The 230,686-nt window shown below is 47.4% G+C and carries 187 protein-coding genes, 1 tRNA gene, 4 pseudogenes and 1 riboswitch (2 of these 193 only partly in view); of the genes and pseudogenes, 78 read left to right on the top strand and 114 right to left on the bottom strand.

The features are described 5' to 3' along the window. Positions 1-1,147 carry the 3' portion of a transglycosylase SLT domain-containing protein gene (locus B5P39_RS11990; protein ID WP_088211668.1) on the top strand. 779 nt of this gene lie to the left of the window's left edge, so only the last 1,147 of its 1,926 coding nucleotides appear in the window; its start codon lies beyond the left edge, outside the window; the stop codon is at positions 1,145-1,147. A gap of 214 nt (positions 1,148-1,361) precedes the next feature. Further along, positions 1,362-2,063 carry an EAL domain-containing protein gene (locus tag B5P39_RS11985; protein ID WP_088211667.1) on the top strand — a complete coding sequence of 234 codons (702 nt, stop codon included), beginning with the start codon at positions 1,362-1,364 and terminating at the stop codon, positions 2,061-2,063. Positions 2,064-2,599: 536 nt separating this feature from the next. Here B5P39_RS11985 and B5P39_RS11980 read toward each other — a convergent pair. Continuing rightward, a complete protein-coding gene (locus tag B5P39_RS11980; protein ID WP_088211666.1) occupies positions 2,600-6,469 on the bottom strand; it encodes a DUF4365 domain-containing protein in 3,870 nt (1,289 codons plus the stop codon). 609 nt (positions 6,470-7,078) lie between these two features. Between B5P39_RS11980 and B5P39_RS11975 the strand changes: the two genes are divergently transcribed. From B5P39_RS11975 to B5P39_RS11930, 10 genes are all read left to right on the top strand, one after another. Beyond that, entirely contained in the window at positions 7,079-7,990 is a 912-nt protein-coding gene (locus B5P39_RS11975; protein WP_088211665.1) for an AAA family ATPase, read from the top strand. A 50-nt stretch (positions 7,991-8,040) separates the two neighbouring features. Further along, the gene (locus B5P39_RS11970) at positions 8,041-9,126 is read left to right on the top strand and encodes a DUF58 domain-containing protein (protein WP_088211664.1); all 1,086 of its coding nucleotides are present in this window, start codon (positions 8,041-8,043) and stop codon (positions 9,124-9,126) included. Further along, positions 9,123-11,270, top strand: a complete 2,148-nt coding sequence (locus B5P39_RS11965; RefSeq protein WP_088211663.1) for a transglutaminase TgpA family protein — start codon at positions 9,123-9,125, stop codon at positions 11,268-11,270. The genes B5P39_RS11970 and B5P39_RS11965 overlap by 4 nt, the downstream gene beginning before the upstream one ends. Before the next feature lie 109 nt (positions 11,271-11,379). Beyond that, complete coding sequence (gene recC / locus B5P39_RS11960) at positions 11,380-15,135, top strand: exodeoxyribonuclease V subunit gamma (RefSeq protein WP_088211662.1); 3,756 nt, start codon at positions 11,380-11,382, stop codon at positions 15,133-15,135. Then, positions 15,135-18,944, top strand: coding sequence for an exodeoxyribonuclease V subunit beta (gene recB / locus B5P39_RS11955; protein WP_088211661.1), 3,810 nt, complete (start codon positions 15,135-15,137; stop codon positions 18,942-18,944). Before recC ends, recB begins: the two co-directional genes overlap by 1 nt. After that, positions 18,941-21,061 carry an exodeoxyribonuclease V subunit alpha gene (recD, locus tag B5P39_RS11950; RefSeq protein ID WP_088211660.1) on the top strand — a complete coding sequence of 707 codons (2,121 nt, stop codon included), beginning with the start codon at positions 18,941-18,943 and terminating at the stop codon, positions 21,059-21,061. Before recB ends, recD begins: the two co-directional genes overlap by 4 nt. A 67-nt stretch (positions 21,062-21,128) precedes the next feature. After that, the gene (locus B5P39_RS11945) at positions 21,129-21,509 is read left to right on the top strand and encodes a hypothetical protein (RefSeq protein ID WP_088211708.1); all 381 of its coding nucleotides are present in this window, start codon (positions 21,129-21,131) and stop codon (positions 21,507-21,509) included. Positions 21,510-21,589: 80 nt separating this feature from the next. Then, positions 21,590-22,252, top strand: coding sequence for a class I SAM-dependent methyltransferase (locus B5P39_RS11940; protein WP_088211659.1), 663 nt, complete (start codon positions 21,590-21,592; stop codon positions 22,250-22,252). A gap of 533 nt (positions 22,253-22,785) precedes the next feature. Further along, the gene (locus B5P39_RS25140) at positions 22,786-24,093 is read left to right on the top strand and encodes a methyl-accepting chemotaxis protein (RefSeq protein WP_088211658.1); all 1,308 of its coding nucleotides are present in this window, start codon (positions 22,786-22,788) and stop codon (positions 24,091-24,093) included. Between the two features lie 170 nt (positions 24,094-24,263). After that, the gene (locus tag B5P39_RS11930) at positions 24,264-24,902 is read left to right on the top strand and encodes a 3'-5' exonuclease (protein WP_088211657.1); all 639 of its coding nucleotides are present in this window, start codon (positions 24,264-24,266) and stop codon (positions 24,900-24,902) included. 106 nt (positions 24,903-25,008) lie between these two features. Here B5P39_RS11930 and B5P39_RS11925 read toward each other — a convergent pair whose 3' ends face one another. Together B5P39_RS11925 and B5P39_RS11920 are read right to left on the bottom strand one after the other, a co-directional pair. Further along, positions 25,009-26,049, bottom strand: coding sequence for a LacI family DNA-binding transcriptional regulator (locus B5P39_RS11925; RefSeq protein ID WP_088211656.1), 1,041 nt, complete (start codon positions 26,047-26,049; stop codon positions 25,009-25,011). A gap of 217 nt (positions 26,050-26,266) precedes the next feature. Continuing rightward, positions 26,267-26,983, bottom strand: a complete 717-nt coding sequence (locus tag B5P39_RS11920) for a DUF3334 family protein (RefSeq protein WP_011717202.1) — start codon at positions 26,981-26,983, stop codon at positions 26,267-26,269. 349 nt (positions 26,984-27,332) lie between these two features. Between B5P39_RS11920 and B5P39_RS11915 the strand changes: the two genes are divergently transcribed. The 5 genes from B5P39_RS11915 to crr all read left to right on the top strand — a co-directional run bounded on the left by B5P39_RS11915 (position 27,333) and on the right by crr (position 32,130). After that, on the top strand, positions 27,333-28,970 hold the full coding sequence (locus B5P39_RS11915; RefSeq protein WP_011717203.1) for a methyl-accepting chemotaxis protein: 1,638 nt from the start codon (positions 27,333-27,335) through the stop codon (positions 28,968-28,970). Between the two features lie 165 nt (positions 28,971-29,135). Then, positions 29,136-29,531: an ACT domain-containing protein gene (locus B5P39_RS11910; protein WP_088211655.1), complete on the top strand. Its 396-nt coding sequence runs from the start codon at positions 29,136-29,138 to the stop codon at positions 29,529-29,531. Between the two features lie 23 nt (positions 29,532-29,554). Further along, the gene (locus B5P39_RS11905; RefSeq protein WP_011717205.1) at positions 29,555-29,812 is read left to right on the top strand and encodes an HPr family phosphocarrier protein; all 258 of its coding nucleotides are present in this window, start codon (positions 29,555-29,557) and stop codon (positions 29,810-29,812) included. 32 nt (positions 29,813-29,844) lie between these two features. Then, a complete protein-coding gene (gene ptsP / locus B5P39_RS11900; RefSeq protein ID WP_088211654.1) occupies positions 29,845-31,548 on the top strand; it encodes a phosphoenolpyruvate--protein phosphotransferase in 1,704 nt (567 codons plus the stop codon). Positions 31,549-31,620: 72 nt separating this feature from the next. Next, positions 31,621-32,130, top strand: a complete 510-nt coding sequence (gene crr, locus B5P39_RS11895; RefSeq protein ID WP_011622534.1) for a PTS glucose transporter subunit IIA — start codon at positions 31,621-31,623, stop codon at positions 32,128-32,130. Positions 32,131-32,272: 142 nt separating this feature from the next. Here the strand turns inward: crr and B5P39_RS11890 are convergent, their stop codons facing one another. From B5P39_RS11890 to trhO, 3 genes are all read right to left on the bottom strand, one after another. Next, complete coding sequence (locus B5P39_RS11890) at positions 32,273-32,629, bottom strand: hypothetical protein (RefSeq protein WP_254915771.1); 357 nt, start codon at positions 32,627-32,629, stop codon at positions 32,273-32,275. Between the two features lie 92 nt (positions 32,630-32,721). Further along, positions 32,722-33,186: a hypothetical protein gene (locus B5P39_RS11885; protein WP_088211652.1), complete on the bottom strand. Its 465-nt coding sequence runs from the start codon at positions 33,184-33,186 to the stop codon at positions 32,722-32,724. 482 nt (positions 33,187-33,668) lie between these two features. Further along, positions 33,669-34,661 (bottom strand): oxygen-dependent tRNA uridine(34) hydroxylase TrhO, encoded by a 993-nt coding sequence (gene trhO / locus B5P39_RS11880; protein ID WP_088211707.1) that lies wholly within the window; start codon positions 34,659-34,661, stop codon positions 33,669-33,671. Between the two features lie 274 nt (positions 34,662-34,935). Between trhO and B5P39_RS11875 the strand changes: the two genes are divergently transcribed. Together B5P39_RS11875 and B5P39_RS24940 are read left to right on the top strand one after the other, a co-directional pair. Further along, the gene (locus B5P39_RS11875) at positions 34,936-35,607 is read left to right on the top strand and encodes a glutathione S-transferase (RefSeq protein WP_088211651.1); all 672 of its coding nucleotides are present in this window, start codon (positions 34,936-34,938) and stop codon (positions 35,605-35,607) included. Positions 35,608-35,728: 121 nt separating this feature from the next. After that, complete coding sequence (locus B5P39_RS24940) at positions 35,729-35,953, top strand: hypothetical protein (RefSeq protein WP_088211650.1); 225 nt, start codon at positions 35,729-35,731, stop codon at positions 35,951-35,953. A gap of 90 nt (positions 35,954-36,043) precedes the next feature. On the opposite strand, the gene B5P39_RS11865 is transcribed toward B5P39_RS24940, so the two are convergent. Both B5P39_RS11865 and B5P39_RS11860 read right to left on the bottom strand, forming a co-directional pair. Then, entirely contained in the window at positions 36,044-37,801 is a 1,758-nt protein-coding gene (locus tag B5P39_RS11865) for a SulP family inorganic anion transporter (protein ID WP_088211649.1), read from the bottom strand. A gap of 193 nt (positions 37,802-37,994) precedes the next feature. Then, a complete protein-coding gene (locus B5P39_RS11860) occupies positions 37,995-38,621 on the bottom strand; it encodes a LysE family translocator (protein WP_088211648.1) in 627 nt (208 codons plus the stop codon). A 92-nt stretch (positions 38,622-38,713) separates the two neighbouring features. Between B5P39_RS11860 and B5P39_RS11855 the strand changes: the two genes are divergently transcribed. Next, positions 38,714-40,072, top strand: coding sequence for an aminotransferase-like domain-containing protein (locus B5P39_RS11855; protein ID WP_088211647.1), 1,359 nt, complete (start codon positions 38,714-38,716; stop codon positions 40,070-40,072). 132 nt (positions 40,073-40,204) lie between these two features. Here B5P39_RS11855 and B5P39_RS11850 read toward each other — a convergent pair. Further along, a pseudogene (locus B5P39_RS11850) lies at positions 40,205-42,079 on the bottom strand (choice-of-anchor I family protein). 482 nt (positions 42,080-42,561) lie between these two features. On the opposite strand from B5P39_RS11850, the gene B5P39_RS11845 reads away from it, so the two are divergent. The 3 genes from B5P39_RS11845 to ilvN all read left to right on the top strand — a co-directional run bounded on the left by B5P39_RS11845 (position 42,562) and on the right by ilvN (position 46,466). Beyond that, the gene (locus B5P39_RS11845; RefSeq protein WP_088211646.1) at positions 42,562-43,785 is read left to right on the top strand and encodes a multidrug effflux MFS transporter; all 1,224 of its coding nucleotides are present in this window, start codon (positions 42,562-42,564) and stop codon (positions 43,783-43,785) included. Between the two features lie 468 nt (positions 43,786-44,253). Then, complete coding sequence (locus B5P39_RS11840; protein WP_088211645.1) at positions 44,254-45,972, top strand: acetolactate synthase 3 large subunit; 1,719 nt, start codon at positions 44,254-44,256, stop codon at positions 45,970-45,972. Beyond that, positions 45,972-46,466: an acetolactate synthase small subunit gene (gene ilvN, locus B5P39_RS11835; protein WP_011622520.1), complete on the top strand. Its 495-nt coding sequence runs from the start codon at positions 45,972-45,974 to the stop codon at positions 46,464-46,466. The genes B5P39_RS11840 and ilvN overlap by 1 nt, the downstream gene beginning before the upstream one ends. A 134-nt stretch (positions 46,467-46,600) precedes the next feature. On the opposite strand, the gene B5P39_RS11830 is transcribed toward ilvN, so the two are convergent. The 14 genes from B5P39_RS11830 to trmJ all read right to left on the bottom strand — a co-directional run bounded on the left by B5P39_RS11830 (position 46,601) and on the right by trmJ (position 56,957). Beyond that, on the bottom strand, positions 46,601-47,044 hold the full coding sequence (locus tag B5P39_RS11830; RefSeq protein ID WP_011622519.1) for an Hsp20 family protein: 444 nt from the start codon (positions 47,042-47,044) through the stop codon (positions 46,601-46,603). Between the two features lie 304 nt (positions 47,045-47,348). Beyond that, the gene (gene ndk, locus B5P39_RS11825) at positions 47,349-47,780 is read right to left on the bottom strand and encodes a nucleoside-diphosphate kinase (RefSeq protein WP_011717218.1); all 432 of its coding nucleotides are present in this window, start codon (positions 47,778-47,780) and stop codon (positions 47,349-47,351) included. Between the two features lie 221 nt (positions 47,781-48,001). Then, complete coding sequence (locus tag B5P39_RS11820; protein ID WP_041412653.1) at positions 48,002-48,169, bottom strand: hypothetical protein; 168 nt, start codon at positions 48,167-48,169, stop codon at positions 48,002-48,004. Between the two features lie 195 nt (positions 48,170-48,364). Continuing rightward, positions 48,365-48,562, bottom strand: coding sequence for a Fe-S cluster assembly protein IscX (gene iscX, locus B5P39_RS11815; RefSeq protein ID WP_011622517.1), 198 nt, complete (start codon positions 48,560-48,562; stop codon positions 48,365-48,367). Positions 48,563-48,630: 68 nt separating this feature from the next. Beyond that, the gene (rimK, locus tag B5P39_RS11810; RefSeq protein ID WP_088211644.1) at positions 48,631-49,530 is read right to left on the bottom strand and encodes a 30S ribosomal protein S6--L-glutamate ligase; all 900 of its coding nucleotides are present in this window, start codon (positions 49,528-49,530) and stop codon (positions 48,631-48,633) included. A 155-nt stretch (positions 49,531-49,685) separates the two neighbouring features. After that, positions 49,686-50,021 (bottom strand): ISC system 2Fe-2S type ferredoxin, encoded by a 336-nt coding sequence (fdx, locus tag B5P39_RS11805; protein WP_011622515.1) that lies wholly within the window; start codon positions 50,019-50,021, stop codon positions 49,686-49,688. Between the two features lie 8 nt (positions 50,022-50,029). Beyond that, complete coding sequence (gene hscA, locus B5P39_RS11800; RefSeq protein WP_088211643.1) at positions 50,030-51,892, bottom strand: Fe-S protein assembly chaperone HscA; 1,863 nt, start codon at positions 51,890-51,892, stop codon at positions 50,030-50,032. 67 nt (positions 51,893-51,959) lie between these two features. Further along, entirely contained in the window at positions 51,960-52,484 is a 525-nt protein-coding gene (gene hscB / locus B5P39_RS11795; protein WP_023265642.1) for a co-chaperone HscB, read from the bottom strand. A gap of 15 nt (positions 52,485-52,499) precedes the next feature. Then, on the bottom strand, positions 52,500-52,823 hold the full coding sequence (gene iscA, locus B5P39_RS11790; RefSeq protein WP_011072278.1) for an iron-sulfur cluster assembly protein IscA: 324 nt from the start codon (positions 52,821-52,823) through the stop codon (positions 52,500-52,502). 14 nt (positions 52,824-52,837) lie between these two features. Continuing rightward, positions 52,838-53,221 carry a Fe-S cluster assembly scaffold IscU gene (iscU, locus tag B5P39_RS11785; protein WP_011072277.1) on the bottom strand — a complete coding sequence of 128 codons (384 nt, stop codon included), beginning with the start codon at positions 53,219-53,221 and terminating at the stop codon, positions 52,838-52,840. A 37-nt stretch (positions 53,222-53,258) separates the two neighbouring features. Next, positions 53,259-54,473 (bottom strand): IscS subfamily cysteine desulfurase, encoded by a 1,215-nt coding sequence (locus B5P39_RS11780; protein ID WP_086903271.1) that lies wholly within the window; start codon positions 54,471-54,473, stop codon positions 53,259-53,261. A 78-nt stretch (positions 54,474-54,551) separates the two neighbouring features. Next, on the bottom strand, positions 54,552-55,013 hold the full coding sequence (iscR, locus tag B5P39_RS11775; protein ID WP_006081858.1) for a Fe-S cluster assembly transcriptional regulator IscR: 462 nt from the start codon (positions 55,011-55,013) through the stop codon (positions 54,552-54,554). A gap of 351 nt (positions 55,014-55,364) precedes the next feature. Continuing rightward, entirely contained in the window at positions 55,365-56,186 is an 822-nt protein-coding gene (cysE, locus tag B5P39_RS11770; protein ID WP_088211642.1) for a serine O-acetyltransferase, read from the bottom strand. A 45-nt stretch (positions 56,187-56,231) separates the two neighbouring features. After that, positions 56,232-56,957 carry a tRNA (cytosine(32)/uridine(32)-2'-O)-methyltransferase TrmJ gene (gene trmJ, locus B5P39_RS11765; RefSeq protein WP_088211641.1) on the bottom strand — a complete coding sequence of 242 codons (726 nt, stop codon included), beginning with the start codon at positions 56,955-56,957 and terminating at the stop codon, positions 56,232-56,234. A 154-nt stretch (positions 56,958-57,111) separates the two neighbouring features. On the opposite strand from trmJ, the gene suhB reads away from it, so the two are divergent. Continuing rightward, complete coding sequence (suhB, locus tag B5P39_RS11760) at positions 57,112-57,915, top strand: inositol-1-monophosphatase (protein ID WP_011622509.1); 804 nt, start codon at positions 57,112-57,114, stop codon at positions 57,913-57,915. 139 nt (positions 57,916-58,054) lie between these two features. Here the strand turns inward: suhB and lolE are convergent, their stop codons facing one another. From lolE to B5P39_RS11745, 3 genes are all read right to left on the bottom strand, one after another. Beyond that, complete coding sequence (lolE, locus tag B5P39_RS11755; protein ID WP_023265513.1) at positions 58,055-59,305, bottom strand: lipoprotein-releasing ABC transporter permease subunit LolE; 1,251 nt, start codon at positions 59,303-59,305, stop codon at positions 58,055-58,057. Then, entirely contained in the window at positions 59,302-59,997 is a 696-nt protein-coding gene (gene lolD, locus B5P39_RS11750; protein WP_088211640.1) for a lipoprotein-releasing ABC transporter ATP-binding protein LolD, read from the bottom strand. The genes lolE and lolD overlap by 4 nt, the downstream gene beginning before the upstream one ends. Before the next feature lie 96 nt (positions 59,998-60,093). Further along, a complete protein-coding gene (locus tag B5P39_RS11745; protein WP_088211639.1) occupies positions 60,094-61,326 on the bottom strand; it encodes a lipoprotein-releasing ABC transporter permease subunit in 1,233 nt (410 codons plus the stop codon). Positions 61,327-61,420: 94 nt separating this feature from the next. On the opposite strand from B5P39_RS11745, the gene B5P39_RS11740 reads away from it, so the two are divergent. The 3 genes from B5P39_RS11740 to B5P39_RS11730 all read left to right on the top strand — a co-directional run bounded on the left by B5P39_RS11740 (position 61,421) and on the right by B5P39_RS11730 (position 66,629). Further along, the gene (locus tag B5P39_RS11740) at positions 61,421-62,041 is read left to right on the top strand and encodes a hypothetical protein (protein WP_088211638.1); all 621 of its coding nucleotides are present in this window, start codon (positions 61,421-61,423) and stop codon (positions 62,039-62,041) included. Between the two features lie 86 nt (positions 62,042-62,127). Next, positions 62,128-65,610, top strand: a complete 3,483-nt coding sequence (mfd, locus tag B5P39_RS11735; protein WP_088211637.1) for a transcription-repair coupling factor — start codon at positions 62,128-62,130, stop codon at positions 65,608-65,610. After that, positions 65,610-66,629 (top strand): peptidoglycan binding protein CsiV, encoded by a 1,020-nt coding sequence (locus tag B5P39_RS11730; protein WP_088211636.1) that lies wholly within the window; start codon positions 65,610-65,612, stop codon positions 66,627-66,629. The genes mfd and B5P39_RS11730 overlap by 1 nt, the downstream gene beginning before the upstream one ends. 106 nt (positions 66,630-66,735) lie before the next feature. Here the strand turns inward: B5P39_RS11730 and B5P39_RS11725 are convergent, their stop codons facing one another. The 3 genes from B5P39_RS11725 to nagZ all read right to left on the bottom strand — a co-directional run bounded on the left by B5P39_RS11725 (position 66,736) and on the right by nagZ (position 69,206). After that, complete coding sequence (locus B5P39_RS11725) at positions 66,736-67,008, bottom strand: acylphosphatase (RefSeq protein ID WP_088211635.1); 273 nt, start codon at positions 67,006-67,008, stop codon at positions 66,736-66,738. Positions 67,009-67,556: 548 nt separating this feature from the next. Continuing rightward, positions 67,557-68,096 carry an alpha/beta hydrolase YcfP gene (gene ycfP / locus B5P39_RS11715; protein ID WP_088211706.1) on the bottom strand — a complete coding sequence of 180 codons (540 nt, stop codon included), beginning with the start codon at positions 68,094-68,096 and terminating at the stop codon, positions 67,557-67,559. An 81-nt stretch (positions 68,097-68,177) separates the two neighbouring features. Then, positions 68,178-69,206: a beta-N-acetylhexosaminidase gene (gene nagZ / locus B5P39_RS11710; RefSeq protein ID WP_088211633.1), complete on the bottom strand. Its 1,029-nt coding sequence runs from the start codon at positions 69,204-69,206 to the stop codon at positions 68,178-68,180. Positions 69,207-69,590: 384 nt separating this feature from the next. On the opposite strand from nagZ, the gene B5P39_RS11705 reads away from it, so the two are divergent. Continuing rightward, on the top strand, positions 69,591-70,967 hold the full coding sequence (locus tag B5P39_RS11705; protein WP_011717230.1) for an L-serine ammonia-lyase: 1,377 nt from the start codon (positions 69,591-69,593) through the stop codon (positions 70,965-70,967). 126 nt (positions 70,968-71,093) lie between these two features. Here B5P39_RS11705 and B5P39_RS11700 read toward each other — a convergent pair whose 3' ends face one another. Further along, positions 71,094-71,816 carry a hypothetical protein gene (locus B5P39_RS11700; protein ID WP_088211632.1) on the bottom strand — a complete coding sequence of 241 codons (723 nt, stop codon included), beginning with the start codon at positions 71,814-71,816 and terminating at the stop codon, positions 71,094-71,096. A gap of 520 nt (positions 71,817-72,336) precedes the next feature. On the opposite strand from B5P39_RS11700, the pseudogene B5P39_RS11695 reads away from it, so the two are divergent. Both B5P39_RS11695 and B5P39_RS11690 read left to right on the top strand, forming a co-directional pair. Beyond that, positions 72,337-73,390 (top strand): annotated as a pseudogene (locus B5P39_RS11695) (IS3 family transposase). A gap of 9 nt (positions 73,391-73,399) precedes the next feature. Further along, positions 73,400-73,897 (top strand): annotated as a pseudogene (locus B5P39_RS11690) (IS5 family transposase); the annotation flags it as partial. A gap of 224 nt (positions 73,898-74,121) precedes the next feature. Here the strand turns inward: B5P39_RS11690 and B5P39_RS11685 are convergent. The 8 genes from B5P39_RS11685 to B5P39_RS11650 form a co-directional block, all read right to left on the bottom strand. Continuing rightward, on the bottom strand, positions 74,122-75,483 hold the full coding sequence (locus tag B5P39_RS11685) for an McrC family protein (protein ID WP_088211631.1): 1,362 nt from the start codon (positions 75,481-75,483) through the stop codon (positions 74,122-74,124). Beyond that, positions 75,483-77,687 carry an AAA family ATPase gene (locus tag B5P39_RS24935; RefSeq protein WP_088211630.1) on the bottom strand — a complete coding sequence of 735 codons (2,205 nt, stop codon included), beginning with the start codon at positions 77,685-77,687 and terminating at the stop codon, positions 75,483-75,485. Before B5P39_RS24935 ends, B5P39_RS11685 begins: the two co-directional genes overlap by 1 nt. A 53-nt stretch (positions 77,688-77,740) precedes the next feature. Next, a complete protein-coding gene (locus B5P39_RS11675) occupies positions 77,741-78,427 on the bottom strand; it encodes a hypothetical protein (protein ID WP_088211629.1) in 687 nt (228 codons plus the stop codon). A 21-nt stretch (positions 78,428-78,448) separates the two neighbouring features. Beyond that, the gene (locus B5P39_RS11670) at positions 78,449-79,417 is read right to left on the bottom strand and encodes a helix-turn-helix transcriptional regulator (protein WP_254915773.1); all 969 of its coding nucleotides are present in this window, start codon (positions 79,415-79,417) and stop codon (positions 78,449-78,451) included. An 89-nt stretch (positions 79,418-79,506) separates the two neighbouring features. Beyond that, entirely contained in the window at positions 79,507-80,463 is a 957-nt protein-coding gene (locus B5P39_RS11665) for a hypothetical protein (protein ID WP_088211627.1), read from the bottom strand. Between the two features lie 379 nt (positions 80,464-80,842). Continuing rightward, a tRNA-Ser gene (locus B5P39_RS11660) sits at positions 80,843-80,930 on the bottom strand. 204 nt (positions 80,931-81,134) lie between these two features. Next, complete coding sequence (locus B5P39_RS11655) at positions 81,135-83,129, bottom strand: methyl-accepting chemotaxis protein (protein WP_088211626.1); 1,995 nt, start codon at positions 83,127-83,129, stop codon at positions 81,135-81,137. A 258-nt stretch (positions 83,130-83,387) separates the two neighbouring features. Further along, entirely contained in the window at positions 83,388-84,020 is a 633-nt protein-coding gene (locus B5P39_RS11650; RefSeq protein WP_011622460.1) for a YchE family NAAT transporter, read from the bottom strand. 317 nt (positions 84,021-84,337) lie between these two features. Here B5P39_RS11650 and adhE point away from each other — a divergent pair, with 317 nt between their 5' ends. Then, a complete protein-coding gene (gene adhE / locus B5P39_RS11645; RefSeq protein ID WP_088211625.1) occupies positions 84,338-86,938 on the top strand; it encodes a bifunctional acetaldehyde-CoA/alcohol dehydrogenase in 2,601 nt (866 codons plus the stop codon). A 507-nt stretch (positions 86,939-87,445) separates the two neighbouring features. Here adhE and B5P39_RS11640 read toward each other — a convergent pair. The 13 genes from B5P39_RS11640 to B5P39_RS11580 form a co-directional block, all read right to left on the bottom strand. Beyond that, positions 87,446-87,979, bottom strand: a complete 534-nt coding sequence (locus B5P39_RS11640; protein ID WP_088211624.1) for a cell division protein ZapC — start codon at positions 87,977-87,979, stop codon at positions 87,446-87,448. Positions 87,980-88,178: 199 nt separating this feature from the next. After that, complete coding sequence (gene pyrD / locus B5P39_RS11635; protein ID WP_011622457.1) at positions 88,179-89,198, bottom strand: quinone-dependent dihydroorotate dehydrogenase; 1,020 nt, start codon at positions 89,196-89,198, stop codon at positions 88,179-88,181. A gap of 62 nt (positions 89,199-89,260) precedes the next feature. Then, positions 89,261-94,105: an NAD-glutamate dehydrogenase gene (locus tag B5P39_RS11630; protein WP_088211623.1), complete on the bottom strand. Its 4,845-nt coding sequence runs from the start codon at positions 94,103-94,105 to the stop codon at positions 89,261-89,263. Positions 94,106-94,370: 265 nt separating this feature from the next. Continuing rightward, on the bottom strand, positions 94,371-96,686 hold the full coding sequence (locus tag B5P39_RS11625) for an efflux RND transporter permease subunit (RefSeq protein WP_088211622.1): 2,316 nt from the start codon (positions 96,684-96,686) through the stop codon (positions 94,371-94,373). 31 nt (positions 96,687-96,717) lie between these two features. Then, positions 96,718-97,728 carry a YCF48-related protein gene (locus tag B5P39_RS11620; protein ID WP_088211621.1) on the bottom strand — a complete coding sequence of 337 codons (1,011 nt, stop codon included), beginning with the start codon at positions 97,726-97,728 and terminating at the stop codon, positions 96,718-96,720. 55 nt (positions 97,729-97,783) lie between these two features. Continuing rightward, on the bottom strand, positions 97,784-99,148 hold the full coding sequence (locus B5P39_RS11615) for a DUF1329 domain-containing protein (RefSeq protein ID WP_011622453.1): 1,365 nt from the start codon (positions 99,146-99,148) through the stop codon (positions 97,784-97,786). A 12-nt stretch (positions 99,149-99,160) separates the two neighbouring features. Continuing rightward, positions 99,161-101,203, bottom strand: a complete 2,043-nt coding sequence (locus B5P39_RS11610; protein ID WP_088211620.1) for a DUF1302 domain-containing protein — start codon at positions 101,201-101,203, stop codon at positions 99,161-99,163. 335 nt (positions 101,204-101,538) lie between these two features. Beyond that, positions 101,539-101,757 carry a DUF2835 domain-containing protein gene (locus B5P39_RS11605; RefSeq protein WP_011716791.1) on the bottom strand — a complete coding sequence of 73 codons (219 nt, stop codon included), beginning with the start codon at positions 101,755-101,757 and terminating at the stop codon, positions 101,539-101,541. A gap of 310 nt (positions 101,758-102,067) precedes the next feature. Further along, entirely contained in the window at positions 102,068-104,617 is a 2,550-nt protein-coding gene (gene pepN / locus B5P39_RS11600) for an aminopeptidase N (RefSeq protein WP_088211619.1), read from the bottom strand. An 83-nt stretch (positions 104,618-104,700) separates the two neighbouring features. Next, positions 104,701-106,752 (bottom strand): carboxy terminal-processing peptidase, encoded by a 2,052-nt coding sequence (gene prc, locus B5P39_RS11595; protein ID WP_176399927.1) that lies wholly within the window; start codon positions 106,750-106,752, stop codon positions 104,701-104,703. Positions 106,753-106,780: 28 nt separating this feature from the next. Further along, complete coding sequence (proQ, locus tag B5P39_RS11590) at positions 106,781-107,422, bottom strand: RNA chaperone ProQ (protein WP_086017251.1); 642 nt, start codon at positions 107,420-107,422, stop codon at positions 106,781-106,783. 278 nt (positions 107,423-107,700) lie between these two features. Further along, on the bottom strand, positions 107,701-108,159 hold the full coding sequence (locus tag B5P39_RS11585) for a GAF domain-containing protein (RefSeq protein ID WP_088211617.1): 459 nt from the start codon (positions 108,157-108,159) through the stop codon (positions 107,701-107,703). Between the two features lie 15 nt (positions 108,160-108,174). Then, entirely contained in the window at positions 108,175-108,474 is a 300-nt protein-coding gene (locus tag B5P39_RS11580; protein ID WP_088211616.1) for a YebG family protein, read from the bottom strand. A 206-nt stretch (positions 108,475-108,680) separates the two neighbouring features. On the opposite strand from B5P39_RS11580, the gene B5P39_RS11575 reads away from it, so the two are divergent. The 3 genes from B5P39_RS11575 to B5P39_RS11565 are packed head-to-tail and all read left to right on the top strand — an operon-like array spanning position 108,681 to position 112,558. Further along, entirely contained in the window at positions 108,681-109,316 is a 636-nt protein-coding gene (locus B5P39_RS11575; protein ID WP_088211615.1) for a paraquat-inducible protein A, read from the top strand. 1 nt (position 109,317) lies between these two features. Continuing rightward, on the top strand, positions 109,318-109,935 hold the full coding sequence (locus tag B5P39_RS11570; RefSeq protein ID WP_088211614.1) for a paraquat-inducible protein A: 618 nt from the start codon (positions 109,318-109,320) through the stop codon (positions 109,933-109,935). Beyond that, positions 109,922-112,558, top strand: a complete 2,637-nt coding sequence (locus B5P39_RS11565; protein ID WP_088211613.1) for an MlaD family protein — start codon at positions 109,922-109,924, stop codon at positions 112,556-112,558. Before B5P39_RS11570 ends, B5P39_RS11565 begins: the two co-directional genes overlap by 14 nt. A gap of 163 nt (positions 112,559-112,721) precedes the next feature. Here B5P39_RS11565 and B5P39_RS11560 read toward each other — a convergent pair whose 3' ends face one another. Further along, a complete protein-coding gene (locus tag B5P39_RS11560) occupies positions 112,722-113,948 on the bottom strand; it encodes a nucleoside recognition domain-containing protein (RefSeq protein WP_088211612.1) in 1,227 nt (408 codons plus the stop codon). 145 nt (positions 113,949-114,093) lie between these two features. On the opposite strand from B5P39_RS11560, the gene rsmF reads away from it, so the two are divergent. Continuing rightward, entirely contained in the window at positions 114,094-115,542 is a 1,449-nt protein-coding gene (gene rsmF / locus B5P39_RS11555) for a 16S rRNA (cytosine(1407)-C(5))-methyltransferase RsmF (protein WP_088211705.1), read from the top strand. A gap of 323 nt (positions 115,543-115,865) precedes the next feature. Here the strand turns inward: rsmF and B5P39_RS11550 are convergent, their stop codons facing one another. The 9 genes from B5P39_RS11550 to apbC form a co-directional block, all read right to left on the bottom strand. Further along, positions 115,866-116,654 (bottom strand): TatD family hydrolase, encoded by a 789-nt coding sequence (locus B5P39_RS11550; RefSeq protein WP_088211611.1) that lies wholly within the window; start codon positions 116,652-116,654, stop codon positions 115,866-115,868. 129 nt (positions 116,655-116,783) lie between these two features. Continuing rightward, entirely contained in the window at positions 116,784-117,110 is a 327-nt protein-coding gene (locus tag B5P39_RS11545) for a PilZ domain-containing protein (protein ID WP_011622439.1), read from the bottom strand. A 6-nt stretch (positions 117,111-117,116) separates the two neighbouring features. After that, positions 117,117-118,073, bottom strand: a complete 957-nt coding sequence (holB, locus tag B5P39_RS11540) for a DNA polymerase III subunit delta' (protein WP_088211610.1) — start codon at positions 118,071-118,073, stop codon at positions 117,117-117,119. Continuing rightward, the gene (tmk, locus tag B5P39_RS11535; protein ID WP_023267341.1) at positions 118,067-118,696 is read right to left on the bottom strand and encodes a dTMP kinase; all 630 of its coding nucleotides are present in this window, start codon (positions 118,694-118,696) and stop codon (positions 118,067-118,069) included. The genes holB and tmk overlap by 7 nt, the downstream gene beginning before the upstream one ends. After that, positions 118,693-119,703 (bottom strand): endolytic transglycosylase MltG, encoded by a 1,011-nt coding sequence (gene mltG / locus B5P39_RS11530; protein WP_088211609.1) that lies wholly within the window; start codon positions 119,701-119,703, stop codon positions 118,693-118,695. The genes tmk and mltG overlap by 4 nt, the downstream gene beginning before the upstream one ends. Next, positions 119,700-120,509, bottom strand: coding sequence for an aminodeoxychorismate lyase (gene pabC / locus B5P39_RS11525; RefSeq protein WP_088211608.1), 810 nt, complete (start codon positions 120,507-120,509; stop codon positions 119,700-119,702). The genes mltG and pabC overlap by 4 nt, the downstream gene beginning before the upstream one ends. 5 nt (positions 120,510-120,514) lie before the next feature. Then, on the bottom strand, positions 120,515-121,096 hold the full coding sequence (gene dcd / locus B5P39_RS11520) for a dCTP deaminase (RefSeq protein WP_011622434.1): 582 nt from the start codon (positions 121,094-121,096) through the stop codon (positions 120,515-120,517). A 29-nt stretch (positions 121,097-121,125) separates the two neighbouring features. Beyond that, the gene (udk, locus tag B5P39_RS11515; protein ID WP_011072566.1) at positions 121,126-121,764 is read right to left on the bottom strand and encodes a uridine kinase; all 639 of its coding nucleotides are present in this window, start codon (positions 121,762-121,764) and stop codon (positions 121,126-121,128) included. Between the two features lie 11 nt (positions 121,765-121,775). Next, on the bottom strand, positions 121,776-122,891 hold the full coding sequence (gene apbC / locus B5P39_RS11510) for an iron-sulfur cluster carrier protein ApbC (protein WP_088211607.1): 1,116 nt from the start codon (positions 122,889-122,891) through the stop codon (positions 121,776-121,778). Between the two features lie 160 nt (positions 122,892-123,051). On the opposite strand from apbC, the gene metG reads away from it, so the two are divergent. Both metG and B5P39_RS11500 read left to right on the top strand, forming a co-directional pair. Continuing rightward, positions 123,052-125,082, top strand: coding sequence for a methionine--tRNA ligase (metG, locus tag B5P39_RS11505; protein WP_088211606.1), 2,031 nt, complete (start codon positions 123,052-123,054; stop codon positions 125,080-125,082). A 291-nt stretch (positions 125,083-125,373) separates the two neighbouring features. Further along, positions 125,374-126,330 (top strand): AEC family transporter, encoded by a 957-nt coding sequence (locus B5P39_RS11500; RefSeq protein WP_023267346.1) that lies wholly within the window; start codon positions 125,374-125,376, stop codon positions 126,328-126,330. 110 nt (positions 126,331-126,440) lie between these two features. Here the strand turns inward: B5P39_RS11500 and B5P39_RS11495 are convergent, their stop codons facing one another. Both B5P39_RS11495 and B5P39_RS11490 read right to left on the bottom strand, forming a co-directional pair. After that, positions 126,441-127,193, bottom strand: coding sequence for a Nif3-like dinuclear metal center hexameric protein (locus tag B5P39_RS11495; protein WP_088211605.1), 753 nt, complete (start codon positions 127,191-127,193; stop codon positions 126,441-126,443). Between the two features lie 60 nt (positions 127,194-127,253). Further along, the gene (locus B5P39_RS11490; RefSeq protein ID WP_069455124.1) at positions 127,254-127,724 is read right to left on the bottom strand and encodes a glycine zipper 2TM domain-containing protein; all 471 of its coding nucleotides are present in this window, start codon (positions 127,722-127,724) and stop codon (positions 127,254-127,256) included. Positions 127,725-127,778: 54 nt separating this feature from the next. On the opposite strand from B5P39_RS11490, the gene aat reads away from it, so the two are divergent. From aat to infA, 3 genes are all read left to right on the top strand, one after another. Continuing rightward, complete coding sequence (gene aat, locus B5P39_RS11485; RefSeq protein WP_088211604.1) at positions 127,779-128,489, top strand: leucyl/phenylalanyl-tRNA--protein transferase; 711 nt, start codon at positions 127,779-127,781, stop codon at positions 128,487-128,489. Then, positions 128,479-129,195, top strand: coding sequence for an arginyltransferase (locus B5P39_RS11480; RefSeq protein WP_086903586.1), 717 nt, complete (start codon positions 128,479-128,481; stop codon positions 129,193-129,195). Before aat ends, B5P39_RS11480 begins: the two co-directional genes overlap by 11 nt. 82 nt (positions 129,196-129,277) lie before the next feature. Next, the gene (gene infA / locus B5P39_RS11475; protein WP_006081934.1) at positions 129,278-129,496 is read left to right on the top strand and encodes a translation initiation factor IF-1; all 219 of its coding nucleotides are present in this window, start codon (positions 129,278-129,280) and stop codon (positions 129,494-129,496) included. 104 nt (positions 129,497-129,600) lie between these two features. On the opposite strand, the gene clpA is transcribed toward infA, so the two are convergent. Further along, complete coding sequence (gene clpA, locus B5P39_RS11470; protein ID WP_088211603.1) at positions 129,601-131,868, bottom strand: ATP-dependent Clp protease ATP-binding subunit ClpA; 2,268 nt, start codon at positions 131,866-131,868, stop codon at positions 129,601-129,603. Positions 131,869-131,910: 42 nt separating this feature from the next. Further along, positions 131,911-132,219, bottom strand: a complete 309-nt coding sequence (gene clpS / locus B5P39_RS11465) for an ATP-dependent Clp protease adapter ClpS (protein ID WP_011622425.1) — start codon at positions 132,217-132,219, stop codon at positions 131,911-131,913. A gap of 193 nt (positions 132,220-132,412) precedes the next feature. Between clpS and cspD the strand changes: the two genes are divergently transcribed. Continuing rightward, complete coding sequence (cspD, locus tag B5P39_RS11460) at positions 132,413-132,619, top strand: cold shock domain-containing protein CspD (RefSeq protein WP_011072576.1); 207 nt, start codon at positions 132,413-132,415, stop codon at positions 132,617-132,619. A 148-nt stretch (positions 132,620-132,767) separates the two neighbouring features. On the opposite strand, the gene B5P39_RS11455 is transcribed toward cspD, so the two are convergent. Further along, positions 132,768-134,993: an NADP-dependent isocitrate dehydrogenase gene (locus B5P39_RS11455; protein ID WP_088211602.1), complete on the bottom strand. Its 2,226-nt coding sequence runs from the start codon at positions 134,991-134,993 to the stop codon at positions 132,768-132,770. A 350-nt stretch (positions 134,994-135,343) separates the two neighbouring features. Here B5P39_RS11455 and B5P39_RS11450 point away from each other — a divergent pair, with 350 nt between their 5' ends. The 6 genes from B5P39_RS11450 (at position 135,344) to B5P39_RS11425 (ending at position 141,326) form a co-directional block, all read left to right on the top strand. Continuing rightward, complete coding sequence (locus B5P39_RS11450; protein WP_176399925.1) at positions 135,344-136,141, top strand: rRNA large subunit pseudouridine synthase E; 798 nt, start codon at positions 135,344-135,346, stop codon at positions 136,139-136,141. A 70-nt stretch (positions 136,142-136,211) separates the two neighbouring features. Continuing rightward, positions 136,212-136,703 carry an NUDIX hydrolase gene (locus tag B5P39_RS11445; RefSeq protein ID WP_088211601.1) on the top strand — a complete coding sequence of 164 codons (492 nt, stop codon included), beginning with the start codon at positions 136,212-136,214 and terminating at the stop codon, positions 136,701-136,703. A 221-nt stretch (positions 136,704-136,924) separates the two neighbouring features. Further along, positions 136,925-138,043: a tRNA 2-thiouridine(34) synthase MnmA gene (gene mnmA, locus B5P39_RS11440; RefSeq protein WP_055648406.1), complete on the top strand. Its 1,119-nt coding sequence runs from the start codon at positions 136,925-136,927 to the stop codon at positions 138,041-138,043. Positions 138,044-138,046: 3 nt separating this feature from the next. Next, positions 138,047-138,664, top strand: a complete 618-nt coding sequence (gene hflD, locus B5P39_RS11435; protein WP_011716765.1) for a high frequency lysogenization protein HflD — start codon at positions 138,047-138,049, stop codon at positions 138,662-138,664. A gap of 29 nt (positions 138,665-138,693) precedes the next feature. Further along, on the top strand, positions 138,694-140,064 hold the full coding sequence (gene purB / locus B5P39_RS11430) for an adenylosuccinate lyase (protein WP_088211600.1): 1,371 nt from the start codon (positions 138,694-138,696) through the stop codon (positions 140,062-140,064). Positions 140,065-140,186: 122 nt separating this feature from the next. Next, on the top strand, positions 140,187-141,326 hold the full coding sequence (locus B5P39_RS11425; protein ID WP_088211599.1) for a ribosomal protein uL16 3-hydroxylase: 1,140 nt from the start codon (positions 140,187-140,189) through the stop codon (positions 141,324-141,326). A 97-nt stretch (positions 141,327-141,423) separates the two neighbouring features. On the opposite strand, the gene B5P39_RS11420 is transcribed toward B5P39_RS11425, so the two are convergent. Beyond that, positions 141,424-141,882, bottom strand: a complete 459-nt coding sequence (locus B5P39_RS11420; protein ID WP_088211598.1) for a DUF4826 family protein — start codon at positions 141,880-141,882, stop codon at positions 141,424-141,426. Positions 141,883-142,161: 279 nt separating this feature from the next. Here B5P39_RS11420 and B5P39_RS11415 point away from each other — a divergent pair, with 279 nt between their 5' ends. After that, positions 142,162-143,196 (top strand): Glu/Leu/Phe/Val dehydrogenase dimerization domain-containing protein, encoded by a 1,035-nt coding sequence (locus tag B5P39_RS11415; RefSeq protein WP_088211597.1) that lies wholly within the window; start codon positions 142,162-142,164, stop codon positions 143,194-143,196. 190 nt (positions 143,197-143,386) lie between these two features. Continuing rightward, entirely contained in the window at positions 143,387-143,734 is a 348-nt protein-coding gene (locus B5P39_RS11410; RefSeq protein ID WP_088211596.1) for a hypothetical protein, read from the top strand. Positions 143,735-143,811: 77 nt separating this feature from the next. Here B5P39_RS11410 and B5P39_RS11405 read toward each other — a convergent pair whose 3' ends face one another. From B5P39_RS11405 to ppsA, 5 genes are all read right to left on the bottom strand, one after another. Next, on the bottom strand, positions 143,812-147,597 hold the full coding sequence (locus B5P39_RS11405) for a S8 family serine peptidase (RefSeq protein WP_088211595.1): 3,786 nt from the start codon (positions 147,595-147,597) through the stop codon (positions 143,812-143,814). 289 nt (positions 147,598-147,886) lie between these two features. Continuing rightward, a complete protein-coding gene (locus B5P39_RS11400; RefSeq protein ID WP_088211594.1) occupies positions 147,887-148,318 on the bottom strand; it encodes a MarR family winged helix-turn-helix transcriptional regulator in 432 nt (143 codons plus the stop codon). A 138-nt stretch (positions 148,319-148,456) separates the two neighbouring features. Beyond that, positions 148,457-148,948: a DUF1285 domain-containing protein gene (locus B5P39_RS11395; protein WP_088211593.1), complete on the bottom strand. Its 492-nt coding sequence runs from the start codon at positions 148,946-148,948 to the stop codon at positions 148,457-148,459. Positions 148,949-149,035: 87 nt separating this feature from the next. Further along, positions 149,036-152,077, bottom strand: coding sequence for a D-2-hydroxyglutarate dehydrogenase YdiJ (gene ydiJ, locus B5P39_RS11390; protein ID WP_088211592.1), 3,042 nt, complete (start codon positions 152,075-152,077; stop codon positions 149,036-149,038). 99 nt (positions 152,078-152,176) lie between these two features. Continuing rightward, entirely contained in the window at positions 152,177-154,546 is a 2,370-nt protein-coding gene (ppsA, locus tag B5P39_RS11385) for a phosphoenolpyruvate synthase (protein WP_088211591.1), read from the bottom strand. 124 nt (positions 154,547-154,670) lie between these two features. On the opposite strand from ppsA, the gene ppsR reads away from it, so the two are divergent. The 4 genes from ppsR to B5P39_RS11365 all read left to right on the top strand — a co-directional run bounded on the left by ppsR (position 154,671) and on the right by B5P39_RS11365 (position 158,195). Then, entirely contained in the window at positions 154,671-155,483 is an 813-nt protein-coding gene (gene ppsR, locus B5P39_RS11380) for a posphoenolpyruvate synthetase regulatory kinase/phosphorylase PpsR (RefSeq protein WP_011622371.1), read from the top strand. A 181-nt stretch (positions 155,484-155,664) separates the two neighbouring features. Then, a complete protein-coding gene (locus B5P39_RS11375) occupies positions 155,665-156,729 on the top strand; it encodes a 3-deoxy-7-phosphoheptulonate synthase (RefSeq protein WP_088211590.1) in 1,065 nt (354 codons plus the stop codon). Positions 156,730-156,879: 150 nt separating this feature from the next. After that, positions 156,880-157,311, top strand: a complete 432-nt coding sequence (locus B5P39_RS11370) for an acyl-CoA thioesterase (RefSeq protein ID WP_011622369.1) — start codon at positions 156,880-156,882, stop codon at positions 157,309-157,311. Between the two features lie 221 nt (positions 157,312-157,532). Then, entirely contained in the window at positions 157,533-158,195 is a 663-nt protein-coding gene (locus B5P39_RS11365) for a response regulator transcription factor (protein ID WP_011716753.1), read from the top strand. A gap of 79 nt (positions 158,196-158,274) precedes the next feature. Here B5P39_RS11365 and cysB read toward each other — a convergent pair whose 3' ends face one another. After that, entirely contained in the window at positions 158,275-159,249 is a 975-nt protein-coding gene (gene cysB, locus B5P39_RS11360; protein WP_011622367.1) for an HTH-type transcriptional regulator CysB, read from the bottom strand. 227 nt (positions 159,250-159,476) lie between these two features. Between cysB and zomB the strand changes: the two genes are divergently transcribed. Then, positions 159,477-160,256, top strand: coding sequence for a flagellar motor control protein ZomB (gene zomB, locus B5P39_RS11355; protein ID WP_088211589.1), 780 nt, complete (start codon positions 159,477-159,479; stop codon positions 160,254-160,256). A 221-nt stretch (positions 160,257-160,477) separates the two neighbouring features. On the opposite strand, the gene topA is transcribed toward zomB, so the two are convergent. Further along, a complete protein-coding gene (topA, locus tag B5P39_RS11350) occupies positions 160,478-163,114 on the bottom strand; it encodes a type I DNA topoisomerase (protein ID WP_088211588.1) in 2,637 nt (878 codons plus the stop codon). A 330-nt stretch (positions 163,115-163,444) separates the two neighbouring features. Between topA and astB the strand changes: the two genes are divergently transcribed. Beyond that, the gene (gene astB, locus B5P39_RS11345; RefSeq protein ID WP_088211587.1) at positions 163,445-164,779 is read left to right on the top strand and encodes an N-succinylarginine dihydrolase; all 1,335 of its coding nucleotides are present in this window, start codon (positions 163,445-163,447) and stop codon (positions 164,777-164,779) included. A gap of 82 nt (positions 164,780-164,861) precedes the next feature. Here astB and B5P39_RS11340 read toward each other — a convergent pair whose 3' ends face one another. Next, entirely contained in the window at positions 164,862-167,318 is a 2,457-nt protein-coding gene (locus tag B5P39_RS11340; protein ID WP_088211586.1) for a hypothetical protein, read from the bottom strand. Between the two features lie 220 nt (positions 167,319-167,538). On the opposite strand from B5P39_RS11340, the gene B5P39_RS11335 reads away from it, so the two are divergent. Continuing rightward, complete coding sequence (locus tag B5P39_RS11335; protein ID WP_011716748.1) at positions 167,539-168,852, top strand: dicarboxylate/amino acid:cation symporter; 1,314 nt, start codon at positions 167,539-167,541, stop codon at positions 168,850-168,852. 156 nt (positions 168,853-169,008) lie between these two features. After that, positions 169,009-169,356, top strand: coding sequence for a hypothetical protein (locus tag B5P39_RS11330; RefSeq protein WP_088211585.1), 348 nt, complete (start codon positions 169,009-169,011; stop codon positions 169,354-169,356). A gap of 76 nt (positions 169,357-169,432) precedes the next feature. On the opposite strand, the pseudogene tnpA reads toward B5P39_RS11330, so the two are convergent. The 4 genes and pseudogenes from tnpA to B5P39_RS11310 all read right to left on the bottom strand — a co-directional run bounded on the left by tnpA (position 169,433) and on the right by B5P39_RS11310 (position 173,104). Then, positions 169,433-169,843 (bottom strand): annotated as a pseudogene (gene tnpA / locus B5P39_RS11325) (IS200/IS605 family transposase). Positions 169,844-170,072: 229 nt separating this feature from the next. After that, entirely contained in the window at positions 170,073-171,794 is a 1,722-nt protein-coding gene (ushA, locus tag B5P39_RS11320; RefSeq protein ID WP_088211584.1) for a bifunctional UDP-sugar hydrolase/5'-nucleotidase UshA, read from the bottom strand. Positions 171,795-172,158: 364 nt separating this feature from the next. Continuing rightward, positions 172,159-172,824, bottom strand: coding sequence for an alpha/beta hydrolase (locus tag B5P39_RS11315; RefSeq protein WP_088211583.1), 666 nt, complete (start codon positions 172,822-172,824; stop codon positions 172,159-172,161). 52 nt (positions 172,825-172,876) lie between these two features. Continuing rightward, positions 172,877-173,104, bottom strand: coding sequence for a DUF3389 family protein (locus tag B5P39_RS11310; protein ID WP_088211703.1), 228 nt, complete (start codon positions 173,102-173,104; stop codon positions 172,877-172,879). A gap of 386 nt (positions 173,105-173,490) precedes the next feature. Between B5P39_RS11310 and B5P39_RS11305 the strand changes: the two genes are divergently transcribed. Continuing rightward, positions 173,491-175,419, top strand: a complete 1,929-nt coding sequence (locus B5P39_RS11305) for a M1 family metallopeptidase (protein WP_088211582.1) — start codon at positions 173,491-173,493, stop codon at positions 175,417-175,419. A gap of 261 nt (positions 175,420-175,680) precedes the next feature. Here the strand turns inward: B5P39_RS11305 and B5P39_RS11300 are convergent, their stop codons facing one another. Both B5P39_RS11300 and B5P39_RS11295 read right to left on the bottom strand, forming a co-directional pair. Continuing rightward, complete coding sequence (locus B5P39_RS11300; protein WP_011623029.1) at positions 175,681-176,169, bottom strand: FKBP-type peptidyl-prolyl cis-trans isomerase; 489 nt, start codon at positions 176,167-176,169, stop codon at positions 175,681-175,683. 209 nt (positions 176,170-176,378) lie between these two features. Next, positions 176,379-177,671, bottom strand: a complete 1,293-nt coding sequence (locus tag B5P39_RS11295; protein ID WP_254915770.1) for a lytic murein transglycosylase — start codon at positions 177,669-177,671, stop codon at positions 176,379-176,381. Between the two features lie 406 nt (positions 177,672-178,077). Here B5P39_RS11295 and B5P39_RS11290 point away from each other — a divergent pair, with 406 nt between their 5' ends. Both B5P39_RS11290 and B5P39_RS11285 read left to right on the top strand, forming a co-directional pair. Continuing rightward, positions 178,078-178,437 (top strand): DUF2750 domain-containing protein, encoded by a 360-nt coding sequence (locus B5P39_RS11290; protein ID WP_011072081.1) that lies wholly within the window; start codon positions 178,078-178,080, stop codon positions 178,435-178,437. A gap of 57 nt (positions 178,438-178,494) precedes the next feature. After that, on the top strand, positions 178,495-179,136 hold the full coding sequence (locus B5P39_RS11285; RefSeq protein ID WP_088211581.1) for a hypothetical protein: 642 nt from the start codon (positions 178,495-178,497) through the stop codon (positions 179,134-179,136). 179 nt (positions 179,137-179,315) lie between these two features. Here B5P39_RS11285 and B5P39_RS11280 read toward each other — a convergent pair whose 3' ends face one another. Both B5P39_RS11280 and B5P39_RS11275 read right to left on the bottom strand, forming a co-directional pair. Continuing rightward, a complete protein-coding gene (locus tag B5P39_RS11280) occupies positions 179,316-180,260 on the bottom strand; it encodes a chemotaxis protein CheV (protein ID WP_088211580.1) in 945 nt (314 codons plus the stop codon). 212 nt (positions 180,261-180,472) lie between these two features. Continuing rightward, positions 180,473-181,087 (bottom strand): class I SAM-dependent methyltransferase, encoded by a 615-nt coding sequence (locus B5P39_RS11275; protein WP_088211579.1) that lies wholly within the window; start codon positions 181,085-181,087, stop codon positions 180,473-180,475. Between the two features lie 96 nt (positions 181,088-181,183). On the opposite strand from B5P39_RS11275, the gene B5P39_RS11270 reads away from it, so the two are divergent. The 5 genes from B5P39_RS11270 to B5P39_RS11250 all read left to right on the top strand — a co-directional run bounded on the left by B5P39_RS11270 (position 181,184) and on the right by B5P39_RS11250 (position 184,460). Further along, entirely contained in the window at positions 181,184-181,741 is a 558-nt protein-coding gene (locus B5P39_RS11270) for an LON peptidase substrate-binding domain-containing protein (protein WP_088211578.1), read from the top strand. Between the two features lie 115 nt (positions 181,742-181,856). Next, complete coding sequence (locus B5P39_RS11265; RefSeq protein ID WP_176399923.1) at positions 181,857-182,525, top strand: sigma-70 family RNA polymerase sigma factor; 669 nt, start codon at positions 181,857-181,859, stop codon at positions 182,523-182,525. Further along, positions 182,518-183,213 carry a ChrR family anti-sigma-E factor gene (locus tag B5P39_RS11260; RefSeq protein WP_088211577.1) on the top strand — a complete coding sequence of 232 codons (696 nt, stop codon included), beginning with the start codon at positions 182,518-182,520 and terminating at the stop codon, positions 183,211-183,213. Before B5P39_RS11265 ends, B5P39_RS11260 begins: the two co-directional genes overlap by 8 nt. A 534-nt stretch (positions 183,214-183,747) precedes the next feature. Beyond that, positions 183,748-183,921: a hypothetical protein gene (locus B5P39_RS11255; protein WP_023265706.1), complete on the top strand. Its 174-nt coding sequence runs from the start codon at positions 183,748-183,750 to the stop codon at positions 183,919-183,921. 278 nt (positions 183,922-184,199) lie between these two features. Next, positions 184,200-184,460 carry a hypothetical protein gene (locus B5P39_RS11250; protein ID WP_011717391.1) on the top strand — a complete coding sequence of 87 codons (261 nt, stop codon included), beginning with the start codon at positions 184,200-184,202 and terminating at the stop codon, positions 184,458-184,460. 3 nt (positions 184,461-184,463) lie between these two features. Here B5P39_RS11250 and B5P39_RS11245 read toward each other — a convergent pair whose 3' ends face one another. Beyond that, positions 184,464-185,411: a pyridoxal-phosphate dependent enzyme gene (locus B5P39_RS11245; RefSeq protein WP_088211700.1), complete on the bottom strand. Its 948-nt coding sequence runs from the start codon at positions 185,409-185,411 to the stop codon at positions 184,464-184,466. Positions 185,412-185,695: 284 nt separating this feature from the next. On the opposite strand from B5P39_RS11245, the gene B5P39_RS11240 reads away from it, so the two are divergent. Next, positions 185,696-186,103 (top strand): YccF domain-containing protein, encoded by a 408-nt coding sequence (locus B5P39_RS11240; RefSeq protein ID WP_011626453.1) that lies wholly within the window; start codon positions 185,696-185,698, stop codon positions 186,101-186,103. A 62-nt stretch (positions 186,104-186,165) separates the two neighbouring features. On the opposite strand, the gene B5P39_RS11235 is transcribed toward B5P39_RS11240, so the two are convergent. The 3 genes from B5P39_RS11235 to B5P39_RS11225 all read right to left on the bottom strand — a co-directional run bounded on the left by B5P39_RS11235 (position 186,166) and on the right by B5P39_RS11225 (position 188,919). Further along, positions 186,166-187,035 (bottom strand): alpha/beta fold hydrolase, encoded by an 870-nt coding sequence (locus B5P39_RS11235; RefSeq protein ID WP_088211576.1) that lies wholly within the window; start codon positions 187,033-187,035, stop codon positions 186,166-186,168. Further along, positions 187,035-188,060, bottom strand: a complete 1,026-nt coding sequence (locus B5P39_RS11230) for a M14 family metallopeptidase (RefSeq protein WP_088211575.1) — start codon at positions 188,058-188,060, stop codon at positions 187,035-187,037. The genes B5P39_RS11235 and B5P39_RS11230 overlap by 1 nt, the downstream gene beginning before the upstream one ends. A gap of 106 nt (positions 188,061-188,166) precedes the next feature. Beyond that, positions 188,167-188,919 carry a substrate-binding periplasmic protein gene (locus B5P39_RS11225; RefSeq protein WP_088211574.1) on the bottom strand — a complete coding sequence of 251 codons (753 nt, stop codon included), beginning with the start codon at positions 188,917-188,919 and terminating at the stop codon, positions 188,167-188,169. Positions 188,920-189,199: 280 nt separating this feature from the next. Here B5P39_RS11225 and B5P39_RS11220 point away from each other — a divergent pair, with 280 nt between their 5' ends. Further along, positions 189,200-189,466: a PGPGW domain-containing protein gene (locus tag B5P39_RS11220; RefSeq protein ID WP_088211573.1), complete on the top strand. Its 267-nt coding sequence runs from the start codon at positions 189,200-189,202 to the stop codon at positions 189,464-189,466. 229 nt (positions 189,467-189,695) lie between these two features. Here the strand turns inward: B5P39_RS11220 and B5P39_RS11215 are convergent, their stop codons facing one another. Further along, positions 189,696-191,420 carry an AMP-binding protein gene (locus B5P39_RS11215; protein ID WP_088211572.1) on the bottom strand — a complete coding sequence of 575 codons (1,725 nt, stop codon included), beginning with the start codon at positions 191,418-191,420 and terminating at the stop codon, positions 189,696-189,698. 128 nt (positions 191,421-191,548) lie between these two features. Then, a complete protein-coding gene (locus tag B5P39_RS11210) occupies positions 191,549-191,929 on the bottom strand; it encodes a DUF6508 domain-containing protein (protein WP_088211571.1) in 381 nt (126 codons plus the stop codon). Between the two features lie 287 nt (positions 191,930-192,216). Between B5P39_RS11210 and B5P39_RS11205 the strand changes: the two genes are divergently transcribed. Beyond that, complete coding sequence (locus tag B5P39_RS11205) at positions 192,217-192,678, top strand: EVE domain-containing protein (protein WP_088211570.1); 462 nt, start codon at positions 192,217-192,219, stop codon at positions 192,676-192,678. 75 nt (positions 192,679-192,753) lie between these two features. After that, positions 192,754-193,092, top strand: a complete 339-nt coding sequence (locus B5P39_RS11200; protein ID WP_011717400.1) for a hypothetical protein — start codon at positions 192,754-192,756, stop codon at positions 193,090-193,092. A 63-nt stretch (positions 193,093-193,155) separates the two neighbouring features. Here B5P39_RS11200 and B5P39_RS11195 read toward each other — a convergent pair whose 3' ends face one another. Both B5P39_RS11195 and B5P39_RS11190 read right to left on the bottom strand, forming a co-directional pair. Beyond that, complete coding sequence (locus tag B5P39_RS11195) at positions 193,156-193,950, bottom strand: TIGR00266 family protein (protein ID WP_088211569.1); 795 nt, start codon at positions 193,948-193,950, stop codon at positions 193,156-193,158. A 160-nt stretch (positions 193,951-194,110) separates the two neighbouring features. Further along, on the bottom strand, positions 194,111-195,025 hold the full coding sequence (locus B5P39_RS11190; RefSeq protein WP_088211568.1) for a LysR family transcriptional regulator: 915 nt from the start codon (positions 195,023-195,025) through the stop codon (positions 194,111-194,113). Positions 195,026-195,239: 214 nt separating this feature from the next. On the opposite strand from B5P39_RS11190, the gene B5P39_RS11185 reads away from it, so the two are divergent. Continuing rightward, positions 195,240-196,400, top strand: a complete 1,161-nt coding sequence (locus B5P39_RS11185; protein ID WP_088211567.1) for a homogentisate 1,2-dioxygenase — start codon at positions 195,240-195,242, stop codon at positions 196,398-196,400. 113 nt (positions 196,401-196,513) lie between these two features. Beyond that, entirely contained in the window at positions 196,514-197,554 is a 1,041-nt protein-coding gene (hppD, locus tag B5P39_RS11180; RefSeq protein ID WP_011623053.1) for a 4-hydroxyphenylpyruvate dioxygenase, read from the top strand. Positions 197,555-197,731: 177 nt separating this feature from the next. Here hppD and B5P39_RS11175 read toward each other — a convergent pair whose 3' ends face one another. Both B5P39_RS11175 and B5P39_RS11170 read right to left on the bottom strand, forming a co-directional pair. Next, positions 197,732-199,135 carry a GGDEF domain-containing protein gene (locus B5P39_RS11175; protein ID WP_088211566.1) on the bottom strand — a complete coding sequence of 468 codons (1,404 nt, stop codon included), beginning with the start codon at positions 199,133-199,135 and terminating at the stop codon, positions 197,732-197,734. Between the two features lie 227 nt (positions 199,136-199,362). Further along, entirely contained in the window at positions 199,363-199,920 is a 558-nt protein-coding gene (locus tag B5P39_RS11170; protein ID WP_088211565.1) for a sugar O-acetyltransferase, read from the bottom strand. A gap of 307 nt (positions 199,921-200,227) precedes the next feature. Here B5P39_RS11170 and B5P39_RS11165 point away from each other — a divergent pair, with 307 nt between their 5' ends. Further along, positions 200,228-200,851, top strand: a complete 624-nt coding sequence (locus tag B5P39_RS11165) for a LysE family translocator (RefSeq protein ID WP_088211564.1) — start codon at positions 200,228-200,230, stop codon at positions 200,849-200,851. A gap of 112 nt (positions 200,852-200,963) precedes the next feature. Here the strand turns inward: B5P39_RS11165 and B5P39_RS11160 are convergent, their stop codons facing one another. After that, positions 200,964-202,229: a GNAT family N-acetyltransferase gene (locus B5P39_RS11160; RefSeq protein WP_088211563.1), complete on the bottom strand. Its 1,266-nt coding sequence runs from the start codon at positions 202,227-202,229 to the stop codon at positions 200,964-200,966. A 108-nt stretch (positions 202,230-202,337) separates the two neighbouring features. On the opposite strand from B5P39_RS11160, the gene ggt reads away from it, so the two are divergent. After that, complete coding sequence (gene ggt, locus B5P39_RS11155; RefSeq protein ID WP_088211562.1) at positions 202,338-204,077, top strand: gamma-glutamyltransferase; 1,740 nt, start codon at positions 202,338-202,340, stop codon at positions 204,075-204,077. A gap of 254 nt (positions 204,078-204,331) precedes the next feature. Here the strand turns inward: ggt and B5P39_RS11150 are convergent, their stop codons facing one another. Continuing rightward, positions 204,332-206,425: a TonB-dependent siderophore receptor gene (locus B5P39_RS11150; RefSeq protein WP_088211699.1), complete on the bottom strand. Its 2,094-nt coding sequence runs from the start codon at positions 206,423-206,425 to the stop codon at positions 204,332-204,334. Positions 206,426-206,781: 356 nt separating this feature from the next. On the opposite strand from B5P39_RS11150, the gene B5P39_RS11145 reads away from it, so the two are divergent. Beyond that, positions 206,782-206,997 carry a hypothetical protein gene (locus tag B5P39_RS11145; RefSeq protein ID WP_088211561.1) on the top strand — a complete coding sequence of 72 codons (216 nt, stop codon included), beginning with the start codon at positions 206,782-206,784 and terminating at the stop codon, positions 206,995-206,997. 304 nt (positions 206,998-207,301) lie between these two features. Here B5P39_RS11145 and B5P39_RS11140 read toward each other — a convergent pair whose 3' ends face one another. Both B5P39_RS11140 and B5P39_RS11135 read right to left on the bottom strand, forming a co-directional pair. Beyond that, on the bottom strand, positions 207,302-208,306 hold the full coding sequence (locus B5P39_RS11140) for a hypothetical protein (protein ID WP_254915767.1): 1,005 nt from the start codon (positions 208,304-208,306) through the stop codon (positions 207,302-207,304). 307 nt (positions 208,307-208,613) lie between these two features. Next, a complete protein-coding gene (locus B5P39_RS11135; protein ID WP_088211559.1) occupies positions 208,614-210,215 on the bottom strand; it encodes a dipeptidase in 1,602 nt (533 codons plus the stop codon). A 273-nt stretch (positions 210,216-210,488) separates the two neighbouring features. Between B5P39_RS11135 and B5P39_RS11130 the strand changes: the two genes are divergently transcribed. Next, a complete protein-coding gene (locus B5P39_RS11130; RefSeq protein WP_088211558.1) occupies positions 210,489-212,717 on the top strand; it encodes a M3 family metallopeptidase in 2,229 nt (742 codons plus the stop codon). Between the two features lie 95 nt (positions 212,718-212,812). On the opposite strand, the gene B5P39_RS11125 is transcribed toward B5P39_RS11130, so the two are convergent. From B5P39_RS11125 to B5P39_RS11090, 8 genes are all read right to left on the bottom strand, one after another. Next, on the bottom strand, positions 212,813-213,310 hold the full coding sequence (locus tag B5P39_RS11125; protein WP_164717868.1) for a GNAT family N-acetyltransferase: 498 nt from the start codon (positions 213,308-213,310) through the stop codon (positions 212,813-212,815). A gap of 34 nt (positions 213,311-213,344) precedes the next feature. Continuing rightward, complete coding sequence (locus tag B5P39_RS11120) at positions 213,345-213,893, bottom strand: NAD(P)H nitroreductase (protein ID WP_088211556.1); 549 nt, start codon at positions 213,891-213,893, stop codon at positions 213,345-213,347. 128 nt (positions 213,894-214,021) lie between these two features. Further along, a complete protein-coding gene (locus B5P39_RS11115) occupies positions 214,022-214,615 on the bottom strand; it encodes an HvfX family Cu-binding RiPP maturation protein (protein WP_088211555.1) in 594 nt (197 codons plus the stop codon). 50 nt (positions 214,616-214,665) lie between these two features. Further along, entirely contained in the window at positions 214,666-215,538 is an 873-nt protein-coding gene (locus B5P39_RS11110) for a DUF6279 family lipoprotein (RefSeq protein ID WP_088211554.1), read from the bottom strand. A gap of 110 nt (positions 215,539-215,648) precedes the next feature. After that, on the bottom strand, positions 215,649-216,893 hold the full coding sequence (locus tag B5P39_RS11105; protein WP_088211553.1) for a phosphotransferase: 1,245 nt from the start codon (positions 216,891-216,893) through the stop codon (positions 215,649-215,651). An 89-nt stretch (positions 216,894-216,982) separates the two neighbouring features. Continuing rightward, positions 216,983-217,648, bottom strand: coding sequence for a nicotinamide riboside transporter PnuC (gene pnuC, locus B5P39_RS11100; RefSeq protein WP_088211552.1), 666 nt, complete (start codon positions 217,646-217,648; stop codon positions 216,983-216,985). Positions 217,649-217,716: 68 nt separating this feature from the next. Beyond that, entirely contained in the window at positions 217,717-217,977 is a 261-nt protein-coding gene (locus B5P39_RS11095; RefSeq protein ID WP_011626476.1) for a YkoF family thiamine/hydroxymethylpyrimidine-binding protein, read from the bottom strand. Between the two features lie 96 nt (positions 217,978-218,073). Continuing rightward, on the bottom strand, positions 218,074-220,299 hold the full coding sequence (locus B5P39_RS11090; protein WP_088211551.1) for a TonB-dependent receptor: 2,226 nt from the start codon (positions 220,297-220,299) through the stop codon (positions 218,074-218,076). Between the two features lie 53 nt (positions 220,300-220,352). After that, positions 220,353-220,463, bottom strand: a riboswitch (TPP riboswitch). 214 nt (positions 220,464-220,677) lie between these two features. Here B5P39_RS11090 and B5P39_RS11085 point away from each other — a divergent pair. Next, complete coding sequence (locus B5P39_RS11085; protein ID WP_088211550.1) at positions 220,678-221,358, top strand: Crp/Fnr family transcriptional regulator; 681 nt, start codon at positions 220,678-220,680, stop codon at positions 221,356-221,358. A gap of 55 nt (positions 221,359-221,413) precedes the next feature. On the opposite strand, the gene tsgA is transcribed toward B5P39_RS11085, so the two are convergent. From tsgA to hinT, 6 genes are all read right to left on the bottom strand, one after another. Then, positions 221,414-222,589, bottom strand: a complete 1,176-nt coding sequence (gene tsgA / locus B5P39_RS11080) for an MFS transporter TsgA (RefSeq protein ID WP_088211549.1) — start codon at positions 222,587-222,589, stop codon at positions 221,414-221,416. 50 nt (positions 222,590-222,639) lie between these two features. Beyond that, positions 222,640-223,344: a purine-nucleoside phosphorylase gene (deoD, locus tag B5P39_RS11075; RefSeq protein ID WP_088211548.1), complete on the bottom strand. Its 705-nt coding sequence runs from the start codon at positions 223,342-223,344 to the stop codon at positions 222,640-222,642. Positions 223,345-223,706: 362 nt separating this feature from the next. Further along, the gene (locus B5P39_RS11065) at positions 223,707-224,099 is read right to left on the bottom strand and encodes a YcfL family protein (RefSeq protein ID WP_088211546.1); all 393 of its coding nucleotides are present in this window, start codon (positions 224,097-224,099) and stop codon (positions 223,707-223,709) included. A 130-nt stretch (positions 224,100-224,229) separates the two neighbouring features. Then, complete coding sequence (locus B5P39_RS11060) at positions 224,230-224,694, bottom strand: PaaI family thioesterase (RefSeq protein ID WP_011623073.1); 465 nt, start codon at positions 224,692-224,694, stop codon at positions 224,230-224,232. Beyond that, positions 224,681-225,208: a PaaI family thioesterase gene (locus tag B5P39_RS11055; protein ID WP_088211545.1), complete on the bottom strand. Its 528-nt coding sequence runs from the start codon at positions 225,206-225,208 to the stop codon at positions 224,681-224,683. The genes B5P39_RS11060 and B5P39_RS11055 overlap by 14 nt, the downstream gene beginning before the upstream one ends. Continuing rightward, positions 225,205-225,561 (bottom strand): purine nucleoside phosphoramidase, encoded by a 357-nt coding sequence (gene hinT / locus B5P39_RS11050; RefSeq protein WP_011623075.1) that lies wholly within the window; start codon positions 225,559-225,561, stop codon positions 225,205-225,207. The genes B5P39_RS11055 and hinT overlap by 4 nt, the downstream gene beginning before the upstream one ends. Before the next feature lie 145 nt (positions 225,562-225,706). Here hinT and B5P39_RS11045 point away from each other — a divergent pair, with 145 nt between their 5' ends. Then, positions 225,707-227,473, top strand: a complete 1,767-nt coding sequence (locus B5P39_RS11045) for a M61 family metallopeptidase (RefSeq protein WP_088211544.1) — start codon at positions 225,707-225,709, stop codon at positions 227,471-227,473. Between the two features lie 137 nt (positions 227,474-227,610). On the opposite strand, the gene B5P39_RS11040 is transcribed toward B5P39_RS11045, so the two are convergent. Beyond that, positions 227,611-228,246 (bottom strand): LuxR C-terminal-related transcriptional regulator, encoded by a 636-nt coding sequence (locus B5P39_RS11040; protein ID WP_011717426.1) that lies wholly within the window; start codon positions 228,244-228,246, stop codon positions 227,611-227,613. A 296-nt stretch (positions 228,247-228,542) separates the two neighbouring features. On the opposite strand from B5P39_RS11040, the gene B5P39_RS11035 reads away from it, so the two are divergent. Then, the gene (locus B5P39_RS11035; RefSeq protein ID WP_088211543.1) at positions 228,543-229,289 is read left to right on the top strand and encodes a cytochrome b/b6 domain-containing protein; all 747 of its coding nucleotides are present in this window, start codon (positions 228,543-228,545) and stop codon (positions 229,287-229,289) included. Between the two features lie 61 nt (positions 229,290-229,350). Here the strand turns inward: B5P39_RS11035 and cctA are convergent, their stop codons facing one another. Further along, positions 229,351-229,701, bottom strand: coding sequence for a tetraheme c-type cytochrome CctA (gene cctA, locus B5P39_RS11030; RefSeq protein WP_011717428.1), 351 nt, complete (start codon positions 229,699-229,701; stop codon positions 229,351-229,353). Positions 229,702-230,025: 324 nt separating this feature from the next. Further along, on the bottom strand, positions 230,026-230,686 hold the 3' portion of the coding sequence (gene htpX, locus B5P39_RS11025; RefSeq protein ID WP_011717429.1) for a protease HtpX. Its footprint extends 203 nt past the window's final position; 661 of the gene's 864 nt are visible here — the last part of the coding sequence; its start codon lies off the right edge, out of view; it ends in the stop codon at positions 230,026-230,028.

Raw genomic sequence — 230,686 nt, 5'->3', positions numbered from 1 at the left:
ATATACTCGGTATCAAAAAGCGAAACGCTTTACCCCAGCGCAGGACCAACAGCTGCAAAAGTACTTGGTACGCCGCGTGTTGATTGAGCAGGATGATAATTTTAGAGACTGGGCCGATAACCTGCTGCCCGAGATGAAGAGCGATGATATGTTCGAGCGCCGCTTACGCTGGGCGATCCGCGAGCAGGACAGCACCCATATCGCGCGCTACTTAGATTTATTATCGCCTGAAAGCGTAGCCAAAGAGCGCTGGCAGTATTGGTTGTATCGCACCAACGCGAAACACGCCCCCGAAAGCGCCACTAAGGCATTAGCGGCGGTCAGTAATGAGCGAAACTTTTACGGTTTTGCCGCATCGCAGTTATTGAATAAGCCCGTGTCCTTAAATCAAAGCCCTGAGCCTGTGGTGGATGGGACCAGTCAAAAACTCGAAGACGATTTAGGCTTTGTGCGCGTATTGGAGCTGATGGCGCTCGACCGTTACTTCGATGCCCGCTATGAATGGGTTGCCCTGCTAAAACGCAGCAATAATGAGATGCGCGCCCGCTATGGTCGTTATGCTCACGATCAAGGCTGGTATGACTTTGGCGTGGAGGCCAGTATCCAAGGCAAGCTATGGGATGATATTCCCCTGCGCTTCCCGATGGCGCATCAGTCAGGCTTCGAACACGCCAGTAAAAAGCACAAGGTCAATATTGATGAAATCCGTGCCATTAGCCGCCGTGAAAGTGCGTTTTTCCTCTATGCGACCTCGGGTGTCGGTGCCCGCGGTTTAATGCAGATTATGCCCGCCACCGCCAAGGCGACAGCCAAGAAACACGGGGCTAAGTACAGCGATCCTAAGGATCTCTATAGCGCCGAGCTTAACTTAAACTTAGGCAGCGCCTATTACGCGCAATTGTTGAAGGATTTCAATCAAAACCGCGTGTTAGCAACCGCCGCCTATAACGCTGGCCCCTCGCGGGTTCGCCGCTGGTTAGCGGAGTCGAATGGAAAGCTCGATGCCATGAGTTTTATTGAGTCCATTCCCTTCACCGAAACCCGTGAATATGTGCAAGCCGTATTAAGTTATCGGTTGATTTACGAGGCGCAAAAACAAAAGCCACAGCCTTTGTTTAACGAGGCTGAGCTCAAGTTCCATTACTAAGCCGCATGGCGAAAATGGGATAGTAATCGAACAGTAATCAAGGTGGCATTGGCCACCTTGATAATTTTTGGCCACATCAAGATGCCGTTTTACCCCAAGGTTTAACCGTATGAGTGTTTAATCGGCAAACGCGCTCAAGCGAGGTAAACTTGTTTGCACTCTTGGCCACTAAATGCGAATAATTAGCGATTAGTCATTTAACACGCCAGTCTCGATGCTCAATCTCAGCGGTTTATCCTTAAGTTGCGAATATCAGCCCTTTGTCTGTCCCCATACCCAACGCATTCATGGCTATGAAGCACTCGCCCGTTTTTACCTCGAGCAGGGTCAAACCATCGCCCCGAATCTAGTGTTTGAGCAATTACACGAAGCCAGCGAACAACTGGCGGCGGTCGAGTTTCAGGCAAAAGCCTTTCAGCTCAAACACGCCCCTCAGGCGCAGAGTTTATTTGTAAATGTGGACCCCCACGCGGTGGATGGCGCGCATACCCCAAAGTTACTCGACCTACTATCGCAGCATCCGCAATTGACGGTAGAAATTATTGAAAACACTTGCGTGAGTGATGCCGAGCTTGCTAATCGCCTGTTCCATCAATTTAAAGCGGCCAATATTCAAGTGGCACTCGATGATATCGGCGCCCCCCACTCCATGCTCTCCATCGATTTGATGATGAATGTGGATTACCTCAAGTTTGACCGCTACTGGCTTAAACTAATCGACGCGCCCCATGGTATCGCCCTGCTCGGCGCCCTGATTGAATTTGGCAAACGCACAGGTAAACAATGCATCCTCGAAGGCATAGAAACCGAAGCACAGCTCCAGCTAGCCCGCGAGCTAAATATCGATCTAGTACAGGGATTTCTATTCAAACCTTGGTTTATCCACCCCGAGCAAAGTGAAAGGTTAATTTGTTAGGGAAGGATGCAGTCACATACTGGTATGGAAGAATTCATCATGTTCGTGGCCATTGATAAGTCTGATATTCTTCAAATTTAATGTCACCTAGCACAGATATGGATTGTCATCGTTTCCCCTGTGACACGCCGCCTATTTATTTAACAAGAAGTGTCCCAATAGGCTCGACGGCGGTATCTGCTGTACATGGATGTACGAATGCCGCGTTCACATGGATGTGAAAGAGCGGCCATGTCGCCAACGGTCACAGTTGCAACAATGCCAATCTTAACGACCATTGAACTGTTCATTTGGCGAATAGCTTTTGCCCCAAAATGAGTTAGACAATAGTTAAGTTCATAACGTTGAAGGTGTTATCCAAAGCGTCTCGAAGAAGTGAAAAGCATACTTGTATTCACAAAATTCATATTATTGTACATACCTGTGTTACCCTCCTACAAAAGGCAGAAAATAAGGTTAATTTTGCGAGAAAAATAATGATATGTTCACGTAAAAATAAAGTGATATGCCTGATTTGGTTCCTAGTGAAACTACTATCACGAATTAAATAGCCGATACTGAAGTGAAGCCTCTAGATATGCTTTTTCAAAAGTTTCACTTTCAAAAGTAAACGGTACAAAGCAGTGCTTAATGCTGTGATAAGCGGGCTGTCTTAATTTATCTTGGAGCATAAAAATTTGCACCACCACCTTAACAACAAGCTCATCGATGGAAATATTCCCATCACTATTACTGAGCTGAATATATTGATATAACTGCCACAACTCTACATGTACCTTACTCGTTGAAATTAGTTGTGAGTCTATTTTTACAGGAGTAGTTAATGCCAGATAAACAAAGACAAAATCAATGAATGACTCTAAATCTTTGTAGCAGTGTCTCAATAGAAAACTTCTTAAAAGCGCCAGAATTGGTGTTGGCTGTATAACCATATCAAATTGATTAATAGATAAGCCAAGCATTTTAAGAAAAAGTTCTACAGTTTCTACAGTTTCTCTATCTGCTGCAAACACTTTATCAAAAATCACTTTAAAATCAGTATTTAAATAGTCAGTTTCGTTCAGGGTCTTTGAGTGAAACGCTAGAGTTTCGGCAAGCAAGCTTAAAGTCATATTAGGTATTTGAAAGCCAAGTGACGCAGCCTTTGAAATCAGTGAAAATTTCTCTTCGTTTGATAGATGAGATTTATTGTGCAACATCTCAATGACGTTAAAGATGTTTGCACTGGTAACTTGTTCCTTATTAGTCACATTAACTAGATGGAGTAAGTTTAAGTCATCAACTATGAATAATGCGTCATTGCTATTTATGAACCCACGATAAGATTCTACAAGGTTACTGTTGTCATCCGAAAATAGAATCATTTTCGATTTAAATTTATTTAACGTATCTAAGATATTTTTTGCCAGCCCACTGTATATAGCGCCTGCAACTGGATGACTATTTTGGGCAAAACTTTTGAATGTTGAGTTTAGTAAACAAAACTCAGAAACCGTTTCTAGGAATGGCTTCAACAGTTGCAACTCATGTAATATCAAAATCGATGTATCTTCAATAATTACGGTTCGCCCAGATGTAAACTCTAGGTCAAAAATTTGCATATCTAATTGTGGTGCATGTTTGATCTTGAACTCTAAATGCTGGTTAGCACTATTCAAAGAGAGCATCCAACTAGTAAAAATATCATGAGTATCACCCAGAAACCTCTCAAGCAAAACAAAAGGTGCAGGTAAACTACCGTTTCTAATCTTTAGCTTGTTTTGCTCCCACTTAGCTAACTGCTCATCGGTTATACCAGCCATCTTGTGAAGCGAAGCTATCAATGAATCTGCGCCACCTTCTACATCCACATGCCCATGTTTTAAAATGGGTGAATCTGGGAAATTATTTACATAGTTTTTCAGTCTTTCCTGAAACTCTGCTATTTCATCTTTATCTTCAGTATTTGCAGAGGTAAGAAAGAAGATTAAAAAACGTCCCTCTTCTTCCACATCATTTTGGTTAACTAATTTACCAAACTTTCTAATTGCCGCAGCCGTTTTTACTGCTCTATTTGCATTAGAAGATAATATTGAAATGAGATTAGCTAAAACTGAAATCTTATGCTCGCGCTCTGTAGATGCCTCTAAAATGTCAAATAGAGCACTTTCTACTTCATCAATTAATCCCATTTGTAGGCATATATTGGCGTAATAATGGCGATGTTCAAGAGAGAATGGGTTCTCATCTATTGCCCTTTTTATAACATCATGAGCTAAGCCCAGTCGCCCAATGTTATGGTAACAAACAGTTTGTATAATCGCCCAATATGGATCGTAAACATCTCTGTCTATGTGTTTTTTGGCTATAGAAAGTGCTAACTCATGCTGGGAAGTAGCTATATAAGCTTGAGCTAATCTCAAATAATCTTTTTCGAATAGTTCATGAGACAACAATATGCGATCTGCAAGCTCACAAAGGCGGTGGGCTTGTTCAATTTCTGTAGGATTTAAATATCGAAATAGCTGCTCTGCTATTTCAACTGGCTTATTTAGGCGTTGGAAATCCTCGTAGAGCTGATCACAATATTGATGCCTACAGTCAGGGTTTTGATTAGAGTTTTGAATAAAAGAGTTGATGGCTAATATAGCTTCACCGTTCTCAAACCCTTTAACCAAATCTATGTACTTTCTAGCCAGATCTTCATCCAATTGCTTTTGAGCTAATTCTGAACCTACACAAAACAGTAGTGCTGAATTTTGTGGCTTATCATCTAATATTCGCGATTCTCCATTGCGCAAATATTCAAGTGCATCTCTTGATTTTCCGAGGTGATAATACGATAAAGTTAGTAAGCCATAATCGCTACCATCATACTCGACGCTTTGAGACTCAAGTAAATAAATCGTTTTCTCGTAAAGCCCTTTGTTAAAAGCGAGTGTGGCATAGTATTTTACTATATCAACACTATGTGGTCTTTGCTTTAAAATTTCTTCAAAGTGATAAAATAACTCATCTAGTTTATTAAAATAACCAAAAATCAACGCACTAATCTCTACCAGAATAGTTATATCACTGGGGTATCCTGTTTTTTTTGCAAAACCCCACGCCTTTTCTGCATGAAAGAGTGCCTTTTTTAATAACTGAATATCAAAAGTAGTTTGGCCCTGAATAGGTAACACTTCACTATATATAAAACTTCCAGACGTCGCTTTGAAGTATGCCCTCCTAGCGGCGAACGTATGATAGGAATATCTATCACGGTCCTTGTCTAAAAGGTCTTCGCTATTGCTATTTAACAGTTGGTCAAGCTCTTCATATTTTTTGGTTAAAGTAAGAACTAATAACTGTCCGACTATCCTGTTCGGGTGCTTTGCTTTTAAAATATTTAGTGCTTCGTCAGCTTTACCTATTAACGCCAAACATTTGCATTTAGTCATTGCATTGCCATAATCATCATCATTCAATGAGTCAGCTATCTCTTGAAGTTCATTTTGTTCTGGAATTTCAGGAAGCTTAAATTTTGACTCTAAGAAACCTAATTTATATCGGTCTTTATCTGAATATTGCAATGCATCTTCAAAATACTTTTTCGCTTCTTTAAACTTCGTTTGTAATGACAGAAATGCGCCTTTTTGATAAAGAAATTCAGCTTTCTCATGCGAGGTGATTTCAGAAAACTCTCTTTCCAACTCAGCTAATAAATCGTTGGCGCTATCCAACTGGTTGCTATTTAAGTAGTCGCTGCATAACTTTAGCTTTGTTGGAGTCTCGCCGTCAGGGTTAACAATCCAAGGTTCATCACCTTGTTTTTCAGCCGCTTTTAGAAGAATAGGTTTTTCAGAAATAGCACTTGTAATATACTCTATAGACTTTGCGACATCTTGAGTATGAGGTTGTATTTCTTTTTTTAGCTCTGCAATTTTAAACTTTTCATTTATCCGCTGCTCATAGTAACCAAAAACTTCTAAACTTGGTGTCAACAAGTTCGTTTTAGGTACTTTTATCGATATAGATTCTTGAGTTTCTAATTTATCTTTATTGTCAAAAAACCATTTATCTTCAAGCCATAGATAATATATTGGGCAGTTCCATAGTTCGTCTTCATTATCCTTAAGATCGACCACAGCAACCATGACTAAAGGCTCTTGTCTGAGGTAATATTGAAGTGCCTTTACCTTAAAGCTATAAGATATAAAGTCACCATCAGAACTGTACTGAGGATCCGTTGTTCCCTTTAATTGTAAGTAAAAACTATATGAAACCGCACTTGAGCTCGATTTTAACTGCATAAGGTAGTCAATGCCGAAATCTGAATCTCCATCAAGCTCTTTCTCTATCCAAGTTTTAGGCAATTTGATACCCATCGCTCTTCCCGCAAGCCTTCCTATTTCTTGGCTTCTACCTTCTCTCGGTAAATCACTCATGACAAACTTCCGATTCCATACAGCGTTAAATACTATGTCATTAATTTAACACAACGTCATCAAGGTGAAACTTGATTTTCTAATTAGGTAAACAATTAGCATCACTCGTTTAGATATGTGGTTATGACGTAAATTTGTAACGTAACTCGCACAAACTTATTTTCAGGCTAGGTACTACTCACTTACGGTAAATCATTTATGTCCCAAAGCTGTTCTGTCTTTCTTTAAAACCCACAGGCGACACTGATGCAAGCAAGGTGAGCCATGGCGATTAGCGAGACGACCGTCCGCCCCACGGACGGGGCGGTCGAGCATCCACGGAAGGACTTGCTGCGCGTCGTTGAGCAAATGCCATGGCTCACCTATAAAACCGGATCAGAAATAACTTAGAAATCTAATAAATCCTTCACCGCTTTACCTACTCTATTAACGCTTTTCAGCCTCAAATCATACGGTGTGAAGATAATGGAATGCCTTGGCTCACCTCTCTGTTGACGGTAAGAATCACACTAAGCCGATTGATTTCACAGTAAAAGCGACTGGCTAAGCGCGACATATTCCGCCATAGTGGTAGAGCGAATGACCTTATCCATGCACAAGGAGTCTCCCGTGGCACATTCTGGTTTAAGCCAACTATTACAACAACTTGAACAAGTATTATTAGGCAAGCCACGGCAAATTCGCTTAGCCCTCGCCTGTATTCTCGCCCGTGGGCACCTATTAATTGAAGATTTACCCGGCATGGGTAAAACCAGCCTGTCCCATGCCCTCGCCCAAAGCCTAGGCCTTAGCTATCAACGTATTCAATTTACCAGTGATATGCTGCCCGCCGATATTCTCGGGGTATCGATTTTTGATAAACACCAAGCGCAATTTGTGTTTCATCCGGGGCCGATTTTTAAACAGATGGTGCTGGCCGATGAGATTAACCGCGCCAGCCCTAAGACTCAGAGCGCCCTGCTCGAGGCCATGGCCGAGCAGCAAATTTCTGTCGATGGCATCACCCACAGATTACCTAATCCGTTTTTTGTGATTGCCACGCAAAACCCCACGGAGCAATCGGGCACCTTTCCGCTGCCCGAATCCCAACTCGACCGCTTTATGATGCGGATTTCTATCGGTTATCCTAGCCATGATGCGGAGCTGGCGATGCTGAAAAGCGAGCAAACGCCGCAAACCCTCGATAATTTACCCCAATGTTTAACCCCGCTGGCGTTAACCCAGTTGCAAGAACAATGCGACAAGGTCGCGGCGTCCGATGCGCTGCTCAATTATGTCTTGGCATTAGTGCATGAGTCGCGCAACCAAACCGATGCCGTCGGCTTATCGCCCCGCGCGACCAAAGCCCTATTGCAGGCAGCTAAAGCATGGGCATTTTTAGAGGGAAGACACTATTTAGTCCCCGAAGATGTGCAAGCGGTGTTTTGCAGCGTGGCCGAACATCGACTGCGCACCAGCAGCCAATTGCAGGGGGAAGCGCTCTCGGAGCGGATCCTCGCCAGCGTCAATCCCATCATGTAATGCCTTGCTAATCATATCGATAAGGATGCTCAGACTATGATGAGGACAGGATGAAACGAGTATTGACGGCTTTCTGGCAACGCTGGTTGGCAAGGCGCATGCCGCCCAGTTCCGAGTTTGTCCTAAGCCATCGCAGCATCTTTATTCTGCCCAGTGGCTTTGGTTTAGTCTGGCTTGCTCTGGTACTGCTGCTGTATCTGTTTGGCACTAACTATCAAAACAACCTAGTGATTGGCCTGAGTATTTTGCTACTCAGTCTATTTAATACCTGCATCCTCTACAGCTATAAAAATCTCGCAGGTTTGCGCCTTCGCGCGCTCACGGCGCCGGAGGTATATGCGGGCGAAACTATCACCTTTCCGGTCCTGCTCACCTCAAGTCACAGCAGCCACAATATCAGCCTAAATTATCCGAATAATTTAGCTTACTTACTCAAACAGGTCGGCGCCGATGAGGTGCAAGCCCTAGTCTCGTTTGCCCATGATCGCCGCGGCCTAGTATCGCCTGGCCGACTTAAGATTGAATCCTTTTATCCCTTAGGGCTTTGCCGCGCTTGGTCCCATATTGATCTCGATAATGCGCACATTGTCTACGCCCATCCGATTGAAAGCCCTTTGCAGCTAAAAGCGGCCACCGAATCCGGTGAGGACGAACGGTTAGAACGAGCCGGAAAATACATTGCCGGAATCGATGAATACAAAGGGCTTAAGCCCCACGTGCTCGGAGAATCCCTCAAACAAGTGGCATGGAAACAATGGGCCCAAGGACGCGGCATGTTAACCAAGGAGTTCGAGCAGCCTCAGGGCGATCCTGTATGGTTAACCTTAGTCCCCGATCCCGCGCAGCTTGAACAGCAATTAGGTCAGCTCAGTTGGCAAGTCAACCATTTGAGTCAGCAGGAGCAATATTTTGGTCTGTGGCTACAACGTGTCGGGGCGGAAGATCTGATCCTCACACCCGATACGGGCAATGCCCATCGCATCGCCTGCCAAAGGGCGCTCGCACTCTACGGGCAAGATATCAGCACGCTGGATAAAACCGATAAATTGACAAATAACCAAGGCGTTAGCCATAAGCACCCGCTTCCTCCCCATGGGCAAGGCGTTCATGCTGCAAAAATGGAGCCGCGGCGATGACAACGCAAACTTCGACGCATCAAAAGGTGAATCCATCTAAACTGACGACCTATCATGCCAATGGGCCGCAGACGGGGGACAATATCAGCCGCCAAACGCTACTTTGGCTGCTGCTCACCAATATTGCGGTACTCAGCCCCTTATTCGATAAAACGACGCCTTGGACCCTTGGGATCTGCGCTATTTGCCTGGTGTGGCGAGTCGGTATCTATGTTGGCAAAGTGGCAAAACCACCACGCTACTTAGTCACTAGCCTTGCCATTGGCGCCGCGATTACCCTCGCGTTGGTATCGGGTGAGATTGGGCTATTAAACGCCTTAGTCAACCTGCTGATTTTAGGTTACGCCTTAAAATACATTGAGATGCGTAGCGTTCGAGATGTGCGCGCCGTGGTGATTGTGGGCTACTTTTTAATTGCGCTGACCTTTATCGACCATCAATCCATGCTCAATACCGTGCATTTAATTGGTGTCACTATCATCAATACCTGCGTACTGGTGACCCTGTATCAAAGCAAACACAACTGGCAACACACAGCTTGGATTGGCGCTAAATTATTGCTGCAGAGTGTGCCACTGGCGCTACTGCTATTTTTGGTGTTGCCGCGCTTTGCCCCGCTCTGGCTAGTCCCGAATATGAAGGAAGCCCAAACCGGGCTCTCGGATACCCTTTCCGTGAGCGATATCAGCAAACTCACTCGCTCCTCCGCACTGGCCTTTAGGGTAAGCTTTACCGAAGCGAGACCCATCCAAGCCGAACTCTATTGGCGCGCGCTAGTGCTGGAAGATTACGACGGCCAAACCTGGCGCCAAGATGTCGGCATCAAACAAATTCAAAAGGATGCGCTGTTTTTTCCGCCCTCAAGGCCAGATCCCGCACGGCAACTCCCCACAGCGATGACGGATGACACAGGCAGCAATGTGCCGCAGCGATACGACTATCAAGTGATTGTTGAACCCAGCCACCAGCCTTGGTTATTCGGGCTGGATGTGGCCTATAGCCAAGATGAAAAGGTCATTAACCTACCCGATTATCGACTCTATTCCCTACGTAATGTCGATCAGCGCATGGGCTACAGTGCACGTTCGTTTCCTAAGGCCCAAATGGATCTCAAGCTAAGTGCCAAACAGCGGCAAACAAACCTGAAACTGCCCGAGGGCACTAACCCCAAAACCCTAGCGCTCGCCACCGAGTTTAAGGCCAACTATCCCGAGCCAAAGCAGCGTCTGCTCGCCATGATGGGCTATTTTAATCGCGAACCGTTTTTCTATACCCTCACCCCGCCGCCCATTGGCCCGCAGCAAGTTGATGATTTTCTGTTTGAAAATAAAGCCGGATTTTGCGCCCATTACGCCTCCGCCTTTATCTTTATGGCGCGGGCCACCGGCTTACCCGCGCGTATGGTCACGGGTTATCAAGGGGGTGAATACAACCCGCAGGCCGATTACCTGAGTGTGTATCAATATATGGCCCACGCTTGGGCAGAAGTCTGGCTCGAAAATGAAGGTTGGGTACGATTCGATCCAACGGCCATGGTCGCCCCTAACCGAATTGAACAAGGCTTCGATGCCGAGTTCTCCCCCGAGCAAAGCTACCTGCAAGAAAGCCCTTTTAGCAGTTTGCGCTTTAAATCTATGCCTTGGCTCAACGAGTTAAGGCAGCGCTTTGCCAGTCTCGATTATTACTGGAGTCTCTGGGTGCTCGGTTTCAATCAGGAACGGCAAAACAAAGTGTTAAGCGGCATTTTAGGGGATGTCACTAAAACCAAGGTGGCGGTGTTTATGAGTGTGTGTATTAGCCTTATCGGCCTCTATATCGCCTACAGTGTGGGGCTGTTTCGCTTTAAACGGGAGCAGGACCCCATCAGCGCCAAGTACCAACGTATCTGCCAGCGCCTCAGTAAATTTGGCATCACTCGCCCTGCTCACTTAGGCCCGAATGCGTTTGCCGCGCAGCTTATTGACATGCATCAGCAGCAATCTCCAGAGTTTTGCCGTGAGTTTGACACCCTGACCCAAAGCTATGTCGCGCTGAAATACCAACAGCTTGCGGACGGTGACTATCAAACGGCGCTAAAGCGCTTTAATGCTGCCGCTAAAGCCCTTAACTGGCGACTATTTGGCCCGAGTAAACAGTTAAAATAGGCGGGATAAACCGCAGGCGGACAAGATTGTTGAATCTTATAAATCAGTCACATAGAATTGCCAAGCCACTTTGCTATGCATAACAGCAATCCCAAATCGTGAGTCGAATATGCTGAAGTTAATCCAATCCAATCAAATGGAAGTGCTCTGTGCCCATCTTGCCGCGTATTTGCGCCAGCCACTACCCGGCGCTGCGTTATTGCAAAGTGAGCATATTTTGGTACAAAGCCCCGGGATGTCGACTTGGTTACGCCTTGAAATTGCAAAACAAAATGGTATTGCCGCCGCACTGGAGTTCCCGCTACCTTCCAGCTTTATTTGGCAACTCTGCCACGATTTACTCCCCAATGTCCCCAAGGAAAACGCCTTCACTAAGGCGGCAATGACCTGGAAGCTGATGCAGCTACTGCCACGGCTTCTGGATGAACCTTCCTTTGGGCCACTGCGCCATTATTTGGGCCATAGCTTAGACAAGGTGGAATCGAGCGCGGCTGACCTCAATAGCAACCATCAGCTTGACGCCATAAGCGCCGATGATATTAAGCTTTACCAACTTTGCGGCCGTATCGCCGATATCTTCGACCAATATTTGGTTTACCGCCCCGACTGGATTGCAGCATGGGAAGCCAATGAACCGCTCCAATCGCTCAAATTGAATGAGGAGCAGAGCTGGCAACCCATCCTCTGGCGCGCACTGATTGCCTACAACCGCGATGAGCTGCGTCAAAGCCACTACCACAGGGCCAATCTGCATCAGGATTTAATTGCCGCATTGGGCGATAGCGCCAATTCACTCGCAAAATTGCCGCAGCGTTTATTTGTGTTTGGGATCTCCTCCATGGCGCCCCAAACTATCGATGTGCTCCACCAGCTCGCGAGCCGCATCGATGTGATTATCTTAAGCCTTAGCCCCTGTCAGCATTATTGGGGCGACATTATCGACCCACGCTATCGGGCGCGTATGGCATTGCAATATGCCGGAAAACGCCAATTAGCCGAGCAATGGGAAGATAAACTCGAAGTCGGCAATCCCCTGCTCGCCAACAATGGCAAGATGGGCCGTGAATTACTCGACATGCTGCTCGAATTGCCCCCAGAACACTGTGACTTTGGGGACGATGTGTACTGCGAGCCCTGCGGTGATCCTAACGATCCCCACTCCAACGCTAGCATGCTGGCAGGGGTGCAATACGATATCTTAGAAATGCAGACACTCGATCGCGTACTCGGGCCGGATGCTGAGCTATATCAAGAGGTCGCGAATCGTCGAGTATTAACAGCCGACGATGATTCAATTCAAATCAAGAGTTGCCACAGCCCGCTTAGGGAAGTCGAAACCCTGCACGATCATTTACTCGATCTGCTCGATAGCGACAACCAACTCACGCCCAAAGACATAGTGGTAATGATGCCGGATGTCGCCGCCTACGCGCCCTATATCGATGCGGTGTTTGCTGCCAAACAGGGACTGGAATATATCCCCTACGCCATTGCCGACCGCGGCGCGGCGCAGGAATCGCCACTCATTAATAGCTTTTTGAATTTACTCAATATTAATCAGAGCCGCTTCGGACTGACGGATATTTTAAGCATTCTCGAAGTCCCAGCCATTTTGCGACGTTTTCAGCTCGAGGAAGACGAGCTGCCACTCATTCGGCGTTGGTTAGATGAAGCCGGTGTGCGTTGGGGCCGCGATGAACAGAGCCGCCTTAAGCAGGGCGTGCCCGCCTTCGAGCAAAACTCCTGGGCCTTTGGCATAAAACGCTTAATCTTAGGCTATGCCTTACGGGACGATGCGCCGCTATATCAATCATCCCCGCAGGGAATGCACTACTTAACCGTTGCTGGGGTGGAGGGCCAATCGGCGCAGGCCCTTGGCAAACTGTTGAATTTTATTGAAGTCCTCGATGAAACCACCCAAGTATTAGCCAAGGCGCAAGCGCCCTCATTGCGATTACTCGAACTCACCGAGCTGTTAAATGCCTTTTACGCCCCCGATGAGGACGAGCGTGAGCAGTTGCAGGAAATTCGCGATGCGATTGCCGCCTTAGAACAAGAGCTGCTTGCCGCAAGCCCTGCCGATATGGGGGCACAGGCCAACGACTTAGATTTAAGCATCGAAGTGCTGGCACTCTGGTTTAATCAACGCTTAACCGAGTCACGTGTCGGCCAGCGATACCTCGCGGGCAGCGTGAATTTTTGTACCTTAATGCCGATGCGCTCGATTCCCTTCAAGGTCGTGTGCCTGCTGGGTATGAATGATGGTGTCTATCCTAGGGTGCAACATCCTGTGGGCTTTGATCTGATGGCGCATTTTGGTGCGCGCAAAGGCGATCGTTCCCGCAGATTAGATGATAGATACCTGTTTTTAGAAGCGTTACTCTCGGCTCGAGAGCAGCTGTATATCAGCTATATTGGCCGTAGTGAACGGGATAACTCGGAGCGTATTCCATCGATGCTGGTCTCCGAGCTGATTGAATATTGTCAGTTGTGTTATCTGCCTGAATCCCTTGCGGCAGAAGCAGCTAATGTCAGTAACGAAGATGCTCAGCAGGCACTACTGGATGCTATTGTGAGCCATCAGCCGCTGCAACCTTTTGATCCTAAACTGTATCAAGCAGCACTGGCGCAAACGCCCGCCTCTAACGGGATAAAACAGAGTTATAGTCAGCAGTGGTGTCCGCCCGCCTCTAACGGGATAAAACAGAGTTATAGTCAGCAGTGGTGTCCGCCCGATAGCCACAGTCAGTTGCAGCATGGTCGATTTATTGAGCCAGATACCCAGATAGTGCTCGAAGATGAGGCACTAGGTGACAGTGTTCAGGATATTGAGCCCCTTGGCGAAGCAGAGCATGTCGATATCTCGGCCTTTATTCGCTTCTTTCGCAATCCCGCGCAGTATTTCTTTAATCGTACCCTGAAAGTCGATTTAAACCTGAATATTCAAGCAGATGATAACGATGAGCCCTTTAGCCTTAATGCGTTAGAGCGCTATTTATTACAGGCTCAGCTCCTTGGTGATGCGCTTGAGCAAGGGCAAAACGAACCCAGTACTGAACTGTTACAACGCCTTAAGGCCAGTGGTAATTTGCCAATGCAGCCCTTTGATGATCTGCTGCTGCGCCAATACAGCCATGATATCGCGCCGCTGATCGGTAGAACCCTGTTTATGCGCGGCGATGTTGCTCCCCGCCATGCCGATATTCGGCTCAGCTTTGAGTTACCCCACGCTCAGAGCGTAGGGACTCAGGTAAAAACTAAACGCGTGCTCCTCGAAGGCCGTATCGATGACATCAGCCCTAAGGGATTGGTGACTTGCCGCCCCGGCAGTGCCCATGGGCGGGACATTTTAGCCCTGTATTTACGTCATTTATGTTTGATGGCCGCAGGAGTGACTCAACCTAGCTACCTGCAACCTAGCTATCTGCTGGATATGGGGCATTTTCATGCCCTCGCGCCCATTACGCCAGCGCTTGCCCATGCGCAGCTTGCCAACTTATTACAGCATTTTTATCAGGGCCAAATTCATCCCCTGTGTTTTATGCCAAGAACCTCCCTCGCCTATGCCAGCGCTGAGGCGCATGAAGCAGAAGACTCGCACACAAGCACAGACCCGCACAAAGCACGGCTCGAAGCGGCACAGAGCGAATGGCTGGACGAGCAAGGTGAACTTGGCGAGGGTACAGATCCCCATTATCAGCGGCTGTTTCATTTTCCCGATGACTTTACCGAGGCACATTTTGGCAAACTCGCCGATGACATCTATCGGCCAATGCTTAGCCTGTATCACAAGGATACCCTCGCCCAACTCGAGGAATTTGCCCTGAATGAAGCCCCAACCGCCAGTTCAGAGGGAGCACTCTGATGACCAAGATATCACCCGCTTTGCCGTTAGATCCGCTTACCCTGCCATTTGGTGGCAGTCGCTTAATCGAGGCCAGTGCGGGCACGGGGAAAACCTATACCATTTCCGGTCTGTATCTCAGATTACTGCTTGGGGATGGCTTAAGCGAACCGCTCAATTGTGAACAAATTCTGGTCGTGACCTTTACCAATGCCGCCACTGAGGAGCTGAGGGACAGGATTCGCCGCCGCATTCAGGTGGCCTTTAAGTGTTTCTTAGGATTAGAGATTAACGATCCTTTTGTGCAGGCGCTGTACGATAAGACCCCTGAAGCCGAGCGCGCTATCGCCCTGAGACGCTTCGATTTGGCGCTCAAATCCCTCGACGAAGCGGCAATTTTTACGATTCATGGATTTTGTCAACGAATTTTGGCCGATCTCGCCTTCGAATCATCATTGTTGTTCGAGTCGGATTTCACCTTAGACGACAGCGAGTTTTTACACCATGCGGTGCGGGACTTTTGGCGTGAGGCCTGCTATCCGCTGCCGGAGTATTTAGCCCAGATCATTGCCAGCGAATTTGGCGATCCCGACGGATTAGTCAAGCAGCTAAGGGCCTTGCTCGGTGCCAGTGAGGCCAAACCGCTTAAACCTGTGCAGCCCTTTGCTCGTTTGGCAGAGTCCTTAAGCCAGAGTGTGCAGCGCTTTAAACTCGCCTGGCCGCGTGGCCGCGACGCGCTGTTAGAGTTACTGCATAGCCTGCCGCTTAACGGTCAACGTTTTGGTAAGGCGAGCGACAATTACCCTAAACTCGCGGAAATGTTCGACCAACTGGACAACTTCTTAGCCTTTGGTCACGGCTTGCCGCCGCTTAAAGTGCTCGAGGCTCTGTCGTTATCCGAGCTTAAGCTGAATAAAGGCGGCGTGCTCCCAAGTGCGAGCGAGGCGCCACTGCTTGATCATATGGAGCAGTTAGCCGCGCTGATTAACGCGATAAAACCCGCATTTCTCTATAGCGCCAAACAAGGGATCAGCGAGCGTTTTGCCAAGCAAAAACAGCAGAAAAATGTGCTGACACCCGATGACTTGCTCACCACCTTGGCAGCGGCGATGCTGGCCAATCCCGACACTTTGCCTAAGGCGGTGGCGAGTCGCTTCCCCGTGGCCTTAATCGATGAGTTCCAAGATACGGACCCACTGCAATTTGCTATTTTCTCAGGGATTTATCAAACCCGTTTGGGGATTGACGCTCAAGGTTTGGAGACTGCCGAACCTAAGGACCGCACGAATAGCAAATTAAGCCTGCTGATGATTGGCGACCCAAAACAGGCGATTTATGCTTTCCGCGGCGCCGATATTTACACTTATATCGAGGCGCGCAGACAGACCCAGGCACACTATTTCCTCGATACTAACTATCGCTCGAGCCGCAATCTGGTGGTCGGCGTGAATCATTTATTTGCCCAGCATTCGGATCCTTTTATCAGCCAATCGATTCCCTTCGATCCAGTAAAGACGCCAGCCAGTGCGGCGGCCAAACAACTCGTTGAGCATGCGCCCAATAGTGCCGCACTGCGGTTAAAACTCTTGAGTGAAGGCGAAACTGGGCTCAATAAGGCCAGTGCTCGGCAAACCTTGGCCGAAGACACCGCCGCCGAAATAACCCGTTTGCTGACGCAGGCCGCCAATGGTCAATGCCGTACGCCCAAAGGGCCATTAATTGCTAAAGATATCGCCATCTTAGTGCGCGATAGAAACGAAGCGGCCGTGATGAAAACCGCGCTGAGCAAGCGCCAGATTGGCGCCGTCTTTTTAAGTCGCGACAGCGTATTTGAAACCGTCGAAGCGCGGGAAATGGCGCTCATTCTGCGCGCCTTGGCCAGTCCCAAGGACGAGCGTGCCCTGCGTAGCGCCCTTGCGACCGCCCTGCTTGGTTATCGCGCCGAGCAAATCCATGCCTTTAACCAAGATGAAGAGCAGCGCCAAAAACTGCTAGAGCAGTTTTTTGAGCTGCACCAGATCTGGCAAAAACGCGGCATTATGCCAGCGCTGCTCAGCCTAGCCAATGCGACCCAGATGGTTGCACGGCTGCTGCATTCTCCCGATGCGACAAGCATTGACCAAGCGGAGCAAGATGCAGCCGCTCATCTTGAGGCAAGCAATGGCGAACGTCGACTCACGGATTTTCGCCACTTAGCCGAGCTGTTACAGCAAAAGGCGACCGAAATTGATGGGATCAGTGCCCTGCTCAACTGGTATGAGCAACAACTGATTGATAACACAGGGACAGATGAGCAGCAGCTGCGCCTTGAAAGCGAACAAAACTTAGTGCAAATCGTCACCATCCATAAGAGTAAGGGGCTGGAATACCCAGTGTGCTTTGTGCCCTTTGTCAGCCTTGCGCGGGACAATCGCCGCCGCCCGACACCCATGCTCTACCACAGAACCAATGCCGATGGCGCGCAGGAGCTGGTGTGGGATTTAGAAGGCTCGGATGAAGGTTGGGAACAGGCAAAGCAGGAAACCTTAGCCGAAGATCTGCGTCTGCTCTATGTGGCGCTCACCCGCCCCGTGTACCTGTGTTATTTGTACATCGCCAACCATAGCCGCATGTTAAAGGCGGGGCTTAAAAGCCAGCTGCATGAAACCGCCATCGGTTATCTGCTTGGGATCACTGACACTGATTGTGATTTTTCACGCCTACAAAATGCCGCCAAGGCGCTGGTCGCAGGTCTCGAGTCGAGTCCGCCTGCGATCAGCATTGAAGTGGTGGCCGACGACATTGAGACTAACAAGCTGCATACGGGAGGAAGTGATTCTCATACCTTGAGTGCCCGTAAGGTCAGCCGTCAGTATCGTACTCCATGGCGCGTTGGCAGTTATTCTGGCTTAGTTAAAAATACGCCCCACGCTAAAGCCACTCCCGGCGCCGATGATGAAGTGAATGCCGTATTGGGCACCGATACCGCAAATAGCGCTATTGATCCCTTGTGGCCAGATTCCTTATGGCAAGATGCTTTGTGGCAAGAAGCAGATCCACAGCAAGCACAACCTCTGCTCAATCGCTTTAGTTTTGAGCGCGGCGCCAACGCGGGTAGTTTTATGCACTTAGTGCTTGAGTTAATTGATTTTACTCAACCTGAAATCGACTTACCGCGAGAGCTACCTAAGGCCATGTTGCAATACGGCATTGCCCCCGAATGGCAGCCCATATTAGAGGATTGGTACCTTGAGGTATTGCAAGCACCACTGGCATTAATGGCGCAGGATAATCAGCTTATCAATCCCGAGCTGTGTTTAGCCGCGCTCGCGCCGCAGCACACCTTAGTCGAGATGGAGTTTTACCTGCCCCTGAATCGCTTAAAAGATACTGAGCTTAACCAACTCCTAGGGCAATTTGGCTACGACACCGAGCTGCAGTTTGACGAATTACAGGGCATGCTTAAGGGGTTTATCGACTTAACCTTTGAATATCAAGGCAAGTTTTATATTGCCGACTATAAGTCGAACCATCTGGGGGATAATATTCAGGCCTATCATCATAGTGCGCTGAAACAGGCGATTGGCGATCATAGGTATGATTTGCAATATATTCTCTACTCCCTTGCGCTGCACCGCTATTTAGCGATGCGCTTGCCCAATTATGATTACGATACCCATATCGGCGGCTGTTATTATTTGTTTTTACGGGGAATGTCGGTGCAATATCCAGGCTTTGGTATTTATTACGATAAACCGCCCAAGGCGCTTATTTTGGCCTTAGATGCGTTGTTTCAGCGCAGCCTAGAGACAAGCTCAGTGAATCAACAGGATACGGGAGCAATGGCATGAACCACAGCACCGAACTGACGCCCCCAAAAGTATCACCCCAATGGGCTGACGCTGGCGCACTCAGACTCAAGGCGCCGCTCACAGAACTGCTCAAATACTGGGAACAGGAGCGGCTGATCACCCCGCTCGACCGCCATTTTGCCCTCGAGATGGCCAGGCTTCACCCCCATGACGCCCAAGAGCCGCTGTTTATGCTGCTGTGCGCCCTGTTAAGCCAACAGCTCTCGGCCCAACATACCTGCCTAGTGCTCGAACATATAGTGCCAGCCAATCCGATGGCAGAGCCGGTTAATCACTGCCAAATCCGTTTGAGCCTGCCAGAGCTGATTGCAAGGCTGCAAAATTTTGAAGCCGTTGGCGAACCTCGCAGCAATAAGCCACTGATTTTTGATGGCGGCCGACTCTATCTTGAGCGTTATCATCATTTCGAAACCGAGGTGGCCAGTGCCCTGACGAGGCTATCTTTAAGTCAGCCCGCCAACTGCAATGATAAAGATTCAGACGCGCCGCTACGCAGGCAGCTCGATTACTTATTTCCAAACGCAGTATCTTCCCATGCAACGTCAACCCTTGAACCTCATATCGACTGGCAAAAGGTGGCGACGGCAACGGCGCTCGGTAAAAAGCTTGCAGTGATCACCGGCGGCCCAGGCACAGGCAAAACCACCACAGTAACTAAATTACTGTTGTTACAGCAATTAGACTCACCAAAACAGATAAGACTCGTCGCCCCGACAGGCAAGGCCGCCGCCCGATTAAGCGAATCGATTAAGGCCTCGAAAGCAAGACTCGAGCAGGAACTCAAACAGGCTCAAGCGACAAATGAACAAGAACAAAGTCACGAAACTCAAGCGCTGTTAGCCGCGCTTAAGCAAGTGCCGGAAGAGGCATCAACCTTACATCGTCTGCTGGGGGTAATTCCCAATTCGGCGCAGTTTCGTCACCATCAGGGCAATCCCCTGCGACTAGATCTCTTGATTGTCGATGAAGCCTCAATGGTCGATTTGCCTATGATGTATAAGCTGCTCACGGCCCTCCCCGAACAGGCGGGTTTGATACTGCTTGGGGATCAGGACCAACTCGCCTCGGTTGAAGCTGGCGCCGTGCTAGCCGATATTTGCGCAGGGCTAAAATACGAGTCGAAGCAACACTCTGAATGGCGAATGCGTTATAGCCAAGCCCAGGCCGAACAATTGAGCAAGCTCACCGGCTTTGATCTGCGCGCCTATATTCACCGCGAGCCAAAGATTGGCGACAGTTTGTGTATGTTGACCCACAGCCACAGATTTAAGGGCGATGCGGGCATTGGCCTATTAGCCAGTGCGGTGAATCGCTCCGATCTGGCGGGGATTTTGACCGTATGGCAACGGGGACTGGCCGAGCTTACTTGGCTAGAACACGGTATGGATCTGAGCCAGACCCAAGCCAAAATCAGCGAGCCTGCAAACAACAGCGGCCTTCATGCCCTGCTAACACAGGCCTGTGAGCAATACGCTGAGTATTTACGTCCGCTGCAAATTTCAGATCCAAGCAGTGTGCCAAGCGCCATCGAAGCCATTGCCCGCTTTAACCAGTATCGCATCCTGTGTGCCATGCGCAGTGGCGATTATGGTGTCGAAGGTATCAATCAAGCTGTGACTAAAGCGCTGTCTCAGGCCAAGCTGATCCATCCCCAGCAAGAGTTTTACCTCGGCAGGCCGATTATTATCCAAAGCAACGACTATAACTTAGGTTTGTTTAACGGTGATATTGGCTTGATTTTGCAGGATGAAAACAGGCCAGAGCGCCTGATGGCCCACTTTATTAAAGCCGACGGCAAACTGCTTAAAGTGCTCCCGGCAAGGCTGCCTAGCCATGAAACCTGCTACGCCATGACGGTACATAAAAGTCAGGGCAGTGAATTTAATCGCGTCGCCCTCGTACTTCCGCCAAATCCGAGCCTAGTACAGTGGCAATTGCTCACCAAGGAGCTAGTCTACACTGCGATTACCCGTGCAAAACAACACTTTAGCTGTTTAGGCACACAGCAAGTCTTCGAGCGTGCAAGCCAACAAGCTACCCAGCGGGCCTCAGGTTTAGCCGATAGGCTCTGGCGCGATAAAGCGATGACAGATTAATAGTTAACTTATTGAGTAACATTAAGAATCAACAAGTAAAAGGATCTTAAGATTGACGGAACAAGCCATGATCAAATTGCATCAGCTGCAAGATGTCATCAATTTATTTGATGGCATTAAAGCTGAGGCGCAATTACCCGCACAATGCTACGAATGCTCACGTTATATTCGTTGGTCAGAATTTGAGGCAATGCAAGTATACGAGCTTGATTTTGAACCTTATTTAACCGTTGCAGCAAACTGTGATATGCGTTTTTTTACCCTGTATCAGAGTCAGCACCGCTTATACCTTGCCCACTGCAATTATGCGGGTCACGCGCCGCGATGGGAGGCTCGCCCCATCACCTTGTCGCAACTAACGGATACCGCGTTAATGACGAGGCTGATGCAAAACCACGCCTATCAGTTAGGGCTCAATATCAACCTCGATTTGGATTATCCAGTCTAATCGTACTTTGTTGGGCTGAAATGCATTGTAATAGACTGATTATCATCAAAGTCTTTGGTCACTGATAAAGGAAGCAAGGTTTGAAGGCGCAAGTAAAAGATAACTATCAAATCACAGTGGCGACCTTTGATAAATATGCCAAACAGTATCAGGACAAATATCTGGAATTTGCCCAATACACCCAAACCTATGATTGCCTCCTGAGCTATCTCACCGCAGACAGTCGCCTACTCGATATCAGTTGTGGGCCGGGCAGTATCAGTCGATATCTGGTCGCGAAGGAAGCTAAATTAACGGTTTTTGGTATCGACCTCGCCCCGCAAATGATTACGCTCGCGAAACAAAATGTCCCCTCAGGTCACTTTGAGATCATGGACTGCCGTCATCTTCATAAGCTTATTGACCGAAACATGCCGCCGTTTGATCTTATCGCCTGCGGCTTTGCACTGCCTTACTTATCCCAAACGGATCTGGTCGCGTTTTTTGCACATCTTCGCGCCCTGATTGCGCCGCAGGGCATAGTGTATCTGAGCACCATGGAAGGTGAAGATAGCCGTTCTGGTTTACAAACTGGTAGCACTGGCGACAGTGTCTATGTGCATTACCATCAATATGATTTTATTGAACAACAACTTGCCGCCAATGGTTTTCAGATACGAGATGTCAAGCGCCAGCTCTTTCCAACAGCTGAGGGAACAACAGCTACAACGGATCTCTTTATTCTGGCGCAGGCAGGTACCTAGCTTAAGCAGACCTTAGCCGAATAAACACGTAGCCCATTGCAATCATTAATGATTCACTCACAACCGCCCTATTAGCCGATAAGACCAATCAATATTGCGTTAATCATCTATCGATAAAAATGCTTTACCTTTGTGTTGAACCGCAGCCCTTTACTGCACAAAATAACATCACTTAATCAGCCCCAAAGCGTAAGAACCTATCCAATCAAGGCACAGTTTGTTTCTCTTTGTCGATCATGGGTAGATTTTTTGCTTATAAACTCGGCAAATAGGAGCATGACAGACTAGGCTTTTGTTGAAAGCCAATTCGGAGCGACTAAATAGCACACTAAACAATCAGCTAAAAATATAATGAATATCAGATGGATATAAAGAACATCATACTATATGTTAATAAGAGGTTAATTCGACGACGCGTCTAAACCTCACTCCTACATATAGGTTTGATGAACCTGTGGTGTATAAGCAGATAGCACAGTGTCGTTGTGATGCTTTCTTGTTAATAACCAAATGATTAATAAAGGAATGACATTATGTTTTGGTGGAAAGTTAAATCAAATAACAGGGATGCGAACAGCCATTCATCAGGTTTTACAGCAGCCGAAACGCTTGAGAATGAACTGGCGGCGATTCGTGCCTACACCGCCTATATTTGTTTCACACCTAAGGGTGAAATCATTGAAGCCAATGATATTTTCTTGGATGTAATGGGTTACAGTGCCAACGAAATCCTTGGTAAACACCATAGAATGTTTTGTACGACGCAATACTCGGGCTCGCTGGAATATCAAAAGTTTTGGCAGGAACTTGCTGCAGGCAATGCGTTTACGGGGACATTCCAACGTTTAAAGAAAAACCACATCCCAGTTTATGTCGAGGCCAGTTATTTCCCCGTAAAAAACAGTGCGGGTGACGTCGTGAAAATCATCAAAATCGCCAATGATGTTACGGCGTCACAACTTAACCTCATTGCTAAGAATGCCATTCTCGATGCCCTCGATCGCTCCCAAGCCGTTATTGAGTTTTTACCCGATGGCACAGTGATCACCGCGAATCAAAACTTCTTGGATATCATGCATTACCGTTTAGATGAAATCCAAGGTAAGCACCATAAGATGTTCTGCGACAACGAGTTTTACCGTATTAGACCCGACTTTTGGAAACGACTTGCCGCAGGCGAACATTTCACCGGACGCTTTAAACGCATCGATGCACATAACAATGTGATTTGGCTTGAAGCCACCTACAATCCGATCCGTGATGCATCAAACAAAGTGTATAAGATCGTAAAGTTTGCTTCGGATATCTCCCATAGGGTCAATACCGCCCTGCAAGCGGTGGACATGGCGGCGGCGACGTCAGAGCAAACCTCACAAATCACCACAAATGCAGTGCAAGTACTGAACGAAGCCGTCTGTACTTCGCATCAAATTGCCGAGCAAGTTAAAAACGCCTCGAATATTGGTGGTGAGCTACTCGTACAATCAAAAAATATCAACGACATAGTGATCACCATCCGTGGCATTGCAGAACAAACCAATTTACTCGCCCTTAATGCGGCGATTGAGGCGGCAAGAGCGGGCGATTTGGGTCGAGGTTTTGCCGTCGTAGCCGATGAGGTCAGGAAGTTAGCCTCACGCACCTCCACGGCGACCAGCGAAATCGCGAATGTGGTTCAGCAAAATACCGACCTTATCAAAAACATCGATCATCAACTGAGCAACATCACCAATGTGGCATTGCATGGGGAAGACAGTATCAATCATGTCGCCGCCGGTCTTGCCGATGTCGGTAATGGTGTCAGCCAATTTGTCGCTATGGTTGAACAGCTAAGGCCCTAATCAACGGTAATGAACCTTAGAGTACACTTAATTAACAATAGGTTAGCACCAGTGAATAGCAGTATTCTTTTGCTGTTGATGGATAAAACCGTGCGAACTCGCGCCATGACTCTGTTACAATGCCAACGTATGAATGTCCTCTGCGACTTACGTTGATATGTGTGGAGCCTATGTCTAAAACGCCAACCTATTCGCCCGCCAATACTGTGGTCGTACTCGATTTTGAAACTTCTGGGCTTTCGCCCAATCAAGGGGCACGTGCCATTGAAATTGGCGCAGTATTAATTGAGCAAGGGCAAATTACCGCGCGCTTTTCTGAATTAATGAATCCAGGATTTCGGATAAACAGTTTTATTGAAGATTACACAGGGATCAGCAATCAGATGCTCGCCCATGCGGCGCCCTGTGCAGAAGTCATGGTCCGCTTTGCTGAGTTTATCGGTAAACATCATTTAGTTGCCCACAATGCCACCTTCGATCAACGCTTTCTCGATGCCGAATTTTCCCAGATCGGCCATCAATATCCCGGCCAATTTGGTTGCTCGTTACTGCTGGCGAGGCGCTTATATCCTGAGGCCATTAATCATCAACTCGCGACCTTAGTTCGCCACAAACAGCTACCGACTAACGGTACTTATCACCGCGCCTTGGCAGATGCGGAAATGACCGGACATTTATGGCTGCGCATGCTGGCCGATCTTAAACAAGGGTATGCGATTACTGAGCCGCCCTTTAGCCTGATGCAGAAAATTATGGCTAAGACAAAGGCCGAGGTGCCTAAGTTTTTGCGCCAGTACGCCAGAGGTTAGTCCTATTTTAGGTCCTCCACCAGGCAAGTTGAGTATATCGAACCAATAAAAAAGCCGAGTGTTATCAATACACTCGGCTTAATGATTCAATCAAACTAGATACGACTTAAGTAAGCGGCGTACAGTCAATCCCGCAGGAGCTACGTACCACTAACGTCGTTGGGATCAACTGCGGGCTCACCGCTTGACCACGAATAAGCTTGAGTAGGCTTTCCACTAAAATCTCCCCCGCTAACTGGGTATTTTGCTTAATGGTGGTTAGTGGCGGATTGGCAAAGCTCGCCACGGGAATATCATCGTACCCGACGACTGCAACTTGCTCGGGCACTAAGATCCCCTTCTCTTTTAAGGCGCGGATCGCACCTATGGCGATTAAATCACTGGCTGCAAAAATCGCGTCGAAATTCAATCCTTTATCGAGCAACTCCAAAGTAGCATAGTAACCCGCCCCCTCAGTGCTGATAGCCGAAATCTGCCGACGAGGATCGACAGTCAGCCCAGCGGTTTGCAGTGCTTTGACATGGCCTAAATATCTGTCCCTAAATTCAGGGCAATGACTCGATGCCCCGCCCAGAAAGGCAAAATCCTTACGGCCGAGGGAAATTAAATGCTCAGTGGCAATTAAGCCGCCTTGGTGATTATCACACCCGATGGATAACACGGATTTATTGTTATGCTCGGCGCCCCAAATCACAAAATGGGTGTTCTGTGCCAGCAACTTTTCGAGCTTTTGCTCGTAATCCATGTAGTCGCCGTACCCCAGCAAGATAATGCCATCGGCTTTATTGCTATCTTCATAGTCGGCATGCCAATCACTGGAAAGTTGTTGAAATGACACGAGTAAATCATAACCTTGCTGCGCCGTCGCCCGCGTGATTGAGCCTAACATCGACAGAAAAAAGGGGTTGATCAGTGAATCATCATTGGTGGGATCTTCACACAACAACAGGGCTAAGGTGTGGCTATTTTGGGTGCGTAGATTACTGGCGTTTTTATCGACTTTGTAGTTGAGTTCTTTCGCAATTGCTTGGATCCGTTGACGGGTTTCTAAATTGACTAACGGACTATTTCTCAAGGCTCGGGAAACCGTAGACTGGGATACACCAGCACGATAAGCAATATCAATCGAGGTCGCTTTCGATGCCATAGCAAGGTCACCATAATTATTATTTTGAGGCGATACTAAAACAGTTCGAATGACTTGTATAGCCGAAGGGTTTACAACTGACTAACAAGTTAGCAGGGATGAAAACCTTGATGAAAATGGCTGCAAAGCTTGTACAACAAACGCCCTCACCCATGCTAACAAAGCAGTGTCGATACAACTAAGGCTTATACCGACACCCAACAGCGCTAAACAAAAGTTAAATTCCTAACTCATCGAGCAAATCATCGGCATTCGTACTGGCGATGGCGGGTTTATCCGTCATACGGCTCCAGGGTGATGCGGTATCTGGGTGCGAAGACGCATTAGCGCCAAGACCATGTTGTTCGAGCAAGCTGTCAGGGTCGAACTCTTCGTCGTATTCAAACTCATCGAGTTTTATAAACTCGGTCTTATCCATGGCAAATTCGAGGTAGAAAATATGATTATTTTCAGTCTTAAAGGACACGCGTCTGGCGACAGCATCGTCTAAGTTTGCATCGATAGAAATCGTCAGCTCTTTGTTTATGGTTAACATTTTAGGCTGACTTTGGCTAATGGAGGTTTGCAGCTCCTTGGAAACCTTATTAATAAAGTCGCCCAAGATTTGGTTCATCAACTCGCCCATCACGTTCCCCACTTCATCGGACGTGTGGGAAAAGGCGAGCTCTTCCTCTGGCATGCCCATATTGAGCATATAGCGGCGATAGATTTCGATGGCCGCAGGGGCAGAAAAGTTGATTACCACTAACCCTGAAAAGCCGCCATCAAAAATCGAAAAACAGCCTAGGTCGGGTTTTAAGCGGGTGCGAGTAATGCTTTGCACCATGCCCGCGTGGCTCACATGGCTGGCACTGGTGCTCGATAACACATGGGCGACCGAGTGGCATAACTTCAGTAAAATATCATCCGAAGTCACAATAGTGTTTGTTGTCATAATCCATTCTCAAACTAAACCGATGATTAATCTTGCGCGTAAAAGCATAAAAAATCAAAACCAAAACAATTAATTAGCAGTCTGGTTCTGAAATATTAAGTATATCTAAAGGCTAACTACTTGAATTTCATAAAATACGCGATTCAGTCTAACGTCTTATTCGCCTTGGTGATACACGGATTAGCGATAAAAGCATCAATCAGTCACAGTGCTAAACAATATTCTGCTTAAGATCAAAGAATCCCAATATTCTTAACGTGTTTACCCGAAATTTAACGCACGATGATTCATTTAGAAGGGATTCGCAGGTATATTGATGTCCACTCTTTTTGCGCCTAAAGGACCCCACATGATCACATTCTTGCGCCGATTCACTATTCTCCAACGACTGATGATGATGTTAGTGATGGCGGCTATAGGTACTGTGTGTTTTGCGAGTTTTTCCATTAAAGAGCAATACAGCAATCTTATTGAGCAAAAGTGGCAACAGATTGATGGCCAGCTCGGCAGCCTCCTCAGTGTAATCGATATTCATCGCCAAGATGCCCTAAGCGGCAAGCTGTCAGAAGCAGAAGCGCAACAAGCGGCGGCAAACCTGATTGACCAAACCCGTTACGCCGGTGTCGGCTACTTTATTGTGATCGATGATAATAATCAGATCCTCGCCCATGGCGAACGCAGCGATCTTATTGGCACATCGGCGCTCAATTTTAAGCTGCAAAATGGCACGAATCCCCTTGCCACTATGTTGCCGCTAGCCCGCCAAAACGGCAAAACCATGCTCGAATATCCAATTGCAAATCCCGTGTCGAAGAACATTGAAGATAAGCTGGTCGAAGCCCGTTATTATCCCGAATGGGGCTGGACGCTCATCACTGGTGCCTACTTAAGCGACGTGAAACAAAGTCTTAAAGCCGTGATCATCGATTATCTGATTATCATGTTTTTAATTTCTGTGCCAATTTTCGCGTTTTTCCTGGTGCTGAATCATTCCATTACCTCACCGTTAAACGACGCTATCGATGCGCTTGAGGATATCGCCCAAGGCGAAGGCGACCTAAGCCAACGTTTAAGCACCCAAGGCAAGGATGAAGTGGCGCACCTAGCCCACGCCTTTAACCTGTTTGCCCAGAAAATTGGCGACATGGTGGGTCATTTACAGCCATTGGGCCAGTCCCTCGATAACGATGCCAAGCAGTTAATGCTGGCCGTTGAAGAGTCGAACCAAAGCGCAGAGCATATCCACCGTGAAACCGGTAGCGTAGCCACCGCCGTGAATCAAATGCTTTCAACCACCCATGAGATGGCGAGCAACACCCAGCAGGCTGCCGATGCAGCCAACAGTGTGAAGAATCAGGCGCAGCAAAGCCAAGCGGTAATCGATGATACGGTGCGTGATACCGAAAAACTGGTGCAAGAGCTAAGGGCATCAGAAGTGATCACCCAAAAACTCGGACAATCCTCGGCGCAAATTGGCAGTATCCTCGATGTCATTCGCTCTATTGCCGAACAAACGAACCTGTTAGCCCTCAATGCAGCCATCGAAGCCGCCCGCGCGGGGAGCCATGGCCGCGGGTTTGCCGTGGTCGCCGATGAAGTGCGCGCACTGGCCAATCGCACCCAAGACTCTACCAACGAGATCCAAAAAATCATCTCGGATATTCAAATGGGCGTGAACTCTGTGATGAAGAGCAATAGCCAAACACAGACTCAATCCGATGAATTGCAAGCCAAAGCCCGTGAAGCGGGTAATGCCATGGCGGCGATTTTGCAGCTTATCGCCCATATCAGCGATATGAACACCCAGCTCGCCAGTGCGACCGAGGAGCAATCGCTAGTGACGGAGGAAATCAACCGCAATATCTGTAATATTTCGGAATTAACCGAAGTCTCAGTCAAAGCTAATGAAGGTAACAGCCGCGCGGCGCAGTCATTGCAGGATATTAGCCAAGATATGTCACATACCTTAGGCCAATTCAAAATCTAGTTCGCCGGATAAGATAATCAGAGCAACCACCATCAAAGAGGACGTATTAGAACGTCCTCTTTTAGTTTAAAATACTTCACTCAACTAGGTTAGATGCAATCTAGACGGGTATCCATGCTATAAACTAGGATATGACTTTACCCTATTGCCGATTGAGGAACGCCCATGCGCATGACCTTAGCCGTTCACCCGCGGCAGTATACCATCCACAGTTTTAGCCCGAATGCTCAACTACCTAGCGAAGTCTTTGCCGAAGAAGTGTACTTTATCGGCCGAACCGAGGAAGGGCTGACAGTCGTGGTATCGAGTGAACTTGAGGTCGACAGTTTAGAGCAAGAACCCCATTGGTGCTGTTTTGAAGTCTTAGGCCCGCTGGGATTTTCGATGACAGGCATTTTATCGAAAATATCCGGTACCTTAGCCGATGTGCAGATCAGTATCTTTGCCCTTTCCACCTTCGATACCGACTATATTTTGGTCAAGAAAAATTGTCTCCAAAGCGCCGTTGCCGCCTTAAAAAAGGCGGGTTACAAGATTATTGAGTCGAACGAAGCGCCATAATATTGCTAAAGAGTTAAACCACTATGTACGAAAAATCTGTCACTATCACCGCAAAACATGGTATTCATACCCGCCCAGCCGCCCTGTTAGTGAAAGAAGCGAAAACCTTCAACTGCGATGTGTTAGTTGAATGCAATGGCAAACAGGCCAGTGCCAAAAGCTTATTTAAATTGCAAACATTAGGCCTGTATCATGGCGTCACAGTCAAAGTGTTTGCCGAAGGTGAGCAGGCACAGGAAGCGGTCGAGAAAGTCTCGGAACTGCTCATCACTTTAAGTTAAACGGCATCTTAGCCAGCTTGATAGGAACGAATATGTCGATTACGGGGATCATAGTGTCATCGGGGATTGCCTTCGGACAGGCGCTCCACCTTACCCAGGCCGAACACCACCTCGATTATCGTCCTATTCCCCTATCACGGATCCCGCAGCAACAGAGTAAATTTGTCAAAGCCCTACAGGCGCTGCAACAACAACTCAGCCACAGCCAAACTAAGCTCGACCCACAAAGCGAAAACTATCAGTTAATTGAAGCCGATTTGTTACTGCTTGAAGATGAAGAGCTTATCGACCAAGTGAAGGAAGCGATCCGCACCCTGCAGTTATCAGCCAGTGTGGCGGTCGAGCGGATCTTCGCCCATCAGGCGAATGAGCTTGAATCCTTAGACGATCCCTATCTTGCCAATCGTGCCCAAGATGTGCGATGCCTAGGCCAGCGATTAGTCACTGCTATTAACGGACGCTTAGATCAAGGCTTAGCCCAGTTAACTGAGCCTACGATCCTTTTAGCGCAAGATCTCACTCCCGCGGAGTTTGCGTTATTACCCAAGGAGCAGATCAGCGGCATAGTGCTTAAAACCGGCGGCTTGACCAGCCATACGGCGATTTTAGCCCGCGCGGCGGGGATCCCCGCTATTCTTAGCTGCCAGTTCGATGCCGAGTTTATTCCCAATGGCACGCCACTGGTGCTCGATGCCCTCAGTGGCGAGCTTTTTGTTAATCCTGCGCCCGAGCAGCAGGCACGCTTAACCGTCACATTGCACCATGAGCAGGCCCGACGTGCCGCTCTGCAAGCGTACCGAGATGTGCCCGCCAAGACGCAAGATGGCCACCTCGTAGGCCTGATGGCCAACGTGGGCAACTTGAACGATATCACCCATGTTGGCGATGTGGGTGCCGATGGCATTGGTCTGTTTCGCACCGAGTTTATGTTGATGCACACCAGTACACTGCCGGATGAAAAAGCGCAATACAATCTGTACTGTGAAGCCTTGCATGCGTTAGGCGGTAAAACCTTTACGATCAGAACATTAGATATTGGTGCCGATAAAGAGCTGCCCTGCCTCTGCCAGGAAGTTGAAGACAATCCCGCCCTGGGCCTTCGCGGTGTCAGATACACCTTGGCGCATCCAGAGTTGTTTAAGACTCAACTCAGGGCGATTTTGCGGGCGGCTAATCACGGTCCCATTCGACTCATGTTTCCCATGGTGAATCAGGTTGAAGAACTCGATCAGATTTTTACCCTCATTGCCGAATGCCAAGATGCCCTCGAAGAGGAAGAAAAAGGCTTCGGTGAACTCAGTTACGGGATAGTGGTCGAAACGCCCGCCGCCGTGATGAATCTTGCCTCCATGCTGCCACGCTTAGATTTTGTGAGCATAGGCACCAATGACTTAACCCAATATGCCATGGCGGCGGATCGCACGAATCCGCAACTGACGCGGGATTACCCTTCCCTGTCACCGGCGATTTTAGGGCTCATCAAGATGACCGTCGACCAAGCCAAAGCTGCTGGAGTCAAAGTGTCACTCTGTGGCGAACTTGCCAGCTCGCCGCTGATGGTCCCGCTCCTTATCGGCATGGGACTCGATGAACTCAGCGTAAACTTAAGTGCATTGCTGGAGGTGAAGGCCGCAGTTTGCCAAGGGCAATTGACGAAATTTTCTGCGTTAGCGCACACCGCCATGCAACAGAATAGAATTTCAGAACTACAGCAGTGTATAACAAGCTATAAATAATACATTTTATTGGTTATGCTGCTTTACAGACTAAAAAGATAACAACAAAAACAAGCGAAGGGGCACAGGATAATGGGATTTTTAAGCCGAATAAGGCGATTGGTATCAGGGCAACCACAACTGGCTGGCGGCATTATGGTTTACGCCCCTGTGAACGGGGAAATTGTGGCCATTGAAAAGGTCCCCGATGTGGTATTTGCAGAGAAAATTGTGGGTGATGGTATCGCCATTGCGCCAAAGGGAGACACGATTGTCGCCCCAATCGACGGCACCATAGGTAAAATTTTTGAGACTAATCATGCTTTTAGTATCGAATCGCCACAGGGATTAGAGCTTTTCGTGCACTTTGGCGTCGGTACCGTAGAGTTAAGGGGCCGAGGTTTTAGCCGTTTAGCGGAGGAAGGCCAAGAGGTCAAAGTGGGCGATCCCATTCTGTCTTTCGATATTGATTACCTGAAAGATCAAGTAGATAGCCTACTCACTCCCGTTGTGCTGGCCAATATGGAAGATGTGAAATACTTAGATAAAGCCCAAGGTAGCGTCACCGCAGGTAAAGACGCGATTTTTACTGTTCAGCTTTAACGGTTATCCGCTTTACCGCCCGCTTACGAACGATCACTGGCAGAGCCCCTTGCCTGCCAGTCGCTCTCCCAAACAACGCACAGCTCTCCACCACTGACATCAGGGTTTGCTCAACTGTTTTCGCCAGCGCCGATTCGCGGCATCAATAAGCCGTGATCAGGATAGACTCGTCATCTTCTGTCAGCGGTAATTGCCCCAGTTGCATCAGCTTACCTCTTAACTCAGCAAGTTCTGCAGTAAAAAGCGTCGCACTTGCTTGGTTTAAGTTATGCGTTTCGGCTGCGGGAAATGTATCCTTCACAATCCGCAGCGCCGCAATGTCTTTATAGGGGATGGTCTTGCGGACAAACACAAAATCTCGAGTCTCTATTTGGCTAATCACTCGATGGGCGGCTTCATAATCCAGCGAAAAATCAGCATCTCCCACTAAGCGCAGTTGCAGATAAACCCGATGCGCGGCCAATATACTCAAACATTCTCGCCACTTAGTATTATTCATCTTCATCCTTGAAACACCCTCCTGCTTGCAGCACTTTGGATTGGTAATCTTTTTTTGTGCTCAACACTCTGCTGAATCCTGCGTGAAACGTATTAGTCTTTGGCAGATTGACGAGTGAGCGGCCGCTCCTCAAGATGTGCCACAATAAACACCAAAAACCGAAACAGTGATTTAATTCTAAGATCGTAATTGTTATCGGGTTTTGCCGATGCGAGCTTTTGTAAGGATTTGATTTTTGAGTAGGCATTCTCCACCAGCTCGGCATTCTCTTTGCCCACATACTTAGCAAACTCGGCAAATTCACCGATAAATTTCAGTGTCACTTTACGACGATTCAGGCTGGTCAGCGCTAAACCTTCTTTGATTTTTGCCTCAAAGAGTGAGCACTCAAGCCCTTGAATTATCGCCTGTTGCGGTAAACCACTGCTCAAGGCATCGGCGAGAAAGCCTAAATTAGCCTTTAATTCGAAGCTGATGGCCTGCTTACCCGCCGTCGATTGTTGCCAGCGGCTGCGCTCTTTATCAAAAATGTCGTATAACTCTTTCCAAATACTCATGCCCTATCCCTGCTGCAAGATGTCTGGCGCTGCTGACTTGGCCAAGACACGATTTTATTTAGGCAAATTTATCATAGGGTTAAAAATGCTAACACTGTTACTAGGGCGTGCTGACGTTTCCGGGTTATTTTTGCAGCAATTTGACTGACTTTTATGCAAGGCAACGTCCGTGCAGTGTAGTTATTCTACATAAACGGACGATAACGCAGCAGAAACGTCAGCCAAATGCTGCCCGAAGGGTTCGTCTGGCAAGCCCTTGCTCTTACTTTCTGTCATAAGAGCCGCTCGTCATTTTAGTAGAATAACTACACTTCATTCCTCGTTTCGCAAGCACGTGCTTGCCAGAACGAACAAAATCTAATCTCGAAACGTCAACACGCCCTAAGACATTTAGTAAAAAAATGGCCCGAACATGTCGGGCCATAGTGGTCATAGTCGAGAACGCTCGCGCTCAAGAGATCGGTAAAACCTTATTACTTACCTTATTGCTTAGCTTTGTTCTTTTCGGCCGATTGCTGGCGCAGTGCTTCTTTCTTTTGACGGCGAGCTTCAATCACTTGATTCACATCGCTACCAATGTGTGCTTCGTTACGTGATTTCGCTAAGTTTACTTGGCGCTCACGTTCAACGAAGCGCTTGCGCTGCTCGTCTGAAATCTTATCGATACAATGTGGGCAGCTAACGCCTTGCACATAGGCAGGGCTTAATTTTTCGGCTTCAGTGATCGGCATACGACAAGCATTACATTGATCGTATTGGCCTTTCTTTAAATCATGGTCAACGGCGACGCGGTTATCGAAGACGAAACATTCGCCTTCCCACAGGCTTTCCTCCTGTTTCACCTCTTCGAGGTACTTAAGGATGCCACCTTCGAGGTGATAGACTTCTTCAAAGCCCTGCTCTTTTAAATAAGCGGTCGATTTTTCGCAGCGGATACCACCAGTACAGAACATCGCGACTTTCTTATGTTTGGCAGGATCGAGGTTCTGCTTCACATACTCAGGGAATTCTCTGAAGGTTTCGGTCACTGGGTTAATGGCATTTTTAAAGGTGCCAATTTGCACTTCATAGTCGTTACGGGTATCCACTAGGATGACTTCTGGATCGGAAATCAGTGCGTTCCAGTCCTGTGGTTTTACATAGGTGCCCACCACTTTAAGCGGATCGATACCTTCAACGCCCATGGTGACGATTTCTTTTTTCAGCTTCACCTTAGTGCGGTAGAAAGGCATTTCATCGTCAAAGGATAACTTGTAAACGATGTTTTCGAGGCCATTTTGGTTATTCAGCCAAGCCAGCAGTGCATCGATGGCGGCTTGAGAGCCAGCCACAGTGCCATTAATACCTTCATTTGCCAGCAATAATGTGCCTTTAATCTCGGCCTGCTCCATCATGGACAGGAGTGGCTCACGCAGCGACTCAAAATGCGGTAATGAAACAAACTTATATAAAGCACAAACAACAACGTTAGACATAACACCCTCAACTGCTGGCTGGAACTTAATTTCCAGTGCACTAACTAATAACCAACCTAAGCCTAGGCTGGGTCGCAAAAATCGGCCGAAATTCTACCTGAGTCACAGTCAGATAAACACAGACAAAAACCAAGGTCATTGTTTATTTACAAGCCAAACGGTGGAAAAATCAGTAATAAACGCAGTATTTCTGTTTTAAAGTCACTACTATTGCCGACTTTTAAGCCGCTGCAGTGGCGACATCGCTTTTATGATTGCTTTAAGGAACACGACTATGCCCTTACCTATACTCTACAGTTTTCGCCGTTGTCCTTATGCCATGCGCGCTCGCCTTGGTCTATTGCTCGGCCAGTGCCAGGTAGAAGTGCGGGAAATCACCCTTAAAGCAAAACCCACAGAAATGTTAGCCATCTCCCCCAAGGGCACAGTGCCGGTATTACAGCTCCCTACGGGTGAGGTTATTGCCGAGAGCTTAGAGATTATGCGCTGGGCACTGACAAATACGCATTCACAAGCCGCACAGCCGTTACTCGGAGAAACCGCGTCAGCGCAAAATTTGATTGCTGAGCTTATCGCGCAGAATGATGTTGAATTTAAACCTTGGCTGGATAAGTACAAGTATGCCGACCGTTATCCTGAATACACCCAAGCGGATTATTTCCACAAGGCCAGCACTTTTCTTGAACGACTCGAAGCACAGCTTCAGCAACATCCTTACCTAATCGGCCCCACGTTAAGCCTAGCTGATTTTGCGATTGTGCCTTTTATCCGCCAATTTACGGCGGTGGATAGCAAACGTGATCTGACAGTGGCGTTTCCACGCCTAATGAGCTGGTTAACGGCGCTAACCAGCAGTGAAATATTTCTACAAGCAATGGAAAAATATGTGATCTGGCAAGCTGGCAATCCGCCGACTTACTTGTTAGGAACGTCTATAAGTGAATAAGAATTAACGTTTATTTTTGATATACATAATAGCAATCGGTAAAATGTTCGAGTAAAGTACGTAGCACTTAGGTAAAGTAACTCAACCGTTTTTAACATTTTATGCTAAATCATCACGATGAATGACAGGGATCAGGTACTTGGAAAATACGGATATTAACATCATTGCGATGCTCATAGGGCTAACCCTACTACATTGCGTCTTTGCGCGTAGGGTATTTAAGAGTCAAGCTAACCTTAGCACCAATAAAAAATGCCTCTGGTGCCTACTGAGTTTATTTTTAGGACCCATAGGCTACTATGCCTACCACGGTTTAATCCCCTTAGATAAACTGCCAAATGACTAAGTTAATTTAAGCTCACCGATGTTTTCTAAGGGTGTTGAATGAGCCATAAAAAAGCGCGAACAATATCGCGCTTTTTTATTAGGTTTACTTCTATAAATGACTGTGCAATAACACATCATCCTCGGGATCTTTTTTGATCACCGGCGCCTGTCCCTCGGCTAACGCTTGTTTGTAACTTTGGTTCATTTTCAGCGCCAGATATAAATCGGGTCGGATCAAGATACCACCTTCACCGGACTGCATTCCCGCTTGTTCAAACCAACCGAGCATCTGCCGTTTACGACCGGCTAACACTAAGCGTATGCCGCGCTTCTTCAGTAGTTGATGTAAATCCGCAAGCATGGCCATCACACTCAAATCTAAGTGAGTAAAACACGGCACGGCATCGATGATAATGCAATCCACTGGCTCTGGCTCTCGGATAAACTTCTCCAATAAGCGGCGCTTAAAGTAAGTGGCGTTAAAGTAGGTTAACGGCGAATTGAAGCGGTAGATAAACACGCCGGGTACAGATTTGGCTTTGCCAGAATCATCCACACTGCGAATCACCCCTTTTTGGTCCAGCCCGAGCACTTGATCGGTTGGGCGCATCACGGTCGCTAAAAATTGGAATAAGCCCAGCAATACCGCCAAGGTAATGCCTGGAATAACCCCAATAAACAGCACCGAGAATAAGGTAGTACAGGCGAGTAAAAAGGCGGAGCGGTCCCGCACGCGCAGGTTCCACAGCGCCTTTAAATCAATCAAGGAAATCGAAGCAATCACCAATACCACGCCGAGCGCAGAACTGGGAATATATTTCAGTGGCGCGGTAAAAAATAGCGCGACTAATGCAATTAAGACCGCTGCGATGATGGACACCAACTGACTCTTACCGCCGTTTGCATCGTTAACCGCAGTGCGCGAATCGGCGCCACTGACGGCAAAACCTTGGGATAACGCGGAGGCGATATTGGCAATCCCAAGGGCACGAAACTCTTTATCCGCATCGATATCGTAGCCATTTTTCGCCGCAAAACTGCGCGCCGTCAGCATCATGCTCACAAAGCTCACCATGGCTAAGTTGAGTGCGGGCACCACCAGTTCACGGGCAATACCGATATCGAACACAGGCGCTTGAAACGATGGCAAGCCCGCGCTCACCTCACCCACCACATTGATATCTAAGCTGGTTAAATTAAAGGCCCAGACTAAAAACGCCGCCATCGCCATCGCACACATAGAGGCTGGCCACTGAGGACGATATCGTTTCACTAAGGCATAGGTTGCTAAGGTCACCACTCCCATCAGCAAGGTAGGCAAGTGGGTTCGAGTTAAATAGGAAGGCGCGCCGGATAAGCGCTCAATTAAATAACGCTCATCGAAGGTAAAACCAAAAATTTTTGAGAATTGGCCAACGATAATGGTGATCGCCACACCATTGAGTAGCCCCATCAGAATAGGTTTGGAGAGAAAGTCTGCTAATACCCCAAGGCGAAAACGGCTGGCGATTAAGCACCAAAAGCCCGTCATCGCCGTCATGGTCATCACCAGTTGCCAGTGCTTCATGCTATCGCCAGCAGCAAGCGGCGTCACCACGGCGGCAATCACGGCGCAGGTGGCGGCATCGGGGCCAACAATCAATTGTCTAGATGTGCCAAACAGTGCATATACCAACATAGGCAGCACGCAGGAGTATAAACCCACGGCGGCATTGACCCCGGTCAATTGGGCGTAGGCGATAGCAACGGGTAAAGCAACCGCCGCAACGGATAATCCCGCCCTCACATCATCCCTGAGCCATTGCTTCTCATACTGCAGCATCTGCGCCAAACCGGGCATTAACGATACTAAACTGGGAAACTTCACGCAGTAACCTCCATATACTCACTCCCAAGTTAATCACTAACTTGCGGTGGCTAAGTATAACTAAGCCTCAATGGGATCCCAAAAGGCCGTTACCTAAAAAAGCCACCAATAGTATGTTGGTTATGGCATAAAGCCAATCCTTACGCGAGTCAGTATCCCAGAATATTTAAGCTTTTAGCGCAATTAGCACTCTTTAACGCAGGATCATAGATAAGGACACCAACAATAAACTGCCCATAAACCAGTTAAAATGACGTCGACGTTTATCCGTATTCAGCTTTTTACTGATAGCGGCGCCCACAAATACCCAAGTGAAGGACGCGGGAAATCCCACCAGATTAAACACCAGCACGCCCAATACCGCACTGAGCCAAAAACCATCGCCCCCTAAAGTAAACGCACTGCAAAGGGTAATGGTCGACATCCAAGATTTAGGATTAATCCACTGAAACAGCGCCGCCTCCATCACACTCATCGGCTTACGCCCTTCATCCAAATGCGCCGCCTTAACGGGAGAGGTCACTAATCGATAGGCAAGATGCAGTAAATACACTAATGCCGCGTACTTTAGCACTTGGTGCAACACTGGAAACGCCTCGAACAAAGCCCCAAGCCCCAGTAATACCGACAGATGCAGAGAAGTCGAGCCTAAGCGGATCCCCGCGATATGTGGAATGGTGCGCATCACCCCGAAATGAGCGCCGGAGCTGGCGAGTAAAATATTATTCGGACCGGGAGTCATGGTCATGGTTGCACAAAAGAGTGCCGCTGAGGCCATTAAAGTCCAGAGTTGTGGGTCATTGACAAGTTGAATATCCATAAACACCTCAAATTGTACGCATACAATATTTGACAATAAACGATACAATAAATAATATAGGTAGATTAACGGAGATCAATGGATTTATTGTCATGGGTACAATTTGGACACCGGATCTAGAGGCATTTACTGGACCTAAATATCAACGTCTCGTCAGTGCCATTGAGCAAGGCATTTTGCGTAAAGTCCTGCCCCATGGCACAAAACTCCCACCACAACGGCGTTTAGCCGATGCACTTGGGGTGACCATAGGTACTGTTACCCGGGCCTACGCCCTTGCGGAGCAGCGCGGCTATGTGGAAGCACGTGTCGGTGATGGGACTTATGTCAACGCCTCTCCCGTGCCAGAGCTCAGTAACTTGCAGCTCAATATGGCGACGTGTCAGCAGCCGCTGACGGATCAAATTAGTACCCTGAGTGATTGCCTAAGCCAACTGGCTAAGGATCCGGCTAAATTGAGTCAACTCCTTGGCTATCGCGCCAGCCCCTTAGACCAGCATCAACAGATATTTCACCACTGGCTTTTACAACGCGGGATTGAACAGCAACCCGAGCAATTGATTTTTACCCATGGTGGCCAACAGGCCATTTTTGCCTGCCTAAATGCCTTCCTCACCAAGGGCGAGGTACTACTGCACGAGCAGTACAGCTATCCCGGAGTGCGAATTTGCGCAAAACAATTAGGTATCAATAGCATTGGCGTGCCGTTAACCTCTGACGGGGTCGACCTCGCTAGATTCGAAGCCTTAGTGCAAATCCACCAACCTAAGCTGGTGTATTTAACCCTTAACAATCAAAACCCCACTTGTATTCAATACAGTGAGCAACAGAGAGAAAAACTGTTATCACTCGCGGAGCAGTACCAGTTTTATATCATTGAAGATGATGTGAATTATTGCCTCCCAGAAGAATGGCGCCCTCCGCTGTGGCAGTTAGCACAGACGCTGAATGTGCCGAGGGTCATTTACATTTCAAGCCTGTCTAAGCTGTTTTCAGGGGGCTTAAGGCAAGGTTTTATTCTCGTGCCCGACCCGCTCATCGCCCCATTGCGCCTCGCCATCCACAGCCAATGTTGGATGGTGTCGCCGCTCAATGTGGAGCTCGCCTGTCAGCTAATCAAGCGCGGGCAAATCACCGCCAATCGCGATGCCATTATTCGCGAGCGTCAGCAGCAGTGCATGGCATTGGGCGACAGGCTGGGGTTAACTCAACGCTGGCGTGGTTTAAATGGCTGGGTTCAGTTGCCCGAAGACATTAAAGCCCATCATCTAGTGACCGCCTTAGCCGCCAAAGGCGTGCTGATCCGTAATGGGGATGACTTTAACTGCCATGATAACTTTATCCGTTTAAGTTTAGGCGGTGCCGAAAACGATACCCAATTCCAGCTTGCGCTCGAATGTATCGAATCCACCTTTAACGCCCTCAAGCAAAACGCCTATTCAGTCGTTTAACGTTGCATTTTTATCGCGAGAAAGAAGCAAAAAGAAACGCCAGAGTAATGCTCTGGCGTTTTAAACTTGGTTAATCACAAGCATTTTAGGTGTCGAGATGTAACGTTATAGCACCTTGAACACAAGCTGTGGCTATTGCACCTTAATCTGATACACGCTGATTGTGCCACTGACTTCATTGCCGATAATCAGCAGAGGCTGACCATTTGGACTCTTCTCGGCACTCACAAACTTCATGCCTTCTGGCCCTAAATCTCCCGCCAAACTGGCATCGCCTTTCACTTCGCCTGTATCTGTATCTATGCTGAAATCCGCCTCAAAATCACGATTTACCACATAATCCACAAAATGCACGTCAAAGGGATTGGTCACATCGTAAATCATAAAACCAGAGGTACGCTCAAGCCCGATAAAGGCATAGAGTTTCTGGCCAATTTTGCCTAGGGCTAAGGCTTCAGGCTCGGGTCCTTTATCATCACTGCGACTATCGCCTTTGTTTTCTTCGTTGTTATTATTGAAGTTATTGCCTAATAAGGCTGCGGTGATCCGCTCAAAATCGCTGCCACTGTCAAACACCTGTTGACCATCGGCCGTCCAGATTGAGAAGGAGCGCGCGCCGAAGCTCACGATTTTGTCATAATCGCCGTCGTTATCCTCATCCCCCATACTCTTAGTCACTTTTAAACGGGCTAATTGGGTCTTATCTTTCGCGGCGGCAAATTGTGGATGATTAGGATCTAAGGTTAAGTCACCGGCACGGGCTTCCTCCGAAAACCCCGCATAGTCGCGGGAATCTCCTTCGTTTGCGGTAACAATAAAATCAGCATTATTCCAACGGTAACTCGCTACGGTATCGGGTTGATACATGCCATACACGCCCGTATAGGCCTGAAGGTTGATCATATCGTCCTTGTCACTTGCATCAATTTTATTCACATCAAGACCGTAATCCTTCAGTCCCAAAGGTAAAATCTTCGCCACTTTGGCATTGGCGATATCAATCACGGCGATGGCATTGTTCTCCTGCAGGCTCACAAAGGCACGGCTGTTATCGGGGCTGACACTGATATACTCAGGCTCTAAGTCCTGCGCGACAGTAGCCATAGGGCCATTGATTTTAATGTCCTTGGTGATTTCATTATAGCGAGCATTACCCTGATTAAACTCGGTGAATGTCACGAGCGTTGCCGTCGCTGCGGGTTTGCCATCCGCAATGGCAATAATCGCTACGCTCCCCTCAGGATTGATACTATAGTCTTGATTTGGTTCACCTTCGTTGGCAACGAGTACCGTTTTGCCATCATGGCTAAAGACCACGTTATCCGGTAATGCACCGACTTATACCGCGCTGAGATACTGCGGCGTGTCATTGCCATTAAGTTGATAGAAAGCCACATAACCATTGGCTTGAGTCTTATTGCCCGCCGCATCGCCGCGCTCAATAGCCGCCGCTAACAAGTTACCAGAAATACTGACGCTGTTAACGCTGCCCATAAAACTTAAGCCCACATCTTTAGCAACATCCAGCTCGCCGAGCTTATCAAGATTATTCAAGGCTAATGGCGCAGTTGCCGTGGTCACATTACCAAGTAAGTGCGCATCGATAATGTCGACTTTACCGCTTCTCGCATTAACCACAAAAATACGCTGAGAAGCACTGTGATATTCGACAATCTCAGCTGCACTCAGGCCATAAACGCCCGTTTGATGGCGGCCAATCAGCTCTGCTGTAACTCCCGCAGCTTGGGGTTGGCAAATAAATTGTGTTTGCGCCGTATCGATTTCAGTTTCTTCCAACTCGCCATTACGATTCGCATCAAGCCCGGTATCGATACGTTGACCACCGGCAGGACAGTTCGCATCCCCTATGGCGAGTGCGGTCACGTTAACTAATGAATTTAAGCCATTATCCCCCTGCTCACCATTGGTACCGTCATCACCATTACAGGCACCAAGGAGTAAACTTGCCAGTATCGCACCGGCCAGCGGCAGTCGTTTTGTGTTCATTGCATCATTCCTGAATGTGTTGTTATTAGTCGTAGGGTTAAGCTAAAGCCCATTAAACTAATCCGCATTCAAGACGGTTAGATGACATACAGATGACACTGGAGTGACAATCTCAGTCGAATGAATGACGCTAAGGCATGCCTGAGCACATCAATGTAATACAAGGACAGTAAAGCGATTTTGGTTACAATTTAAGTGTAAAGATATCGTCATCGAGATTGGTTTATTTGCCTGAGCGTTTTACTATGTTATGGCTTAATATCCTTATACTCGATGACAAGACCTCTCATTCAGTTCAACTGTTGGTTGAGTCTACGCTGGTCACTCATTTCTTCCCTATACACCTCCAATGCTCATGGCGAAATTAGGCTATGTTAATTGAGGCAAAATGAGTCGCCATTAGGCAAAATTGTTACCCTACAATTTCGGTTTTCCAGTGACATAACACTTAATATCGCCTTCTTTCGCCACCCGAGGTAACTGTGGACCCACAACCGTCAAGCTATCCGACTAAACCGAGCAATATTCCCCATTTGGCCCTGCTGATCCCTATGCTCGCCGCTATTGTTGCGATCACGCCGCTCGCGATCGACATGTATTTGCCCGCCATGGCAACCCTCGCCCATAGTTTTCATACCGATATCACCTTAGTGCAGCAATCCTTGAGTGTTTACTTGGGCGGCTATGCCCTGGGTATGCTGTGCTTTGGCCCACTTGCAGACCGTATTGGTCGTCGCCCTATGGTGATAATGGGTCTCTCGGGCTTTATGTTAGTCAGCCTGTTATTGGGCTTAGCCGAGCAGATTGAAGTGTTTTTAGGACTGCGCTTTTTACAAGCCTTTATCGGCGCTGCGGCCACTGTGGTCGTCCCTGGGTATATCAAAGAAGTCTATGGTGAAAACACGGCTAAGGGTATGTCTTATGTCAGTTTAATCATGATGTTAGCACCATTATTAGCACCCAGCATCGGTAGCCTTATCCTCGAGCTTGGCGAATGGCATTTGATCTTCTTTATCCAATCGGCCTATGCCATGTTGTTGCTGTTGTTGGTCATTACGTTGCTCAGAATGCCGAGCGATAAAGATCAGAGTAGCCGCAGTCAAAAATCCTTTTTAGGGGCTTATGCTACTGTGTTTTCACGTCCCGGCGTCAAAATGAACATTGCCAGTGGCGTGCTTACCTCTTTTGCGTTTTTTTGTTATTTAACCGCGTCGCCCTTTGTCTATATGGAGGTTTTTTCCCTAGATAAATCCTTATTCGCCCTGCTCTTTAGTACCAATGTGGGCGCGCTGATGCTGGCAAATATTATCAATACCCGAATTGTGGGCCGTTATGGCTCGTTGAGGATGCTGCACGTGTCGACCTTCTTCGGCGCGCTGGCGGCGGTAGGTTTACTGGGAGTGAACTTACTGGGACTCAGTTATCATTTCACCGTATTGATGTTGATCCCGCTGATGGGGAGCCTTGGCATCATGTCGGTCAACGCCGATGCTATTGTGCTGATGAAATTCAAGCAGGAAACGGGCACTGCAACGGCAGTGATTGGCACTCTAAGATTCGGTTTTGGCGCCCTTGCTGGGCCATTACTCGCGCTGTTTTACAATGGCACCGCAGTGCCCTTCTCGGCATTAATGCTGACAGCAGTGTTGTTGGTGGGATTCTGTCAATTTAACCGACCGACTCACCAAGCCAAGCCGAAGGAGTAATCTGCATCTTTATGCCACGTAAACAATGCAATTGTGGTATTCATCGCTTTTGTGGTTGATTTGTAAAAGATTAAGTGTTTTCTAAGTAAACGGCACTCAGGTTATATATAGAACCTTGAGTGCCGTTTTTCATTGTAAATCTGCTAACCCATTCTAATGAAAGAGATTAAATAAAATCACCATAAATAAAAACTCCCGTTTCATAAGCGTTTATCGCGTCTAAACATGAAATTGTTTCAAGTTGGTTATTTTTTACATAAAAGCCTTGAAATGTGTTCTTTTTTGAATATGATGAAATTCTGTTCATTGCAACAGCTGCTGCATCCAAAGTGATGAGCGCTTGAAATCGATGGTTTCAAGCTCAGCAATCGGAGTCTGAATTACCCTTCAGGCTTATTTTTAGAGCGATTACCGTCGCTGTAACAAGATACTGTTTACCGTAACGGTACTATGCAATAGGAGTTTCACATGGAGAAGTTATCCGGCGCCAGCATGATTGTGCGCTCCCTTATTGATGAAGGTGTAAAGCACATATTTGGTTATCCTGGCGGCTCAGTGTTAGATATCTACGACGCCCTGCACCTTATCCCCGGTATTGAACATATTCTGGTTCGCCACGAACAAGCCGCCGTGCATATGGCCGATGGTTATGCCCGCGCCACGGGTAAAGTCGGCGTGGTACTCGTGACCTCAGGTCCAGGTGCCACCAATGCCATTACTGGCATCGCCACCGCCTATATGGATTCAATTCCATTAGTAGTGTTATCCGGCCAAGTACCCAGCAATCTTATCGGTAACGATGCGTTCCAAGAATGTGACATGATTGGGATTTCACGCCCAGTCGTCAAACACAGCTTTTTAGTACAAGATCCTACTCAAATACCTGAGATCATTAAAAAAGCCTTTTATATTGCTTCCACGGGTCGCCCCGGCCCCGTCGTTGTCGACTTGCCAAAGGATTGTCTCAATCCTGCATTGCTACACGATTATATTTACCCCGAGAGCATTAAAATGCGCTCCTATAATCCAACGACATCGGGCCACAAAGGCCAAATTCGCCGTGGATTACAGGCATTACTGGCGGCGAAAAAACCCGTGCTTTATGTGGGTGGCGGCGCCATTATCTCCAGCAGTGAAAAACAGATCTTAGCCCTAGCGGAAAAGTTAAATATCCCCGTTGTCAGCACCTTAATGGGCCTTGGCGCCTTCCCAGGCACACATAAAAACAGCTTAGGCATGCTGGGGATGCACGGTCGCTATGAAGCCAACATGACCATGCATAACTGCGATCTGATCTTCGGGATTGGCGTGCGTTTCGATGACAGAACCACCAACAACATCGAGAAATACTGCCCAAATGCCACTATTTTGCATATCGATATCGACCCTTCATCGATTTCAAAAACCGTCCGAGTGGATATCCCCATCGTTGGCTCGGCCGATATCGTATTAGACAGCATGTTAGCCCTGCTGGAGGAGTCGAAGGAGAGCAACGATAGCGAGGCAATTAATCAATGGTGGCAAGAAATCACAGTATGGCGTAACCGCAATTGCTTGGCATACGATAAGGAAAGCAACCGGATCAAACCACAGCAAGTGATTGAAACTCTTTATAAACTCACTAATGGCGAGGCCTATGTTGCCTCGGATGTGGGCCAGCATCAAATGTTTGCCGCGCTCTATTATCCCTTTGATAAACCTCGCCATTGGATTAACTCCGGCGGCCTTGGCACCATGGGCTTTGGTTTACCCGCTGCCATGGGAGTCAAAATGGCAATGCCTGACGAAACCGTTGTGTGCGTCACGGGCGATGGTTCGATTCAAATGAATATTCAAGAGCTTTCAACCGCTCTGCAATACGATACGCCGGTTAAAATTATCAACTTAAACAACCGTTTCCTCGGCATGGTGAAACAGTGGCAGGATATGATCTACTCGGGTCGCCATTCCCATTCCTATATGGATTCGGTACCCAACTTTGCCAAAATTGCCGAAGCCTATGGCCATGTTGGCATGACGATTAGCGATCCCGCTGAGCTTGAGTCTAAGATGGCCGAAGCCCTCGCCATGAAAGACAGACTGGTATTTATCGACATTATGGTGGATGAGACTGAGCACGTGTATCCCATGCTTATCCGCGGCGGCGCGATGAATGAAATGTGGTTAAGCAAAACGGAGAAATGCTAATGCGTCGAATTATATCTGTATTACTCGAAAACCAATCCGGCGCATTATCTCGTGTTGTCGGTCTGTTTTCCCAACGCGGTTACAACATCGAAAGTTTAACTGTGGCACCAACCGATGATAACACCTTATCGCGCCTCAATATTACCGTAGTGGCCGACGAAAAGGTGCTAGAGCAAATCGAGAAACAACTGCACAAGTTAGTCGATGTGCTCAAGGTGTCGAATGTCACCGAATCGGCTTATATTGAGCGGGAGTTGGCACTGGTTAAAGTCCGCGCTCAAGGGGAATTACGGGAAGAAATTAAGCGTACCGCCGATATCTTCCGTGGGCAGATTGTCGATGTCACTGCCAATCTCTACACCATTCAATTGGTGGGCACGACCGAAAAACTCGATGCCTTTATTCACTCCATGGGTGAAGTAACCAAAGTGGTTGAAGTGTCGCGCTCTGGCGTTGTGGGCTTGGCCCGCGGCGAGAAAGCGATGAGAGCCTAATAGAAGTGAAATGCCCATTAACGCATGCGAGCTTGCCATCGCAATGCTTTGAAATAGCCAACATGGGATTTTAATTGGTGAGATAACAATAAGGGGAGCATTAAGCTCCCCTTCTTTATCCGCGCAATTCAGGATTAGGACTGACCATCTAATAGGCGCGAGGTGGTGATTTCAATCTTGCGTGGTTTTAACGCTTCAGGGATTTCACGCACTAAATCAATGTTCAATAAACCATTCTCTAAACTGGCACCCAATACAGTCACATAATCGGCCAGTTGGAAGGTACGCTCAAACCCGCGCTCGGCAATACCTTGGTATAGGTATTTACGCTCGGTTTGGCTCTCGGCCTTATTGCCTTTAACCAGTAATTTCTCACCTTCGCTACTGATCTCAAGCTCTTCCATCGAGAACCCGGCCACGGCCATTGTAATGCGATAACGATTTTCGCCAAGGAGTTCAATGTTATATGGAGGATAACCTGAGTTGCCATTATTCGCGGCAGCGTGTTCTGCCATTTGGGCTAAACGATCAAAACCAATAGCACTACGGTAAAGAGGAGTTAAATCATAAGTACGCATATTCATATCCTTGTCTTAAGCAATATGGGAAAGTGGCGAACGTTTTTCAATTGAAAACGTATTTGTCTCGCCTAAATTAACTTCTGTCCTAGCGGCACAGAATCGATTGGGATCCTCATCGAGCGATCCTGCAATAGATATAAGGATAGGAAAGCGTATTTCAAGGCAGTTTTTTAAAATTTTTTAAAAGCTAAATAAAAAGAGCAGGTTATTAGCATTAAAAACCTTGTATCTGGCGTGGTTAGTCGAATATCGCCAATAAAAAAGGAGCCCTTAGGCTCCCTTCTTCGGTCTCACACTCAGATTAACGAGTACGTGGACACAGTTCTTCAGCACTGAAGAAGTAAGCAATTTCACGTGCAGCAGATTCTAAAGCGTCAGAACCGTGAGCAGCGTTTTCGTCGATGCTTTCAGCGAAATCAGCACGGATAGTACCTGGAGCCGCTTGAGCTGGGTTAGTTGCACCTAAAATTTCGCGGTGAGCTAAAACAGCGTTTTCGCCTTCTAAAACTTGAACCATGATTGGGCCAGAAGTCATGAAAGCAACCAGAGCACCGAAGAAGCCACGCTCGCTATGCTCAGCATAGAAACCTTCAGCTTGTTCTTTAGTCAGGTGTAACATTTTAGCTGCAACGATCTTCAGACCAGCAGTTTCAAAACGGTTGTAGATTGCACCGATGTGGTTTTTAGCAACAGCATCAGGCTTAATGATAGAAAATGTGCGTTCGATCGCCATAACAAGCTTCCTTTGTCAGCAAGTTTGAAAAAATTCGCGCGGATTATACGAAATTTAAAAACCAAATCCTATCTTTAAAGCAAATAAGTCTGAGATATTGCGCACATTGGCTGGATTTGTAACCGGATTGTTCACACAAAAACGCCAGTCCATGTTTTCCACCGGACTGGCGAAAGGATAACAACACAACTAAATTGGCATATTTGCCAAAGACTCAGGGGTTATTTTCTATTTTTTGCCCAAATACCCGCCCACGCAATCAAGGCAACTAAAATGATTGCAGGGGCTAAATCGAGTAGATGGTGGAATAAACCGACGCCGCCATGACCAGGATGAGCCCATGCCAAGGCGGGTAACAGTGTGAATAACATAGCAAACAAAAGTTTCATGTGAACATCCTTGCGTAGCGGAAATAACATTAAGCGGTTAATCACTTAACTGATACATAACAAGGTACGTCATTCACTTAAAATGAATTTGATACTGATCAAACTCCTACAAAAATCCCATTTTAGGAGAGATGAAACGTGATCAATCTCACGTGACATCTTTTTCACTTGGACAAGATGCCCAAGTAGGCAAGATTACTTCTCTTCAATCCAGCATTGCTGAATGGCTTCCAATATCCGCTCATTACAATGCTTAGGATCGTCGTCAAAATCATCGAGAGCCAACACCCACTCGTATAACTGAGTAAAATGCAGCTTGTGGGGGTCAACCTCGGAATGCTTTTCTAGCAATTCTAAGGCGATATCTAGTGAATCAATCCATTTTAACGACATCCTCTCCCCCTTGTGCCATCTGCAGCTAAACGTTGCTCTCCTGAGTGTAGCCTAATCGCGGCTTAACTCTACGCTTGTGTGGGCTTTTTTGCCTTGAGGGCATTCTTTTCAACAAACTCAATAATGGCACCGGCGACATCTTTTGCGGTTGCCCCTTCTATCCCTTCAAGGCCTGGCGAAGAATTCACTTCCATCACCACAGGGCCATGATTTGAGCGCAATAAATCCACCCCAGCGACATTGAGTCCCATGGTTTTGGCCGCACGAATTGCGACTGAACGCTCTTCTGGGGTCAATTTAACTAAACTTGCAGTACCGCCACGGTGTAAGTTTGAGCGAAACTCCCCAGGCATGGCTTGGCGTTTCATCGCCGCAATCACTTTATCGCCCAGCACAAAGCAGCGAATGTCGGCGCCATTGGCTTCTTTAATGTATTCCTGCACCATGATGTTGGCTTTTAATCCCATAAAAGCTTCAATCACGCTCTCGGCCGCCTTGCGGGTTTCGGCTAGCACCACCCCAATGCCCTGCGTGCCCTCGAGCAACTTGATCACTAACGGCGCGCCGCCCACCATGTCGATAAGATCAGGAATATCGCTCGGCTTATTGGCGAAACCAGTAATTGGCAGACCGATACCACGGCGTGACATCAACTGCATCGAACGTAACTTATCGCGGGAGCGCGAAATGCCGACGGAATCATTGAGCGCATACACGCCCATCATTTCAAACTGGCGCAGCACAGCAGAGCCATAAAAAGTAATCGAAGCGCCGATACGCGGGATAACCGCGTCAAAAGGCGGCAACTCTTGACCACCAATATGAATGCTCGACTGACGCATATTGATGTTCATATAGCATTCGAGCGGGTTGATCACTTGGACTTCGTGACCACGTAATGTCGCAGCCTCAACGAGTCGCTTTGTGGAATATAGCTCAGGCCCTTGCGATAGGATCGCGATTCTCATTTTGGTCTCCGACAACCATTTCATTTTGAGCGCATCATACGCTCGGATTAGGATAAATCAATCATGGCAATTATTGCTTGCGCAAATGCTGGGCGCCAGAAGCCAAAAACCAGTCACATGGACTGGTTTTTGACGATATTGTCGCATCGGGTTGATTAACCTTCGCTCACCATATTCACAGTGTACTTAGGAATTTCAATCACCAGATCGCTATCGACAACTTTGGCTTGGCAGGACAAGCGGCTCTCAGGCTCGAGTCCCCAAGCCTTATCGAGCATATCATCTTCAAGCTCATCGCTTGGCTCTAGTTCATCAAAGCCTTCACGCACGATGCAGTGGCATGTGGTGCAGGCACAGGATTTTTCACAGGCATGCTCGATATTGATGCCGTTACGCAGCGCCACATCGAGAATCGTTTCACCTACTTTGGCTTCCAACACTGCGCCATCGGGACATAACTCAGCATGGGGAAGAAAGACTAACTGGGGCATCACATCACCTATATGTTGTCAATTGACTGACCCTTAAAGGCCACTCGAATAGAATTGTCCATACGCTTCGCGGCGAAATCCTGAGTATGTTCATCGAGGACTTCAATCGCTTGCTTAATCGCATCGGCATCATCACCACGGGCAATTTCGGCAAGTTGCGCCATGACCGCATCAATCTGCTGACGCTCATCGCTTGTCAGCAGGTCGCCATCTTTTGCAAGCGCTGCATTTAACGACTCAAGTACCCTCGCCGCCTCCACTTGCTGCTCGGCCAGCATACGACGACTAATGTCTTCCTTCGCATGCTTCATCGAGTCCTTGAGCATAGTCGCGATTTCGGTATCCGATAAACCAAACGAAGGCTTCACTTGAATACTCGATTGCACGCCGGTGGATTTCTCCATCGCAGTGACGCTGAGCAGACCATCGGCATCGACTTGGAAGGTCACACGAATATGGGCTGCGCCCGCCGCTAACGGCGGAATACCTTTTAGGGTAAAGCGTGCGAGTGAGCGACAGTCATCGACTAACTCACGCTCGCCCTGCACCACATGGAAGGCCATCGCCGTTTGACCATCCTTAAAGGTGGTAAACTCTTGGGCGCGGGCGACTGGGATCGTGGTGTTACGAGAAACCACTTTCTCCACTAAACCACCCATGGTTTCAATCCCTAATGACAAGGGGATCACATCGAGCAGTAATAATTCAGACTCAGGTTTGTTACCGACCAGAATATCGGCCTGAATCGCCGCGCCAATGGCAACGACACGGTCAGGGTCGATTGAGGTTAACGGCGCCTTACCAAAAAAGGCTTCAACCTGTTCACGCACTAACGGTACGCGGGTGGAACCGCCCACCATCACAGTTTCTAATACTTCATCAGCCGTTACGCCCGCATCACGTAGGGTGCGACGACAGCTGGCGATGGTTTTCTTCACTAATGCACTGATTAAGCCATCAAATTCAGCTTTGGTCACCAGTTGCTTAAGCACATTGCCGTCGGCAAGTGTCAGGCTCGCTTCGACTTCACTCGCATCGGTTAAAGCTTCTTTCACACGGCGCGCTTCAATCAATAACTGACGGCTGAGCTGTGAATCGATATTAGCTAATTGCCACACTTGCTGCATATGAGCCTGCAACAGATGATCAAAGTCATCGCCGCCCAGCGCCGAATCGCCGCCAGTGGCCAGCACTTCAAAGACGCCACGATTTAAACGCAGAATAGAGATATCAAAGGTTCCGCCGCCGAGATCGTAAATCGCGATCACGCCTTCTTGCTTTGAATCTAACCCGTAGGCGATTGCCGCCGCGGTAGGCTCGTTGAGCAGGCGCAATACTTTCACACCAAGCAAAGACGCGGCATCTTTAGTCCCTTGACGCTGCGCATCATCGAAATACGCTGGCACAGTGATCACAACACCCTGCAGTTCGCCACCGAGGGTTTTCTCGGCGCGTTCAACCAGCGGACGTAAAATTTCCGCTGACACTTGCACCGGATTCACTTGCCCTTGAGGCGTGACAAACAGCGGTAAACCGTTTTCACTGGCTTCAAACTGGTATGGAAAAGCTTGCTCGCCGGATTGAATATCCGTGAGGCTGCGACCCATAAAGCGCTTGACCGATACAATAGTGTTTTTCGGATCCTGCGCAGAACTTAACGCCGCGACTTGACCCACTTCAATGCCATCTTGGGTATAACGAACGATAGAAGGTAAAGAATGCTGGCCATTTTCATCGGGTAAGGTCGCCGTTACGCCGCTGCGGACGGCGGCCACGAGGGAATTAGTGGTACCTAAATCGATGCCAACGGCAAGTCTATGTTGGTGCGGCGCGGCGCTTTGTCCGGGCTCTGCAATCTGCAAAAGGGCCATATGTATCCAACTTAGTAGCGCCGATTCAGACCCGTCTGAATCGGCTAAATAACTGCAATAGGGAAAATTAATCGAGCAGCGCGTCTTCGATACGCGTCAGCTCATCGTGTAATTTTGCCATAAATTTAAGCTTGCGTACTTGATCTGCCGCTAACAAGGCATCTTCTTCGCTACCACTGCTTAGCTGGGCGGTGAGCAATTTCGTCAACTTAGTCCGGTAGGCCGCGAAAGAGTCGTATAACTCATCAATACTTTCTTGGGGATCGGCGCTATCGCGAATGTCTTCTAATGCTTCACGCCATTCCATCTGCTGCATTAAAAATGCAGTGTCTTTCACTGTGGTGGTTTCGTGGCTTAAATCGATACCACGTAGCGACAGCATATGCTCGGCACGGCGGATAGGATCTTTTAGGGTTTGATAACCGTCATTCACTTGCGCGGTACGTTGCACCGACAATAAGCGTTGTTGCTCGGTATCGTTGGCAAACTTATCGGGATGCACCGCCCGTTGCAGTTCGCGGTAGCGTTCTGCAAGCACTGCGGTGTCAATATCGAAGGCAGGGGAAAACTTAAACAGCTCGAAATAATTCATGCGTCAATTCGGCAATTAAACAGTGAAACTCTCACCGCAACCGCACTCACCTTTTGCGTTAGGATTGTTAAATTGGAAACCTTCGTTCAGGCCTTCTTTAACAAAATCCAACTCAATGCCCTGTAGATAGATGAAGCTTTTCGCATCGATAATGATTTTAACACCATCAATATCATACACTTCATCGTCATCATTCAGCGCATCAACAAACTCAAGCACATACGCCATACCCGAACAGCCAGAGGTCTTTAAGCCGAGGCGCAGGCCGATGCCCTTGCCTCGATTCGCTAAGAAAGATCTGACACGCTCAGTTGCCGCTGGGGTCATTGTAATCGCCATCTTAACTCCAGATGTTACTTAGCTTGTTTCGATTTGTACTCGTCGATCGCCGCTTTAATGGCATCTTCTGCCAAAATGGAACAGTGGATTTTCACCGGTGGCAAGGCTAATTCTTCCGCGATATCGGTGTTTTTGATGGCCGCCGCTTGCTCGATAGTCTTGCCTTTCACCCACTCGGTTACCAGTGAGCTAGACGCAATCGCGCTGCCACAACCGTAGGTTTTGAACTTAGCGTCTTCGATGATGCCGTCTGCGCCGATTTTCAGCTGTAACTTCATCACGTCACCACAGGCAGGTGCTCCCACCATACCGGTCACGACCGAAGGATCGTTCTTGTCGAAAGAACCAACGTTACGTGGGTTCTCATAATGATCTATCACTTTTTCACTGTAAGCCATGGTACTGCTCCAAAATTATCTATTGTAAACGGTCGAATTAATGATGGGCCCACTGGACCTGATTCAGGTCGATGCCATCTTTGAACATCTCCCACAGTGGAGACATTTCTCTTAATTTATCAATAGATTGTGTAATAGTTTCGATAGCGTGGTCGATTTCTTCTTCGGTGGTAAAACGACCGATTGAGAAACGAATTGAGCTATGCGCCATTTCATCATTTAAACCGAGCGCACGTAACACGTAGCTTGGCTCGAGACTGGCTGAAGTACAGGCAGAACCCGATGAAACCGCTAAATCTTTTAATGCCATCATCAGCGACTCACCTTCAACATAGTTGAAGCTGACGTTCAGGCTACCGCTAACACGGTGAGTCATGTCGCCATTTACATACGTCTCTTCGATGTGCTTGATGCCATTCCATAACTTGTCACGCAGCTTGGCGATACGGGCGTTGTCCGTTGCCATTTCAGCTTTTGCAATCGCAGCCGCTTCACCTAAACCGACGATTTGGTGAGTCGCCAGTGTACCACTGCGCATACCACGCTCATGACCACCGCCGTGCATTTGCGCTTCTAAGCGAATGCGTGGCTTACGGCGAACGTACAGAGCACCAATCCCTTTTGGACCATACATTTTGTGGCCAGAGATAGAGATGAGGTCGACCTTAGTCGTTTGTACATCGATAGGTAATTTGCCCGCGCTTTGTGCAGCATCCATATGGAAGATAATGCCTTTTGAGCGGCATAACTCACCGATGGCATCCACATCATGGATCACACCGATTTCGTTATTCACATGCATGATGCTGACAAGAATTGTGTCGTCGCGCATCGCCGCTTCTAAACGTTCCATCGGAATAATGCCGTTGGCATCTGGCTCTAAGTAAGTGACTTCAAAGCCTTCACGCTCAAGCTGACGGCAGGTATCGAGTACCGCTTTATGTTCAGTCTTGCTGGTGATGATGTGCTTGCCTTTCTTATTGTAGAAATGCGCTACGCCTTTGATCGCTAGGTTGTTTGATTCGGTTGCACCTGAGGTAAACACGATTTCACGGTGGTCGGCATTGATCAGATCAGCCACTTGGCTGCGTGCCACATCCACCGCTTCTTCCGCTTGCCAGCCATAACGGTGAGAACGTGATGCTGGGTTACCGAAGATGCCATCCATCGTCATGTATTGGAACATTTTTTCCGCGACTCGCGGATCAACAGGCGTGGTGGCGGCATAATCTAAATAGATAGGAAGCTTCATAACACACTCCGTACTTAGCAGTCTCTGCCGAGGCTACATACAACGTACAAAAATAATTTTTATCGTATAACAAAAAGCCTATAAGCTGACTCTTTGCTCCTTTTGCATAGTGTCTTGCTTAAGCGAGATAAACTGCACATCCCGTTTCTGCATTAAGCCAGCAAGACTGATACCATCTAAAAAATCTGAAATTTGTTTGCTTAAATCGCCCCAGAGCGAGTGCGTTAAGCAGCGAGTTCCACTCTGGCAATTGCCTAATCCTTGACAACGAGTCGCGTCGACAGACTCGTCCACGGCATGGACAACCATGCCAACAGAAATATCATTAGCTTCGAGGCCTAAGCGATAACCACCACCTGGACCACGGACACTGGCCACTAGGCCATGCTTACGTAACTTTGCGAAGAGTTGTTCCAGATAGGAAAGCGAAATCCCTTGTCTTTCAGAGATATCCGCTAAGGGAACCGGTCCCGAAGCCGAGTGGATGGCCACATCGAGCATTGCGGTTACTGCATAACGACCTTTAGATGTAAGTTTCATAACTACCATAGCTCCCAAACAGGTATGGGGTTATTTCAACATACCCGAGTATTTCAGTCAAGTATAAAACCTAGTAAAACACTCAAGTATATAAGAGCGCAGTGAACCAATACCCTTTCATCTTGGTGGGGTATTTAACCTTTTTCTGCCCTAAGATTCAATGCTAAAGGGTCAATTAATCGTCCTAATCGCCCCCATATCGGGATCTAACGCACTCTCTTAGAATGAATGCTAACCACCTAGGTCCACTCGGTTTAAAAACCGCGCAACCACAGAGTGAATTGAACCACGATAATCGTTGGCAGAAGCATGTGGATTAACATCAACATGCCACTGCGCAAAACACCTTAATTAGATGCAGGGGTCAAACTCATCGAGCGCACTCTGGCGCTTATCGGCGGCGGCTTTTTCCGCGTCGTTAAACTCACCCACATTCAGCTCTGGCAATCTTTCGGTGCAGACATCGCCACCTAAGCGCTGAATGGCTTGACACAATTCCTGCACTTTTGAATCCATCAAATGCATATGGTCCAGCATTTGACCGATAGCGTTCGCGACGGGATCCGGATTGTCGGGAGACACTGCATACGCATCGAAGCCATATTTCTTGGCCATGGCGCTGCGACGCTCAGACTTCTCTTTCGATTGTGGCGAAGGTGTGGCCACCACGCGCCCAGGGATCCCGACCACAGTCGTATCCTTAGGCACATCTTTCACCACCACAGAGTTAGAGCCGACACGGGCCCCATCATGCATAGTGATAGGACCTAAAATTTTAGCCCCTGCGCCCACGACCACGTTATTACCCAGTGTGGGATGGCGTTTACCCGCTTGCCAGGTGGTGCCGCCGAGTGTCACGCCGTGATACAAAGTACAGTCATCGCCAATCTCGGCGGTTTCACCGATCACTACGCCCATACCATGGTCGATAAAGAATCGATCGCCAATGGTGGCACCCGGATGGATCTCCACTCCCGTCAGCCAGCGCGAAAAAGTCGATAAACAACGGGCCATTAAGCGCCAATCACGCTTCCATAATTTATGGCTTATCCGGTGCAGCCAAATGGCGTGCATGCCTGGATAGTTGACCAAGATCTCAAAGGCGCTGCGCGCCGCGGGATCACGGTGATATATAGATTCAATGTCTTCTTTTAGCCTAGCTATCACACCCATGCTTCAATCCTTCGCGATTAGCGTTATATGCCAAATGTGCTTTGGCTATTTTTGTTTGTTACCCACCACTTTATCGATCGAGGTTAAAATGCCTCGAAGAATATTCATCTCTTGGCTTTCGATACGTGCACGGCTAAACAGACGACGTAGCTTAGTCATCACTTGGCCGGGGTGGTTTTTAATAATAAACCCTGTCGATGATAAGGTGCTTTCTAAGTGCACAAATAAACGCTCGAGATCGGCAGAAAGCGGATATTCTTCCTCCACTTGCGGCGTCTCTGTTTGCGCTAAGTGTGCCACACGCGTCTCATAACAAATGATCTGCACTGCTTGTGCTAAATTCAATGAGCTGTATTCAGGGTTAGCAGGAATCGCCACATGATAAGTACATTGCTGTAATTCTTCATTGGTCAAACCATGATTTTCACGGCCAAAGACAATGGCGACAGGCCCTGTTAAGCCTTCAGTGACCAACTTTTGCCCCGCTTCTCGGGGGGCAAGCATTGGCCAATCTAAGGTACGACTGCGGGCACTGGTGGCAATCACTAAACTGCAATCGGCGATGGCTTCCTCTAAGGAATCCACTTTCACCAAATGCTTTAAAATGTCCGATGCACCGGCGGCCAAGGCGATGGATTGACCATCTACTTCACATCTTGGTTCGGCAAGATACAAGGTCGATAACCCCATGGTCTTCATCGCTCTGGCGGTCGAACCAATATTGCCGGGGTGCGATGTCCCCACTAAAATCACACGAATATTACTTAGCATGAAACGACTTAATTTAATTCACAAAACACAGGGAGCGAATACTATCACAGGCGTGCGTGAATGCTTATATGAAAATCGGTATTTGATATAACATTCAAATCGAGTATAATGCCGCCCGCTATTTTTAACGTTCTTTAACATCCAGGGGATTGCAATGCATCCGATGCTGACGATTGCTGTTCGCGCTGCCCGCGCGGCCGGCCAAACTATTATGCGCGCCTACACTGAACTTGACCGAGTTGAAGTCAGTGCAAAAGGTGTCAACGATTTTGTTACCAGTGTAGATAAGGAAGCAGAAGCCGCCATTACCTATCAAATTCGCAAATCTTACCCTGATCACACTATCGTGGGTGAGGAGAAAGGCGAAAACCGCGGCGAAAACAAAGACTATGTTTGGATAGTCGATCCTCTGGATGGCACTAACAACTTCGTTAGAGGCATTCCCCACTTCGCGGTTTCTATCGCACTGCAACACAAAGGCAAAACTGAAGTTGCCGTTGTGTACGATCCTGTTCGTGAAGAATTATTTACCGCTATCCGTGGTAAAGGCGCCAAATTAAACGATTTTCGTATCCGCGTAACCAATGTGACTGAGCTGGCTCCAACCATTATCGGTACAGGTTTCCCGTTCAAAGCACGTCAACACACCGAAAGCTACATGGCAATCTTTGGCGAAGTGTTCGGCCAATGTTCTGACTTACGCCGCGCAGGTTCTGCCGCATTAGACTTAGCCTATGTGGCTGCAGGCCGTTTAGACGGTTTCTTCGAAATCGGTTTAAAGCCATGGGATATCGCTGCTGGCGATTTAATCTGCCGCGAAGCGGGTGGCACTGTCACTGACTTCACTGGCGGTCATAACTACCTGATCTCTGGCAACATCGTTGCGGGTTCACCGAAAGTGACCACAGAGTTAGTGAAAACCATGCGTCCATTGCTGAACGAAGGTTTAAAGCGTTAATCACACTCTTTAGGCAGTAACGCATATTAAAAAGGCCAGTGAACTCACTGGCCTTTTTGTTTTCTGCTTTCGTTTTTCTGCTTTAGTTATTCTTCTTTGGCTAATCTGCTTGGAACGCACTTGTTGGCTTAAAGACTTTCTATCTCCCCGCCAACGCCTGTGCAGGGCCAATTTGGCTCGCCTTCCACGCCGGATACAGAGTTGCGATAAGACTCATCACAAACGCCGTGGCAATCACTAAACCAGCATCCGTCATATGTAGCTCTGATGGCAGAAAGTCCACAAAATACACATCGGCCGACAGGAGTTGAATTCCGAGCAGCTGCTCAATGCCACGGGCGATAGCACTGAGATTAATCGCGGTCGCAATTCCTATCACACCGCCAAGGGCACAACCCACAAGGCCATTTAACGCGCCTTGCACCATAAAAATCCCCATCACTGAAAGACGGCTTAAGCCCATGGTCATCAGAATAGCGATTTCACTGGCTTTATCCCGCACCGCCATCACTAGCGTTGAGACAATATTGAAACAGGCCACACCTATCACTAATACCAACACGAGATACATGATAGTGCGAACCAATTGAATATCTTGATATAAATGCCCTTGGGTACGCGTCCAATCACTGATATAGACAGACTGGTTTAAGGCATAACCTAGCTCGCGAATTTTCGCTGGCGCATCAAACACCTGCGCCACACTGATGCGAACACCGGTCACACCTTGATGTAAATTTAAGATATTCGCCGCATAGCGCATCGGAATATACGCCGTGGTTAACTCAAGCTCGCCGCCTAAACGGTACACACCCGATACCACAAAGCGATGGCTCTTGGCCGCCCTTAAACTGCCAGCATGTTCAGGATCAAGATCTTGCACATACAAAGCGAGGGTATCGCCGACTTCGAGGCCTAACTTTTTCAGTAGGCTCTCACCGAGGACGATATGATTGTCATCCTCACTCAAGCCTTGCCAAGTCTCTTTCGACATAAATTGCGAGAGGGTCGATACTTTTGCCTCTTGCTCAGGATCAATACCCACAACGGCAAGCCCCTGAAAACCACCAGGCTTTTGTACTAATCCTTGCATCCTAATAAAAGGTGCCGCCGCCGTAATGCCTTCAATCTGCATAGCGGTTTGTTCAACCGCGCGCCAATCGGCAATCGGCTCATTCACACCAACCACATCGGCTTGGGAGATAACGCCTAACAAGCGCTGCTCTAACTCTCGCTCAAAACCATTCATGGCAGAGAGCACCACAATCAGCACCGCAACCCCGAGCGCAATGCCCGCAGTCGATGCGAAGGAGATAAAGCTAATAAAACTATTGGATTGGCGCGCACGATAAAAACGCCAACCAATGGAGAGGGCTAATGGTCCTTTCATTGGGCGTGTTCCGCGACAGCTTGCAGATAACCATTCTTCATGGTGAGTTGTCTGTCCATCCGCGCCGCCAATTTGGGATCGTGGGTGACCACAACAAACGCCGTTCCGAGTTGATTGGCTAATTCGCGGATCAGCTCATACACCGCCTCGCCACTCTTGGCATCGAGGTTTCCCGTTGGTTCATCGGCCAGCACGAGTTTGGGTTTGTTGATCAGCGCCCGAGCAATTGCCACCCGTTGACGCTCACCACCCGAAAGCTCGGCGGGAATATGGCTCATTCTGTGCCCAAGCCCTACTCTTTCGAGCAACACTTTAGCATCGGCCTGAGCCTGAGCGCGGTCTCTGCCTTGAATAAACGCTGGCATAGCCACGTTTTCCAGTGCGCTAAATTCGGGCAAAAGGTGATGGAACTGATAGATAAAACCTAAATCTTGGTTGCGGATCTGCGCCTGACGGGCACTGCTCATCTGATATAAATCCTCACCCGCTAACAATACTTTGCCAGCAGAAGGTTTATCTAGAGTGCCCATAATATGCAGCAGCGTACTCTTGCCCGAGCCAGAGGTACCGACAATCGCCAGCTGCTCGCCCTTAAATACCTGTAAATCCACCTCAGACAACACCTGAGTGGTCACATCGCCATCGTGATAACTCTTACTCACCGCCTGCACTTGCAGTAACACGTCTTGCATTGAGATTCTCGCTATTGATTCTAAATGACATGGTTAAACCCATGTCCAAACACGTCTCTCATCATGGGAGCGACGCTTTAATTTGTTACATCGCAGCTATTCGTAACGCAGCGCCGTGGCAGGTTGCACCCGCGCCGCTCGCAATGCGGGGTAAAGGGTCGCCACTAAGGTCACGACTAAGGTACCGACAATAATCATCGACAATTGCCCCAGTTCTAATTTAACCGGCAGCACTTGCCCAGTGCCTAAAATGGAAATCCCCAAGGTCGCCATAATGCCATTTAAATTAAGGGTGAGCAGAATGCCGACCACCAGCCCCAGTACTAAACCTAATACCGCATTCAATAAACCTTGCACCACGAAAATGCCCATTACCGCCGAGGTACGTAAGCCTTGGGTTTTGAGTACTGCTACATCGGTAGTTTTATCCACCACCATCATCACCAACGCTGACACTATATTAAACGCCGCCACGGCCACAATCAGGCTCAGCATCAGCGACATCATGTTTTTTTCCATCTTCACGGCACTAAACAGGTGACCATAGGTGTCGCGCCAGTCACTGGTCGTCGCCTCTATGCCCTGCTGGGTAAGAACCTGCTTTACATCCTTAGCCAGTGCGGGGGCCATAAAAGGATCTCTCAAATACAGCCGTAACTGATTGATTTCATCGCTCGGTTGACGCATTAAACGCTTGGCATCTTGGTAATGAATATATGCAACGCCCGCATCCACCTGTGAGCCCATCTCAAACACGGCGGACACTAAAAATTTACGTTGGCTAGGGACTGGACCGAGCGGGGAATACACTACGCCATCGCCACTTAACAGGCGCACAGTATCACCCGGGTTCACCTTTAATTGGCGGGCAAGCTCGCTGCCTAAAATGACTTTATATTGGCCGCTAGTTAACTCGTTAAATGCGCCCGAATAGGTATGCTGCGCCACCATAGACAGTTTTTCGGCAAGCTCTGGAAACACCCCAAATACTTGTACGGCGCGGATATTCGCCGCCGACTGCACCATGGCTTGGGTCGACACGCTAGGCGTCACGCCCTGCACGCCCGGTAAGGCTTTGAGTTTGTCCGCAGGTATAGTCCAATCGCTTAAGGGCGCCTCAGTCACCACAGTCAATTGCGGTACGGCGCCTAAAATGCGCTGCTTTAATTGTCCTTCGAGGCCATTCATCACCGAGCTGACCACGATTAAGGCCGCCACCCCTAAAAAAATGCCCGAAACGGCAAATAAGGTAATAAAAGAAGCAAAGGCGTTTGCTTTTCTGGCCCGCCAATAACGGTAACCAACGTAGAGAGGAAATCGAAGATCCATTGAAAGAGGGCTGCGTCCTGTGTGCTGAACTTGCTAAATCATAAAGATGGGCACGATAATAGGGGTTTAGGTCCTATAAATAAAGAGGCAAGCCTTGTTCACTGACACCAATCCGTATTTTAGTGTGCCTCATCCCTTCACCGCTTACTTAAGCCTCTGGGACGAAAACCAGCCACTACCCAGTGAAATGGCTTTAAGATCAATGCAATCCCTAGGGATCCAGCTACTGAGCGAAGTCAAAGCCCTTGAGGCCAGTTGCCTGCTGCAACTGCGGCATTTAGACAACGAAGCCAAGGTGGTGGTGGACTTTCTCAAGCTCCAATCCCGCAAGGTCGATTTAGTCCTGCAGCATGTGCTCGAAAAAGAAGTGCAAGAAGGCGAGAAGTTTAGCGGTTGTCAGTTTGGTGGCAGTGGTATTCGCCTAAATAGCCGTGAGGCCCTCCCCCTTGGTCGCCAATATAAAGTGACCTTATTTATCCACGAAGAATTGGTCGCCATTTTATGTTTTGCCAAGGTCACGGCCTGTTTAGTTTCGCAGGAAGGCCAATCCGATGGGCTGCAAGTACAGAGCCCCAACGCCGCATTGCCCTATCTCGTTGACCTCGAGTTTAGTCAAATACTGGATGCGGATGTCGAGCAACTGGTCAAAGCGAGCCTCAATGTGCAACAAAAACAACTTAAACTGCGTAAACAGGCCCGTAACGAGCGTCAATAAAGGCTAGCGTTTTTGCTGGCACCCTAGCGCCCAAGTCACTACAATGAACGCAACTTATTGTGAATGAATCAGTTTATCCCACGCCAATGACACAAATTTCAGCCCTAACACCGCCCGTTGTCAAAAATGGAACTCAAATGCAAACCCTGTCGTGTCTCGTCGGGGTTGGTCAAGCCGTTACCCTCGCCAGCCTAGTTCGCCAACACAAGGGCACGACGCTGATCGTCACCAGTGATACGCCGACGGCATTGAGTATCGAGTTAGAGCTCAACTATTTGTTGGCAAAAAGCGCCATTAAGGTGCGACTGTTTCCTGACCGTGAAACCCTGCCCTACGACAGTTTTTCACCCCATCAGGATTTGATTTCTCAGCGTTTAGAGACCCTGTCGCGAATCACCCAAGCCGAACAAAGCGTAGTGATAGTGCCGGTGACAACTCTGATGATGCGCTTACCGCCAAAATCCTATTTAAGCTCCAATGTATTTGTGCTTAAAAAAGGCGATAATTATCAGCTCCATGATGTGCGCCAACAGTTAACTGACACGGGTTATCACTTGGTCGAACAGGTTTACGAACATGGCGAGTTTGCTATTCGTGGCTCGATTCTCGATATCTTCCCTACTGGCGTGAATATGCCGCTGCGTATCGAACTGTTCGATGATGAAGTCGAGACCATTCGCCATTTCGATCCTGAAACCCAGCGCTCATCCACTCCAGTGGATGCGGTGCGCCTATTACCTGCCAAGGAATTCCCTACCGACAGCAGCGCCATCGAAGGTTTTAGGCAGCGCTATCGCCGCCGCTTTGAGGTGATCGTTAAAGAACCAGAATCGGTTTATCAATTGGTGAGCCGCAACTTGATGCCCGCCGGCATTGAGAACTACCTGCCCCTGTTTTTCGATGAGGTCGCGACACTGTTCGATTACCTGCCGAAGGACACTCAGTTAGTCACCTTAGGCGATATCGAAAAGTCCGCCCGCGCCCATTTGCAAGAGGTGGAAACCCGCTATGAAGACAGACGGGTCGACCCATTGCGGCCGCTGTTGGCACCTAAAGAGCTGTATTTACTGATTGAAGAATTATTCGCCGCCTTTAAGCCGCTGCCTCGCTATCAGTTTATTGCACCGCAACCCGATGTCGTCGCTGGCGCAGTACAGATTGATGCCAGTGTGTTGCCCGAGGTAAGCGCTAATCACAAGTTAAAGCAGCCACTGATTGCGCTGCAAGATTACGCCGAGCGTGCGCCGCGCATGTTGTTTAGTGCCGAATCGGAAGGCCGCCGCGAAGCCTTGCTCGAACTCTTAGGTAAAATCCAGTTAAAACCGGCCTTATTCGGCCATTTTGATGAGTTTATTCAAAGTGATGCCAAACTGGGCCTAATTGTATCTCCCCTCTCCCGTGGTTGTTTACTCGGGCTAGGAAAGCAAACCGCCGTCAGCATCATCTGCGAAACCGAACTCTTTGGTCATCGCATATCCCAGCAACGCCGCCGCGAAAAACAACGCCAGATCAGCAACGATACCCTGATCAAAAACTTAGCCGAGCTCAAAGTCGGCCAGCCGATTGTGCACTTAGAGCACGGTGTAGCGCTGTATCAAGGCTTAGTCACCTTAGATACCGGCGGGTTAGTGGCCGAATACCTACAACTGGAATACTCGGGCGGCGATAAACTCTATGTGCCAGTGTCTAACCTGCACATGATCAGCCGCTACAGTGTCGGCGCCGATGGCGAGGCTCACCTTAATAAACTCGGTAACGACACTTGGGCCAAGGCAAAAAACAAAGCGATTGAAAAAATCCGTGATGTGGCCGCCGAGTTGCTCGATGTGTACGCCCGTCGCCAAGCACGTCCCGGTGAAAGCTGCGACATCAACGACGAAGAGTATGCGCAATTCGCCCAGGGTTTCCCCTTCGAAGAAACCGTCGATCAGGAAAGCGCCATTCATGCAGTGCTTGCCGATATGCAATCCCCCGTCGCGATGGACCGCCTCGTCTGCGGTGATGTGGGCTTTGGTAAGACCGAAGTCGCGATGCGCGCCGCCTTTGTTGCTGTCAATGCGGGTAAACAGGTGGTTGTGCTGGTGCCTACCACGCTACTCGCCCAGCAGCACTACGAAAACTTTAAAGACAGATTTGCCGACTGGCCGGTGGTGATTGAGGTAATGTCACGCTTTAGAACCGCCAAAGAGCAAACTCAAGTGCTGAAACTGCTCGAAGAAGGCAAAGTCGATATAGTCATTGGCACCCATAAGCTGCTGCAATCCGAGGCTAAGTTTGAAAACTTAGGTTTGCTGATCATCGATGAAGAACACAGATTCGGCGTAAGACAAAAAGAGAAAATAAAAGCGCTGCGCGCCAACGTGGATATTTTGACCCTCACCGCCACACCTATTCCCCGTACTTTAAATATGGCAATGTCGGGGATGCGCGACTTATCGATTATTGCCACGCCTCCCGCTAAGCGTTTGGCGGTGAAGACCTTTGTGCGCGAATCCGATCCCGCCACCGTGCGAGAGGCCATACTGCGTGAAATCCTCCGTGGTGGCCAAGTGTATTATTTGCACAACAACGTCGATACCATAGAGAAGTGCGCCCAAGACATTAGCACCCTGCTCCCCGAAGCGCGGGTTGTTGTAGCCCATGGCCAAATGCGTGAGCGGGATCTTGAGCGGGTGATGTCGGACTTTTATCACCAAAGATTCAACGTGTTAGTCTGTACCACTATTATCGAAACCGGTATCGACGTCCCGAGTGCGAATACTATTATTATCGAACGCGCCGACACCTTCGGCTTAGCCCAGTTACATCAGCTGCGTGGTCGCGTCGGCCGCTCTCACCATCAAGCCTATGCGTATTTGATGACGCCACATCCTAAACGCATGACCAGCGATGCCCGCAAACGTCTCGAAGCCATCGATGCCCTCGAAGATTTAGGCGCAGGCTTTATGCTCGCTACCCAAGACTTAGAGATCCGCGGCGCGGGTGAGCTATTGGGCGATGAGCAGAGCGGCCATATTTCTAAAATCGGCTTTAGCCTCTACATGGAAATGCTGGAGTCGGCGGTCAAGGCGCTCAAACAGGGTAAAGAGCCATCGCTGGCGCAAATGCTCAATCAGCAATGCGAGATGGAGCTGAGGATCCCTGCGCTATTGCCGGAAGACTATGTCGGCGATGTCAATATTCGTCTGTCACTCTATAAGCGCATCGCCAGTTGTGACAGTGAAGAAGCCTTAGATGAACTCAAAGTTGAGCTTATCGACCGCTTCGGTCTACTGCCCGACGCCACCAAAAACCTGATGGAAATGACCCTGTATAAACATCAGGCAACTCGGCTGGGGGCGACTAAAATTGAGGTACATGCCAAGGGCGGCAGCATCGAATTTAGTGATGATCATGTGATTGATCCCGGCTTTATCATTGGATTACTGCAAAGTCAGCCACAAATCTATCGAATGGATGGGCCGAATAAGTTAAAGTTCATCCTCAATGCCGAAACGGCAAAAGATAGGCTCGCTTTGGTCAAACTCTTGCTCGAACAACTATCGCAACATCGTCTTGGAGATAAATAGTGTTACGTCAACTCGCGGTCTCTATCGCTACACTTATTGCACTTTCACACAGTTCACTTGCCCGTGCTGAAGCTTGGTTCGAGGTTGAAGTCTATATTTTTGAACGCCAAAGCCAATCGACTGAGCAGTGGCCGATGGCCCCAATTGAGACCAAAACCAACCGGGCTATCGATCTGATTTCACCGGTTGTGGGTCAGGCTGTGGTCTCCATGAGCAATGAATCCGCGCCCTGCACCTTAGTGTATGATGCCGATGCCAATAGCCATTGCGCCGAAAGCACGAGCACTGGAACGAATACGGACGCCACTACCGAGATGAGTAACGGCGACGCCTTAGCCGTTTCAGACACAAGTACTTCGAATGCGGTGACGAGTTATCGCTATCCGAGTGTGATCCCATCGGAAATCGGCAGTGGTAGCCAAGCCTACGCGTCTCAAGGCAGTGGCCCAGTATTACTCGCCAGCAGTCAAGGCCAATTTGCGAGTATCATCAACAGCCTATCAAGAGAACGTGGTAACCGCAGCTTACTGCATATGACATGGCAACAACCTATGACGGGTAAGAGTGGCTCAGTGCCCATTCGCCTGTTTGCGGGTAAAGATTATTCCGCCAGTTATCACTTCGATGGTCGTCAAATTGTGCAGCAAGCCATGGCAAGCGCTATGCAAAGCACTAACGGCACAACAGGCATGATGACAGAAACATCAGCGCCATTACTGCCCTCTCCCGTGTGGCAGCTCGATGGCACGCTCAATATTTATCTTAGCCATTATCTGTACATCGAAACCGCGCTCAATTTGCGTAAAGAAGGTCGCAAATTAATGCCTTTAGCGACCGATGAGGCGAGCATGAACGCAACCAGTACTGCCGCAGCCCCTGCTAAAGTGATGACACCTTATTTAATGTCTATTCCGTTGGAGCAAAATCGCCGAGTGAAAAGTGATGAGATCCACTATCTCGACCATCCCGAAATGGGCATGGTGATCCAAATCCGTAAGATGGCGCAACCTAACGCCTAAAACCGATAGGCTTAGAGCGAGTAAAAAAGCGGTTATGCAATGCATACCGCTTTTTTATTGTCTCAATGGTGTGAATAAGTACTCATGCTCATCAAAGCAAAGAGCATCAGCGCACTATCGAAAAATCCAAGTAAATATCATCACCTTGGTCTTCTTCCACTGTCACCGTTAACCCGTCGGTACAAGGCACACTCACCTCGCACCAGGCGATAAGACTATCCACCGCTGGATTACTGCCCTGGGCAAGAACTTCAACACTGCCATCGGCGCAGTTGGTCACATAGCCTGTGACGCCAAGCGTACGAGCCTTGGTAAGGGTCGCATGTCTGCAACCTACGCCCTGCACTTTTCCCATCAATCGGATCAGCACCCGTTTCATTTTCGTCTCCTGAACAAGGTGAGTTTGTTATTGTTATGCGAGATTAAGCATAGCCGAGTTTTCAACTTGGTTGGGCTTAAGCATGAGTAAATGATGGATTTTTAAGTTAAACACAACAAAATAGGCATAAAAAAACAGCTAACGAGACCGCTGTTAGCTGTGTAGGGCGACATACGCAAAAGGTTGTCCATAAATGGACTAATTGGCATAAAAGTTTGTAGCATTTTGTAACAAACTGTTAAGAGGGGCTACTTTACACAATTCATTATTAATTTCAACAAAATGATAGATAAAGCCACACAAATAGGGATTATTTAATGCTTTTTGCTGAAATAACCAGCTAAACCAATAATATATACCGTCACACACTCCAAATAATGGCATAAATTATCGCCTTGTATTCCCAAGGCAGACAAATCTAATAGATTGATGCGTAACAGATCCAAAGCGGAAAATACGGAGTTGATATGAAAGTGCTTATCGCCTAAATGAGCGACGATAAGCCTTTTTAATCACAAGACACAATCACAAGACAAACATGTTAAACGTTAACCCAGTTTAAAGGCTTTTATCTTAGGAAGATGTGCTGCTAATTGCGGAAATTTATGGGGCTGCGTCTCGTCCCATTCGATAGGGTAATAAGGCTTGAGTGCCGCGGCACTAGCCTCACTGTCGAGCACTTCATCCACACGCGACAAAATACACATGGCTTTATGGGTATTCTTCAACCTGAATTCAGAGACACACTTATTGGCAATATCGGCATACTCTTCGGGGCGGTCAATTTTCCCTTGCATCGTCTCTTCAGGATGAAGATTGGGATTGATTAACACTGACTTTAACCCGTTTAAAAAGCCAATTCGTTCAGCCCAATACGCCCCTAAGCCAACTCCCACCATTAATGGCGCGGGATCGTCGCTATACTGCATTTGCTTGGCGACTTCTTTCAATAAATGCTGCATATCATGCTTGGGATGCAAAGTGCTGTAGCTGATAAGCCGTACATCTGGGTCAATAAACTGCAACTGACGCATTTTTTCGTGATTACCAGGGCTAGTTGCATCGAATCCATGAAGATAAAAAATCATATTGAGACCTTTTAACAATCTGCCAAACACGGCGCATGCCACTAACCCTAGCAAATATTCATTGCAGAACTTTGCGCTACATCAAACTTTTGCCTGTTGTGCGAGCTGGATTTGCTCAGCCAGCTGCTTAGCATTTTCCCAACGGCTAGAGTTTTCTAATGCGATAGCCGTTTGCGCCGCATTGGGTTTGAGTAAACTCGCCGGATGTTGTGGCGCAGCGGCAGGCCACACAAAGCCATTTAGCAATGACATCACACCCGGATTATCGTTACAAACCAAAATCATATCGCAGCCCGCATCCAATGCCGCTTGGGCGCGGCCTAAATAATCCCCCGCAAAGGAAGCGCCCTTCATGCCTAGATCGTCGGAGAAAATCACCCCGTTAAAGCCCAGCTCTTGGCGTAGGATCTGCTTTAACCAGTAACTTGAAAAGCCCGCAGGATTGGGGTCAACTTTAGGGTAAATGACATGGGCTGGCATAATGCCTGATAATTTACCTTTAGCAATCAACTCTTTAAACGGCAAAATATCTTGATTAAAAATCGCCTCAGCTTCACGTTCATCGATAGGTTGCGCGATATGGGAGTCCGCTGCAACACTGCCATGCCCCGGGAAATGTTTACCCACAGCGCCCATGCCCGCCTCGGCCATGCCCTCAATAAAACTCTGCGCTAAGGCAATCACTTCATCGGGCTTTGCGCTAAAACTACGTTTGCCAATGACTTGACTGATACCGTTAAGATCGAGCACAGGCGCAAAGCTTAAGTCGATGTCACAGGCGAGTAATTCGATGGCCATTAAAAAGCCTAATTCACAGGCCCAACGTTTAGCGAGAACCATATCGCCCTTAGCCGCGGGCAAAATATCACCCATGGCCGGGATCAGGGTAAATCCTTCACGGAAACGCTGTACTCGCCCGCCCTCATGGTCGACGGCAATCAAAATCTCGGGACGAATTTGGCGGATCTGCTGCACTAAGGTGATTAATTGCTCACGGCTGGCAAAATTGCGGGAAAACAGGATCAAACCACCCACTTGCGGATGGCGCAGCATCTCGGCTTCTGCTTCGCTGACGTCTAAAGACAGCAGATCCAACATTAGATAACTCATATTTCTCCCTAAAAATTCTTATTCATACTCAAAAAATAACCATAGCGATACTGGCCACTGGGTTCACAAAAATCCCCGAAAAGCGAGCCATTCGCCGTCACGCTTTGCCACAAAGCGATTATCTTGCCGATTAATTCGACATTCACCACAAGCTAATTAAGCTCAGCTTATCCGAAGTCTTTCTAATCAAAAAAACTAATGTGAATCTTGATACTAAACTGTGGGATACTGACCTTAAACGTATCACACAAGCACATTTTGTATGGTTGATGGGTGCAGTTTGCCAGAGTTTACGACATAAAAACCAGCGTATTGGCGCGGTAACTGCAAAGATCTTCCACGCACAGACTAAAATAAAAATCGAGACACAACAGGACTTCAATCATGATTAGCGTATTCGATATGTTCAAGATCGGCATTGGCCCTTCGAGTTCACACACTGTTGGCCCAATGAAAGCGGGCAAAATTTTTATGCAGCACCTTGCTGATTCGGGCCAGATTGCCCAAGTGGATGAATTAAGAGCAGAACTGTTTGGCTCACTCGGCCAAACCGGTAAAGGCCACGGCACGGGGAAAGCCGTTATTTTAGGCTTAATGGGTGAAGATCCAGAAACCGTCGACACCGACAGCATCGATGGCATTCTTGAGCAAGTGTCTAAAAACGAGACCCTCACCCTGAGCTGCGGCAAAGTAGTTAAGTTTACCCGTGAAGACGGCATTACCTACCACAGACGTAAAACGCTCCCCGCCCATGCCAACGCCATGACACTGTATGCCTACAGCAAAGGCGAATGTATTTTTGAGCGTACTTATTACTCCGTCGGTGGTGGATTTATCTTAGACGAAGATGAAATCCATCAACGCAATGCCTCACCGGCATCGCAAATTGAATCAGCGCCTTACGATTTTAATAGCAGCGCCCAATTACTGGATTTATGTACCGAGCATGGCCTGAGCATTTCTTCCCTGATGATGGCCAACGAGCTTAGCCTCGCTAGCGAAGAAGAAGTCAAAGCCAAGCTGTGGAATATCTGGCAAACCATGAAAACCTGTATTGAACGTGGTTATCAGAAGGAAGGTATTCTGCCTGGCGGCTTAAAACTGCGTCGCCGCGCACCAGCACTCTACCGTCGTCTCAAAGCCGAAGGCCGTAACAATGTGGATCCGTTAACCGCAATGGATTGGGTCGATTTATTCGCTCTCTCGGTCAACGAGCAAAACGCAGCCGGCGATCGCGTCGTCACCGCGCCAACAAACGGCGCTGCGGGCATTATTCCTGCCGTGCTGTGTTACTACGATACCTTCGTGCAAGAAGTCGATATCGATGTCTGCGCCCGTTACCTGCTAACCGCTGCAGCGATTGGTATTTTGTACAAGAAAAATGCCTCGATTTCGGGCGCAGAAGTCGGCTGTCAGGGCGAAGTTGGCGTAGCCTGCTCAATGGCGGCCGGCGCATTAACCGAGATTATGGGCGGCACAGTCGAACATGTTGAAAATGCGGCTGAAATCGGTATGGAGCATAACTTAGGCCTGACCTGTGACCCGGTTGGCGGTCTAGTACAAGTCCCTTGTATTGAACGTAATGCGATGGGCGCAATCAAGGCCATTAACGCATCACGCATGGCGCTACGCGGCGACGGTAACCACAAGGTATCACTGGATAAAGTGATTAAAACCATGATGGATACAGGTAAAGATATGCGCAGCAAATATAAAGAAACCGCTAAAGGCGGCCTAGCAGTGAACATTGTAGAGTGTTAATCCACTCAAGCTGATAATCGACTTAACGATTTAACACTGTCATGCCGCGCTTAACCGTTTAAAGCAAAACGATTAAGCGCGGCATTTTTTTATCGGTAAACGAGTACAAAGTTTAGTTCGTCGCCTTCATTGCGAATTCACATATTGGGCAATCACTCCCGCCCATGTTGTTTCAATTTCAGGAATGAGCTGCGAAAACGCTTGTTTTTCAGTCACCCTGCGCAAATCATCGACTGCATCTGAGGTGCTCCATACCGACGCATTTCGACTCTCCTTTGCCGTCGACTCCGCTAATCCATACAAATATTCTGTACGCACATCAAACAGAGCCGCCGAGACGGTTGTCGTCACGCTCACTTCTTTATTTTTTAACAACCCAAGGGAAATGACATTAAGTGGCGCAAATTGCTGCTCACCCGCATGGAAAGAGGTATCGAAGGTATAAATCAGTAAGATATCCGCCTTGAGCCTTGCTGCGGCCTCCCGCAGTGATTTGATGGAGTCTAACTGCTCCGGCAATAAAATACGGTTTAACGGTGCAATCCCTGCCACCTGCGGCATTTTGGCTAGCTGAGCAAAATCGGCTTCGGTTTCAGCTTCACGGGTAGTGACCACACTGTAACGGCCTGTGCCAAAACTGCTTAAACGATAGGATGCATATCCCGGCGCTTGAATACGTGCCACAGCAATATGCGCGGGAAATGTTGCCGCCGCTTGTACTGACAACAGCGCATTAATATCCGACTCCGCCAAGCTACCAATAGCCACACTGCCGCCAGGCGTAGTGTAGGAAGCGCAACCTCCTAGCAAGAGTAGACTCAATAAAGCCGCTAATTTAAACTTTCTCATCATAACTCCTTTATCTGTGACGCTCTTTCGCAATCCAAGCTTAATCTAAATATCTAGCTCCTATGCAACTAACTTACTGGTGATAAATACTTTTTACAATCTTACCTTGCATTAATAATCTAAACGGTGACGTTGATTTTTAGAGAGGTATTACGAGCTAGGTCATTACCTTGTTAAGGTTGGCGAGTGAGAGATAAAACTGCTTAATCGGAAAGATGAAATACTGAGATACATTCGCTAGTCTGCCACTTTAAAACTACGTTCAGCTTCAGTGTGTAGCGCGCCAACTTGGTCACAATCACACCACAATGATCAAGATACACTATGGCAAGTGGATACCTAAAGACTCGCAAAGAATGGCAAGCCGCATATCTGAAATGATGGGCTTTAATGCGGACATAAGCGGACAGGAAAACACAGATTTTGCCCAGAAGCAACAATGGGAACCAGTAAGATACTGAATCGCCGCCGATTTTCTAGACACCTTTTAGTTAGATAAACTAACCCAAAAGAGGTGTCTATGAACCATAAACGTTATCCCGAAGAATTTAAAATCGAAGCCGTTAAGCAAGTTACCGTTGCTGGCCATTCTGTTGCTGATGTTGCTCAGCGGTTAGGAACAACCACCCACAGTCTTTATGCCTGGATTAAACGCTACGGCCCCGATTCAGAAGAACATTTGCAAAAGTCTGAAGAGTCCGCTGAGATTCGACGGCTACAGAAAGAGCTCAAACGTGTCACTGAAGAACGTGACTTGTTAAAAAAAGCCGCGGCGTACTTCGCAAGCCACCCCGAGTAAGATACACCTTTATTCAAGAGCATCACCACAGCCATTCAGTGCGACAACTTTGTCAGCTGTTTGATGTTCATCCGAGCGGGTATTACGCATGGAGACTAAGCCCTAAATCAAAGCGGCAGAAGGATAATGAACGGCTTACTGGGCAGCTTAAGCAGAGTTGGCTCGAATCTGGTGGAGTTTATGGATATCGGAAACCGCGTGCTCGGGGCGGTGAACAGCATGTAGTGACGCCAAATCGTTTAGAGCGACAATTTAATCCATCGGCTCCCAATTTGGCTTGGGTAACGGATATTACCTACATCAAAACTCATGAAGGTTGGTTATATCTCGGTGCAGTGATGGGCTTATTTTCTCGTCGGATTATCGGGTGGTCGATGGGCAGCAGAATAACCAAAGAACTGGCATTAGACGCGCTTTTAATGGCGGTGTGGCGCCGTAAGCCTACAGGTAAAGTGTTAGTCCATTCAGACTAGGGAAGCCAATATCTAATCATGACTGGAGTGAATTTCTGACCGCGCATGGATTAGAAGGCTGCATGAGTCGACGTGGTTATTGCCATAATAATGCAGTGGCTGAGAGTTTCTTTCAGCTGTTAAAGCGTGAGCGGTTCAAGCGGAAAATCTATTCGACAAGAGAAGCGACTAAAAGTGATATTTTTAATTATATCGAGATGTTTTATAACCCTAAACAGCAGCATAGTTCCAATCATGGCTTATCACCGTTAGAGTATGAACGTCAGTATTTTAATGAGGCTCAAAATTGTCTAGTGAAATAGTGGCGATTCAAACGCCGAGTGTGGCGTAAGCTACACATTGCCGTTGATACACATACTCACGAGATCATTGGTGCAGAACTCAGCTTATCAAATGTGACCGACGCTGAAGTCATGCCGAGTTTGCTCAAACAACCCCATCGAAAAATCCGTAATATCTCAGGTGATGGTGCTTACGACACGAGAGCCTTTCACGATGCCGTCCGTAGAAAATGCGCTTTAGTACTCATTCCACCGAGGGAAGGTGCCGCCCTCTGGGAACCAGGACATCCACGTAACTTAGCTGTCAGTTGGCAACAACTTCATGGTTCAAATAAACAGTGGAAGAAGCGCTATGGGTATCATCGTCGGTCAATCTCAGAAACGGCCATGTACAGGGTGAAGCAACTACTAGGTGGCAGATTAAGCTTGCGAAATTATAACGGTCAGGTAGGAGAAACTTACGCGATGCTAAGGGCGTTGAACAAGCTCACAGGGCTAGGTATGCCAGAAACTCACTATGTAGTTTGATATTTGAACAATTATGAGGGGCTTTGTTTGCTGAGTCGATTTAGGAAACAAAGCCTCTGACGACCTCAACTATGCGCTTTAAAGGCATGAAAACAGGCTTTCGTCTTTGCTATCGAGCAAAATCTGACAAATAAACTTAATTAACTTGATGAGGTGAAGGCTAGTGTAAGCCTTCACCATTTTATCTCAAGAAGTTCGATTATGCACACCTGCAGCCATTAGCTTCATCGTATATTATCAAAGCTACTGTTTGCTATGAATGCTGTTGCCACCTGTTGATGTATTCTTGGTAGATGCAGCTTGCCCAGTTTTTCATTAATTTCGAATGGAACAAGCCATAATCTTAAAGTCTCTCCATTTGAGCTTGATGAATGGTAAAGAAGTGGTAACTGCACGGCTTTGCTGAATCCAAATTGCATTGGGTAAATCAAATACATATCTCCACTGCCATTTAAGTAAGTATGCCCATAGGCGAACATTTGATAGAGATCTGCCGTCGAAACACCATATTTAGCAGAAACGTTATTCTCTTTCTGATCGAGAATCTTCCACTTAGTATCTAGAACAAAACAAGCTTCAGTAGTATCAATGACGATGTCTGGCTTTAAACGAAACCAATTTGCTGAATCATGAGTAACTAACCAGTGAGAGCGAGCTTGCGCAGTCATTTTGCAGGTGGGGAGCAATTGGCGTTTAAGCTCAGCTGCGACATACGCTTCAAACACTGCTTCCATGGGAAAGAGCAACGAAAAGGCTTGCTGTGTTCCCAGCATTGACTGCGGCGATAGTCCATCGATAATGATTTTCGCCCAGGCTAATGGCACTTCATAAGTGTGCATACTGCGATCTGAGCGAACATTTTCAAAATCGTTAACATAGTCGCGGCTAGGTGGAACAGCATCAAAAGAAAAACGAAGCTCCTTAATTAGTCGCTGGTGACTGGCTAGCCGAGAATACTTAGCGACTATCGTTAGCGCACTGTGGATTAATCGGTTTTCAGCCCTATCGACAGAGAACTCATCAAAATCTACCGCAAATCGTTGGCGGTTAACTAGGTTATAGCGAAGTTGACGAGTGACACTTAATTTTCCTTTTAGAAATAATAAGTTGTCTTGACGTCCTCGATAATCACTTCGTAAACCACGTTTTACCAAAACACTAACGGCGGTCAAAAATTGGCTTATAAAAAGCTCCATAAGGGGCATTTTCTGCGTTTTGATATTAGCTTGGTTGGTTTGTAGATGTCGAAATCCTTTAAGACGTTTTAACATCCATAGCAAGGTCATACGCCCCTGTTCTGACGTATAACACTCTGTTTGCTTACCAATTTTGGGTAAAATTTCGATTTGAGTACCATCAGGAGTAATGACAACACCCGCGAAATTTTGCGCCTGGAGTACTTCTCGCTGATGTTGAATTCGCAGCTTAAAGGCTGCTTGCGCAGCCTCTTTTGATAAACATAACTGTTTTATGTACTCAAACGCTTGTATCGAAATTTGGCGAAAACGTTCCTGTCCATTGCTGGGTAACTCAACACACAAAAAATCAAACTCAAAGACACTAATTAGTTTGCCATCACTAACCATCAAAGAGTCCCTGCGTTTTGTGGTTCGTAAATAGCAATATAGGCAGCCGGCTGTCTCCAACAATTCCCTTCACTTTGAAGCAGATAACTTGTACTCGTATCTAAATCAAAATCAGTGTCATAACCAAACAACTTGTCTAGTTCAACTGACTTAGTTATGACGAACGCTAAATCTTGATTCACCTTTTGATTATCACCAAGAACTAAACGAATCTTTTGCCAATCGTCAAAAAAGTATTCTTGCAGTAACGGAATAATTTTATTTTTGAATGCAGAAATAAGTAGTTCGAAAGCTCTGTCTTGATCTTCATCTTTCGCGGCCTCAAAAGCGGGGAAGAAAAATGCATGACCCAGCGTGTGCTCACGATCGTATAGGACACTAATACGTTCATTTATCGTGGTGAGAAGACGCGATAGATCAATACCATTAATGAGGGGATGCCCTGCAATTTTAGATGGTTGTGGCATCAGTTCTTTAAAATCAAAGCGGCGACGTAATGCGGTATCCATCAATGCTAACGAGCGATCTGCAGTATTCATGGTACCAATAAGGTAGAGGTTATCAGGAACTGAAAATGGCATTTGCGAGCATTGTAAGGTTACCTGTAGTGCTTCAGTTTGATTGTGGCCGCTACGCTTAGATGGTTCTATCAAGGTTATCAATTCACCAAAAATCTTGGAAATGTTGCCACGGTTAATTTCGTCGATAATCAGCACGTAATTTTGAGTTTGTTGCTGTAATTGTGTCTGTTTTAGTGCAACACCATATGAATTCAGGTGCTCCAAGACATCAGCAACACTGAGCCGTGAGAGTGGATAACAAGTGGAGAGGTTAAAACTGGTATTGCCGTTTAGCTCCTTAAACTCGACAGATATATCTGTTGCTAACCAAGTTATATTTCTCTGATGTCTAAAATCTGAACGAGTAGGTACAGCCGATTCAACATATTGATAGTCCCCCGTCACGACACCAACAGCGCCAACGGACGTCTTGCTATCAATACACAGTACTAGGTCACCAACCTGCATCTGTTGGCTGAAATAATAGAGGGAGTTTTTCGCATTTTTCCCTAACGATTGATGGTAAGAATTTTCCTCACCTCCAGTAAGATCACCCGTATTTCCCCAGCCAATGGCCCCTATCCCGTTGGCTAAGCAGTAATCTTTGGTACTATTTTTTTGCGCACTTTCAATTGAAAGCTTCCAAACCTGGCCAGATTTATTAATTTCATTATTGATGGTATAACGACTTGCTTGGGCATCTTCACAGATTTCTCTAAAGATGCCTTTCTTCACAAAGTAACGAATGACATCTGGATTCTCTTCGTCACTCAGCGCACTTAACCCTTCAACAAAATCCTCGTAACCATAGCTCTGGTGAAATGTGACAAAACGAATACGCTTCTCTTTAACCAGTTGATTGTATTTATCCTTCAACTCTGTCCTAGAACTCCAATTAAATTCAGGTTCAGCAATGGCGACAGCGGACTCAATGGTAGAATAGGTTTTGCCTGTTCCTGGAGGGCCAAAGAGGATTTGGTTTAACGGAGCGATGGGAGCACTATCGAGATAATCATCGCCATTATCAAACTGCTCACTACTTATCTTTCCTTCCAGTTCATCAGCCTTTCGCCATAGCTCCATACCGTATTCCAACGGTGTTTTGTTCCCTCGTGACTGTAACAACTTAGTGTAAGCAGTTGAGTGAGTTAACGGTCTTTCATCAAGTAACACATTAAATTTTTTCAGCTTATAAATAGGTAGAACTAAAGGAGCATTATGATCTTGATAAATAAACGCCAATTTCCATTTTAGAACTTGCTCAAAATCCAGTAACTCAATTTTTTCGAGTTCTGCGTGCTTAGCAGCTTGAATAACCAACAGTATTTTCGATTTAATGTTAGAAAATGCCTGTTCTGCCGATGAACCATACTTTCGCTTCCATGAATATACATCGTCAGAATCAATAAATTCTCGAATCCCTTTCGGCTCAGATTTACGTTTATAAATGCCAAATTTAGAAGCATCACCACCTTTGATCGAGCCTAAATAACGACCAACACCGAACTCAATCCAATACGCAAATGTGTTTTGATCATCTACGGAGGTATACTCTTCGAGGCTCAATGACTCTAAACGTTCAACGGGCCATTCGTGAATAAATTGCTCTAAAAATTGTTGACGCTCTTGATTACTAATACTCATGTAACTTAATTTCCTTTCCTTGAAATAAACTGGAGAGCTTAAATTTCTGCTTACTAAAATAACTCTTTAGTCATTTCTAATCCCAAACGTATTTTGCAGGATGTGACTTCGCCATTTGCAGCCCAATGGTCACTAGGGAATTGCCCGGAATTGATAACCTTGCCTGATTCGTTAGTCACATGGATCACACCATTCCAATGTGACAATCTTGGAGTTTCCTCGCTTGGGTCTAATAACAACAGCTTTGTGATAATTGACCCCGAGTCATCACTGTCAACGAACTCGTAACCAACGACAAGAGCCCAATGCGCACCACCTCCCTGCCAGTCGATCCAAATGAGTACAGGTTTATCATCATCAATAGCATCGGCAGTTCTATGCGCTAGTTCCTTGGTACTTTTTGCTTTAAGTGGCTCAATATTAATCTGTGAATAGGGAGAGCTCTTGAAATAGTTGCCTAAACGAACCAAATCATCCTCATCAGTACCATCTCGAACCATCGCGTTAAATTCATATAAACAATTCATGAACTTACCAATTCGAGTTCGCCCATCTAATCGAGCTAAACTAGTTACTTCGTCACGAGTTACAGCACCTTGATAAATCAACCCCATCAATACGCTGTATGGTCCGCAGGCTCCGTCCATATCCCCTTGTCTTAGTGCGACTTCCTCATTATCTGTTGTTTTCACACCTTGAAAGCTAAGCTCAAGACGGTCAAGTATCCTTATTTGTTTCATAACAACTTCCTTTATTACACACTAGCTAGAATAGTGAGCCAAGGCTTCTGACAGCTGACGCTTAATTCCCTCTCTTAATGACTTAGGCTCAAGCATCTCAACATTGGCAGCGTGCGACATAATCCACCAGCGCAGTTGCCAGCTATCAATAACAGTGGCGGTTAACAAACACCATTCATCATCGATTTTGCTAAGCTGCATATCGTCGCTTAACGGTTGTTCTTCAAGGTGATCGGCTTGCTGCGCCTTCACTTTGGCTTTAAAGGTTATTAAACCCGCAGAACCTTCACTGGTGAATTGCATGCCACCAGTATCGAGATAGGCTTGCAGGTTAAAATCTCGTTTGGGGTTCGCTTCGCCATAAAGCTCAGCAGCTAGCATACGATGCATGGCAAACCGGCGCACATCTGTATGCTTCCCAACTGTTGCGAGCAGATACAGCGCTTGGCCTCGCAGCACTAATGCTAAAGGAGCCAGTTGATAAGATTTAGGCTCAGACTGGTGAATGGGTTGATAACTCACTTCAAGCTGTTGTTCGCGTAACACTGCATTTTGTACTCGCTCCAACACCTGTTCATCAATAGCGGGTGGCGAGCAGGAAAGGTCTGGCTCAATACTGGCAAATTTTTGCGACCAATTAGCCAATGTTTTTGACTTCGACAGCGTACTTGAAGCTAGCGTAAATTGCGACTCTAGTTCCTTAAATAACAACTTAGGTAGCAACGACGTCAACGAGCTTTGTACCAGTAGCAGTGAAATACTGTCTGAAAATGAGAGCCCAGCCATCAGCTCAGTACGACTATCACGTTGCCAATACCAGCGCACCTGATGACCATCTCTATCGCATTGCAGTGGGAAAATATCTGCCAAAAATGCAAGATCACGTTGAATAGTGCGCTGCGTCTGGTTTACTCCCTCAGACGTCAAATAATAGCGAAGCTCTTCGGTTGTCTTACGCTCAGCAGTCCTTGAGAGATATTTCAAGATCATCCATTGACGATGGACTGTATTCACCGTTTTACTTGGGCACTTTAAAACATCCTTGTTCGTCATCTATTGTTCTCTGTGTCCAAATTTTCTTATATTGGCGTTATCAAAGCCAATTTCCCAAAACATTGCAAGTATTCAGCTTTAGTATGTGAACAACCTATCAAGCCATCGCTCGGATACAACTCCTCAAAATAACGCACTAAAGCTTCTCCCTCAGACACACTGAAGTGAGTTCTACTACAGAGAAATAAAAACGCCTCGGGCACAATATTACGCATCAGTTCGAATAGAAACCAGGGTTCAGCATTACACAGGTATAACTCTTGCACATAACGTTGAAAATAGGGCTCAAAGTAGTCATATGATGCAGGAAAATATAGTGGCACAATTGCCAAAGCACGGATAAGAGGACTTTTGGGGTAGTACTCATTTAGCACTGTCGCCGCCATAAATAATTCTGCAAAGTAACAATCAAATTTTCGGTCTCTTTTAGTTCTGAACCCAGCTTTGCCTTGTGCCAGATCATTTTCTAGTGCTGCAGAAGAGAACCAATCTGCCTCCTGCCAACGACGCTTGTCACCTCTAAAACGGCGGTTAAGCCTTTCACATCGACGGAGGTATTGATCCAACACTGTTTCAGCGGCAGTGATCAATGCTGCAGGGTTGGCATCATTTCCAGCAAAGGTACCATTCTGTATATGACGCTTTAGCGAGATATTATCTTCTAAAAATAAAGTGTACAGTCGCTGTAGTAACGGCTGGGAAAATTTGAAGCATGAGGCCGAATAGATTATGTCTTTTTTTAACCATGCCGCTAAGCCCTGTAAGGGTTTTGACCACGAGATTACAAACAGCCGCATTAACAGAAGGCTGTCAAAGTACTCGTTTTCAAACTCTTGCGATCTCCAGTCATAAATAGCCGAAAAATCATCACTTTCTTGGAGAAAAATTATCGGATTTTGAGAGATTAACTCCAAACCATCCCGCCCCTTAACAAAATCATTAAAAACGTAATTGAACAGCTCATCCCAATACTGACTCATCATAGCGTTTACCCTATATGCCAAATGATGCTGCAACTAAAGCAACATCCTGAACAATATGATGCAATTTTTAACGTCATATTGCGTCGCCAATATCAGTCAAAAGATAAAATTTGGGGAAAATACTACTGTCTACAGCAGATTTAACAAGATGAGGAGCGATTTAAGGCCGCTTCATCCTTCTAGGTGACAAACTTCATCTCAATAAGCGAGTTAACTCACTTAGCGAGATGTCCAAAAGTATTGAATCAGATTACTTCTCGCATTACTAAAAATTTAGGATGCAGTAGGATGCCATCAAACAATATAGGAGGTAAGTGATTGATTTTTATAAAATACAGATAAGAAAAAAGACGTCCTAGGACGTCTTTAAACTTGAATTTGGCGGAGAGAGAGGGAGTCGAACCCTCGATACGTTTCCGTATACACACTTTCCAGGCGTGCTCCTTCGGCCACTCGGACATCTCACCAGATTGTTGTGATTCGTTTTACGTGTTAATCATCCACGATGTTACAACTTTAATAAGCTTAACTCGTAAGCTTTCGTCGTTAACGGAGCGGTACTGTACGCAAAAGCCTGTGGGTGGTCAAGTAAAAAAGAGTTGATTTCAGGCGGTTGCGCAATTGCTAAACAAACCGCCTGATAAAGTGGGATTTATGTCCGACTTTCGCCGTTAATTGACGTTGAACTTGTTCACTTCCTTAGACATTAAGGCCGCATCGTAGGTCAGTGCTTTGGTCAATTCCCGTAATTCATCCGAAATCCTCTGGGTATTGAGGTAAATTTCACTGATCTTTAATGCATTACGATTCACATCCTCAGACACGGCGGACTGCTCATGGGTTGCAGTGGCAATTTGCTCATTCATGCGGTCGATAATATCCACTTGCTCGACGATGCGTTTAAGCTCAATCCCCGCCTGCTCGGCTTCGTGCACGCTGTTATTGGCCTGCATCAGCCCGCGCTCCATCGCTTTAACGGCGATGCTAGCACCAGATTTGAGTCTATCCGTCATGTTCTTAATATCCGAGGTCGAGGTTTGTGAGCGCTGCGCGAGGCTTCGCACCTCATCGGCCACTACGGCAAAGCCTCGTCCCATCTCACCAGCCCTTGCTGCTTCAATTGCCGCATTGAGTGCCAGTAGGTTCGTTTGTTCAGCGATGCCGCTGATCACATCGAGCACCACCACAATACCGTGAATTTCACGGTCGAGTTCATTAATGGCTTTAGAGGCGCCATCAATATCATCGGCTAAAGCCTTAATGGCGGCACTGGTGCGGCCCACTTCGATATTACCCGCTTTCGCTTCATGGTTCGCCGCGGTGGAAGCTTCCGAGGCATTAACGGCGTTACTGGCGATTTCTGCCACGGTTGCGCTCATCTCTGTCATTGCCGAGGCCACTTGCTCAGCCTCACAGTGCCCTGCCATCACATCTTGCTCCATTGCGTGGGTGCACACATCCATTTGCTCTACCGCTTGCTGTAACTTGCTCGCGCTAGCACGCACTTGCAGGATCACACTCTCGAAATCATTCATCATATCGTTGAATGCAATGGCTAATTCCCCAAATTCATCCGAGCTATTTTGGGTTAAACGCACACTAAGATCATAATGTTTTCTTGCCTTGGTCACCGTCGAATAGACATGATGCACACTGTCGTGTAGATAACGGATCACCGACAAACTCAGCAATAACACTAAGACTAACACCACAGTTAAGGTCACCAGCACGAAGAACATATGCTCGTTGGCTGTAAAGAGTCGGTCTGTGGTGGTTTTTAACAGATCGGCTGAAACTTGTTGCTCAAAATCCCGCAAACGGTCAATACGCGCAGTGGATTTTGCAAACCAATCCTCAGGGTTTTGTTGCTGAATTTTCTGATTATCTTGGTCGATTGCTATTTGTCTTAATGCCTCAACCTCTTTAACTTCATTACCATTTTGCAGCTGGCGAATACCATCCACTAAATTGGGCGTGGCCAGCGCCAAGAAGCGCTCAAGATACGTATTTTGCTCAGAGACTAAGGTAATAAACTTGGCATAAACCTTAGGCTTAAACCCCGCTTGGCCGAAGGTCGAACTCAGTACAGCACGCTCAATCCCCGCCCTCTCCTTCATTTGTAGATAGGCACTGAATGCTGCAGCCTTAATGGCAATTTCTTGGTTAGCCCCCGCTTTTGCCGTTTCATCGACGATGGCTAATAGCTGTTTGTTTAAGTCGGTGTAATAGGCCACTTCATCGGCCACACTAATGGATAGGCTATCGACCTGAGAACGTATGCTAGAAAGGCGGCCAAGTTGGGTGTTTATCTCCCGTAACTTAGGCGCAAATACTTCAGGTAACGCATTGTTTGAAATGAAATCCTGGAATTGCCTCAACTGAGTGTCGGTCAACTGCCTTTGACCGGGGATTTTGCCTGCAAAGGCTTTACCCGCAGAACCAATAAAGCCCGCGCTCATGCCGCGCTCTTTTTGTAATTCATGCACCAAGTTACTGTTGGTGACGGCGAGTTCACTCAATTGCACAATCAGCTTGAGCTCTTGACGATATTCATATTTTTCAATGAGAAACAACGCACCATACAGAAAACACGCAAATAACGGTGGCAATACAACCATAAGTAATTTTTGCTTTAAGCTGAGGTTGCCAATCCATTGCCATTTCATAGCGATATCCTTATTAGATGGGGTTAAAGGTAAGACAAATAAGGTATAGCATAGGATTAACACGATAACGACCATTTTGCACTAATTTAGCAACTGCTAAATACCTAAAAAACAGATGCTTGCATTCGTTAGCGTGGTAGAAGACCTGCTCTAGCCGGAGAATAATGCTTGAGGAAAACCAAAAGAACTAGGTTGATAATTGTACTAATGCCACACCTAAAACAAGGGAGGAACATGCTCCTCCCCTGATAAGATCAATTAGCTAAATAATTGTGGGAACAGCCCTTTAATCCCTGCGGCAATCACTTCAATCCCGATCGATAGCATTAATAGCCCCATCAAACGGGTAATAACGTTAATCCCTGTTTTACCAAGAATTTTGTAGATGATTGACGCCATTCTGAACAAGGCGAAACTCACCAAACCAAAAATGATCACTGTGATAAACATCGCCACAAAATTGGAGAAGGAATTATGCTCTGCGGCAAACACGATGACCGAGCTAATCGCACCAGGGCCTGCCATTAACGGCAAGGCTAACGGCACTACAGCAACAGACTCCATGGCCGAAGATTCGCGATCTTCCTCTTGGTTGCGTTTCACCTCGCCCAATTTACCCTGCAGCATCGACATCGCAATAATCGCGATCAAGGTGCCGCCAGCGATCCTAAAGGCCGAAAGTGAAATGCTAAACATATTCAAAATATGTTGCCCCGCCACTATGGTCACCAGCAGGATCACCACCACCGCAAAGTTAGCCACTTTACCCGTATGGTTGCGCTCGGCTTCAGTTTGATGGCTGGTTAGGCTCACAAACACTGGCAGTAAACCAATGGGGTTGATAATGGCAACGAGGCCAAGAAAAAATTTAACGTAAAGTGTTAACTCCAAGTTGCAGTCCTTATTGAGCGTATCACGCCAATTTCATCAAACTAACCGTAAGGGCAAGTATAGTAGCTTAACCACAGATGACTGAAAAATGAGATTTTTGAGGTTAAATCACAAGTTTGAGTAATAGCTGCTTTAGATACTCGACTCATTTTAGGTCAAAGAGGCTAAAACAGATCATTGTTACTGTATTTTTATTACATAAAAGCGCCAAACTGATTGAACGATCACACTTTCACTTAGGCTTTAGGTGTAATTTTTCACCATAAAGAAGATTTAGCGAATCGCGCATTCCCTAAATCTTTTTAGGAGTCTTAATCATGACAGTAACTAATGCACAAGAACTGGATCTCATGGTCGAGCGCGTCGCCAAAGCGCAAGCCGAATATGCCAGTTTTAGCCAAGCCCAGGTCGATGCGATTTTCCGTGCCGCCGCACTGGCCGCCGCCGATGCACGTATATCGCTTGCGAAAATGGCCGCCGCCGAAACCCGAATGGGGGTGATTGAAGACAAAGTGATTAAAAACCACTTTGCCTCCGAGTACATTTATAACAAGTACAAAGATGAAAAGACCTGCGGGATTTTATCTGAGGACCCCACCTTCGGCACTATCACAATCGCCGAACCTGTGGGCATTATCTGTGGGATTGTTCCCACCACAAATCCCACCTCCACCGCCATCTTCAAAGCGTTGATCAGCCTTAAAACCCGCAATGCGATTATTTTCTCCCCTCACCCAAGGGCAAAAGTCTCGACCACCACAGCGGCCAAACTGGTGCTAGATGCCGCCATTGCCGCCGGTGCGCCCAAGGACATTATCGGTTGGATTGATGAGCCCAGTGTGGCACTTTCCAATCAATTGATGACCCACCCTAAAGTGAACCTTATCCTCGCCACAGGTGGCCCTGGTATGGTGAAAGCCGCCTACTCCTCCGGCAAACCCGCCATTGGTGTCGGTGCGGGTAACACGCCGATTGTGATTGATGAAACCGCCGATATAAAACGCGCGGTCAGCTCGATTCTGATGTCTAAAACCTTCGATAACGGCGTTGTCTGTGCCTCGGAGCAAGCGGTGATTGTCGTCGATAGTATCTACGAACAAGTTAAAGAGCGCTTTGCCACCCACGGTGGTTATCTCTTAAATGCGGCGCAAACTGCTGCAATGCAACAAGTCATCCTTAAAAATGGCGGCTTAAATGCCGATATCGTCGGCCAAAGCGCCGCGACCATAGCGCAAATGGCGGGTATTGATGTCCCCCACACCACCAAGGTATTGATTGGTGAGATCACCGATATCACTGAGGCAGAGGCCTTTGCCCACGAAAAACTCTCACCATTACTTGGCATGTACCGCGCCGCCGATTTCAATGACGCCGTCGATAAAGCCGAAGCCTTAGTTGCCTTAGGCGGCATTGGCCACACATCCGGCTTATATACCGACCAAGACACCCAAACCGAGCGGGTGAAAACCTTTGGTTTTAGAATGAAAACCGCGCGTATTTTAATCAACACTCCTGCATCACAAGGCGGAATTGGCGATCTGTACAACTTTAAACTCGCTCCTTCGCTCACCTTAGGTTGCGGCTCTTGGGGCGGAAACTCGATTTCTGAAAACGTCGGGCCAAGCCATTTAATCAATAAAAAAACCGTCGCTAAGAGGGCTGAAAACATGCTGTGGCACAAGCTTCCTTCGTCTATCTACTTCCGCCGCGGCAGTTTACCCATCGCCCTTGAAGAATTGAGCGATAAAAAACGCGCCCTCGTGGTGACCGACAGATTCCTGTTTAACCAAGGTTATTGCGACGAAACCTTAAAGATTTTAAAAGCCCAAGGTCTTGAAACCGAAGTCTTTTACGAGGTAGAAGCCGATCCCACACTGGCCACAGTGCGCCAAGGTGCCAAAGTCGCCAATAGCTTTAAACCCGATGTGATTATTGCCTTAGGCGGTGGTTCGCCCATGGATGCGGCCAAGATTATTTGGGTCATGTTCGAGCATCCCGATGTCGACTTTGCCGATTTAGCCCTGCGTTTTATGGATATCCGTAAACGTATCTATAAATTCCCTAAAATGGGTGTCAAAGCCACTATGGTGGCGATCCCGACCACTTCCGGCACAGGCTCAGAGGTCACCCCTTTTGCCGTGGTGACCGATGAACAAACGGGTAAAAAATACCCCATCGCCGACTATCAACTCACCCCAAACATGGCGATTGTTGACCCAAATCTGGTGATGGATATGCCGAAATCCTTAACCGCTTTCGGCGGAATCGATGCGATCACCCACGCACTCGAAGCCTATGTCAGCGTAATGGCGAATGAGTACAGCGATGGTCAAGCCCTGCAAGCACTTGACCTACTGTGCAAATATCTGCCCGATGCTTATCAGCTTGGCGCCGCATCCCCTATTGCACGTGAAAAAGTGCACAATGGCGCCACGATTGCTGGTATCGCCTTTGCCAACGCCTTCCTTGGGATCTGTCACTCTATGGCCCATAAACTGGGCGCCGAGTTCCACTTAGCCCATGGACTCGCCAATGCGCTACTCATTAGTAACGTGATCCGCTTTAATGCGACCGACTTACCCACTAAGCAAGCCGCATTCAGCCAATACGATAGACCCAAAGCCCTCTGTCGCTACGCGGCGATTGCCGATCATTTAGCCTTAGGTGGAGGTTCAGATGCGGAAAAAGTCGAGAAATTGCTGGAAAAAATCGAGCAACTCAAGAAGACGCTGGGCATTCCAGCATCTATCCAAGAAGCGGGAGTTAACGAAGCCGACTTCCTCGCCAAACTAGACGAGCTCGCCGAAGATGCCTTCGATGACCAATGTACGGGCGCGAACCCTCGTTATCCTTTAATCAGTGAGCTAAAACAGCTACTGCTCGACAGCTACTATGGCCGCTCCTTCACCGAGCAATAGCACATTAAAATAGTGCATTAAATAGTAACTGAAATTGACAGGGCTTTGTTTCCTTAGCGATATAGGCAAACAAAGCCCATTATTCACTAAAGTATCGACAAAGAAATTTGAAGATATATTCAACTGGTCGACTTATCTTAAGGTTTACCAATCGAATGAATCACCTGTTCCTAAACTTATTGTCTATCCTCAACCCAATAGTTTATTAACACATTTCTAAGATAAATGGAAAGTAATCCGAGAGCGCTCTTATCTATGTTTACCCACATATCTTGAGTTCAAAATGTCGGGACGACAAGTATTACTAAAGCCTACGATTTGGATTAACGAGGAAGTATAACGCTGTCGATATTCTAAATTGACCTTTCAGTAAATCATGTCTATTTATAGGGTAAATGAATAGTGTCAGATAAGCGGAAAACCGTGCGGAAATAATGAAAAATACCATGCTATGTTGGCAATAGCTCGAAATAAATAATGACGGCCAAGACTTGGCTAGACCGTCATTTATGCCGCGATAACATGGCGCTGTACCCTTAGTGGGTGTAAGCGATTGTGCATTACCTTAATGGTTTCAAATTGCGTCATAGTTTTCGCGCCGGATAACACACATTCTGGCGATAATAACATCACTAACGCGGATTGTAGGGTATTTTCGATGACTAAGACTAATGCCCGTTGTTTTTGGCATTTAAGCTCAAAGACTTTGCCTACATCGCTAAATACGCACACATCACTGCAATCAAAAAACCATGATTTTGGCATTTGCGGTGTCAGCATAAAATGCGCGGCTGTCGCATTTAGGGCTATTTGCACTATCGCAGCATCGGTAAGGGATAAGGTTTTTGGCAACTTGTCGAGCAAGCTCATATAGAATTTGGCGTGCGCAATATTAAATTCCATGCTTGATAAGGCATCAGGAATTAATGATTTTGCTTTATAAGCCGTCAGAAACTCTATCTCGGCACCTAACGAAACGCCTAATACACCATACGAATCGTTATATTTCCAGTGCCAATCCTTTTGTGGCAATAATAACATAACGTTTACCTACTATTTGAACACTCGCACATCATAGTAGATATTTTATTCAATATCAAAATAAAAATAATAAAATACAGATTAGTTAACAATTACTTAGTGGATCTGTTTTAAGATCTTAACTGCGATCTAATGATCGTTTTGGATCGCAGTTATTATTAAAGATCTTATTTTAGATCCTATCTTGATCTAAAGATCATTATTTTAAGCGATAAGCTTCTACAATTTCTTTAATTAACTTTGGACCCTGGTAAATAAAACCTGAGTAAATCTGCACCATAGTCGCGCCGGCATCAAATTTAGCTAACGCATCTTCGGCACTGTTAATACCGCCCACACCAATGATCGGGATCTGGCCATTTAAACAAGTGGCTAATTGTTTGATCACTTTAGTTGAAAGCTCAGTCAATGGCTTACCACTTAACCCACCACTTTCATTGGCATTCGCAAGGCCGCTTACACCGTCACGGGTTAACGTTGTGTTTGTCGCAATCGCGCCATCAAACTTGTTTTTAATCAAGGATTGCGCAATATTTTCGATTTCTTCCGTGGTTAAATCGGGCGCAATTTTAAGGGCAATTGGCACATATTTTTTATGTTTCTCGGCCAACTCAAGTTGCTTGGTTTTTAATGCGCTTAATAATTCATCTAATAGATCGCCATATTGCAGCGATCGTAATCCGGGGGTATTCGGTGATGAAATATTCACCGCAATATAGGCTGCATAGGGATAAACTTTATCCATGCAGATCAAATAATCGTCTTTTCCCTGCTCTACTGGAGTGTCTTTATTTTTACCAATATTGACCCCAACCATGATATCGGTTTTCTTTGCGATCAAATTTTTGACCAGATTATCGACACCTTTGTTATTAAAGCCCATGCGATTGATGATCGCCTTTGCGGGTTTTAATCTAAATAAACGGGGTAAATCATTACCGGGTTGTGGTCTTGGGGTCACTGTACCCACTTCTACATGACCAAATCCCATCGCATGAAAGGCATCGATCGATTCGCCATCTTTATCCATACCCGCGGCAAGACCGACAGGGTTTGGAAAAGTCAGTCCCATAAAGCTGACGGGCGCTGGCGCAATATTCTGGGCATAAAACGCATTCAATGGGCTGTTGCCTGTCATTTTCAGGCTGCCTATGGCTAGATTATGCGCTCGCTCAGGATCCATCTGAAACATGACTTTCTGTGCGATTTTATAAAACATGTATTTTCCTCGACCTAAAAAAAGCCCCGGCGATCGCCAGGGCTTCTGATTGTTATAAAAGTTTACTTATGGCCTTCGCAATGAAGGATCAGAAGGTTCAGTTCACGCAGGGCGACAGAGAACTTAGCAAACTCATGGCTTTGCGACGTTTTGAAGTCAGCGAGCATATGGAACCATCTTTCCAGTAGGGCTTGATTGGTATCAATCCACTGAGAAATAACGCTCTGGGCGTCACAGGTTGCACTGCATGTTCTTAAGACCACTGACGTCAACGCACGTTGTTGCCAATCCAACTCTTCCCTAAAGGCTGCACGAGCCAGTGCTTGCCAATGGTTTGCCACAGGCTGTGCACTGATCTGCTCTAGGAACCAGTGCAGCTCAACGCGGGCACCGAGTTTGAAATATGTCTCGGCAACGAGCTCAACTGTTTTCTCTTCGGCTTGAGCAATTTGCGCAATATCCAGCGCCGAGAACAGCGTGCTCATGTTAGCCACGACGGTTGCCACTTCCTGAGGCACATTCTCTTTGATAAGAGCGTTGATCTCAGCTTGGATACCCGCCGCTTCTTCTTCTACCAAGTAAGAATGAACATTCGCTTTGATTTGTTCAAATACAGGTTTGAAGAAGGCTACAGTTTGCTCGATGCTCCAAGTACGGTTGCGGTGACGCAGGAACCAGCGGCATGCACGGCGCATGTTGCGACGTAATTGATGCAGCATTTCGCCCTGAACCACAGCAGGAACAATACCGTTTAAGTCAGTGATCGCTTTAGTTAATTCAGCTAAACCAAACACTTCGCGAGCCATAGTGTAACAAATTGCCGCGTCGGCAACTGAGGCACCAGTCTCATCTTGCATACGTTGAACAAAGTTCAGACCCATGTCGTTGACCAATTCGTTGGCCAGTGACGTGGCGATGATTTCACCGCGCAGTGGATGCGTCACCATTCTGTGGCTGTACAGTTCCTGAAGTTGTTTCGGGAAGTAAGCAATCAACAGTTGGCTCAGCAGCGTGTCTTCGGTGATTTCTTGAGTCAGTAACTGCTCTTTCAGTACCATCTTAGCGTACGCCACCAGTACCGATAGCTCAGGACGCGTTAAGGCGCGGCCATTGGCTAAACGTTCTGCCAGCTCTTCTTCCGACGGTAAGAATTCTAAGGCGCGGTCTAACTTGCCTTCTTTTTCCAGATACTGGATAAAGCGAATTTGTTCTTTTAACTGCTCAGCACCACGGACTTGGGTGACCGAAATCGTACGGGTTTGATCTTTACAATCCTGCAGTACGATTTGGCCAACTTCTTCGGTCATCTCTTCCAGTAAACGGTTACGTTGCTTGAGTGTCAGTTCACCCTCAGCCACTAACGCGTTTAATAGAATTTTGATGTTAACTTCGTTGTCAGAGCAGTCCACACCACCTACGTTATCCACGAAGTCAGTGTTGATACGACCGCCGTTAGCCGCGTATTCGATACGACCTAACTGAGTACAACCTAAGTTACCACCCTCGCCCACGATCTTGGCGCGCAATTCGCGACCATTGACACGCAGTGCATCGTTAGCGCGGTCGCCCACTTCTGCATGGGTTTCGCGTGATGACTTAACATAAGTACCAATACCACCGTTCCAAATCAGATCCACTGGCATTTTCAGCAGTTCTTTCATCAGCTCAGTCGGGGTCATCGAGGTCTTTTCCGTTTCCAGCATTTGCTTCATTTCAGCAGACAATGGAATGGATTTAGATGAACGCAGGAAGATACCGCCGCCCTTAGAAATCAGCTTGCTGTTGTAGTCTTCCCAGGTTGAACGTGGCAGCGCGAATAAACGGGCACGTTCTTCATAGCTGGCAGCGGTGTCTGGATTCGGGTCGACAAAGATATGCATGTGGTTGAACGCAGCCACAAGTTTTGTGTGCTTAGACAACAACATACCGTTACCGAATACGTCACCCGCCATGTCACCAATACCTAAACAGGTAAAGTCTGTGGTTTGACAATCGATACCCACTTCGCGGAAGTGACGCTTAACCGATTCCCAACCACCTCTGGCCGTGATACCCATTTTCTTATGGTCGTAACCGTTACTACCGCCCGACGCGAACGCATCGCCTAACCAGAAGTTGTATTCCTGCGAAATGGCGTTAGCGATATCCGAGAAGGTTGCAGTACCTTTGTCTGCCGCGACCACTAAATATGGGTCATCTTCATCGTGACGGACCACATCTACCGGGTGAACGATTTCGCCGTTAACGATGTTATCTGTGATATCGAGCAGCGCACGGATAAAGATGCGGTAACATTCTTGACCTTCGGTGAAGAAGGCTTCGCGGCCACCTTCAGTAGGCAGTTGTTTACAAACGAAACCACCTTTCGCGCCCACAGGTACGATTACAGTGTTCTTCACTTGTTGTGCTTTTACTAAGCCAAGCACTTCGGTACGGAAGTCTTCACGACGGTCAGACCAACGCAGACCACCACGAGCCACTTTACCGTAGCGTAAATGCACACCTTCAACCCGTGGCGAATAAACGAAAATTTCGAATTTCGGCAGCGGACGCGGCATTTCTGGAATTAACGAAGGCATGAACTTAAACGAGATATAACTCTTAGATTCGCCTTTGGCATCCAATTGGTAGAAGTTAGTACGCAGCGTTGCATTAATCAGATCGAGGTAACGACGGATAATACGGTCATCATCTAGGCTCGATACTTCGTCTAAACGTAGGTTGATCTGCTCCATAAACTTGCCCAGAGTACGGGTCTTCAGTTTTGGATTGAACTTACGGATAAACATTTTCACCAACAAATCAGCGATTTGTGGGTAACGGCCGAAGGTTTCTTCGATGTAAGCTTGGCTGAATGTTGCATCGATTTGACGCATGTACTTAGCGTAAGCACGCAGTACTGACACTTCACGACCAGTTAAACCTGACGCCAGAATGATGCGGTTAAAACCGTCATCTTCTAATTTCTTTTGCCACACTTGAGAGAGTGCAGTTTGGAATCTGTCTTGGCTGTCGGCGATATTGTCAGTATTAGTGACTTTAACCGTCATTAAGAAGTCTAAGATCCAGAAGGTAGAACCGTCTGAAGTCGTCACTTCATAGGGACGCTCGTTGATCACGCGCAGACCAAAGTTTTCCAGCATCGGCAGTACGTCAGAAAGATGGATTGGCTCATCTTTATGGAACAGTTTTAAACGCACTTTGTTGTCGTTCAACGCCGCTTCCTGCGGTTGATAGAACAACATGCCTAACTTGTGTTCGTCATCCAGCGCTTCAAGTTGTTGCATATCCACAACGGCAGAGCTTGGTAATACGTCTTCTTTATAGCTTTGTTCGAAGGCGTTAGCGTAACGCTTCATCAGATGAGTACCGGCTTCTTCACCTAAGGCAGTGTTTAGCGCGGTGTTTAACTTATCTTCCCACGAGCGTGCCGCTTCAATTAAATTGTTTTCAATGGCAGCCACATCTACATCCATATTATTGTTATCAACTTTGACTATGTAGTGAGTACGGGCCAGGGTTGACTCGGAGAAATACGTCGTAAACTCTACATCTTCTTTGCTGTTGAAATGCTGAGCCAGAATACGTTGGGTATCTTGGCGAAGTTTAGTGTTGTAACGATCTTTTGAAACGTACACTAAACAGGATAAGAAACGACCGAAACCATCTTTGCGAACAAAGAGTTTCAGTTTGTCCCTGTCTTGCATCTCGAGCACACCGTGCGCCGTGTGTGCTAAATCATCCACATTGGCTTGGATTAGCTCATCGCGCGGCAGGTTTTCGAGAATGTTCAACAGGGCTTTATAGTCGTGAGAACGTGGGGTTAAACCTGAACGGTCTAATACGCGCTGGACTTTTTCGTTCAGCAGAGGGATCTCACGTGGGCTGCGGTTATACACATTTGAAGCGTACAAACCGATGAATCTATCTTCACCGACCACATTGCCTTTCTTGTCAAAGCGTTTGATACCGATATAGTCCACATAGGCAGGACGGTGCACGCGGCTCTTGGCGCTGCTCTTGGTCAGGATCAGTAAACTGTGGTCTAAGGCTTCTTTACGGGCACTGTCAGAGAAGCTTGATAATAACAAACCTTGCTCTGGCTGAGTCTTATGGTGCTTATTCATTAAGCCTAAACTAGAGGCCATATTTGGCACTAGTTCGACGTCGCCTTCAACGCGTTTTAAATCGTATTGACGGTAACCCAGTAAGGTAAAGTGATGATTATTAAGATAAGTTAAGAAGTTAATTGCTTCTTCTAACTCTTGCTTCTCACCGGGGAATGGACGCTTAGGTAACTCTTTAATGGTCTCACTCAACTTAGCTGACATCGCGCTCCAGTCGTTGACTGATGCAGCCACATCACCCAGCACAGATTGGATTTCGCGCTCAAGGGCTTTGATATCCACACTGCTGCTTTGACGGTCGATTTCAATCAGGAAAACGGCAACGTGTTCAGTGCTGTCAGGGCTTTGATTCAGGTAAGTGACTTTGGTTACGTCCTGGGCTGAACGCTCAATCGCCAGCGGAGTGTGTAACATCATATGAGCCGTAATACCCATACGATTCAATGCCATACCAACTGAATCTACCAGGAATGGCATGTCAGGTTGGATAACTTCAATGATCGAATGAGTTGATTGCCAGCCGTGCTTTGACTGACTTGGATTGAATACTCTGAGGTGAGTCTCCCCTTTCGGGGTTTTGTTTAGTGCATTCCATAAACTGAGAACCGCACCATACAGGTCGCTGTCGTTACGCGCATTGAGGTCGTCTTTCGACATGTGGGCATAAAGGCAGGTCGCGAACTGTTCAACTTGCTTGGCTTGTGAATTAGGGACTTTAGCGTGAATTAAACTGACTACATTTTCAAGTAGTACTGAAGGCATTGCATCTTTCAAGGCCATGTTGCTGTTTCCTTAAGCGTCTATGGCAGCGCTTTTTTTCATTATTTGGATGCTTCGGCTTAACGATCTCAGAAAATTAGTGTGATCCAGATCGTCGCGCGAAGTTTATTACTAAATCCTCTGTATTTCGAGGAAAATTTTAGTGGTACATCCTCTGTAATTCCAGCCAGAGCGTAAAGATGTGATAACAGGTGAGCAAAAAATCAAAAAAACAGCGTTTATATTCAAAGACAATGGGGAGTCAAAAACTCCCCATTGTTTGTATCTACTTAGCCTGCCGCCAGAATACCGCTGCCAGTGCTGGCAGGATAATTATGGCACCCAACATATTTACCACAAACATGAAGGTGAGCAGGATCCCCATGTCCATTTGGAACTTAAGCGCCGAGAAAAACCAAGTACTCACCCCAATCGCTAATGTCAGGCCAGTGAAGATCACCGCACTGCCCCGCTCGACTAACGCTTCATAGTAGGCTTGCTGTACTGGCATCCCATTCGACAACTTAGATGACATGGTCGACAGGATATAAATACCGTAGTCAACACCGATACCCACCCCCAGCGCAATTACGGGTAAGGTACTGACTGCTAAGCCAATATTAAGTTGAGTCATCAGTGCCTGCGCCAGTGTGGAGACCACATAGAGCGGAATAATCACCGCGACTGTCGCTTTTAATGACTTAAAGCTGATAAGGCAAAGCACAAATACCGCGCCATACACATAAATCATCATAGGTAATTGGGCTTCCGCCACCGCTTCGTTAGTCGCCGCCATCACCCCAACAGGACCAGACGCCAGCTTAAATTGCAGCTTGTCATTGTCCATTTTGGCCGCGACCGCTTTCACCTTAGCGACAACCGTTTCAATAGTTTCTGCCTTATGATCCTGCATAAATAGATACACAGGCATCACAGAGCAATCACCATTTAACAAGCCCGATGTCGTTGGGATCTGGCCAATTGCTTGCACTAAACTGGCAGTGGTGCGCGGTAAGACTTCCCATCTTGGGTTGCCTTCGTTAAAGCCCGCATTCACTTTTTTCGCCACCGAAGCCAAGCTCACTGTCGATTCAACACCAGGGGTATTACGCACTAACCATTCAAACTCATCAATTTGCGTCAACATATCGTGGTAAGTACAGGCCTCTGGACTCGCTTCTACAATCACTGTCATCACATCTGTGGTGATAGAAAAGTGGTCTGTAATAAAGAAGGTATCCAAGTTGTAGCGTGAATCTTGGTGTAAAGCTGGCGCTCCGCCCTGCAGATCGCCAATTTTCATCTGATTAGCCTGTTGCAAACCCGCAAAATACAAGGCAATGGTTGCCACAATTACCACTACCGCGTATTTCGGCGTAGCAAATTTGGCAAGGTAGCGCCAAATGGCCTCAGCTCGCACTTCATCCGAGGTCGGCGCGCCCTGTGGTGCAACCTTAAGTTCAGTGAAAGAAATCACTAAAGGCAGAAGGATAAGGTTAGTGAAAATAATCACTCCCACCCCGAGTGATGCCGAAATGGCCAGCTCACGGATGATACCGATATCAATGGATAACAGTGTGATAAAACCAACCGTATCAGAAAGTAGTGCTACCCCACCAGGCACCAATAAGCTACGAAACGCAGAAGCCGAAGCCGCCTTAGTGGTTTGTCCGTCCATCACCCGGCGTCTGACCGCGTTGATCATCTGCACCCCGTGACTCACCCCAATAGCAAAGACGAGGAATGGCACCAAAATTGACATGGGATCTAAGCCAAAACCGATGACCGTCAGTAAACCCAGCTGCCAGATCACCGCCGTTAAGCTACAAACTAATGGCAATAGGGTCAGGATAAGTGACTTTGAAAACAGATAAACCATTACCGCCGTGATCAAAATGGCAATCACGAAGAACAGCAATACGCCTTTGGCGCCATCGGCCACATCACCCGCCATCTTAGCAAAACCGATAATGTGGATTTTCACCTTATCGGTTTCATACTTGCCGCGAAGTTCCTTTTCCAGCTGAGCGGCAAAAGCGATGGTATCTAAGGGCTTACCCGTTTGCGGATCAAAGTCCATCAACTGAGCCGACACCATGGCGGCACTATAGTCGTTGGCGATCAACCGCCCCACAATGCCTGCTTTTTCAATGTTATCGCGCACCGTATTCAAACCCGCTTCGGTGGTCGTAAAATCGGCGGGGATCACAGGGCCACCCGCGAAACCATCTTCCACGACTTCGGTAAAACGGGTCGAAGGTGAAAATAAGGATTTCACCTGCGAGCGGTCAACACCGGGAATAAAAAACAGCTGATCGTGAACGTTTTTAAGGGTGTCGAAAAAGTTAGGGTTAAAAATATTGCCGCTGGTGTCTTCCACCGCCACCATAATGCTATTCGCGCCCCCAAAATCTTTTTGGTGTTTGAGGTAGGTTTGCATATAGCTATGATTAAGCGGAATATTTTTAATGAATGCCGCATCCATTTTTAATTGGCTAGCTTGGTATCCCAAAAAAACCGTCAGCAAAATAAAAATGCTCACCACCCAAGCACGGTTGCGGAATAAAAATGACTCAAATCCGTTGACCAGTTTTTCTAACATCTTATCGGCCCTGTTATTGTTGTTTTATCATTTATGGCTTTAGAGTGAGTAGCCCTTGGCTACCCGATAACCACACATTCCCTTGGTTATCTTTGGCAATCGAAACTAAGTTTTCCCCCTGGCGGCGCGTGACAATACTCGCACTATCATCCTGATTTAGCTGAATAACAACGCCAGCATTCCCCACTAGGTACAGGCTAGTGTCTGAGCTCACCAAAGCGCCATTAATGGATGACTGCACGGGCATTTCAATCTCATCCCATTGGCCAAGGCTCAAATCCGCCTTAAATACGTGTCCCCTCAGTCCCATCACATAGACCGCATCCTGCAATTGAATGGCATTGAACATAGAGCCGTCGTAATCAAACCCAGTACGGGTAAAGGTTTGGCCCTTATCGGCCGATACCGCCACAAGCCCAAGCTCTCCGACCAGTAACAAACGGCCATCATTAAGCACGATCATCCGGTTAAAATGCGGCAGTAACGAGGCGCGCTCAGTCAAATAAGCGGCTTGGTCGCTATTTTTTAACTCAGCCAAATAGGACACGTCTTCTTCGGCCAGCAACTCTTCATGGAATTCTTCTGCCCAAGTCTTGCCGCCATCGTGGGTTCGATAAAACAGTCCATACGCCCCTATCGCCATGCCGTCCTGCTCATTGAGAAACAGCACATCGAGGAAAGGTTTTTCAATTTCGCTCGACTGCATTTGTAACGACCATGTCTGGCCGCCATCTTGGGTATGTAAAATAGTGGCATCGTGCCCGACAGCCCAGCCGAGTTTTTCATTTAAAAAGAACACTTTTGTCAGCTGCGCCGAGGTCGGTGTCGGCACTTGTTGCCAAGTGTCATTGAGCACAAGCACATGGCCACGCTCCCCCACGGCGACTAAACGCTGTCCCGCATGGGCAATATCTAACACTAAAGAAGACGCCGCTAAGGGCTGAATTTGCGGGAAAGCCTCAGACACCGCAGAAAATGAAGGGGAAGAAAATAAACAACCAACACCGATTGCAGCGGCGCATTGAAGGATGCGAAACGACATACAAACTTCCTTAAACTAATGAGGGGCGCTTAGCGCCCCTTTATACCGTGGCTGATTAACGGATACCTTCGCGACGCAGCGCATCGGGGGTGAAGTTTGCTTCACTCAACTTGGCATCGAAGTTATACATTCCACTCTGGTTGTCTAAGCCCATGGCCAAATAACGACGCGACTGCAGATCGTGGAACACTTCTAAGGTATCCCACTGGGTTGGGACTTCGTAGTAGTTCAAGCCGTGGGCAACCGCCACACGGTAGAGTTCATCACGGTTGTCATACAGATCGGCAATCGAGACTTGCCATGAGTCTTCGTCAAGATACATCACACGGGTTTTGTAGATATGGCGCATACCATCTTTCAAGGTTGCCTTCACTTCCCATACGCGGTGTTTTTCCCAACGAACAAACTCAGGATTGATATGACCGGGTTTTAAAATCTGGTCATATTTCAGCTTGTCTGAGTGCAATTTGTAATCGTTGTAAGGAATATAGATTTCCTTCTTGCCCACAAGCTCCCAGTTATAACGCACGGGTGAGCCGTTAAACATGTCGAAATCGTCTGTGGTGCGCAGACCATCGGATACGGTACCCGGTGTATCAAAGGCTACGTTTGGAGCCTTACGAACGCGGCGCTGACCCGTGTTATAGGTCCATGCTTGGCGCGGCAGCGCCTCTTGATCCATGGTTTCTTTCACTAACAGTGCCGTACCTGCTAAGCGAGCTGGCTGAGTCACCACTTGTTTAAAGTAGAATAGCGTGTTGCTGGCCTTTAACTGGTCAAGGGTGATTTCAGGGCGAGAATACTCGAAACGAATTTCCTCAGCGGTTTCCACTAAGGTGTAGCTACCATCGGCCGTCGGTGCCGCTTGGCTACGTGACGTTTCTACATCCACACCACGGAAGCGCAGGATATGGTTCCAAATCGCTTCTAAGCCATTGGCAGGGATTGGGAATGGAATACCAATTGATGCCCCCGCAATACCATTACCCTGTGCAACTAATTCAGCGCGAGTGGCGTTGGCTTTGGTCGCATCATAGACAAATTGTGGTACTGACGCGCTGCGGCGCGTTTTGTACACATTCATCTTGTATGTATCTGGGTAAAGCTCAAACAGTTTCATTTGACCCGGGGTCAAAAAATCCTTGTATTGGGCTTTGTTGGCATTGGTAATAGTGAATTCAATTTTATCCTCAGGGAAAGGATCGGGGTGATGCATACCCTTAGTGTATCCAGCAACTGGCTTAGTAATACCGCCATCCCAAGCGGGAATAGAGCCATCGGCATTGCCGGCTTTTTCTGCGCCTAATGGCGTTAATTCGTTACCCAATTTAGCGGCGTCGGCTTCAGAAACCTTTGCCATCGCTACAGGTGCTACAAGGGCCATCATCACGGCGCTTGCCAATATCGACAGTTTCTTCATTGTTATAGTCCTTTAGATCGAATACTTGATATTGAAAGAAATATAATCACGATCTGACATCGCGTTGGTTGTTCCTACACCGCCAAAGAAGTTGTTGTAGGATAAGTCTGCCCCCCAACGGTTTTGGTATTCAAAATTAACACCTAAGGCCACTGACTTACGTCCTTCGGTAAAGAGGAACATAGGATCAGGCGTAATACCGTCGACATCGTGTGAGAAAATCAACCGAGGAGACATGTTCACGCCCGCAAACAAGTTGTTAAAGTCCGCTTTAGCCACCAGACGGTATCCCCACGCGAAATCCGTTGGGAATGGGTTGGTTTCAGGACCATTGTGCAACGCTTGAATGATGCCAGGCATATCTGGGTTGCCGCCAGAACGTGCGGTACCTGGGCCATTGAGGCGCAATTCATCAAAACTTGGCATGTCATGGATCCATACCCCACCGACTTCCGCCAACATCGTCAGGTTATCCAATCCCAAGGTAGGACCGAACAAGTGAGTAAAGGTAACTTGCGCTTGAGTGGTATCTAGGCGGATAAAACCGTCAACGGTTTCACCAGGCTGTACGCCATCAATCTGTGAAATGCCGTCAAAATCGGGGCGAATACCCGCGTTGGCTAACTGTTGTGGCATACCCGCGAACAGTAGTTCTACGTCATCGATTTGCAGCGGTTCGTCTTGACGGTGAGCGATTTCAGCGCCGACAGAGGTATCACCCAGTGAGGTGTTAAAGCTGAAGCCATAGAGTTTAATGTCTTCAGGATAAACAATTTGCGCCTTAGAGAAGCTCTTTAAGCTGAGCAGCAATTCGCGGTTAATATCACCCGCGTTTTGACCCAGTACAGCAAGATCTGACAACAGTGCGCCAGTGCTAAAGTCGGCGGCGGTACCGCTGATCAGTGGACGACGGCTATGGTAGTTCATAAAGTAGAAACCAAACTCGGTATCGCCTAACTCAGGGGCGTAATAACCTAGCTTGATACCATATTGGCCACCGTTGCTTGGCGCTTGCTCATCTTGCACTAACGTCACTTTCGTTGGATAAGCCAGTGCCATCGCCACCAATTGCTGTGTAGGAATCGTTTGACCACTGGCGATCATGCCAGCGAGTTTCTGATATTCCTGCGTCAAGAAGTCTAAATTGATATCTGGGTTGGCGTTAAAGCCTAATTGCGCGTTCTGGTTGTAACCACCGTAACCAGCGAAATCGTTAGTCGCAAAAATCGAGCCAGGGGTTGGGATCCATACAGGTTCCCAGTCATATTGATAGAAACCTTCTACCGATAAATTTTCGGTGATCCCCAATGAGGCCCACACCATACCCTGAGGACGGAAAGCTTCTTTAAGTTCCGCGCCAGGCGCGTTCAGGATGTTCAAATCGACGGGGTTGATTTCACCAATACCGTGGGCGATCAGCGTACTTTCCCCCCAAGAAACCACTTGGTTACCTACGCGGATAGAAAGCGGGTTGGCACCATCGTTTAAATCAAAATTCGCGTATACGAAGGCATCCAGCAGACGGATGTCCTTACATTGCACTTCAGAAGCTTTGCTGTCGCGGCAAGGATCGTATTCTTTCCCGGTTAACGGGTCATTGTAGTCGTAGTTACCATCGTTTAGCTTACGATCGTAGAAATACATACCACGAACGAACAGACCATAGTTCTCGTACTTAAGGGATAACTCGTGCAATCCTTTAACGATTTCGGATGTAGTATCACCTTGAGAATAAAGTAAATTACTCAAATCGTTGTTGCTAGAGTAAGAACCTGGCTGTGCCCAAATCTCAGCAGAAGTGTACTTGGTATTGCCAAATGCGGAGTAATTTGACCAATCAAACTGCGGCTGGTTTACCTTACCAATTTGTCCGTCCCAATCGCGCTCCCCAACACGCCAACTGGCACCCGCAGTCCAAGTCGAGTCAAAAGTCCCTTGTATCTCCCCCCAATCGAACGCAACCGCATTAACATTCGACACCATCAATAAACTCAATGCCGACGCCACCCCCAAAGCAAGCGCCGACTTGTTAAAACTTTTTTTAACAATTTTCATTTTAGCTCTCCGTACCCTGCTGGATTCTTTGTTCTTGGAATTACAACCAACATCTTGTTAGCTCACAGGTAACATCATTGTTACAGCAATTAATCCCCATGAGCAAGGCACAGTTAGAGAAAATTTTCTAAAGAATTAAGCACGTAGACACATTTATGTCATCTACTACGGCAATGGGATTTAAATTAGAAAAGCAGCAGATTAAAAAGCGTGGGAAAAAGCAGATAAAAGACTTTATATTTCATTAACATAATTACAAAGAAAATATCATATTTCTGTGATTGTAATTAGTCGACCGTTTAAAGTAATTACTCTAAGTTAAAATCAACAATTTATTAGGCTAACTGCTCCAACGACACAAATTGCCCTTTATCATCGAGCACCAGTTTGAACTGTCCATGGATACCATTATCGGTTAAAAAACGTCTAAAATGTCGGCCATTAATCCAGAGGATCCGCCCCTGACGTTCACGCACTTCAACCTTATCGGCAAGGCCTTGGTAGTAAGGCAAAAACTCTCGATAGCTTAGGTTTAGCTTAAAATACAATTCCATATTAAAACTCAAATAATCTGCATAAGCTGGTAGTAGGAATTTACGAAGGGCCAATTACAGCTGTTGGACCAACAAACAGCATGTCGTAGAAACAGAGCTATTGCCTTGAATTACCTGCCCCACAGGGACAACGTAACACGCTAATACCCTCGTCAAAAGGCCATCATATTCAATAGTATAAAGCGTCATACCTTAGATTTAACTTAACTCGTTAAATAGTATAACTAGGGTGCATGGCCTTCAATTTAGCCCTAACTGCTCAATTACTGCTTGGAAGAATGAGGGCAGCATAATGCTGCCCTCTTCATAGCTACTGTGCTAATGCCTTAGATACTTTCTCAAATAAATCTTTCGACAGTTCTGGCAACGCCAACAATCGTGTTAAACAAGCCTTGATCTTGGCTTGACGCGCCGCATCAAACTTACTGAATTGAATCAGTGGCGTCACCATACGCGCCGCAACCTGCGGGTTGAGTTTATTTAAGCTGATAAGGCATTCAGTTAAAAACTCATAACCTTTGCCATCGGCACGGTGGAATTGATAAATATTCCCTGCTGCGAAACTGCCAATCAGTGAACGCACGCGGTTAGGATTGCTCATGCTAAAGCTCGCGTGTTGCTGTAATTGACGCAAGCTATCAATCACCCCTTCCTCATCATGGGTCGCCTGCAACATAAACCATTTGTCCATCACCAGCGGCGTATCGCGCCAGCGGGCTTCAAACATTGCCATCAAATGTGCGCGGCAAGGTAACGAGCCGACATTCGCCGCACTTAATGCACCGAGTGAGTCGGTCATATTGGCGGCCTTCTCAAACTGCTCAACCACAAAGCTTTCGGCCTCGCTACTAACTCGGCTCAACCAGTTAAGGCATTGATTTTTCAACGCGCGCGCTTTTGTGCAATCACGGTTTACCAATGAGCGATACAGCGCCGTTAACTCATCTTCACAATAGGCGGCAAGCTCTGTGAGCACAAATTCACGGGCTAAGGCTAAGGCATCTAAATCGACCGTGTAGGTTTGCTCAATCAAGGCAGAGGCCGATGGTATGGCTAACATTTCAGCCATCAGCGCCTGATCTAACTGCTCATCGAGTAAGGCGCCTTTGAAACTGTCCTTCACACGCTCATCTAAGGTCATGGTGTGATGTTGCTGTAAATGCGCCACATTTTGCCAAATCGCTTGGCTCACGAGCGCAACCGACGCCTCCCAACGCGCCACTTCACTCGAGGCAAAGCGCATCAAATGCACCAGTTGGTCAATTTCAAAGGGATAATGCAATTTAACCGGTGCAGAGAAATCCTGTAGTAAGGAGGCAACGGGTTTATGCTGCATACCTTCAAAGCTAAACACTTGCTCTGACTGAGTAAAATCAAGCACTTGGTTGACTAGTGATTGCCCTTTCTCATCTAACAACTCTAAGCTAAAGGGAATATGCAAGGGTGAAGCACAACCTGCTAAGGTTTGCTTGAGGGTTAACTGGTAAGTCCCTGTCTCGGCATCAAAACTGTCACTTGCGGTGACAATTGGGGTGCCAGCTTGGCTATACCAGAGACGGAATTGCGTCAAATCGATACCACTGGCATCTTCCATCGCCGCGACAAAATCATCGCAAGTCACGGCTTGGCCATCGTGACGTTTGAAGTATAACTTCATCCCCGCTTGGAAATGGGCTTCACCCAACAGGGTGTGCATCATGCGAATGACTTCGGAGCCCTTGTTATACACAGTGACGGTATAAAAGTTATTCATCTCAATCACAGACTCGGGGCGGATCGGGTGCGCCATTGGGCCTGAGTCTTCAGCAAACTGCTGGTTTTTGATAACTTTAATTGCGTGAATTCGGTTCACGGCACGCGAACCTAGATCCGAACTAAATTCCTGATCGCGAAACACTGTTAAGCCTTCCTTGAGGCTTAATTGGAACCAGTCACGGCAAGTCACACGGTTACCCGTCCAGTTGTGGAAATACTCATGGCCGACCACAGATTCAATGCCGTGGTAATCCTCGTCGGTTGCGGTCAAGGTATCAGCCAACACATACTTGGTGTTGAAGATATTTAAGCCTTTGTTTTCCATCGCCCCCATATTGAAAAAATCGACCGCGACTATCATGTAGATATCTAAGTCGTATTCTAAGTCAAAACGGGATTCATCCCAGGCCATAGACTTTTTCAGGGACGCCATCGCATGGTGCGCTTTATGTAAATTACCTTTATCGACAAACACCTGCAGTACCACTTTGCGATGACTGCGGGTGATAAACTCATCCTGTAGCAGATCGAAATCGCCAGCGACTAAGGCAAACAGATAAGCGGGTTTTGGGAAAGGATCTTGCCAGCGCACGTAATGGCGCCCACCATCAAGCTCGCCTTTCTCAATCAAGTTACCGTTGCTGAGCAGGAACGGAAACGCCAGCTTATCGGCTTCGATTCGCACTGTGTATTTGGCTAATACATCGGGGCGGTCGAGAAAATAAGTGATACGTCTAAAGCCTTCGGCTTCGCACTGAGTACAGTAGGCGCCATCGGACATATAGAGCCCTTCGAGGCTTGAGTTAGCCTCGGGATCCAGTTGGGTGATGATGGTCAACTCAAATTCATTCAGCGATGTCTCGATTGACAACTGCCCTTCACTTGCGTGGTACGTCACCGCTTGTCCATCAATGGCCACACTCACTAAGGTCAAACTTTCACCATCCAGCACTAAGGGATTGGTGTGGGAAGAAGTGCGTTTAACTTTGCTAACGGCTTTAACCAGAGTGTTTTTACCATCGAGATTAAAATCTAAATCAATGGTTTCGATCGTGAACTGGGGAGCTTGATAATCTTTAAGGTATTTTGCTTGAGCTTGTGTCATGTCGTTCCCTTTAACACTGTTCTAAATAAGAAAAACGCGCCATAAGCGCGTTTTAAGATAAGGTAAACAGGCGCGATAACCGCCTATTTAGTGCCAGCGTTAGCCAGCTTTTTTGCATCCGCCATATCTAAGGTGATATAGGCCGTTTCGTCTAAGAAGGCATCCGGTGCTTCAACATCGTCTTTATCTTTAATGTCTTCCATCGATTTAACCGCGGCTAAACCATGGGCAACACGACGCTCGTTGGTTCTATCGAGGACTTTCTTCTCATCGGCTTCACGTGAGGCAATGCGCTCACTTTCAACTAAGGAGACAGTTTTCTCTTTATGATGCTTTTTAAAGTCGGCAATATCTTGATTGATATAGTTAAACTCAACATCGTTCTGAATACGGGCAAGGTGTTTCTTCTCTAAACTCGCCACTAACTCAGGAGTGATGTCGTTTAGGGTGCCGTATTGCGCCATCGGCACTTTGTCCCAAGGTAAAGCATTCTTCTCTTCCGCTTCACCGTATTCACCCGGCTCTAACGCACTTGGGTAAGCAATGTTAGGGGTTACGCCCTTGAGCTGAGTACTGCCACCGTTGATACGGTAGAACTTTTGAATCGTATACTGCACATGTCCAATCGGCTTCTCGTACATATCGTAGATTCGACCAAGGCTCTTATGCTGCTGCACTGTGCCTTTACCAAAGCTTGACTCACCGACAATCAACGCACGGTCGTAATCTTGCAACGCAGCGGCAAAAATTTCCGAAGCTGATGCACTGTAACGGTCAACCATAATAGTTAACGGACCAGCATAGGTCGTCTTGCCATCGTTATCACGGTGGGCAGACACTCGACCATCGGCGTCACGCACTTGCACCACAGGGCCCATATCGATAAAGAGTCCCGTCAGTAACACGGCTTCGGTCAACGCACCGCCGCCATTACCACGTAAGTCGATGACGACACCTTCAACCTTGGCTTCGTTTAACTTCACCAATTCCTTTTCGACGTCCTGGGATAAGTTCATGTAGAAACCAGGAATTTGAATCACACCCACTTTACGGTTGGCGTATTCACCGTCTTTTGGCTCGATGATCTTTGAGGTCGCGGCACGGTCTTCTAAACGAATTTTGTCGCGCACTAAGGTCAGATTAAACGGCTTAGCGTTAGAGCCGCCCTTCTTAGGTAAAATCTGTAATACGACTTTACTGCCTTTAGGCCCTTTGATCAGATCGACCACATCGTCTAATCGCCAGCCGATCACATCAACAATCTCACCGCCTTCTTGGCCGACACCGACGATCTTATCTTCCGGTGACAGTTTTTCACTGCTGGCCGCAGGACCACCTGCAATCAAACTCTTGATGACAGTGTAATCGTCTTCGAGCTGTAACTGCGCACCAATCCCTTCGAGGCTTAAGTTCATTTCCATTTGGAAACGCTCAGCATTACGGGGCGATAAATAGCTAGTATGTGGCTCGATGCTGCGAGAAAACGCATTCATCACCGCTTGGAACACATCTTCGCTATTGGTCTGGGTCAGACGCTTGATGGCGTTGTTATAACGCTTTTGCAGAATATCGACGATCTCAGGCCATTTCTTGCCTGTGAGTTTCAGATTCAACGCATCGTATTTAACACGTTGGCGCCACAGCTCGTTGATCTCGACTTGATCTTTTGGCCAAGCCGCATCTTCTCTGTCGTACTCGTAGGCATCACCTGGCACGGTGAAATCCATCTCTTTATCGAGCAGAGAAAGCGCGTACACAAAGCCTTCGTAGCGACGCTTTTGCACCAAATCAAACATCTTGTAGGCAGGGTCAAGATCGCCCGAACTCAACATATCATCGAATTGATTGGTATAAGGCTTAAAACTGTCAACATCGGCTTGCGTCAGCACATTACGACGGTAATCGAGTTGCTGCAGGTAACGGTCGAAGATCTGCGCCGAAAACGCATCGTCTAAGGCGAATCTGTGATAGTGGGAACGAGTGTATAAATCCGTCACTCGCTTACTCGCCACTTTATGCTGCGCTTCCTGCTTGAGATTGGGTAACTCGCTGATTTGAATCGTGGGTGGTACAGCCCAAGCCGAGAATCCGACAAAAACAGTGGCAATGGATGTAGCCAAAGTGAGTTTTCGCATCAACAAGTTACTCCGTTTGATTAAATGATTACAGCAGGATATGTTCCGCTTTCACTTTTACCGTTAAGCCGCTATCCAGCTGAACATGAATGTCCTCTTTGTTAATGTCGGTGATCACGCCGGCTACTGGCGTCATACCTAACTTAACATTGACACGTTGCTTCTTGGTTAGATCGGTCAATTGCGCTTGCACTAAGTTAACCGCAGGCTCAGCCTTAGGGGCTGCTTTTGCTGGGCGCTCAGTCTTACGTGCAGGTACAGCCACTTTCTTAGGGGCTTTCTTCGCAGGCGCTTTGCCAGCAGGTGCCGCTTTAGGTGCTTGAGCAGCACGCTTAGCTTTGGCTTTATCTTGGCTTTCTTTCAACATAGCTTGAGCATGATCGATATGCTCTTGCTCTAACTCACCGCATGGTTGACCGTCGAGGTCTACACGCTGTGCACCGGCTTTTACCGATTTCAGGTAGCGCCAGCTGCTGGTGTAGCGTCTTAAGGCAACTCGCAGTTGAGTTTTACTGACTTTAGAATCATCAGCCAACCTTTCAGCCAAATCTTGAAACAATCCGATTTTTAATGGCTTAGTTTCACCTTCAGCAATAAAGCACAAAGGAAATGTTTCATACAAATACGCCAAAATTGCGTTGGTGTCGGTCAACTTATCTGTTGATTCCATCATTACTTCCACAGTTAAAAAGGGACATCGAATCCGAGGTGATAAAAATCAGCTTCTTACGAGTCGTTTATCTTGGTTAAGCCCACATATGAGCCAAAGTACAAATTAGCATTCTCGCCGAGTTAACTAAAGTTAAAAAATATAAGTTAACAATTTTTCACGGCTGAACCTATCAGGCTTATTTCAGCTGTGCTCAAAATAAGCCTTATCAGTGCATGCGCTATTATAAGGCGCACGCCACCGATTGCGACTATGAATTATGCGTTATTGTACGCAAATTAAGCAAATAGGCAGTTTTCGAAGCTTTTTACCAATAATTCCAAGCCCTTTTGGTCTTCTTCATCGAAGCGGTCAAAAATAGGGCTATCGATATCCAGCACGGCCACGACCTTACCATCGGCGCGGACTGGGATAACAATTTCAGAATTACTGGCCGAATCGCAGGCAATGTGACCATCAAATTGATGCACATCGGCGACACGCTGCGTCTGATTGGTTTGCGCGGAGGTACCACACACGCCCTTACCCATAGGAATACGGGTACAGGCCACTTTACCTTGGAAAGGACCCAACACCAGTTGGTCACCACGCATCACGTAAAAACCCACCCAGTTGAGTTCGGTCAGGTTATCGTTCAGCAAGGCAGAAAAGTTAGCCATGGCAGCCACTAAATCATCCTCGCCCTCGAGTAAGGCCAGCGCTTGACGATTCAGTGACTCATAAAATTGCGGTTTCATAGACTTCCTAAAAAATTATTCGGCAGCGTCGTCCTTCTTAGGCGCTTTCTTCGCTGCATTTTGTTTTGATGGCGTACTATTAACTTGAACTACGCCTTTAAGCAAGTTTGTCAGCTCATCTTTATTGTTAGCAAAATAGAATGCGAGCTGTTCGCTCACGGTTTCATCAATTCCGAGCTGCGCTTTTTGAATAAATGGAATGAGGTTGTCGGCGATGTCGAGCATCTTATCGTAGGCATCAGCCTCCTTTTTCGATATGAATGTCATCTTCTCCACCCCTTCTCTTACCACGACAAACTGTGTAATAACTGCCATGACTGCCCTCGCACTGTTTTTATATACAGTAATCAGGATGACATAAAGTGAACTAGTGATGCAAGTGTTCTGATTATTCTGATATTATGAGACCGCTTTTCGTTGTCGAGATGGGTCAAGCTGTTTGATGTCTCATTGGATAATCTGCTCGTTTACGGATTATTTGCGCAATCTCAATGGCTTTGGGGCTAATTTAATATTTTTATATGCATGAAAATACAGCAGAAAACTCTGTAATCCTCTGTCGTTCCTGCGACTTGGCCATTCGAAAGCGCGCCCTACCTACGGGTGTTAGGGCGTTATGCCCGCGCTGCAGCACCGCACTTTATGACACTCCATACTGCTCAGTAAACGGCATGCTGGCGCTGTGCATTACCGCGCTGGTGTTCTATTTCCCCGCCAATTTTTTCCCGGTGCTTGAAATCCACTTTTTGGGCAGTATTCGCACCACCACAGTGTTTCAGGGCGCCTTTGCGGTGTTCGACCAAGGTTATTGGGTCGTTGGGCTAGCCGTGCTCGCCGCCGCCGTGATTGGTCCGGGTTTGTTGATCTTATCGATCCTCAGCCAGATTTTGATTGTCAAATGGGGACTTGGCAGCCCCTTTTGGCGCCGCAGTCTAAAGCAATTGTTAAAACTGCAAGGGCTATTATCCCAGCTGACTATGCTGGAGATTTATGTGATTAGCTTTCTGGTTTCTTCATTTCAATTGTCTGATTTTTCTGATATTTACTTTGGAATGGGCACCTTTTGCTTCACCATGCTTTTTTTAGTCACTCTGTTCCTGCAGCGTGAATACGATATTGAGCATATGTGGAGTCTTCTCATGCAGGAGCGACACTAAGATGCAGCAACAGGGAAAAGACTTAGGCCTGTGCCTGTGCCGAGTGTGCAGGCAGCTCAATAACAGTGAGAATAGTCACTGCAGCCGCTGCGAGGCCGAACTCCATGTCCGTGATCACAGCAGCTTACAAAAAAGTTGGGCGCTGCTGATCACCGCCGCCATTTTGTTGGTTCCCGCCAACCTCTACCCTATTACAATGCTCACCAATCAGGGGCAAGTGCGCCACGATACGATTTTTTCGGGGATTATCCATTTAGTGCATTCGGATATGTTGCCCATCGCCATTATTGTGTTTATTGCCAGTATTTTAGTGCCTTGGGTGAAAATTATCGGTTTGGCCACTTACCTCTGTGCCATCAGTTTTAATCTGCCAATTTCGAAAAAAAAACTCATGGTGGGATTTCATGTGATTGAGTGGATTGGCCGCTGGTCAATGCTCGATTTGTTTGTGATTTCCCTAACCGTTGCCCTCGTCAATATGGGGCAACTCCTCGATGCAAAGCCTGCACCTGCGGCCACGGCGTTTGCATTGGTGATTTTACTGACGCAACTTGCCGCAAAAGTTTTAGACACTCGTTTACTCTGGGATCGATTGGAACCTCAAGATGACACAAATTGAATCGCCAAAAGTTGTGAAGAAAAAACTCTTTTCGCCGATTTGGCTGCTCCCAATTGTGGCGCTCGCACTCGGCGCATGGCTGGGCATTAAGAGCATCAAAGAATCGGGCATTGAAATTCAGATCCACTTCCCCAGTGCCACGGGGATCGATGTGGGTAAAACCTTAGTAAAATATCAAGGTCTTACCGTCGGTAAGGTGAAAGACATTGGTATCGATGAGGATCTTAAGGGCGTAAACGTCAAAGTCATGATGGACTATCGCGCTAAGCCTTTCTTAAATAAAGAGACCCTCTTTTGGTTAGTCACCCCAAAAGCCAGCATCACAGGTGTTGAAGGCTTAGATGCGCTGTTTTCGGGCAACTATATCGCAATTCAGCCCGGTAAAGGCAATACCGCCACTTTTTTCGAGGCCGAGCGTCAACCACCACCGATGCAAATCGGTACTGAAGGGGTGATGATTGAACTGACGGCCGATAAGCTCGGCTCGTTGGACGTAGGCTCGCCAGTGTTCTTTCGTCAGATCCCCGTCGGCAGCGTGGTCAGCTACCGTTTAGACGGCAACGCCAGAGTCATTATCAGCGCCTTTATCCAAGAGCAATATGCGCGTTTAGTGAAGAAAAACTCTCACTTTTGGAACGTTTCCGGCGTGAAAGTCGACGCCAGCTTAGCGGGCATTAAAGTCAACACTGAGAGCCTTGCTTCGATTCTAGCTGGCGGCGTGAGTTTCAGCTCCGATGATAAAGCGCCTGCGGCACAAAATGGTGACAGTTTTGCCCTCTATGATTCCGAAACTAGCGCCCTTGGCGGGATTGAAGTCAGCCTGACCATGAACGATGGCAATGCGATTGATAAAGGCACTCGCATTGTGTATCGCGGCATCACCATTGGCACCCTGCAGAGCAAACAACTCACCGCGACAGGCGTGACTGCGGTGGCAAAGTTTGAGCCTGAATACGCTAACCTGTTAACCAGTGACGGGCTGTTTTGGCTTGAAGGCGCCGATATTTCGCTCTCTGGGATCAAAAACCCCGAACGCTTACTCACGGGCAGCGTGATTAACTTTTTACCCGGCACCAATGCCAATACTGCGCTACCTAGTAGTTTTGCCCTGCAAGAGTCGGCGCCCGATCTACTTAAGGCCAAGAAACGTCAGCTCACTATCACCTCAACTGAAAATATGGGGCTCACTGCTGGCGCTGAAGTGCGTTACAAGCAGCTGCCTATCGGTCAGGTGCTGGCGGTGAAATTAACTAAAGATCTGTCGGCCGTTGAATATCAACTCGAGCTGCAACCTGAGTTTGCCAGCTTAGTTCGCAGTGATAGCTATTTTATCCCCGAGTCGGCTCTGAGCATCGATGCATCACTCGATGGAGTGTCGGTGAAAACCCGCGATATGGCTACCCTCACCAAAGGGGCTGTGAGTCTTATTCCAGGAAGCAGCGACACACCGCTTGCGGCCAATACTCGCCTGTCACTCTTTAGCTCGATAGATGAAGCAAAACAGTTTTTTGCTCGGCAGCAACGTGTGTACTTTACCCTCAGTAGCGTCGATGGCGCCGATGTCAGCCAAGGCTCACCGATTTACTATAAAAAAATGCAAATCGGCAGTGTTGAGTCGGTCAACTGGCAGAGTAAAACTGAAGACTTTGCGATTAAGATCGCTATCGATAAGCAGTTCCAACCCTTAGTACAAAAACCTAAAGTGTTTTGGCGCAACAGTGCCGTGGATGTCAGCGCCAGTCTTGCGGGTATTGATGTCGCCGTCGCGCCACTCCAGGGCGCGTTAAAGGGCAGCATCAGCTTAGGTTTGTTGGATAGTTCAACGGCTGAACCGAATGCGGCACTTAAACTATACGAAAGTAAACAGCTCGCCTTAGCTCAGGCTCAAGCCATCAAACTCACCTTACCCGCCTCGGCGAAATTGGCTGCCAAAGCTGCCATTCGTTACCAAGGCCATCAGGTGGGTGAAGTGACGCAAGTTAAGCTCAATGCCGACTTAACTACCCTCACGGCAACGGCTTATCTCTATGGCGACTATGCCGAGCACTTCAGCCGCAGTGATACTGAGTACCATATGGTGGATGCGCAAATCTCCTTAGCGGGGATCAAAGCGCCAGAAACCTTAATCACTGGGCCTTATATTGGTGTGTTACCGGGTAAGAGCAACCAAAAGGCGAGTCAATTCCAAGCCAAATTGGTTGAGAGCAGCTATGCCAACGTGGCCAAAGATGCGCTTAAGTTTACCTTAGAAGATAGCAACCTTGGCTCGATGAAAGTCGGCACGCCTATCTTCTTCCGTGGCATTAAAGTCGGCCAAATCGATGGTTATAGTCTATCGTCTCAAGGCAACAGTGTGCTAATGCAAGCGCATATTGAGCCGCAGTACAGTCACTTAGTGAATCAGAGCAGTCAGTTCTGGGACGCTTCAGGTATTAAAGTCGATGTGGGGATTTTCTCCGGGGCGCAAATTGAAGCTGGCTCGCTCGAAACCCTATTGGCGGGCGGCATTAATGTCGCCACCAAGGAAACAACACAAGCAGGTAATCGCTTAAGCCAAGGTGCTGTGATTAAGTTGCAACACAAAGCTCAGAGCGAATGGCAGGAATGGGCTCCGGCCCAATAAAATCAAGCCTTATCTGTAGTTTGGCCAGCTTGATAATAAGCCAAGCGAATTCTATGTCACTTAAAAATCAGGCGCATTAGGTAAACTCTAATGCGCCTGATTTGTATCAGCTAAAGCGACGGTGTTTACCATCGCCATCAATCAGCTCTTCGCCATTGCATCCTTAGCCATAAAACCAATAACAAACTGCAATCGCGGCGCAGATCCCCGCAAAGTCAGCCGTTAAACCACAGGCGAGTGCATGGCGACCATGGCGGATCCCAACGGAGCCAAAGTAAACGGCCAGCACATAAAAAGTCGTTTCAGTGCTCCCTTGGAAAATCGCCGCCAAGCGGCCCGTAAAGGAGTCTACACCATGGTGCGCCATGGTTTCGAGCATCATCGCCCGCGCCCCCGAACCGCTAAAAGGTTTCATCAACGCGGTTGGCATCGCATCGACAAAGCGAGTATCAAACCCGAAAAGACTCACCCCACTGGCAATCAATTGCAGCAGGTAATCCAACGCGCCCGACGCCCTGAGTAAGCCAATCGCCAGTAGCATGGCTAACAGATACGGAATAAGTTGAATCGATTGGTTAAATCCCGTCTTGGCGCCTTCGATAAACTCATCATAAATCGCCACTTTTCGCACGCCAGCCACCAGCACAAAACAGAAGACTAACAGTAGCAATACCCCGTTGCCCAAGGCGGTCGACACTGTGCCAATCGCGTCTGCCGTTAAGGTCATCAAATAAAAGCCACTGGCAACTAATGCCGACAGCAGTACTGCGCCATATCCGAGCACCACGGCATTGAGCAGTGAAAGCCGCTGCACAACAGCGACGGTCAAAAGCCCCGCTAAGGTTGAGGCAGACGTGGCGAGGAGAATGGGTAAAAAAATGTCCGCAGGTGCGGCTGCGCCCTGTTGGGCACGGTACAAAAACACTGTGACAGGAACTAGCGTCACCGAGGAAGTATTGAGCACTAAAAATAGAATTTGTGCATTGGTCGCGACGGTTTTGACCGGATTAAGACTCTGCAAATCCTGCATTGCCTTAAGTCCCAATGGCGTTGCGGCATTATCTAGCCCAAATACGTTGGCCGTTAAGTTCATCGTCATACTGCCAAATGCGGGGTGTCCCTTGGGCACTTCGGGCATTAAGCGGCGCAGCAGCGGCTCAAACACAAAGGCAATCGCCCCGACAACCCCTGCCTTTTCACCAATTCGCATTAATCCCATCCACAGGGACAAAACGCCCACTAAGCCTAAGGCGATTTCAGCGGCGAGTTTAGCGCTGTCAAACAGGGCCTCTACCGCGTTGGCAAGTACGTCGATATGCCCATTAAATAGCTGTACCGCCATCGCCAGCAGCGATGTGAGGAAAAACACTAACCACACCCGATTTAGCACTCTGCCCCTTCCTTATTTTTATCTATGCTTGTCTTTATGTTGCTTTAATGACTGGTTTTTGATGGCAAAAGCCAAGGGAGAAAATCCCAGCCCAGTAAGGGATTATGATATACTTGCCGCAGTTGATACACAGCCTAATCCCGTTATGGTTCAATTAAATCAAAATTTTATCAATACTATTGCCCAAGAACTGCCCGCCCATCTCTCAATGGATGACTTTATTGCGGCCTGTTCGAGACCACTACGTCGCTCGATTCGCGTCAATACTTTAAAGATCAGCAGTGAAGACTTTAAGCAGTTAATGCAGCCCAAAGGATGGACCTTTGAGCCCATTCCCTGGTGTGAAGATGGTTTCTGGATAAGCTACGATGAAGAAGAGCAGCTCGGTAACGCCCTAGAGCATATTCAGGGATTGTTCTATATCCAAGAAGCCAGCTCCATGTTGCCCCCCACAGCGCTATTTACCCCGAATGCGGATTGGCAATGTGTATTAGATTTAGCCTCGGCGCCCGGCTCTAAAACCACTCAAATGGCGGCATTAATGAATAATCAAGGCTTATTAGTCGCCAACGAATATTCCGCCAGCCGTGTCAAAGTGCTCCATGCCAATGTGCTGCGTATGGGCGCCAGTCACTGTGCCCTGACCCACTTTGATGGACGGGTATTTGGCGAGTATCTGTATGAAAGTTTTGATGCGGTATTGATTGATGCCCCCTGCGGCGGTGAAGGCACAGTTCGTAAAGATGCGGACGCGTTAAAATCTTGGTCCCTTGATGAAGTAATCGAAATTAGCGAAACCCAAAAGGCGTTAATCGAATCCGCCTTTTTGGCGTTAAAGCCGGGCGGCAGTTTGGTGTATTCCACTTGCACCCTTAATCGGCTCGAAAACCAAGGCGTGTGCGAATATTTACAGCAAACCTATGGCGATGCGGTGCAATTTGAATCCTTAAGCCAATTGTTTGATGGTGCTGAAAAAGCCACAACGCCAGAAGGCTTTTTGCACGTTTGGCCGCAAATTTACGACAGTGAAGGCTTTTTTGTCGCTAAGCTGACGAAAACCCGCTCGGTGCCACGCTTACAACCTGAGCCTAAATTACAAAATAATTTCCCCTTTACGGAGGCGAGTGCCAAACAAGCCAAAGCCATTCAAGCCTATTTTGCCGATGATCTGGGTATCGAACTGCCCGATGATCTCATTATGGTGCGCGACGATGAGTTTTGGCTCTTCCCCCATGAATTTAGAGACTTTATTGGCAAAATGCGCTTTCAGCGGATTGGGGTGAAGCTTGCCGACCACAGTAAGCATGGCTTTAAAGTCCGCCATGAAGCCATTATCGCACTTGCGGGTAAAGCGCTTAAAGCTGGGGCAAAAAATGGCGCGAAAGTCGTCGAAGTAAGCGATGAGCAGGCGAAAGAATATTTGATGGGACGAGATATTCCCCTCGATACGGCGGGCAAAGCTCAAGGCGAAGTGATTGTCTGTTATGGCGGTGCGCCTTTAGGCATGGCTAAACATTTAGGCAATAAATTAAAAAACAGCCTGCCCAGAGACTTAGTAAAAGATAAAGTCCTATTGCTACCACCACAGGCATAACGGTTATAAATCGGCGATTTTTTAGCGAGAAATAACCTAAAAAAGGGAATAGAGAAAGTGTCACTCACACTAAACTCAACTACACTGAGTCTATTGTAAAGCGCACTGCATGGCGCTTTCATCTGTAGCGCACGGCTCTTCAACGAGCCATTCCCCTAGGCCCAAACAGCTGGAATCGTTTTGGGCCTTTTTTTATGGGCTTACGCCTAATGAGTTAAGCTTTTGGGTTTTAGCTTTATAGAGCGAGCTTATTGACTGCCACTTTACTCACAACGCTTAAGGAAAGGCTTAGTCTTTGTAGACTCAAGCAGGTGTTACACCTCTTATCGGCCGATTAAACGGGCCGCATCCTTAAACAAGTTAAAGAAGTTCTCACTGGTGTACTCGGCAAGCTCCTCGTAACGTTCTCCGCGCAGCTCTGCCACAAACTCGGCCACATCACGCACATAGGCGGGTTGGTTCTCCTGTCCTCGGTGTGGAATAGGTGCAAGATAAGGCGAATCAGTTTCCACCAATAAACGCTCTTTCGGCACTTTACGGATCACGGTTCTTAACTCACCGGCATTTTTAAAGGTCACAATGCCAGAAACGGAAATATAAAAACCTAAGTCAATCGCCGCCTTGGCCATTTCCCAGTTTTCCGTAAAGCAATGCAACACGCCACCGACTTTGTCCGCCTGCCCCGCTTTGAGCATATTGATGGTGTCTTCACGGGCATCGCGGGTATGCACAATCAGCGGCTTATTGACTTCAACCGCTAAGGCAATTTGTTGCTCAAAACACTGTTGTTGCAGGGCTTTGGTCTCATCGGCATAAAAATAATCTAAGCCGGTTTCACCAATGGCTACCACTTTCGGAACCATCGCAAAGCGGCGAATTTGCTCAACATCGAGGCCGTCTTTCACATCTAGCGGATGCACGCCCGAAGACAAAAACACTTGCTCGAAAGCAGCAACCTTGTCACGCATCGACTCGAATCCCTGCTGGCGCACATTGACACAGAGCATATAGTCGACACCGCGCGCCTTAGCGTTGGCGAGGATGAGTTCTAAGGTTTGTTGATCGGGCGCCGCTTTCAGGCGATCGAGATGGCAATGTGAATCGATAAGCACAGCAATTTCCACACAGAGAAACAAAAAAGGAGCACAAGGATACTCAGCGATGGGATCGAGGTCAAATTCCGCTAAGGCTTCACTCAGCCCTAAATACTCAGTGTAGGCCCTAGCTGACCACGATAAAAGTTACATAGTGCAGGTTAAGTCGCCCGAAGCAAGCTCACGGGATAATAATTTTTCGATATGGTGTTTATGGCTGTCGGGATCTGAAACGATTTTAATCCCAATCCCCACGGGACGGCCGCCCGACGCACCCAGCGGATTAATCCACACAACCACGCCACGAAACTCGTTTGAGGTGGTCGCGCCGGGTAAACGATAGGCGATGGTTAACGTCTCACCGAGGTAATGAGTTTCCCCAGTGGCGACAAACAGCCCTGCCGGTTTAATAAACGGCATATAGGCGCGGTAAAGCTGATGTAAGGTATCAAAATTGACGACAAGATCGACCATGGCATGTTACTTATTTGTTATTTCTCTATATTCTAAGACATAACTTTGACACAAGCCTAAATAATTGACACTCGGCATTGCACTTAAGCTATGACACATTCCCATGATTTTCGCCGCCAAGTTCCCTATTTGCGCTTGCACAAACGCATCTTGGTCGCCGTACTTCAGTAAAATTTGTCTCAGGAGTAAGTATAAAACCTTAAGAGCATCAATGATTTGTTGTTCACTTATCGTTAACAAACTAGCACACAGATGGCCTGACGACAAACTTTGCGCCCAATCTTTGCGAAAACCTAGCAAAGTTTGATAGCGACTCAGTTGTGTTCCATCTGTCTGCAAACTTTCGGCCAACTTTAATGGGCCGCCGACCACACTCAAACACCAAGTCACATCCTCTTGGATCTGACAGTGCTGAATTAACCAGTTTTTGATCAATATCTTAGACGGCGCCACAAAGGGAAGCCGCTGGCAACGGCTGCTGATCGTTGCCATTAAACGCGCAGGCGTATCGGAATGTAATAGCAGTAAAGTGTCTTTGCCAGGTTCTTCAAGCGTCTTGAGTAACGCATTGGCAGAAGCAGAGTTTAAGCGCTCGCTGTGGTGAATGATGGCGACACGCCGACCACTCTGCTGGGCGGTTGCACTCAGGCGAGTACACAGCTCACGGATTTGGTCGACTTTAATTTGATGACCATCGGCCTCAATTTGATAAAAATCAGGGTGATTACCCGCATCAAATAGCTGGCAGGACTTACAAAAACCGCATCCGCCCGCAGGAGTGGGTTGTGAACACATGGCGGCGCGCGCCATAAACACACTCAAGAGTTCACCGCCATAGGCGGAATCGATACCTACGAGTTGCGCGTGGGGGACTTTTTGGGTTTGTAACTGGGTTAAAAACGCCTGTCTTGGCGCGTCGAGCCAAGGCAGGGTCAATACATCAAATCCGCTTTGCGTTACCATGCCATCGCCTGTAACACGGCCAGAATATCTTTATGCACTTCGGCCATGGTTTGGCTAGCATCGATGACGACAATCCGCTCATCTTCGCTGGCAAGCTTGAGGTAAGTTGCGCGCGCCCGTTCAAAAAAGTCGATGGCTTGTTGCTCGATTCTATCAAGCTCGCCCCGCTTTGCTGCGCGCTGCAGCCCAAGCTTTGGGTCAAGGTCAAGATAGAGGGTTAAATCGGGTTTAAAACCTTTGAGCGTCGCGTTACTCACGGCTTCCACTAAGGGCATTAAGCCACGTCCACCGCCTTGGTAAGCTAAGGATGAAAGATTGTGTCTATCCCCTAACACCCACTTGCCTTCTGCGAGCGCGGGTTTGATCACATTGGCGACGAGCTGAGCTCTGGCGGCGTAGATCAATAAACACTCGGACTCATCACACAGAGGATCGCTTGGGTCGGCAATTTTGACTAAGTCACGAATGCGCTCGGCCAGCGGCGTACCGCCTGGCTCGCGGGTGCACACGGGTGCAAGGCCAGTATGTTTTTCAATAAAATCGCGAATAAGGGCAATCGCACTCGATTTGCCTGCGCCTTCCAGTCCTTCAACAACGATGAATTTGGCGGATGCTTGGGTCATTTTTTCTTTCTCTGATAAATATCGACGGCGCGGTTATGCTCTTCCAAGGTGGTGGAAAACACATGGGTGCCATCGTTGCGCGACACAAAATACAAATAACTGACCTTGGCAGGTTTAGACACCGCCTGCAATGACGCCTTACTTGGCGCAGCAATCGGCGTTGGCGGTAAACCGAAAATCCGATAGGTGTTAAAGGGGGTCTCTTCGACGAGATCTTTACGGGTAATATTGCCTTTAAACCTGTCACCCATGCCGTAAATCACCGTTGGATCGGTTTGCAGCTTCATCCCCAGATTGAGTCGATTGATAAAGACGCCAGCTATTTGATCGCGCTCGAAGGCTTGGCCAGTTTCTTTCTCAACAATCGATGCCAAGATCAGCATCTGGTAGGGCGATTTGAGTGGTAAACCGGGCACACGCTCCGCCCATGCTTTGGCAAGCTCCTGCTCCATCATCTTATAACTTTGGGTCAGCAGCGCCTTAGCATCGCTATCGGCAGTGTAATGATAAGTATCGGGGAAGAATTTACCTTCGGGCAGCGCCGAATCATCGCCCTGCTCCATCAATACCGCACTAAAGACCTCGGGGGACAACTGTAAATGCGGCGCACTCGCGAGTTGTTGTTCCCACTCGGCAATGGTTTTGCCTTCGACTAAAGTCAGGCTAAAGGTTTTCACCTTGCCATTAACTAAATCGTTGAGTAAGTCGGCAATCGACTGCGAAGGAGACATCTCGTAAAGACCGGTACGGATCTTCGCCAGCTCTGGGCGCAATCTCAGTAACCATTTGAGTTTCCATTTGTCTTGGATAACACCATCGGTTTCTAACTGCTGCGCTAATTGGTGCACACTGGTGCCACGGGCAATGGTTAATTCTTTGGCTTCGGTTAAGACTAAGGGGGTTTGGCTGTAATCAATAATCGTTCGATAGCCCCAATAACCAACCAAACAAGCTAAGGTCAGCAAGGTCAACAAAGTAGAACTTGCGATCAGAATGATTTTTTTCATAGTGAGAGTGAAAGTGTTTGTCTAAGATCTGCTGTCAAAGGAGAAGGAGTAAAAGTGTGCGAGTCAATCGCCAGCACATCCACTACGCCTAAGACGCTGTTAGTGATAAATGCCGAGTCAAACTCCACTAAACGCTCGGCGCCAAACGGCAAACAATCGATGTTCATCTGCTGTGCTAGTAAGGCTAACATAACTTGCTCGCGCATCACACCCGCAACACCGCAGCGTTCCAACGATGGGGTAATCACTTGATTGCCTTTGACAAAAAAGATATTGGCCATCGAAGACTCTATCACCTGCCCAGCGCAATCCAGCACCAACCAATCATCAAAACCCTGTGGTAAGGGCTGGGATTTGATCAACACTTGCTCGAGGCGATTAAGGTGCTTTATGCCCGCCAATAAGGGTTGATGGCCTAATTGGACCGCTGACGTCGCAAGGCGAATGCCCTGTTGCTGCCACAAAGCATATTGGGCAGGAATTGGATGAACTGAGACGACTTCAGTGACTTGAACCACCTCTGGCGGCGCATAGCCGCGGCCACCCACGCCCCGCGTGAGCATCAATTTAATACAGTGCTGTGGGTATTGCTTGGCGAGAGTATCGAGTTGTTGGCTTAGGGCTTGACTCATTTGCCAGTCGAACCCTAGCCGCGCAGCGCCAGCCGTTAGACGGGCTTGGTGCTGCTCAAAAAACAAAACGCCATGCGCATCGGTTCGCATCGTGGCAAATAGGCCATCACCATAGGCAAGCCCTCTGTCCATGGGAGCAATGCTTGCCTGTGATACCCCATTAACCCAAATCAAGGGTATTAGTCCTGACTGATACGGCTGGCGACCGCATCTTGCTGATCTTTATATTTCGCGTTTTTACGCTTGTTATAAGGACGCGCCACTGGGCCGCTTAAACGTTCAAAGTTTAATGCACCAATGGTCATCCGTGGACGCAGCGCTAAAGGCAACTTACCACTGTTATAAAACTCGAGCACGATTTTACCCTGCCAACCTGGATCAATCCGGTGCGCAGTCACGTGCACCATCAGACCTAAACGCGCCAGTGAAGAGCGGCCATCGAGCCAACCGACGATATCGGCGGGCAACGTCACGCTCTCATAGGTCACGGCGAGCGCCAATTCACCAGGATGCAGGAAGAAGGCTTCGCCGTCAGGGATTTCGATAATTTCGCTCATCACCCGATCAAGCGCCGCCTGCACTTCCGTACTCGGACCACTCAGGTCGATAAAAGGCGCGGTATGATCTTTAAAGACGCGAAATTGCCCCCCTAATCGCACATCGACACTCACACCAGAAATCGCATCGTTGCTTGGGCGAGGTTCAATCACAATCGAGCCGTTATCAAGGGCCTGTTCAATTTCGATATCGGTTAAGCGCATCTTGCCTTTTACTCCCTGAGTTTTAGTCGTTATTTTGCCAGTAGGTGTTGAATACGAGTCTTTAAAATATCGGTCGCGATACGGTTTTTACCGCCACGAGGCACGATAATATCAGCGTATTGTTTTGAAGGTTCAATAAATTGCAGGAACATAGGACGCACTGTCTTCTTGTACTGTGAAATCACCGATTCCATCGTACGGCCACGCTCGGCCACGTCGCGGGTTAAACGGCGCAGGAAGCAAATGTCCAGCGGCGTATCCATAAACACGCTCGCATCCATCAATTCACGTAATTTAGGGTCTGTTAACAGCAGAATGCCTTCTAAAATGATCACTTTTTTCGGTGTCATTTTCACAGTTTCGGCCATACGCGTATGTTCGGTATAGCTATAGCAAGGAATATCAACAGCTTCGCCAGACTTGAGCAACTGCAAGTGCGTGCATAGCAGCTGATGGTCTAACGCCTTAGGATGGTCGTAGTTTGTTAACACACGTTCATCCATGGATAAATGACTCTGATCGCGGTAGTACGCGTCTTCGTTAATTACCCCAATCTGATCTGTGCCTAAATCGCGGCGAAGTTCGTCAAAAATCGTCTTGGCAATTAAACTCTTGCCCGATGCTGACGCGCCAGCAATTGCAATAATGACACACTGCTGAGAATTCATACCCTTAAACCTTACTCGTCATCTGATACGCTAATAGAAACTGTTTTTTGACTCTGTTTGAGAGCCAATTCGGCGCCCACTTTACGGGCAATTTCCCGATAAAGTGCTGCCACTTCACTGTCAGGCTCGGCCACAACCGTCGGCGCACCCACATCCATGGCTTCACGGATATTGATGTGCAGCGGTAAGGCGCCTAGCAATGGAACTTGATAACGCTCGGCCATTTTACTGCCACCGTGCGTACCAAATGGGTGTTCTTTATGACCACACTCGGGGCATAAATGGAAACTCATATTCTCAACAATCCCAAGGACCGGGATATTCACCTTTTGGAACATAGTGATGCCTTTCTTGGCATCGGCCAGTGCGATGTCCTGCGGCGTTGTCACAATCACAGCGCCACTCACTGGCACTTTTTGTGACAGGGTTAATTGAATATCACCAGTCCCCGGCGGCATGTCGACCACTAAATAATCCAATTCAGGCCACTGGGTTTCATTGAGCAGCTGCACAAGCGCGCCCGCCGCCATAGGACCACGCCATACTGCGGCTTCATCACCACTTAACATAAAACCAATAGATTGGGCGGCAATGCCATGAGCACTGGCGGCGCTCATGTGTTTACCATCGAGGGAAACGGGTCTGAAGTTGGGGATCCCGAGCATTAAAGGCACGGAAGGACCATAGATATCGGCATCTAAAATACCCACCTGGGCACCTTCTGCCGCAAGAGCTAAGGCAAGGTTAACCGCTGTGGTCGATTTACCCACACCGCCTTTGCCTGATGCGACGGCAATCACTTGCTTCACATTGGCAATCGGTGCGATAGAAGCAATCGCCGAATACACTTTTGGTTGGAAATCGATTTCGCACTCAACTTCGTCGATGGCATCCAGCACCGCGAGTTTGTTGGTGAGAGCCATAACAGTATCACGGTATTGGGTCATGCAAGGGTATGGATAGACTAAGCCAAGCTGCAAACGCTTACCTTCAATCGCCAATTTATTCACGCATCCTGCGCTCACTAACCCCTTAGCTAAATACGGGTCGATATATGCATCGAGAATGGCCAGAACGGGCCCGAGAAGATCGTCACTTAAACGATAATCAGTTTGAGTTGAAGACAAAAGAATTACCCCCACCAATAAATTTGCCCAAGTGTACCAGATAATGACAAAAACATTAGCGCAGATTTAACCCAATCGACTCAGGTTTTGATGAAAATCATCCTGTAATCGGTTAGTATCTCTACCATTATTTTTGGCCCACCACGATATTTGAGACAAGATGGCAACTTCACTACGTAAAATTCTCGTGACCAGCGCACTTCCCTACGCGAACGGACCGATTCATTTAGGTCACATGCTGGAATACATCCAGACGGATATCTGGTCGCGTTATCAAAAGCTTCGTGGACATGAGTGCCACTATATTTGTGCCGATGACGCCCACGGCACACCGATTATGCTCAAGGCGCAGCAATTAGGCATGGCGCCTGAAGAAATGATCGCTCAAGTCAACAAAGAGCATCAGCAGGATTTCGCCGATTTTAATATCGCCTTCGATAATTATCACAGCACCCACAGTGAAGAAAACCGCGTGCTGGCGAGCGATATTTACTTAAAACTGCGCGCTAATGGCTATATCAAGAGCAAGAGCATTTCGCAGTTATTTGACCCTGAAAAGTCGATGTTCCTGCCAGACCGCTTCGTCAAAGGCACCTGCCCTAAGTGTAAATCACCGGATCAATACGGCGACAACTGTGATGCTTGTGGCGCAACTTACAGTCCAACTGAGCTGATTAACCCTAAATCTGCCGTATCGGGCGCGACACCTGTGATGAAGGACACTGAGCACTTCTTCTTCGACTTACCTGCCTTCGAAGACATGCTCAAAGAGTGGACTCGCTCGGGTGCACTGCAAACCGAAATGGCCAACAAACTCGACGAATGGTTCGAACAGGGTCTGCAGCAATGGGACATCACCCGCGATGCGCCTTACTTTGGTTTTGAGATCCCAGATGCACCGGGCAAATACTTCTACGTGTGGTTAGATGCGCCTATCGGCTACATGGGCTCATTCAAAAACCTCTGTGACAAACGCCCCGAGCTGAGCTTCGACGAATTTTGGGCTAAAGATTCTAAGGCCGAAGTTTACCATTTTATCGGTAAAGATATCGTTTACTTCCACAGCCTGTTTTGGCCGGCCATGCTCCATGGCTCGGATTATCGCCAACCTAACAGCGTCTACGCCCACGGTTATGTAACGGTCAACGGCGCTAAAATGTCTAAATCTAAGGGCACCTTTATTAAGGCGCGCACCTATTTAGACCACTTAGATCCTGAATACTTACGCTACTACTACGCCGCCAAACTGAGCAGCCGTATCGACGATCTCGATCTGAATTTAGAAGACTTCGTACAACGCGTAAACTCAGACTTAGTGGGTAAGCTGGTGAATCTTGCGTCTCGCACCGCTGGCTTTATCACTAAGCGTTTCGATGGCAAGTTGGCCAAGATTGCCGACACCACGCTTACGGATGCGTTTTTAGCTAAGCAAGAGCAAATCGCCGAGTTCTATGAAACCCGCGAATACGGTAAAGCAATGCGCGAAATCATGGCATTGGCCGATATCGCCAACGGTTTTGTCGCCGACGCAGCACCTTGGCAGTTAGTGAAGCAAGACGATCAACAGGAAGCGGCGCACCAAGTGTGCTCGAACGCGCTGAACCTGTTCCGTATTCTGGTCACTTACTTAAAACCTGTGTTGCCACGTTTAGCCCAGGACGTTGAAGCCTTCTTCCAACAGACCTTAACTTGGGACGCGCTAAATCAAGATATGGCGGGACACGAAATTGCACCGTTCAAAGCCATGATGCAACGTGTTGAATTAGACAAGGTTAACGCCATGGTGGCCGACTCTAAAGAAAACCTGCAAGCCACGAGCGAGCCAGAAGCACCTAAGGGCCCACTGGCGACCGATCCGATTAGCGACACCATCAACTTTGAAGATTTCGCTAAAATCGATCTGCGTATTGCGCGTATCGTCAAAGCCGAGCATGTGGCCGAAGCCGACAAACTGTTAAAACTGCAATTGGATATCGGCGGCGAGACCCGTCAGGTATTTGCAGGCATTAAATCGGCCTACTCGCCAGAAGATCTCGAAGGTAAGCTGACTGTTATGGTCGCCAACCTTGCGCCACGTAAGATGCGTTTTGGTATGTCAGAAGGCATGGTACTGGCAGCAGGCCCAGGTGGTAGCGATTTGTGGATTTTAGAACCCCACGAAGGCGCACAACCTGGCATGCGTGTGAAGTAAGCTAGGCTAAACACGAGTCAAGCTACTGCAAAATTGATATAAGGCCGCATTTAATGCGGCCTTATTTGTTGGTAAAAACATCCCGTTACGCTTTTCTGGAAGTGTAAGTTGATGTGCTCTCGACAAGCGACTCACTGTGCGACACTATCGCGCCTGTGGCTAAGCGTTAATCGCGAGGCGGCAATCACAAGTAGTCATGGTTGAGTTGTAATTGCTGTTGTAATCACTTTTGTAATCGTTAAGCCGCACGGTTTCAGCGGCAACGCACTATGGAATTTTCGAGGAGAAGTTATGGGCAATATCATTGAGCAGCTGTTGTTTTCTGCTTCAATAACCGGTCCCATCTGTTTAATGTTAGCCTTAGGCGTGATGCTTAAACGCACCCAAGTGATTGATGAGCACTTTATTGATGTCGCCTCTAAGCTGGTTTTTAATGTCACCCTGCCCGCGCTGTTGTTCCTCAGCATCATCAGCTCGCATCACGATCTTGCCGCCAGTGCGCCATTAATCGGTTATGGCTTATTAGCCAACTTACTGTTTTTTATCCTCTCGACCTACGCGACGAAACGATTTTTCCCCGAGCCGAAGGATCAAGGCGTCATCATTCAAGGGGGATTTAGAGCCAATACCGCCATTATCGGCTTAGCCTATGTCTCTAATGCCTACGGCGAATCGGGCGTTGCCTTAGCGGCCGTTTATGTGGCGTCCATGACGCTGCTCTACAATATTCAAGCCGTAATTTGTTTAAGCCCACGGGGAGAGGAGTCGAGCCGCCGCGCCTTTGCGGTGATCATTAAAACCATCACTAAAAACCCGCTGATCATTGCCATTATGCTCGGCATGCTGTTTTATCTGCTGGCGATCCCTGTGCCTAAAATGGTCCTCGATGCCGGACAATACTTTGCTAATATGACGCTGCCCTTAGCACTGCTGTGCACCGGCGGCTCACTGGATATTGGATCACTCAGGCATGAAAAGTATTCCACTTGGTTCTCGACCGCCTTAAAACTGATCTTTGCTCCACTATTTATCACCCTAGGAGCCTTGATACTTGGCTATCGCGGTGTGGAACTGGCCTTAGTGTTTTTGATGAGCGCCGCACCCACGGCGGCGGCAAGTTATGTGATGGCGCGGGCCATGGGGGGAAATGCCACCCTAGCCGCCAATATTATCGCCCTCACCACAGTTTGCTCACTGCTCACCTGCACCTTAGGCATTTTTATCCTGTCGACCCTAGGACTTATTTAAACTGAGGTTTATTCAAACTTAGGGCTGATTTGAACTTAGGGTTAATTTATATAAGACAAAGGCGAGCATGGCTCGCCTTTCAGTTACTGAATGTCGATAAGGCAACGCCATTAGACAGGGTTAGCGATATCCACAAAATGGTGCACTAAATTAAATTCGCGGGCGAGATGACGCCCCAGCGCCTCAATGCCAAAACGCTCGGTCGCATGGTGACCCGCAGCATAGTAGTGGATACCCTGCTCCACCGCACTGTGGAACGTCCGCTCGGACACTTCGCCACTGATAAACGCATCGACCCCAAGGCTTGCGGCAATATCGATATAATCCTGAGCGCCGCCGGTACACCAAGCTAAGTGCTGGATTTCATCCGAACTTTCTCCAATATGCAGTGGCGTTCTGCCGAGCACCTCACCTAAGGTCGCGGCAAATTCACTGGCACTGACGGGTAAATCCAGTTTGCCACGCCACACGAGCCCCTGCGCCACATCTTCAACCGCTTCGGCATCGAGGATCCCAAGTTTGCGGCCAAGTGTGGCATTGTTGCCCAACATAGGATGAGCATCTAAGGGCAAGTGATAGCCAAACAGGTTGATATCATGGGCGAGTAAGGCTTTGATCCGGCGCTGCTTCATGCCAGTGATCACCTCAGGTTCACTCTTCCAGAAAAAGCCATGGTGAACCAAAATCGCATCGGCTTTGAGGCGGATCGCTTCATCAATTAACGCTTGGCATGCCGTCACACCTGTCACTATGGTGCGGATCTCTGCTTTCCCTTCAACCTGTAACCCATTCGGGGCGTAATCCTTAAAGGCCGATACGCGCAAAAAATCGGCTAAATATTGGGTTAATTCTGTCCGTGTCATTTTATCACCGTTTACACTTTTGTATTGATTATAGGCAGTTACGCTTAAGTTTGTACTTTATCACATGGCTAAATCAACGCGAACCCCACCTTGCAGGTACACCACACGTACCCTATCCCCCGCATTGAACACCATGCCGGGATCATAATCTTGGATCACCATGACTTGCGTGCCATCTTCCTGAGTGATCATCAGCTCCACTAGCTTAAGTGATTGCACTGTGGTGCCACTGCCATAACGATTGCCAACACCAGCACCAATCAACGCCCCCAATACTGTCGCGATATCTTGGCCTGAGCCGCCACCAAATTGATGACCAATCACCCCGCCCGCTAAGGCGCCGCCAAAGGTTTTCCAACCTTGGTTTCTGTCTTCAATCAATTGAGTTTCGGTGATATTTCGTACTGAGTTGATATCGCCATAGAGGACTTTTTCGACCGGCACCGCCTGATTACGATCGTAGCCTGCTTGCACGGGAGAAATCACTAAAGCACAAATAAACATAAAGCTCGCTAGTGTAGGTTTCCACATATCCGAATTTCCGCTAACTTAATATAAGGGTCTATTACTGAATCATACGCAATTGTGAACTCACTGTCTTTTCTGAATCACGAATTTGAAGCTTTTCCTTCGCCCGAACTCGCCCTAACCGATCCAAACGGTTTATTGGCGATAGGCGGTGATCTCCGCCCTGAACGTTTATTGACCGCCTATTATCACGGCATTTTCCCTTGGTTTAACGCCGACGATCCCATTTTGTGGTGGTCACCGGATCCCCGCGCCATTTTTATTCCTAGCCAAGTGAATATCAGCACCAGTTTACGGAAATATTTAAAAAAGCAGCCCTGGCGTTTCACCATCAACCATGCCTTTACCGATGTAATGGCGGGTTGTGCTCAACCTCGGCGTAAACAAGCCGGCACTTGGATAACCCATGAAATTCAAATGGCTTATCGCGAGTTACACCATAATGGCCATGCCCATTCCGTCGAAGTCTGGCACGGCGAGCGTTTAATTGGCGGACTTTATGGCATTGCCATCGGCCAAGTCTTTTGCGGGGAATCCATGTTCCATCGCGAAACAAACGCATCCAAGGCGGCCATGGCGGTGTTGCAACAGCATCTCATCAAAATGAATTTTAAACTGATTGACGCTCAGGTGATGAATCCCCACCTTGAGAGCTTAGGGGCCAAACCGGTCAAGCGCGCTGATTTTATTCAACTCTTAACTCAGTTTAGGGATAAGCCAGTCAATCCTGCGGCTTGGATACCAAGTGAGGTCACACTTGAACTCTAACGCGAGTAACACGCCCATCGCCATTGGGATCAGCCAAATCTTTCCCTGCAGCTATCTGGATGGACAGCAGGAACAATTATTGGTGATCCAAGAGGAAACACTCGACCCGATTTTATTTGATCGCCTATTAGCCATAGGTTTTCGCCGCAGTGGCAGCGCCATCTATAAACCGCGCTGTCCTCGTTGCAGTGCCTGTCAGCCGATTCGCCTGCCGATTAATGAGTTTATGCCTTCTAAACGGCAAAAACGCACCTTAGCCCATAACCGCGATTTAACTTGGCGTATTACCTCTGAGCATACCGAGGCTCAATATGCCCTGTATGAAAAATACATCCGTGAGCGCCACTTCGATGGCCCTATGTTCCCCCCGAGTAAGTCACAGTATGAGCAATTCTTATTTTGCCATTGGCTACCGCCAACCTTTATCGAAGTCTATGATGGTAATCGACTTTTAGCGGTTGCAGTCACAGATACACTCCCTAATAGTTTGTCGGCCATTTACAGTTATTTTGACCCCGACGAAGAACGCCGCTCACTTGGCTCACTGCTGATTTTACTCCAGTGCCGCTTAGCAAAATTACAGGACAAAGAATTTCTGTATCTCGGATATCAAATTGATGCCAATCGAAAAATGTCCTACAAGCGCTTATACCGCCCTTACCAGATTTTAACCCCCCAAGGCTGGGAGTATTCCCAAGTTTGCTAGGCACTTCCCCTTTACAGCAAGGTGAATTTGCGGCATGATACGCCCGTTTTTTATATTCGAAGGCTAATGGGATAACTAATTAATGGCGAAAGAAGACAACATTGAAATGCAAGGCACTATCCTTGAAACCTTGCCAAACACAATGTTCCGCGTAGAGCTTGAAAATGGTCATGTGGTGATAGCCCACATTTCTGGCAAAATGCGCAAAAACTACATCCGCATCCTGACTGGTGACAAAGTTACCGTTCAGTTGACTCCTTATGATCTGACCAAAGGTCGTATTGTCTTCCGCGCACGCTAATAGTACCCCTTAGTTGAAAAACCCGGCGAGGCCGGGTTTTTTTGTTGGCGAAAGATCAGAAAAATGGCTGCAATTGCAGCCATTTTTATTGGATTTCAAAGCGTTTACGCTTTGCTGGTACTCTTCTCATGCCGTTCGGTGTGGATAACGATTTCCCCTTCCTTCGCATCAACATGGGCAATACCGCCATGCTCAAGCTCACCGAAGAGGATTTCATCCGCTAACGGACGTTTGATAAGCTCTGTCACCACTCGTGCCATTGGCCGCGCGCCCATGCTCTTATCATAGCCTTTCTCGGCGAGTAAGGTTCTGGCTTCATCGCTAACTTCCAGCACAACATGTTTCGCATCCAGTTGCGCCTGCAATTCCACCAAGAATTTATCCACCACTTTGGCAATGATGGTCATGTCTAGATGGTTGAACCAAATGATGGAATCTAAGCGGTTACGGAACTCAGGCGAAAAGACCCGATTGATTTCCGACAGGGCATCTTGGGTATGATCCTGCTGAGTAAAGCCAATGGACTTACGGATCGTTTCCTGAACCCCAGCGTTTGTCGTCATCACTAAGGTGACATGCCTAAAGTCCGCCTTGCGACCGTTGTTATCGGTCAAGGTGCCGTGATCCATGACTTGCAGCAACAGGTTATACACATCGGGGTGAGCCTTCTCAATTTCATCGAGCAGCACCACGCAATGGGGATTCTTAATCACAGCATCGGTCAATAAACCACCTTGATCGTAGCCCACATAACCTGGAGGCGCACCAATTAAGCGAGAAACTGTATGGCTTTCCATGTACTCAGACATATCGAAACGCACCAGTTTCATGCCAAGGCAACTGGCTAACTGATTGGTGACTTCTGTCTTACCAACCCCTGTTGGGCCTGCAAATAAGAAGCTGCCCACAGGCTTTTTATCGGTACCTAATCCACTGCGAGATAAGCGAATCGCCGAACTTAATGACTCAATCGCCTTATCTTGACCAAAGACTACCATCTTGAGATTGCGCTCAAGATTACGCAGTAAGTCTTTGTCCGTAGCAGACACAGACTTTTCTGGGATCCGAGCAATCTTAGCCACTATGGTTTCAATCTCGGTCTGACCTATGGTTTTCTTACGTTTGCTCTGTGGCAACATGGCCATGCGCGCACCCGCCTCATCGATCACATCGATGGCTTTATCGGGTAAATGCCGGTCATTGATGTGTTTTGCCGACAGCTCAGCCGCGCTGTTAATCGCCGCTTGGGTATAACGCACCCCGTGGTACTCTTCGTACTTGGCCTTGAGCCCCATCAGAATTTTCGTGGTTTCGGCCACTGAAGGCTCATTGATATCAACCTTTTGGAAACGACGCGCCAATGCTCGGTCCTTCTCAAAAATACTTTGATATTCTTGGAAGGTGGTAGAACCCATGCAACGCAAGTTGCCGCTCGATAATAACGGCTTAAGCAGGTTCGACGCATCCATCACCCCACCCGATGCGGCGCCCGCACCAATGATGGTGTGAATTTCATCGATAAATAAAATGGCATGCTTATCGGCGCTAAGCTCCTTAAGCAGACTCTTGAAACGTTTTTCAAAATCGCCACGGTACTTAGTGCCAGCAAGCAAGGAGCCTAAGTCGAGGGAATACACCGTCGCCTGCGACATCACCTCTGGCACTTGATTATTGACGATTCGATAGGCCAAGCCTTCGGCAATCGCGGTTTTACCCACGCCCGCTTCACCCACTAACAGCGGATTATTTTTACGGCGACGGCATAAGGTTTGAATTGCCCGCTCAATTTCTTGATCGCGGCCGATGAGTGGATCGATAATCCCTTGTTTTGCAAGCTGGTTTAGATTGCTCGCAAACTGTGACAACATGCTACGCTCTTCACCCGCTTCGGTTTGATCTTCGATGCGTTCGTGATCTTGATGGGCGTCGCTGTCCTCATTTTTTGAAAAACCATGGGAAATATAGTTCACCACATCTAAACGGCTGATGTCGCTACGACGCAGCAGATACACAGCTTGGGATTCTTGCTCACTAAAAATGGCCACCAGCACATTGGCACCAGTGACTTCATTGCGGCCCGAAGACTGCACATGGAAAACGGCCCGTTGCAGCACCCGTTGAAACCCAAGCGTTGGTTGGGTTTCTTTATCATCATCCATATCCGCAATGATTGGGGTGGTTTGTTGGATAAAGCTTGCTACTTCATCTCTGAGTTTATCTAAATTCGCTCCACAGGCGATTAGCGCTTCTTGAGCCGCAGGGTTGTCTATCAGAGCCAATAACAGATGTTCAACTGTCATATACTCGTGACGTGCCTCTCTGGCTTGCTGAAACGCCAGATTTAAGGTGACTTCCAGATCTTTGTTCAGCATAAGCACCCCCAAAATTAACAACTGACAACAGAGTAAGCGCGGTTAAGCCTTCTCTAACGAACACAGTAACGGATGTTGGTTTTGTCTTGCAAATTGATTTACTTGTATCACCTTAGTTTCTGCAATGCCGTAGGGGAAAATCCCGCAGATACCCTTTCCCTGGTGATGAATAGTCAACATGATATCTGTGGCTTCCTGCTCATTCTTGCGAAAGAAGATTTGCAGCACTTCGATCACAAAATCCATTGGAGTGTAATCGTCATTATTGAGGATCACCTTATACATCGAAGGTGGCATTAACTCAGATTCCACACGCTCTTCAACGTGTTCTATGTTTCCTGTCTTACCCATTTTTTAATACTAGCCTCTCGTGTTGGCCTCTTCCAATTGCTATCTTCAAATTAATTAGTTGTTACCTCTTTGTTAATTTTAGCTTGACTTCCGCTTTTACTCCTTACATTCTGTAGCTCAGACGGTGAAACAATCCCGTCTATACAGGTTTTACTATCTTACTGGTAAGTAGACAACAGAAGGAAGTGGAAGTATGGCAAGCGGAACTGTTAAATGGTTCAACAACGCCAAAGGATTCGGGTTTATTTGCCCTGATCAAGGTGGCGAGGACGTTTTTGCACACTATTCTACCATTGAAATGGAAGGCTATAGAACTCTAAAAGCAGGCCAACCAGTTCAATTCGAAGTAGAACAGGGTCCAAAAGGAATGCACGCTTCAGCCATTTCACCAACAAAATAACGTTTGGTGAGGCCAATGATCTAAAAGGCAGGGATTATATCCCTGCCTTTTTATTGGGCGATTAATAGCTTTCTTGAAGATTGAATGTGATAAAAAAGGCCTGCAATGCAGGCCTTTTCAGTATTAATGCTAAGTTAACGATAAATCGTTAAGCAATTAATAACTTGTTCAGTGTCTCGCTTGGGCGCATGGCTTTTTCAGCTTTTGCCGCGTCTAAACGATAGTAACCGCCTAAATCCACTGGCGCACCTTGCGCATTGTTTAGCTCAGCAACAATCACTTGCTCATTTGCGCTTAACGCGTGCGCTAATGGGATAAAGTGAGCTTGTAACTGCTCATCTTTGGCTTGAGCGGCTAACGCTTGTGCCCAGTACATCGCCAGATAGAAATGGCTACCACGGTTATCCAGCTCACCAACGCGTCTTGATGGCGACTTGTTGCTATCTAAGAACTGCCCGATGGCTTGATCTAAAGTATCCGCCAGTACTTGTGCCTTAGGATTACCCACAGTTTGGCTTAAATGCTCTAACGAAGCCGCTAAAGCCAGGAATTCACCCAGAGAGTCCCAACGTAAGTGACCTTCTTTTTCAACCTGTTGTACGTGTTTAGGCGCACTACCGCCCGCACCCGTTTCGAACAGGCCGCCACCATTCATTAACGGCACGATAGACAGCATCTTAGCACTGGTACCCAGTTCGAGAATTGGGAACAAGTCAGTCAGATAGTCACGCAGTACGTTACCGGTAACAGAAATAGTATCTTTACCTTCTTTAATGCGTACTAATGAGAAACGAGTCGCTTCTTCTGGTGACATGATGCTGATGTCTAAACCGTTAGTATCATGCTCAGGCAGATATTGCTTCACTTTAGCAATCAGCTGCGCATCGTGGGCACGATTGGCATCTAACCAGAATACCGCAGGAGTATTGCTTAAACGTGCACGGCGTACAGCTAATTTCACCCAGTCGCGAATTGGCGCGTCTTTAACTTGGCACATTCTCCAAATATCGCCCGCTTCAACGTTGTGGCTCATTAACACTTTGCCACTGGCATCAATCACGTTAACCACGCCATCCGCTGGGATTTCGAAGGTTTTATCGTGGCTACCGTATTCTTCGGCTTTTTGCGCCATCAGACCAACGTTTGGCACGCTGCCCATAGTGCTAGGATCGAAGGCACCGTGTTCTTTACAGAAAGCGATAGTTTCTTGATACACACCCGCGTAGCAACGGTCTGGGATCAGCGCTTTAGTGTCGTGCAACTTGCCATCAGGACCCCACATTTGGCCTGATGAACGAATGGCCGCAGGCATAGAAGCATCGATAATGATGTCGCTTGGCACGTGTAAGTTGGTGATGCCTTTGTCAGAATCCACCATCGCCAGCGCTGGGCGCTCAGCATAAACGGCGGCGATATCCGCTTCAATTTGTGCACGGACATCGGCAGGTAAACTAGCGATTTTGGCATATACATCGCCAAAGCCGTTGTTCACATCAACGCCTAACTCAGCAAATAATGACGCATGTTTATCAAACACAGGTTTGAAGAACACTTTGACTGCGTGACCGAACATAATGGGATCGGACACTTTCATCATGGTGGCTTTAAGGTGCAGTGATAACAACACGTTTTCGGCCTTGGCATTGGCGATTTCACGCTCAAAGAAGCTAACTAGGGCTTTTTTGCTCATCACTGACGCGTCGATGATCTCACCAGCTAGCAGTTTCAGGCCAGATTTCAATACCACTTCTTGACCGTCTTTTTGCGACAGTACGATGTTAACTGTGTCTGCGTTAGCCAGCGTCACTGACTGCTCGCTACCGTAGAAGTCACCTTCACTCATGTGAGCAACGTGTGATTGAGACTCTTTGGTCCACTTACCCATTGAGTGTGGGTTTTTCTTAGCGAAGTTTTTCACTGACAGCGGCGCGCGGCGATCAGAGTTACCTTCACGCAGTACTGGGTTTACCGCACTGCCTTTGATCTTGTCGTAACGGGCTTTGATAGACTTTTCTTCGTCAGTCTTTGGCTCGTCAGGATAATTTGGAATGTCGTAACCTTTCTGTTGCAGCTCTAAAATACAAGCTTTTAACTGCGGGATTGAGGCACTGATGTTTGGCAGTTTGATGATGTTAGCTTCAGGTTGGTTCGCTAATTCACCTAGCTCAGCTAAGTGATCGCCAATCTTTTGCGCGTCAGTCAGTTTTTCAGGGAAATTAGCAATCACACGGCCCGATAAAGAAATATCACGGGTTTCAACCGCAACACCCGCCGCATCGGTAAAGGTTTTGATGATAGGTAACAGAGAAAGCGTTGCCAGAGCTGGTGCTTCATCGGTTTCGGTATAAATAATTGTTGGTGAGTTATCTTTCATGTTACATCCTACATTATTGTAAAATTTAATATTTTTATAATAATTTTATATCATGACGAACAAACATTGGCACGACGGAATTCTCTATCGAGGCAATCGTGAACGCCTCTGCTACCTCAAAACCCGCGGCAACATCCTCTTTGCGTTCGCCAACGTGGGTAAATCGACTCATTAATACCTAACAAACATTTAGGCGTAGATCACATTTTCAGGCCGACATCATAGAGCATTCGCAGTAATATTCAAATTCCACTAACGGCGAATGCCAAGTACACTGTGTACAGATTATTTATACACGTCCTCAAACTTTTTAGTTCGGTCGTCAGCTTACAGCGACTATTAGCCACAGCATGAACAAAAACAGCACGCCAGCAACCGCATCCAGCCCACGCGCCAGCGGGAAACGTACATCTATAGGGCGCACCAATCCGGCGGATAACCGCAATAGCGCCAAGAAACCCCATACCTTCGCCAAGAATGCCAAGCCAAGTTTACAGCAAGGGGCAAACACCAAGCGAAACAATGCTGAGCGCAGCGGCGCCAAGTCTCGCCCGCAACAGCGCTCAACGGCTGCACGCACAAAACCCCAAGGCGAGCCGATGATCGTCTTATTTAATAAGCCGTTCGATGTCCTATGCCAATTTACCGATGAGCAAGGCCGTAAAACCTTAAAGGATTACATCCCTATTCCGGGAGTGTACGCCGCAGGACGATTGGATCGCGACAGTGAAGGCTTGTTACTCCTCACCAACGATGGTCAACTTCAGGCCAAACTGACGGAACCGAAAAAGAAAACCTTTAAAACCTATTGGGTTCAAGTCGAGGGAGAACCCACGGATGCGGATTTAGCAAAATTGCGCCAAGGGGTTGAATTAAAAGATGGTATGACACTCCCCGCTAAGGTCAGCATCATGGCGACGCCGAATGTTTGGCCGCGTAATCCGCCGATCCGTGAGCGAAAAAACATCCCTACCACTTGGCTGGAGATTCAAATCCATGAAGGACGCAATCGCCAAGTTCGGCGGATGACGGCCCATATTGGTTTTCCAACCTTAAGACTCATTCGTTATAAAATAGGCCAATGGAGTCTAGATGATTTAGCCACAGGTGAGCATAAATGCATCCAAGTGACTCAAAAGGCAGAATGATTTAACAACACTGCGAATGCAATAAACAGGATGTCATTGTGCCCAGCCAACAGATAAAAAGGTGATTAGCGTGGCAGAAAAACTCAGATACAAACCCAATGTGACTGTGGCCTGTATTATCCACGCTCCTACCGAAGATAAGTATCTGTTGGTAGAAGAGTGGATCGATGGCGAGCAGCGCTTTAACCAGCCCGCCGGACATTTAGAAGCGAATGAGAGTCTGATCCAAGCCTGTAAACGTGAAGTGTTCGAAGAAACGGGGCTTACTCTTGAGCCCCAAGGTTTAGTGGGGATTTATCAGTTTAGTGCCAGTGAAGCCCTCGCTTTTGTGCGCTTTACCTTTTTTGTACAAGTCGATGCATTGCTCCCCACTCAGCCACAGGATGCGGATATTGATGCCGCCCATTGGCTGAGCTTTGAGCAAATCGAGGCCAAAACGCAACAGCTTCGCAGCCCATTAGTGCTCGATTGCCTAAAGGATTACCGCCATCAACAGCAACAGGGGCAAACCTATTCCCTCGAATTACTCAATAGTCAGCGTCTGACGGGATGTCAAAGATAGCCCCAAGCGACAAGGCGTGTTAGAATACGCCCCCGCGTAAATTCGCGATTCAACACGGCATTTAAGCGCTGTTTTAGCAAACACTCGCTCGATGAATCGCCCGCTTGTCTGCCATCAAACACAGTCTAAGCGAAGACGCAGATTTTAACGTGAGAGTGACCCACTAAGGTGAGTCACTCTCGCGGCTAACCAATACATATACTCAATGGTTTTTAGGATCTATGACATCAATCGAACCCACTCATACAGGAAAAAAAGTCATTGTCGGCATGTCCGGCGGTGTTGATTCATCTGTTTCAGCCTATTTGCTTATGCAGCAAGGCTATCAGGTTGAAGGCCTTTTCATGAAGAACTGGGAAGAAGATGACAACGACGAGTATTGCGCGGCCGCCGAAGATTTAAAGGATGCTCAAGCCGTATGCGACAAGCTTGGGATCAAACTGCACACGGTCAACTTTGCCGCCGAATATTGGGACAATGTGTTCGAGTACTTCCTCGCCGAATACAAGGCGGGTCGTACCCCTAACCCCGATATCATGTGCAACAAAGAAATCAAATTTAAAGCCTTTTTAGACTTTGCCGACGATATCCTCGATGCCGACTACATCGCCATGGGCCACTATGTGCGCCGCCGCGATAATGCCGATGGCACCACGCAAATGCTACGCGGCGTCGACAACAACAAAGACCAAAGCTACTTCCTGTATACCTTAAGCCATGAACAAGTGGCGCGTAGCCTGTTCCCCGTCGGTGAACTTGAAAAGCACGAAGTGCGTGAAATTGCTAAAAAAATGGGCTTAATTACCCATGATAAGAAGGACAGCACTGGCATTTGCTTTATCGGTGAACGTAAATTCACTGAGTTCTTAGGTAATTACTTACCAGCGCAACCAGGCAATATCGAAACCGCCGAAGGCGAAGTCATTGGCAAGCATCAAGGCTTGATGTACCACACCTTAGGCCAACGTAAAGGTCTAGGCATTGGTGGCATGAAAAACAGCAATGACGATCCTTGGTACGTGGTCGATAAAGATCTAAAACGTAATGTCTTAGTGGTTGGCCAAGGTGGGCATCACCCACGTTTGATGTCAAACGGCATGTTCGTCAATCAATTGCATTGGGTCGACCGCAAAGGTCCCGCCGAAGGCAGCCAGATTGTGGTGAAAACCCGTTACCGCCAGCAGGATATCCCCTGCACCCTAACCTATCTTGATGATAATACCCTCAAGGTGGTGTTTGACGAGCCTGTTGCCGCCGTGACCCCTGGCCAGTCAGCGGTATTTTACGATGGCGAAGTGTGCCTAGGTGGCGGGATAATCGATCAACTGATCCGAGGATAAGCCGTGAACGAGCAGCTCCATAATCGCACCATGGCCTTTGCAGGAATACTGCAGGCCATTGCGCAAGTTCAGCATTTAGCCCGTCATGGTGAGAGTGACACGGATGAGCTGGCGGCCAGCTTAAACACTATTTTAGTGACCGACCCGGAAAGCGCCGCCGATGTCTATCAAGACAAGGCCGCCCTGCACAAAGGTTATCAGTTGGTGTTAAACCAACTTGGCGACAGCAGTCAAAAGGATGTGGAAATCACCCGCTATCTGGTCGGCATTTTGGCACTTGAACGTAAATTAACTCGCTCGAACAGCGGGTTAGCCATGCTTGCCGAACGCATCAATCAAGTGAATCGTCAGCTACATCATTTTGCGATCACCGACGAGCAAGTCATTGCCAATCTGGCCAGTATTTATAGCGACATTATCAGTAATCTTGGACCTAAGATTCAGATCTCAGGCAACCCACTGTGCCTGCAACGTCCACTGGTACAACACAAAATTCGCGCCCTGCTGCTAGCAGCCATGCGCAGCGCCGTGTTATGGCGACAACTGGGCGGTAAACGTCGACACTTAGTCTTCGCCCGTAAAGCCATCATAGACACAGCCAAGAAAAGTCTTACCCTATAATAAAATAAGTTTTCATCAAGGAGCTTCACATGGATCTTTCCGCACTAACTGCTATCTCTCCGGTAGACGGCCGTTACGGTAGTAAAACAGCGTCATTGCGAGGGATTTTCAGCGAGTTCGGTCTTACTAAGTACCGTGTTCAAGTTGAAATCAACTGGTTAAAATTACTCGCCGATTGCCCAGAAATCACCGAAGTGCCGCCACTGAGCGAGTCTGCTATCGCAGTATTAGATGCAATTAAAAACAATTTCAGCGAGCAAGATGCGCTACGCGTGAAAGCCATTGAAAGCACCACCAACCACGACGTAAAAGCGGTTGAATACTTCATCAAAGAAAAAATCGCAGACAACGCCGAACTCGCCGCTGTGGGCGAATTTGTTCACTTCGCCTGTACCTCAGAAGACATCAACAACCTAAGCCACGGCTTAATGTTGACCGAAGCCCGTGAGCAAGTGGTTCTGCCATACTGCAATGAACTGCTCAGCGCCATCAAAAAACTGGCCGTTGAATACCGCTCAGTGCCATTGATGTCACGCACTCACGGTCAACCCGCTTCGCCTTCGACTTTAGGTAAAGAAATGGCCAACGTTGCGGTGCGTTTAGAGCGTCAAATCAAGCAGATCGCAGCTGTTGAAGTCATGGGTAAAATTAACGGCGCCGTGGGTAACTACAACGCTCACTTATCTGCTTACCCAGAAGTGAACTGGCATGCACTGTCAGAGCGTTTTGTTACCAGCTTAGGCCTACACTGGAACGCTTACACCACACAAATCGAGCCACACGATTACATCGCTGAACTGTTTGATGCCATCGCACGTTTCAACACTATCCTGATTGACTTCGACCGTGACGTTTGGGGTTACATAGCCCTTGGCCACTTCAAGCAACGTACCGTTGCCGGTGAAATTGGTTCATCCACCATGCCACACAAAGTCAACCCAATCGACTTTGAAAACTCTGAGGGTAACCTCGGGATTGCTAACGCACTGATGCAACATTTAGCGTCTAAGCTGCCAGTATCAAGATGGCAACGTGACCTGACCGACTCAACCGTACTGCGTAACTTAGGTGTGGGTATTGCCCACTCGCTGATCGCCTACCAAGCCACCTTAAAAGGCATCAGCAAGTTACAAGTTAACGAAGATCATTTACGTGCCGAACTCGACCAAAACTGGGAAGTCTTAGCCGAGCCAGTACAAACCGTTATGCGTCGCTATGGTATTGAAAAGCCATACGAGAAGTTAAAAGAACTGACTCGCGGTAAGCGTATCGATGCCCTGCAATTAGCGGTATTCATCGACGGTTTAGCCCTGCCTGAAGACGTGAAAGCAGAGCTGAAGAAGATGACGCCAGCCAACTACATTGGCCGTGCTGAAGCCTTCGTCGACGAGCTTAACTAATATTTTTAGCTCAGCGGAGTTTGCTAAGTCGCAATAGCAAACATGCGCGAGCTGATATTGTTTATCAGCCACAAATAAGGATTAAGGCGGTTACATTCGTTGTAGTCGCCTTTTTTGACACTATGTATACACTCAATCTCGATATCGCCCAATTCCTCAAGGAACACTGGCAACAAAAACCTGTAGTCATCAAGGGTGCTTTCCCTGACTTTGAAGATCCGATCAGCGCCGATGAGCTTGCAGGCCTTGCCTGTGAAGAAGAAATCACCTCGCGCATCGTGGTCACTCAAAAAGACAACTGGGAAGTGATCCAAGGTCCGTTCGAGGATTACGACAATTACGGCGAAACCCACTGGCAATTACTGGTGCAAGCCGTAAACCATTGGTATCCGGACTCTCAGCCATTAGTGGAAGCGTTTCGTTTTCTGCCCGACTGGCGATTCGATGATTTGATGGTGTCCTTCGCGACCCCGAGTGGCGGTGTCGGTCCACACGTTGATAACTACGATGTGTTTATCATCCAAGGTGAAGGCGAGCGTCGCTGGACTGTGGGCGCTAATACGCCGCAACAACGCCGTGGCGGCAACCTGAACTCGCCACTGGTGGAAGACTTCGAGCCAATCATCGACGTGGTATTAGAAAAAGGCGACGTGCTATATATTCCGCCTGGCTACCCACACTGCGGTGAAACCTTAACCTTAGCCTTAAGCTATTCAATTGGTTACCGCGCGCCGAGCCAACAAGAGCTCGCCAGTGAAGTTGCCGATTACTTGCTCGACAATAACTTAGGTCAGCAGCGTTTCACCTCGGCGACTGAGCCTGCGAATCCTGGCGTGATCAGTCAAGATCATCAGCTCGGGATCATGTCACTGTTAAGTCAACTCGCCCAAGATCCAACAAGCTACCAAGTGGTGCTAGGTAAACTGTTGAGTCAAAACCGTTTTGAACTGGATATCTGCGAGGGTGAAGAAGCCTATAACGCAGACGATCTCCAGGATGCGTTCGAGCAAGGCGCTGGCGTTAATCGCATCGGCGGCTTAAAAGTGCTGCGTTTAGAAAACGACACTCAATCTCGCTTATTCATCAATGGCGAAATTTATGAGCTGCCCAATACGCCAGAAGCCGTGTTAATCCAGTTAAGCGATCATGTCAGCTTTGATAGCGACAGCGCCATGGCACTGTGTAAGCATGCTGAAGTGCAAGAACTACTGCTTAAGCTAATCAATCAAGGCTTATATTATTTAAGTGACGATGAAGCTTAAGCCTTAGCGCACTATTGCGTGAGGTCGACAGATTAGCGTCACCCAAAACAATAAAGGCACTCAACTGAGTGCCTTTAGTTTTTACGCTAACACTAGATTAAGCATTAGTATTCCAAAGCTTTTCATCATTGTGCATACGATACAAGCTCTCAGCACGTGATACTAATAACTGCGTAAATTTTGCCTGCGTCGCATCACGTTGAACCGCACCTGAGCGGATCAGGTTTTCGGCCTGCATCTGCCACATCATAGAGAAGTGACGAAGCGCATCGCGCGCCGTTTTCGCGACTTTGACGTCGACAAAATCCGACGGTAAGTCGCCAGACATCACCCAATAGGTTTTGGCCGAAGGACGCTTAGATTCCATTTTCCAAATCGCTAAATAAGGCGCCAGATAACGGCTTTCGTCGGCTAACACTTTGCTTGGGATCACCCCTTTTTCCGCTAAAAAACGGTTCGCTTTTTGGAATTGAGTTCTGACCCACTCTTGGCGCAGTTTCTCCATTTCTTCTGGAGAGATTGTTGGTTGAGCCTGGTCGACAGCTTGTTCAGTCATACTTCCGTCCTATCTTATTGTTATTACGCGGCTCTCATTCTTGGGACAGCACACGAATCGTTCTAATGTCTGAGATTATCCCAGTAAAAACTGGTTTCACACTAAAAACCTTACGTTTACGTAAAGTGGAAAGCTAGATTGCCACAAATAATCTATTTATTCGGTCATTATGCATGGTTGAGAGTATCGCTAAATGCTATGGTTCTGCAATAAATATAACGAGCTGTCGATGGGAAGTGATTCCATCGACGTTTTATTGTGTATAGCGGAGAACTTCACGTGGCTGTATTTAATCATGTATCCTTTGATGAACATGAACAGGTCGTATTCTGTCATGATAAAGAGAGTGGCTTAAAAGCCATCGTTGCCATCCATAACACCAACTTAGGTACTGCTGTGGGTGGCTGTCGGATGTGGAACTACCAATCCGACGATGAAGCCCTGACAGACGTATTACGCCTCTCCCGCGGTATGACGTACAAAAACGCCCTCGCAGGTTTGACTATGGGTGGTGGTAAGTCAGTGATTATTGCCGATCCTAAGCGCCCGGATCGCGAAGCCCTCTTCCGTGCTTTTGGCCGTTTTATCAATAGCCTGGGTGGACGTTACTATTCTGCTGAAGACGTAGGTACCACAACAGCGGATATCATGATCGCTCATCAAGAAACTCCATACATGGCGGGTCTTGAAGGCAAGAGCGGCGATCCATCCCCCTTTACCGCATTAGGCACCTATTTAGGGATCAAAGCTGCCGTTAAACACAAACTCGGTTTAGACAGCTTAAAAGGCCTTAAGATTGCCGTTCAAGGTGTGGGCCATGTGGGTTATTACCTGTGTAAACATCTGCATGAAGAAGGTGCAGAACTTATCGTCACCGACATTCACCAAGCTTCACTCGATAAAGTGGCTACCGACTTTGGCGCCATCGTCGTTGCCCCACAGGATATCTATGCCCAAGACGTTGATGTCTATGCGCCATGTGCATTAGGTGCCACCTTAAACGATGTGACCTTGCCACAGCTTAAAGCTAAGATTGTTGCCGGTTGCGCCAACAACCAATTAGCCGAAGTTCGCCATGGCGAGCAGTTAAAAGAAATGGGCATTCTGTATGCACCAGACTATGTGATTAACGCTGGCGGTATCATCAACGTGTCATTTGAAAAAGACTATGACGCAGCGAAATCAGAAACTAAGGTCAGAGAAATCTACAATACATTGCTGAAGATTTTCACTAAAGCCGACGCTGAAAACCGCACCACTGCGGCGGTTGCAGACGAAATGGCCCGTGCCATTTATCAAGCAGCAAAAGCCTAATCATGCTATAGGCGGACAACGACGGTTGTCCGCCTATCTCTTCCCTCCCCCTGCATATTCATCTAAAAATAAATTCCTCTTAATACCAATCAGATACCAAAATGCCACGTAAAATTCACTTTTCTGTAGTGGAAAAGCCTATGTGCCTCTGCTTGAATTAATCACTCGTCTGTCAGTGAAGGGATTGCATATGGTCAGTTTTAAGTACGAGTTAAATCAGGACTCGGTTGAGCTACAGGCCAGTGATTGGTTTGGAATTGAACGTGTGTTCGTGAATGGGCAGATGGTATCGCGCAAGTTTAACTTTGGCCCGAACAGCGTGCATAAAATTCAGCTCAATGATGGCCATCAATGCAGTTTCAAGCTGTTTATCGATCCCCAAACCGATGAGCTGACTTGCCGAATTTATAAACACAATCAACTTATTACCAGCTTAAAACAAGGTAAAAACAGCCTTATTCAAGGCCAACGCCTGCTGCAACAGGGGCTACTGCTGGGTTCCAGTTTAGTGCTGCTCGCCGTGCTCTTCCCTTTTTAAGCCGATGTTAAAAATTCAGTAATAAAAAACCGCTATTGCCTAAACAATAGCGGTGTTATCCAAACTACTGTGACGTATTACTTCAGCATATAAACCCGCATCATAGTCTGCTGCGCAGTGCTACTGCCATCGTTCATTTGTACACGTAAATGCACAAAATTACCCGCGGCAGCATCGTTAGGAATGGTCGCAACCCACTGACCATCGACCATTTTGACTTCTGCCGTTTTCCATGCACTTTCAGCAAATTTACTCGCAACGGGGCAGTAAATCGATACAGAGACTGCTGCCAGTGAACACTCTTGGCCATAACCGTACTCTAAGCTGACATCAGCCAAGTCAACTTGACCTATGCCATCCATCACACCCGCAAGCTTGACGGTAACCGCTTCACCCGCAGCTACAGTGTTATCAAGCGCGACTGGAATATCGATTTTAGGTACCAATACCGCCTGAACACCTTGCTTACTCGAATCCGTGCTGAAGTGATAAATCCCTTGGTAGAAAGAGCCTAAGTTATCTTTAATCGGCGAACTGCTACCGACACCTCGGGCGTAGGAGCGAATTTCGAGCTCTACTTGAGCATTCGAGTCAGGAAGCGTCAACAGCCCACTGTCGAGATAAGTGTTCTGACCATTCACTTTCAGTCCATAGAGAGACTGTGAATTGTAGCCACCTGTGCCATCATGCCCTGCCGCATCACCGAATCGCACGATGCTTAAATCGATAGTGTTTGTATCGCGATAGGCAATCGCGCCACCATTAGTGAGCAAACTCCCCGCCTTAGGTCCTTTAAGCCAAGAGGTGCTCTCAACAGTGCCTTCGGCCATCATACGTGGACCATCGAAGTAAGCGCCTTCGGCCGTCATCGCAGAGCCGGGCATAACGATGTTGGTCCACATATTTTTACTGGTTGCCGTGTAGTATTCGTCACGGACAATCGGTGTCATCACCATTTGGGTGCTGCCCGTGGAATAGAACTCGCCCGTACTATTGGTCATCCCCATCACATCCACAAACACAGGACGTTCATCATTTTGAGAATGATAGGCCGCGCTGATCTTCTGCATCTTGTGCTCTTGCAGCACCACTTGCCCACCATCGATTCGACCATCGGTGATATGGTTAATGGAATAAGCATAGGGTGTACGCTCTGCGGCAATCCCTGACCAACTCACCAGATTGTTGCCCGCTTCAACCTGCGCCAATAGGGCTTCACCTTGCTCTGAACTGATCCCTACAGCAGGAATGCGCGGCGTGCCACCAATCGTACCCTTGTAACGGCCCTTAAGACCCGGACGATAGAAGATCACCCCAATCGCACCATTTTTCAGGGCATTGTTCACCATGGTGGAGGTCAAATAATAGGGATTACCTATGAGTGCAATGCGTCCCTTAAGATCGAACTGAGTCCAATCCGTGCTGTAACCGCCATCGCCCACAAATACTACTTCTGCACTGCCTTGGCCATTGAAGGACATTGCCAAACCTTGCTTGTTATACTCCAGCACTTCCCCATTTTGCATCGTCAGCACAGCTTCGGGAGCAATAGCACGAGTCGTCACGAAGGAGCGGAATCTGTCATCGTGCCCCTGTGACCAAGTGTACATATCCTTCACATAGTCAGGTGCAAAGTCCATCGCCGCTAATTTTGCTAGCTTGTTATCATCCAATGCGTAGGTAAATCCAAAGGAGAAACCTTGCGTCGCTAACGGCTTACTGGCTTTAAACTGCAGTTTTTCAGCATTACGGGCATCAAACTCAAGGTGGGTATCTTGGCTTAACTTACGATTAAGTACCGCCATTTGTGTCGCCGATTCCACTAAACCATTTGAAGTAAAATCATTGTCGTAGGTCATAACATTAGCGACGATTGAATAGTTACCCTCAGGCACTTTCACGCTCGCTTGGCCGTTGGTTAAGCTTACGGCTTGTCCCCAATCATCTTCCTCATTCATCAAATACACTTTTGATGGCGAGGTGGCTGGATGACCACGCATATCGGTCACACTTAAGCTTAAGTTTACCTGTGGCGGCTCAATCCAAAATGACACAGGTACAGTGACCCGTTCATCGGATTTACCCGTTGTTGTACCTTCGATGCGCCCAGTGATAGTGCCATAGGCGCCACTACGCAGTGCCACACTCGAGTCTATCCACACCGGGATCTCAGCACTCCCCTTAGCAGGGACGGTAATACTGTTAAGGCTTAATCCCGCTAGTGTGGCTGGCATACGGGTTTTACCATCTTCACCTATCAAGCTCATTTTCAGCTTAAGATTGATGTCCTTGTCGGATAAGTTGCGCAAACTAATGGTTTTTTCTGTAACGCCAATATCCTGATCATAGGCAAAGGAGCCAAGCTCCATATTGGGCGGCGCGATAATGCTTTGAGCGATTGCGCGATTCACATCCATAGGCCCAGCTCCCTGCTCAAGCACGTGTGAATCGTTCGGTAATACCGAAGAGGTCAACACTTCTTTCACTTGCCGCGGACTCAATTCGGGTCTGGCTTGCATCACAATCGCCGCACCGCCTGACACATGGGGCGCCGACATGGAGGTACCCGACAGAGCGCGATAGGCCGTCGAGCCAAATCCCCCAGAAGCTGCCGACACGACATCCACACCTTGGGAGGCGATATCGGGTTTTGCAGAATGACCATCAGGAGAGGGTCCACGGGATGAGAAAGATGCAGTGTGATTATCGCGGTCAACGGCTCCCACAGTTAACGCACTCGGGGCACATCCTGGGATCCCCACCGTCTCGCGGGTAAAACTATTGCCCGCCGACACCACAAACAAGGCTTTGTCACTCAAGGCTTCGACCATATCGACAAGCGGCCCAGTACAGCTAGTGCCACTACCACCTAAAGACATGCTGACCACATCGGCGCCTTGAGCCACGGCCCACTGCATACCACTCAAGATCCCACTAGTAGAGCCTGAGCCCGCATTTGTCAGTACCTTGCCCACCAGCAACTTGGCTCCTGGCGCCATGCCCGCCCAACGACCATTAGATTCGACACCTGTGCCCGCAATAGTAGCCGCAGTATGAGTGCCGTGGCCATTGAGATCGTCTATCCCATTACTGGAATAGGTAAAATCTTTGCTGACAAGCACTTGCTCCGCTAAATCGTGATGATCAAGATCATAACCAGTATCAAGTACTGCAACAGTGACACCTTGACCATTGAAGTGCTTGGCTAAATTGCCATAGGCACCAGTTAACGGCACGGTTGGGGTTAAGTTTACCAAGGCATTCACGCCATTCGGCGTCTCTTTATCGGCATGCACCACGGCATCTAGCCATACAGATTTCACCGAAGCATCCGTGCCGAGGGTTTCCCATACCTTGGCCGCTTTCGACTTACTCACACCAAAGGCGGCGCTGTCAATAAGCTCGATTTCATCGGTTAATGTCGCCCCTTCAATAGGATTAGGTACCGCAGAGCCCGCCAGCGTGCCATCTTGGTATTCGATAATCACGGGCAGCTTATCGGTGGAAGCATCGTCATAGCCCGCTGCATGTAATTTAGTGATGTTAAAGAGCTCTAAATCGACGGCTTTAGATGTCACCAGAGGTTGGGCTTTGGGGGTAATAAGATATTGGCCATTCGCATTTTGAAAAATACTGGTGATCACCTCGGCCCCATGTTCACCGAGCAAACGGATCCCGCCGAGTGAGCCATCAGCACGCACGACCGCTGTGACCACCTCACCCGTAATTAAGGTAAATTGCACCGCACCAGACTGTGCATCCACGAACGCGCTATCATCCGCCAGCGTGGCGTAACTGGTCGCGAGCCCCATCGCCATAAGACAGGTCGCAGCAATACGGCTGCGCTTAAAGAGTTGTTTCATTTCATGTTCCCTGAAAAATCACCTTGTAATTGCTCAGTCGACAAACCAATCTGAGCAATGTTTTTGTGTTGGAATGCAAGCTTCCAGTGCAACAAGATGGCGTCCAGTGAAACATTTTTGCAACAATACTCGGGTAGCAATTTGTACTGTTGGTTAAAACAAGAATGAGTAATAGGCCGGAGTATTAGTAACAAACCAATACGCCGAGAAAACAAACATTGTGATAGCCGTTTAATCGCCGTTAGCTAATGCGTGTAGACGGTTAAACCGCGTTGTCTAAGGGCAGAGCTTACAGCTCTGTGAGTGAAGGTAAGCGATTTATCTTATTGAGTAAGCGCATAAACTGCTGGCGCTCATCCTCACTGAGATTGGACAGGTATTTCTCATTGACGCGCTCGGCCTCACGGATCAAATCCTGCTCCAGCGCCTTGGCCTCATCGGTGAGGAAAATCTGGAATGCTCGGCGGTTATCGAGCTCTTGGTGACGGGTGATCAATCCTTGAACCTGCAACTGATCGAGCAGACGGGTCATGGTATAGTTGGCCACATCGCAACGCTTAGACAGCTCGGTCTGAGTGATCCCCTCCTCCTGCCAAAGCGCAAACAACACCGGCCACAACTTTATGTCGAGCTGATAGCGTTTCAGCTGTATATCGAGCTCATTTTGCAGCTCAATATTCAAGTGGGAAACAAGATAGCCTAAGCTTTCATAGCGGTTCAAACAGCACCTCCGAAAACACCATTTAGACCCATCAACACAGACAACAAGCAAAAGGATATTCGCCGAAGTCAGTTTTAATACTACCACTTAACCTGTAATAAACTAGTCAGCTTGCCTAAGTAATTGCAATCAAAATCTTTATGCATCCGCCCCTTGGTCGTCGGATAAATTGAATTCATTCACAAAATTATAGTAACAGGCGCGGCTTAATTTTCCCCATAGACCGCGCTCTAGGGGCAGATAAATCCCAAAGTCGGTAAGCTTTAGTCGTTTGAGATCGGCAATCTGATGTTCAGTCCCGATACTGCTTTTGAGCATCAAACTAGGTGCTATGTCATTCTTCACATAATCGACAATCACCAATGGCGCATCTTCCACCTCAACTCGCACCTTCTCGACTGGCGTGATCAGAAAATGCTCGCCATCGATGCCATGTAAAATACTGGCAAATAACTTGGCAAACTTGGTCGGTAATGGGCTGTTTTGATATAACCAGTCACCGGAAAGCTGAATACGAAATAGCGCAACTTCACTACACAGCGCCGTTGGTGGTATGACAACATCATCCGGCGTTGGCTTGCTGGTGAATTCCTGTAGCGTGTCGATAACATTGTCCGTGTGTTTTTCCATAGCGTCCCTCAATAAAAAAACCAGCCTGAAGACTGGTTTAGTGTGGCATTGCCTTAGGGATTATCCAATCCCTAAGGCAAAATTGCGTTAAGCCTTAACAAGCTCCAATAAAGCCTCTAATGGATGTTTTGGCTTATACCCAGCGAAACGTTTCACTTGGCTGCGACATGAATAGCCCGAGACTAACACCTGCGACGCGTCTATCTTGCTTAAAGTGTCTTTCCACGACATATCAAACAAGGTCTTAGAGCGCTCAAGATTATCAGCTTCATGGCCGTAGGTACCCGCCATACCGCAACAGCCCAGATTGACCGCCGTTAATTTAGCCCCAAAGTGAGTGAAGATTTTGCTCCACTCATTGGCGGTATTCGGCTTAGCCGTAGACTCAGTGCAATGGCTAAACCACATAAATTGTTTATCTTGCATGGCCTTAGCTGGAATATCCTGCAGTATGCTAAGGAGCCATTCGTTAGCCAGTTTCACCTCAAACGCGCCGCGATTCGCCCCTAAGATTTCTTTATACTCATCGCGATAACAGAGCACTAAGGCGGGATCGATACCCACCATAGGCATGCCCAACTTATGCACTTGGTTTAAGAAATCCGCGCTCGACTGCGCCGTTTTGGCAAATTTATCCAAGAAGCCCTTGATATGAGTAGGTTTACCATTGGGTTTAAAGGGTAATAAAACGGGCTTTAATCCTAATGTTTCAATCAGTTGGATAAAACGATACACCAGGCCTGCATCGTAGAAACTATTAAAAGGATCTTGCACCACTAACACAAATTTTGCCCGCTCATCGGCGGGGATGGCCTGTAATGCCGCCAGATCATAACCGCGACTCGCATGACCATCGAGCCGTTGTTTTAATGTCGGCACCGACAGTGCTGGCGCATCGACATAGCCGATAGCTTTTTTGATCACCCATTGGCTGAGCGGATTCTGCGAGGCAAAATTGGTCAGCCTTGGCGCCGCCGCCATAATAGGCAAACTGTCCTCGATGCCCGCCACCAGATAATCTTTAGCCGGACGCAGGTAACGTTGATAATAAATATTAAAGAACTGCGCCCTAAATTTAGGTACATCCACTTTCACCGGACATTGGCTCGAGCAAGCTTTACAGGCCAAACATCCCTTCAGAGATTCCATCACTTCGTGGGAATAATCATAATCGCGCTTCGCATTGAGGGTATTTTGCATCCGCTGCAAAATGCCTAAGGGTTTAGCTCTGGCCAGCGCATTGACATCGACGCCTTCAGATTCGAGCAAACGCAGCCACTCACGCATTAAGCCCGCGCGACCTTTAGGCGACTGAACTCTGTCTCCCGTCACTTTAAATGACGGACACATAGGTGAGAAACTGCTGTAGTTAAAGCACAGGCCATTACCGTTACAGTTCATCACATCGGGATAGGCATCGCGCACTTCGACCGGAATTTGCCGGTCAAACTTGCCGCGCTTGGTACTGTCAACATCAAAACACAGACCACCCGCTTGCTTGGGTGCCACTAACTTGCCAGGGTTGAGCCTATTATCAGGGTCAAATAGGCCTTTAATGTCTTGCAGTACACAATAAAGCTCATCACCAAACACCGATGGACCATATTCGCCGCGCACGCCCTTACCGTGCTCGCCCCACATCAGGCCGCCATATTTGAGTGTCAGTGCTGCGACTTGATCTGAAATCACCCTCAGCAGTTTTTCATCTTCGACATCACACATATCCAGCGCAGGCCGCACGTGCAACACGCCCGCATCCACATGGCCAAACATGCCGTATTGCAAATTGTGACTATCGAGTAGCGCACGGAACTCCATAATATAATCGGCCAGCATTTCGGGCGGCACCGCAGTATCTTCGGCAAACGCAATGGGTTTGCGACGTCCCTTGGTAGCACCGAGTAGGCCCACGGCTTTTTTACGCATGCCGTAGATTTTCTCAATACTGGCCTTATCTTGAGTGACTTGATAACCCACCACACCACACTCACCACGGCTGATCTGTTCGGTCAGCACGGCTTCGAGTGCCGCAAGCTTTTCGCTCACCTCAGCGGCGTCGCCCGCAAACTCCACCATATTGAGGCCATCGATCACTTTACCAGGCACTTCTTGAATAAGGTCAGAAACCGAATGCCAGACAATGTCCTCGCGGGCAAGGTTAAGCACTTTTGAGTCCACGGTTTCGACCACAGTGGCCCGCGCCGCCACTAAGGATGGCGCATGGCGCAGTGCAGACTGGAAGGAATCGTACTTAATGTTCACCATCGCCCGCTCACTCGGCAGTGGCGTAATGTTGAGTTTCGCTTCGGTGATCACCGCCAGCGTGCCTTCAGACCCCGTTAAAATGCGCGAGAGATCGAACTGGGTTAAGCCGTTGTTCCAGACATTCTTTAAGTCATATCCGGTTAAGAAACGATTGAGCTTAGGGAATTGTTGTTCGATCAGCGCACGCTTTTCGCGGCACACTTTGGCAATCGCCGAAATCAGTTTTTGCCCGAGCGGATTATCGCTCACGTTATCGGGGTTACATAACAGACCCGCGTCGAGGGGACGCGTGTCGAACACGCTGCCATCAATCAATATGCTGCGTAGCGCCAGCACATGATCTGAGGTTTTACCGTAAACTAAGGAGCCCGCGCCCGAGGCATCGGTATTAATCATACCGCCGATGGTGGCACGGTTTGAGGTTGACAGATCGGGACTGAAGAAATAACCGTGGGGACGCAGCGCATCGTTTAGCGCATCTTTGACTACACCCGCCTCGACGCGTACCCAACCCTGCTCATGGTTCACTTCCAATACGCGATTCATGTAGCGAGATACATCGAGGATCAAGCCGTGGGTCAGCGATTGGCCATTGGTTCCCGTACCGCCGCCTCTGGCACTAAAAGTCACACCCACAAATTCTGCTTTTGCCGCCAGCGACAAGGCAATTTGAATATCTTTTTGATGCTTAGGATAAAGCACCGCCTGCGGCAAAAATTGGTATACGGAGTTATCCGTGGCCTGCACGAGGCGCGCGCTGTAGCGCTTATCGATATCACCGGCGTAGCCACTTTGCGCTAAGGCATCAAGATAGGCCAGATAGACAGGTTCTAACGTTTGTTGGTGTGATAACAGAGGTAACATGAGCGGCTTCAGTCAATTATTGTTATGCGGCCCATTATAAACAAAAAAAAGCCGCTAAAAAGCGGCTTTTTTAACACCTTTATAAAATTACAACCGAGATCAACCGTGCGCTTCGGCTAAATATAACCAAGTATCAATCACTGTATCAGGGTTTAACGATACGGTATCGATGCCTTGTTCAACTAACCAAGCCGCGAAATCGGCGTGATCTGAAGGTCCTTGACCACAGATACCGATGTAAGCGCCCTTCGCCTTAGCCGCTTTAATAGCCATAGACAGCAGGATCTTAACGGCTTCATTACGCTCATCGAACAGGTGGCTGATGATGCCTGAGTCACGGTCAAGACCGAGTGATAGCTGAGTTAAGTCGTTTGAGCCGATAGAGAAACCATCGAAGTGCTCAAGGAATTGGTCCGCTAACAGCGCGTTTGACGGTACTTCACACATCATGATGACGCGTAGACCATCTTTACCACGCTCTAAGCCCTGCTCTTTCAGCAGTTCAATCACTTGCTCGGCTTCTTTCACGGTACGGACGAATGGGATCATCACTTCAACGTTCTTCAGACCCATCTCGTTACGCACGCGCTTAATCGCTTCACATTCTAACGCGAAACAATCGCGGAATGATTCGGAAATATAACGGCTTGCACCACGGAAGCCCAACATTGGGTTTTCTTCCTCTGGCTCGTAACGATCACCACCTACTAAGTTCGCGTATTCGTTAGACTTGAAGTCAGACATACGCACGATCACTTTCTTCGGATAGAAAGCTGAACCGATTGAGGCGATACCTTCGACTAAGCGGGCAATGTAGAACTCAACTGGAGAGTCGTAACCTGCGATCATCTCGTTGATTTCTTCCTGCAGCGCAGCGTCTTGTTGATTGAATTCAAGCAGCGCTTTCGGGTGAATACCGATCATGCGGTTGATAATGAATTCTAAACGCGCTAGACCCACACCTTCGTTTGGTAAACGAGCGAAGTCGAAGGCGCGATCTGGGTTACCCACGTTCATCATGATTTTCATCGGTAATGGAGGCAGAGCGTCAACGCGGTTAGACACCACTTCGAACTCTTGCTTACCTTCGTAGATGTAACCTGTGTCACCTTCGGCACAAGAAACAGTCACTAACTGACCATTCTTGATACGGTCGGTCACGTCACCACAACCTACTACCGCAGGTACGCCTAATTCACGGGCAATAATCGCCGCGTGACAGGTACGGCCGCCACGGTTAGTCACGATGGCGCTGGCGCGCTTCATGATAGGTTCCCAATCTGGGTCAGTCATGTCGGTCACTAACACATCGCCAGGTTGGATTTGATCCATGTCAGCGATAGAGGTTAATACCTTAGCCACACCAGAACCCACTTTATGACCGATAGCGCGACCTTCAGAGATCACCGCACCACGGCTCTTTAAGTGGTAACGTTCAATTAATTGTACGTCTTCACGGCTACGAACCGTTTCTGGACGCGCTTGAACGATATAAAGTTTGCCATCGTTACCGTCTTTTGCCCACTCGATGTCCATTGGACGACCGTAGTGTTTTTCGATAACCATAGCTTGTTTAGCCAATTCCATCACTTCGGCATCGTTGATGGAGAATTGACGACGTTTTTCAGCAGCAACGTCTTCAATTTTCACTTGTTTGCCGTGAGAAGCATCATCGGAATACACCATCTGGATGAGCTTGCTACCGATATTACGGCGAACAACGGCTTTATGGCCTTGAGTGAGGATGGGTTTGTGAACATAGAATTCGTCAGGGTTTACCGCACCTTGAACAACCATTTCACCCAGACCGAAAGAGGAAGTGATAAACACTACATCGTTGTTGCCTGATTCAGTGTCCATGGTGAACATTACACCTGATGCCGCTTTGTCTGAACGAACCATGCGTTGTACGCCGGCAGACAGGGCAACACCGTGATGCTCATAACCTTGGTGAACACGGTATGAAATTGCACGGTCGTTAAAGAGTGACGCGAACACGTGCTTAATCGCCACGAGTACTGAGTCAAATCCTTTCACGTTTAAGAAGGTTTCTTGCTGACCAGCAAAAGAAGCATCTGGCATGTCTTCTGCGGTAGCAGAAGAACGCACCGCGAATGATGCATCGCTCGTTTCAGCGGCAAGTTTGTCGTAAGCTTCACGAATCGCTTGCTCTAGAGCTGGTTGGAACGGGGTATCGATAACCCATTGTCTGATCTGTGCACCTACTTGTGCCAGTGCATTGACATCATCTACATCCAATGTTGCTAGGATGTCATAAATCTTCTGGTTTACTCCACTTTGTTCAAGGAACTCATTGAACGCATAAGAAGTAGTCGCAAATCCGCCAGGTACTTGAACACCGGCATTAGCTAGATTGCTGATCATCTCGCCAAGAGAAGCATTTTTACCGCCAACCAAGTTGACGTCACCCATGCCTAATTCCTGATACCAGAGTACGTATTGCTGCACAGTTCTATCTCCGCAAGTTTATTTCAGTGGCCCCTTCACACGAGGGCAGCGGCATTTTACACTCCCGCCGAAGCAGCGTAAATCTATAATTTTATTTGTAATTTTATTACTACAAGAGGTCAGTATGGCACCAAAGGTATTTTACATCTCCGACGGGACAGCGATCACAGCTGAGGTTTTTGGGCATGCAGTACTCTCGCAATTTCCATTAGAATTTGAGTCACTTACAATTCCATTTGTTGAAACATTGGCAAAAGCCGAGAACGTTAAACGACAAATTAATGATTGTTTTATTACAACAGGTGAAAGGCCGTTAGTGTTCCATTCGATCGTAAAACCTGAAATTCGGGACATTATTTATTCGAGTGAAGGACTCGATTACGATTTTTTAAATACCTTCGTTGCACCACTTGAACAACATTTAGGCGTTAGCGCCTCTCCGGTGTTACATCGCACCCACGGGAAAGCCAATCACGGCTACGAAGCCCGTATCGATGCCATCAATTTTGCGATGGACAATGACGATGGCCAAACCATGAAACATATGGATCAGGCCGATTTAATCCTGCTTGGCGTGTCTCGCTGCGGTAAAACCCCATCTAGCCTCTATTTATCGATGCAATTTGGTATTAAAGCGGCCAACTATCCGTTCACCGAAGATGATATGGATAACCTGAAACTGCCCGAAGCGTTAAAACGCAACAAGAAGAAGTTATTCGGCTTAACCATCGATCCGGTGCGCTTACATGAGATTCGCCAAAGCCGCATGGAAAACAGCCGCTACTCGTCCTTAAAGCAGTGTCGTTTAGAGGTAAAAGAAGTCGAGATGATGTTTAAACGTGAACGTATTCCTTATATCGACACCACCAACCACTCGGTCGAAGAAATCGCTACTAAGATTTTAGATGTCACCGGGTTAGAACGTCATATGTTCTAATCTTGATGATTTCGAACGAGGCAATCGAGTGCCTCGATTTAGGCTAAATAGGTCTAACTTAAATCAAATTCATTGCACAGTTGCCGACAATTAACACAATTGGCACTGTGCAATGCTGTTCGATTCGTTATAATCCGAGGCAATCTGGCGAAAAGCGCCGCACGCAAGCTCGGTATTTTGAATGACCATTAAAACAGACGAATTACGCACTTCCTTATTAGCTAAAGTCATCTCACCTGCACAACTGGCATCTGAGTACCCGTTAACCCAAGATGCAGCCGATTATCTCGTTCAGCAACGTCGTGAAGTCGAAGCCATTATTATGGGCGAAGATCAACGCCTATTAGTGATTATTGGCCCCTGCTCTATCCATGATACTCAAGCCGCCCTCGACTACGCTCGCCGTTTAGCCGTATTGCACCAAGAGTTGAAGGACGATCTCTGCATTTTAATGCGTGTGTATTTTGAAAAACCACGCACTATCGTCGGTTGGAAAGGGTTAATCTCCGATCCTGATTTAGACGGCAGCTTCGAACCAAATAAAGGGTTACGTATTGCACGCGAGTTATTGCAGCAAATCACTGAGCTCAAATTACCGATTGCCACCGAATTTTTAGACATGGTGAATGGTCAATATATTGCCGACTTAATCACTTGGGGCGCTATCGGTGCCCGCACCACCGAAAGCCAAGTCCACCGCGAAATGGCCTCGGCGCTCTCCTGCCCCGTGGGCTTTAAAAACGGTACCGATGGCAATATTAATATCGCCGTCGATGCGGTGCGCGCAGCAAAAGTGCCACATATCTTCTATTCACCGGATAAAGACGGTGCCATGTCTGTCTATCGCACCCATGGTAATCCTTACGGCCACATCATTTTACGTGGCGGTAAAAAGCCGAATTACTTTGAGCAAGATATTGAAGAAGCAAAATTAAAACTTGAGTCAGTCAATGTAACGCCGCGTATGGTGGTCGATTTTAGCCATGGCAATAGCGAAAAGAATCACCTGAAGCAGTTAGTCGTTGCCGACAATATCATGGCGCAAATGCGCGCGGGCAGTACGGCAATTGCGGGGGTGATGGCCGAAAGTTTCTTACAGGAAGGCAATCAAAAAGTGGTTGAGGGTCAGCCATTATGCTACGGCCAAAGCATCACAGATGCGTGCCTGCATTGGGATGACTCGGAGAAATTACTGCGCGATCTGGCTAAAGCTTCTCGCGATAGACGTGAGCTTCTCGGCAAATAAGTCGATGACCCACGGCAAAAGGCTTCCACTGGAAGCCTTTTTACTTTTCGTGCAGTCTTAAAACCTAACGATATAGGCGTTTTCTACCATTCAAATTGAAAACTCACTATAATTGCGCCTCTTTAAAAATGCATAACCTCAGGTTGCCGTATGCCAAACTCGCTCGACTCTAGCCGCCCTGCCTTTTCTGACGCCATCGAACAGCGGATCAATCAATCCGAAGCGCGGGTGATCAAGGCGGTATTCCCGTCTATCACCAATCACCACAACACCTTATTCGGTGGCGAAGCGTTAGCTTGGATGGATGAAACCGCCTTTATTGCCGCGACTCGCTTTTGCCGTAAAACCTTAGTGACCGTCAGCTCCGATAGAATCGACTTTAAAAAACCTATTCCAGCCGGCACCTTAGCCGAACTCATCGCCCGCGTGATCCATGTGGGTAATACCTCGTTAAAGGTGGAAGTGAATATTTTCGTCGAAGACATGTATCAAGATCATCGCGAGCATGCGATCCGCGGCGTATTCACCTTTGTTGCGGTTGACGAACAACGCCACCCAACCCAGGTGTGGACCGCTGAATAAGATTTAGCCAGCCAAGATAACGCACTCTCGCCCTTAAACCCCTTGGTTTTAGGGCTTGTTTTTATGTGAATATCCCGCACACTTTTGATAGACAAAAGTATAACAACCAGAAACATATAAAAATTTTGTCAATCTTACTGCATAAAGCAATAGGATCCTCGATTACTTTTCTGTTACATTGGGTTTAATCTTCACGTGCCACGAACATAACCAACAAAGCCATGAAGCTAGAAAACTTAAATATAATTATTGCCGATGACCATCCATTGTTTCGAAATGCACTACGTCAAGCCCTCAGTAGCGCTTTTGAGCACACCCAATGGTATGAGGCCGACAGTGCCGATGCGTTGCAGTCAGTGTTAGATTCACAAACTGTGAATTACGATTTGGTTTTGCTGGATCTGCAAATGCCTGGCTCCCATGGCTATTCGACGCTTATCCACCTGCGCTCCCACTACCCTGAACTGCCAGTGGTGGTGATTTCGGCCCATGAGGATATCAATACTATTAGCCGTGCTATCCATTATGGCGGCAGTGGTTTTATTCCTAAATCGGCCTCGATGGAAACCTTAAAAGAAGCGCTCACCGCCGTATTATTTGGGGATATCTGGTTACCTGCGGGCGCTGAAATCATCCCGATTGAAGATGATGATACGGATAAAATGGCGAATAAACTTTCCGATCTGACGCCGCAGCAATATAAAGTACTGCAGATGTTCGCCGAGGGCTTGCTCAATAAGCAAATCGCCTATGACTTAGGTGTGTCTGAAGCCACCATCAAAGCCCACGCCACCGCGATTTTTAGAAAGCTGGGTGTCCGTAATCGTACACAAGCCGTCATTGCCTTAGGCCAGCTTGAAATGGATAAAGTGGATTTAACCTAATTCGAGTATGACCGCTGTCAATTTCGCATAAAAAATGCCGCATTTATTGCGGCATTTTTTATTATCTCTCACTATTGAATCAACGCATTGGCAGATTTTTATCGGCAAACATTTCATCAATGAGTTGCTGATCGCGTAATGCCACCGCCTTTTCAACCACATCACGGGTTAAATGCGGCGCAAAGTGTTGAATAAAATCATACATATAACTTCGTAAGAAGCTGCCCTTTCTAAAACCGATCTTAGTCGTACTGTGGGCAAATAAATGGCCCGCATCAATGGCAACTAAGTCTTTATCGATATTAGGATCTATCGCCATAGACGCAATCACCCCAACCCCTAAGCCTAAACGTACATAGGTTTTGAGCACATCGGCGCTGGTTGCACTAAAGACCACCCGCGGCTCGAGGTTGGCGCGGTTAAAGGCTTTTTCAATCTCCGATGCGCGGTCAAAACCAAACACATAAGTGACTAATGGGAAACGGGCTAAATCTTCGATGCTGATATGGGTACGGGTTGCCAATGGGTGATCTTTGGGGACCACAACCGAGCGATTCCAGTGGTAACAAGGCAACATGATTAAGTCGGAATACAAGTGCATCGCTTCGGTGGCAATCGCAAAGTCAGCATCACCACGTGCCGCTTGTTCGCTGATCTGCGATGGCGTGCCTTGGTGCATATGCAGGTTGACTTTAGGATAGCGGTCGATGAATTGGCGAATAATATGGGGTAAGGCGTAACGCGCCTGCGTATCCGTGGTGGCTATATTCAACTCGCCTTGATCGGGCTTAGTATATTCTTCGGAAACTTTTTTAATGCTTTCGACTTTGCCTAAGATATCGTTGGCGATATTAATCACCTGCTGTCCGGCGGGTGTCACATGGGTCAAATGCTTACCACTGCGTCCAAAAATCTGGATACCCAACTCATCTTCCAACATGCGAACTTGCTTACTGATCCCAGGTTGTGAGGTATATAAATTTTCCGCTGTGGCCGATACGTTAAGGTTGTGTTTGACGACCTCAGCAATATACCTGAGCTGTTGCAGTTTCATCTTATGTCCTTGTCTCAAACAGGCTGAATTGGATTGGCGAAAATGGCGCAACTCAGTATCAGCTATAATCAATCGTTATAGTATATAGTAAAAATTAAAGCAAATAGGAATATAGAGCACAAGTCTTAAGTTTCATACGACAGAAATGATAACCTAGGCTAAGATATCTATGCTAGTTTATTGATTTATTGTAGCATTACCCTAATTAGATAAATAATGGAACAGCTATGACATTCACCTTGGTTCTGATCCTCATCGGTGCACTTTTACTGCTTGTTATCGGAATTAACGTTATACAACAACAAAAAGAACGTGCTGAGGCTGAACGTCGCATAGAATTTGCCCGTCAACGCGCAATTATTGATGAAACTGAAACCGTATTATCCAACACTGGGATGATACCTTGTAGCACACACATCATCTTAGTGCTCTACCGCCGCGTGCAAGAAGCGTTAGAAATCGCCACCACATTAAGTACGAGTCAACAGCAATCGGATTTTCAACGTCGTCTTACCGATCTCAAGTCACAAATCGAGACATTGCAATCTAACACGCCACAGATGCCCCCCATCGAAAATTTTAGATTGCCGGATAATGACAAGCAGATCTTAGTATTAGTACAGACACTCAAAAAACTGAAAGCCATTTTACGTGCCGAGCATAATAAGGGTCGTGTCGATCCCAATGTGTTTGCCCAGGAAGAGAATCGTATCGATAGTTTACAACTGCGAATTAACGTCGATTCCATGCTGTCTCGTGCCCGTGCCGCGAGCTTTATGAAGCAATATGGCTCATCTAAGCAAATGGTTACCAAAGCTTTAGCAACCCTACACGCCATTAAAGCACAAACGCCGAATGACCCTTTTATTGCCCGCAAGGTCGATGAAGCCAAAATGCTGTTAGATGAGATTATGGGCGCACAAAAGCTTTCTGCGCCGAGTGCGCCTAGACCCAAAAATGAAGAAGATGATATCGATATGCTGTTTCAACCCAAGAAGAAATGGTGATATCGCTTTTCTAAATGAGGAACGTTTCCATAAAAAAGCCAAGTCTGTGACTTGGCTTTTTTATGCGTGATATTTTGATGCTCAATATCTCGGTTATCGATAAAGCACTGTCATTGTTGTCATCGGCTATTTAACTCTAGATAACAAAATGGGCTCACCTAAGTGAGCCCATTTGCTTATACCGCGAAGAAAAGGAACTTAAATCCTATTGAGAATAGGCGTTACTTCTTGGCTTTCTTCGCCGTCGATTCAGTCACCCATTTACCATTCACATAATGCGCCGACCATCCCGTTGCTTTACCATCAACTTCGGTCGCCACATATTGCTCTTTGGTCTTACGGCTAAACTTAACCGCCGCTTTATTCCCCTCATCATCGGCGATAGGAGCATCGGCAAGATACTGATATTTTGGCCACAATAGCTCGCGATATTTCACTAACTCTTCAACCAGTGGCGCCCGGGTTTCCCGAGATTTAGGGAAAGTACTGGCTGCCAAGAAAATCCCTGCCGCACCGTCACGCAGCACAAAATGCGCATCAGACTTGCTGCATTTCAGCTCAGGCAGATAAATAGGATCTTCTTTTGGTGGCGCAGCTTCGCCGTTTTTCAGTAACTTACGAGTATTCTTACATTCCTCGTTAGTACAGCCGAAATACTTACCAAAACGGCCGTTTTTCAACTCCATATCATGGCCACAGCGGTCACATTCGATTAATGGACCTTCGTAACCTTTGATCTTAAATTGGCCTTCTTCGACCTCGTAACCCTCACAGATGGGGTTATTACCGCAAACATGCAGCTTACGCTTTTCATCGATTAGGTAGCTGTCCATCGCCGTACCGCAAATGCCACAACGATGCTTGGCGCGTAGCGCATCGGTTTCGGCATCTTCACTGTCGCTAATCGCTTCTATGCCAGGCGTTAGGTTCATAGTGGTTTTGCAGCGTTCTTTCGGTGGCAACTCGTAACCCGAACAACCCAGGAACACCCCAGTTGTGCCGGTACGGATTCCCATTGGGCGACCGCAAGTCGGACACTTAATATTGGTCATCACCATTTGATTGAGGCGCATACCGCCTTCTTCTGGTGCCAATTCCGCCTTCTCTAGTTGTTTAGTGAAGTCGGCATAGAAACCATCGAGAACCTTTTTCCAATCCAGCTCACCACTGGCAACATCGTCGAGGGTCTGTTCCATGCTGGCGGTAAAGTCGTAGCTCATCAGCTCGGCAAAACTACCGACTAAACGCTCACTGACAATCTCGCCCATTTTTTCAGCGTAGAAACGGCGGTTTTCAACTTTGACATAACCCCGTTCTTGAATCGTTGAAATAATGGTGGCGTAGGTTGAAGGGCGACCGATACCACGCTTCTCTAATTCTTTTACCAATGACGCTTCGCTATATCTGGCGGGCGGTTTAGTAAAGTGTTGTTTAGGCTCTAATTCGACCAGAGACAACAGATCACCTTCGTTGACCGAAGGCAAGGTATTGTCTTCTTCATTTTTCTTTTTCAATGCGGTTTGAACACGGGTCCAACCGTCAAAGCGCAGGATACGTCCCGTCGCTTTCAGTTCGTAGTCACCCGCCTTCACCGTGAGTTTAGTCGCATCGTATTGAGCAGGTGTCATCTGACAGGAGACAAACTGACGCCAGATCAACTCATAAAGACGTTGTGCATCACGTTCCATATCGGTTAAAGCTGCCGCTTCGACATTCACGTTTGATGGACGAATAGCTTCGTGCGCCTCTTGCGCTCCTTCCTTAGAGCCGTAGCGAATGGGGTCGGCAGGTAAATACTTGGCGCCGTATTCCTTGCCGATCATCTCACGCACGCTGTCTAACGCTTCTTGGCTTAAGTTTGTCGAATCGGTACGCATATAAGTGATGTGACCCGCTTCGTACAAGCGCTGGGCCATCATCATGGTTTTCTTCACCCCAAAGCCTAAGCGAGTACTGGCCGCTTGTTGCAGGGTAGAAGTAATAAAAGGAGCCGAAGGTTTACTCTGGGTCGCTTTATCTTCACGAGCAATAACTTTAAAGCTGGCTGAAGATAAGGCTTGAACGGCGGCTAACGCTTGTTGCTCGTTTGTGGGCTCAAAGGCTGAGTCTAAGTACTTAACCACTTCCATGCGCAGCGCTTCTCTCGCAGGCGTATTCAGCTGTGCATGCACATCCCAAAACTCTTCGGGTACGAAGGCTTTGATTTCGCTTTCACGCTCCACCACAAGACGCACTGCCACGGATTGTACCCGTCCTGCAGATAATCCACGGGCAACCTTTTTCCACAACAGTGGTGACACCATAAAGCCGACGACACGGTCTAAAAAGCGTCGTGCCTGTTGGGCATTGACCATATTGGTATCAAGAGCAGAAGGTTTACTAAAGGCTTCTTGAATCGCAGTTTTGGTGATCTCGTTAAAAACAACACGTTGATACCGCGAAGGATCGCCACCAATCACCTCTTGTAAGTGCCAGGCGATGGCTTCCCCTTCACGGTCTAAGTCCGTTGCGAGATAGATTTGGTCAGCAGAATCGGCTAAGGCTTGCAGCTCTTTAACGACTTTCTCTTTACCCGGTAGGATTTGATATTTAGCCGCCCAGCCCTTTTCAGGGTTAACGCCCATACGCGACACCAGCGCCTGGTGGTCTTTCACCTTTTTATATCGCGCCTTTTCTTCTGGCGACATCTTCTTCACTTCGGCGGCGGATTTCACCTTTTCATTGCCGTCAGATGAAGAAGAGGTTGGTAGGTCACGGATATGCCCCACACTCGATTTAACGATGAATTCTTTGCCAAGATATTTATTAATAGTCTTAGCTTTGGCCGGTGATTCGACAATAACTAGCGATTTACCCATAGTTTGATTTGCGCCAAAAAATCTCAGAAGGTGGAAATTGGCTCCATATATAGAGGGTTGCATTGAGAGTTTCAAGCTAATCCCTCTTTTATATGTACCAGCGAGTCACTTTTTAATCAAAGTTGAAAAAATGTAAAAAAATAATATTGCGTAATTAAAAACTAATATTTCATTATTTGCCAGCAAGCAAGAAATAGTTATGCATTTATCGTGAAAAAGTCGCTTTGAGCACAAAACCGTGCGCTTGTGCCCACAAAAACCTTCAGTATACTGGGTCGCTTCAGGGACCATTTGAATAAATAATAACCTTCCCTATCACAAGGATAAGCAATGAAGCACTTTGAAGCGAATTTCGACGGACTCGTTGGGCCAACCCACAATTATGCCGGTTTGTCTTTTGGCAATGTGGCCTCACTCAACAACGCCGCTTTAGTCTCAAATCCTAAAGCCGCCGCTAAACAAGGTTTGCAAAAAGCCAAAGCACTCGCTGATTTAGGGATGATCCAAGGCATGTTAGCGCCACAAGAGCGCCCAGATCTTAATACACTGCGCCGAATTGGTTTTTCTGGCAGTGATGCCCAAGTTTTACAACAAGCCGCTAAAACCGCGCCTGCGCTGCTTAATGCCTGTTGCAGTGCTTCAAGTATGTGGACGGCGAATGCCGCAACCGTGTCGCCCAGTGCCGACACCCGTGACGGTAAACTGCATTTTACCCCTGCCAACTTAGTCGATAAGTTGCATCGCAGTATCGAGCCCATCACAACGGGGCGCATCTTAACAGCAACTTTCAACGATCCCCACTATTTTCATCACCATAATCATTTACCTGAGCATAATAGCTTCGGTGATGAGGGGGCGGCGAATCATACTCGCCTGTGCCAAGAATATGGTCATGCTGGGGTCGAGCTGTTTGTTTACGGCCAAGAAGCCACCAATCCTAATGCACCTAGACCACAAAAATATCCCGCCAGACAAACCCTCGAAGCATCGATGGCGATAGCAAGATTGCACCAACTCGAGGAGGATAACTGCGTCTTTATTCAACAAAATCCCGATGTCATTGATCAAGGGGTATTCCACAACGATGTGATCGCCGTGGGTAACCAAAATGTGCTGTTTTACCATGAGCAAGCATTCTTAAATACACAGGCTAAATTGGATGAAATAAGACGAAAACTCGACACCGAATTATTCTTTATCGAGGTACCAACCGCCAAAGTGGCAATTAACGATGCGGTAAAGAGTTATCTATTCAATACCCAGATAATCACCCTTCCCTCGGGCGAAATGGCCATCATTGCCCCAACTGACTGCCAAGAAAATCCTGCTGTTTATGCATATTTAAATGAGCTACTCACGTTAAATACGCCAATCAAGCAAGTGCTGTATTTCGATGTGAAACAAAGTATGCAAAACGGTGGCGGCCCCGCCTGCTTGCGTTTACGGGTTGCCATGAATGAACAAGAAGTCGCAGCTGTGAATCAACACACTTTACTTAACGATGCTTTATTCACGCGTTTAAATACCTGGGTGGATAAACACTATCGCGACCGCTTATCGACTCAAGATTTAGCCGATCCACAATTAGTGGTTGAATCACGCACCGCATTAGATGAGCTCACCCAAATTATGAAATTGGGAAGTGTGTATCCATTCCAACGCTAATGTGATTGGAGCGTAAAATCTGAAGGTAAAAAATAAGGTGCCATTGGCACCTTATTTTTTACATGCAAATACCATCAAGCTTTTAATGAATAACAACAGGAATAGTCGCTATAGGAGTAATAAGTCCCTTAGGTGTCACAGCTTCAATTCTCAACGTTCCTGCATCGGGCTGCTCAGCTCCTTTTATTGTGACTGAGTATGATGCCGATGCATTATCATTGGAGGAAACCACTGTTATGCTACCTTTGCTAGCTAAACTTCCTGCTGTTGCTGTAAACGTAATGATAGTTCCAGCAGGTAGTGGCTGATTATGCAGATCACCAATAATGAGTGAAACCCCACCGATACTCTTTCCAATGATATCAATTGTATTATTATCATTTAGACCATCGCACACATCGGCCTTGGATTTATCATCGATGCAGCTATCAACAATAACAGGGCTGGATGACATCGCTTCACTACCAGACATAACCAAAATAAGCGAAGCTCTTACGTTTACTGACTTACTCGATGCTGAACAACCGGAATGAGGTGTTCCATTTACATCTAACTGACACAAGCTCCCATTATATAATCCATCCGCTTGGTCATATACACCATTGCTATTGAAATCAGTAAAGACCTCTGCATCTCCCCCAGCTTCACCACCGGCAACACTTGGGTTAAAAATGTGGTCTTCATTATGGTCAACAAAAGCTTCGCTTAAATCATACGGATTACCTGATACATCCTTTTTATTTAAAAAGCTATCAACTTCAGATGCATCAAAACGACCATTACTATTGGTATCAGGGAATGACTCTTCACCTATAGCTGTCGCTAAAATTGTCACACGACCACCATAAGGTTGGCCTAACCCTGCATCTAAAGAAGGTTCCTTACCTTGCATAGCCAAGGTGTCACCTGTAGGACGAGGATTCTGGCTTGTCCATTTAACTGAACAAGCACCATTTACCGTCAAACATGACGATTCTATTACGCCACCTTCGGTAGTAAAAGTAACAGCTGTACCATCGGGGACAGGGTTGTTAAAAGCATCCGCTAAGCGAGCAGTGACATCAACTTCAACACCGTCATAATCCCAACCTTCTGGACTGAGATTCGATGCAGACAAAGAGAAGCTATCTTGATCAGGTAACCCAGTAGAAATAACTAATTGGTTTGATTGGCTAGATATTGCAGGAGAACTGCCGTCAACTGTTGCAGTGACCCTAACGCTTGTAGACACAGAACCCGAATTAACGACTGTTTGAACGATACCTTGACTGTTGGTTGTCGCAAACTCTGGATCAAGGATGATATTACCAACTTTAGTGTTTAATGAAAAATTAACCCGTTGGTTACTAACTGCAATGCCATTTTTATCCATTACCTTGAACTTTACAGTAGAAGCTTCTGCACCACCAGTTCCTTTGAGTTTAATGACCTCAGGCAATGCTTCTAAGAAAAAAATACTCCCTACGCTGGCCGGTAAAACATTCACAATTGCCTTGGCCGTTAGAGATTTTCCACCGACATTGGCACTAATATTTATAGTGTCATCCCCCACACAACCTTTTGCTAGGTAAGTACTCGTTGCAACGCCATTAACGGCAACAACAGGTGTACTTAATTCTGCTTCAGCATTTGCCTTTAAAGCACAAACAGAGGTGAATTGAACTTCTACAGGATCAGTAAATGGATTACCAGAATCATCCTGAATAGATACAGAAACACTTGAAGTTCCACCAGCTGAAACAATTGAAGGTTCAACAGAAGCTACACCGTTCTGGAACGGAGAACCACTTCCCATAAATACATTCGTCGCACCAATACTAAATACTAAAGGTTCAGATTTTTCTCCCGAAAGCAATGTTGCTGTTGCACTACCTGCACCAGGCTGAGAGCTGGCCAAAATTTGAACATATGCAACGCCTTGTTCAGTAATGGCTGTATCTATAGGTAATTCACCGCGAGTACTGGAAAATTGAACTATGGTTTGCTTGGAAATACCCGTCACATTAGCAATAAGATAACCAGGTGAAAGTGACGTTATTGTTGATATGGGAGTTTTTGACTCAAGGTCACTCACCATTATCAAGGATACCTGCGCACCGCCTGTTGATGCTCCACCATCACCTTTAGTATTAAAGGAAACATCTGATGTAACAGCACTCCCCCCTGTTGGAGTATAAGTTGCTGTAATTTTGCCAGAACCAAGTATATTACCAGGCAAGACATCAATGGAAACCTTACCCTCAGTATTAGTTACCCCACTATCAGGGGTTAACACTCCTTGACCCTCTAGACTAAAAACAACTCTTGCGCCACTTAAAGCTGATGAATTTTTCGTCAAGGTTGCAGTCAGCTTTCCTGGAGCAGCATTCGAAACTTCCGTTATTGATTGCCCACTTGAATTAGTCAGCCCCAATTTAATGACATATTTATCTGATGGTGTGGTGCCAGTGCCATCGTCGGAGATACCGCCTCCGCCGCCACATGCGACCAAGAAAAGTGAACATAATCCTGCGAGAAAAACCTTATACGCTGACTTCATTGTCAGGCTCCCTGTTACTCTGATGATAATACTAAGATTGACGCTTTTAACTTATAGGCTAACATTACACAATTTTCACCTAACTTTTCCAATACTCTCTTATTTTATTTCTCATATTTTGCAGCCAGTTTAACATCGGAACTCATTTAAACTTCTGCATTTTCTTGCTAGGCTTGTCGTCGCCAATATTAGAATGTATAAAAAACACACAGGAACCCCCATGGCAACCTTATTACAAAAGAAATTCGGCCTTACAAGCAAAATTCTGTTCGGTATGGCAACAGGTATTGCTTTAGGTCTCATACTCCGCAATGTCTTTCCAGAAAGCGATATCGTAAAAGACTATATTACTGAAGGTTTCTTACATGTTATCGGCACTATCTTTATCTCAAGTTTGAAAATGCTAGTGGTTCCACTGGTATTTATTTCATTAGTTTGTGGCACTTGCTCACTGAGTGAACCTTCAAAATTAGGTCGTTTAGGCGGCAAAACATTAGCCTTTTATTTATTCACAACAGCGATTGCTTTAATTCTCGCCATTGTCAGCGCGGTATTAGTTCATCCAGGTAATGCTTCGCTCGCTTCCGAAAAAATGGAGTACACAGCCAAAGAAGCACCTAGTCTTTCGAGCGTCCTAATCAATATAGTGCCAACGAATCCGATGCAAGCCATGAGCGAAGGCAATATGCTGCAGATTATTATCTTTGCGGTGATTTTTGGCTTTGCGATTGCGCATATTGGCGAACGTGGGAAACGTGTTGCCGCGTTATTTGAAGATTTAAATGAAGTGATCATGCGGGTCGTTACGCTGATCATGCAGCTTGCGCCTTACGGGGTGTTTGCACTGATGGCAAAACTGGCTTTAACGCTAGGTTTGGGAACATTCGAAAGTGTGGTCAAGTATTTCTTTGTCGTGTTGGTGGTGTTACTCATCCACGCCTTTATCGTCTACCCGACCCTGCTTAAGTTATTCTCAGGCTTAAATCCGCTGATCTTTATTCGTAAGATGCGTGATGTGCAGTTGTTTGCCTTTTCAACCGCAAGCTCAAACGCCACCTTACCGATTACGATTGAGGCGTCTGAGCACAGACTCGGTGTTGATAATAAAATTGCCTCTTTCACCCTGCCATTAGGTGCCACCATTAACATGGATGGCACGGCGATTATGCAAGGTGTCGCTACTGTATTTATCGCCCAAGTCTTTGGTATTGAGTTAACCATTACCGATTATGCTGCCGTTGTTGTCACCGCGACCTTAGCGTCAATCGGTACTGCTGGGGTTCCGGGCGTAGGCTTGATCATGTTAGCTATGGTGCTTAACCAAGTTGGTCTGCCCGTTGAAGGTATTGCCCTCATTATCGGGGTTGACCGACTGCTGGATATGGTGCGCACCGCGGTTAACGTAACAGGCGATTGCGTCGCGACTGTGGTGATTGCCAAATCTGAAGGCGAATTTAACGAAACCGTATTCAACAATACTCAAGCCGGTAAAGTCGCCAGTAACTTCGATGAACAAGTGCATAAAGTAGAGTAATCCTCACTTTCGAATGCATCTATATCTACTAAAAAGCCCAACTCAGTTGGGCTTTTTTATTTGTCTTATCCTAATTTTGTGAACAAGCAAATAGAATAGTCCTTTAAAGCCCATTACATTAGACCTCGTCAATATAGAAAGATAGAGAGGAAAACTATGTGGTGGAGAGTGATCTGGATTATTGTCGCCTTTTGGCTGTTAAGCGCGCATTTTCTACGCTATGACCAGCTTGTATTAACTGGCCTATTTGCATTCGCGCCTATGGGTTTACTTATCAAACACCCTGTCGTCATTCGACTACTGCAAGCGATATTATTCATCAGTGTGGTAGTCGTTTGGGGCACAACCGCGATCGATGCGGTACAAATGCGTATCGCCCACGATGCGCCTTGGATAAGGCTGACAATCATCATGGGCGGCGTGATGCTCTTTAGTCTTGGCGCGGTATGGAGTGCGAACGGAATTTGGCGCAACAGAGCACGTTATAGCAAGACGGCATTCTAGCGTTCAGAAACATCACTAAATTGCTTTAAAGACAGTATAAATCCACCTGCATAGCAGGTGCCTTTGATACAGCCCCCTAGAATGGGGCTAACAAACTAATATTCCAATCTAACTGAATTTGCCTCTTGGCTTTCTCTTTAGCGACTTTATCCTGATACCTTACATATCTTCTGATGATATCCTCATTGGCTCCTACTGAGTCAACAAAATAGCCCCTCTGCCAATAGTGATTCCCCCAAAGCCTTTGCTTTCTTAAATAAGGAAATTTTGCAAACAGCCTGATCACTGTTCGACCTTTAACAAAAACCATCAATTCCGATACGCTTAGACTTGGTGGAGTCCTTACAACCAAGTCCACATGGTCCATTTGCACATTTAGTTCTACCACCGTAAATCTCTTCATATTGCAATATACATAAATACTTCAGTAAAGCTCCTTACCCAAGTTTTCTTTCAGAATCTTGTATCTGTACTTAGGTGCCCACACTAAGTGATACTAACAACGGTAAAATTCGTGTGATGAAGACTCGTATCTGCTCATGCTATTTACTCCTTCATTTGCTGGTAACAAACAAAGGCAGCATTTAGCATGGGTATTCTACGGGCAAATCCCCACATGAACGATCACCACCTCCAGAGGAGGTGATTTTAGAATACCAATAAAAATGCCACTCAAATGAGTGGCATTTTTTTTTGCGATAATTTATCGCATGCGATTACAGCTGACAGCCTTCAACACTGTTTGAGTTTTCGTAAACAATGTCACCCACTGGGTTGTAGTCAGCAGCTACGATTGCTTGTTTCTCTTTCAGGAATGAATAGAGTAAGTCCGCATCTACATAACCTGTTTGGATTGGGCTAGCCAGTTTTGGATAACCGTCACCACCTGCAGCGTTAAAGCTAGGTACAGTGAACTTATAGCTTGCAGTCGCACTGAACTCTTTGCCATTGATTTCGCTGATATTAGCCGTCTTAGCCGCACAGTCGATGGTCATTTTCACGCCAGTGATCTGCGCATAACCACCCGAACCGATTTGGATACTGCCCACTGCGCCTAAGTAAGCTGCAACTTCAGTACCTGTCATTTCGTTCAGAGTCACCATGTTGCCAAAAGGTTGAACCGTCAGCACGTCACGGTAAGTAATGTCGCCCGCTTGGATAGAAGCGCGCACACCACCTGAGTTCATTACACCAAAGTCAGCAGACACTTTACCACTTTGCGCCATGGCTAACATACGGCCTAAGTTGGTTTGCTTGTTACGTACGTTTGCACGTTCACCATCGAGCAGCGCATCGGTAGTCGCAATCACTTCATCTAACTTAGCTTGGCCTTTCTCTTGGTAGTAAGACAGCAGCTCTTTTAACTCAGCATCTGGCTCAATCTTAGTGCCAGCAAGCTCTGTGGTTTTCTTACCTGCTTCGTCCAGTTTACGCATGTTAACTGGGATCAGCTTGTAGCTGGCTAAATGCAGTTCGCCGTTGAAGTATTGGAAATCCGCACGGCCAACATACTTACCCCATTCGTGGGCTTGCATGATCCAAGTGCCGTTTTGTTGATCTGGCGCACAGTCATCACCAGGTTTGAAGTCGGCATAAGACTTGTTGTCAGTACCCGGTTCCATACACACTGGATTTTGTGAGTGACCACCAATCACAACTTGTAAATCGCCTTTATTCAACGCACGTGCCATAGCTACGTCGCCAGGGGCGTTGCTACCGTTTTGGCCATCGGCATAGTGACCCATGTGAGTCGTTGCGAAGATCACATCAGCCGCTTTGGCGTCTTTAATTTCTTTGATAACTTTCGCCACTTCCACTTTAGGATCGGTGAAAATCAAATCGCTGATAAATTCTGGGTTACCGATTTTTGCAGTGTCTTCGGTGGTTAAACCAATCACAGCCACTTTAAGACCGTTAATATCGAACACTTTGTAAGGCTCGAAATAACGTTCACCTTGACCACCCTCAGCGTTTTTACGGTAAATGTTCGCCGCCAACATTGGGAATTCGGCTAAACGACGCTGCATATCTAATACAGATAATGGATTGTCAAATTCATGGTTACCAACCGCCATTGCGTCGTAACCAATTTTGTTCATACCGGTAAAGTCAGGAATCGCATCCTGTAAATCAGATTCTGGTACGCCAGTGTTAATATCACCGCCAGACAATAATAATGTTTGGCCGCCATTCTTGCTGACTTCAGCACGAATTTGATCAATTAACGCTTTACGCGCTGCCATACCATATTCGCCATCACTGTTTTCCCAGAAACGGCCATGGTTATCATTGGTGTGTAATACGGTAAATGTTTTACAAGCGCTGCCCGCTTCGGCACAGGTTGTTGGTACTTTAGTATTATCATCATCACTATTACAACCTGCTAGCGCAGCAAGCACTGCAGTCGCAATTAATCCTTTAATAAGCTTATTTGTCATTACATCAACCCCTTGATTTTAATTATTTTATCATAGATAGATTGTGCGAGTACCATCGACTCTCGCGCCACGCATAATAACAAAGAATAAAGACGAATTGTGTCATTTTTATTAATAAACGTGACTTTAATGTGGGATCTTTAATGAGTTTTAAGACAGATTTGTTTCAAATAAAAAATAAGCTAAACGACTTATTTTATATTTCACAATTTAATGGGGAAGGCATTTAAAAAGAAAAAATTTAACGCTTTAATTTAAGCAACTTAGATAGCGCTGGCAATATAATGGATTGTTCTCTATATAAAACACCATGCAGCCAAAACTTAATTTACCGCATGATGTTTTTATCAGCATTTAGATTTTTCTACATTTCAAAACACTGTTGTAACCAAGTGCTGATTGCTTTTAATTGCACTGGGATGACCGAATGTGGCATAGGATAGGTTTGCCATTGCACCGAATAGCCACCCGCCTCTAGCGCATTCTTCGCAAATAAACCTGCGGATAATGGCACCACATCATCCTGTTCACCGTGCTGATGTAAAATAGGCGTTTTCGCATTGGCGACACTTAATTGGCTGGGTAATACATCACCCGTCGGTAAATAACAGGAAAGTGCCATAATGCCAGCGAGTTTTTGAGGATAACGTAATCCCGTAAATAGGCTCATCACCCCGCCTTGGCTAAAACCAGCTAAGACGATGCGTTCACTCGGAATACCAGCCGCGATTTGTTCATCAATCAAGGCCCGTACACTCAGTTCCGAGGCCATCACGCCCTGCATATCGGCTCTATCGTGCAAATCCATGCTCTTGATGTCATACCAAGCGCGCATAATGTAGCCACCATTGATGGTCACCGCTTGCTCTGGCGCATGGGGGAAGATAAAACGAATGCTATGTCCCGCAGGCAATCCTAACGCCGGAACCACAGGTGCAAACCCAGCGCCCGAGTCTCCTAAACCGTGTAACCAAATCACCGCCGCCGTCGCCTCAACTTGAGGCTCAATCACAATACGTTCAAGTGTCATACAGACAAATCCCTTATAAATCAAAAGTTATTATTCGCGCCCCGCGAGCACTTTACAGATAATCAATACCGAGGAGAACTTGCAATGCGTCGAGCTGATTTGTGTTATCTAATTTAATGCTCCAACGCACGCCGCCGCCATTGGCGATAATCATCGGCGGCTCCTGCCTAAGGCTGATGTCTTCGGCCGCAGCTTGAAGCACCACATTGGCCATGTTCAGCCGGATCTGCACTTCAAATTCAGTGGCAATCAACTTACCCTGAGAAAATTCCACTAGCATAGCAATTCCGCTCTCGTGATAGTCACTGTTAAAACGCGCCATGATAGCAAAGTTATTTCGCCAAGGATGAACTTTTAAACTCGCATTAGGGTTGATGACTGACACGCCATAGATTGAGCAAGCTTAGGTTTATCCATCACCATCAAATCCACAGCTGCAGTATTAGAGTGCGCTTACGTCAAGCCCTTATCCGCTCGGCATAGACGCTTAACCCAGCTTTTTAACAAGGCAATCCCACAGTCTAGATAAAGTTTAATTACATTTTAGTGTCAGCTAAATTGCCCCAAAGCAGAGCAGTTCGAGTAAAATCCCGCATCAGCGATGCCAGCCCACTCGCGGCTAGTGCGATTTACACCATAACAAGAATCACAACACTGGGTGGTTATATGTTTTTATCCCGTCGAACCCTTATTAGCAGCGCACTCTTGATGCTGCTGCCATTAGTACATTATGCCAATGCGGCCAATACCTTACCGAATACGAACCTAGCCAGCGTCACCGCCAGCCAAATGCACTCTGTCACCGATGAGCTGACCTTTGCCAATTACCAGCAAGTGAGCATTCATCACATCGCATTGGCATTAAACGTAGATTTTGCGCAGCAGCAACTCTCGGGGGACGCGATTCTCGAACTGGATTGGCATCAGGCCGGAAAAGTACTAGTGCTCGATACCCGTGACCTTACGATTAACAGTGTCAGCATGTTAAATGCAAACGGCCAATGGCAATCCGTGCCCTTTAGTTTAGGCACAGCCGATAAGGTCAAAGGCGCAGCGCTCACCATCAATCTGCCTCAAGAGCGAGTCGCTAAGGTCAAAGTTAATTACCATACCTCCAAGAATCCATCCGGTATTCAATGGCTGACTCCAGAGCAAACCCAAGGTAAGCAATGGCCATTTATGTTTAGCCAGAGCCAAGCCATTCATGCCAGAAGCTGGATCCCGCTGCAAGATACGCCCGCAGTGCGCCAAACCTATAGCGCCACTGTCACCGCTAAGCAAGGCATTAGTGTCGTGATGAGCGCCGACCGAAAGAACGTGTCTTCGACGCAAACCCAATTCACTATGCCGCAGGCGATTCCGGCCTATTTGATTGCCATTGCCGCGGGACATCTGCAATTTGCCGCCTTAGACGACACCTCAGGCATTTGGGCCGAGCCCGAAATGCTTGCCAAGGCCAGCAAAGAATTTGCCGATACGCCGGAGATGATCGCCATCGCCGCCAAACGTTACGGCGATTACCGTTGGGGCCGATACGATTTGCTGATCCTTCCGCCGAGTTTCCCCTTCGGCGGGATGGAAAATCCGCGATTATCCTTTATTACCCCCACAGTCATCGCGGGAGATAAAAGCCTAGTGAGTTTAATCGCCCACGAGCTGGCCCATTCTTGGTCGGGGAATTTAGTCACTAACGCCACCTGGCGCGATCTCTGGCTTAACGAAGGTTTTACCACCTATGTGGAAAACCGAATTATGGAAGATCTCTATGGCCGCGACCGCGCCCTGATGGAGCAAACCATTGGTTACTCTGAACTATTGGCCGAATTAGCTGAGTTGCCCGCTGGCGATTCAGTGCTGCATATTGACTTAGGCGATCGCGATCCCGACGATGCCTTTAGCGGCGTCCCCTATGTGAAAGGGCAATTATTTTTGCGCTTCCTCGAGCAAAAATTTGGCCGCGAACGGTTCGACACCTTTGTGAAAAGCTACTTCGATCACTTTGCGTTTCAAAGCATTACCACGGAGCAGTTCCGCAATTACCTCACGCAGCAGTTATTGCAAAAATATCCCAATATCGTCAGCGAGTCCGAAGTGGATACTTGGGTAGAGGGACAAGGTTTACCCAGCTTTTTAGTGCCACCCAACTCACACGCCTTCGATGATATCGATGCCCAGCGCCAAGCGTGGTTAGAAGGCAAGCGTGAGGCCCGCGCGCTAAACACTCAGGGCTGGACTGTGCATCAATGGCTACGCTTTATTAATGAAATGCCAAGGCTAAATCTCACAGAGCAGCAATTAGCCGAGTTAGATAAGGCCTTTCATTTTACAGGCACCCACAATAATGAAATCGCTTTTGCCTGGTATGCCCTCGCCCTCGATAACGGTTATTACAGTGTCCTACCTGCATTGAAACAACATTTAACCGAGATTGGCCGGCGCAGGCTGATTGTGCCTCTGTATCAAAAACTGGCGAGCAGCGAGCACTATGACTGGGCAAAAACCGTTTACTTAGCGGCCCGCAGTGGTTACCACCCACAGACCCAAGCGAGTCTTGATATGATGTTTAGTGATAAACCGATGAAGCATACCCATTAAACTGTGCACTTGTTGGGCTTGAACGCAGGAAAGCCTGTGCTCAAGCATCGCCACGAAAAGTGGCCATAAGTTTAGCGGTGAATCCTTTGCACAAAAACCACGATGTTGATTGCGAGACTTTCATTGCTAGAGTTTGTTTGAAACCAAAGCATTTACGCACAAAAAAGCCCAAACCTAGGTTTGGGCTTTTGTTTACTTATCTGGTCGTTATTCCTGGGCACACCTGCTGTTGCAGAGTATTAATGGGAGCAACCACACAGATTAGTGGTGGTGACCGCCGACACCGTGGGCATGACCGTGGGCGATTTCTTCATCGGTCGCATCACGGGCGCCAACCACTTCGATATCGAAGGTTAAGTCACGGCCCGCTAATGGATGGTTAACATCCACAGTCGCCATAAACTTACCCACTTTGACGATAGTCACTTGGCGTTGACCCTGATCAGTATGAACCACAGCCGTCATGCCTGGCTTCCACACGCTAGCGCCTAACAGGTGCTTCACAGACACACGTTGCTGCGCCGCTTCACCTTCGATACGCTGACCATAGGTTTCAGTGCATGGCAGAGTAACAGTGAACTTTTCACCAATCGCTTTACCATTAATCGCATTCTCAACACCTGGCATCATGTTGTCATGGCCGTGTAAGTAAGCAATCGGCTCGCGACCTTCGTTTGTCTCGATCACTTCGCCTTTTTCGTCGCGCAGAGTGTAGTTAAACTGCACAACCATATCGTCTTTAATGCTCATCGAATATCCTTTGATTTGCTTCGATTTCAAATGTCGGCCGAGCTTAACAAAACTGGCCTTTGCACTCCACTGTTTTATCCCTGCGATACCTCACCAAAGCTTAAACGGCTGCGGATCAGCAAGCCCCATGCCTAAAGTGGCATAGGGTTGCGTTAACCATAAGCCACTTGCGGCAATATTCGCAGGCAGTACGACACAACCTAAAGACTTTAGAGTGAAATCCCCAGAGCACTGAAGACTTCAGGGCTTGGGAAACCGTCGGCAACCATATTCTTACTGCGCTGGAATGCTTGGATCCCCGCCGAAGAGTTACGCCCAAGTACGCCGTCGGGCTTTCCGACATCGAAGCCTGATTCATTCAGCTTGGTTTGCAACTGTTTGATTTGCTCGCGACTCAAACGTGGTTGCTCGGGCGGCGCCACTTTTAATGGTTCGCCACCATTAATTCTATCGGCCAAATGACCAACGGTAATGGCGTAAAATTCGGAGCGGTTCCAACGCATGATCACATTGAAGTTCTCATAGCCTAAAAACGCGGGGCCAGTATGACCCGAGGGCAAATACAGCGCCGCCTTCATATCGATAGCGGGTAAAGGCAGTCCATTACTTTGCACGACAGATTGCGCCGCCCATTGGGATAGCGGCTGCGCCTGTTTGGCGCCAAGGTTTTCATAGTTGAAATTGCGCGGCAATACCACTTCACGCCCCCAACGCTCATTGCGTTGCCAGCCTAAGTGCTGCAAAAAGTTCGCCGCCGAGGTGAGTGCATCTTCGGTGCTATTCCACAAATCGGCCTTACCGTCACCATCACCATCGATGGCATATTTAGCATAGGCCGAGGGCATAAACTGGGTGTGCCCCATGGCGCCGGCCCAAGAGCCCACCATAGTGCTCTTATCAAAGCCGTATTTTTCTTTTAACTTAAGCGCTTGCATCAGCTCAGTCGTAAAATAGCCACTGCGACGCGGCTCACAGGCCAAGGTCGCAAGGGAATCTAACACAGACATTTTGCCTTTGTAGGAACCGTAGTTAGTCTCTAGTCCCCAGAAAGACAGAATATATTGTGGCGGTACACCGTATTCCTGCGCCAATTTATCGAGCAGCGCGCGGTGTTTTTGCAGTAAACGGCGGCCTTCATTCACCCGCCAATCGGTCGCCCGCTTAGTAAAATAGTTGTTGAAGGTTTGACTAAACTCGGGCTGAGCTTGGTCAAGCTCAATCACTTTAGGCACAAACTGTAAACTGGCGACGGTGTCTTGGATAGTGGCTTCGGATAAGCCTTCGGTACGTGCGCGCTCCTGTAGGTTAGCCACACAGGTCGGAAACGCTGCAGCATGGGCGGCGATGGTGTCACTGAGCGGCATTTCTTGCACGGCGGCCTGCGTCTCAGCGATCGCGGTTTGAGTCGTACCGCCGGAGGTTGGCGCGCTCGAACACGCACTTAAGCTCACACACGCGGCGATGCTGGCGGCAAGATAGGGCATTCCTTTCAATTTGATCAAATCAATTACTCCTACAGTCAGCGCTAAGAATGTATCTTAGCTGAGCGAGGCAAGAGGTGGATCACCCCAAGCCAAGAGAAATACGATATTAAGCCATAAACAGGTTGCCGCTGTGTTGATAGGCCAACAAACAGGGCAACGGCCAAACATCCACGAAACTATTTTCTCCCCCAGAAAATCGAGCCAGATACTCACCAACAATCAGTAATCATTATCGGTGCCTCTGCTCGGCACATCCTGACCCATAGCGCCCGCTAACACAATGCTTATCACCAGAAATCGCCAGATAAATTCACTTATTGCTCAGTTAACCAACAGCGAAAAAATCTTAGCAAAGAATCCCTTGGACTATCTATCCGTTGCCGTATAATGGACAAGTTAACAGCATACTTCAAAGAGACCTATCATGACTGAAATCAACGCGGCGTTGGCTGGCTTTATCGAAAACGTAAAAGAACATCAAACACTCTGGGGTTTGATGGATGAAACTGGCGAAGGCTGGGTCGTTTGTGACTCGGGCGAGTTCGAAGATACTGATGTTATGCCTTTATGGTCGAGTGAAGCGCAGGCAAAATCTCACTGCACCGAAGAGTGGAAAGACTACCAAGCGGTGGCCATTAGCCTCGAAGAATTCCTCGAGTACTGGGTATCGGATCTCAACGACGATGGCGTGTTGATTGGTGTTGATTGGCAGAGCGATGAAGACTGCTTAGAGTTAGATCCTATCGTTCTGGCGAAAGATTTAGTTGATGTTGAAGAGGTTTAAATCCATCAACCAAAACAGCATGTTTAAGGCATCAAGGGCTGAGGTATTTAGCTCTTGATGTCCGCTTTCCCTTGTATCGACATACCCTTCGATAAACGTCACCTCTGTTGGTTTTGCGGCGAGCCCTGCAAAGACCGATTGGAATATCAAGCAGAGTCACATGCGCCCCACCCGGCTTTAGCCGTTCCTTGCTGCGCCGAATGCTTAAAACTTGCTAAAAAGCACACCTTAACCTCTATCTGGGACTGCCGTGTGGCGGTTAAAGATGCCCTAATGAGCATTTATGCCAAGCACTTAGCCATTGGGATTAATTGGACGGAGGAAGAGTTAGCCGAGTCTGAGTTTTCCTGCAAAGTGTTTGAAGGCTTTAAAAAAAGCGCTTGGATGATGTATCAAATTTCCCGCGACAGGATTAATTTTCCGGGCTGGCCGATACAGCTTGAAGGGGTTGAACTCGAATGCCAGTTAGACAGTACTCGCTTTGAGTTTGATGGGGTGACTTACACCTCTTTACCCGCGGCGATTCACTACTACAGCCAGCAATTTTGCTTAGATCCCGTATTTTTTGCCGAGCTTATTCGATTAGTCGGTAGGCAGAGATTTAACTATGCCCTTAGGCTTGCGCGGATCCATATCGCGGCAGCCAAAGAGATGAAGCGCCAAGTCCTTGCCGATGTTAAAGCCGAACTCAGCCAATAAACCGTATCGCGGTAAATCGTCTACATCACAGCAAATAGTCCAAGTTACAGCCAATAGTACGAGCCACAAGTGAAATACTAAAAGCGAGTGCTGAAAATAACGAGGCCGCAAATCGCAGGTTGCTAGGGCGGCCAATGGGTTTCAAACCTGTAATTGAGCAATCGGTTAAATCAGTGGCGTTATTTGCCAATAACTTGTTTTAACCTGTCTTGCACCACTTCCACCAGCAAGTCAGGCTGGAATTTAGAAATAAACCTGTCGCAGCCAACCTTCTCAACCATCGCATTGTTAAAGCTACCGCTGAGCGAAGTGTTTAAGGTGATAAATAAATCCGCCATCGCCTTATCGTTACGCACTTCGTAGGTCAGCTTGTAGCCGTCCATCTCCGGCATTTCGGCATCGGTTATCATCATCAACAGCTCTTGGGCGACATTCTTGCCTTCATCGCGCCATTTTTGCAGTAAATGCAATGCCTGCAAGCCATCGGAGGCTTCGATGATTTCAATCCCGAGTTGGCCTAAGGTCTCACGCACTTGGCGCCTTGCGGTTGACGAGTCATCGACAATCAAGACCTTCTTACCGGGCATCTTGTCTAACAGGCTCTCATCCAATACCCCTTCGGAGAGACGAATATCGTAATGGACGATTTCCGCAAGTACCTTCTCGACATCGATGATCGACACCAGTTGCGACTGACCTTGATATTCGATGCGGGTGATGGCCGTGAGGTAATTATTTCGCCCAGCCGTTTTAGGCGGCGGCATAATATCGCTCCAGGTCATGTTGATAATGTGCTCGACCTTACCGACTAAGAAGCCCTGCACACTGCGGTTATATTCGGTGATGATCATATTGGCATCATCTCCCGGAGGCACAGGTTTAAAACCGATAGCCGAACGCAGGTCAATGACGGGAATCGACATGCCACGAATATTCGCCACCCCAAAAATATGGGGATGACTGCCGGGCATAGAATTTAATGGTGGTAACTTGACGACTTCTTTGACTTTAAAGACGTTAATCGCAAATAACTGGGTAGAGTTAATTCGAAACAGCAGCAGTTCGAGCCGATTTTCACCGACGAGTTTGGTTCGTTGATCTACGGTTGCAAGCACGTTTGCCATAATGCGACTTCTCTACTTTGGAGGAACAGCTTTCCTCACCAGTGACGGATTAAGCTAAATTATAGCGGTAAACTCACCATGAGAACCATGCGATAAGTCGATTTTATCTAAAAATTACAATCACTCGGCAATCCTTTATCGTTCGGCAGGCGTCCCGATAAATACGTGATTCGCTTACGGCTATCGCGCATCTATCGTTGCAATTCCTCCCTTTATGCCATGCGTTTTTGAGCTAGCACCATGCCCGAAAGATTGAGAAGATTTCTCTCGCAGAGGATCTCAAATCCCCCTTGGCGCAGTCCTGCTAACCATTCTTGATGGTTAAATCGATTCTGTTGCGGATGCTCAAACAACCGTCGACTCAAGGGATTGCAAATAGCAGCGCGGTATAAATCCTCTACCACAAAGTAACCGTTGGGTTTTAGCACCCTTGCCACCTCGGCAACCGCCGCTTGCCAATCGGGAATATGGTGAAACACGGCAAAATTGAACACCACATCAAACTGGGCATTTGCAAAAGGCAACGCAGTAGCATCGGCAACACTGAATGCCAATTGGCTTAACCCATTGGGTGAATCATGCCAGCGCGCTTTAGCGGGTGCGACCATCTCAGGGTCAAGATCGACAGCCGTGACTTGCTCGGCCCCAAAATGGTCGCGGATCAACTGAATTCCGTTACCAAAACCACAACCAATTTCGAGTGCGTGACGTATATAAGGAAGGGGTTTGGGCATCATAGAAGTCAGTAATGGCGCTTCAATATGGTTTTGCAACCAAAAACGTAGCGGATGCTGGACTAACTTTTTCTCGAATGGATTTAACTTCATCTCATCCCCTTAAATGAATCGGTTATTGCTTGGTACACTGATCAAATTCTGTATATGGTACGTAATGATATAGACATAAGTTCACTTGAGGCCACTATGAAATTACCTCTTTTTCCTTTGCCAATCTGTTTATTACCAGAGGGATATACTCAGTTGCGCATTTTTGAACCCAGGTATAAACGCTTAGTCGCTGAATCCCTTAAATCGGCGGATGGCTTTGGCCTGTGTATGACATCGGAGGATGGCAAAACCATTTATCCCATCGGCACGCTGGTGCATATCATCGATTTTGAAACCTTACCTGATGGTATGCTCGGAATAAGCATTCAAGGAAAACAACGCTTCACACTCGGCGATATCAGCATAGAGTCGGACGGATTAAAGTGCGCCGAGGTGAAACTTATCGATAATTGGCCGAGTGCACCGATTGAAGACGATGAGCGTTACTTGAGTGAGATGCTGCAAAACATTCTTAAGGAGTTCCCGCAGCACCTGCAACATTATCAGGTGGAACAATTTGAAGATATCGCCTGGGTGTGCCAACGCTGGTTAGAAATTCTGCCGGTTCAAGCTGCCGAGAAATACGCTTGTATCAATGCATTAGATCATCAACTAACACAGGATTTATTACATACTGTCATTCAATCAGCTTGAGTGATCCAACTTCCCGCGCACCACGTATTGCTCTGTATGCTTATCGAATGTCGGCCCTGACGTAACATCTTTTGTGATGTTCAGACTGGATTGAACCTTAAGTAAAGAGCTAATAATGGAAAATTTTCAATCACATTTAGCGCAAAATCGCTATGATAGACAGTTATCATCCCATATCGATATGGCTATGGAAAACGATAGCACTATTTCAACAGCCGATGAGCCAGTCACAGATGCGGATCCTTTAGCGCGCGCCATTCTAAGAGTCGCGAATCAACGGGATAAAGCCGCCTTTGCGGAATTGTTCAGCCATTTTATGCCCAAAATTCGTGCATTTGGTCTGCAACGCTTAAATCAGCAAGGGCTGGCCATGGATCTAGTGCAAGAAACCATGACCTTAGTGTGGACCAAGGCCCATTTGTACAATGCCGACAAAGGCTCGGTGGCGACCTGGGTTTTTACCATTATGCGCAACCAGTGTTTCGACATGCTCAGGCGCATCCAACATAACCGTGAAGATGCCTTCGGAGATGATATTTGGCCTATTTACGATGTGGCTGTCAGTCAAGAAGGCGGCCCAGATCATAAACTCACCGCCAAGCTACTCGCGCACTTAGATGCCCTACCCCTGCCCCAACGCCAAGTGGTTCAAGGGATCTATATGCAAGAACTCACGCAACAAGAATTAGCCGATGCCTTAAAAGTCCCGATTGGTACGATAAAATCGCGGCTCAGATTGGGGTTAGAAAAGCTGAAAAGCTTTTTGGAGACGCAACATGATTAAACATCATCCCCATACCGATTTGCTGTTAGCCCATGCTCAAGGCGAGCTGCCGTTGTCTATGTCAATTGCCATTGCGGCCCATTGTGCCCTTTGCCATGAGTGTCAATCGCAAGTCAGCCGCTTTACGGAACAAGCGGCAGAACTCGCCTTTTTAACGCCGAGCCAAACCACTGAACCTGCTTTTATCAGCGAAACCGATACCGCACAAGATGACGCCTGGCAGCAAATGTTGTCGCATATTATGGACTTGCCAGAAGCAACGCCAACTGAAAACGACTATCTCGCCAAAGCGACGGTTTCCCTAAATCATAAGCATGTGCGCTATGAGATCCCTACAGTCTTTCGTCAACATATCGCTCATCCGTGGCAGCAGATTGGTAAAGTCAGCCGAATGCGTTTCGATGTGAATGAAAGCCATACCCGCGCCAGCCTATTGCATATCGACGCCTTAGGTGAAATCCCGCAGCACACCCATAAGGGATACGAGCTGACCCTATTATTGGCGGGGGAATTTTCGGACCTCAACGGGCAGTATGTTCCCGGCGATTTCATCATCTTAGATGGCAACACACATCATTCACCTAAGACCCAGTCAGGCTGCCTCTGCTACACAGTTTTAGATGCGCCGTTATATTTTACCAAAGGGCTCAGTAAATTATTGAATCCCATTGGTGAGCTGATTTATTAATCTCGCTGACATTTAAAATAAGCTGGCAGAGTGAATAACCGATAAACACAAATTTACAACAAAATACCAACAAGCCTTTTTCCCGCTGAGTAAAAAATAAACTTGCCAGCGGGAATTTTGCTGTTATACTGCCCGCCGTTTTGAGAAGTATCTTGTCGTTATCCTTTTTATATCGGTTTGTACATTCGCGTAAGCAATGACAAACACGATCCTCACGAAGAAAGCCTACTACAAGTAAGTCCCACAAAAATAATGAGTTAGTGATTTTCTGCATCGACTCAAAAACAGTGAACTATTTAATTAAACCCATGTCATAGTATTGTCACTTTGCTATGGTCAACTGGGCTAATTGAGATATTCCATTGACATAATCGCTGATATGCATTAGTTATCAATAAGGCATCTCTTGATTAATGATCATGGAATGGGTAACCTCAAGACTCATTGGTATCATCTTTCGCAATTATGCTAAGGATATTTTATTGTTACAACTTACTCACCTAAGGGTGAATTGAATTAAAAGGAGTGTGGCCTATGTCATACAAAATTAACGGACATGAAATTACAGTGAACTTCCCTGTAGACTCTATTTCAGTTAACAAAACATCCATTGCTTTTACCGATAGACAAGGTAAAAACAAGCAGACTTTTTCAAAGCGTACCGAAGCCTTAAACTTTATGAAATGGCTATTGTCGGCAAATAAATAAGTCTCATGGTGTACTCCTGAGAGTACCCAAGACGGTGTTTAGGTTTATTCGGTTCCCATTTTCCTCGCCATACCGAAGCCTAAATGACCTAAATAGATAGCCCAATATCACGATTTGCTATCCCCTTACGTCGAATGACGAACTCGTTTGGTTCAGGCGGTATCTAGCTCACACAGATACGTGCCGAACCAAATGTGTATTCCGCGAACCTAGATCAAATTAATCTGTATTTGTCACTGCTAATATAATCACTCACTCAGTTTGTGAATGTATTTTCTATGTCAAAACCCGATACTAAAACGGCTATGCTGACCTTAATAACCCAGATTAAACAGGTTATTCCGCTCAACTTAGATGAAGCACAAATGTGCCAAGGTGAGTGTTTAGGCTGTTCTAAAAAAATGCTGGAAATGTTGGATGCTGAAATAAGCTATTGGCAATATTCAACCGATACGCCGGGATTGAAAGATCTTAAACATCTGGAAAAGATAGCCACACGCACCCACAAAATATTAAAGCGCAATAAGTTAGTTGGCTAAACGCTATCCTGCATCGCCCTCACCATATTTTCGTCTGTATCTTGGCAACATGGTTTGATTCCCTAATAGCCCACCCTGATGAATATAGAGAATGGAGGCATGTTGCTCGCGCCGTAAATAATCCTCTAACACCATAAAGCCTAAGGGATCGTAGAGTAATTCAAATTGCACACCGCTGGCACAGAGTCGTTGCCACATGGCATAAAACTCAGGATAGAGTTTCCCAAAATGGTATTTCTTCCCCACATTCAAAATCTGTGGATGTTCAGCAGAGTTGGGATTTAACTCATAAAACTGCTGCGTTAAATATTCATCGCCGCCGACAACGGCGCAGGTAAGCACTCGAATATTCAATTGCTGACGCACAAAATACTGATTTAAAAAAAGCGCCGTCGTACCTGTACCTGCGGGTAAAAACACCTTGAGATCGGAAATATGCTGAGACTCGGCCCAAGCAGCTATTTCGGCGGCTAACTGACTGACACCATATTGCGCATACTGGCAGCGCCCGCCCTCGGGAATAAACAAAGCCTTAGGCTCAGCTGGCATGACTTGCTGCTCAATATAATCTTGGCAAGTCCTATTAGGCTCACGATGAAGAGAAGGATTGGCTGCAATCAGGCTTGATAAATTAATGACACGCGTACCATTAGCAATAGCGGCGGCATAGTTACCAGTCGGCAACGTGCGGACATGGCTAGCAATATGATCCACATAAAAATCGCACTGCCAGCCCTTTAGCTTGGCGAGCGCCGACAGAGAATACAACGAGTTAGCCTGCGCGGAGCCATGACCAATCAGCTTAGTCACACCAGTAAACTCATGATCTAGAAAATAGGCAAACTTACGCGCTTTATTGCCACTAAACGCAGGATGCAATAAATCGTCTCGCTTGAGAAATATCTCGCGCCCGGCAAAGGAAAAAGACTCTACTGGACTCTTAGAGAGCAAGCTTTGACTCAACTGGCTATTGGCTAACATGAATACACTCGAAGGAAACAAGGCCGTTAGTGTACCGCGAGCTTGTCTACATCGTCCGTAATTATTAAGCATTTTCGCGAAAATCTAGCATTTTTTACAACGTCACACAGTCATCAACATAAACATCTTATTGATAAATAATGAAAAATATTTTGGCACAATTCTCGCTTATACCATTTAAGTATCAATTAATGATCCTGTGTGTTGGCCAACATCATTCCAACACTGATTTAAAATGAGTTAAGGAGTATTCAATGTCGCTTTTACGGTTAATTTTCAATATCGCTTGGTTTGTCCTTGGTGGATTTGTGATGGGACTCGCCTGGTGGCTCGCGGGGATTTTGTGTTTTATCAGTATTATTGGTATTCCCTTCGGCCGAGCCTGCTTTGTGATTGGCGAATTGACCTTCTGGCCCTTTGGGCAGGAACAAATGAATCGTCGCCATTTAACCGGACGTGAAGATTTAGGCACTGGCGCCTTTGGCATGGTAGGCAATATTATTTGGTTCTTGCTGTTTGGGATTTGGTTGGCCATAGGTCATTTAGCCCATGCCCTTGCCTGCTTTGTGACGATTATTGGTATCCCCTTTGGGATCCAACATATCAAGCTGGCGCTATTAAGCCTGACGCCGATCGGGCAAACCATAGTAGCGAAAGCGTAATAACCACAGTAGCGAAGGCGTAGTAATCATAGTCGCTAAAGCGTAAGGCAAATCACTCAGCACTACTCTACGTCAGTAGGTAGTGCTGATAAATAGTTTGGCAGTGACTGCACTAACCTTGCCTCATGAAAGGCGGTTTCCTCATCGAGCAAGTCGCCACAATCTACAAACCGCTCACTCACTTCCCCTTGTTCTAGGCTTATGATTTCGAATAGATAATGCGCCAGTTTAGCTGGCGCATCTATGGTGATGTCATGACCACAATAGGCCAAGACAACCAAGTCGACCTTAAACTGTTGTGCCAATGCCCTACTGGTTTGAATATTCACTAAGGCATCACGATCACCCGATAAAATACTGACGGGCACAGGCAAAGAGGCAGGACAACAATAGCGAAACGCCGCCCACAATTGACGACACGCATTGTTAAAATATGGCGTCGACTCGTGGCGATATCGGCTCCAACGCTCAATCAAGGCAATATCGCGCCGATGGCGATAGCTGGTTAAGCGGACAATTGTCGATTCGATGGGATGAAGTTGACTTCCACGGCAACGTTTGAGCCAAGCACTCAAGGCATTCAATCCATTAAATCGTTGATACCAAGGCGATAAGTTAGCCGCGCTGCTATTCAATACAAATACGTGCTTTATCTGCTCCGGACGCTGCTTAGCCATTTCCATGGCGAGCATGCCGCCCATCGATAAGCCCAGCAGATAAAAGGCTTGTCCCGCTAGTTGCTCATCCAATTGTAGCCATACCGAGCTGGCATATTCAGCGATAATTAAAGGGCTGGTCTGGTGAGTGAGGAGCCCATTGCCGGGCAAATCAGGGGTAAAAACTCTGCAGCCCCGTTGCCTTAACCTTTGATCGAAGCCATTCCAATGGCGTTGATCCCGCATTAAGCCCCTGAGTAATACCCAAGTTGTCATTAAAAACGCTCCCGATACCAAAACTGCTGCGCATTCTGCGTAAGTTGTGTGAGATGTTCTGGCGTCAGTCCTTCTAATTCCCGTGCGTACGCCGCCTCCATCAAGAACTGCATCAGTACTGTGTGCCGACGCAAAATCCTGTGGTGCCTGTGTGTTTTTTGCGGATTAAAAAATCCCGCAAAATTAAATATTTGCCTTGGATTTTTCTTAATCCATGCCCAAGAGCCCATCTTTAACGTTAAGGGTAAGAATGGAATGTTTGCTTGAGGATCTTGGGCATGATGCTGGCGGTACAAGTAATCCCAAATATCACCGTGGGTGCGATAAAACTGGCTCTGGGGCGCAAGCCGATAGTGACCATGATGGGGATAGCTGGCTTCAAATAATTGCTTTAAGTGATAAATGAAGTGGGCATTTTCAAAGGACGCGCGCGTGTGGGCATAGGGAAACCAGATATGATCCGTCAAACCAAAACCAGAATGCGCATCGAGGGAAATAAGACTGGTGCTTTGTCTAAGCAATTGTTGCACATAGGCCACCAGCCCCGCGGTTTCAAGCTCCATGCCGCCAAGGCCACGAAACCAAGGTAACTTAGAGGAGAGCCGCTGCCCTCCAACCATAAAAGATACTTTTTCCCGGGACTCTATCGGCGCATTGCGCATCAAGTCGACCTGATTTCCATTACCACGACTCCCCAGCAGCAACCCGACGGGATTCACCACAGGCACAAAGGCTAAGCGGATGTCCGTTAATAACGCTTGTAGGTGTTTGTCCCACGCAAGGCGCTGCAACAGGCTGTTAAGTAAAGCTAAAATCACCTGGGAGCCAATCCGCTCCACACCATGCACGCCACCAACGAATAACACGGTCGGACAAGGGCGTTCGGTGACGCCTAACTCGACACTGTAGAGCGGAAAATGTTGGTGCCGAAATGGAATGTCGGCAAGAACCTGATATTTGAGTTTAAGATGATGAGTATCAATGAGTTGCGATAGTGTATCTAACTCGAATGGAATGTTATTCATATCATCCTAGAAAGTGAAATGAGCATCGACTCATAGCCTTAGGACGATATTAATGGCGAACCACGACACATTTATGACAACAGATTAAGCCAAAGCCAAGCTCCCTTTAGTGGCGTGTCACTTCCTCCTGAAACAACAACTCCCCCATAATGCTCTCAATATCCAGTTGAGCTAAGCCTTGGTCGAAAACATCTCGCCAATGGCGCCCCTCCTCGGTATTACGAAACGCAACATACAGCTGTTTATTGGCAAGCAGTTGTTTATTCACCTGTAATTTATCCGCCAATGGCTGGAGATGAGGCTGCTTTAACAGGTAATAGAGTACGTTGACATCAATCACTGCACCATCGATGCGACCGGCTGCCACCTTCTTGATGTTTTGTTCATCGGAGGTCACGGCCTCGACGGGCTGTGTACCGGAAGCAATCATCAGATCTAGGGAGTCGGTATTCACATAGTCCTTCACCACCCCTAAGGTATAGCGGTTCAGATCGGCTAAGTAGTGCCAGCTGATGGGATGTGATTTTTGCTCAACAATGCCTAATGGACTGATCCCTATTGGTTTTGAAAAAACAAATTTGTCCGTTTCAAAATAATATTCTGGAAAATAGCCAATGTAATCGGAGCTTGGCATGGCCGCCAATTTTATCGCTCGGCTCCAAGGGTAAAAATCCACGACCAGTTGCTGATCCATACGTTCGAAGGCGGCTTGAGCGACCGCGACACTGGCCCCTTGTTGTGCCAGTTGCTGACCGGAATAAGGCGGCCAGAGTAATGAGGTGAGCTTAAGCGTATCGGCAAATGCGCTATTGGCCGTGGCGAAAAGGCAACAGAGCATCAGTAGGCACCAGCGGAACATAACACCTCCCTCAAAGGATCATCTGTTTTAATGGCTTGAAAAACAAACAATTCATCACATGCTCATCGGTTAAACTCTTTTCAGTATAATCAGCGATGCTTCAAGGTACAGTGAATATTTGTTACATATTTACCCGACGAGAACCTAGCTTAAGCAGAAATGATAAGAGTAGACTGAAACGAGCATCGATACTCACTGTCGTTATGCATGCGGCGAAAAGAGAAAGATGAGGTCAAGCTGATGAGGCTAACCTAATGAGGTCAACCTAGGGGGACGCGATATGCCAATTTCTTTCAAAGACAGTAGGTTGACTTTTATGCATCCCGCGATGACTCGAACCGTCATTACCGTGATTGGTGCATGTTTTACCTTAGTCGGAGGGATATTTTTACTCTTACCCGGACCGGGACTGCTGTTTATCCTGATAGGATTAACCCTCTTAAGTACCCAGTATCCTTGGGCAAAACGTTGGCTGCGCCTAAGTCAGCGACAATTAAGCAAGAGTGCGGCTTGGCTCGATAATCAAATTCGCCGCCACCACCGATAATCTTGAGTCTCCACCTAAACATCAATCCAAGCCATCGAACTTGGGTTGATGTATCTTATGTGCCCTTGGGCTTGATGACGTTTTAGGGGGATTTTTGCAGCGATATGGCTAACGTTTATGCAAGGCAGAGTCCGTGCTGTGTAGTTATTCTACATAAACGGACGATAACGCAGCAGAAACGCCAGCTAAACGCTGCCCGAAGGATTTCATCTCAACACGTCAACACGCCCTAGGCATTAATATCTTCATATAACTCTTGGTACATCAGCTCACGCATTTTAAATTTCTGGATTTTGCCCGTGACAGTCATGGGATATTGCTCCACAAACTTGATGTAGCGAGGCACTTTAAAGTAGGCGAATTTTTCGGTGAGGAAATGGCGAATATCCTCCTCTGAAATCGTGGCGCCACTGCGAACCTTGATCCACGCGCACACTTCCTCGCCGTATTTATCACTGTGAACCCCAAACACTGCTGCATCTTGCACATCTTTATGGGTATAGAGTTTCTCTTCAATTTCACGGGGATAAATATTCTCGCCGCCGCGAATAATCATATCTTTAATACGACCAACGATTTGCACATAACCTTGCTCATCCATTTGGCCAATATCGCCAGAATGCAGCCAGCCTTCACTGTCGATGGTTGCCGCCGTTTTTTCAGGATCGTTCCAATAACACTGCATAATGCAATACCCACGGCTACAGACTTCACCGGGCGTATTTATGGGCAGCACTTCACCAAATTCATCGACGATTTTCACTTCGGTATGGGGTAAAGCACGGCCAACGGTCAGCACACGCTTCTCTACCGGTGAGTCGATTTCAGTAATGTGATTCAGCGGGCTGCACTCGGTTTGCCCATACCCAATTAATACTTCCTGCATATACATCAGGTTTTGTACCCGGCGCATCACTTCTTCTGGGCAAGTTGCCCCCGCCATAACACCGGTACGCAGCGAGCTTAAGTCAAAGCGTTTAAATTCGGGGTGCTCTAACTCGGCAATAAACATGGTTGGTACGCCGTGCAGTGCGGTGCAGCGTTCACGTTCTACCACCTCTAGGGTGGTCAGCGGATCGAAAGAATCCCCAGGAAAGACCGCCGCGGCGCCCTTAGCAAGGCACACTAAGCTCCCCAGCACCATGCCAAAGCAATGATATAAAGGCACTGGAATGCAGAGCTTATCTTCACAGGTAAACTTCATCGCCTCGGCCACTAAGTAGCCATTATTCAGGATGTTATGGTGCGATAAGGTCGCACCCTTTGGGCTACCCGTAGTGCCAGAGGTAAATTGAATATTAATCGCATCATAAGGGCTAAGTGACTCGGCGATTTGCTCGAGCGCCGCCTTGTCATCGGCCGTCACTTCAACCAATAAATCATCAAAGTTCAACATGCCGGGAGACTGCTCTGCCCCCATGCGGATCACAAATTGTAACTCGGGCAACGCCTTGGCCTGCAATTGCCCTGCGGCGCACACCTTAAGCTCTGGCGCTAACTCGTAGAGCATCTGCAAGTAATTACTGGACTTGAATTTATCGGCGCAGATCACCGCCCTACAGCCCACGTTAGTCAGGGCATATTGTAATTCTTCAGGCCGATAAGCGGGGTTGATACACACCATGATGGCGCCAATTTTGGCGGTGGCGAATTGAGTTAGACACCACTCAATATTATTTGGCGACCAAATGCCAACGCGATCCCCAGGACCTATGCCAAGTTTGAGTAAACCTGTGGCCAAGGCATCAATTTGTGCAAGGTATTGGCGGTAATTCCAGCGGATATCTTGATGATTCACAACAACGGCTAACTGTTCGGGATAAGCGTTAGCGATATCGTTAAGGTACTGTCCTATGGTTTTCTCAACGAGCGTTGGGGAATTAGGCCCCCGGAACTCACTGTATTTGAGAGGATGAGTGGCTTGATTTGTTGCTTGAGTCGTTGAAACAGACATTAAGGCCTCCGTGCTTTTTTATTATGGTTAGCGGGATTCAAACTAACCAATCCTCGGAACATGTCACAAGTAAAAAAGCACGGTATTAGACTAAAGAGTAAGGATGTTCTATTACTCGAACGTCTTGATTAACGGGTAATAAACGCTACCTGTTTATCGGAAGTTACCACCTCTAAACGCTGCAAACGCTCCATAATCGCCAGCAATACCCCTTGGCGGCGCATATTCTCTAACACCCCAGGGCTGAACACTTCGAGGCGAGTCATCGCAGTTAATAACAGGCGGCATTGCGCGACACTAGCATCACGGATATAAGCAGGTTTATCGACTAAGTAACTGTTGTTATACCAATAATCCCAAGTGAAATTTGCCAGTAACCAGCCCTGAGTAGTTAAATCGCTGACAAATTCCAACATGCGATCGCGGTGCAGGCTCACATCTCCCGCGGTAAAATCTTTAAGGTATTTAGTGTATAGGCCACTGTCTGTGGTCATTGCTGAAGTTTCCATAGCACACCTCACTGTCTCAACATCACTCTTATAAAAGTCGGGTATTGAAAAAAGCTTGGATTAGGATCTAAAGCTGCCAACTTTGCATCAATTCGCGGCGTCATAGCACCAGTGCATAAGGCATACCAGACTCGATAGTGACAACAGGGTAAGCTGGGTTAACTGAACGCTGACTTAACGCTCTCAATAATCTGCTCAGAGTACGGTTAACTGTGAGGCAAACAAAAAGTAAGATAAACTCAATGCATTAACTCGAAAAGACTGGCTGTTTTTGTGAAGGATATAAGATGAACTACTGGCTGATGAAATCGGAACCCGACGAATTTAGTATCGACGATCTTAAGGCTTGCCCCAATCAAACTGAAGCTTGGTTTGGGATCCGTAACTACCAAGCGCGTAACTTTATGCGAGATGCGATGCAAATTGGCGATCAAGTCTTCTTTTACCACTCAAGTTGCAAAGTCCCCGGCATCGTCGGCATTGCCGAAGTCGTGACTGAGGCCTATCCTGACAGCTCGGCCTTTGACCCAGAATCAAAATATTTTGATCCTAAATCCGACCCACAGCAGCCACGCTGGTTAAGGGTGGATATTCGTTTCGTCAAACAATTCAAGGAAATCATCCCCTTAAGTTTGATCAAAAGTTTGCCGCAACTGGCCGATATGTACTTAGTCTCTAAAGGTTCCAGGCTGAGCATTCAACCTGTTACCGAAGAACAATGGCAAGCCGTGCTTATGCTCGCCCGCTAAGGGCGCATATTCAGCTAAAGTTCATCTAAGCTAAGCTAGATTGACCACAACCACGTAATTCCTAAGGGAGCTAGTATGAATAAATTAACTGCAACACTGATTGGCGGAGTCGTACTCAGTTTGGTCGCCCCAATGGCCGCTTTTGCAAAGAATGAGCATGAGCACGACAAGCGAGACAAAGACTTACCACCCGGCTTACAAAAGAAAGCCGATAAAGGTCAGCCTCTCCCTCCCGGATGGCAGAAAAAACTGCGTCGTGGCGATATCCTAGATTACGATATTTATGACCGCGGCCGCGTCGTAGTCCCCATCGACAGAGACGGCAGAATAAGCATTGAAGTCGAAGGCTCCATCATCAAGCTCGATGAAAAGAGCCGTAAGATCCTCGATATCATCAATGTGGTCACCTATTGATCTGAATGCAAACAGCTTCCTGCGCACACTTAAACAGTTAAGTGTGCGCATTTTCGTTTAGGGTTAACGCCCATCGAGCACGCGGCCAAGTCCGCCGAGGACAGAACCCTCGCCTCTGTCACTACCACCAGCAGAAGGAGCGTGAGCAATAATGCGATCCGCCATCCGCGAGAAGGGTAGACTCTGCAGCCACACAGTGCCATGGCCTTTTAAAGTCGCTAAAAACAGCCCTTCTCCTCCAAACACCATCGATTTTAACGAGCCTGCGCGCTCGATATCATAATCAATACCTGGGGTAAAGCCGACCAAACAACCTGTGTCGACGCGTAAGGTTTCGCCTTTTAACTCTTTCTTTATTAAGGTGCCACCCGCATGAATAAACGCCATGCCATCGCCCTGCAAGCTTTGCAGAATAAACCCTTCACCACCGAAAAAGCCCGTGCCTAGGCGGCGATTAAACTTCATGCTCACTCGAGTCCCTAGGGCGGCGGCGAGAAAGCTGTCTTTCTGACAAATCAACTCTCCACCATATTGAGCAAGATCGATAGCCAAAATCGTCCCAGGATAGGGCGCGGCAAACGCCACTTTCCGTTTCTGATGCCCGAGGTTCGTAAAGTGTGTCATAAAGATGCTTTCACCCGTCAACACACGTTTACCCGCCCCCATCAACTTGCCAAAAAAGCCAGATTCAGGCTCGGAGCCATCACCCATTTTGGCCTCGAAGCTAATGTCCTGCTCCAGATAATTCATCGCGCCGGCTTCGGCGATCACAGTCTCTTGCGGGTCGAGTTCCACCTCAACCAGCTGCATGCTGTGGCCGATAATTTCATAGTCCACTTCATGGCAACGTCTAGACATACCATTCCCCTTACTCTGTTAGTCCAATTAATGTGGCGAGTCGAAATCATCAGTACCACGATATTGAACTCACTTTATGACATAAAATGTCAAAAGGCGATCGTTTTTATCCCGAGGTTGCGTCAGTAAGTTGTTTCAAAACATGACAAGTCGCAGAAGATTAACCTAAGCCCACCCCGTTAAACTGTCCTGCTTTAGCAAATTCCTCTAGGATTAATTCGGTAAAGAGTTTGCCAGCACGGCCCAAGGGGCGCTCAAGGGTCGACACTAATTGGGGAGTAAAGGTATAGCGACTGCCACCGACAAAGTCGACCTCCACAAGCTCACCACTCAATAACTCCTCCTGCACCAGAAAATCTGGCAACCAACCAAAACCGAGCCCTTTTAATAACGCGTTCTTTTTCATAATAAAACCAGAAAGATAAAACACTTTATCGCCGCCAAATTGCAGCTCATCTCGATAAGTCTTGTTGGGGGAGGAATCTTCGATGGTCAGCTCAACATGCTGCTGTAACTCGGGCAAACTGATGTGTTTTTGCTGAGCCAGAGGATGTGAAGCGCTCGTCACCAGCACACTGGTTATCGCAGGGAGTGGCTGTGGGTGATAATAGGGGCCAGTGCGGTAGTCTTTAACCAACATCAGATCCGCATTATCACGCTCGAATCTGTGCTGCACACCGCCGAGAAACTCCATATTGAGCTGGATTTTTGTTGGAATTTGATGCTCTGCCATCCGTTTAAGTGCCGTCATAATCGGCTCCATCGGCAAGGCACCATCGATCACTAACTCAAGCTTCGGCTCCCACCCCTCACTAAAACGACTGGCAAGATGTTCAATGTTGGCAAGGTGTTGTAACAGTCTTTGCCCCTCGGCCAAGATCACCCGCCCTTCACTCGTCAGCTCGGCGCGGTATTGGTCCCGACTAAAAAGTTGCACACCTAAGTGCTCTTCTAGCTTTTTGACCTGATAGCTGACCGCCGATTGCGCCTTATGTAAACGCTCGGCGGCCTTGGCAAAACTGCCCTCTTCTACCAGCACTTGCAGCACATTAAAAGCATCAATATCGATGCGCATGGGGACTCCTAGGCTCTCATTAACATGTCACGGAAACGCTACGAAGCGTAAAGCAGTTAATACCATCTAATTTTTAGATGGAGACAACAGATTTATTATTCTTTTTTTTGTTCATTCAAGCAACTAAATTGATAAGAAGATCACACTAATGCAACTTGCAGCATAACGACTCGCGGTGTAGGCAAGCCTGCAGCGCAACTTTAAAGGAATCACCATGCCATTTTATGTGAAACAAGGCCAAGTCCCCCATAAGCGCCATATCGCATTTGAGAAAGAAAACGGCGAGCTATACCGTGAGGAGCTGTTTTCAACCCATGGTTTTTCCAATATTTACTCGAATAAATATCACCACAATATGCCGACTAAAGCATTGGAAGTCGCACCCTACCGCCTCGGTCACGGTGCACAGTGGGAAGATTCATTAGTCCAAAACTATAAATTGGACTCTCGCACGGCCGATCGTGAAGGCAACTTCTTCAGTGCCCGCAATAAAATCTTCTATAACAATGATGTGGCACTTTACACCGCGAAAGTCACCCAAGACACCGCTGAGTTTTACCGTAATGCCTACGCCGATGAAGTGGTGTTTGTGCACGAAGGTGAAGGCACGCTATACAGTGAATATGGCACCCTAGAGATTAAAAAATGGGACTACTTAGTGATCCCACGCGGCACCACACATCAGCTCAAATTTAACGATTACAGCAATGTACGCTTATTCGTGATTGAAGCCTTTTCAATGGTGGAAGTGCCAAAGCATTTCCGTAATGAATACGGTCAATTACTCGAGTCAGCCCCCTACTGTGAGCGCGACTTACGTACGCCAGTATTGCAAGATGCCGTGGTTGAGCGTGGCGCTTTCCCGCTGGTATGTAAATTTGGTGATAAGTACCAACTGACCACCTTAGAGTGGCATCCCTTTGACCTTGTGGGTTGGGACGGCTGTGTTTACCCTTGGGCATTTAACATCACCGAATACGCACCAAAAGTCGGCAAAATTCACTTACCTCCTTCAGATCACTTAGTGTTTACCGCCCACAACTTTGTGGTGTGTAACTTTGTACCGCGTCCTTACGACTTCCACGAACGTGCCATTCCTGCACCTTACTATCACAACAATATTGATAGTGATGAAGTGCTGTACTACGTCGACGGCGACTTTATGAGTCGCACAGGGATTGAAGCCGGTTACATCACCCTACATCAAAAAGGGGTGGCACACGGCCCACAACCCGGCCGCACCGAAGCCTCGATTGGCAAAAAAGAAACCTATGAATATGCAGTGATGGTGGACACCTTCGCCCCACTGAAATTAACCGAACATGTGCAAAATTGCATGAGTAAAGACTACAACCGCTCTTGGCTAGAAAACTAACGCTGCACCGCAGCATGAGTGAATGGCTTAACTAAGTCGACTAGCCGTAAGTCACCACAGCGAACAAGGCAAAAAGAGTGACTGCGTGTTGAATTAATCAAGAGGAACAGATCATGGCAAGCGAACTCAATCCACTGGGCTTACTCGGTATCGAATTTACCGAATTTGCCAGCCCCGACAGCGATTTTATGCACAAAGTGTTTATCGACTTTGGTTTTTCACTGCTGAAAAAAGCCAAGAATAAAGACATTTTGTACTACAAACAAAATGATATTAACTTCCTGCTTAACAATGAGCGCGAAGGGTTTTCGGCAGAATTTGCCAAATCCCACGGCCCTGCCATTAGCTCTATGGGCTGGCGCGTAGAAGATGCCAGCTTTGCTCACCGTGTGGCGGTGGAGCGCGGTGCTAAAGCCGTGGCCGATTCGGCCAAGGATCTGCCCTATCCGGCGATTTATGGTATTGGCGACAGCTTAATTTATTTTATCGACACCTTCGGTGCCGACAACAATATCTATGCAACTGACTTTGAAGACTTAAGCGAACCAGTGATCACCCAAGAGAAAGGCTTTGTCGAAGTAGACCACTTAACCAATAACGTCTACAAAGGCACCATGGAACATTGGGCGAACTTCTACAAAAACATCTTTGGTTTTACCGAAGTGCGCTACTTCGACATCAGCGGCGTACAAACCGCATTGGTGTCTTACGCCCTGCGCTCACCCGATGGCAGTTTCTGTATCCCAATTAACGAAGGTAAAGGCAACGATAAGAACCAAATCGATGAATACCTGAAGGAATACAATGGTCCTGGTGTACAACACTTAGCCTTTAGAAGCCGTGATATCGTTAAATCCTTGGATGCGATGGAAGGCAGCTCAATCCAATGCTTGGATATTATTCCCGAATATTACGACACCATTTTCGATAAAGTTCCGCAAGTGACTGAAAACCGTGAGCGTATCAAGCATCACCAAATTTTGGTGGACGGCGACGAATCAGGCTATTTATTGCAAATCTTCACTAAGAACCTGTTTGGCCCGATCTTTATCGAAATTATTCAACGTAAGAACAACTTAGGTTTTGGTGAAGGTAACTTTACCGCCCTGTTCCAATCGATTGAACGCGATCAAATGCGCCGCGGCGTGCTGTAATTACCGCCTTTAATCTCATAAGAAAAAACGGTATGCATTGCGTACCGTTTTTTATGTCCTATTGTCACCCCTTGTTTGTCACTCTTGGCGTATGGCCTTTTGAGTATCGCCCCTTGCCCCCTTGGCTATAAACCGCTTGAGCATAGCCAATTCGAACAACACCTCTTGGCATTGCGCTTAAGCTTGATACTTTACAATCGTGTTTTTGCCCTTTGCCTTGGCTTGATACAAAGCCTTGTCCGCCAAATGCAGCAACGACTCGCCAGCGATGCCTTGCTGATACTCCACCCAGCCAATGCTCACAGTGCAGTAAATTGTGTGTTCCTCGGCCGCTATTGACATCTCTGCAAAGGATCTTCTAATACGCTCAAGTACAGGCTGTACCTGCGCTGCATCAATATCCCTAAGCACAAGGGCGAACTCTTCGCCGCCTAGGCGCGCAGCAATATCGTGGCTGCGGCTGTGATTGTGTATCAACTGCGCCAACAGCTGGATGACCCTATCGCCCACACTGTGACCATAGGTGTCGTTAACCATCTTAAAGTTATCGAGATCCAACATAGCGACCGAATAAGACGTCGTTGATGTATCCAGATTCGCCAGCAGTGGTATAAAGCCGCGTCGGTTTAACAAACCAGAGAGCGGATCGTAAAGCGCCTCTTGCACCGCGGTCTGCTTATCTCTCTCGGTTCGACGCAGCTGTGTCCGCTGTAATGACACGCCAAAAATGGTTAATGCCGATGACAACACAAAGGCCATCATCTCCGCATTGGTTTGAAACGGCGTGGGATTAATAAAAGGACCATAACCCTGCGCCGTCGCTAAAATCATAAACAACATAGAGGCACTACTAAATAGCGCGAGGTAAAAACGGGTCACTTCAAAGGAGAGCACAACTAACAGCGGCGGGATCACATAAAACAACCAGCCTAAATCGAATCTTACGCCTATCAGGCAAAATAATGGCAAACCAATCAGTGGCAATAAAATATGCCGTTTATGGTCAATTTTCAGGGCATTAGGTTCCACCCAGCCCGCATAAAGCTGATACACCAACACTATCCCAAGAATATCGGCAAAAAAGAACATTTGCCCCATACTCCAAAACTCACTCGGTTGAATATAGCCGCCCAGCACTAAGTTGCCCGATAGTAAGGCGCTCGAACCTAAAATAGGCACTATGCCCGCCACGACCATAAATTTCATCAAGTCGTTCGCACTGCGGGTACCCAGAGGTAAAAAACGTCGCAGCAAATACATAGACATAGCAGGTGCGATCATATCAATCAGGGCCGCCATCGCCGTATGGGCTATCGAGAGAATCAGCGATGTTTCCTGCACCATCCCTTGAATATTCAGCATAAAGCTACCAAGGAAGATTAGCGCTAATGCCTTACGCCCCCACATCAACAGCATGACTAATGCCACGCCCGATGGCAGCCAAATCAAGGTGATATTCGCGGGCTGCAAACTAAATAATGTTTGCCCCAAAGCGCCCGTAATCCAGTAGAGGATACCAGCCAATAACAGCGCGGTATTGCTCTGTCGTAGTGGAAAAAATGGCGCAAACAATGTCTTCAATCCGTCATCAACCCTGCAAGGTGCTAAAGCTATTAACCGCTGAATTACTTAGATAAAACGACTATTCAAGTAAAAAATTCTGTTCAAAAAATTGTCGTTATCTTGGCATCAATTAACCATCAAGGATTCGATACCCAAAGACGAGACAACGCGCAATAACGTAAGCCAAGTGTAATATAAAACTGACTAGAGGTTTTATCGTGCATGATTTACCGCGAAAGTTGCAATTAAACCGTTTCGTGAATTTGTTTTATAACTTTACAGGGATTACCAACGGCCACACTGTTAGCGGGAATATCTTTATTGACCACACTCCCCGCGCCAATCACGCAGTTATCGCCAATAGTCACGCCGGGCAATACGCAGACATTACCGCCGAGCCACACATGGTGACCAATATGAATAGGCTTACCATATTCTGTTGTGAGGCGCGCGCTAGGTTCGATGGGATGGGTCGCGGTAGAGAGCAACACATTGGGACCAAACATCACATGGTCGCCAATGGTCACTTGGCAAACATCGAGTATGGTTAAGTTATGGTTAGCGTAAAATTGCTTACCGATGTGAATGTTATAACCGTAATCACAAAAGAAGTTAGGTTCGATATGGCCGCAATTCGGGATGACCAGCAAATCTCGCAAATACGCCATGCGCGCCTCAATCTGAGTTGGATCCGCATGATTAAACCGATGACACATTAGTTTAGCCTGCATTCTTTCGGCTAATAAGGTTTCATCCGAAGCTTTATAGGGTTGACCCGCCAACATTTTTTGCTTTTCTGTCATCTAACTTCAACATTTGCTACTTGTTATAATGACGCAACCCTAACAATCGACTGGCAAAAACACAAGTGACATAACAAATCCGATGTTTTTCTGCATATTTTACTGCACGGTTTTAACTCCAACTAAGCTAACGTTAGTGAACAACGTCTTCAAACACGATTGAAATAGCCCTGATAATTCAGTTAGATTTCACAGGACTCTGGATCGAGTCAGCGATTTTACCAGAGTGCGATTTAGCCGATTGGCTAACTCTGTCATTTTCATTACACTAGCGTGCCTTCACTCTTCTATTAGACAGTTTTAGACCATGCCAGATTTTGCCTTACTCGCTGTGTTTATCCCGACTTTCTTCTTTGTTTCTATCACCCCCGGTATGTGTATGACACTCGCCATGACGCTTGGAATGAGTATAGGCGTGCGCCGCACCCTATGGATGATGCTCGGCGAGCTTGTTGGGGTCGCCTTGGTCGCCACCGCTGCGGTCATGGGTGTGGCCAGCATCATGCTTAGCTATCCTGAGGTTTTTCAGGTATTTAAATGGGTTGGCGGCATCTACTTAGGGTATATCGGTGTGCAGATGTGGCGCGCTCGTGGCAAGATGGCCATGCTTAGCGATGATGACACTAACCCAAGAGCCAGTAACTTCACGTTGATTTCACAGGGTTTTATTACCGCGATTGCCAACCCTAAGGGTTGGGCGTTTATGGTATCGCTATTACCGCCGTTTATTAATGCCGAGCGCGAGGTCGCGCCGCAGCTCCTTGCCCTGCTTAGCATTATCATGGTGACAGAGTTTACCTCTATGCTCGCCTACGCCAGTGGCGGTAAGAGTCTGAGGATATTTTTAAGTCGCGGCGATAATATTCGTTGGTTAAATCGAATTGCCGGCAGCCTTATGATTGGCGTTGGGATCTGGTTAGCTGTGAGCTAATCAAATATTCACTCTTGAGTGATATGTACTTAGCACATAGCTCTTTTATGTAGACCCATTCGCGTCGCGCCAACGTATTTGTTGACGCGACGCTTTACGTTTATGGTGGTTATTAGCCTTTTTTATAGGGCAACACCTCACGCATCTGCTGCATATACACTTCCATTTGCGCAGCTTCCTCCTCGGTAAAATGTGCTATGGCTCGCTTAAAGTCGGGGTGGGCGATATTGTGGTAGGAGTAGAGTGCCACAGGCTCGAAGCCGCGCAGCACTTTATGCTCCCCCTGCGCGCCAGCATCAAAGATATCAATGCCATGGGCGATACAGTATTCAATGCCCTGATAATAACAGGCCTCAAAGTGCAATCCCTCAAGCTCAACAATACTGCCCCAGTAACGACCAAACAGGCATGTCTGCCCCTGCTCGTTGCGCCCAGTAAAATACAGCGCGCCCGCTAACATCTGCCCTTTCGCATCACTCACCACGAGCAAGACAATTTGCTCGGCCAACCGCTCGGCGATCATACTAAAAAACGTCGGTGTTAAGTAACCTCTATGACCAGAACGTTTAAGGTAAGTTAATTGATAACATTCAATAAAATGCTGCCATTGCTGACGGCTAATATCCGCTCCCGCGACAAATTCATATTGCAAACCATAGGGCTGGAGTTGGGCGCGCTCCTTAAGAATATTCTTGCGCTTACGGGAGGTGAGCGCCGCTAAGAAGGCGTCAAAATCCGCATAGCCACGGTTATGCCAATGGAACTGAGTGCTTAGACGCCGAAGCACGGTGTGATTAGATGCCTCTGCAAATAGCGCTTGCTGCGAAGACGAAACAAATAAGCTATGCCACGAGGACATTGGCGCAGCCACATCTACGAATTGCTCATTTAAACACGTAAATACGGCGCGACTTAGCAGCTTGACCTCCTCTGCCGAAAGCGTTGGCGACAGCCCCAACCGCCGCCCCTGCACCGGCGTAAACGGAATGGCATTTAACAATTTAGGATAATATTCAAGACTATGACGCTCATACGCCTGCGCCCACGCCCAATCAAACACATACTCGCCGTAGGAGTGGGATTTTTGATAGAGCGGCATCAATGCCAGCAGGGGTAAATCGATAAAATCTGCGGCATCCTTTTGGCTCACAATCACGGCATCTGGCGCTGATTCTTGTACTAATTCACTGCCAGTTGCGTCGAACACACATAAATGATGTGGCCGCCAACCCGTGGCGGCACAGGCCGATAAACTCTGCTCTAAGCTGAGTAAATAGGCATGCTGGCAGAAGGGATTGTCCTTCCCCATCAAGCTATTCCAGCTATTAGCGTCAATACTCTGCGCCACGCTGGCAAAGGCAAAAATGAGTTGTCTCATTAGGCGAATTCTTATCCGTTAAACACACTAAGCAAGATCCAAGGTTGCAATTAAGCCTAATTCTCGGCACATTGCATAGCCAAAATGAAAATAAATTCAGGATTGAATATGCGCCGCGCAGGACCTTTTAAACCTCTTATTCTCGCCATCGCCATGGCACTGCCTTTGTTATCTTCGCCCACTCTCCATGCTGAAGAGCCTTCGATTTTCAGCCAAATGGCCACGGCACAACCCGTATGGGCAAAGCATGGCATGGTCGCCAGCCAAGAAACCCTGGCCAGTCGCACAGGTATCGAAATTTTGAAGCAAGGCGGTAATGCCGTCGATGCAGCAGTGGCGGTAGCATTCAGTTTAGCCGTGACCTTACCCCGCGCAGGCAACATTGGCGGCGGTGGCTTTATGCTCGTCCATCTGGCCAAAGAAAACAAAACTATTGCCATCGATTACCGTGAAATGGCGCCATCAAAGGCGAAAAAAGATATTTTCCTCGATGAGAATGGCGATGCGGTGACTAAATTAAGCCGTGAACATGGCCTTGCAGTTGGCGTCCCTGGCACTGTGATGGGCATGAGTTTAGCCCTTGAAAAATATGGCACTATGACCATGGCACAAGTCACGGCGCCCGCCATCAAAATGGCGCAGGAAGGGATTAGCGTGACCCCAGATCTGGCGGTATCCCTCGCAGGCTTAAAACGCCGCATGAGCCAATGGCCAAGCACGGCAGCCATCTTCTATAAGGCCGACGGTAGCGACTACCAAGTGGATGATATTTTAAAGCAGCCAGAACTTGCCCACTCCCTGCAACTTATCGCCGAGAAAGGCACTAAAGGGTTCTACGAAGGTGAAACCGCAGAGAAACTGGTTAAGGCCGTGCAAGACGCTGGCGGCATCATGACCTTAGCAGATTTACAACACTACAAAGCCGTCGAGCGTGAACCCGTTCGTGGTCAATACCGTGGATATGAGGTGGTTTCTATGCCACCGCCATCCTCGGGCGGCGTGCACATTATCGAAATGCTCAATGTGCTGCAGCAGTTCCCTATCGATCAATTCGGCCACAACACGGCGCAAACCATTCATGTCATGGCCGAAACCATGAAGCATGCCTACGCCGATCGTAGCGAGTATTTAGGCGATCCCGATTTTTATAAGGTGCCCGTCAAGCAGTTAACCAATAAAGACTACGCCCAAAAGATTGCGAGCCAAATTGCGCTAAACAAAACCACGCCCAGTACCGAAATCAAACCCGGTAATCTAGCGCCCTATGAGAGTGACCAAACCACCCACTTCTCAGTGGTTGATAAATGGGGCAATGCGGTGTCTAACACTTACACCTTAAACTTCAGCTACGGCTCGGGTTTAGTCGCCAAAGGCACGGGCATTTTACTCAATAACGAAATGGATGATTTCTCCGCTAAACCTGGCACCCCTAACGGTTATGGCTTAGTGGGTGGCGATGCCAACGCGGTGGAAGGTAATAAACGCCCGTTGAGTTCAATGAGCCCCACCATAGTGATGAAAGACGGCAAACCTTTCTTAGTGACGGGCAGCCCAGGCGGTTCACGCATCATTACCACCACGCTGCAAATCATTATGAATGTGATTGACCACGGCTTAAACATTGCCGAAGCCAGTAATGCCGCGCGGGTACACCACCAATGGCTACCCGATGAACTGCGGGTCGAGACCAGCCTGAACCGCGATACCATTTCGTTACTCGAAGCCAAAGGCCATAAGGTAAAAGTACAATCAGCCATGGGCAGCACTCAATCCATTATGGTGACAGACCAAGGGATTTTTGGTGCCACCGATCCCCGTCATTCGGGTAGCGAAGCCGTCGGTTACTAATCACTGATTGGCATACAAGCGCTATGTAAATGGTATGAATAGGAGTGATAAGGCTGATCGCCAAACTGCTCGATATAGAGCATTCAAGCAAAGCCGCGGATATTGACTCTCCCAGCAAGAGTCAAGCAAACGACAAAAGCAGATTATTAGCAAATGTCGGGCGTTATATTCACTAATCTCCTATCACTGAGCGATGTTAATGCCGTGTCTTAATGGACACGGCATTAACGGCTTTAGCTTACAGGAAAGAGTATTTAAAAGTTGTAGCTTAGGTTTAACTCAATCTTTCGAGGTTCACCGAAGAAACCTTGATTGTAAAAATCAATGCTGGAGTAATATTTTTTATCAAATAAGTTATTGATATTTAGCTGAACTTTAGCATCATCCGTCAGTTGATAGCTTGTCATCAGATTGACTAGGTAATAGCTGTCTTGCTCGGAGCGCTCACCATTAGGACCCGCATTATCTTTGTAAATTTTACTCTGCCAGCTTAAGTTACCGCCAACGGTTAAATCCGCAAGTGCACCATCAAAGTGATAAAGTGAGGATAAACGCACCAAATCTTTAGGTAAGTGAGTGCTAAAAGCCGCTCCATCCTGATCTTCTGATTTGCTATAGGTATAGCTGAAAAACAGATCCCAATTTTCTGTTGGTTTACCGTTTAGCTCAACTTCATAACCTTGGTTACTGGTTCCGTCCACTCCACGCATTGGATAGCTACCATCGGGTAAAGGCGTGGGATAATTTGGGTCACGTTCTGCCACATTTTCTTTTTGCACTTTAAAAACAGCAACACTGGCGGTCAGTTTCTCATCGAAGAAATCCCCTTTCGCCCCCAATTCAATATTGTTCCCCGTCATGGGATCTAAGCGCTTATTGTTCGCGTCCCTTGCGTCTTGTGGCAGAAATATTTCGGTATAACTGGTGTAAACCGAGATGCTATCGTTCAGGTTGTATATAAGGCCAGCATAAGGTGTAAAAACATCGCTATTGTTGTAGTCATCAGCCGCGTTTGATTCAAATTTATATTGGCTAATGCGGCCACCCAGTAACAACATCCATTGATCATGTAAATTAATTTGGGTCGCGAGATAGGCCCCTTTTTGCGTTTCCTCCCCTTCCTGATAGATTGGCGTCGACGGATAATTAGGTTCGGCAATTGAGCCATCCCATTCGAAGAAGTTACCAATACTTAAACTATTCAATGGATAGTAGGAATCTGCTGTCGTATCTTGCTTAGAATACAATAAACCCGCAGTCAATTTATGCTCGCGGCCAAAGAGCTCAAATGGCCCTGAGGCAAAGAGTCGTGCGGCATCTTGTTTACGTGTCGATTGGTAGATCATCGCCGATGATTTCATACCTAAGCCAGTCGTTTTATCCGGCGCACCATAGAGATACAGCAAGTGGCCGTCCATCTCATCTTCACGATGTTCGACGTCAAATTTAAGGTCCCAATTATTATCAAAATCATGTTCAAGCGTGGCAAAGACATTCGCGCCATTCCGTTGCCAACTCGACCAAGAGGCAGCCGTTGTGGTCGAGCGAGGTAGATCATTGGCTAAGCTGCCATCAGCATAAAATAGCGGGATACCACCCCAAGTTGAGCCTTTAGGATCGCGGTCACTGTAATCGGCACCTAGGGTAAATAAGGTATTGTCACCAAGTCTTGCCGTTATAACACCGTAAATTTGGAGGTTTTCATCTTCGGCAAGATCAATGTAACTATCTGATTTCTCATAGGCAGCAGCAAAACGAGCCTGCACTGCACCACTTTGTGTCACATCAACAGAGGCATCGCCTTCAACACGGTAGCTATCCCATGAGCCGACTTTGGCGCTGACATAACCACCAGGTGAAGCTTTAGGCCGTTTACGGATAAGGTTAATGGCCGCCGATGGTTCACCCGCCCCCGTTAACAGTCCGGTTGCACCACGAACAACCTCTACGCGATCGAATAATATGGTGTCGGTTGAAGCGTCATTAAAGAAACTCGAATAGTTAACGGGCACGCCATCAAACTGAAAATTAGTAATGGGATTTCCGCGGGAGCTAAAGAAATAGCGATTAGTTTCAGCTTTTTGAGCATAAACCCCTGGGGTTAAAAACATTAAATCGGCAACACTATCCAGTGAGAAACTCTGAATAAACTCTTGATCGATAATGGTAACTGATTGCGGAGTTTCCCTAAGAGTTAAGGGTAAACCTGTTGCCGTTGCGGCCTTGTCTAATCGACTCCCCTTTATACTAATGACCTCAATATTGGTCGCGGACTTGTCCTCACTGGCATAGGTGCCTGGTACGAATAAAAAACTCGCAATGAGTGTCGCTAACAGCGTTTTTTGCATCATGATTCCCCATCATTGTTTTTTGAGAGATGCATTTTAATTGAAAATAATTATCAATACACATAAATGGTAACAATTCTCATTACATTTACACTCAAAGTTTGTAAAAATGTTGGGAGCATCACATGCTAAAGGCGAGTCCTCATTGTTGGTCGATGTTGCATGGCTTAGTAGCATCGCCATCCAGATTTATTCGATATCGTCTGTTTTATGGTTCTTTAGGATTCACTAAGTAAGTGGTAAAACTGACCAATTACCCACCGCCATAGCACTCAATCATGATAAATAAGATTGACTCAGCATTAACTCGCTCTTTATTATCAAGCTCTAACATATGAATTAAAAAGGAATTTACTGTGTCAATTGTATCGCTGATTTTGCTATTGCTCTTAGCTAGCATGATGTTTTTCGGCATATTGAGTTATTCACTCGGGCGCAAAAAAACGACAAACCCTAAGCTCACAGGGATGCTAGGCGCAGTACTGGGATTATTCCCCTTATTAGGTGTTATTTTCTTGATTGTCTTAGTGCTAAAGGCAGACATTACAGCCCCAAGCCTTCCCCAAGGATAATAATCTGCTCTAGCTAAAATGCGGTTAACTGAGCTGCATTTATTTCTACACTTAATTTAGCTCGACCATATAGTCGTAATGAGTTTTTAGCCAGAAGAATGCTTTGAGAGACAGTTGGGTTTGTCTTGATTTCAACTGTCATTTCGGATGTCGATTCTAAAGAAGATATTTGACTCACTTTGGGACATTTCCGCGTTAAAGCTATAACTCAAAAACGCAAATTTCGGATTAAAATTTATATGGGGAACACCCGCCTAAACTGCGAACAACAAGTTACGAATCCTGCAATCCTAGGTCGTGTTGTTTAAAGCGCATTGACATGCTCCACTTCCTCCAGTTTTTTCAATGCAAAACGACCACGTTCGGCTACTGCTTCAGACCTATCCGATGCAAACTTGTTAGCTAATTCCCTTGCAACAACTCCAAGATTTTCTAACTCCCGAATTAGAAATTCTGCAGAAACTCGCCGAACGATAGCCGATCTGTCATCAGCAGACATTTTTAACAAGTCAATCAATGGAGTTTGAACATTTACTTTTCGCTCTGAAATGATTGGCTTTATTCTTCCCTTGCAATATCGGATGTCAGTCCATTCCCACTTACGACCTTCTATCCATACTATTCGGCCTTCGAATAAGCTTCGTAAAGCCTTGGCTCGAACGGAGGGCTGGATGGAGAGGGTAGCAATTTCTTTAATCTTTCCATCCAGAATCGGTGTACGTCCAAGCTGAGAAAAGAGAGATGGCATAGGCCCCGATGTCGATAACATTAACTTAGACCTAAGTAAATCTGCTATCTGGTCTTCGCATATGATCTGCAAAAGAACCTTTTTGTCTAGTTCCTCAATCCTCCCCCAAGAATTCCAATTGGAAAGTGCGATACAAAGAGCTTCAACAACAACTTTAGGGTTTGTCGCTTTTGCAATATCTAAAAGCTTTTCCCTTGCAGCTTTTCGAACTTGAGGAACCCAATCATTGAGCCTTCTAACGATAAGTGAAAAGAAGAAAATGTTCGGCGCTGCACCAGACAGTGTACGCAACGTCTTTTCACGCTTGTAGCCATCCCAACTTATTAGATCTAGCCAAGTTAACAATTCGGTAGGTTTAGACCAAATTTTCCACTTAGGTGGAGTTGAATCCCTTACCGCTAAGGAAAATTCTGACCGAATTAAGCTTTCCCAATGATCAAAACTGGTGAGAGTTAACTGAGACGTCACATCAATAAGTGCTGTCATGTCAACGCTGACTTTACCTCCCGAATTTATCGAGTTAGCAAAATCCCTCACTGCTGATATAACTTTATCTTCCATGATCTGCGATTGTCGCACCTATTTCCAGCCTCTTAAAATTAATCTCCACCGATGTTGTAGGCACTTTGTATCATTACTAAAGTTTGGTCAACAGGGACGAGTTACTCGACCTAAACATGAAAGATTTAAAATCGTTTGGGCAAAAGCTTTTAGCCAGATGAACAGTCGTTATCTTGTGTTAACGATTAAAGAGCAATGGCGGTAATCTCAGATTAACCGCCATTGACTTATAAACGTGCTAAGTAAACCTCCCCCACTCTCCGAAGTATTTCACCCATAGCTTCAATTAATCACAATTGAAAACGCACTATTTTGCAGCGGTTAACTCAATAAAAGCGGCGGTGTACATTTTCAGATTCAGCATAAACTGTTTATGGGTAATAAATTCTTTCTCTGTGTGGCCAGTGTATTCCACGCCTGGCATGGCGGGGCCAAAACTTAAGGCGTTGGGGAATAATTTACTGTTGGTTGAGCCGCCAATGGCCACAGGTTTGGGTGATGCTATGCCAGTAAAGTGGGCAAACACATCGAGTAAGGTCTGCTGATGCGGTGCATCTTTCATCACCATAGGTTCGCCCCAATAACTTTCCACATCGATGAGTGTCACTTGATGTTCCGCTTGCCATTTGTTTAATGCATCCTTGGCTTGGGCTGAGAGTAACTCAGGCGTTTTGCCCACAGGGCGACGGAGATTAATGGTGACTTCCGTTCCTTTGCTTGTTTGCACAACGACAGTGGGAGCCAACGTTAACGCGCCCATAAAATCATCTTTATAGGCCAGCTCGCCAAACTGCTCGGCATAAATCCCCAAGCCCACTAACTCATTCATAGCGGCGACAGTGAGTGCCGCCGTGGTTTTAGGCCAAGTATATGGCTGTAGTAACGCGGCCAGATGCGTTACTGCATTCACCCCATCTTCAGGCGTAGAGGAATGAGCCGCCTTACCGTCGGCAAAAATATGCAAGTCGCACAAGGCATGCTCGCAAGTTCGCTCGAATCGATACTTCATCCCCTGTTGGTTGGCGGCGCTCGTTTGTAATTGTTCAAACAAGCTTGGGGTGATGGCATGAATTTGTGCCTCGGCTTGCTGTGGCACTTGGCTGGCAAAATAGCCGCCTGAGAATGCCGTTAGGCTAGGGACATTCGCAGCAGTCCCCTGCTTCTGCGTTGACTCGATATTCGGCACAGTAAAGCCAATCTTACTCCAACCCTTTTCGGCGGTGACCACCGGATACTCGGCATCTATGGTGATATTCATCTGCGCTGGAGTGTAATGGGCTAAAAAGGCTTTTAGTGGATCCCAATCGGACTCTTCGGCCAAATACACCAACAGCTCAATGCGTTTTTCCCGTTTGAGTTGTTTATCTTTGATGGCCTTCATCGCATACATGGCGGTGACAATCGCGCCTTTATCATCTTCAGTGCCGCGGCCTATCAGCTTGCCAGGTTCAGACTCGGTATCCAGCTCATAGGGGCTCTTGGCCCAGAGAGCGGGATTGGCGGGCTGCACATCGCCGTGGGTAACGATTCCTAATTTCTCAACCTGTGATTGTTGGGCATCGACAGCATTAGCATCGAGGCCAATCAGCACTACATAACCGTGGTCGGCATAATCGAGCCCGAGTTCTTGGCTCAAGCTTTTTAAACTCGACTTAAAACCAATAAAGGCAGGATTGGTATCGGGCGTTTGCCCCTCAACCGCTTGGGTATTAAAACTGACTAAATGCGCAAGACTCTCAACCATCTGCGTGTGATAAGTGCTCACCGCATAATTGGCCACCTTAAGTGCATCTTGGCTAAGCGTGGTTGGCGACGCTGCTGCTTGCGTCGATGTCCACAGCGCAGCGGCTAATAGGGAATAAGAAAAACGACGACAGAGGCGCGTATAGTTAAACTGAGGCAATTCCATAGAGGTCCTATTTATTATTTGTATGATTAGGGACTTACTTAAAAACGCACCAAAGCAATGGCTTTATCCCTTGCCAAATATTGCCTTCGTGCGCGGCTCAGTTTGCCATAGTTCTTCCGTTAAAAACCGCAGACTAACCATTTGTTACAAACAAAACACAAAATCGATGGAACCCTTAGTCGGATACATGCTAAACAGTCACCTTAAAATAATATTAATGGTTTGCAGTACCATTAATCCGACAGAATAATAATCACCTAACGGGGAATTGACATGAAGGGACTAAGCCTAAAATCACCGGCCCTTAACACGCCGACACTTAAGCCGCGAACCATCAAACTGACCTTTAGCGCCATCACGCTCGCCCTCGCCTTAAGTGGCTGTAGTGCACAAAACAGCGATACTGCGGCGCAGGCGACAGTCGCACCGAATGCGATGTCGGCGCAGATCATCAGCCAAAATGCCAGCAACCCATTCTTTAAGCCCTATGATACGTTTATGGAAATTCCGGCCTTCGATAAGATTAAGCCCGAGCATTTCCTTCCTGCATTTAAGGCGGGTATCGCCCAGCAACACGAAGAAATTCAAGCGATTGTCGATAACAAAGACAAACCGACCTTCGCTAACACCATCGAAGCGATGGAATTTTCGGGCGATCTCGTCACCCGCGTATCCAACGTCTTCTTTAACTTAACTGGCGCAGATACCACTCCTGAGCTGCAAGCGATTTCCAAGGAAGTCTCGCCAATGTTATCGTCAGCCGAAGACGATATCTTATTGAACGATAAGTTGTTTCAACGTGTTAAAGCCGTTTATAACAGCAAAGACAGCCTAAAGCTCAACACGGCGCAGGCAAAATTACTGGAAGACACCTATAAATCCTTCACCCGTGGCGGTGCTAACCTCAGCGAGCAGGATAAAACCAAGCTGCGCGCCCTGAATGAAGAAATCGGCAAGCTTAACTTAGCCTTTGGTGACAATCTGTTAGCCGAAACCAATGCCTTCGAGCTAGTAATTGATCAGCAAGCTGACTTATCTGGTTTACCCTCCGATGTGATTGCTACCGCCGCCGAAACTGCGAAAAAGCGTGGCCATGAAGGCAAATGGGTATTTACCACGTCACGCCCGTCTATCACGCCGTTTTTAACCTATGCCGATAATCGCGAATTACGCGAAAAGCTCTATAAGGGTTATATCGAGCGAGGTAACAACAATAATGCCAATGATAACAAAGTCATTCTGGCAAAAATTGCCGCGCTGCGTGCCGAACGTGCACAGCTTATGGGCTATAAAACCCATGCGGATTTTGTGTTAGAAGAACGCACCGCCAAGACGCCGGAAAATGTCTATGGCTTACTCAACAAAGTCTGGCCAGCAGCGCTTGCCCAAGCCAAGACCGAAGTTGCAGATATGCAAGCATTAATCGACAGCCAAGGCGGCAAGTTTAAGCTGCAAGCCTGGGATTGGGATTACTACGCCGACAAAATCCGTGTCGCGAAGTACAGCTTTAACGAGCAGCAAACTCGCCCATACTTCTCCCTCGACAGCACCCTAAAAGGCGTGTTCTATACGGCCAATCGCCTCTATGGCTTAACCTTTAAAGAACGTACTGACTTACCCAAATACAACCCCGAGGTGCGTACTTGGGAAGTGTACGATAAAGACGGCAAGCTTATGGCCATCTTTATGGGTGACTATTTTACCCGTGATAGCAAACGCGGCGGCGCTTGGATGAACTCGTTCCGTAAGCAATACCATATGAACGGCGTCGATTCTAAACCCATTATTGTCAACGTGTTGAACTACCCTCGCCCAGCGGGTAATGAGCCAGCGTTACTCACCTTCGATGAAGCCAGCACCCTGTTCCATGAGTTTGGCCATGCGCTGCACGGCATGTTATCCAATGTCGAATATCGCTCACAAGGCGGAACGGCAGTTCCTCGCGACTATGTGGAATTCCCTTCACAGGTCAACGAAAACTGGATGACTCAGCCTGAAGTGCTCGCGCAATTTGCTAAGCACTACAAAACTGGTGAAGTGATCCCGCAGGAACTGGTGAAAAAAATCCAAGCCGCCAGCAAATTTAACCAAGGCTTTGCGACCGTTGAATATATGGCCGCCACTAAGCTCGATTTAGATTGGCACACCCTGACCGATACCACGCCTAAGGATGCCGCCAAGTTTGAGGCCGACTCCTTAGCCGCCATGGGATTGATTAATGAGATCAGCCCACGTTACCGCAGCACTTACTTCTCGCATATCTTCGCAGGCGGTTATTCTGCTGGTTACTACAGCTACCTCTGGTCGGATATTTTAGGCGCCGATGCCTTCGAAGCCTTTAAAGAAAATGGCATTTTCGATAAAGCGACCGCCGATGCCTTCCGTAACAACATCTTGTCTAAGGGTGGCAGTGACGATCCTATGCTGATGTATAAAAACTTCCGCGGTAAAGAAGCAGGCATCGAGCCGCTGCTGCGTAGCCGTGGTCTGTTAGCGGATTAATCGCATTCCTCAGGAAATGCAAACAGATAAAATGGGGAGCTTAGCTCCCCATTTTATTGCGCATTAACGCACTCACTCACGAATTAAACCACTGCTTAGCTAAACAGCTCCACAGGGGCATCGTTAGGGGTAAGCTGCAACTGGGTTTCAAACGACATGCCTAATTTATTCAGCAGCGACTTAGAGGCCTGATTATGCGGACTGACTATCGCGACAATCCGTTCAATCCCTAAGGTTTTACCAAACTCCAGTGAGGCTTTAGCGGCTTCAAACGCATAACCTTTGCCCCAATACTGCGGCAAAAAGGCATAGCCTAAGTCCACATCTGCCAGCGTCGGCCGTTTGATCAGCCCGCAAATTCCAATCGGAAAGCCATTTTCGGCCAGCACCACGGCAAACAAGCCAAAACCATGTTCGCGATAGCTAATCGCTGGCCCATTGGCGATATAGTCCTTGGCATCCTGCAAACTACGCACGCCCTTATCGCCGATATTGTCGATAAATCCTTGGGTGTTGAGTAATACCAAAATAAATGACGCATCATCGGGCGTTAACTGCCGCAGCAGTAATCTTGGGGTTTGTGCAACTTGCATACTAAGGACTCCCATTCAGAGGGGATAAACTAGGTTATAAGTAGCGGGCGTACTGGCTGCCATCCTTTTGCGGTTTTTTCGGTGCGGCTACCGCTGGGGTGCCCACGTATAAAAAGCCAACGATTTGGTCCTCTGGCGCTAAGCCTAATGCCGCATTCACATTGGCGTCGAAGGCAAAATCCCCGGTGCGCCACACCGCGCCTAATCCTAGCGCGAATGCCGCTTGTTGCATCGCCATCGTGGCGCAGCCCGCTGCGATTTGCTGCTCAAGCACTGGCACTTTGGGGTGCTGTTGGGTTTTCGCCACAACTGTAATCACCATAGGAGCGCGCATTGGCATCCCTTTGGCTTTATTGATAAAATCTTCATCGGCGCCGCTGGCTTTGGCCGCGTTGACATAGATATCCGCTAAGGTGTCTAACCCTTGGCCTGTGGCAATAATAAATTCCCACGGTGCTAAGGCGCCATGATCTGGCACTCGAATCGCCGCATCTAAAATGATTTTAAGCTCGCCCTCGTTCGGCGCTGGCGCGATTAATCTTGGGGTGGATTGGCGGGTGAGTAAAAGTTCGATAGCGTCCAAGTGATTATCCCTGTTCTTAAAAATGGGTGCGTGTAAATTGGCACAAGCATAGCAAATTGCGGCTAAAGAGGTACAAAAAATCCCACGCTAGGGTGGGATTGAAAGTGTTACAGGCAAAGTCATTTGGCTTACTTTACGCCATAACGCTTAGCGATAAAGTAATCGAGACTGGTATAACGCCCGCCTCCTAGGCTAAAGAGTGCCAGCAGCATAATAAAATAGGTCGCCGCAAACTCAATACCATTATTAAGCACCACCAAGTTACCCGAGCTGGTCAACCAATCGTAATTGCCGTATTCCTGTAACAGGGATTTAGCTTTATCCAGCTTGTCAACCGCCTCGAGCACCCGCTCATTGGCGAGCCATGAACTGCCATCGGCAATCGCCAGCCAACCATTAGGCCAATGCACAGTAAACGCCGCCACCAGCATGGTTACCATCAAAGGGATAGAGATCAGCCGCGTCGCTAAGCCAACAAGTAACAAAAACGCGCCAAAAAACTCCGTGCCCGCCGCCAAGGTTGCCATTAACGTCGGCATAGGTAAACCCAATCCCCAGTCGGGATTAGCAAACCAAGCCACTGTGTCTTCAAAGTGTGCGAGTTTGTTATAGCCAGCCTGCATTAGCACTGGCGCGAGATAAAGCCTAAGGGCTAAGGGGGCAAGGCCCTCAGCATAACGGCTCACATTGAGGAATTTTTGATAAAGGTTAACAAGGGACATGGGCAATCTCTAAATCAGATGGAGTTGCCCAATAGACCTTGGCTTCGGGATTAATCTTTCGCGGCTTTTGCCACTTTTTCAATCCCCTCTTGATTTAATTCACGAAGATCTTGAATAAGCTTATTCAGCTTTTTATAAAAATGTTTGGACTGCTTTGCTGACAAGCTAGCATTGATCGTGAGTAACAAGCCGCCGAATGCTTCGGTATTTTGCCTTAAAATGGCGCGGTGTTTTTCCGACTTAAGCTCGTCAGGGCTCGTCATCAGCAGGGTCAATCGCTCGGTAAGCAGCGTAATATCGCTGCGCTGCCCAAGGGCAACTTCAAATTGACGTAACCATTCGTGGCGGTAATCCAGCCACATATCTAAGGTCGACAGGCGCTGTTGATTATATTGATGAATAAGCGTTTTTTGCTCATCCGTTACGCTACCCAACCAGTCATCAAATTGCTCGATAAGATTCTCATCGGCCTCCTGCTGTAACTGCTCGGGGGTTTTACCGGCAAATTCCTTAATCAATTCCTGCTCGTCTTTTCGCGACTGGGTAAGAATTTGCTTCACCTGTTCATCGGTTAACGATGAGATAATCGGCAACATTTCCGCCAGCGCAAACTCAAATAACCGAAACCAATGCCGTTTGGCGAGTGTGACATGCTCGGCCCACAGCGCGGGAGTTAAAGTATTAGTTTGGATCTGCTGCTCAACTTCGGTTAACTGCGCAACATAATGGCCGAGTTCTTCGGATTGGTGCCAAAGCACAAACTTGTCGATAAGCCCATCGACGACCTTTTGCTGGTTTTTATCTAGGCTGACATAGTCATCCAACTCCCAACCTATGGCCCAGTCGAGAAAATGGTAACTAAATTTGGTCGAGCAGGCCGTTAAGCCAAACAGCAATACCACTAACAACACAGCTTTTTTCATCAATTTGCATCCGTTCAGCCTTGGTCATCCTATGACACTGAGGTTAATAGAAAGTTTATTTTTTTAACACAGCAACCATAACCAAACAGAGGCAGTGAGAAACAAAAGACTTAAGACGTGTGGCTGATAAGTGGCCAGAAATGATCGAACCAGTCGAAGTATTCCTTCTGCCGCTCACCTTGGGTATGCGCCGCCATCAATAATGCCCAATACACGGCAAACACCCAATACATCTCGATGGCGGCGGGTATCGCCTTGATGGCACCCGAAGTTAAGCCGGGATGCCCTGCCAGATACTGCCGCACTAACAGATGCCGCTGCGCAGGTGTTAATTGGTGCGTGGCGAGCACAACGGCCAGTTCACACAGTGGATGGGAAGCGGTTGTATACTCAAAATCTATGCAATACAACTGGTTATCTTTAAGCAGCAGATTATGGGGATTTAAGTCGCGATGGCAAAACTGCGGTTTGACTAAACAATCGGCTAAGGTTGCCGTCCAGCCATGGATCTGCCTTTGTATGCTGAGCAATTGTGCCAATCGGCTCTGCCACGCCTCGCCCTTATCCGCTGCGGCAAAGTCTAACAACTGTGTGTGATATTCCTGCCATTGCTCAGTGATACTGATGTGGTACGGCCCAGTTGCTTGCTCGCGAAGCTGTTGCAGCAATTGCAGTAACAGGCTGTGGGCGCGATTCGGCGTTATGGCTTCCAATAGGGCGAGCCGTTCAGACGGATACCAAGCATGCTTGTCTGCTGCCCCCTTGATATCGGCATGAGATAGCAGCCAAGCCTCAATGTGCACTTCACCCAAGCAAAAGGTCGCCGCGCTACATTGATACTCTAGATCTTTCCAGGCTACGTACTGCAAACTCAGGTCTTGCAAGCTCAGATCTTGATAATGTGATGCCATACTTGGCTTGCGTGGCACCTCGGGTTGCTCAAGTGTATCAATACCACTTGCCGCAATACGCTTTTCGATAACCAACTCCTCCCTCCCCTCAATATCCTCCATCAGCGGCGCAAACTGAGATGCTATAGGAAGGCTTGGGAGAGATTGCGCGAAGATAAACTGGCTTAGGTAATAACGCTGATCGCCACTCACCCAAAGCAACTCGGGGGCAAGCTTTGCCTTGGCAAGATGGCGCCAATAGAACAACTCTTGCTCCCGCGAACAAAAGCTGTCGGCGGCATTGGCGTTTTCTCGCAAGACATAATGCGCCGTCGGCGTTTCGATATGGTAGTTGTGGTTACTTAATCCATTCGCTAACGGCTGAATTTGGCTGATATCAGTAAGCCCTGCCTGTGCTAATACCGCAAGCTGTGTATCCTTGTTCTGATCAACAATGGGCGGCATTAGCGGCAGACCACTAGAGTCATGTTGAATAGGTTATTAGGCATTCGCAGCCCTTGTGTATTGGCCATCATCTTTTGATATCTACCGCCTTAGCCGAGTAGCTTTGCGGCGCTCGACTCCAGATGGGGATTACGGCTATCGGCAAGGGCGGCGCGCCACAGGAAATAGCCTACAACCGCTAGGCCAACATAGAGCACGAATAATAAGGAGGTCAGCATTAGTCCCTTGCTGAGGTAAAGGTAAATTGATACTAGATCGATAACCACCCAATACAACCAGTTCTCCAACACTTTTTTGGCGACTAAATAGGTCGTCATCACCGCAAAACAAGTGGTGGCCGCATCGAGATAGGGAAAGGAAGCCTGGGTAAAAGTTGCCATACCATGGCCAACGCCAAGGGAAACAATCCCCGTCGCGACAATCAGTTTTAAATGGGTTTTCAGCGGCCAAGTGGTCACTTTCACCCCTTGATGTTTATCGCCACCTTGAGTCCAGAGCCAGTAACCATAGAGTGCCATAGCCATATAATAAATATTCAGCACCGACTCCATCAGCAGTGCGACTTTCCAAAACAAGACAGTGTAAATGGCCGTGCTGGTAAATGCCGCCACCCAGCACCAAACGCTAGCCTTCATGGCCAGTAGCAAATAGGCCATGGCCAATACCACGGCTAAGGCTTCCCATGCGGTCATCACATGGACTTCTCCTAGGGCCGCATTAACACTATTGACCAGCGTTAACCATAATTCTGTCATTGCCTTACTCTCACTCTATATCGCTTGCTTGAACCACTTAGCTTTAGCGTTCAAGTTAACTTAGGGCATTACTCGCTGTGGGCTAAATTCAGCTCACCACCAATAAACTTACATACAAATACAGCTTTGCCCCATTTTTCATGGGCGGCTTGCATCTCGGTCGCCAGCATTGCCATCACGTCTTGATAGTCGCCACAGACTTGCGTCGCCATAGCATTGGTAACACGTTGAATCGTTGGGTAACTGTCCAAGCGGTGGATAAACCATTTGATCGGGTCGAGATAATTTTCATTAAAGGGATACATGCTAATTTCGGCGGTGAGTTTCATCTTCACTCCTTGGGTCAAATGCTAATAATGCAATCGTCAGGCGGTGACGCAATTCGCGAGCACAGCCTGACATCTGATGTCTCATTCTTAATGGGATTACATAAACTTAACGTTTAGTGTCACCCCAATTTGGCGTGGGTCGCCGTAGCGGATATATTGCTTTTCCGCCCAGCCGTTATCCGGCTCATTACCAAAATAGAAACCACGCACGCCATATTCTTCATCGAACAGGTTGCGGCCCCATAAATACGCCGACCAGGCACTCGCCTCGTAACCTACACGCGCATTCACAATAGTGTATGGCTCAGAGCGCGAGTCGTTGCTGTCTGAGTAGTAAAACTCACTCTTACCACTCATGTTGACGTTGGCAAACCAACCCGAGTTCGCACGATAGGTACCGCCTAAGCTGTAGGTTAAGTGTGGCGAATGAGCCAAATCGCGGCCCGTTAAATCCACGGCGCTACCGTATTTATCTTGGTACTGGTAATCGCCGTACGCTGTCTCTAACCAACCCAGACTTGAGTAAAACTGGAGATTATCGGTGGCATACCAAGTGGCGTCCAACTCCGCACCGTAGTTGTGTGAGCTACCCGCATTTTCAGTGTAGAGGATAAAGCGTTGTGGCTTGTTCGGATCCTGCTGGGATGCGGCCACTTGCTGATCCTGCCTATCCATATAGAACAGCGCCAGATTCGTATCGATAAGCCCTTCAAACCAATGGGATTTAAGACCAATTTCGTAGTTGTATAGGGTTTCGGTATCAAACTCTTTTTTATCATTGAGTTCAACTGGCAAGGTCATGTTAAAACCGCCCGCCTTGTAACCGCGAGCCACTCTGGCGTACACATTATGGGATTCATTCAGCACTTTGCTCAGCGCAATATGGCCGCCCCACATGGTTTCGCTCGGGTCAAAATTATCATTGTTGGTATCTGAGTAATGGCTATTGCGACGCTCGGCACGCAACCCCACAGACAAGGCATAATCGGCGCCTAAATCCGTATCCAACTGACCAAATACGGCGTAATTGGTTGCTTCATATTCGGAATCTAACACCTCATCGGGCCAAGTATTATATTCAGAATACAGTTGGTTATCTTCTTTAAGGTTCATAGCATAAACCCCAAGTAACCAGTCGGTTGAACCCGAAAAAATACGGCCTTGATCGGTCGAGCTTAAGCGGAACTCTTGGGATAAGGTCTTACGCTGACCGGTTTTGTCCCAGAAGTAATCGTACTGACAAGGGGCGAGATTGCCCTCATCCTCACATTGCTTGGAGGCCCAATATTCAGGGTTAGCCCAATCGCCATCGTAACTGTAATGGTGATCGGTATTGGCAAATGAAGTCAGCGAGGTAAGCTCAAACGACTCTGCGCCCGAGTAAGTCGCTTTAAATCCGGCGCCAGTGGTGCGCTGGCTATCGACACCCGGCTGATCCGAAATAGTATGTTTAGGATCGTTGGTTAAACTCCAGGCATCGTAGCCGTTATCAAAATCGGCATGCAGCAGGGTTAAATCGAGTTGCAAATTGTCGGTGGCATACCAGCGTAATTTAGCGCGGCCAGTAAATTCATCACGACCATTGGTATCTTCTTTATTTAAATAGAGATTGTCGCGATAACCGTTTTGTTGATGTTGCTGCAGCGACACGCGGTACAACAACTTGCCCGAATCGCTCAAGGGGCCAGAGCTAAAGCCACTGAAGGTTTGCAAATCGTCATTACCTAAAGAGACCTCGGCGCCATGTTCAAACACATCGGTCGGGTCATTACTCTTAAGGTAAATCAAGCCCGCTAACGCATTGGCACCATAGCGGGTACCCTGCGGGCCGCGTAACACTTCGACCTGCTGCAGATCGTACATGCTCGACACCATGCCGATACCGGATAAATCAATATCATCAATGATATAACCCACAGACGAGTTAGGCGCGCCTTGATATTGCTCCTGCTCACCCACGCCGCGGATCTGAAAATACTTAGGACGCGAGCTGCCACCCGACCAGTTGAAGTTGGCGATAGAATTCATCACGTCTTCAAAGTGCTGGGCACTTTCATCTTGAATTTGCTGGGCATCGATAACGGTAATGCTCGATGGCATTTTTTCTAAGCTGGCACTGCGAAAATCCGCCGTCACCACCATGATTTCCATATCATTGCTAGGCTCTGGTTTATCGATAGCATCGGTTTGCGCCCACGCGGCTGTACTCAAGGCTGCCGAAATGGCCAGCGCCAATGGCGCACGCGTTAACGATAAGGAGAAGATGGAACCCTTGGTAGACTTTTGGGTGTAAGACTTGTTGTAAAACTTTTGGTTAGACATAGGACCTCAAATACATGTTTGAGATCCGGCAACGAATAAGCGATTCAGAAGTGTGCTGTTGATTGGCCCATTCCTACGCCGGTATTAGCCGGATCAGGTTCTAAGGGTTCGTCTGATGACATCTCAGTCTGCCACTTTGTTAGCAAACACCCCTTGGCGGCGCTAAGTATACATGACGAAAATCATAAAGTAGACACTCTTGTCACTGCACATCAGTAAATGACGCTTAGCTCACGCCATTAATGCCTTTGTTGAAACCTCTGACAGCTCACAATCGGCCAATATAAACGCCCTTCTCTCCTTTGGCTGATTTGACCCAATATGCGTTCTAATGCTATAGAAGGCGACGATTTTAAGTATGGTAGAAGGGTCAACTCAATGCAGCTAAAACCGTTAGCCAAGGGACGTTATAGCCAGCGATGGGAACAAGACTATCCTCTTATTGAAGCTGTGATTCTTAGCTGTATCAGCGAAGTCAAAATGCTCAAAAAAGGCGCTCACCTGATGACACAAGGTGAAGCCATAAACTCGCTGGTGTTAGTCAAGCAAGGCCGCGTATCGCTGGGGCACACCGCCAGAAATGGACGTTGTTTCCAATTAGGGACTATCGATTGTGATTCGCAGCTCTTTGGTGAGATGGAGTTTTTTACCCAATACCAGTGCCAGCTCGACATCATCGCTAGTGAGCCCTTAGAGATCTCGCTAATTAGCACTGAAAAGTTGCAACATTCCCTCGGCCAACACCCGCAACTGGCGCTATTTTTTGCCAGTGCCATAGCGATTGATTACCAAGATACCGTCGATATTTTTACCCGCAGACTGCTTTACCCCATCAGCTATAACGTGGCATTCGATATCTACCATGAGTATTTAAACGATTTACCCGTCGATGGTTTTAGTAAGCGTTATTTAGAGGCAGAGCGTTTTGGTACCACAGACAGGGTCTATCGACGGGCACTGCAACATTTGGAAGAGCGCGGTTTAATCGAGCGTAAAAAAGAAGGCATTCGGATTAAAAACCTGAATGCACTTAAAGCTTTTGTCGAAGCAGGCATTTAACCCACTTCGACAACACCCATACTCGGCGGATAACAACCAAGTATGGGCCTTTAGCTTAACTTGCCGAAAGTGATTGTGCTGACATCGCAGGTTTCATCCGACTCGATGCAATCAACAACATAAAGATTGCGGCGTAAAGCACGGGGATCACATACATCACGGTTTGTAAGCCGATAATACGCTCGAAGAACGAACTGATCGCTGGGCTAAACATGGCGCCCGTACTGCCACTGATCAAAATGTAGGAGACATTCTTACTGCTGGCTTGCTTCACAAACGACACGCCATAGGCAATAAACGCATTGTAAAGTGCCGCGCAGACAAAGCCGTAACCATAGGTTAAATAAGCAATCCAATTCAACTTGTCGGTAGTCACAATCACAAAGGTGATCACCATAGCTAAACCAATAATACCGACTAAGAAATGATGAATTTTTACCCGGGTCACAATCAGGGTTGAAATCAAGGCACCTATCAGCGCGGCCGACCAGTATTGGGTAATGATATTGCCCGCCTCTTCAAATGGGATATCAAATTTTTGTTTTACAAATAACGGTGCCCACGTGAGGAAGGTATACAGTGCCAGCATGCCTAAAAATAAGCCGATACCACCGCTGATAATGCCGAAATTCCACTCCGATTGTTGTTTCTCCTCCGTATTCGATGATTGCTCGCACAGAGAAAAATTGGTGAATAAGCTAATAATTACCGTGCCTAAGGCAACCAAACCCACGGCTAAGTAACTGTAACTCCATGATAAGGCATTGGTTAAGGCGTAGGTTGTGATCAGCGGAAACACCACCCCAGCAACATTAAAGGTCGCATCCTGCACCACTAACATAGTGCTCTGCATTTTGGCTTGCCATACTGACACCACAATAGTGCCTGCGATACACAGACCAATCCCGCCGCAGAATCCAATTAAGGTCATGGCTACCATCACCACTTGTAGCGAACTGGTAAGGTGTAATGCCAGCGCAGAAAGCGCGACTAGACTGTAACTGAGTAAGGTGATCCGCTTGATGCCCAACTTTTCAATAAAGAAGAAGGCGGCAATGGTCCCTGCCAATGCGCCACCATTAAGTAAGGAGAAGATTGAGGCAACGTCGTTCACATCGGCTGCAAACTTCTCCGCTATGGGTTCTATCAACATCCCAAATTGCGTCGCAAAACCCGCCATAATAAAGTTCGCGAGAAAACTAATGGCGGTTAAGGTGATTTTATTATTCATTTTTGTCATTCCATCGTGAAATGCGAAAGGTGCAAAGGTTAACGAGTGACCTAATTCAGCGCAGTCGCGAGCGCGAGTTCGATCATATTATTGAAGGATAACTGGCGTTCTTCGGCGGTGGTTTCCTCACCCGTTAGGCAATGATCGGATACCGTGAGAATGGCCAATGATTCAATGCCCTGTTGATGTGCTAAGCCATAAAGACCAGCCACTTCCATATCAATACCCAATACCCCAAAACGCTCCAGTGCTGGGATCATATCTTCGTCGGGATCATAATAAAGATCGCCACTAAATACGTTGCCAACTTTCACGCTAATGCCTTTTTCATTGGCTTGGGTATAGGCTTTGTGCAGTAAGGAAAAGGTGGCCGAGGTTGCCATATGATAGCCACTGCTACGCTTGGCATTCGTGGGTGAGTCGGTACCCGCCGCCTGCGCTAAAATCACATCCCGCATTTGCACGTGTTTTTGGGTTGCGCCTAAACTGCCGATACGAATGATGCGCTTCACACCAAAAAAATTAATCAACTCATGGCCATAGAGCACCATTGAGGAAATCCCCATACCGTGCCCCATTACAGAAATACGCTGCCCTTGGTAATAACCTGTGTAGCCCAGCATATTGCGAACGTTGGTGACTTCTGCGGCATCAGTAAGGTAGGTTTCGGCAATATATTTCGCCCGTAGCGGATCGCCAGGCATAATTACAGTTTCAGCAAAATCAGTAGGTTGTGCATTAATGTGCGCGGTCATAGGTCTATCCTCATCAAATAATATGCTGATAGTAGTGCTCAACCCTGAAATAGTTTTAGGACTAAAGTCCGCTTTTCTGTCGCTGTTTGAGTTTTTCCGTCGAACTGAGTTAGTTATCGCAACTTTGCTTCTCGGCGTAGCAACCGTCACGGGACAAACTCAATCCCGCACAAACGATCAGAAGGAAGATGGGTTGGTGAGGATGAGGATGAGGATGAGGATAGATAAAAGCAAAAGACTTACGCCCTGAAAACGTAAGTCTTTATAAATGGAGCGAAAGCCTTTATCAACGCGCGTTAACTTAGCTTTGAAATGCCAAATGCTCTAACGCGATAGTGACAACTCAACCCTATGATTCAAGCTTAGTTTGAATAGGTCTCGCGCACATAAACATCGAATTTCGCCACTTGTGCATTTGGGGCCACGGCCGACACTTGCAGCTGTTGTTTACCGTGTAATTTCACCGATTTCCAACTGGTGGCTTCATCTTCGACGGTAAAGCCGCTGGCATCATACCAAGTGAACTTATATTGCACTCGCATATCGCTTGAGGACTTGCTGACGATCAAGGCCGAACCTTGGATAAGATCGCCAACACGGCGCGCCTCAACCCCTTCAACACTGATATCACGGGCGAAGCTGTTGTTATCGACGCGGGTTTCTCCCAGTGAGTTCACCGAAATGCCCGCCGTATTAGTGCAGGCACCGAGTGTCAGTGCTGCAGCCAAGATTAATCCACTGTAAATTGCTTTCATTTTGTTTTCCCTCACTCACAAAAACCTAGGTGCCGAACAACGGATGGGCAATGACACTACGCGACGCCAGCTGAACTTATGCTTAACGTACACATCGGCAAAACCTGCTCATCCTGCCCCGCCCTCGCGATTAATCAATCAAAAAGTGCGCCCTTGCGGTAGCGATCAACTGCTTACGATTGGTTTGCCAACAATTGATATTCACGTTGGCGACCCGTCGACCCTGACGGGTGATACGGCATTCGGCAAAGCTGTCTTTATGAAGGCCGGCACGCAGGTAATCAATGGAGAAATCAACTACTTTTGGCACTTTTGCCGTTTGCATAAACACCATTAATTGCACTATGGCTGACATTTCCATAAAACCAGCAATCACTCCGCCATGAATCGCGGGCAGGATTGGATTACCGATATTGTCGTCCTTAGCGGGGAGTTTGAAAATCAGCTCGTCGCCAAAGCGCTCGACCTTCATGCCAATAAACTTAGCATAAGGTACATGTTCGAGTAGATGACCAAAGTCGTTCAGCTCGGTGGCGCGTTTTACAATCCCCTGCACATCGAGGGTTTTCTGCTCGGTCGGCTTATTTGAGTTCATCTGTCTCTCCTAAGGGCGGCACGGCTTCTCCCATCAAGGCTTGTCTAAAGGCATCGCCCACCATTTCAGGGCTGATCCGCATAAAGGAGCCCACCGCATGGGCGATAGGATCATCAATGCTGTCCTGATAGGCGATGGCGCGGGTAAAGGCGATATTAGATGACAACTTATAGCACTCGGCAAAGCCATAAACTGGCTTATGGGGCTGGGCGGGCTTCATATAATCGACCCGTAAGTCGAGGGTGGGCGAAATCTCTAAGGATTGATATTTTTGAAAAATCGCACTCACTACAGCGCTGCCACAGGCGGTGTCCATCAGGGTGGTGATCACCCCGCCATGGATAACACCTGTATCGGGATAACCAATTAACTCAGTGCTATAGGGCAACTCAATCAGTACATGATGCTCACTGGCCTCGAGCACGCTGAGCCCTAAGCGGCGGCACTGGGCGAGCTGATCGACAAATCGCTGCGCCATTTGAGTCAGCGGGAAAAACTCGGGATTAACCTTCATTGACCTTGGCTCAGCATGGGTCCCAGTGGCTCTCCGCCGACGAGATGAATATGGATATGGTACACTTCCTGTCCGCCATGTTTGTTGCAGTTCATGATCAAACGATAACCGTCTTTGGCAATCCCCGCCTCTGCCGCCAGTTTAGCCGCCACAGTCATCATCCGGCCGAGTGCAGGTTCATCCGAGGCTTTCATATCATTTGCAGTTGGGATCAAATGATTCGGCACAATCAGAATATGGGTTGGCGCCTTTGGCGAAATGTCTCTAAATGCCGTCACCAGCTCGTCTTGATACAGAATGTCGGCGGGAATTTCGCGGCGGATAATTTTGCTGAAAATGGTTTCTTCGGCCATGGGGAGTCCTCCTTGGGTTAATTGGGATAGTATACTAGCAATTCAACGCTTTGTGTCTCCAGATATTTTGCGTTTCATTTGCCTGTTGTGCGCATTTTTGGCAGCATGACGCCCATTAAAACGCAGCGGTTTTACAGGATAAATTATGATCCACTATCACATTATTCCCGTCGATCCCAAGGCGCACTTGTTCGCCGTCACCATGACGGTACAAACGCCTCACCCTAAGCAAGTTTTTAGCCTGCCCGCGTGGCTTCCTGGCAGTTATATGGTGCGGGATTTTGCTAAGAATATTATCGACCTCAAAGCCACAGGCGCTAACGGTGAGCCGCTTACGCTCACTCAGCTGGATAAACAAACCTGGTCGGTCGAACATCAAAGCGCCCAACTTACTTTAACCTATCAAGTTTATGCTTGGGACTTGTCGGTACGCACCGCGCACCTGGATATGACCCACGGCTTCTTTAACGGTAGCAGTGTATTTTTAGCCGCCCACGGCTTTGAGGCAGGCTTACACACAGTAACAATGGCGGCGCCGACCGAGCCGAGCCTAAACGAGTGGCGCCTTGCCACCAGCATGACACGCCAAAGCAGTGATGAATTTGCCTTTGGTGAGTTTTGCGCGCAAAGCTATGACGAACTTATCGATCATCCAGTTGAGATGGGGCTATTCACCCACGCCAGTTTTGAAGCTTGCGGCGTCAGACACGATATCGTACTAAACGGTCGCCACCGCGCCCATATGCCGAGACTCTGCCAAGATTTAAAGGCCATTTGCGAGTATCAAATCAAGCTGTTTGGCACGCCCGCGCCCTTTGAGCGTTATCTGTTTATGACGACAGTACTCGACAATGGCTTTGGTGGTTTGGAACATAGGGCATCGACGGCACTCATGTGCTCGCGCAAGGATTTACCGCTGTCGATGGATGCGCCGATTAACAACGACTACCGCACCTATTTATCCCTCTGCAGCCATGAATATTTCCACAGCTGGAACGTCAAGCGCATCAAGCCGGAATGCTTTTTACCCTACCAACTTGAGGCTGAGACCTATACACCGCAGCTGTGGGCCTATGAGGGCATCACCTCCTATTATGATGATTTCCTCACCTATCGCGCAGGCTTAGTCGATGAGCAAAGCTACTTAGATATGCTGAGCGAAACCTTTACAAGGGTTTATCGCAGTCAAGGCCGCTTTAAACAAAGCATTAAGGACTCCAGCTTTAACGCTTGGACTAAGTTCTATAAGCAGGATGAGAACGCCCAAAACGCCATTATCAGTTATTACACTAAGGGCGCCCTGTTTGCCCTGTATCTTGATTTAACACTAAGAAGCGAAACCCAAGGTAAATACAATCTCGACGATGTGATGACCATTCTGTGGCAGGAATATGCTCTGCAAAATCGTGGCACCACAGACGTATGTCATCAAAGGATTGTTGAGCGTTTATTAGGGCGTGATTGCCAAGATCTCTTCGCCTATTTAGACAATACCGACGATATCCCACTGGCACCGCTACTTGCCGAGTTTGGGGTTGAATTGACCCTGAGAGCGAGCAATGGCGCACAGGATGTCGGTGGAGGCTCAGCCAAAGGGTATGAGATTGCCTTTGGCGCTAAGACGCAAGCCGCGCCAATGGGCCTTAAAGTGACCACAGTCACCCAAGGCAGCCCTGCTCACCTTGCAGGTTTAAGCGCCGGAGATATCTTAATTGCGGCGGATAATCTGCAGGTGACAGGCCAATTTGAAGCTCAGCTTCAGCAATACCCTCTCGGAGAAAGCTTAAGCCTACATTGGTTTAGACGCGATGAATTGATGACGGGAGAACTGATTATTGCTGAGGCGCCAAAGGATACAGTTGCCTTAAGCATCACAGATAAAGATAAACTCCAGGCTTGGTTGGGTCGCTAATTTTCAACGCATTAGCCTTTAAATTCGTCTTTAACCCATAAAGCACAAAAGGGGCAATCGTATCGACGATTGCCCCTTTTTATTTAATTCTTTGTTTGCTCAATTGAATATTGGCTTAGCGATACATCAACAATGGGTTACACCACCACATCGTGTAAATAGGTTTGCGCCCACGCGATGGCTTGACCACGGCTCGACACACCAATCTTACGGAATACACGGTACAAGTGCGTCTTAATGGTGCTCTCACTGACAAACAATTGATTAGCGATATCGAGGTTAGTGCTGCCAGACAGCAGGGCTTGTAACACTTCACGCTCACGAATGGTTAATGGCTCGGTATCTTCAAACAGTCCAAAGTCATCATTCACCCCGTTCACCAATTGGATAGGGATCACTCTGTGTCCGCGCAGGATGTTGGAAAGGCCAAGGCTGATTTCAGTCAATCCTGCATCCAGATAAAACACCCCTGCCGTGGTCGAGGCTTGCATTAAGAAGCGGGCATCAACTTGTTTAGGGAACTGGATATAAACAACTCGCACACTCGGATGTTCGCGGGCAAGCAAGCGTTGAAATTGATAGGCTTTTTGAAGATCGACGGTGGAAAGATCAATCACCACCATAGAGGCTTGGTTATCTTTGATTTGATCGCACATCTCATCCGGGCTGACTTGCGACAGCTTAACGAGAAACTCCTGCGGCCAGCGTCCGGCCAGCAATTCCATCAGAACTTGCGATCTTGACACTACAATCCAATGTAATATTTTGAACATCCTGCTCACTCCCTGTCTGGTTAACGATTATTCATTTTGAGAGGAGAAACATCTCTCAATACCACTTCAACATCCGTTCAATAGACTTCCAAGTCTACCGTGCACACGATATTAGCATTAGATAAAACAGATTCAAAAGACTTACGATAAAAATATTTACCGTACGCAAATCAAAAACTTCTGCAACTTTAGCACTGAGTATTGTCAATCAGAAGGCTGAATTTAAACTGAAAATAATGCGCTATTTTGAATAGAAAGGCGTAAGATCAAATCAACATAAATCATAAGGAAATACCATGTCCAACCCGCAGCCAAACTCTATTGAAATGCAGTCCTATCGCGTGTGGGACAGACCTACGCGTCTGTTCCACTGGATTAATCTCATCCTTGTACTCGCCCTGATTATCGTTGGCGGCATGATGATGTTTCGCAGCGACTTAGGCATTACCGAACTCTCCGGCAAAATTGGGCTTAAAACCATGCACGTCATCATTGGCTATGGCTTTGCAATTAATTTACTGATCCGCCTGGTTTGGGGTTTTGTGGGCAATAAATATGCCCGCTTTAGTCATATGTTCCCCAATACCAATAGCAAGAGCGAGTTACAAAGCTATAAAGCGGAACTTGCCGCGGGTAAAAATCCCCAGTATCTAGGCCACAATCCTAAGGGGAAATTCGCCGTACTCGCCATCATGCTCTTGCTTGTCACCATAATGATCACAGGCCTGATCCGCGCAGGTACAGACATTTACTATCCGCCGCTCGGCAGCACAGTACAAAGCTACTTAGCCGCAGCGGATGTTGAGCCAAGTAGCTTAAAACCCTACGATGCCACAGGCGTAGATACCGATAAAGCCAATGCTATCAAGCCCATGAAGGGACTGGCCGGTGAAGTACACGTTTACGCCGTGTACTTATTGATGCTCCTTATCGTGCTGCATGTGTTTGCCGTGATTTACACAGAAGTCAAACGCCAACCCGGGATCATTTCCGCCATGTTTTCTGGCAAAAAACTGATCCAAGGACAACCGAAGGACGAGTGATGCATATAAAAAAACGCCAGCAATTGCTGGCGTTTTTTATCAAACTTATACCGAAGTAGGATTACTTCTTCAGGATAGATTCTGGAGTACGACCATCGTCATGGCAGCTTTCACAGGTAGGTTTTTGACCTACGTTCATATCGTGTGGCGCATGACAGTCAGCACACACTAAGTTGCCATCGTGTGGCTTGTGTACTGCGTCCATTTCAGCCAAAGAGCCGTGGCAGCTTTGACATTGTTCAAATTCGAAAGCACCGTCAGCAGAAGGTGTACCGTCTTTATGACAGCTTTCACAACCACCAGATTCTGCATGGAAGTCTGATAATTTTTGATCCGCGGCAAATGCGGTTGGTGACAGCGCTAGCGCTGCAAGACTTGCCCCGAAAAGCGCACTTAATAGTTTTTTGCTCACAATTGTATCCTCCAATGGCGATTGACAGTGGAAATTCTTGTCAGGGTGACTTCCATCTCGCAACCAATGTAAATAGCACGACTCGATTTAACTTAGCTAAGGATTGAGCAATAAGCAACCCAATCTTATGCAAAGTAACTTTATCAATATACCGAGGGGTAAAATGTGCGCTGCATCATGTAACCACATGCTTATATAAGAGTTTTACATTGCCACAACCTAAAAGTCACAACTAAAAACCTCCCTAGCCTAATCATCAGCAAAAGAAAAGCCCCAATAAAAAAGGAGACCCGAGGTCTCCTTTTTGTGAACTTTTGAACTCGATTAACGAGTTTGTAAGGCGGCGATACGCTTCTCTAATGGCGGGTGGCTCATCATCAGCTCAGCCATTGAACGCTTACCGTTAATACCAAAAGCCGACATTTGCGCTGGCATTGCCGAGCTTTCAGGGCCTTGGCGTAAACGCTCGAGCGCTGCAATCATCTTATGCTTACCCGCTAAACGCGCCGCACCTTCGTCTGCACGGTATTCACGGATACGTGAGAAGTAAGCCACGATGATCGAGGCCAAGATACCAAACAGCATGTCGAGGACAAATACCACTGCCATATAGGCGAACATACCTAAACCTTCGCCTTCTTCATCGTTGCTTGAGACGAAGTTGTTGATAATACCTGCAACGACACGTGCCGCGAAGATAACAAAGGTGTTCACCACGCCTTGAATTAAGGTCAAGGTCACCATGTCGCCGTTAGCGACGTGGCTCACTTCGTGGGCGAGTACGCCTTCAACTTCGTCTTGACTCATGCCATACAACAGACCGGTACTCACGGCAACTAATGAGTTGTCTTTGCTTGGGCCTGTGGCGAAGGCATTCATCTCTGGTGATTGGTAAATTGCCACTTCTGGCATTTTAATCCCAGCTTGTTGCGCTTGGCGGGCAACAGTGTCTAATAACCAACGCTCTGTGCTATCACGTGGCGTG

It is taken from the genome of Shewanella sp. Shew256 (assembly GCF_002196695.1).
Taxonomy (GTDB): Bacteria; Pseudomonadota; Gammaproteobacteria; order Enterobacterales; family Shewanellaceae; genus Shewanella; species Shewanella mangrovisoli.
This window is presented reverse-complemented; position numbering and strand designations above follow the sequence as displayed.

What these genes read in the sequence shown, in the direction of transcription:
- clpA (WP_088211603.1), bottom strand. Translation starts at nt 131,868, where the DNA reads ATGCTGAACAAAGATCTGGAAGTCACCTTAAATCTGGCGTTTCAGCAA.
- B5P39_RS11410 (WP_088211596.1), top strand. Translation starts at nt 143,387, where the DNA reads ATGGTCAGTTTTAAGTACGAGTTAAATCAGGACTCGGTTGAGCTACAG.
- B5P39_RS11705 (WP_011717230.1), top strand. Translation starts at nt 69,591, where the DNA reads ATGATTAGCGTATTCGATATGTTCAAGATCGGCATTGGCCCTTCGAGT.
- B5P39_RS11280 (WP_088211580.1), bottom strand. Translation starts at nt 180,260, where the DNA reads ATGGCAAACGTGCTTGCAACCGTAGATCAACGAACCAAACTCGTCGGT.
- rsmF (WP_088211705.1), top strand. Translation starts at nt 114,094, where the DNA reads ATGGTTCAATTAAATCAAAATTTTATCAATACTATTGCCCAAGAACTG.
- B5P39_RS11930 (WP_088211657.1), top strand. Translation starts at nt 24,264, where the DNA reads ATGTCTAAAACGCCAACCTATTCGCCCGCCAATACTGTGGTCGTACTC.
- mltG (WP_088211609.1), bottom strand. Translation starts at nt 119,703, where the DNA reads ATGAAAAAAATCATTCTGATCGCAAGTTCTACTTTGTTGACCTTGCTG.
- B5P39_RS11545 (WP_011622439.1), bottom strand. Translation starts at nt 117,110, where the DNA reads ATGGTCGATCTTGTCGTCAATTTTGATACCTTACATCAGCTTTACCGC.
- fdx (WP_011622515.1), bottom strand. Translation starts at nt 50,021, where the DNA reads ATGCCCCAGTTAGTCTTTCTTCCCCATGCTGAGTTATGTCCCGATGGC.
- B5P39_RS11315 (WP_088211583.1), bottom strand. Translation starts at nt 172,824, where the DNA reads ATGACACTTGAACGTATTGTGATTGAGCCTCAAGTTGAGGCGACGGCG.
- B5P39_RS11620 (WP_088211621.1), bottom strand. Translation starts at nt 97,728, where the DNA reads ATGTCGTTTCGCATCCTTCAATGCGCCGCTGCAATCGGTGTTGGTTGT.
- B5P39_RS11675 (WP_088211629.1), bottom strand. Translation starts at nt 78,427, where the DNA reads ATGAAACAAATAAGGATACTTGACCGTCTTGAGCTTAGCTTTCAAGGT.
- dcd (WP_011622434.1), bottom strand. Translation starts at nt 121,096, where the DNA reads ATGCGCTTAACCGATATCGAAATTGAACAGGCCCTTGATAACGGCTCG.
- B5P39_RS11745 (WP_088211639.1), bottom strand. Translation starts at nt 61,326, where the DNA reads ATGGATCTTCGATTTCCTCTCTACGTTGGTTACCGTTATTGGCGGGCC.
- prc (WP_176399927.1), bottom strand. Translation starts at nt 106,752, where the DNA reads ATGCGAAAACTCACTTTGGCTACATCCATTGCCACTGTTTTTGTCGGA.
- recD (WP_088211660.1), top strand. Translation starts at nt 18,941, where the DNA reads ATGAACCACAGCACCGAACTGACGCCCCCAAAAGTATCACCCCAATGG.
- topA (WP_088211588.1), bottom strand. Translation starts at nt 163,114, where the DNA reads ATGGGTAAATCGCTAGTTATTGTCGAATCACCGGCCAAAGCTAAGACT.
- B5P39_RS11340 (WP_088211586.1), bottom strand. Translation starts at nt 167,318, where the DNA reads ATGAAGTCAGCGTATAAGGTTTTTCTCGCAGGATTATGTTCACTTTTC.
- B5P39_RS11455 (WP_088211602.1), bottom strand. Translation starts at nt 134,993, where the DNA reads ATGAAAGATAACTCACCAACAATTATTTATACCGAAACCGATGAAGCA.
- B5P39_RS11040 (WP_011717426.1), bottom strand. Translation starts at nt 228,246, where the DNA reads ATGTTCAAAATATTACATTGGATTGTAGTGTCAAGATCGCAAGTTCTG.
- B5P39_RS11255 (WP_023265706.1), top strand. Translation starts at nt 183,748, where the DNA reads ATGTCATACAAAATTAACGGACATGAAATTACAGTGAACTTCCCTGTA.
- B5P39_RS11275 (WP_088211579.1), bottom strand. Translation starts at nt 181,087, where the DNA reads ATGAAGTTAAATCCATTCGAGAAAAAGTTAGTCCAGCATCCGCTACGT.
- lolE (WP_023265513.1), bottom strand. Translation starts at nt 59,305, where the DNA reads ATGAAAGGACCATTAGCCCTCTCCATTGGTTGGCGTTTTTATCGTGCG.
- B5P39_RS11980 (WP_088211666.1), bottom strand. Translation starts at nt 6,469, where the DNA reads ATGAGTGATTTACCGAGAGAAGGTAGAAGCCAAGAAATAGGAAGGCTT.
- B5P39_RS11205 (WP_088211570.1), top strand. Translation starts at nt 192,217, where the DNA reads ATGAACTACTGGCTGATGAAATCGGAACCCGACGAATTTAGTATCGAC.
- B5P39_RS11095 (WP_011626476.1), bottom strand. Translation starts at nt 217,977, where the DNA reads ATGAAACTCACCGCCGAAATTAGCATGTATCCCTTTAATGAAAATTAT.
- B5P39_RS11225 (WP_088211574.1), bottom strand. Translation starts at nt 188,919, where the DNA reads ATGTTCCGCTGGTGCCTACTGATGCTCTGTTGCCTTTTCGCCACGGCC.
- cysB (WP_011622367.1), bottom strand. Translation starts at nt 159,249, where the DNA reads ATGAAACTGCAACAGCTCAGGTATATTGCTGAGGTCGTCAAACACAAC.
- B5P39_RS11220 (WP_088211573.1), top strand. Translation starts at nt 189,200, where the DNA reads ATGCCAATTTCTTTCAAAGACAGTAGGTTGACTTTTATGCATCCCGCG.
- B5P39_RS11490 (WP_069455124.1), bottom strand. Translation starts at nt 127,724, where the DNA reads ATGTGGAAACCTACACTAGCGAGCTTTATGTTTATTTGTGCTTTAGTG.
- B5P39_RS11035 (WP_088211543.1), top strand. Translation starts at nt 228,543, where the DNA reads ATGTCCAACCCGCAGCCAAACTCTATTGAAATGCAGTCCTATCGCGTG.
- B5P39_RS11260 (WP_088211577.1), top strand. Translation starts at nt 182,518, where the DNA reads ATGATTAAACATCATCCCCATACCGATTTGCTGTTAGCCCATGCTCAA.
- B5P39_RS11115 (WP_088211555.1), bottom strand. Translation starts at nt 214,615, where the DNA reads ATGTCCCTTGTTAACCTTTATCAAAAATTCCTCAATGTGAGCCGTTAT.
- B5P39_RS11820 (WP_041412653.1), bottom strand. Translation starts at nt 48,169, where the DNA reads ATGAAACTTTTGTTTGCTATGTTATTCACACTGTTACCCGCCTTGGCA.
- B5P39_RS11945 (WP_088211708.1), top strand. Translation starts at nt 21,129, where the DNA reads ATGATCAAATTGCATCAGCTGCAAGATGTCATCAATTTATTTGATGGC.
- ndk (WP_011717218.1), bottom strand. Translation starts at nt 47,780, where the DNA reads ATGGCGATCGAACGCACATTTTCTATCATTAAGCCTGATGCTGTTGCT.
- B5P39_RS11250 (WP_011717391.1), top strand. Translation starts at nt 184,200, where the DNA reads ATGTCAAAACCCGATACTAAAACGGCTATGCTGACCTTAATAACCCAG.
- B5P39_RS11130 (WP_088211558.1), top strand. Translation starts at nt 210,489, where the DNA reads ATGAAGGGACTAAGCCTAAAATCACCGGCCCTTAACACGCCGACACTT.
- hinT (WP_011623075.1), bottom strand. Translation starts at nt 225,561, where the DNA reads ATGGCCGAAGAAACCATTTTCAGCAAAATTATCCGCCGCGAAATTCCC.
- B5P39_RS11300 (WP_011623029.1), bottom strand. Translation starts at nt 176,169, where the DNA reads ATGAGCATTAAAGACGATATGGTTGTGCAGTTTAACTACACTCTGCGC.
- B5P39_RS11500 (WP_023267346.1), top strand. Translation starts at nt 125,374, where the DNA reads ATGGGCAATATCATTGAGCAGCTGTTGTTTTCTGCTTCAATAACCGGT.
- B5P39_RS11670 (WP_254915773.1), bottom strand. Translation starts at nt 79,417, where the DNA reads ATGATCTTGAAATATCTCTCAAGGACTGCTGAGCGTAAGACAACCGAA.
- ycfP (WP_088211706.1), bottom strand. Translation starts at nt 68,096, where the DNA reads ATGATTTTTTATCTTCATGGATTCGATGCAACTAGCCCTGGTAATCAC.
- B5P39_RS11405 (WP_088211595.1), bottom strand. Translation starts at nt 147,597, where the DNA reads ATGAAACAACTCTTTAAGCGCAGCCGTATTGCTGCGACCTGTCTTATG.
- B5P39_RS11310 (WP_088211703.1), bottom strand. Translation starts at nt 173,104, where the DNA reads ATGCTAGTGGAATTTTCTCAGGGTAAGTTGATTGCCACTGAATTTGAA.
- B5P39_RS11190 (WP_088211568.1), bottom strand. Translation starts at nt 195,025, where the DNA reads ATGCGCATCGATATTGATGCTTTTAATGTGCTGCAAGTGCTGGTAGAA.
- iscR (WP_006081858.1), bottom strand. Translation starts at nt 55,013, where the DNA reads ATGAAACTTACATCTAAAGGTCGTTATGCAGTAACCGCAATGCTCGAT.
- pnuC (WP_088211552.1), bottom strand. Translation starts at nt 217,648, where the DNA reads ATGACAGAATTATGGTTAACGCTGGTCAATAGTGTTAATGCGGCCCTA.
- pepN (WP_088211619.1), bottom strand. Translation starts at nt 104,617, where the DNA reads ATGACACAAGCTCAAGCAAAATACCTTAAAGATTATCAAGCTCCCCAG.
- B5P39_RS11495 (WP_088211605.1), bottom strand. Translation starts at nt 127,193, where the DNA reads ATGACACGGACAGAATTAACCCAATATTTAGCCGATTTTTTGCGCGTA.
- iscA (WP_011072278.1), bottom strand. Translation starts at nt 52,823, where the DNA reads ATGGCGATTACAATGACCCCAGCGGCAACTGAGCGTGTCAGATCTTTC.
- B5P39_RS11685 (WP_088211631.1), bottom strand. Translation starts at nt 75,483, where the DNA reads ATGGTTAGTGATGGCAAACTAATTAGTGTCTTTGAGTTTGATTTTTTG.
- B5P39_RS11110 (WP_088211554.1), bottom strand. Translation starts at nt 215,538, where the DNA reads ATGAAAAAAGCTGTGTTGTTAGTGGTATTGCTGTTTGGCTTAACGGCC.
- B5P39_RS11135 (WP_088211559.1), bottom strand. Translation starts at nt 210,215, where the DNA reads ATGGAATTGCCTCAGTTTAACTATACGCGCCTCTGTCGTCGTTTTTCT.
- B5P39_RS11630 (WP_088211623.1), bottom strand. Translation starts at nt 94,105, where the DNA reads ATGGCCTTGAAAGATGCAATGCCTTCAGTACTACTTGAAAATGTAGTC.
- B5P39_RS11985 (WP_088211667.1), top strand. Translation starts at nt 1,362, where the DNA reads ATGCTCAATCTCAGCGGTTTATCCTTAAGTTGCGAATATCAGCCCTTT.
- B5P39_RS11605 (WP_011716791.1), bottom strand. Translation starts at nt 101,757, where the DNA reads ATGGAATTGTATTTTAAGCTAAACCTAAGCTATCGAGAGTTTTTGCCT.
- B5P39_RS11330 (WP_088211585.1), top strand. Translation starts at nt 169,009, where the DNA reads ATGTGGTGGAGAGTGATCTGGATTATTGTCGCCTTTTGGCTGTTAAGC.
- B5P39_RS11885 (WP_088211652.1), bottom strand. Translation starts at nt 33,186, where the DNA reads ATGAGTATTTGGAAAGAGTTATACGACATTTTTGATAAAGAGCGCAGC.
- B5P39_RS11195 (WP_088211569.1), bottom strand. Translation starts at nt 193,950, where the DNA reads ATGTCTAGACGTTGCCATGAAGTGGACTATGAAATTATCGGCCACAGC.
- B5P39_RS11200 (WP_011717400.1), top strand. Translation starts at nt 192,754, where the DNA reads ATGAATAAATTAACTGCAACACTGATTGGCGGAGTCGTACTCAGTTTG.
- B5P39_RS11585 (WP_088211617.1), bottom strand. Translation starts at nt 108,159, where the DNA reads ATGAAACCGCAATTTTATGAGTCACTGAATCGTCAAGCGCTGGCCTTA.
- B5P39_RS11970 (WP_088211664.1), top strand. Translation starts at nt 8,041, where the DNA reads ATGAAACGAGTATTGACGGCTTTCTGGCAACGCTGGTTGGCAAGGCGC.
- B5P39_RS11890 (WP_254915771.1), bottom strand. Translation starts at nt 32,629, where the DNA reads ATGAATAATACTAAGTGGCGAGAATGTTTGAGTATATTGGCCGCGCAT.
- B5P39_RS11165 (WP_088211564.1), top strand. Translation starts at nt 200,228, where the DNA reads ATGCCAGATTTTGCCTTACTCGCTGTGTTTATCCCGACTTTCTTCTTT.
- lolD (WP_088211640.1), bottom strand. Translation starts at nt 59,997, where the DNA reads ATGCAAGACGTGTTACTGCAAGTGCAGGCGGTGAGTAAGAGTTATCAC.
- clpS (WP_011622425.1), bottom strand. Translation starts at nt 132,219, where the DNA reads ATGGGTAAGACAGGAAACATAGAACACGTTGAAGAGCGTGTGGAATCT.
- B5P39_RS11375 (WP_088211590.1), top strand. Translation starts at nt 155,665, where the DNA reads ATGACCATTAAAACAGACGAATTACGCACTTCCTTATTAGCTAAAGTC.
- deoD (WP_088211548.1), bottom strand. Translation starts at nt 223,344, where the DNA reads ATGACCGCGCACATTAATGCACAACCTACTGATTTTGCTGAAACTGTA.
- B5P39_RS11965 (WP_088211663.1), top strand. Translation starts at nt 9,123, where the DNA reads ATGACAACGCAAACTTCGACGCATCAAAAGGTGAATCCATCTAAACTG.
- B5P39_RS11665 (WP_088211627.1), bottom strand. Translation starts at nt 80,463, where the DNA reads ATGATGAGTCAGTATTGGGATGAGCTGTTCAATTACGTTTTTAATGAT.
- B5P39_RS11395 (WP_088211593.1), bottom strand. Translation starts at nt 148,948, where the DNA reads ATGGAAAAACACACGGACAATGTTATCGACACGCTACAGGAATTCACC.
- B5P39_RS11215 (WP_088211572.1), bottom strand. Translation starts at nt 191,420, where the DNA reads ATGTCTGTTTCAACGACTCAAGCAACAAATCAAGCCACTCATCCTCTC.
- purB (WP_088211600.1), top strand. Translation starts at nt 138,694, where the DNA reads ATGGATCTTTCCGCACTAACTGCTATCTCTCCGGTAGACGGCCGTTAC.
- udk (WP_011072566.1), bottom strand. Translation starts at nt 121,764, where the DNA reads ATGAATTCTCAGCAGTGTGTCATTATTGCAATTGCTGGCGCGTCAGCA.
- ushA (WP_088211584.1), bottom strand. Translation starts at nt 171,794, where the DNA reads ATGACAAATAAGCTTATTAAAGGATTAATTGCGACTGCAGTGCTTGCT.
- B5P39_RS25140 (WP_088211658.1), top strand. Translation starts at nt 22,786, where the DNA reads ATGTTTTGGTGGAAAGTTAAATCAAATAACAGGGATGCGAACAGCCAT.
- B5P39_RS11265 (WP_176399923.1), top strand. Translation starts at nt 181,857, where the DNA reads ATGGAAAATTTTCAATCACATTTAGCGCAAAATCGCTATGATAGACAG.
- B5P39_RS11285 (WP_088211581.1), top strand. Translation starts at nt 178,495, where the DNA reads ATGTCCGCTTTCCCTTGTATCGACATACCCTTCGATAAACGTCACCTC.
- B5P39_RS11045 (WP_088211544.1), top strand. Translation starts at nt 225,707, where the DNA reads ATGATCCACTATCACATTATTCCCGTCGATCCCAAGGCGCACTTGTTC.
- B5P39_RS11230 (WP_088211575.1), bottom strand. Translation starts at nt 188,060, where the DNA reads ATGAATAACATTCCATTCGAGTTAGATACACTATCGCAACTCATTGAT.
- B5P39_RS11615 (WP_011622453.1), bottom strand. Translation starts at nt 99,148, where the DNA reads ATGAAGAAACTGTCGATATTGGCAAGCGCCGTGATGATGGCCCTTGTA.
- rimK (WP_088211644.1), bottom strand. Translation starts at nt 49,530, where the DNA reads ATGAGAATCGCGATCCTATCGCAAGGGCCTGAGCTATATTCCACAAAG.
- infA (WP_006081934.1), top strand. Translation starts at nt 129,278, where the DNA reads ATGGCGAAAGAAGACAACATTGAAATGCAAGGCACTATCCTTGAAACC.
- B5P39_RS11270 (WP_088211578.1), top strand. Translation starts at nt 181,184, where the DNA reads ATGAAATTACCTCTTTTTCCTTTGCCAATCTGTTTATTACCAGAGGGA.
- B5P39_RS11450 (WP_176399925.1), top strand. Translation starts at nt 135,344, where the DNA reads ATGAACAAAAACAGCACGCCAGCAACCGCATCCAGCCCACGCGCCAGC.
- B5P39_RS11925 (WP_088211656.1), bottom strand. Translation starts at nt 26,049, where the DNA reads ATGGCATCGAAAGCGACCTCGATTGATATTGCTTATCGTGCTGGTGTA.
- B5P39_RS11160 (WP_088211563.1), bottom strand. Translation starts at nt 202,229, where the DNA reads ATGAGACAACTCATTTTTGCCTTTGCCAGCGTGGCGCAGAGTATTGAC.
- mfd (WP_088211637.1), top strand. Translation starts at nt 62,128, where the DNA reads ATGACACAAATTTCAGCCCTAACACCGCCCGTTGTCAAAAATGGAACT.
- B5P39_RS11830 (WP_011622519.1), bottom strand. Translation starts at nt 47,044, where the DNA reads ATGCGTACTTATGATTTAACTCCTCTTTACCGTAGTGCTATTGGTTTT.
- B5P39_RS11910 (WP_088211655.1), top strand. Translation starts at nt 29,136, where the DNA reads ATGCGCATGACCTTAGCCGTTCACCCGCGGCAGTATACCATCCACAGT.
- ggt (WP_088211562.1), top strand. Translation starts at nt 202,338, where the DNA reads ATGCGCCGCGCAGGACCTTTTAAACCTCTTATTCTCGCCATCGCCATG.
- suhB (WP_011622509.1), top strand. Translation starts at nt 57,112, where the DNA reads ATGCATCCGATGCTGACGATTGCTGTTCGCGCTGCCCGCGCGGCCGGC.
- B5P39_RS11055 (WP_088211545.1), bottom strand. Translation starts at nt 225,208, where the DNA reads ATGAAGGTTAATCCCGAGTTTTTCCCGCTGACTCAAATGGCGCAGCGA.
- B5P39_RS11365 (WP_011716753.1), top strand. Translation starts at nt 157,533, where the DNA reads ATGAAGCTAGAAAACTTAAATATAATTATTGCCGATGACCATCCATTG.
- cysE (WP_088211642.1), bottom strand. Translation starts at nt 56,186, where the DNA reads ATGGGTGTGATAGCTAGGCTAAAAGAAGACATTGAATCTATATATCAC.
- B5P39_RS11210 (WP_088211571.1), bottom strand. Translation starts at nt 191,929, where the DNA reads ATGGAAACTTCAGCAATGACCACAGACAGTGGCCTATACACTAAATAC.
- nagZ (WP_088211633.1), bottom strand. Translation starts at nt 69,206, where the DNA reads ATGAGTTATCTAATGTTGGATCTGCTGTCTTTAGACGTCAGCGAAGCA.
- B5P39_RS24935 (WP_088211630.1), bottom strand. Translation starts at nt 77,687, where the DNA reads ATGAGTATTAGTAATCAAGAGCGTCAACAATTTTTAGAGCAATTTATT.
- B5P39_RS11915 (WP_011717203.1), top strand. Translation starts at nt 27,333, where the DNA reads ATGATCACATTCTTGCGCCGATTCACTATTCTCCAACGACTGATGATG.
- B5P39_RS11860 (WP_088211648.1), bottom strand. Translation starts at nt 38,621, where the DNA reads ATGGATATTCAACTTGTCAATGACCCACAACTCTGGACTTTAATGGCC.
- B5P39_RS11725 (WP_088211635.1), bottom strand. Translation starts at nt 67,008, where the DNA reads ATGAAACGGGTGCTGATCCGATTGATGGGAAAAGTGCAGGGCGTAGGT.
- mnmA (WP_055648406.1), top strand. Translation starts at nt 136,925, where the DNA reads ATGACATCAATCGAACCCACTCATACAGGAAAAAAAGTCATTGTCGGC.
- iscX (WP_011622517.1), bottom strand. Translation starts at nt 48,562, where the DNA reads ATGTCGTTAAAATGGATTGATTCACTAGATATCGCCTTAGAATTGCTA.
- B5P39_RS11370 (WP_011622369.1), top strand. Translation starts at nt 156,880, where the DNA reads ATGCCAAACTCGCTCGACTCTAGCCGCCCTGCCTTTTCTGACGCCATC.
- ydiJ (WP_088211592.1), bottom strand. Translation starts at nt 152,077, where the DNA reads ATGTTACCTCTGTTATCACACCAACAAACGTTAGAACCTGTCTATCTG.
- B5P39_RS11085 (WP_088211550.1), top strand. Translation starts at nt 220,678, where the DNA reads ATGCAGCTAAAACCGTTAGCCAAGGGACGTTATAGCCAGCGATGGGAA.
- adhE (WP_088211625.1), top strand. Translation starts at nt 84,338, where the DNA reads ATGACAGTAACTAATGCACAAGAACTGGATCTCATGGTCGAGCGCGTC.
- B5P39_RS11240 (WP_011626453.1), top strand. Translation starts at nt 185,696, where the DNA reads ATGTCGCTTTTACGGTTAATTTTCAATATCGCTTGGTTTGTCCTTGGT.
- tmk (WP_023267341.1), bottom strand. Translation starts at nt 118,696, where the DNA reads ATGACCCAAGCATCCGCCAAATTCATCGTTGTTGAAGGACTGGAAGGC.
- ilvN (WP_011622520.1), top strand. Translation starts at nt 45,972, where the DNA reads ATGCGTCGAATTATATCTGTATTACTCGAAAACCAATCCGGCGCATTA.
- B5P39_RS11065 (WP_088211546.1), bottom strand. Translation starts at nt 224,099, where the DNA reads ATGAAAGCAATTTACAGTGGATTAATCTTGGCTGCAGCACTGACACTC.
- B5P39_RS11235 (WP_088211576.1), bottom strand. Translation starts at nt 187,035, where the DNA reads ATGACAACTTGGGTATTACTCAGGGGCTTAATGCGGGATCAACGCCAT.
- zomB (WP_088211589.1), top strand. Translation starts at nt 159,477, where the DNA reads ATGACATTCACCTTGGTTCTGATCCTCATCGGTGCACTTTTACTGCTT.
- B5P39_RS11150 (WP_088211699.1), bottom strand. Translation starts at nt 206,425, where the DNA reads ATGCAAAAAACGCTGTTAGCGACACTCATTGCGAGTTTTTTATTCGTA.
- B5P39_RS11580 (WP_088211616.1), bottom strand. Translation starts at nt 108,474, where the DNA reads ATGGCAGTTATTACACAGTTTGTCGTGGTAAGAGAAGGGGTGGAGAAG.
- B5P39_RS11290 (WP_011072081.1), top strand. Translation starts at nt 178,078, where the DNA reads ATGACTGAAATCAACGCGGCGTTGGCTGGCTTTATCGAAAACGTAAAA.
- recB (WP_088211661.1), top strand. Translation starts at nt 15,135, where the DNA reads ATGACCAAGATATCACCCGCTTTGCCGTTAGATCCGCTTACCCTGCCA.
- trmJ (WP_088211641.1), bottom strand. Translation starts at nt 56,957, where the DNA reads ATGCTAAGTAATATTCGTGTGATTTTAGTGGGGACATCGCACCCCGGC.
- B5P39_RS11335 (WP_011716748.1), top strand. Translation starts at nt 167,539, where the DNA reads ATGGCAACCTTATTACAAAAGAAATTCGGCCTTACAAGCAAAATTCTG.
- B5P39_RS11425 (WP_088211599.1), top strand. Translation starts at nt 140,187, where the DNA reads ATGTATACACTCAATCTCGATATCGCCCAATTCCTCAAGGAACACTGG.
- B5P39_RS11170 (WP_088211565.1), bottom strand. Translation starts at nt 199,920, where the DNA reads ATGACAGAAAAGCAAAAAATGTTGGCGGGTCAACCCTATAAAGCTTCG.
- B5P39_RS11700 (WP_088211632.1), bottom strand. Translation starts at nt 71,816, where the DNA reads ATGAGAAAGTTTAAATTAGCGGCTTTATTGAGTCTACTCTTGCTAGGA.
- hppD (WP_011623053.1), top strand. Translation starts at nt 196,514, where the DNA reads ATGGCAAGCGAACTCAATCCACTGGGCTTACTCGGTATCGAATTTACC.
- ptsP (WP_088211654.1), top strand. Translation starts at nt 29,845, where the DNA reads ATGTCGATTACGGGGATCATAGTGTCATCGGGGATTGCCTTCGGACAG.
- B5P39_RS11780 (WP_086903271.1), bottom strand. Translation starts at nt 54,473, where the DNA reads ATGAAGCTTCCTATCTATTTAGATTATGCCGCCACCACGCCTGTTGAT.
- B5P39_RS11140 (WP_254915767.1), bottom strand. Translation starts at nt 208,306, where the DNA reads ATGGAAGATAAAGTTATATCAGCAGTGAGGGATTTTGCTAACTCGATA.
- cspD (WP_011072576.1), top strand. Translation starts at nt 132,413, where the DNA reads ATGGCAAGCGGAACTGTTAAATGGTTCAACAACGCCAAAGGATTCGGG.
- B5P39_RS11060 (WP_011623073.1), bottom strand. Translation starts at nt 224,694, where the DNA reads ATGAACTCAAATAAGCCGACCGAGCAGAAAACCCTCGATGTGCAGGGG.
- hscA (WP_088211643.1), bottom strand. Translation starts at nt 51,892, where the DNA reads ATGGCCCTTTTGCAGATTGCAGAGCCCGGACAAAGCGCCGCGCCGCAC.
- iscU (WP_011072277.1), bottom strand. Translation starts at nt 53,221, where the DNA reads ATGGCTTACAGTGAAAAAGTGATAGATCATTATGAGAACCCACGTAAC.
- B5P39_RS11875 (WP_088211651.1), top strand. Translation starts at nt 34,936, where the DNA reads ATGCCCTTACCTATACTCTACAGTTTTCGCCGTTGTCCTTATGCCATG.
- B5P39_RS11855 (WP_088211647.1), top strand. Translation starts at nt 38,714, where the DNA reads ATGGGTACAATTTGGACACCGGATCTAGAGGCATTTACTGGACCTAAA.
- ppsR (WP_011622371.1), top strand. Translation starts at nt 154,671, where the DNA reads ATGGCACCAAAGGTATTTTACATCTCCGACGGGACAGCGATCACAGCT.
- recC (WP_088211662.1), top strand. Translation starts at nt 11,380, where the DNA reads ATGCTGAAGTTAATCCAATCCAATCAAATGGAAGTGCTCTGTGCCCAT.
- B5P39_RS11570 (WP_088211614.1), top strand. Translation starts at nt 109,318, where the DNA reads ATGCAGCAACAGGGAAAAGACTTAGGCCTGTGCCTGTGCCGAGTGTGC.
- B5P39_RS11840 (WP_088211645.1), top strand. Translation starts at nt 44,254, where the DNA reads ATGGAGAAGTTATCCGGCGCCAGCATGATTGTGCGCTCCCTTATTGAT.
- B5P39_RS11305 (WP_088211582.1), top strand. Translation starts at nt 173,491, where the DNA reads ATGTTTTTATCCCGTCGAACCCTTATTAGCAGCGCACTCTTGATGCTG.
- crr (WP_011622534.1), top strand. Translation starts at nt 31,621, where the DNA reads ATGGGATTTTTAAGCCGAATAAGGCGATTGGTATCAGGGCAACCACAA.
- B5P39_RS11105 (WP_088211553.1), bottom strand. Translation starts at nt 216,893, where the DNA reads ATGCCGCCCATTGTTGATCAGAACAAGGATACACAGCTTGCGGTATTA.
- B5P39_RS11125 (WP_164717868.1), bottom strand. Translation starts at nt 213,310, where the DNA reads ATGCAAGTTGCACAAACCCCAAGATTACTGCTGCGGCAGTTAACGCCC.
- B5P39_RS11905 (WP_011717205.1), top strand. Translation starts at nt 29,555, where the DNA reads ATGTACGAAAAATCTGTCACTATCACCGCAAAACATGGTATTCATACC.
- B5P39_RS11420 (WP_088211598.1), bottom strand. Translation starts at nt 141,882, where the DNA reads ATGACTGAACAAGCTGTCGACCAGGCTCAACCAACAATCTCTCCAGAA.
- metG (WP_088211606.1), top strand. Translation starts at nt 123,052, where the DNA reads ATGGCAACTTCACTACGTAAAATTCTCGTGACCAGCGCACTTCCCTAC.
- trhO (WP_088211707.1), bottom strand. Translation starts at nt 34,661, where the DNA reads ATGTCTAACGTTGTTGTTTGTGCTTTATATAAGTTTGTTTCATTACCG.
- B5P39_RS11575 (WP_088211615.1), top strand. Translation starts at nt 108,681, where the DNA reads ATGCATGAAAATACAGCAGAAAACTCTGTAATCCTCTGTCGTTCCTGC.
- hscB (WP_023265642.1), bottom strand. Translation starts at nt 52,484, where the DNA reads ATGAATTATTTCGAGCTGTTTAAGTTTTCCCCTGCCTTCGATATTGAC.
- B5P39_RS11610 (WP_088211620.1), bottom strand. Translation starts at nt 101,203, where the DNA reads ATGAAAATTGTTAAAAAAAGTTTTAACAAGTCGGCGCTTGCTTTGGGG.
- B5P39_RS11185 (WP_088211567.1), top strand. Translation starts at nt 195,240, where the DNA reads ATGCCATTTTATGTGAAACAAGGCCAAGTCCCCCATAAGCGCCATATC.
- B5P39_RS11090 (WP_088211551.1), bottom strand. Translation starts at nt 220,299, where the DNA reads ATGTCTAACCAAAAGTTTTACAACAAGTCTTACACCCAAAAGTCTACC.
- astB (WP_088211587.1), top strand. Translation starts at nt 163,445, where the DNA reads ATGAAGCACTTTGAAGCGAATTTCGACGGACTCGTTGGGCCAACCCAC.
- holB (WP_088211610.1), bottom strand. Translation starts at nt 118,073, where the DNA reads ATGGTAACGCAAAGCGGATTTGATGTATTGACCCTGCCTTGGCTCGAC.
- proQ (WP_086017251.1), bottom strand. Translation starts at nt 107,422, where the DNA reads ATGGAATCAACAGATAAGTTGACCGACACCAACGCAATTTTGGCGTAT.
- B5P39_RS11625 (WP_088211622.1), bottom strand. Translation starts at nt 96,686, where the DNA reads ATGTTAGAAAAACTGGTCAACGGATTTGAGTCATTTTTATTCCGCAAC.
- B5P39_RS11565 (WP_088211613.1), top strand. Translation starts at nt 109,922, where the DNA reads ATGACACAAATTGAATCGCCAAAAGTTGTGAAGAAAAAACTCTTTTCG.
- B5P39_RS11655 (WP_088211626.1), bottom strand. Translation starts at nt 83,129, where the DNA reads ATGAAATGGCAATGGATTGGCAACCTCAGCTTAAAGCAAAAATTACTT.
- tsgA (WP_088211549.1), bottom strand. Translation starts at nt 222,589, where the DNA reads ATGAATAATAAAATCACCTTAACCGCCATTAGTTTTCTCGCGAACTTT.
- B5P39_RS11920 (WP_011717202.1), bottom strand. Translation starts at nt 26,983, where the DNA reads ATGACAACAAACACTATTGTGACTTCGGATGATATTTTACTGAAGTTA.
- pyrD (WP_011622457.1), bottom strand. Translation starts at nt 89,198, where the DNA reads ATGTTTTATAAAATCGCACAGAAAGTCATGTTTCAGATGGATCCTGAG.
- B5P39_RS11640 (WP_088211624.1), bottom strand. Translation starts at nt 87,979, where the DNA reads ATGTTATTATTGCCACAAAAGGATTGGCACTGGAAATATAACGATTCG.
- B5P39_RS24940 (WP_088211650.1), top strand. Translation starts at nt 35,729, where the DNA reads ATGACAGGGATCAGGTACTTGGAAAATACGGATATTAACATCATTGCG.